Origin of the sequence: Aeromicrobium sp. 636 (genome assembly GCF_024433585.1) — a bacterium.
Lineage (GTDB): Bacteria > Actinomycetota > Actinomycetes > Propionibacteriales > Nocardioidaceae > Aeromicrobium > Aeromicrobium senzhongii.
Genome location: NZ_WNJU01000004.1, coordinates 1 through 226,774 on the forward strand (window position 1 = coordinate 1; position 226,774 = coordinate 226,774).

The 226,774-nt window shown below is 70.4% G+C and carries 217 protein-coding genes and 8 tRNA genes (1 of these 225 cut by a window edge); 142 read left to right on the forward strand and 83 right to left on the reverse strand.

Translation table 11 applies throughout. The features are described 5' to 3' along the window. Positions 1-112: 112 nt before the first annotated feature. From GL325_RS12795 to GL325_RS12810, 4 genes are all read right to left on the reverse strand, one after another. Positions 113-2,674: a CDP-glycerol glycerophosphotransferase family protein gene (locus tag GL325_RS12795; protein WP_187769810.1), complete on the reverse strand. Its 2,562-nt coding sequence runs from the start codon at positions 2,672-2,674 to the stop codon at positions 113-115. Further along, a complete protein-coding gene (locus GL325_RS12800; protein ID WP_187769811.1) occupies positions 2,671-3,870 on the reverse strand; it encodes a CDP-glycerol glycerophosphotransferase family protein in 1,200 nt (399 codons plus the stop codon). The genes GL325_RS12795 and GL325_RS12800 overlap by 4 nt, the downstream gene beginning before the upstream one ends. A gap of 69 nt (positions 3,871-3,939) precedes the next feature. Then, complete coding sequence (locus tag GL325_RS12805; protein ID WP_187769812.1) at positions 3,940-5,145, reverse strand: rhamnan synthesis F family protein; 1,206 nt, start codon at positions 5,143-5,145, stop codon at positions 3,940-3,942. Next, positions 5,142-5,624 carry a hypothetical protein gene (locus GL325_RS12810; RefSeq protein ID WP_255499578.1) on the reverse strand — a complete coding sequence of 161 codons (483 nt, stop codon included), beginning with the start codon at positions 5,622-5,624 and terminating at the stop codon, positions 5,142-5,144. The genes GL325_RS12805 and GL325_RS12810 overlap by 4 nt, the downstream gene beginning before the upstream one ends. Positions 5,625-5,775: 151 nt before the next feature. On the opposite strand from GL325_RS12810, the gene GL325_RS12815 reads away from it, so the two are divergent. From GL325_RS12815 to GL325_RS12825, 3 genes are read left to right on the forward strand one after another with little or no spacing between them, the layout of a single operon-like run. Beyond that, positions 5,776-6,057 carry a GNAT family N-acetyltransferase gene (locus GL325_RS12815; RefSeq protein ID WP_154596014.1) on the forward strand — a complete coding sequence of 94 codons (282 nt, stop codon included), beginning with the start codon at positions 5,776-5,778 and terminating at the stop codon, positions 6,055-6,057. Between the two features lie 5 nt (positions 6,058-6,062). Continuing rightward, positions 6,063-7,268, forward strand: a complete 1,206-nt coding sequence (locus GL325_RS12820) for an Nramp family divalent metal transporter (RefSeq protein ID WP_223111316.1) — start codon at positions 6,063-6,065, stop codon at positions 7,266-7,268. 18 nt (positions 7,269-7,286) lie between these two features. Beyond that, a complete protein-coding gene (locus GL325_RS12825) occupies positions 7,287-8,144 on the forward strand; it encodes an Fpg/Nei family DNA glycosylase (RefSeq protein WP_187769814.1) in 858 nt (285 codons plus the stop codon). Positions 8,145-8,200: 56 nt separating this feature from the next. On the opposite strand, the gene GL325_RS16030 is transcribed toward GL325_RS12825, so the two are convergent. After that, positions 8,201-9,145 (reverse strand): DUF6801 domain-containing protein, encoded by a 945-nt coding sequence (locus GL325_RS16030; protein WP_187769815.1) that lies wholly within the window; start codon positions 9,143-9,145, stop codon positions 8,201-8,203. Between the two features lie 185 nt (positions 9,146-9,330). Between GL325_RS16030 and GL325_RS12835 the strand changes: the two genes are divergently transcribed. Further along, on the forward strand, positions 9,331-9,954 hold the full coding sequence (locus GL325_RS12835) for a hypothetical protein (RefSeq protein WP_187769816.1): 624 nt from the start codon (positions 9,331-9,333) through the stop codon (positions 9,952-9,954). On the opposite strand, the gene GL325_RS12840 is transcribed toward GL325_RS12835, so the two are convergent. Together GL325_RS12840 and GL325_RS12845 are read right to left on the reverse strand one after the other, a co-directional pair. Next, positions 9,955-10,680, reverse strand: a complete 726-nt coding sequence (locus GL325_RS12840; protein WP_187411683.1) for an ABC transporter permease — start codon at positions 10,678-10,680, stop codon at positions 9,955-9,957. Continuing rightward, positions 10,677-11,393, reverse strand: a complete 717-nt coding sequence (locus GL325_RS12845) for an ABC transporter ATP-binding protein (protein ID WP_187769817.1) — start codon at positions 11,391-11,393, stop codon at positions 10,677-10,679. Before GL325_RS12845 ends, GL325_RS12840 begins: the two co-directional genes overlap by 4 nt. Positions 11,394-11,502: 109 nt before the next feature. On the opposite strand from GL325_RS12845, the gene purL reads away from it, so the two are divergent. From purL to GL325_RS12865, 4 genes are all read left to right on the forward strand, one after another. Further along, on the forward strand, positions 11,503-15,357 hold the full coding sequence (purL, locus tag GL325_RS12850; protein ID WP_187769818.1) for a phosphoribosylformylglycinamidine synthase: 3,855 nt from the start codon (positions 11,503-11,505) through the stop codon (positions 15,355-15,357). An 88-nt stretch (positions 15,358-15,445) separates the two neighbouring features. After that, on the forward strand, positions 15,446-15,625 hold the full coding sequence (locus GL325_RS12855) for a hypothetical protein (RefSeq protein ID WP_154596009.1): 180 nt from the start codon (positions 15,446-15,448) through the stop codon (positions 15,623-15,625). A 77-nt stretch (positions 15,626-15,702) separates the two neighbouring features. Continuing rightward, positions 15,703-16,320 carry a DUF47 domain-containing protein gene (locus GL325_RS12860; protein ID WP_187411685.1) on the forward strand — a complete coding sequence of 206 codons (618 nt, stop codon included), beginning with the start codon at positions 15,703-15,705 and terminating at the stop codon, positions 16,318-16,320. Then, positions 16,321-17,343, forward strand: a complete 1,023-nt coding sequence (locus tag GL325_RS12865; protein WP_304518640.1) for an inorganic phosphate transporter — start codon at positions 16,321-16,323, stop codon at positions 17,341-17,343. Positions 17,344-17,457: 114 nt separating this feature from the next. On the opposite strand, the gene pstB is transcribed toward GL325_RS12865, so the two are convergent. From pstB to GL325_RS12900, 7 genes are all read right to left on the reverse strand, one after another. Beyond that, positions 17,458-18,237: a phosphate ABC transporter ATP-binding protein PstB gene (pstB, locus tag GL325_RS12870; RefSeq protein WP_187769819.1), complete on the reverse strand. Its 780-nt coding sequence runs from the start codon at positions 18,235-18,237 to the stop codon at positions 17,458-17,460. 20 nt (positions 18,238-18,257) lie between these two features. Continuing rightward, positions 18,258-19,325: a phosphate ABC transporter permease PstA gene (pstA, locus tag GL325_RS12875; RefSeq protein ID WP_154596006.1), complete on the reverse strand. Its 1,068-nt coding sequence runs from the start codon at positions 19,323-19,325 to the stop codon at positions 18,258-18,260. Further along, positions 19,325-20,269 carry a phosphate ABC transporter permease subunit PstC gene (pstC, locus tag GL325_RS12880; protein WP_187411686.1) on the reverse strand — a complete coding sequence of 315 codons (945 nt, stop codon included), beginning with the start codon at positions 20,267-20,269 and terminating at the stop codon, positions 19,325-19,327. The genes pstA and pstC overlap by 1 nt, the downstream gene beginning before the upstream one ends. 81 nt (positions 20,270-20,350) lie before the next feature. Next, a complete protein-coding gene (gene pstS / locus GL325_RS12885; RefSeq protein WP_255467126.1) occupies positions 20,351-21,442 on the reverse strand; it encodes a phosphate ABC transporter substrate-binding protein PstS in 1,092 nt (363 codons plus the stop codon). A gap of 142 nt (positions 21,443-21,584) precedes the next feature. Then, the gene (locus GL325_RS12890) at positions 21,585-22,448 is read right to left on the reverse strand and encodes a bifunctional NUDIX hydrolase/histidine phosphatase family protein (protein ID WP_187769820.1); all 864 of its coding nucleotides are present in this window, start codon (positions 22,446-22,448) and stop codon (positions 21,585-21,587) included. A 10-nt stretch (positions 22,449-22,458) separates the two neighbouring features. Beyond that, positions 22,459-24,591, reverse strand: coding sequence for an RNA degradosome polyphosphate kinase (locus GL325_RS12895; protein WP_187769821.1), 2,133 nt, complete (start codon positions 24,589-24,591; stop codon positions 22,459-22,461). Between the two features lie 39 nt (positions 24,592-24,630). After that, positions 24,631-24,819: a hypothetical protein gene (locus tag GL325_RS12900; RefSeq protein ID WP_154596003.1), complete on the reverse strand. Its 189-nt coding sequence runs from the start codon at positions 24,817-24,819 to the stop codon at positions 24,631-24,633. 131 nt (positions 24,820-24,950) lie between these two features. Between GL325_RS12900 and GL325_RS12905 the strand changes: the two genes are divergently transcribed. Further along, on the forward strand, positions 24,951-25,982 hold the full coding sequence (locus GL325_RS12905; protein WP_187769822.1) for an alpha/beta hydrolase: 1,032 nt from the start codon (positions 24,951-24,953) through the stop codon (positions 25,980-25,982). 1 nt (position 25,983) lies between these two features. On the opposite strand, the gene mshD is transcribed toward GL325_RS12905, so the two are convergent. After that, positions 25,984-26,775, reverse strand: a complete 792-nt coding sequence (gene mshD, locus GL325_RS12910; protein ID WP_187769823.1) for a mycothiol synthase — start codon at positions 26,773-26,775, stop codon at positions 25,984-25,986. Then, entirely contained in the window at positions 26,772-28,199 is a 1,428-nt protein-coding gene (locus GL325_RS12915) for a carboxyl transferase domain-containing protein (RefSeq protein ID WP_222865815.1), read from the reverse strand. Before GL325_RS12915 ends, mshD begins: the two co-directional genes overlap by 4 nt. 73 nt (positions 28,200-28,272) lie before the next feature. Here GL325_RS12915 and GL325_RS12920 point away from each other — a divergent pair, with 73 nt between their 5' ends. Continuing rightward, complete coding sequence (locus tag GL325_RS12920; protein WP_255956219.1) at positions 28,273-29,325, forward strand: mannose-1-phosphate guanylyltransferase; 1,053 nt, start codon at positions 28,273-28,275, stop codon at positions 29,323-29,325. Positions 29,326-29,328: 3 nt separating this feature from the next. Here GL325_RS12920 and GL325_RS12925 read toward each other — a convergent pair whose 3' ends face one another. Continuing rightward, positions 29,329-29,745 carry a VOC family protein gene (locus tag GL325_RS12925; protein WP_223111299.1) on the reverse strand — a complete coding sequence of 139 codons (417 nt, stop codon included), beginning with the start codon at positions 29,743-29,745 and terminating at the stop codon, positions 29,329-29,331. Positions 29,746-29,774: 29 nt separating this feature from the next. Next, positions 29,775-30,986 carry a mannose-6-phosphate isomerase, class I gene (gene manA / locus GL325_RS12930; RefSeq protein ID WP_187769826.1) on the reverse strand — a complete coding sequence of 404 codons (1,212 nt, stop codon included), beginning with the start codon at positions 30,984-30,986 and terminating at the stop codon, positions 29,775-29,777. A gap of 24 nt (positions 30,987-31,010) precedes the next feature. Here manA and GL325_RS12935 point away from each other — a divergent pair, with 24 nt between their 5' ends. Beyond that, positions 31,011-31,769 (forward strand): HAD-IIB family hydrolase, encoded by a 759-nt coding sequence (locus tag GL325_RS12935; RefSeq protein ID WP_187411687.1) that lies wholly within the window; start codon positions 31,011-31,013, stop codon positions 31,767-31,769. A 23-nt stretch (positions 31,770-31,792) separates the two neighbouring features. Here the strand turns inward: GL325_RS12935 and GL325_RS12940 are convergent, their stop codons facing one another. Then, the gene (locus GL325_RS12940; protein ID WP_187411688.1) at positions 31,793-32,548 is read right to left on the reverse strand and encodes a response regulator transcription factor; all 756 of its coding nucleotides are present in this window, start codon (positions 32,546-32,548) and stop codon (positions 31,793-31,795) included. Between the two features lie 169 nt (positions 32,549-32,717). Here GL325_RS12940 and GL325_RS12945 point away from each other — a divergent pair, with 169 nt between their 5' ends. The 5 genes from GL325_RS12945 (at position 32,718) to GL325_RS12965 (ending at position 36,501) form a co-directional block, all read left to right on the forward strand. Continuing rightward, entirely contained in the window at positions 32,718-33,146 is a 429-nt protein-coding gene (locus GL325_RS12945) for a thioredoxin family protein (RefSeq protein ID WP_154595995.1), read from the forward strand. Between the two features lie 229 nt (positions 33,147-33,375). Beyond that, positions 33,376-33,813: a DUF4395 domain-containing protein gene (locus GL325_RS12950; protein WP_187769827.1), complete on the forward strand. Its 438-nt coding sequence runs from the start codon at positions 33,376-33,378 to the stop codon at positions 33,811-33,813. A gap of 51 nt (positions 33,814-33,864) precedes the next feature. After that, positions 33,865-34,713 (forward strand): sulfurtransferase, encoded by an 849-nt coding sequence (locus tag GL325_RS12955; protein ID WP_187769828.1) that lies wholly within the window; start codon positions 33,865-33,867, stop codon positions 34,711-34,713. Between the two features lies 1 nt (position 34,714). Further along, on the forward strand, positions 34,715-35,011 hold the full coding sequence (locus GL325_RS12960; RefSeq protein WP_154595992.1) for a DUF1416 domain-containing protein: 297 nt from the start codon (positions 34,715-34,717) through the stop codon (positions 35,009-35,011). A 170-nt stretch (positions 35,012-35,181) separates the two neighbouring features. Beyond that, positions 35,182-36,501 carry a hypothetical protein gene (locus GL325_RS12965; RefSeq protein WP_223111300.1) on the forward strand — a complete coding sequence of 440 codons (1,320 nt, stop codon included), beginning with the start codon at positions 35,182-35,184 and terminating at the stop codon, positions 36,499-36,501. Between the two features lie 170 nt (positions 36,502-36,671). Here the strand turns inward: GL325_RS12965 and GL325_RS12970 are convergent, their stop codons facing one another. Next, complete coding sequence (locus tag GL325_RS12970) at positions 36,672-37,139, reverse strand: adenylyltransferase/cytidyltransferase family protein (protein ID WP_369412432.1); 468 nt, start codon at positions 37,137-37,139, stop codon at positions 36,672-36,674. Between the two features lie 73 nt (positions 37,140-37,212). Here GL325_RS12970 and GL325_RS12975 point away from each other — a divergent pair, with 73 nt between their 5' ends. Next, positions 37,213-37,626: a CoA-binding protein gene (locus GL325_RS12975; protein ID WP_187769829.1), complete on the forward strand. Its 414-nt coding sequence runs from the start codon at positions 37,213-37,215 to the stop codon at positions 37,624-37,626. A 3-nt stretch (positions 37,627-37,629) separates the two neighbouring features. Here GL325_RS12975 and GL325_RS12980 read toward each other — a convergent pair whose 3' ends face one another. Further along, on the reverse strand, positions 37,630-38,736 hold the full coding sequence (locus GL325_RS12980) for an LCP family protein (protein ID WP_187769830.1): 1,107 nt from the start codon (positions 38,734-38,736) through the stop codon (positions 37,630-37,632). A 60-nt stretch (positions 38,737-38,796) separates the two neighbouring features. After that, complete coding sequence (dtd, locus tag GL325_RS12985; protein WP_187769831.1) at positions 38,797-39,222, reverse strand: D-aminoacyl-tRNA deacylase; 426 nt, start codon at positions 39,220-39,222, stop codon at positions 38,797-38,799. Positions 39,223-39,270: 48 nt separating this feature from the next. Here dtd and GL325_RS12990 point away from each other — a divergent pair, with 48 nt between their 5' ends. The 3 genes from GL325_RS12990 to GL325_RS13000 are packed head-to-tail and all read left to right on the forward strand — an operon-like array spanning position 39,271 to position 42,468. After that, positions 39,271-39,765 (forward strand): FABP family protein, encoded by a 495-nt coding sequence (locus GL325_RS12990; RefSeq protein ID WP_154595986.1) that lies wholly within the window; start codon positions 39,271-39,273, stop codon positions 39,763-39,765. Next, positions 39,758-40,684 (forward strand): folate-binding protein YgfZ, encoded by a 927-nt coding sequence (locus GL325_RS12995; protein WP_187769832.1) that lies wholly within the window; start codon positions 39,758-39,760, stop codon positions 40,682-40,684. The genes GL325_RS12990 and GL325_RS12995 overlap by 8 nt, the downstream gene beginning before the upstream one ends. Further along, a complete protein-coding gene (locus GL325_RS13000) occupies positions 40,684-42,468 on the forward strand; it encodes a DEAD/DEAH box helicase (RefSeq protein ID WP_187769833.1) in 1,785 nt (594 codons plus the stop codon). The genes GL325_RS12995 and GL325_RS13000 overlap by 1 nt, the downstream gene beginning before the upstream one ends. Positions 42,469-42,564: 96 nt before the next feature. Here GL325_RS13000 and GL325_RS13005 read toward each other — a convergent pair whose 3' ends face one another. Genes GL325_RS13005 through GL325_RS13015 form a run of 3 tightly spaced genes read right to left on the reverse strand, consistent with a single transcriptional unit; the run spans position 42,565 to position 46,922 of the window. Next, positions 42,565-43,863 (reverse strand): endonuclease/exonuclease/phosphatase family protein, encoded by a 1,299-nt coding sequence (locus tag GL325_RS13005; protein WP_187769834.1) that lies wholly within the window; start codon positions 43,861-43,863, stop codon positions 42,565-42,567. A 38-nt stretch (positions 43,864-43,901) separates the two neighbouring features. Beyond that, the gene (locus GL325_RS13010) at positions 43,902-45,440 is read right to left on the reverse strand and encodes an endonuclease/exonuclease/phosphatase family protein (RefSeq protein ID WP_187769835.1); all 1,539 of its coding nucleotides are present in this window, start codon (positions 45,438-45,440) and stop codon (positions 43,902-43,904) included. A 9-nt stretch (positions 45,441-45,449) separates the two neighbouring features. After that, complete coding sequence (locus GL325_RS13015) at positions 45,450-46,922, reverse strand: endonuclease/exonuclease/phosphatase family protein (RefSeq protein ID WP_187769836.1); 1,473 nt, start codon at positions 46,920-46,922, stop codon at positions 45,450-45,452. Positions 46,923-47,066: 144 nt separating this feature from the next. Between GL325_RS13015 and GL325_RS13020 the strand changes: the two genes are divergently transcribed. The 3 genes from GL325_RS13020 to GL325_RS13030 all read left to right on the forward strand — a co-directional run bounded on the left by GL325_RS13020 (position 47,067) and on the right by GL325_RS13030 (position 48,584). Then, on the forward strand, positions 47,067-47,450 hold the full coding sequence (locus GL325_RS13020; RefSeq protein ID WP_222865818.1) for a helix-turn-helix domain-containing protein: 384 nt from the start codon (positions 47,067-47,069) through the stop codon (positions 47,448-47,450). Then, a complete protein-coding gene (locus GL325_RS13025; protein ID WP_223111301.1) occupies positions 47,447-48,265 on the forward strand; it encodes a hypothetical protein in 819 nt (272 codons plus the stop codon). The genes GL325_RS13020 and GL325_RS13025 overlap by 4 nt, the downstream gene beginning before the upstream one ends. A 67-nt stretch (positions 48,266-48,332) precedes the next feature. After that, positions 48,333-48,584, forward strand: coding sequence for a DUF2516 family protein (locus GL325_RS13030; RefSeq protein WP_154595977.1), 252 nt, complete (start codon positions 48,333-48,335; stop codon positions 48,582-48,584). Here the strand turns inward: GL325_RS13030 and GL325_RS13035 are convergent. From GL325_RS13035 to typA, 3 genes are all read right to left on the reverse strand, one after another. Then, positions 48,578-49,522 (reverse strand): hypothetical protein, encoded by a 945-nt coding sequence (locus GL325_RS13035; protein WP_187769837.1) that lies wholly within the window; start codon positions 49,520-49,522, stop codon positions 48,578-48,580. The genes GL325_RS13030 and GL325_RS13035 overlap by 7 nt on opposite strands. Next, positions 49,519-49,854, reverse strand: a complete 336-nt coding sequence (locus GL325_RS13040) for a PadR family transcriptional regulator (RefSeq protein WP_187769838.1) — start codon at positions 49,852-49,854, stop codon at positions 49,519-49,521. Before GL325_RS13040 ends, GL325_RS13035 begins: the two co-directional genes overlap by 4 nt. 121 nt (positions 49,855-49,975) lie before the next feature. Beyond that, entirely contained in the window at positions 49,976-51,853 is a 1,878-nt protein-coding gene (typA, locus tag GL325_RS13045; protein WP_187411690.1) for a translational GTPase TypA, read from the reverse strand. Between the two features lie 111 nt (positions 51,854-51,964). Here typA and GL325_RS13050 point away from each other — a divergent pair, with 111 nt between their 5' ends. The 3 genes from GL325_RS13050 to GL325_RS13060 all read left to right on the forward strand — a co-directional run bounded on the left by GL325_RS13050 (position 51,965) and on the right by GL325_RS13060 (position 54,704). After that, positions 51,965-52,411: a MarR family winged helix-turn-helix transcriptional regulator gene (locus GL325_RS13050; protein ID WP_154595972.1), complete on the forward strand. Its 447-nt coding sequence runs from the start codon at positions 51,965-51,967 to the stop codon at positions 52,409-52,411. Then, positions 52,401-53,972 carry a DHA2 family efflux MFS transporter permease subunit gene (locus tag GL325_RS13055; protein ID WP_187769839.1) on the forward strand — a complete coding sequence of 524 codons (1,572 nt, stop codon included), beginning with the start codon at positions 52,401-52,403 and terminating at the stop codon, positions 53,970-53,972. The genes GL325_RS13050 and GL325_RS13055 overlap by 11 nt, the downstream gene beginning before the upstream one ends. A 93-nt stretch (positions 53,973-54,065) precedes the next feature. Next, a complete protein-coding gene (locus tag GL325_RS13060) occupies positions 54,066-54,704 on the forward strand; it encodes a LysE family translocator (RefSeq protein WP_154595969.1) in 639 nt (212 codons plus the stop codon). Positions 54,705-54,708: 4 nt separating this feature from the next. Here the strand turns inward: GL325_RS13060 and GL325_RS13065 are convergent, their stop codons facing one another. Beyond that, positions 54,709-56,010, reverse strand: coding sequence for a glycoside hydrolase domain-containing protein (locus GL325_RS13065; protein ID WP_187769840.1), 1,302 nt, complete (start codon positions 56,008-56,010; stop codon positions 54,709-54,711). Between the two features lie 98 nt (positions 56,011-56,108). Next, positions 56,109-56,185: transfer RNA gene (locus GL325_RS13070), tRNA-Phe, on the reverse strand. Positions 56,186-56,346: 161 nt separating this feature from the next. Between GL325_RS13070 and GL325_RS13075 the strand changes: the two genes are divergently transcribed. Beyond that, positions 56,347-57,060, forward strand: coding sequence for a hemerythrin domain-containing protein (locus GL325_RS13075; protein ID WP_187769841.1), 714 nt, complete (start codon positions 56,347-56,349; stop codon positions 57,058-57,060). A 55-nt stretch (positions 57,061-57,115) separates the two neighbouring features. Here the strand turns inward: GL325_RS13075 and GL325_RS13080 are convergent. The 6 genes from GL325_RS13080 to GL325_RS13105 all read right to left on the reverse strand — a co-directional run bounded on the left by GL325_RS13080 (position 57,116) and on the right by GL325_RS13105 (position 60,204). Next, positions 57,116-57,192: transfer RNA gene (locus tag GL325_RS13080), tRNA-Asp, on the reverse strand. A gap of 71 nt (positions 57,193-57,263) precedes the next feature. Then, positions 57,264-58,130, reverse strand: a complete 867-nt coding sequence (gluQRS, locus tag GL325_RS13085) for a tRNA glutamyl-Q(34) synthetase GluQRS (protein WP_187769842.1) — start codon at positions 58,128-58,130, stop codon at positions 57,264-57,266. A gap of 30 nt (positions 58,131-58,160) precedes the next feature. Beyond that, a complete protein-coding gene (locus GL325_RS13090; RefSeq protein WP_187769843.1) occupies positions 58,161-58,895 on the reverse strand; it encodes an MBL fold metallo-hydrolase in 735 nt (244 codons plus the stop codon). 65 nt (positions 58,896-58,960) lie between these two features. Continuing rightward, positions 58,961-59,434, reverse strand: a complete 474-nt coding sequence (locus GL325_RS13095; protein ID WP_187769844.1) for a nitroreductase/quinone reductase family protein — start codon at positions 59,432-59,434, stop codon at positions 58,961-58,963. A gap of 61 nt (positions 59,435-59,495) precedes the next feature. After that, a complete protein-coding gene (locus GL325_RS13100) occupies positions 59,496-60,086 on the reverse strand; it encodes a hypothetical protein (protein WP_187769845.1) in 591 nt (196 codons plus the stop codon). A gap of 42 nt (positions 60,087-60,128) precedes the next feature. Further along, positions 60,129-60,204 (reverse strand) — tRNA-Glu (locus GL325_RS13105). An 81-nt stretch (positions 60,205-60,285) separates the two neighbouring features. Between GL325_RS13105 and GL325_RS13110 the strand changes: the two genes are divergently transcribed. From GL325_RS13110 to GL325_RS13130, 5 genes are read left to right on the forward strand one after another with little or no spacing between them, the layout of a single operon-like run. Next, entirely contained in the window at positions 60,286-60,636 is a 351-nt protein-coding gene (locus GL325_RS13110) for a metallopeptidase family protein (protein WP_187411692.1), read from the forward strand. Next, the gene (locus tag GL325_RS13115) at positions 60,629-61,300 is read left to right on the forward strand and encodes a pirin family protein (protein WP_187411693.1); all 672 of its coding nucleotides are present in this window, start codon (positions 60,629-60,631) and stop codon (positions 61,298-61,300) included. Before GL325_RS13110 ends, GL325_RS13115 begins: the two co-directional genes overlap by 8 nt. A 40-nt stretch (positions 61,301-61,340) precedes the next feature. Beyond that, positions 61,341-62,669: an FAD-binding oxidoreductase gene (locus GL325_RS13120; RefSeq protein WP_255956220.1), complete on the forward strand. Its 1,329-nt coding sequence runs from the start codon at positions 61,341-61,343 to the stop codon at positions 62,667-62,669. Next, positions 62,666-63,952: a class I SAM-dependent methyltransferase gene (locus tag GL325_RS13125; RefSeq protein ID WP_187769847.1), complete on the forward strand. Its 1,287-nt coding sequence runs from the start codon at positions 62,666-62,668 to the stop codon at positions 63,950-63,952. The genes GL325_RS13120 and GL325_RS13125 overlap by 4 nt, the downstream gene beginning before the upstream one ends. Beyond that, on the forward strand, positions 63,952-64,740 hold the full coding sequence (locus GL325_RS13130; protein ID WP_154595960.1) for an exodeoxyribonuclease III: 789 nt from the start codon (positions 63,952-63,954) through the stop codon (positions 64,738-64,740). The genes GL325_RS13125 and GL325_RS13130 overlap by 1 nt, the downstream gene beginning before the upstream one ends. Before the next feature lie 9 nt (positions 64,741-64,749). On the opposite strand, the gene mnhG is transcribed toward GL325_RS13130, so the two are convergent. From mnhG to GL325_RS13160, 6 genes are read right to left on the reverse strand one after another with little or no spacing between them, the layout of a single operon-like run. After that, positions 64,750-65,079, reverse strand: coding sequence for a monovalent cation/H(+) antiporter subunit G (gene mnhG, locus GL325_RS13135; protein ID WP_187769848.1), 330 nt, complete (start codon positions 65,077-65,079; stop codon positions 64,750-64,752). Next, complete coding sequence (locus GL325_RS13140; protein ID WP_154595958.1) at positions 65,076-65,348, reverse strand: monovalent cation/H+ antiporter complex subunit F; 273 nt, start codon at positions 65,346-65,348, stop codon at positions 65,076-65,078. Before GL325_RS13140 ends, mnhG begins: the two co-directional genes overlap by 4 nt. Continuing rightward, a complete protein-coding gene (locus GL325_RS13145; RefSeq protein ID WP_154595957.1) occupies positions 65,345-65,902 on the reverse strand; it encodes a Na+/H+ antiporter subunit E in 558 nt (185 codons plus the stop codon). Before GL325_RS13145 ends, GL325_RS13140 begins: the two co-directional genes overlap by 4 nt. Next, entirely contained in the window at positions 65,895-67,508 is a 1,614-nt protein-coding gene (locus tag GL325_RS13150; protein WP_230081298.1) for a Na+/H+ antiporter subunit D, read from the reverse strand. Before GL325_RS13150 ends, GL325_RS13145 begins: the two co-directional genes overlap by 8 nt. Then, positions 67,505-67,966 (reverse strand): Na(+)/H(+) antiporter subunit C, encoded by a 462-nt coding sequence (locus GL325_RS13155; protein WP_223111302.1) that lies wholly within the window; start codon positions 67,964-67,966, stop codon positions 67,505-67,507. Before GL325_RS13155 ends, GL325_RS13150 begins: the two co-directional genes overlap by 4 nt. Next, a complete protein-coding gene (locus tag GL325_RS13160; RefSeq protein WP_187769849.1) occupies positions 67,963-70,821 on the reverse strand; it encodes a Na+/H+ antiporter subunit A in 2,859 nt (952 codons plus the stop codon). The genes GL325_RS13155 and GL325_RS13160 overlap by 4 nt, the downstream gene beginning before the upstream one ends. Positions 70,822-70,965: 144 nt before the next feature. Between GL325_RS13160 and GL325_RS13165 the strand changes: the two genes are divergently transcribed. Then, entirely contained in the window at positions 70,966-71,511 is a 546-nt protein-coding gene (locus tag GL325_RS13165; protein WP_187411694.1) for a hypothetical protein, read from the forward strand. Further along, positions 71,504-72,268, forward strand: a complete 765-nt coding sequence (locus tag GL325_RS13170) for an exonuclease domain-containing protein (protein WP_187411695.1) — start codon at positions 71,504-71,506, stop codon at positions 72,266-72,268. The genes GL325_RS13165 and GL325_RS13170 overlap by 8 nt, the downstream gene beginning before the upstream one ends. A gap of 1 nt (position 72,269) precedes the next feature. Here the strand turns inward: GL325_RS13170 and pgm are convergent, their stop codons facing one another. Genes pgm through GL325_RS13185 form a run of 3 tightly spaced genes read right to left on the reverse strand, consistent with a single transcriptional unit; the run spans position 72,270 to position 75,455 of the window. Continuing rightward, positions 72,270-73,907: a phosphoglucomutase (alpha-D-glucose-1,6-bisphosphate-dependent) gene (gene pgm / locus GL325_RS13175; RefSeq protein WP_187769850.1), complete on the reverse strand. Its 1,638-nt coding sequence runs from the start codon at positions 73,905-73,907 to the stop codon at positions 72,270-72,272. 40 nt (positions 73,908-73,947) lie between these two features. Further along, positions 73,948-74,772 (reverse strand): alpha/beta fold hydrolase, encoded by an 825-nt coding sequence (locus GL325_RS13180; RefSeq protein WP_187769851.1) that lies wholly within the window; start codon positions 74,770-74,772, stop codon positions 73,948-73,950. Further along, positions 74,769-75,455 (reverse strand): lysoplasmalogenase, encoded by a 687-nt coding sequence (locus GL325_RS13185; protein ID WP_187769852.1) that lies wholly within the window; start codon positions 75,453-75,455, stop codon positions 74,769-74,771. Before GL325_RS13185 ends, GL325_RS13180 begins: the two co-directional genes overlap by 4 nt. A gap of 40 nt (positions 75,456-75,495) precedes the next feature. Between GL325_RS13185 and GL325_RS13190 the strand changes: the two genes are divergently transcribed. Beyond that, a complete protein-coding gene (locus tag GL325_RS13190) occupies positions 75,496-75,903 on the forward strand; it encodes a pyridoxamine 5'-phosphate oxidase family protein (RefSeq protein WP_154595950.1) in 408 nt (135 codons plus the stop codon). Positions 75,904-75,906: 3 nt separating this feature from the next. Here GL325_RS13190 and GL325_RS13195 read toward each other — a convergent pair whose 3' ends face one another. From GL325_RS13195 to GL325_RS13220, 6 genes are all read right to left on the reverse strand, one after another. Next, a complete protein-coding gene (locus GL325_RS13195) occupies positions 75,907-77,163 on the reverse strand; it encodes a DUF1501 domain-containing protein (protein ID WP_187769853.1) in 1,257 nt (418 codons plus the stop codon). Further along, positions 77,160-78,620 (reverse strand): DUF1800 domain-containing protein, encoded by a 1,461-nt coding sequence (locus GL325_RS13200; protein WP_187769854.1) that lies wholly within the window; start codon positions 78,618-78,620, stop codon positions 77,160-77,162. The genes GL325_RS13195 and GL325_RS13200 overlap by 4 nt, the downstream gene beginning before the upstream one ends. Continuing rightward, entirely contained in the window at positions 78,620-79,576 is a 957-nt protein-coding gene (locus GL325_RS13205; protein ID WP_187769855.1) for a hypothetical protein, read from the reverse strand. Before GL325_RS13205 ends, GL325_RS13200 begins: the two co-directional genes overlap by 1 nt. 99 nt (positions 79,577-79,675) lie before the next feature. After that, a complete protein-coding gene (locus tag GL325_RS13210) occupies positions 79,676-80,527 on the reverse strand; it encodes a DivIVA domain-containing protein (protein ID WP_154595946.1) in 852 nt (283 codons plus the stop codon). A 64-nt stretch (positions 80,528-80,591) separates the two neighbouring features. Continuing rightward, a complete protein-coding gene (locus GL325_RS13215; protein ID WP_154595945.1) occupies positions 80,592-81,452 on the reverse strand; it encodes a DivIVA domain-containing protein in 861 nt (286 codons plus the stop codon). Further along, positions 81,449-82,870 carry a hypothetical protein gene (locus tag GL325_RS13220; protein WP_154595944.1) on the reverse strand — a complete coding sequence of 474 codons (1,422 nt, stop codon included), beginning with the start codon at positions 82,868-82,870 and terminating at the stop codon, positions 81,449-81,451. The genes GL325_RS13215 and GL325_RS13220 overlap by 4 nt, the downstream gene beginning before the upstream one ends. A 171-nt stretch (positions 82,871-83,041) precedes the next feature. On the opposite strand from GL325_RS13220, the gene GL325_RS13225 reads away from it, so the two are divergent. The 3 genes from GL325_RS13225 to GL325_RS13235 all read left to right on the forward strand — a co-directional run bounded on the left by GL325_RS13225 (position 83,042) and on the right by GL325_RS13235 (position 85,320). Further along, the gene (locus GL325_RS13225) at positions 83,042-83,596 is read left to right on the forward strand and encodes a hypothetical protein (protein ID WP_187769856.1); all 555 of its coding nucleotides are present in this window, start codon (positions 83,042-83,044) and stop codon (positions 83,594-83,596) included. Between the two features lie 128 nt (positions 83,597-83,724). Then, positions 83,725-84,756 carry an NADP-dependent oxidoreductase gene (locus GL325_RS13230; RefSeq protein WP_187411697.1) on the forward strand — a complete coding sequence of 344 codons (1,032 nt, stop codon included), beginning with the start codon at positions 83,725-83,727 and terminating at the stop codon, positions 84,754-84,756. A 75-nt stretch (positions 84,757-84,831) separates the two neighbouring features. Continuing rightward, a complete protein-coding gene (locus GL325_RS13235; RefSeq protein WP_154595941.1) occupies positions 84,832-85,320 on the forward strand; it encodes an N-acetyltransferase in 489 nt (162 codons plus the stop codon). 110 nt (positions 85,321-85,430) lie between these two features. Here the strand turns inward: GL325_RS13235 and GL325_RS13240 are convergent. The 3 genes from GL325_RS13240 to glnT all read right to left on the reverse strand — a co-directional run bounded on the left by GL325_RS13240 (position 85,431) and on the right by glnT (position 87,939). Further along, positions 85,431-85,503 (reverse strand) — tRNA-Lys (locus GL325_RS13240). A gap of 49 nt (positions 85,504-85,552) precedes the next feature. After that, positions 85,553-86,557, reverse strand: a complete 1,005-nt coding sequence (locus tag GL325_RS13245; protein WP_187769857.1) for an alpha/beta fold hydrolase — start codon at positions 86,555-86,557, stop codon at positions 85,553-85,555. A 2-nt stretch (positions 86,558-86,559) separates the two neighbouring features. Then, the gene (glnT, locus tag GL325_RS13250; RefSeq protein ID WP_187769858.1) at positions 86,560-87,939 is read right to left on the reverse strand and encodes a type III glutamate--ammonia ligase; all 1,380 of its coding nucleotides are present in this window, start codon (positions 87,937-87,939) and stop codon (positions 86,560-86,562) included. A gap of 121 nt (positions 87,940-88,060) precedes the next feature. On the opposite strand from glnT, the gene GL325_RS13255 reads away from it, so the two are divergent. Together GL325_RS13255 and GL325_RS13260 are read left to right on the forward strand one after the other, a co-directional pair. After that, positions 88,061-88,768: a TetR/AcrR family transcriptional regulator gene (locus GL325_RS13255; RefSeq protein ID WP_187769859.1), complete on the forward strand. Its 708-nt coding sequence runs from the start codon at positions 88,061-88,063 to the stop codon at positions 88,766-88,768. A 119-nt stretch (positions 88,769-88,887) separates the two neighbouring features. Next, positions 88,888-90,195 (forward strand): ammonium transporter, encoded by a 1,308-nt coding sequence (locus tag GL325_RS13260; RefSeq protein WP_187769860.1) that lies wholly within the window; start codon positions 88,888-88,890, stop codon positions 90,193-90,195. Positions 90,196-90,255: 60 nt separating this feature from the next. Here the strand turns inward: GL325_RS13260 and GL325_RS13265 are convergent, their stop codons facing one another. Next, on the reverse strand, positions 90,256-91,728 hold the full coding sequence (locus GL325_RS13265) for a polysaccharide pyruvyl transferase family protein (protein ID WP_187769861.1): 1,473 nt from the start codon (positions 91,726-91,728) through the stop codon (positions 90,256-90,258). Positions 91,729-91,736: 8 nt separating this feature from the next. Here GL325_RS13265 and GL325_RS13270 point away from each other — a divergent pair, with 8 nt between their 5' ends. Genes GL325_RS13270 through GL325_RS13285 form a run of 4 tightly spaced genes read left to right on the forward strand, consistent with a single transcriptional unit; the run spans position 91,737 to position 94,772 of the window. After that, entirely contained in the window at positions 91,737-92,729 is a 993-nt protein-coding gene (locus GL325_RS13270) for a Rossmann-like and DUF2520 domain-containing protein (RefSeq protein WP_374209356.1), read from the forward strand. Then, complete coding sequence (gene panC, locus GL325_RS13275) at positions 92,729-93,577, forward strand: pantoate--beta-alanine ligase (protein ID WP_154595934.1); 849 nt, start codon at positions 92,729-92,731, stop codon at positions 93,575-93,577. The genes GL325_RS13270 and panC overlap by 1 nt, the downstream gene beginning before the upstream one ends. Before the next feature lie 5 nt (positions 93,578-93,582). After that, positions 93,583-93,999, forward strand: coding sequence for an aspartate 1-decarboxylase (panD, locus tag GL325_RS13280; protein WP_154595933.1), 417 nt, complete (start codon positions 93,583-93,585; stop codon positions 93,997-93,999). Further along, positions 93,996-94,772: a type III pantothenate kinase gene (locus tag GL325_RS13285; protein ID WP_187411698.1), complete on the forward strand. Its 777-nt coding sequence runs from the start codon at positions 93,996-93,998 to the stop codon at positions 94,770-94,772. Before panD ends, GL325_RS13285 begins: the two co-directional genes overlap by 4 nt. Before the next feature lie 35 nt (positions 94,773-94,807). On the opposite strand, the gene GL325_RS13290 is transcribed toward GL325_RS13285, so the two are convergent. Next, positions 94,808-95,569: a glycerophosphodiester phosphodiesterase family protein gene (locus GL325_RS13290; protein WP_187769863.1), complete on the reverse strand. Its 762-nt coding sequence runs from the start codon at positions 95,567-95,569 to the stop codon at positions 94,808-94,810. A gap of 74 nt (positions 95,570-95,643) precedes the next feature. After that, entirely contained in the window at positions 95,644-97,206 is a 1,563-nt protein-coding gene (locus GL325_RS13295; RefSeq protein ID WP_187769864.1) for an MFS transporter, read from the reverse strand. A 65-nt stretch (positions 97,207-97,271) separates the two neighbouring features. Between GL325_RS13295 and GL325_RS13300 the strand changes: the two genes are divergently transcribed. The 4 genes from GL325_RS13300 to GL325_RS13315 all read left to right on the forward strand — a co-directional run bounded on the left by GL325_RS13300 (position 97,272) and on the right by GL325_RS13315 (position 101,004). Next, positions 97,272-97,730, forward strand: a complete 459-nt coding sequence (locus GL325_RS13300; RefSeq protein ID WP_187769865.1) for a MarR family winged helix-turn-helix transcriptional regulator — start codon at positions 97,272-97,274, stop codon at positions 97,728-97,730. 28 nt (positions 97,731-97,758) lie between these two features. Further along, a complete protein-coding gene (locus GL325_RS13305) occupies positions 97,759-98,328 on the forward strand; it encodes a 1-acyl-sn-glycerol-3-phosphate acyltransferase (RefSeq protein WP_154595929.1) in 570 nt (189 codons plus the stop codon). 93 nt (positions 98,329-98,421) lie between these two features. Next, positions 98,422-99,879, forward strand: a complete 1,458-nt coding sequence (gene lysS, locus GL325_RS13310; RefSeq protein WP_187770016.1) for a lysine--tRNA ligase — start codon at positions 98,422-98,424, stop codon at positions 99,877-99,879. 108 nt (positions 99,880-99,987) lie between these two features. Further along, the gene (locus GL325_RS13315) at positions 99,988-101,004 is read left to right on the forward strand and encodes a heme-binding protein (RefSeq protein ID WP_187769866.1); all 1,017 of its coding nucleotides are present in this window, start codon (positions 99,988-99,990) and stop codon (positions 101,002-101,004) included. Here GL325_RS13315 and GL325_RS13320 read toward each other — a convergent pair. Continuing rightward, entirely contained in the window at positions 100,983-102,344 is a 1,362-nt protein-coding gene (locus GL325_RS13320; protein WP_187769867.1) for a dipeptidase, read from the reverse strand. The genes GL325_RS13315 and GL325_RS13320 overlap by 22 nt on opposite strands. 49 nt (positions 102,345-102,393) lie before the next feature. On the opposite strand from GL325_RS13320, the gene GL325_RS13325 reads away from it, so the two are divergent. The 6 genes from GL325_RS13325 to GL325_RS13350 all read left to right on the forward strand — a co-directional run bounded on the left by GL325_RS13325 (position 102,394) and on the right by GL325_RS13350 (position 109,297). After that, the gene (locus GL325_RS13325; RefSeq protein WP_223111304.1) at positions 102,394-103,557 is read left to right on the forward strand and encodes a DUF2776 family protein; all 1,164 of its coding nucleotides are present in this window, start codon (positions 102,394-102,396) and stop codon (positions 103,555-103,557) included. 73 nt (positions 103,558-103,630) lie between these two features. Beyond that, on the forward strand, positions 103,631-104,230 hold the full coding sequence (locus tag GL325_RS13330; protein ID WP_187769868.1) for a hypothetical protein: 600 nt from the start codon (positions 103,631-103,633) through the stop codon (positions 104,228-104,230). Then, positions 104,227-104,979, forward strand: a complete 753-nt coding sequence (locus tag GL325_RS13335; RefSeq protein ID WP_187769869.1) for a hypothetical protein — start codon at positions 104,227-104,229, stop codon at positions 104,977-104,979. The genes GL325_RS13330 and GL325_RS13335 overlap by 4 nt, the downstream gene beginning before the upstream one ends. Positions 104,980-105,003: 24 nt before the next feature. Then, positions 105,004-105,993: a HEAT repeat domain-containing protein gene (locus GL325_RS13340; protein ID WP_187769870.1), complete on the forward strand. Its 990-nt coding sequence runs from the start codon at positions 105,004-105,006 to the stop codon at positions 105,991-105,993. Between the two features lie 138 nt (positions 105,994-106,131). Next, positions 106,132-108,639: an ATP-dependent Clp protease ATP-binding subunit gene (locus GL325_RS13345; protein ID WP_154595922.1), complete on the forward strand. Its 2,508-nt coding sequence runs from the start codon at positions 106,132-106,134 to the stop codon at positions 108,637-108,639. A 73-nt stretch (positions 108,640-108,712) separates the two neighbouring features. Beyond that, positions 108,713-109,297, forward strand: a complete 585-nt coding sequence (locus GL325_RS13350) for a GrpB family protein (RefSeq protein ID WP_223111305.1) — start codon at positions 108,713-108,715, stop codon at positions 109,295-109,297. Here GL325_RS13350 and GL325_RS13355 read toward each other — a convergent pair. Continuing rightward, a complete protein-coding gene (locus GL325_RS13355; RefSeq protein ID WP_187769871.1) occupies positions 109,281-110,168 on the reverse strand; it encodes an A/G-specific adenine glycosylase in 888 nt (295 codons plus the stop codon). The two genes, GL325_RS13350 and GL325_RS13355, sit on opposite strands and share 17 nt — an antisense overlap. Before the next feature lie 46 nt (positions 110,169-110,214). On the opposite strand from GL325_RS13355, the gene GL325_RS13360 reads away from it, so the two are divergent. Then, on the forward strand, positions 110,215-110,976 hold the full coding sequence (locus GL325_RS13360) for a hypothetical protein (RefSeq protein WP_187769872.1): 762 nt from the start codon (positions 110,215-110,217) through the stop codon (positions 110,974-110,976). Positions 110,977-111,134: 158 nt separating this feature from the next. On the opposite strand, the gene disA is transcribed toward GL325_RS13360, so the two are convergent. The 4 genes from disA to GL325_RS13380 are packed head-to-tail and all read right to left on the reverse strand — an operon-like array spanning position 111,135 to position 115,065. Then, positions 111,135-112,196 carry a DNA integrity scanning diadenylate cyclase DisA gene (gene disA / locus GL325_RS13365; RefSeq protein ID WP_255467130.1) on the reverse strand — a complete coding sequence of 354 codons (1,062 nt, stop codon included), beginning with the start codon at positions 112,194-112,196 and terminating at the stop codon, positions 111,135-111,137. A 41-nt stretch (positions 112,197-112,237) separates the two neighbouring features. Continuing rightward, entirely contained in the window at positions 112,238-113,587 is a 1,350-nt protein-coding gene (gene radA, locus GL325_RS13370; RefSeq protein ID WP_154595919.1) for a DNA repair protein RadA, read from the reverse strand. Between the two features lie 56 nt (positions 113,588-113,643). Then, positions 113,644-114,282, reverse strand: a complete 639-nt coding sequence (locus tag GL325_RS13375) for a VOC family protein (protein WP_154595918.1) — start codon at positions 114,280-114,282, stop codon at positions 113,644-113,646. 42 nt (positions 114,283-114,324) lie between these two features. Further along, on the reverse strand, positions 114,325-115,065 hold the full coding sequence (locus GL325_RS13380) for a hypothetical protein (protein ID WP_187411701.1): 741 nt from the start codon (positions 115,063-115,065) through the stop codon (positions 114,325-114,327). A 48-nt stretch (positions 115,066-115,113) separates the two neighbouring features. Here GL325_RS13380 and GL325_RS13385 point away from each other — a divergent pair, with 48 nt between their 5' ends. The 3 genes from GL325_RS13385 to GL325_RS13395 are packed head-to-tail and all read left to right on the forward strand — an operon-like array spanning position 115,114 to position 118,830. Continuing rightward, positions 115,114-117,072 carry an SGNH hydrolase domain-containing protein gene (locus GL325_RS13385; RefSeq protein ID WP_255956233.1) on the forward strand — a complete coding sequence of 653 codons (1,959 nt, stop codon included), beginning with the start codon at positions 115,114-115,116 and terminating at the stop codon, positions 117,070-117,072. A gap of 26 nt (positions 117,073-117,098) precedes the next feature. Beyond that, positions 117,099-118,010, forward strand: coding sequence for a Ppx/GppA phosphatase family protein (locus GL325_RS13390; protein ID WP_154595916.1), 912 nt, complete (start codon positions 117,099-117,101; stop codon positions 118,008-118,010). A gap of 25 nt (positions 118,011-118,035) precedes the next feature. Beyond that, positions 118,036-118,830: a sugar phosphate isomerase/epimerase gene (locus GL325_RS13395; RefSeq protein WP_308209243.1), complete on the forward strand. Its 795-nt coding sequence runs from the start codon at positions 118,036-118,038 to the stop codon at positions 118,828-118,830. Positions 118,831-118,851: 21 nt separating this feature from the next. Here GL325_RS13395 and GL325_RS13400 read toward each other — a convergent pair whose 3' ends face one another. Both GL325_RS13400 and GL325_RS13405 read right to left on the reverse strand, forming a co-directional pair. Next, on the reverse strand, positions 118,852-119,199 hold the full coding sequence (locus tag GL325_RS13400) for a VOC family protein (RefSeq protein WP_187769874.1): 348 nt from the start codon (positions 119,197-119,199) through the stop codon (positions 118,852-118,854). After that, entirely contained in the window at positions 119,196-120,146 is a 951-nt protein-coding gene (locus tag GL325_RS13405) for a bile acid:sodium symporter family protein (RefSeq protein WP_222865823.1), read from the reverse strand. Before GL325_RS13405 ends, GL325_RS13400 begins: the two co-directional genes overlap by 4 nt. Positions 120,147-120,236: 90 nt before the next feature. On the opposite strand from GL325_RS13405, the gene GL325_RS13410 reads away from it, so the two are divergent. From GL325_RS13410 to GL325_RS13440, 7 genes are all read left to right on the forward strand, one after another. Further along, complete coding sequence (locus GL325_RS13410; RefSeq protein ID WP_187769875.1) at positions 120,237-120,794, forward strand: TIGR00730 family Rossman fold protein; 558 nt, start codon at positions 120,237-120,239, stop codon at positions 120,792-120,794. A gap of 66 nt (positions 120,795-120,860) precedes the next feature. After that, positions 120,861-121,643, forward strand: a complete 783-nt coding sequence (proC, locus tag GL325_RS13415) for a pyrroline-5-carboxylate reductase (RefSeq protein WP_223111306.1) — start codon at positions 120,861-120,863, stop codon at positions 121,641-121,643. A 4-nt stretch (positions 121,644-121,647) separates the two neighbouring features. Next, the gene (locus tag GL325_RS13420; protein WP_187769876.1) at positions 121,648-122,823 is read left to right on the forward strand and encodes an acetoin utilization protein AcuC; all 1,176 of its coding nucleotides are present in this window, start codon (positions 121,648-121,650) and stop codon (positions 122,821-122,823) included. 211 nt (positions 122,824-123,034) lie between these two features. Next, a complete protein-coding gene (locus GL325_RS13425; RefSeq protein ID WP_154595912.1) occupies positions 123,035-123,220 on the forward strand; it encodes a helix-turn-helix domain-containing protein in 186 nt (61 codons plus the stop codon). A gap of 134 nt (positions 123,221-123,354) precedes the next feature. Beyond that, the gene (locus tag GL325_RS13430; protein ID WP_019143756.1) at positions 123,355-123,456 is read left to right on the forward strand and encodes a 30S ribosomal protein bS22; all 102 of its coding nucleotides are present in this window, start codon (positions 123,355-123,357) and stop codon (positions 123,454-123,456) included. Positions 123,457-123,459: 3 nt separating this feature from the next. After that, positions 123,460-124,434: an NAD-dependent epimerase/dehydratase family protein gene (locus GL325_RS13435; protein WP_154595911.1), complete on the forward strand. Its 975-nt coding sequence runs from the start codon at positions 123,460-123,462 to the stop codon at positions 124,432-124,434. Continuing rightward, complete coding sequence (locus GL325_RS13440) at positions 124,431-125,774, forward strand: lysophospholipid acyltransferase family protein (protein ID WP_187769877.1); 1,344 nt, start codon at positions 124,431-124,433, stop codon at positions 125,772-125,774. The genes GL325_RS13435 and GL325_RS13440 overlap by 4 nt, the downstream gene beginning before the upstream one ends. Positions 125,775-125,825: 51 nt before the next feature. On the opposite strand, the gene GL325_RS13445 is transcribed toward GL325_RS13440, so the two are convergent. From GL325_RS13445 to GL325_RS13460, 4 genes are all read right to left on the reverse strand, one after another. Beyond that, positions 125,826-127,658 carry a class I SAM-dependent methyltransferase gene (locus GL325_RS13445; RefSeq protein WP_187769878.1) on the reverse strand — a complete coding sequence of 611 codons (1,833 nt, stop codon included), beginning with the start codon at positions 127,656-127,658 and terminating at the stop codon, positions 125,826-125,828. A gap of 108 nt (positions 127,659-127,766) precedes the next feature. Then, on the reverse strand, positions 127,767-131,639 hold the full coding sequence (locus tag GL325_RS13450) for a glycoside hydrolase family 99-like domain-containing protein (RefSeq protein WP_187769879.1): 3,873 nt from the start codon (positions 131,637-131,639) through the stop codon (positions 127,767-127,769). After that, the gene (locus tag GL325_RS13455) at positions 131,636-131,923 is read right to left on the reverse strand and encodes a hypothetical protein (protein WP_154595907.1); all 288 of its coding nucleotides are present in this window, start codon (positions 131,921-131,923) and stop codon (positions 131,636-131,638) included. Before GL325_RS13455 ends, GL325_RS13450 begins: the two co-directional genes overlap by 4 nt. A gap of 74 nt (positions 131,924-131,997) precedes the next feature. Further along, positions 131,998-134,313 carry an MMPL family transporter gene (locus GL325_RS13460; RefSeq protein ID WP_187769880.1) on the reverse strand — a complete coding sequence of 772 codons (2,316 nt, stop codon included), beginning with the start codon at positions 134,311-134,313 and terminating at the stop codon, positions 131,998-132,000. 81 nt (positions 134,314-134,394) lie between these two features. Here GL325_RS13460 and GL325_RS13465 point away from each other — a divergent pair, with 81 nt between their 5' ends. Continuing rightward, complete coding sequence (locus GL325_RS13465) at positions 134,395-135,021, forward strand: TetR/AcrR family transcriptional regulator (protein ID WP_187411703.1); 627 nt, start codon at positions 134,395-134,397, stop codon at positions 135,019-135,021. On the opposite strand, the gene GL325_RS13470 is transcribed toward GL325_RS13465, so the two are convergent. Beyond that, a complete protein-coding gene (locus GL325_RS13470) occupies positions 135,014-135,895 on the reverse strand; it encodes an HAD family phosphatase (RefSeq protein WP_187769881.1) in 882 nt (293 codons plus the stop codon). The two genes, GL325_RS13465 and GL325_RS13470, sit on opposite strands and share 8 nt — an antisense overlap. A gap of 52 nt (positions 135,896-135,947) precedes the next feature. Between GL325_RS13470 and GL325_RS13475 the strand changes: the two genes are divergently transcribed. The 15 genes from GL325_RS13475 (at position 135,948) to ccsB (ending at position 152,845) form a co-directional block, all read left to right on the forward strand. Next, positions 135,948-137,498: a class I adenylate-forming enzyme family protein gene (locus GL325_RS13475; protein ID WP_187769882.1), complete on the forward strand. Its 1,551-nt coding sequence runs from the start codon at positions 135,948-135,950 to the stop codon at positions 137,496-137,498. Then, positions 137,495-137,749: a glutaredoxin family protein gene (locus GL325_RS13480; protein WP_187411704.1), complete on the forward strand. Its 255-nt coding sequence runs from the start codon at positions 137,495-137,497 to the stop codon at positions 137,747-137,749. The genes GL325_RS13475 and GL325_RS13480 overlap by 4 nt, the downstream gene beginning before the upstream one ends. A gap of 61 nt (positions 137,750-137,810) precedes the next feature. Continuing rightward, positions 137,811-139,136, forward strand: coding sequence for a polysaccharide pyruvyl transferase family protein (locus GL325_RS13485; protein ID WP_187769883.1), 1,326 nt, complete (start codon positions 137,811-137,813; stop codon positions 139,134-139,136). Between the two features lie 2 nt (positions 139,137-139,138). Continuing rightward, complete coding sequence (locus GL325_RS13490; protein WP_154595902.1) at positions 139,139-141,184, forward strand: acyltransferase family protein; 2,046 nt, start codon at positions 139,139-139,141, stop codon at positions 141,182-141,184. Between the two features lie 105 nt (positions 141,185-141,289). Then, a complete protein-coding gene (locus GL325_RS13495) occupies positions 141,290-141,964 on the forward strand; it encodes a redox-sensing transcriptional repressor Rex (protein WP_187411705.1) in 675 nt (224 codons plus the stop codon). A 76-nt stretch (positions 141,965-142,040) separates the two neighbouring features. After that, positions 142,041-143,339, forward strand: a complete 1,299-nt coding sequence (locus GL325_RS13500) for a glutamyl-tRNA reductase (protein ID WP_187769884.1) — start codon at positions 142,041-142,043, stop codon at positions 143,337-143,339. Beyond that, the gene (hemC, locus tag GL325_RS13505; protein ID WP_154595900.1) at positions 143,336-144,259 is read left to right on the forward strand and encodes a hydroxymethylbilane synthase; all 924 of its coding nucleotides are present in this window, start codon (positions 143,336-143,338) and stop codon (positions 144,257-144,259) included. The genes GL325_RS13500 and hemC overlap by 4 nt, the downstream gene beginning before the upstream one ends. Positions 144,260-144,324: 65 nt before the next feature. Further along, positions 144,325-145,932 carry a uroporphyrinogen-III synthase gene (locus GL325_RS13510; RefSeq protein ID WP_154596357.1) on the forward strand — a complete coding sequence of 536 codons (1,608 nt, stop codon included), beginning with the start codon at positions 144,325-144,327 and terminating at the stop codon, positions 145,930-145,932. 80 nt (positions 145,933-146,012) lie between these two features. Beyond that, positions 146,013-146,981, forward strand: coding sequence for a porphobilinogen synthase (hemB, locus tag GL325_RS13515; protein ID WP_154595899.1), 969 nt, complete (start codon positions 146,013-146,015; stop codon positions 146,979-146,981). Between the two features lie 23 nt (positions 146,982-147,004). Continuing rightward, complete coding sequence (gene hemL / locus GL325_RS13520; RefSeq protein WP_187769885.1) at positions 147,005-148,324, forward strand: glutamate-1-semialdehyde 2,1-aminomutase; 1,320 nt, start codon at positions 147,005-147,007, stop codon at positions 148,322-148,324. A gap of 16 nt (positions 148,325-148,340) precedes the next feature. Continuing rightward, positions 148,341-148,991, forward strand: a complete 651-nt coding sequence (locus GL325_RS13525) for a histidine phosphatase family protein (RefSeq protein WP_187769886.1) — start codon at positions 148,341-148,343, stop codon at positions 148,989-148,991. Next, the gene (locus GL325_RS13530) at positions 148,988-149,563 is read left to right on the forward strand and encodes a TlpA disulfide reductase family protein (RefSeq protein ID WP_154595896.1); all 576 of its coding nucleotides are present in this window, start codon (positions 148,988-148,990) and stop codon (positions 149,561-149,563) included. Before GL325_RS13525 ends, GL325_RS13530 begins: the two co-directional genes overlap by 4 nt. Continuing rightward, complete coding sequence (locus GL325_RS13535; RefSeq protein ID WP_187411706.1) at positions 149,560-150,321, forward strand: cytochrome c biogenesis CcdA family protein; 762 nt, start codon at positions 149,560-149,562, stop codon at positions 150,319-150,321. The genes GL325_RS13530 and GL325_RS13535 overlap by 4 nt, the downstream gene beginning before the upstream one ends. Further along, on the forward strand, positions 150,318-151,892 hold the full coding sequence (locus GL325_RS13540) for a cytochrome c biogenesis protein ResB (RefSeq protein WP_187769887.1): 1,575 nt from the start codon (positions 150,318-150,320) through the stop codon (positions 151,890-151,892). The genes GL325_RS13535 and GL325_RS13540 overlap by 4 nt, the downstream gene beginning before the upstream one ends. Then, a complete protein-coding gene (ccsB, locus tag GL325_RS13545) occupies positions 151,889-152,845 on the forward strand; it encodes a c-type cytochrome biogenesis protein CcsB (RefSeq protein ID WP_255499583.1) in 957 nt (318 codons plus the stop codon). Before GL325_RS13540 ends, ccsB begins: the two co-directional genes overlap by 4 nt. 49 nt (positions 152,846-152,894) lie before the next feature. Here ccsB and GL325_RS13550 read toward each other — a convergent pair whose 3' ends face one another. Continuing rightward, positions 152,895-153,584, reverse strand: a complete 690-nt coding sequence (locus GL325_RS13550) for a hypothetical protein (RefSeq protein WP_187769888.1) — start codon at positions 153,582-153,584, stop codon at positions 152,895-152,897. 95 nt (positions 153,585-153,679) lie between these two features. Between GL325_RS13550 and GL325_RS13555 the strand changes: the two genes are divergently transcribed. Next, positions 153,680-154,582: an ABC transporter ATP-binding protein gene (locus GL325_RS13555; protein ID WP_154595893.1), complete on the forward strand. Its 903-nt coding sequence runs from the start codon at positions 153,680-153,682 to the stop codon at positions 154,580-154,582. Next, positions 154,579-155,637, forward strand: coding sequence for an ABC transporter permease (locus tag GL325_RS13560; RefSeq protein ID WP_223111307.1), 1,059 nt, complete (start codon positions 154,579-154,581; stop codon positions 155,635-155,637). The genes GL325_RS13555 and GL325_RS13560 overlap by 4 nt, the downstream gene beginning before the upstream one ends. A gap of 5 nt (positions 155,638-155,642) precedes the next feature. Here GL325_RS13560 and GL325_RS13565 read toward each other — a convergent pair whose 3' ends face one another. Beyond that, a complete protein-coding gene (locus GL325_RS13565) occupies positions 155,643-155,906 on the reverse strand; it encodes a PLD nuclease N-terminal domain-containing protein (RefSeq protein WP_154595892.1) in 264 nt (87 codons plus the stop codon). 97 nt (positions 155,907-156,003) lie between these two features. Between GL325_RS13565 and GL325_RS13570 the strand changes: the two genes are divergently transcribed. Next, on the forward strand, positions 156,004-156,270 hold the full coding sequence (locus GL325_RS13570; RefSeq protein ID WP_187769889.1) for a DUF4229 domain-containing protein: 267 nt from the start codon (positions 156,004-156,006) through the stop codon (positions 156,268-156,270). Further along, positions 156,251-157,336 (forward strand): PLP-dependent cysteine synthase family protein, encoded by a 1,086-nt coding sequence (locus GL325_RS13575; RefSeq protein ID WP_187411707.1) that lies wholly within the window; start codon positions 156,251-156,253, stop codon positions 157,334-157,336. Before GL325_RS13570 ends, GL325_RS13575 begins: the two co-directional genes overlap by 20 nt. On the opposite strand, the gene GL325_RS13580 is transcribed toward GL325_RS13575, so the two are convergent. Beyond that, positions 157,320-158,207, reverse strand: coding sequence for a 1,4-dihydroxy-2-naphthoate polyprenyltransferase (locus GL325_RS13580; protein WP_187411708.1), 888 nt, complete (start codon positions 158,205-158,207; stop codon positions 157,320-157,322). The two genes, GL325_RS13575 and GL325_RS13580, sit on opposite strands and share 17 nt — an antisense overlap. 47 nt (positions 158,208-158,254) lie before the next feature. Between GL325_RS13580 and GL325_RS13585 the strand changes: the two genes are divergently transcribed. Then, on the forward strand, positions 158,255-159,250 hold the full coding sequence (locus tag GL325_RS13585; RefSeq protein ID WP_255956221.1) for an AMP-binding protein: 996 nt from the start codon (positions 158,255-158,257) through the stop codon (positions 159,248-159,250). Between the two features lie 20 nt (positions 159,251-159,270). Here GL325_RS13585 and GL325_RS13590 read toward each other — a convergent pair whose 3' ends face one another. Then, positions 159,271-159,918, reverse strand: a complete 648-nt coding sequence (locus tag GL325_RS13590) for an SDR family oxidoreductase (protein ID WP_187769890.1) — start codon at positions 159,916-159,918, stop codon at positions 159,271-159,273. Positions 159,919-160,011: 93 nt separating this feature from the next. On the opposite strand from GL325_RS13590, the gene GL325_RS13595 reads away from it, so the two are divergent. From GL325_RS13595 to GL325_RS13610, 4 genes are read left to right on the forward strand one after another with little or no spacing between them, the layout of a single operon-like run. Continuing rightward, positions 160,012-160,953: an o-succinylbenzoate synthase gene (locus GL325_RS13595; protein WP_255467132.1), complete on the forward strand. Its 942-nt coding sequence runs from the start codon at positions 160,012-160,014 to the stop codon at positions 160,951-160,953. 12 nt (positions 160,954-160,965) lie between these two features. Beyond that, on the forward strand, positions 160,966-162,504 hold the full coding sequence (menD, locus tag GL325_RS13600) for a 2-succinyl-5-enolpyruvyl-6-hydroxy-3-cyclohexene-1-carboxylic-acid synthase (protein ID WP_187411709.1): 1,539 nt from the start codon (positions 160,966-160,968) through the stop codon (positions 162,502-162,504). A gap of 46 nt (positions 162,505-162,550) precedes the next feature. Further along, positions 162,551-164,137, forward strand: a complete 1,587-nt coding sequence (locus GL325_RS13605; protein ID WP_154595888.1) for a GMC family oxidoreductase — start codon at positions 162,551-162,553, stop codon at positions 164,135-164,137. A gap of 1 nt (position 164,138) precedes the next feature. After that, a complete protein-coding gene (locus GL325_RS13610) occupies positions 164,139-165,668 on the forward strand; it encodes an aldehyde dehydrogenase family protein (protein WP_154595887.1) in 1,530 nt (509 codons plus the stop codon). Between the two features lie 55 nt (positions 165,669-165,723). On the opposite strand, the gene GL325_RS13615 is transcribed toward GL325_RS13610, so the two are convergent. After that, entirely contained in the window at positions 165,724-166,950 is a 1,227-nt protein-coding gene (locus GL325_RS13615; RefSeq protein WP_187769891.1) for a hypothetical protein, read from the reverse strand. A gap of 91 nt (positions 166,951-167,041) precedes the next feature. On the opposite strand from GL325_RS13615, the gene GL325_RS13620 reads away from it, so the two are divergent. Continuing rightward, positions 167,042-167,827, forward strand: coding sequence for an SGNH/GDSL hydrolase family protein (locus tag GL325_RS13620; RefSeq protein ID WP_187769892.1), 786 nt, complete (start codon positions 167,042-167,044; stop codon positions 167,825-167,827). On the opposite strand, the gene GL325_RS13625 is transcribed toward GL325_RS13620, so the two are convergent. Both GL325_RS13625 and GL325_RS13630 read right to left on the reverse strand, forming a co-directional pair. Beyond that, the gene (locus GL325_RS13625) at positions 167,816-168,988 is read right to left on the reverse strand and encodes a winged helix DNA-binding domain-containing protein (RefSeq protein ID WP_187769893.1); all 1,173 of its coding nucleotides are present in this window, start codon (positions 168,986-168,988) and stop codon (positions 167,816-167,818) included. The two genes, GL325_RS13620 and GL325_RS13625, sit on opposite strands and share 12 nt — an antisense overlap. A gap of 139 nt (positions 168,989-169,127) precedes the next feature. Further along, entirely contained in the window at positions 169,128-170,375 is a 1,248-nt protein-coding gene (locus tag GL325_RS13630) for an isochorismate synthase (protein ID WP_308209244.1), read from the reverse strand. A 93-nt stretch (positions 170,376-170,468) separates the two neighbouring features. On the opposite strand from GL325_RS13630, the gene GL325_RS13635 reads away from it, so the two are divergent. From GL325_RS13635 to GL325_RS13715, 17 genes are all read left to right on the forward strand, one after another. Beyond that, entirely contained in the window at positions 170,469-171,161 is a 693-nt protein-coding gene (locus GL325_RS13635) for a demethylmenaquinone methyltransferase (RefSeq protein WP_154595884.1), read from the forward strand. 119 nt (positions 171,162-171,280) lie between these two features. Next, positions 171,281-171,640 (forward strand): NADH-quinone oxidoreductase subunit A, encoded by a 360-nt coding sequence (locus GL325_RS13640; protein ID WP_187411711.1) that lies wholly within the window; start codon positions 171,281-171,283, stop codon positions 171,638-171,640. After that, positions 171,640-172,194: an NADH-quinone oxidoreductase subunit B family protein gene (locus GL325_RS13645; protein ID WP_154595883.1), complete on the forward strand. Its 555-nt coding sequence runs from the start codon at positions 171,640-171,642 to the stop codon at positions 172,192-172,194. The genes GL325_RS13640 and GL325_RS13645 overlap by 1 nt, the downstream gene beginning before the upstream one ends. After that, positions 172,191-172,937 carry an NADH-quinone oxidoreductase subunit C gene (locus GL325_RS13650; protein WP_154595882.1) on the forward strand — a complete coding sequence of 249 codons (747 nt, stop codon included), beginning with the start codon at positions 172,191-172,193 and terminating at the stop codon, positions 172,935-172,937. The genes GL325_RS13645 and GL325_RS13650 overlap by 4 nt, the downstream gene beginning before the upstream one ends. Continuing rightward, complete coding sequence (locus GL325_RS13655) at positions 172,937-174,268, forward strand: NADH-quinone oxidoreductase subunit D (protein ID WP_187769894.1); 1,332 nt, start codon at positions 172,937-172,939, stop codon at positions 174,266-174,268. Before GL325_RS13650 ends, GL325_RS13655 begins: the two co-directional genes overlap by 1 nt. 82 nt (positions 174,269-174,350) lie before the next feature. Then, positions 174,351-175,163, forward strand: coding sequence for an NADH-quinone oxidoreductase subunit NuoE (gene nuoE, locus GL325_RS13660; protein WP_187411712.1), 813 nt, complete (start codon positions 174,351-174,353; stop codon positions 175,161-175,163). Next, a complete protein-coding gene (nuoF, locus tag GL325_RS13665) occupies positions 175,156-176,466 on the forward strand; it encodes an NADH-quinone oxidoreductase subunit NuoF (RefSeq protein ID WP_154595880.1) in 1,311 nt (436 codons plus the stop codon). Before nuoE ends, nuoF begins: the two co-directional genes overlap by 8 nt. Continuing rightward, on the forward strand, positions 176,463-178,853 hold the full coding sequence (locus GL325_RS13670) for an NADH-quinone oxidoreductase subunit G (protein ID WP_187769895.1): 2,391 nt from the start codon (positions 176,463-176,465) through the stop codon (positions 178,851-178,853). Before nuoF ends, GL325_RS13670 begins: the two co-directional genes overlap by 4 nt. Beyond that, complete coding sequence (gene nuoH / locus GL325_RS13675; protein WP_187769896.1) at positions 178,850-180,118, forward strand: NADH-quinone oxidoreductase subunit NuoH; 1,269 nt, start codon at positions 178,850-178,852, stop codon at positions 180,116-180,118. Before GL325_RS13670 ends, nuoH begins: the two co-directional genes overlap by 4 nt. Position 180,119: 1 nt before the next feature. Next, complete coding sequence (nuoI, locus tag GL325_RS13680) at positions 180,120-180,674, forward strand: NADH-quinone oxidoreductase subunit NuoI (RefSeq protein ID WP_187769897.1); 555 nt, start codon at positions 180,120-180,122, stop codon at positions 180,672-180,674. Further along, on the forward strand, positions 180,671-181,504 hold the full coding sequence (locus GL325_RS13685) for an NADH-quinone oxidoreductase subunit J (RefSeq protein ID WP_187769898.1): 834 nt from the start codon (positions 180,671-180,673) through the stop codon (positions 181,502-181,504). Before nuoI ends, GL325_RS13685 begins: the two co-directional genes overlap by 4 nt. Beyond that, positions 181,501-181,794: an NADH-quinone oxidoreductase subunit NuoK gene (gene nuoK, locus GL325_RS13690; protein WP_187769899.1), complete on the forward strand. Its 294-nt coding sequence runs from the start codon at positions 181,501-181,503 to the stop codon at positions 181,792-181,794. Before GL325_RS13685 ends, nuoK begins: the two co-directional genes overlap by 4 nt. A 10-nt stretch (positions 181,795-181,804) precedes the next feature. After that, a complete protein-coding gene (gene nuoL, locus GL325_RS13695; protein ID WP_154595876.1) occupies positions 181,805-183,685 on the forward strand; it encodes an NADH-quinone oxidoreductase subunit L in 1,881 nt (626 codons plus the stop codon). Then, the gene (locus GL325_RS13700) at positions 183,682-185,220 is read left to right on the forward strand and encodes an NADH-quinone oxidoreductase subunit M (RefSeq protein ID WP_154595875.1); all 1,539 of its coding nucleotides are present in this window, start codon (positions 183,682-183,684) and stop codon (positions 185,218-185,220) included. The genes nuoL and GL325_RS13700 overlap by 4 nt, the downstream gene beginning before the upstream one ends. Next, positions 185,217-186,860, forward strand: coding sequence for an NADH-quinone oxidoreductase subunit NuoN (gene nuoN / locus GL325_RS13705; protein ID WP_154595874.1), 1,644 nt, complete (start codon positions 185,217-185,219; stop codon positions 186,858-186,860). Before GL325_RS13700 ends, nuoN begins: the two co-directional genes overlap by 4 nt. A 39-nt stretch (positions 186,861-186,899) precedes the next feature. Further along, entirely contained in the window at positions 186,900-187,886 is a 987-nt protein-coding gene (locus GL325_RS13710; RefSeq protein ID WP_255467133.1) for a polyprenyl synthetase family protein, read from the forward strand. A gap of 170 nt (positions 187,887-188,056) precedes the next feature. Continuing rightward, positions 188,057-188,182, forward strand: coding sequence for a hypothetical protein (locus GL325_RS13715; protein ID WP_255499585.1), 126 nt, complete (start codon positions 188,057-188,059; stop codon positions 188,180-188,182). 4 nt (positions 188,183-188,186) lie between these two features. Here the strand turns inward: GL325_RS13715 and rarD are convergent, their stop codons facing one another. Beyond that, entirely contained in the window at positions 188,187-189,119 is a 933-nt protein-coding gene (rarD, locus tag GL325_RS13720) for an EamA family transporter RarD (protein WP_187769900.1), read from the reverse strand. Positions 189,120-189,301: 182 nt separating this feature from the next. Between rarD and GL325_RS13725 the strand changes: the two genes are divergently transcribed. Together GL325_RS13725 and GL325_RS13730 are read left to right on the forward strand one after the other, a co-directional pair. Then, a complete protein-coding gene (locus GL325_RS13725) occupies positions 189,302-190,033 on the forward strand; it encodes a hypothetical protein (RefSeq protein WP_187769901.1) in 732 nt (243 codons plus the stop codon). Between the two features lie 122 nt (positions 190,034-190,155). After that, positions 190,156-191,355: an MFS transporter gene (locus GL325_RS13730; RefSeq protein ID WP_154595872.1), complete on the forward strand. Its 1,200-nt coding sequence runs from the start codon at positions 190,156-190,158 to the stop codon at positions 191,353-191,355. On the opposite strand, the gene GL325_RS13735 is transcribed toward GL325_RS13730, so the two are convergent. Continuing rightward, positions 191,346-191,837 (reverse strand): YajQ family cyclic di-GMP-binding protein, encoded by a 492-nt coding sequence (locus tag GL325_RS13735; RefSeq protein WP_187411716.1) that lies wholly within the window; start codon positions 191,835-191,837, stop codon positions 191,346-191,348. The genes GL325_RS13730 and GL325_RS13735 overlap by 10 nt on opposite strands. Before the next feature lie 67 nt (positions 191,838-191,904). Here GL325_RS13735 and GL325_RS13740 point away from each other — a divergent pair. The 10 genes from GL325_RS13740 to GL325_RS13785 all read left to right on the forward strand — a co-directional run bounded on the left by GL325_RS13740 (position 191,905) and on the right by GL325_RS13785 (position 197,389). Next, a tRNA-Tyr gene (locus tag GL325_RS13740) sits at positions 191,905-191,986 on the forward strand. A gap of 103 nt (positions 191,987-192,089) precedes the next feature. Beyond that, positions 192,090-192,392, forward strand: a complete 303-nt coding sequence (locus GL325_RS13745) for a hypothetical protein (RefSeq protein ID WP_187769902.1) — start codon at positions 192,090-192,092, stop codon at positions 192,390-192,392. 20 nt (positions 192,393-192,412) lie between these two features. Continuing rightward, positions 192,413-193,339: a glucosyl-3-phosphoglycerate synthase gene (locus GL325_RS13750; protein WP_187769903.1), complete on the forward strand. Its 927-nt coding sequence runs from the start codon at positions 192,413-192,415 to the stop codon at positions 193,337-193,339. After that, positions 193,336-194,199, forward strand: a complete 864-nt coding sequence (gene folP / locus GL325_RS13755; RefSeq protein ID WP_154595868.1) for a dihydropteroate synthase — start codon at positions 193,336-193,338, stop codon at positions 194,197-194,199. The genes GL325_RS13750 and folP overlap by 4 nt, the downstream gene beginning before the upstream one ends. Then, positions 194,196-194,717 carry a hypothetical protein gene (locus GL325_RS13760; protein ID WP_255956222.1) on the forward strand — a complete coding sequence of 174 codons (522 nt, stop codon included), beginning with the start codon at positions 194,196-194,198 and terminating at the stop codon, positions 194,715-194,717. The genes folP and GL325_RS13760 overlap by 4 nt, the downstream gene beginning before the upstream one ends. A gap of 39 nt (positions 194,718-194,756) precedes the next feature. After that, complete coding sequence (locus GL325_RS13765) at positions 194,757-195,782, forward strand: quinone-dependent dihydroorotate dehydrogenase (protein ID WP_187769904.1); 1,026 nt, start codon at positions 194,757-194,759, stop codon at positions 195,780-195,782. 86 nt (positions 195,783-195,868) lie between these two features. After that, positions 195,869-195,941: transfer RNA gene (locus GL325_RS13770), tRNA-Thr, on the forward strand. A 30-nt stretch (positions 195,942-195,971) separates the two neighbouring features. Then, positions 195,972-196,045 (forward strand) — tRNA-Met (locus GL325_RS13775). Positions 196,046-196,102: 57 nt separating this feature from the next. Then, complete coding sequence (gene rpmG, locus GL325_RS13780) at positions 196,103-196,273, forward strand: 50S ribosomal protein L33 (protein ID WP_078699153.1); 171 nt, start codon at positions 196,103-196,105, stop codon at positions 196,271-196,273. Positions 196,274-196,363: 90 nt separating this feature from the next. Continuing rightward, a complete protein-coding gene (locus tag GL325_RS13785) occupies positions 196,364-197,389 on the forward strand; it encodes a UDP-N-acetylmuramate dehydrogenase (protein WP_187769905.1) in 1,026 nt (341 codons plus the stop codon). Between the two features lie 18 nt (positions 197,390-197,407). On the opposite strand, the gene GL325_RS13790 is transcribed toward GL325_RS13785, so the two are convergent. After that, positions 197,408-197,914, reverse strand: a complete 507-nt coding sequence (locus tag GL325_RS13790; protein WP_187769906.1) for a DUF4190 domain-containing protein — start codon at positions 197,912-197,914, stop codon at positions 197,408-197,410. After that, positions 197,911-198,942 (reverse strand): adenosine deaminase, encoded by a 1,032-nt coding sequence (locus GL325_RS13795; protein WP_187769907.1) that lies wholly within the window; start codon positions 198,940-198,942, stop codon positions 197,911-197,913. Before GL325_RS13795 ends, GL325_RS13790 begins: the two co-directional genes overlap by 4 nt. Before the next feature lie 137 nt (positions 198,943-199,079). Between GL325_RS13795 and GL325_RS13800 the strand changes: the two genes are divergently transcribed. The 11 genes from GL325_RS13800 to GL325_RS13850 all read left to right on the forward strand — a co-directional run bounded on the left by GL325_RS13800 (position 199,080) and on the right by GL325_RS13850 (position 212,351). Continuing rightward, positions 199,080-199,152 (forward strand) — tRNA-Trp (locus tag GL325_RS13800). 43 nt (positions 199,153-199,195) lie between these two features. Beyond that, the gene (gene secE, locus GL325_RS13805) at positions 199,196-199,417 is read left to right on the forward strand and encodes a preprotein translocase subunit SecE (RefSeq protein ID WP_187411931.1); all 222 of its coding nucleotides are present in this window, start codon (positions 199,196-199,198) and stop codon (positions 199,415-199,417) included. A gap of 17 nt (positions 199,418-199,434) precedes the next feature. Beyond that, positions 199,435-200,262 carry a transcription termination/antitermination protein NusG gene (gene nusG, locus GL325_RS13810; protein WP_255956223.1) on the forward strand — a complete coding sequence of 276 codons (828 nt, stop codon included), beginning with the start codon at positions 199,435-199,437 and terminating at the stop codon, positions 200,260-200,262. 83 nt (positions 200,263-200,345) lie between these two features. After that, positions 200,346-200,777 (forward strand): 50S ribosomal protein L11, encoded by a 432-nt coding sequence (rplK, locus tag GL325_RS13815; RefSeq protein ID WP_154595866.1) that lies wholly within the window; start codon positions 200,346-200,348, stop codon positions 200,775-200,777. 109 nt (positions 200,778-200,886) lie between these two features. Then, positions 200,887-201,603 (forward strand): 50S ribosomal protein L1, encoded by a 717-nt coding sequence (gene rplA / locus GL325_RS13820; protein ID WP_154595865.1) that lies wholly within the window; start codon positions 200,887-200,889, stop codon positions 201,601-201,603. A 113-nt stretch (positions 201,604-201,716) separates the two neighbouring features. Further along, complete coding sequence (locus GL325_RS13825; protein WP_187769908.1) at positions 201,717-202,559, forward strand: hypothetical protein; 843 nt, start codon at positions 201,717-201,719, stop codon at positions 202,557-202,559. Between the two features lie 216 nt (positions 202,560-202,775). Further along, a complete protein-coding gene (rplJ, locus tag GL325_RS13830; protein ID WP_154595863.1) occupies positions 202,776-203,411 on the forward strand; it encodes a 50S ribosomal protein L10 in 636 nt (211 codons plus the stop codon). A gap of 57 nt (positions 203,412-203,468) precedes the next feature. Then, a complete protein-coding gene (rplL, locus tag GL325_RS13835; protein WP_154595862.1) occupies positions 203,469-203,858 on the forward strand; it encodes a 50S ribosomal protein L7/L12 in 390 nt (129 codons plus the stop codon). Positions 203,859-204,218: 360 nt separating this feature from the next. Continuing rightward, the gene (locus GL325_RS13840; protein ID WP_154595861.1) at positions 204,219-204,488 is read left to right on the forward strand and encodes a hypothetical protein; all 270 of its coding nucleotides are present in this window, start codon (positions 204,219-204,221) and stop codon (positions 204,486-204,488) included. A gap of 445 nt (positions 204,489-204,933) precedes the next feature. Next, positions 204,934-208,482, forward strand: a complete 3,549-nt coding sequence (locus tag GL325_RS13845; protein ID WP_154595860.1) for a DNA-directed RNA polymerase subunit beta — start codon at positions 204,934-204,936, stop codon at positions 208,480-208,482. Positions 208,483-208,526: 44 nt separating this feature from the next. Beyond that, the gene (locus GL325_RS13850) at positions 208,527-212,351 is read left to right on the forward strand and encodes a DNA-directed RNA polymerase subunit beta' (RefSeq protein WP_187411721.1); all 3,825 of its coding nucleotides are present in this window, start codon (positions 208,527-208,529) and stop codon (positions 212,349-212,351) included. Positions 212,352-212,439: 88 nt separating this feature from the next. On the opposite strand, the gene GL325_RS13855 is transcribed toward GL325_RS13850, so the two are convergent. Both GL325_RS13855 and GL325_RS13860 read right to left on the reverse strand, forming a co-directional pair. After that, on the reverse strand, positions 212,440-213,588 hold the full coding sequence (locus GL325_RS13855) for an acyltransferase family protein (RefSeq protein ID WP_187769909.1): 1,149 nt from the start codon (positions 213,586-213,588) through the stop codon (positions 212,440-212,442). A 64-nt stretch (positions 213,589-213,652) separates the two neighbouring features. Further along, positions 213,653-214,759 carry a hypothetical protein gene (locus GL325_RS13860; RefSeq protein ID WP_187769910.1) on the reverse strand — a complete coding sequence of 369 codons (1,107 nt, stop codon included), beginning with the start codon at positions 214,757-214,759 and terminating at the stop codon, positions 213,653-213,655. A 61-nt stretch (positions 214,760-214,820) separates the two neighbouring features. On the opposite strand from GL325_RS13860, the gene GL325_RS13865 reads away from it, so the two are divergent. The 11 genes from GL325_RS13865 to rplC all read left to right on the forward strand — a co-directional run. After that, entirely contained in the window at positions 214,821-216,119 is a 1,299-nt protein-coding gene (locus GL325_RS13865; RefSeq protein ID WP_187769911.1) for a hydroxyacid-oxoacid transhydrogenase, read from the forward strand. A 10-nt stretch (positions 216,120-216,129) separates the two neighbouring features. Next, the gene (locus tag GL325_RS13870) at positions 216,130-216,879 is read left to right on the forward strand and encodes a GntR family transcriptional regulator (protein WP_187769912.1); all 750 of its coding nucleotides are present in this window, start codon (positions 216,130-216,132) and stop codon (positions 216,877-216,879) included. Further along, positions 216,876-219,713 carry an FAD-binding and (Fe-S)-binding domain-containing protein gene (locus GL325_RS13875; RefSeq protein WP_187769913.1) on the forward strand — a complete coding sequence of 946 codons (2,838 nt, stop codon included), beginning with the start codon at positions 216,876-216,878 and terminating at the stop codon, positions 219,711-219,713. Before GL325_RS13870 ends, GL325_RS13875 begins: the two co-directional genes overlap by 4 nt. 43 nt (positions 219,714-219,756) lie before the next feature. Continuing rightward, complete coding sequence (locus GL325_RS13880) at positions 219,757-220,488, forward strand: maleylpyruvate isomerase family mycothiol-dependent enzyme (protein ID WP_187769914.1); 732 nt, start codon at positions 219,757-219,759, stop codon at positions 220,486-220,488. Positions 220,489-220,725: 237 nt separating this feature from the next. Beyond that, a complete protein-coding gene (rpsL, locus tag GL325_RS13885; protein ID WP_019143662.1) occupies positions 220,726-221,100 on the forward strand; it encodes a 30S ribosomal protein S12 in 375 nt (124 codons plus the stop codon). Further along, entirely contained in the window at positions 221,100-221,570 is a 471-nt protein-coding gene (gene rpsG, locus GL325_RS13890; protein ID WP_146825783.1) for a 30S ribosomal protein S7, read from the forward strand. The genes rpsL and rpsG overlap by 1 nt, the downstream gene beginning before the upstream one ends. A gap of 61 nt (positions 221,571-221,631) precedes the next feature. Then, the gene (gene fusA, locus GL325_RS13895; RefSeq protein ID WP_187411722.1) at positions 221,632-223,743 is read left to right on the forward strand and encodes an elongation factor G; all 2,112 of its coding nucleotides are present in this window, start codon (positions 221,632-221,634) and stop codon (positions 223,741-223,743) included. A gap of 103 nt (positions 223,744-223,846) precedes the next feature. Further along, on the forward strand, positions 223,847-225,040 hold the full coding sequence (gene tuf / locus GL325_RS13900) for an elongation factor Tu (protein WP_187411723.1): 1,194 nt from the start codon (positions 223,847-223,849) through the stop codon (positions 225,038-225,040). Between the two features lie 98 nt (positions 225,041-225,138). Next, the gene (locus GL325_RS13905; RefSeq protein WP_187769915.1) at positions 225,139-226,047 is read left to right on the forward strand and encodes a cation diffusion facilitator family transporter; all 909 of its coding nucleotides are present in this window, start codon (positions 225,139-225,141) and stop codon (positions 226,045-226,047) included. Between the two features lie 353 nt (positions 226,048-226,400). Then, positions 226,401-226,709 (forward strand): 30S ribosomal protein S10, encoded by a 309-nt coding sequence (gene rpsJ, locus GL325_RS13910; protein ID WP_078699131.1) that lies wholly within the window; start codon positions 226,401-226,403, stop codon positions 226,707-226,709. A gap of 16 nt (positions 226,710-226,725) precedes the next feature. After that, positions 226,726-226,774 carry the beginning of a 50S ribosomal protein L3 gene (gene rplC, locus GL325_RS13915; RefSeq protein ID WP_154595852.1) on the forward strand. The gene runs 605 nt beyond the window's last position, so only the first 49 of its 654 coding nucleotides appear in the window; the start codon lies at positions 226,726-226,728; its stop codon lies beyond the right edge, outside the window.

Sequence of the window (226,774 nt, forward strand, 5' to 3'; positions counted from 1 at the left end):
AGCGGGGGGGGCGGCGGGGGGCCCCCCCCCCCCCCCCCCCCCCCCCCCCCGCCCCCCCGCCCCCCCCCCCCCCCCCCCCCCCCCCCCCCCCCCCCCCCCCCGCCGGTCACGACTACGCGTCGTCCGGCAGGTACAGGGACCGGACCTTCTCGACCACCCGCGCGGCCGACCCCGCATCGAGGTGGTCGTGGAAGATCCGACGGCGCCAGGCGTACTCGTCGGCCGTGGCGGGGTCGGGCTCCTCGAAGAACCCGTCGAGAGCCGTGGCCAGTTCGTCGAAGGTGCGGCACACGGCGCCGGGCAGCACGCGGTCGAGGTCGTAGAACAGTCCACGCTCCTCGTTCGCGTAGTGCTCGAGGTCGTAGGCGAAACTCGCCATCGGCCGGCCCGTCAGCATGAAGTCGACCAGGCAGCTGGAGTAGTCGCTGACCAGGCCGGAGGCCACCCGGTAGAGCACCTCGAGGTCGGGATAGCGCCGACTCGACAGGTCGATCGCGCCCAAGGCTGCGAGTTGGTGCCAGTACGTGCGCGCCGTGTCGGCCATGTGCTCGCGCACGCCCAGGACGGCGTGATGACGCTCCAGCCAGGCTCCGAGCGTCTCGAGGTCCTCGGGGGTGAACCGGTAGTAGGCGTCGGCCTGCCCGTCCTTGAACGTCGGCAGGAACATGACCAAGCGACGATCGCCCACCTCGGCACGCAGCCGCTGCTCCGTCTCGAGGAGGTCCGCGGGCAGCCGCGACTCGTCACAGGTGATGTAGTCGTTCCGCGGCAGTCCGGTGTTCCAGACCTCGGTGTAGGACAGCGGCCAGAACGCCGTCGTCATCGCCAGCATGTCCATGCGGCTGGAGGCGATCACGGCCCGCGAGCCGCCGTTGTTGCGCAGCAGCGCCCGCTCCAACTCGGGCGAGATCGTGGCCGTCGCCGAGCCGAATCGCTTGAGCGGAATCCCGTGCCACAGGTTGACGAAGTTGTGCCTGAGCGGTGACAACGGCCAGTGCGCGTTGACCCTGGGCCCGTGCTTGACGAAGATCTGGCCGGCCCGCAGCAGGTACTCCTGGCCGGCGCGGCTCATCAGCGGGACGGTCACGACGTTCTCGCCGGACAGCTCGACCCGCCGCGAGCGGGTCAGGATGATCTTCTTGATCGACGGGTCGTCGCGGACCTCCTCGAACACCGCACGCTCGTTGCCGGCCAACGTGTGGTCGTAGGCGCACACCGGGAACGCCCACCAGTGGTCGAACTTCGGGGTCCACTCGTCCTCACGGCGGAAGCGCGGCCACGACAGTGGGTCGTCGTAGTCCACGGTGCCGTCAGGGCGTGACTTCACAGCGAGGCTGCGGGCGAGCCGGTCGTCGGCGCTCACGCGCAGCAGGTTGCGCTCGAACGTGTCGGTCCGGGCGTTCGGCACCCGCTGGGCGACCTGTTCCTTCCACGCCGCCAGGTCGGGCATGCGACGGGGGTTCTCGGAGATCAGGTTGCGCTTGAGCAGGGGGAAGCCGTGGTCGAGCAGAGTCCAGTAGTCGGTCGTGTAGACGGGCAGGTACGGGTAGAGCCCGTCGACGAACGTCTCGAAGTCGAACCCCTGTGCCATCAGGTACCGGCTGAGCCCCACCTCGTACTTGACGATGACGACCGACTTCACCGTCTCACGCGCGACGGAGTCGAGGCGTCGCCGGAATCCGGCGTCCCTGATCACCGGCTGCCGGAAGGCCAGGAAGTAGGAGCTCAGGTGGAGGTGGTCGATGGGGTCGATCTCATTGACGGTGCGCCACCGTTGCTTGGCCTCGGCGAGCGGGAGCGGCCGGTCGTCGCCGAGGTCGCGCGCGTAGGCGCGCCGGGTGGCGTGCAGGCCCCACCAGTCGGCGCGGGCGGCGGACATGGTGGCGAAGACCTCGTCGAGGGGCCGCAGGAGGTACGCACTGTCATTCGCCAACAGCAACTCGTCGTACGTCTCGAGCGTGTCCCACCCGACGAGGTCGCGCGCGAGGATCGACCACGAGCCGAAGTCGTAGGCGCCGTGCCTGATCGCCCACGCCCCGAGCGTCACCTCCGAGAGCTTGGCCAGCTCGGTCGCCGCCATCGTGGAATCGGCCAGGTAGTAGACGTCGGCATGGCGCGACAGCTCGGTGAGGTAGTCGACCACATAGTCGTCGACGATGCCGTCGGCGTCGTACGCGGCGAAGAGGCAGACCCTGCGCACGGGCGTGCCGGCGGCGAAGGTCGTCGCCGGACGCGGCTGCACCTCGGGAGGCAGCGTGGGCAGGCCGTCGTGACGGCCCCGTACCAGGTGGTGGACGAGGGGGTTGATGTCGTCGCGGCGGGGATCGAGGTGCTCGTTCCAGTACCACCACAGGTCGAAGTCGGACCGCGGATTGACCAGCCGTCTCCATCCGGTGGTGCAGAAGTGCTTGTAGGGCGAACGGTCGACGCCCTTCTGCCCGGCGAGGACGCGGCGGTAGGAGTCGACGTCGAGGGCGTCGGCGCGCTTGATGACGGCGATCTCGCACGCGGTGGCGACGTCGGGAGACACCGGCGTGGCGGGGTCCTGGTCGGTCAGGCCCTCCTCGAGCACGCGATCCACCAGGGTGCGGGCCCCGGCGGGGTCGGTGGCCCGGGTCGCGTCCCACTGCGCGACGAAGCTCGACCACGCCGCCCGGAACTGCTCAGGACTCATGCGAGCACCTCCTTCGGCGTCAGGGCCAGCAGGCGCTCCACGACGCGGCGCGTGTTGTGGCCGTCGCGGTGGTCGACCAGCAGGTCGCGCACCCGGGAGTATTGCCGCGTGGTGGTCGGGTCGTCCAACGCCTGCTCGAGAGCCTCGACGAGGGACGACGTGTCCCGGCACACCGGCCCGGGGAACATGTGGTCGAGGTCGTACAGCAAACGGTCGGAGAGCTCGTCGGCGTCGTGAGCGAAGCTGATGACGGGGCGGCCCGTCACCGTGAAGTCGAGGGCGGCACCGTCGACGTCGGTCAGCAGCACGTCGGTGGCCCGTAGCACGGCGTGCACGCTCGGCCATCGCAGTTCTGAGAGGTCGAGGGCGTGCTCGCCGAACGCTTGGGTGTAGGCGCGCTCCAGATCGGTGATGGGCTCGCGGATGGCCAGAACCGCCCCGGCTGATGCGACGGCGGACGCGATGCGGTCGACCTCCGCCGGGCTGAAGCGGTACGGCTCGGCCTTCGAGCCCGTGCCACGCAGGGTCGTCGAGAACAGGACGAGCCGCCGTCCGGCCAGTTCCTCGCGCAGCCGGTCCTCCTGCTCGCGCAGGTCGGCCGGGAGGTCGTCACCGATCAGGAAGTCGTGCGCGGGGATCCCGGTCCGCCAGGCGTCGGCGTAACGGGTGGTCCAGTTCGACGCCACGGCCGCAAGCTGGTCGGCGTCGGAGGAGGCCAGGACGGCGTCGAAGATCCGCGTGGGAGCCTCGTGCAGCATCTGCAGCGGGCCCTCCGGGCTGAGCTGCAGGTCAGGGGGTGTCCGGGGCGAGGCCGCGGTCCGGCTGTACTTCAGCAGGGTCAGCCCACGGCGGACGGCGATCACGTGGTGGCGCTCGGTGCTGACCCGGACCTGGGCGGCCCGGATCGGGCGCTCGACCAGCAGGACGATGCCCGAGCGCATGAGCGCGTGTCGGCCCTCGGGGCTCAGGACCGGGTGGACCTCGACGTTCTCGCCGGCGAGCCTCACGTGCCGCGACCGGGTCAGAATGACCTTCTTGATGGAGGGGTCGTGGGCGACGTGCTCGAAGATCGCCCGGCTGTTGTCCGGCAGCAGGTGGGTCGCCCGGTCGACGACGAACGCCCACTGGCGCATGTCGCGCGACGCGGCGGCGTCGAGCTTGGCGAATCGGCGCGGCGTCATGTCCCAGTCGGGCACGTGCACCTCGCCGTCGGCACCGCGCTCGACCGCGAAGCTCCGCGCCAGCCGGTCGGCGGCACCGGTGCGTCACAGGTTCGCCTCGAGAGCCTCCACGGGCGCGTCCGGGGTCAGGCGGAGCACGATGTCCTTCCAGTGCGCGAGGCCGGGGACGTCGTAGTGGTTCTGGTAGAGCAGGAACCGCTTCAGGAAGGGGAAGCCGCGTTCGATCAGCTCGAAGGCCCACGAGCTGTAAACCGGATGGAACGGGTACAGGGCGGGGACGAACGTCGAGAACCGGTGGCCGCGCCCGATCAACAACCGGGTCAGCCCGATCTCGTACTTCTGGATGATCAGTCGCTTGCGCTGCTGGGGGACGACACCGTCGACGAGCCGGCGGAAGACCGGGTCGTCCAGGACGGGCCGGCGGAAGACCAAGAAGTACGACGCCAGGTGGAAGTCGTAGATGGGGTCGTCCTCGTACCGGGCCAGCATCTCGTCGCGGACGACGTCGAGGGGGATCGGCTCGGTGAACTGGTTCGACGGCAGGTGCTTGGTGGCGGCCAGGCCTTTCGTGGCCTGCAGGCCCCACCAGTCGCACCGCTCCGCGTCCATCTGCCGGAACACTTCGTCGAGCGGCCGCAGCAGGTACGAGGAGTCGTTGACGAACAGCACCTCGTCGTAGTCCTGCAGGCGGTCCCAGCCGACGAGGTCGCGCGCGAGCATCGAGTACGACCCGAAGTCGTAGGCGCCGTGGCGGACCGACCAGGCCTCGGTGGCGACCTCGCGCAGCTTGGCCAGCTCGCTGTCGGGCAGGTAGCTGTCGAACAGGCAGTACACGTCGCTGAAGCGCGCCAGCTCACGCACGAGGATCAGCGTGGCCTCGTCGACGACGCCCTCGGCGTCGAAGCCGGCGAACAGGGTGGCACGGCGCACGGGACGGTCGTGGGGCAGCTCCGCCCCGGGGCCGGACGGGGCCGTCGTCGGCGGCTTGGTCGCCAGGCCCAGATCGCGGCCGACGAGTGCGTAGTGGACCAGCGGGTTGACGGACTCGTCCGCCGGATCGAGGTGGGACGCCCAGTACCACCAGATGTCGAAGTCGCGGTTCGGCGCGAACAGCAACCGCCAGCCCGTCTCGCAGAAGTGCTCGAGCGGATCGGTCACGGGCTCACGCAGCTCGGGCAGCGAGGCCACGTAGTAGTCGGCGTCGAAGTAGGGCTCGACCAACGCCATCTCCGCCGCGAGACGCTCGCGCTCGCCCATCGCGTCGAGCGCGGCCAGGTCCTCGGCGCTCACTGGTGCGTGCGGAGGTGGTTGAGGAGCGGGTTCGTCCTGCTGCGCACCACGAAGGGGTGACGGGCGAGGTAGTTCTTGGTGCTGAACTCCGGGCCCGGATCGCGGCCCTCGGCGACACCGAAGCGAAGGTAGTGCAGTGCAGGGCTCAGGCCGGTCGAGATGATCTCGGGATACGTGCGCAGGTACCACGGGCCGTCGAAGAGGGACGAGGCGCGCAGCTCGCGGGCGTCGGCCAGCTCCTGTGGGGTGGCGGCGTTCGGCAGGACGCGTCGCTTGAGCCAGCCCTTGGGGCCGGTGGCGACGGACTCGGTGCGGGTGAGGTGCTTGTCGAGGGCGCGCGAGATCGCCACGGCCTGATTCTCGGCGTGCTCCGTGGCGGCGATCTTCTCGGCCTGCGCCTCGTACTGCTCCCGGACCGTCGCGAGCTCGCGACGGCACTGCCGCAGGCTCTCGTCGAGCCCGACGTCCTCGGTGTTCACCTGCGCGTCCCCCTCCCGCTTGACAACCCGCCCAGCATAACGACGACAGGAAGCCGGGGCGCGGGAGCGCGCTGTCCCCCGGGTGGTCGGCGCGATCGGCGCGGTCCTGACGCGGGATGAGGCGTGCCACCTGGTGTGGCAAGGTCGACCCATGACGGTCGACATCACGTACAACACGTCCGAGCAGCAGTACGAGATCACGGTCGACGGCGCGGTGGCCGGCCACACCGTGGCACGGGACGAGGGCGACGTCGTCGTCTTCCCTCACACGGAGATCGACGAGCGCTTCGAGGGCCGGGGACTGGGCGGCAAGCTCGTCGGACACGCCCTCGACGACGTCCGGTCGCGGGGCAAGAAGGTCCGGGCCCACTGCACCTACGTCAAGCACTTCATCGAGAAGCACCCCGAGTACCAGGACCTCCGGGCCGAGTGACCGTCCTGCTCCGTCGTCGGCTCACGTTGCTGGGGCCGGCGTTCATCGCCGCCGTCGCGTACGTCGATCCGGGCAACGTCGCGACGAACCTGACCGCCGGGGCGCAGTTCGGGTACACGCTCGTCTGGGTCATCGTTCTCGCCAATCTCATGGCGGTCCTGCTGCAGTACCTCTCGGCGAAGCTGGGCCTGGTGACCAGGCGTTCGCTGGCGGCCCAGGTGGGCGGCCGTGTCTCGGCCCGCACGCGGTTCCTGTACTGGCTGCAGGCCGAGGGGATCGCGATCGCGACCGACCTGGCCGAGGTCATCGGCGGTGCGATCGCCTTCCAACTGCTGTTCGGCGTGCCGTTGCCGATCGGCGCGGTACTGACGGCCCTGGTCGCGATGCTCGTCCTGACCATCGGTGACCGGCGCGGTCAGGGCGCCCTCGAGCGACTGATCATCGGGTTCCTGCTGCTGATCGCGGTCGGCTTCCTCGCCGGGCTGGTCGTGGGTCCTCCGTCCGCCGCAGGCGTGGCCGGAGGCCTGGTGCCCCGGTTCGACGGCGCCGAGAGCGTGTTGCTGGCGTCGGGCATCGTCGGCGCCACGGTGATGCCGCACGCGGTGTACCTGCACTCCAGTCTCACGGCGGACCGGCTGGGACGCCGCGGCGAGGACTCGTCCGTCCGCGAGTTGCTGGCCGCGACCCGGGCCGACGTGGTCCTGGCGCTGATCCTGGCGGGCGTCCTGAACCTCGGTCTGCTGCTCATGGCGGCGGCGAACCTGCAGGGCATGCCCGGCACGGACACGATCGCCGGCGCGCACGAGCTGATCGGCAGCGAGATCGGCGCCGGCGTCGCGCTGCTGTTCGCGGTGGCCCTGTTGGGCTCGGGCATCTCGTCCACGTCCGTCGGCAGCGCGGCCGGCGCCGAGGTGATGCGCAGCCTCACTCCGTGGGCGCTGTCGCCGCTGACGCGTCGCCTGATCACGCTCGTCCCGGCGTTGGTGATCCTGATGCTGGGGATCGATCCGACCCGGGCCCTCGTGGTCTCGCAGGTCGTCCTGTCGATGGGCATCCCGTTCGCCGTCGTCCCGCTGGTCTGGCTGACGTCGTCACGCGGCGTCATGGGCGAGTACGTCAACCACCGGGCGACGACGGCACTGGCCGTCCTGGCCGCCGGCGCGATCGTGGTGCTGAATCTGGTTCTGCTGTGGCTGACGTTCGGGGGTTGAGACTCCTAGGCTGGCGCCATGCCTGAGATGCCTGAGGTCGAGGCGCTGGTGCGCTGGCTGGGCGAGAAGCTCGACGGTGCCGTCGTCGCCGAGATCGAGCCCGCGTCCTTCGCGGTGCTCAAGACCTACGATCCGCCCGTCTCGGCGTTCGCGGGCCTGACCGTCTCGGCCGTGCGCCGGCACGGGAAGTTCATCGACATCGACGTCGACGGCCTGCACCTGGTGATCCACCTGGCCAAGGCCGGCTGGTTGCGCTGGAGCGACCACTTCGGCGACGCCCGGGTGAAGATGGGTGGTCCCATCGCGCTGCGGCTGCGCGTCGATCGCGGCGACGGCCCGCACGAGGGGTTCGACCTGACCGAGGCGGGCACCCGCAAGGGCCTGGCCGTGTACGCCGTGCGCGACCCGCAGGAGGTCCCCGGTGTCGCGCGGCTCGGACCCGACCCGCTGGGGCCGGGATTCGACCTGCGCCCGCTGCTGCAACGCCGGATGCAGGTCAAGCGGCTGCTGCGCGACCAGACCGTGATCGCGGGCATCGGCAACGCCTACAGCGACGAGATCCTGCACGCCGCGCGGCTGTCGCCGTTCGCGATCGCCGAGAAGCTCGACGAGGACGAGATCGGACGGCTCGAGTCGGCGGTCACCTCCGTGCTGACCGACGCCGTCGCGGCGGCCGACGGCAAGCCGGCGTCGGACCTCAAGGACGCCAAGCGCGAGCGGATGCGCGTGCACGGCCGGGCCGGCGAGACGTGCGACGTGTGTGGCGGCACCATCGCCGAGGTCGTCTTCGCGGACTCGTCGCTGCAGTACTGCCCGACCTGCCAGACCGGCGGCGCACTGCTGAAGGACCGCAGCACCTCGAAGTTCCTGAAATAGACGAAGGGGGCGAGCGCCTCGCGGCGCCCGCCCCCTCCTTCAGTGGTGTGACCGGGTCACTTCTTCTTGACGGTGACGATGACCTTCACGCGCGCGCTTCCGCCCTTGCCGTCGCGGACGGACACGTAGAACGCGGTCTTGCCCTTGAAGTTCTTCTTGGGCTTGAACTTGAACTTCGGGCCCTTGCCGCTGACCTTGCCGGCCTTCTTCTTGACCTTGCCCACCTTGTAGGTCAAGCGATCGCCGTTGGCATCCTTCGCGCGGATGACGAAGTTCTTGGCCTTGTTCTTCTTGGTCACGACCTTGACGGTCCTGGGGGCCCTCGGCGCGACGTTCGGCGCCTTGACCGCGCGGATCGAGCCCAGGGCACGATCGGCAGGGCCGACACAGGTCAACCTCGACGGCACCGTCTCGACGGGCATCTCCTCGGGCTCGGTGTAGATCGAGGCCGCGATGCTGAAGCTCGCCGGCACACCGAGCGCGACGCTGCCAGTGGTGTACGCCGGAGCCTTGATGGCCGGGACGGTGCCCGCGGCCGGGATCTTCCACGGCTGGCCGGCAGCCTGCGGGATCGGTGTCCTGGGCGCGGAGAGGCTCGGGATCCGGACCGAGGACGTCTTGCCGGCGGTAGTGAGGGTCAGGGCAGCGTCGGTCGAGCCGCCCCAGGCGGCTGTGCCACTGAGCAGGCCGACCGTGGAGCTGCGGAGCAACTCCGGCATCGTCAGCGTGATCTTGACGGCACGCTGGGGAATCGTCTGGCCCGGGTACACGGTGGTGGGGACGGTGGTCGAGATGGCCACGTCGATCTCGTGGGTGCCGAGGTTGAGCGGCGGGGTGTCGCTGCCGGCCGTCACCTTGCAGGTGTACTTGAAGTTCTTGGAGAGCGCGACGTCGGCGGCGTGGGCGGGACTCGCGAGGCCCACGGTGGCGAAGGTGCCGCCGACGAGCGCGGCGGTGATGGGTAGCGCGACACGGCGCGCCACGAGGGAAGAACGGGTCACGAGGGACACCTTTCGGATGGCGGCCGCCGGGGTGGGACACCGGCGGACGGGAACTGGCTGCGCGGTAACCTAACACAGCGAACTGTGAGTTACCACACACCATACTCCTCTGAAGTAACTCCGAGGTACATCTGCCGGATCCGCGATTCAGCCGGGTCCATCGACCGTCCTCCTAGGCTGGGGTCATGGGCATCGGAAACACGGGACGTCGGGTCAATGCGGCGGTCGGCTCGATGGCCGGGCGCGTGGACGGCCACACGCTCGAGGTCGCGAACCACGCCGCCGCGGTGCTGACGCTTGCGGTCCGTGTGCTGCGCTGGCCGACCCTGGTCGTCCTCGTGCTGGCCTGGCCGTTCATCGCCGGGCTGGCCGTCATCGCCCTGGCCGCCGATGACACCTGGCTGAAGGTGACCGCCGGGGTGCTGGCCCTCGTGGGCGCGGCGATCTCCGCGGCCTTCGGCTTCCGGCGGAACCGCATCCTGACCGCCGTACAGGACGAGCAGGAGTTCGCAACCGAGTTGGGCGTCGCGGTGGCCCTGAGCGACGACGTCGGAGAGGCGCGGCTGGCCCTGGGCCAGTTGGCCGGCACCGGGGGAGGGGCCCGGGTGTTCTCGCGGCTCAAGGGGCTCTGGCGCGGGCTGGGCGTCGGTCCGGGCGTCCTGCAGGGAGCGAACGACCTGCCCCGCGCACGCTGGTTCTTCCCGCCCAAGATCGGCACCACGATCACGCTGTTCTTCCTGGCGCTGTGGGTCGTCCCCGTCTCGTTCGTGAGCTGCCTGCTGCTGGCGATCGCCCTCGCCGCCCGCTAGTCAGGGCGTGCGGCGACGCAGCGTCAGTGACGCGAGCGCCACGGACCCGATCGCGAAGGCGATGAGGACCAGCAGGTCCGTGACGCGCTCGCCGGAGGTCTCGCCGGCGGCCAGCGAGGTGAAGGCGTCGGTCGCGTAGGTCAGCGGCATGACGACCGAGAGCCACCGCAGCACGTCGGGCATCTGGTCGACCGGCACGAGCAGCCCGCACACGAGGATCTGCGGGATGATCGCCAGCGGCATGAACTGGACCGCCTGGAACTCCGTGCGGGCGAATGCCGACGCGAGCAGGCCGAGCGCGGTGCCGACCACCGATCCGAGGATCGCGAAGACCAGGCCCTCCCAGGGCCGATCGAGCCCCAGGTCCAGCGCCCACTGCCCGACGGCGAGGCTGATCGCCGACTGCACCAGGGCGACCAGGCTGAACGCCAGCGCGTAGCCGCCGATCAGCCCACCGCGAGGCAGCGGCGTCGTCAGCAACCGCTCGAGCGTGCCGGACGTGCGCTCGCGCACCATCGTGACGCTCGTGATGAGGAACATCAGGATGAACGGGAAGAGTGCCAGCATCTGGGGACCGACCCGCGCGAACACCTCCGGCTGGTGGTCGAAGACGTACCGGAACAACAGCAGCAGGATCGTGGGCAGGAGCAGCAGCATCACGACGCTGCGGGGGTCGTGGCGCAGCTGCCACACCACGCGGAGAGCCGTGGCGAGGGCGCCGCTCACGGCTCGTCCGACGTCGCCAGGGCCAGGAAGGCCGACTCGATGTCCGTCGTCCCGGTCGCCGCTCGCAGGCCGTCGGGAGTGTCGTGGGCGATGATCCGGCCCTCCCGCATCAGCAGGACCTCGTCGCAGCGATCGGCCTCGTCCATCACGTGGCTGGAGACCAGAAGCGTGGCCCCGGCCTGCGCGAGCTCGGCGAACATCCGCCACAGGTCGCGGCGCAGCACGGGGTCGAGCCCGACCGTCGGCTCGTCGAGCAGGTACACGTCCGGCGACGGCAGCAGTGCCGCCGCCAGCGACACCCGGGCCCGCTGGCCGCCCGAGAGGTCGCGGGTCAGCTGGTGGCGGCGGTCGGCCAGGTCGACCGACTCGAGGACCTCATCGATGCGATCGGCTCCCACGGCGTGGATCGCGGCGAAGTAGGCCAGGTTCTGGGTCACGGTGAGGTCGTCGTACACCGAGCTGGCCTGGGTCACGTAGCCCACGCGACGCCGGTTGAGCGGCGATCCGCCGGGCTCGCCCAGCACGTCCACGGTGCCCGACCGCACGACCTGGACGCCCGCCAGTGAGCGGATGAGCGTGGACTTGCCGCAGCCGCTCGGCCCGAGCAGTCCGGTGATCCGACCGGCGGGAATCGTCAGATCCAAGCCGTCGAGCACCGTCCGGCCGCCACGCTGGACGACGAGTTCCCGGACCTCGACGGCGGCGTCGGTCATGGGTCGACCATCGCACCCCGGTCGCGGACCCGCAAGAGCCGGACGACGCCCCTCGGGACCGGTTCGGACGCCCCTCGGGACCGGTTCGGCGGGCCACTAGGCTGGGCGCGTGTCGCGCGACGTCGAACTCACCGTGGTCGAGGGCGGCAATGCTCTCTCGCCCTTCCGAGCCCGTGCCCTGCTGTCCCGTCTGCAGGAGGTGGCCCCCGGGCTGACCGGCGTCCGCGCCCGTCACGTCCACTGGATCGCCAGTGAGAGGCCGTTGGACGCGGCCGTCGTCGAGACCCTCTCGCGGCTGCTCGACTACGGCGACCCGGCCGAGGGCGGACCCGACGGCACCCTCGTCGTCGTGGGACCGCGCCTGGGCACGATCTCGCCGTGGTCCAGCAAGGCCACCGACATCGTGCACAACTGCGGCATCGACGTGCGCCGCGTCGAGCGGGTCACCGAGTACACCCTGACCGGCGCCGAGCCGACCGCCGAGCAGCTGCGCGCCTGCGCGGACGTGCTGCACGACCGGATGACCGAGACCGCGCTGACCTCCCGCGAGGCGGCGGCTGATCTCTTCGACGAGCGCGAGGCCGAGCCGATGCAGCGCATCGACGTGCTCGGCGGCGGCCGCGCGGCGCTCGAGCAGGCGAACACCGAGTTCGGTCTGGCCCTGTCCGACGACGAGATCGACTACCTCGTCGAGTCCTTCGGCGACCTGCGCCGCAACCCCACCGACGTCGAGCTGATGATGTTCGCCCAGGCGAACTCCGAGCACTGCCGCCACAAGATCTTCAACGCGGACTTCGTCGTCGACGGCGAGCCCCAGGACCGCTCGCTGTTCGCGATGATCCGGCACACCGAGCAGGTGGCGGGCCACGGCACCGTCGTCGCCTACAAGGACAACGCCTCGATCATGCAGGGCGGCCCGGCCACGCGTTGGCTGCCCGAGTCCGCCGACCGGCCCAGCCGCTACACCGCGCGCGAGGACGAGGTCCACGTCCTGATGAAGGTCGAGACCCACAACCACCCGACCGCCATCTCGCCGTACCCCGGTGCCGCGACGGGCGCCGGCGGCGAGATCCGCGACGAGGGGGCGACGGGCCGCGGGTCGCAGCCCAAGGCGGGACTGACCGGCTTCGTCGTCTCCAACCTGCACCTGCCCGGCACGGACGAGCCGTGGGAGACCGAGCAGTACGGCCGGCCCGAGCACATCGCCAGCCCGCTCGACATCATGACCGAGGGCCCGATCGGCGCCGCCGCGTTCAACAACGAGTTCGGCCGGCCCGGACTGGGCGGCTTCTTCCGGGTCTACGAGCAGACCGTCGACGGTGTCCGCCGCGGCTATCACAAGCCGATCATGAGCGCGGGCGGTCTCGGGTCGATCAGCGCCGAGATGACCGAGAAGATCGCGTTCCCCGGCGGCACGCTGCTCGTGCAGCTGGGCGGTCCGGGCATGCGCATCGGCATGGGCGGCAGCGCGGCCTCGTCGAAGGCCGCCGGCGCCAATGCCGCCGAGCTGGACTTCGACTCGGTCCAGCGCGGCAACCCCGAGATCGAGCGCCGGGCGCAGGAGGTCATCAACCACTGCTGGTCCCTGGGTGAGGACAACCCCATCCTGTCGATCCACGACGTGGGCGCCGGTGGACTCTCGAACGCGTTCCCCGAGCTGGTCGACGACGCGGGTGTCGGCGCGACCTTCGACCTGGCGTCGGTGCCCGTCCTCGAGACCGGTCTGGCCCCGAAGGAGATCTGGTGCAACGAGAGCCAGGAGCGTTACGTCCTGGCGATCGCGCCCGAGTCCCTCGAGCGGTTCGCGGCCCTGGCCGAGCGTGAGCGCTGTCCCTTCGCGGTGGTCGGTGTGGCCCGCGACGACGCCCAGCTCGTGGTGACCGCCGCCGATCCGGCCGACGAGTCGCCCGTCGACATGCCGCTGGAGGTGCTCCTGGGCAAGCCGCCGAAGATGACGCGCGACGCCGCCCGCGTCGAGCGCTCCACGGCGGAGCTCGATCTCGCGGGCATCGACGTGCGCGAGGCCGCCCACGCGGTCCTGCGGCACCCGTCGGTCGCCTCCAAGCGCTTCCTGGTCACGATTGCCGACCGCACGGTCGGCGGGTTGACCCACCGTGACCAGATGGTCGGTCCGTGGCAGGTGCCGGTCGCGGACGTGGCCGTGACGCTCGCCGACCACGTGGGCTTCAGCGGCGAGGCCATGGCCAGCGGCGAGCGCACCCCGCTGGCCGCGGTCGACGCGCCCGCCTCGGGCCGGATGGCCGTGGGCGAGGCGATCACGAACCTGCTCGCCGCCCCCATCGACCTGCCGGGCGTCAAGCTGTCGTGCAACTGGATGGCCGCCTGCGGCGAGGACGGCGAGGACGCCGCCCTCTACGACACGGTCCACGCCGTCGCGATGGAGCTGTGCCCCGCACTGGGCATCTCCGTGCCGGTCGGCAAGGACTCCCTGTCGATGCGGACCCGCTGGACCGACGAGTCCGGCGAGGACAAGCAGGTCACGGCGCCCGTCTCGCTCGTCGTCACCGCGTTCGCCGCGCTGCCCGACGTACGTGGCACGGCCACACCCGAGCTGCCCGCCGACGCGGCGCTGCTGCTGGTCGACCTGGGCGCCGGCCGCAACCGGTTGGGCGGGTCGATGCTGGCGCAGGTGCGTGGCGAGTTCGGAGGCCGGGTGCCCGACCTGGACGATCCCGCCCGCCTCGTGTCCCTCGTCGACGGCGTCAACGCGCTGCGGAGGGCCGGCCTGCTGCAGGCGTACCACGACCGCTCCGACGGAGGCCTGTGGGCAGCCGTGTGCGAGATGGCGTTCGCCGGCGGCGTGGGTGTCGACCTCGACGTCGACGACCTGGCCGCACTGTTCAGCGAGGAACTCGGCGCGGTCCTGGCCGTTCCGGCGGCCCGTGTGGACGAGGCGACGGAACTGCTCGCCCGGCACGGCCTCGGTGAGCTGACGCGGCGCGTCGGCACGTCGACGACCGACCGGCTCGTCCGCGTCCCGGGCCTGGGGCTCGAGGAGTCGCTGACCGAGCTGGCGCAGACGTGGGACGAGGTCTCGTGGCGCATCTCCCGGCTGCGCGACAACCCCGAGTGCGCCGACGCCGAGCACGCCTCGATCGGCGCGCCCGAGCCGCTGCTGACCCTCGAGACGACCTTCGACCCGACGGACGACGTGTCGGCCCCGTACCTCGTGGGCCGCGCGCGCCCCCGGGTGGCGATCCTGCGTGAGCAGGGCGTCAACTCCCACGTCGAGACGGCGTACGGCTTCGACCGCGCCGGCTTCGACACGTACGACGTGCACATGACCGACCTGCAGTCCGGCCGGTTCGACCTGTCCGACGTGGTCGGCCTGGCCGCCTGCGGCGGGTTCTCCTACGGCGACACCCTGGGCGCCGGTGAGGGCTGGGCCCGGTCCGTGTTGTTCAACCCGGCCCTGACCGAGGCGTTCGCCGGCTTCTTCTCCCGGCCCGACACCTTCGGCATCGGCATCTGCAACGGGTGCCAGATGTTCGCGGCGCTCGCCGACCTGATCCCCGGCGCCGAGGCGTGGCCGCGGTTCACGCGCAACGTCTCGGAGCAGTACGAGGCGCGGCTCGCGCTGGTCGAGGTCCTGGACTCGCCGTCGATCTTCTTCTCCGGCATGGCCGGGTCGAAGGTGCCGATCGCGGTCGCGCACGGCGAGGGGTTCGCGAACTTCTCGGTGCGCGGCGACGCCGAGACGGTGCACCGCGCGGCGCGGTTCGTCGACGTGCAGGGGCAGGTCGCCACCGAGTACCCCGCCAACCCGAACGGGTCGCCCGACGGACTCACCGCCGTGACGACCCCCGACGGTCGGTTCACGGCGATCATGCCGCACGCCGAGCGGGTGCAGCGCAACGTGCAGATGTCCTGGACGGCCGGGGACCTCTCCGCGGAGAGTCCGTGGCTGCGGATGTTCCGCAACGCCCGGGTGTGGGTCGACTGAGGTCCGCAGCGGCCAGCGCGCATAGTTCCATCGGGCGGTTTTGCTCGCGCGGCTTCGGCTCCCCTTCACATCCGCGTACTCTCGGAATGTGGCCCTGTACCCCCCCGGCGAACGCATGAGCGAGCCGCTCGACGACCGGCTGCGCGATGATGCTGCGCTGGCCGAGATCGAGTTGACCTCTCGTCTCATGATCGCCGCGTCGGGTGCCGCGGCCCCGCTCAGCCAAGCGGAGATCGACGTCCTCCTGGGCGTCGATCCGCGCCCCTGACCGCCTCGGTTGACGGCGTGTTCTGCTGAGCGCCTACGATGAGAGAGTCTGCCCGCCCCCTTCCGAGGAGCCCACGCGTGCGTTTTCGCATTCGACCGGTCGAGTCCACGTTCTACGACCTGTTCACCGAGTCGGCCAACCATCTGGTGGCGGGTGCCGCCATCGTTGCGCGGATCCTCGACCCCGAGACCGACAAGACCGCCCTCGCCGCTCAGATGAACGACGCCGAGCACGCGGCCGACGACACCACCCACGCGATCATCAAGCTGGTGAACAGCACGTTCATCACCCCGTTCGACCGTGAGGACATCTACGCCCTGGCCAGTGGTCTCGACGACGTCATGGACTACATGGAGGAGGTCGTCGACAGCACGGCCCTCTATGGCGTGACCGAGTTCCCCGAGGCCATGGCTGCCCAGATCCAGGTGCTCCAGACCGCCGCCAACGTCACCGCCGAGGCCATGCCCCGACTGCGGACGATGAAGGATCTCGAGGAGTTCTGGATCGAGATCAACCGCCTCGAGAACGAGGGCGACCGCAACCACCGCCGCATGCTCGCCGACCTGTTCGACGGCAACTACAAGGCGATGCAGGTGCTCAAGCTCAAGGACATCGTGGAAGCGGTCGAGCACGCGATCGACGCGCTCGAATCTGTGGCCAACACGGTGGAGCAGATCGCGGTCAAGGAGTCCTGAGTGGACCTCGTCACCGTCATGGTGATCACGGTCGTCGTGATCGCCCTCGTGTTCGACTACACGAACGGTTTCCACGACGCCGCCAACGCGATCGCCACCTCGGTGTCGACGCGCGCCCTCACGCCCCGCGTGGCACTGGCGATGGCGGCCGTCCTGAACTTCGTCGGTGCCTGGCTGGGTGTCGAGGTCGCCAAGACGATCCAAGGCATCATCGACATCGATGGGCTCAACAGCGTCACCGATGCCGACCGGGCCCATGCGCTGACGATCGTCCTGGCGGCACTCGTCGGCGCGATCACCTGGAACCTCATCACGTGGTACTTCGGCATCCCCTCGTCGTCCTCGCACGCCCTGATCGGCGGCATCGTCGGTGCCGGTCTGGCGTCCTCGACCGTCGTGCACTGGGACACGATCATCGACAAGGTCGCGATCCCGATGGTGCTGAGTCCGGCGTTGGGCTTCATGCTGGCCTTCGGCCTGATGACCGCCCTCATGTGGATCTTCCGCCGTGCCATGCCGTCACGCATCAACCGCGGATTCCGGCATGCGCAGACGGTCTCGGCCGCGGGCATGGCGCTGGGCCACGGCCTGCAGGACGCCCAGAAGACGATGGGCATCATCGTGCTCGCTCTCGTGGCCGGTGGCTTCCACACCGGGGACGACGTGCCCCTGTGGGTCATCGTCGCCGCGGCCAGCGCGATCGCCGCGGGCACGTACTCCGGTGGTTGGCGCATCATGCGCACGCTCGGCCGGCGCATCATCGAGCTCGATCCGCCGAAGGGCTTCGCTGCCGAGGCCACGGCCGCCAGCGTCCTCTACGTCATGGCGATCGGCCTGCACGCTCCGGTCTCGACGACGCACACGATCACCTCGGCGATCATGGGTGCGGGCGCCACCAAGCGCTTCAGCGCCGTCCGGTGGGGCGTGGCCAAGGGCATCGTCGTCGCCTGGGTGGTCACCATGCCCGCCGCCGCCCTGGTCGCTGCCGTGTTCTACTTCGTCGCCCGTCCGTTCCTGCCTTGACGGGCCGAGCGCGCTCGCTTCGCTTCGCGCTCACTCCCGGCTCCGCAGAGCTCGGCCGGCCCGGCCCCTCGTCGCTGCGCTCCTCGCCATGGCGAGGAGCGCACGGCTGACGGATCAGCCGAAGCGGCCCTGGATGTAGGCCTCGGTCGCGGGGTCGTCGGGGTTGGCGAACATCTTCTCCGTCGGCCCCAGCTCGACCAGCCGGCCCGGCTGGCCCACGCCGGCCAGGTTGAAGAACGCCGTCTGGTCCGAGACCCGCGCCGCCTGCTGCATGTTGTGGGTGACGATCACGATCGTGTAGTCGGTCTTGAGTTCGTGGATCAGGTCCTCGATCACGCTGGTCGAGATCGGGTCCAGCGCCGAGCAGGGCTCGTCCATCAGCAGGACCTCGGGCTCGACCGCGATGGCGCGCGCGATGCACAGCCGCTGCTGCTGTCCGCCCGAGAGCCCCGAGCCGGGGCGGTCCAGCCGGTCCTTCACCTCGGCCCACAGGCCCGCGCTGCGCAGCGACTGCTCGACGATGTCGTCGGCCTCGGACTTCTTCATCCGCTTGCTGTTCAGTCGCTGGCCCGCCAGCACGTTCTCCGAGATCGACATTGTGGGGAACGGGTTGGGCCGCTGGAACACCATGCCGATCTTGCGGCGGACGTTCACCGGGTCCATCTCGGGCGCGTAGAGGTCCTCGCCGTCGACCAGGACCTTGCCCTCGACGTGGGCGCCCCGGATGACCTCGTGCATGCGGTTGAGCGAGCGCAGGAAGGTCGACTTGCCGCAACCGGACGGGCCGATGAACGCCGTGACGGCGCGGGCGGGGATGGTGATGTTGACGTCCTGCACGGCGAGGAAGTCCGAGTAGTAGATGCTCAGGTCGGTGACGTCGATGCTCTTGGCCATGGTGGGGTCCTTCCGGGAGGTCAGCGCTCGCCCTGCGGCGAGAAGAAGTGGGAGACGAGGCGCGCGACGAGGTTGAGCGCCATGACGATCAGCAGCAGCACGAGCGCCGCGCCCCAGGCGCGTTCGATGCTCGGCTCGGCCGGGACGCCGGGGTTCATCAGCGCCGAGTAGGTGAAGACCGGCAGTGTCTGCATGCGGCCGTCGAAGAGGTTGAAGTTCACCGAGTCGGTCATGCCGGCGATGATCAGCAGCGGCGCGGTCTCGCCGATGACCCGGGCGATCGCCAGCGTGATGCCGGTGACGATGCCGGCCAGAGCGGTCGGCAGGACCACCTTCACGACGGTGCGCCACTTGGGCACGCCGAGCGCGTAGGAGGCCTCGCGCAGCTCGTTCGGGACCAGCTTGAGCATCTCCTCGCACGAGCGGACGACCACGGGGATCATCAGCACGGACAGCGCCACCGAGCCGCCGATGCCCAGCCGCACGCCCTCGCCGAAGAAGAGCACGAACAGCGAGTAGGCGAACAGGCCCGCGACGATCGACGGGATGCCCGTCATGACGTCGACCAGGAACCGGATCGCCGACGCGAGCCGGCTGTCGTTGCCGTACTCGATCAGGTAGATCGCGGTGAAGAGCCCGATCGGCACCGAGATCACGGCGGCAGCGCCGGTGATCAGCAGCGTGCCGATGATCCCGTGGTAGATCCCGCCGCCCTCGCCGACGACATTGCGCATCGAGTAGCTGAAGAACTCCGCCGAGAGCGCGCTGGTGCCCTTGCCGACCACCGTGATCAGGATGCTCACCAGCGGGATGAGGGCCAGCACGAAGGCGCTCGCGACCAGGTGCGTGACCAGGCGGTCGGTGGCCTTGCGGCGTCCCTCCACGACCGTCGACCACACGGGCACGATCGCGGCGACGCACCAGGCCAGCAGGATGCCGCGGACGGCCCCCAGCGGGGTGAGGAAGCCCGCCAGTGCCGTGACGGCGGCGAGGGTCCACAGGACGGGCGGTCCCCACGTGGGCAGGCGGCGGCCGCGCAGGTCGGCACCGAGGCCGGTGGTGGCGGGGCGGGTCAGGGTCGTCGTCATCAGTTGGCTCCGGAGAAGTCCTTGCGGCGGTTCACGATGGCCCGCGCCGCGAAGTTGACGGCGAACGTGATCACGAACAGCACCAGGCCGGTCGCGATCAGGCCGTTGACGGTGAGGCCGCTGGCCTCCTTGAAGCTGTGCGCGATGTTGGCCGCGATCGTGGACGGGTTCGTCGAGCTGATCAGGTTGAGGGTGACGACGCCCGAGGCCGACAGGACCATGGCGACCGCCATCGTCTCGCCGAGGGCGCGGCCCAGGGCCAGCATGGCGGCCGAGACGATGCCGGACCGGGCGTACGGCAGGACCGCCATCGTGGTCATCTCCCAGCGCGTGGCGCCCAGGGCGAGCGCCGCCTCCTCGTGCAGACGGGGCGTCTGCAGGAAGATCTCGCGGCAGATCGCGGTCATGATCGGCAGCACCATGATCGCCAGCACGAGCGCGGCCGTCAGGATCGTGCGGCCCGTGGCGGACGCCGGGCCGGCGAACAGCGGGATGAACCCGAGGTGCTCCTCCAGCCACGCGTAGACCGGCTGCATCGCCCCGGCCAGCGTCACCATGCCCCAGGCGCCGTAGACGACGCTGGGCACAGCCGCGAGCAGGTCGATCACGTAGCCGATCGGTGCGGCGAGGCGGCGCGGTGCGTAGTGGCTGATGAACAGCGCGACGCCGATGGCGACGGGCGTCGCCATCAGCAGTGCCAGCGCGGCGGCCCAGAGCGTGCCGAAGACCAGGGGACCGACGTAGGGCAGGAACGATGTGCCGTACTTGACCTCGTCCGGCGACGCCGTGATGCCCGGCAGGCCACGGATGGCCAAGAAGATCGCGACCCCGGCCAGGGTGGCCAGGATCAGCAGGGCGGCGCCGCGGGACAGGCCGGCGAAGACCCGGTCGCCCGGACGCTGCGGCGGCGTGGTGCGCGGTCGTGGTTCGGTCGTGCTGCTCACGTGGAGCCCTTCCTTGCTCGGATGGTGGGCTGGAGCCCATGACCCGGCCGAGAGCGTGCGCCCTCGGCCGGATCGAAGGCGTCAGCCGATCGTGTCGACGGCGGTCTTGACCTTGGCGGCGAAGCTCTCCGACAGGGGAGCCGAGCCGGCGGCCTTCTCGCTGGCCTGCTGGCCCTCGGGCGACGCGACGTAGGTCAGCCAGGACTTCACCAGCTCGGCCTCCTTCGCGTCCTCGTACGTCTGGCAGGCGATCTGGTACGAGACCAGGACGACGGGGTAGACCCCGGCGGCATCGGTCGTACGGTCGATCTTCAGCGCGATGTCGGTCTCGGCGCGGCCCGGCTCGGCCTCCGCCGTGTCGAGCACCTTGGCGGCCGCCTCCTCGGTGGGACCGACGTACTCATCGCCGACCTTCACCTGCGCCGTGCCGAGGTCGCCGGCCTGGCTGGCGTCCGCGTAGCCGATGGTTCCCTGGCCGGCCTTGACCGCCGAGACCACGCCCGACGTGCCGTCGGCGGCCTCGCCGCCCTTGAGCGGCCAGGTCTCGACGACGCCGCCGCTCCAGGAGCCACCCGACGCCTCGGTCAGGTAGTCGGTGAAGTTCTTGGTGGTGCCCGAGTCGTCCGCGCGGTGCACCGTGGTGATCTTGGTGTCGGGCAGGTCGGCGTCCGGGTTCAGCTCGGCGATCGCCGGGTCGTCCCACTGCTTGATCTTGCCCTCGAAGATCGCGCCGAGCGTCGCCGCGTCGAGCCGCAGGTCCTTGACGCCGTCGAGGTTGTAGATGACGGCGATGGGGCTGACGTAGACCGGGACGGACACGACGTCGGAGCCGCAGCGCTCCTTCGCGGCCGCGAGCTCCTCGCCCTCCAGGTAGGCGTCGGAGCCCGCGAAGGACAGGCCGCCGGCGATGAACTGCTCACGGCCGCCGCCGGAGCCGACCGGGTCGTAGTTGACGGTGACGTCCGGGTTCGCGGTCTGGAAGCCCTGCCTCCACGCGCCGACCGCGGACTCCTGCGAGCTGGCGCCCCCGCCGTTGAGCGTTCCGCTGAGCGAGCTGGCGGACGCGCCGTCCGCCGAGGCGGACTCGTTGCCGGCCCCACAGGCGGCCAGGCCGAACAACAACGTGGAGCTGGCTGCCGTGGCGGCCAGGGTGCGCATGGACTTGCGGTTCACGGGTGTTCCCTCTCTGCGAACAAGTGACACGGGGCGGAATGCCTCGGTCACCGTCACCGTAGGAATCGCAGGTGTATCGGTGCTGCGACGAGAGTGAACGGAAGGTGAACCGTCGGGGAATCTCCGGCGGCGGTGTCGGCGGTCAGATCAGCTCGGAGGCCAGGACCTTGCCCTTGCGGTGGTGGACGACCAGTCCACGCCCGGCCGGCAGCACCGGTCCGCTGATGTCGAGCGAGGCGTAGATCGCCGGCAGGGTCGGGCGGTGCGTGCAGGCGACCGTGGGTCGCTTGGTGCCCAGAAGGGCCTCGACGGCCCGGTCGACCTTCCCTGCGGACGCGCCTTCGACCAGCCGGTCGTCGATCTCGAGCAGCTCGTCCGTGGCTGCCACGTACGGATCCACGGTCTGGACCGTGCGGGTGGCAGGTGAGCTGACGATGCGTCGCACGCCGAAGGCGGTCAGGAGGGGGACGAGCTCCTTCGCGCGGTCGTGGCCGGCCGCGGCCAGCGGACGGTCGAGGTCCCCACCGCCGAACTCGGCGCGGGGGACCGACTTCGCGTGCCGCAGCACGATCAGGGTGCGGGCCTTGTGCGCCTTCTGCGCCACGAGGTCCTCGAAGGACTCGAGCAGCCGTCGGTCGTGGGAGTACGTCAGCCGCTTGCGCGCCTCTCGCGGCGCGAACCAGCAGACCTCGTCGACCTCCTGGTTGGGCCGGAAGTCGCTGCGGTCGTCGAGCGGCCGGGCGACCCACCACGAGACCTGCTTGATGCCGCCGCGGACGCGGTAGGCGACCTCGGGCAGCGGGTGGACCAGGCGCACCCGGTACCCGGTCTCCTCGGCGATCTCGCGGACGGCCGTGACGGGCAGCGGCTCGTCCGGGTCCGCCTTGCCCTTCGGGAAGGTCCAGTCGTCGTAGTCGGGCCGGTGCACGACCAGGACCTCGATCCCGCCAGCGCCGGTCTTGCGCCACACGATGCCGCCGGCGGCCGGGATGATCTTGCTCGCCATGGGTTCGCTCTCAGGCCCGCGCGCGCCGCGCGCGCGCCCGCTCGATGAGGACCTCCTGGACGTCGGTCCCGTCGACGCGGGTCCAGGCACCGTCCGGGCCCAGGTGCCACGACAGCGTCGCGTCGGACGCCATCAGCGCCAGCAGGTCGAAGAGCTGCTGGACGTGCTCGGGCGACGGGACCTTCACGAGCACCTCGATGCGCCGGTCGAGGTTGCGGTGCATCAGGTCCGAGGAGCCGATCCAGACCTCGCGCTCGTCGTCGGCGCCGAACGCGAAGACCCGGCTGTGCTCGAGGAAGCGGCCCAGGACGCTGCGCACGCGGATCCGCTCGGACAGCCCGGGCACCCCGGGTCGCAGCGCGCAGATGCCGCGGATGATCAGGTCGACCTCGACGCCGGCGCGTGACGCCTCGTAGAGCTTGTCGATGATCGCCTCGTCGACCAGGGAGTTGAGCTTGAAGGCGATGCGGGCGGGCCGGCCCTCGCGGTGTCGTGCGATCTCGCGGTCGATTCGGTCGAGCAGCCCCGATCGCAGCAGTCGCGGAGCCACGAGCAGCGAGTCGTAGTCACTGGTCAGCGCGAAGCCCGAGAGGCTGTTGAACAGCTCGGTCAGGTCGTGGGTGATCTCGGGGTTCGACGTCAGCAGGCCGAGGTCCTCGTAGAGGCGCGCGGTCTTGGGGTTGTAGTTGCCGGTGCCGATGTGGGCGTAGCGGCGCAGGCCGTCGGGCTCGTCGCGGATCACCAGGGCCAGCTTGCAGTGCGTCTTGAGCCCGACCAGTCCGTAGACGACGTGGCAGCCCGCACGCTCGAGCTTGCGGGCCCAGCGGATGTTGGCCTGCTCGTCGAAGCGCGCCTTGATCTCGACGAGCACCAGGACCTGCTTGCCGGCGCGGGCCGCGTCGATGAGCGAGTCGATGATCGGCGAGTCGCCCGAGGTGCGATAGAGCGTCTGCTTGATCGCCAGGACGTGCGGATCGGCGGCCGCCTGCTCGACGAACCGCTGCACGCTCGTGGCGAACGAGTCGTACGGATGGTGCACGAGGACGTCGCGCTTGCGCAGGGCGCTGAACATGTCGGCCGGGCTGGCCGTCTCGACCTCGGCGAGGTGCTCGTGCGTGCCGGGGACGAACGGCGGGAACTTCAGGGCGGGCCGATCGAGGTCGGCGATCTCGTTGAGGCTGGTCAGGTCCAGGGGCCCGCGCAGGCGGAACACCTCGTCGTCGGACACGCCCAGCTCGCCGACCAGCAGCTCCAGCACGGAGTCGGACATCTCCTCGTCGACCTCGAGGCGCACCGGCGGGCCGAACCGGCGCCGCAGCAGTTCCTTCTCCAGTGCCTTGAGGAGGTTCTCGGCGTCATCCTCCTCGACCTCCAGGTCCTCGTTGCGGGTCACCCGGAACGTGTGGTGGTCGATGATCTCCATGCCGGGGAAGAGGCTGTCGAGGTTGGCCGCGATGACGTCCTCCAGGGCGACGAACCGGCCGTCCGAGGCCTCGACCCACCGTTGGATGACGGGCGGCACCTTGACCCGCGCGAAGTGCTGCTTGCCCGTGCGGGGGTTGCGCATCACCAGGGCGATGTTGAGCGACAGCCCCGAGATGTAGGGGAACGGGTGGGCCGGGTCGACGGCCAGCGGGGTCAGGACGGGGAAGACGCGCTGGTGGTAGAAGGCCGTGACCCGGTCCTTCTCCTCGTCGGTGAGCCCTGACCAGCGCAACAGGTGGATGCCCTCGTCGGCCAGCGCCGGCAGGAACACCTCGTGCAGCAGGTTCGACTGCCGTTCGGTCAGGACCCGGCTGGCCTGCAGGCTGGAGGCCAGGACGTCGCGCGGATTCAGCCCGCTGGCCGACGGCACGGCGACCCCGGCCGCGATGCGTCGCTTGAGGCCGGCGATCCGGACCATGAAGAACTCGTCGAGGTTGCTGCCGAAGATCGCCAGGAACCGGGTGCGCTCCAACAGCGGCAGCGACTCGATCTCGGCGAGCTCCAGGACGCGGGCGTTGAACGCGATCCACGAGAGCTCGCGGTCGAGGAAGCGGTCGTCGGGCAAGGCCCCGTCCGTCGCGTCGTAAGGCGGGTCGACGTCGAATTCGTCGGGCGATGCGGCGAGCGGTTCGGGGACCGTCAGGTCCGTGGACTCCATGAACTCACGATGCCACGGTCTGGTGAATAACGCGTGAACTCAGCCGAGCGCTCGGACCGCCAGATAGCCACCGCCGATGATCACGGCCCACAGGGGCACCGAGAGCAGCACCAGCAGGACCATCGAGCGGCGGAAGCCCGGTCGGGCCACGGGCGTCTCGCCGAGGGGCGCGGCCAGATCGGGCTCTGGCTCGCGCGGGTCGACCTTGATGGCTTTTGCGTGGCTCATCGGCGTTCCTCTCGTTCGCCTGCATGACGGGGCGAACTGGCTTTCATGATGCGCCATCACGGGCCGGGCCGCCCGGTGAACACGCCGATTGCGTTGCGGGTGCGTCACACGGGGCTGCTACCTTCGCCCCCATGAGCGTCTCCAGGCGGGTCCGACGTGCTGCTGTGGCCGCGGTGGGAGCCGCTCCGCTCCCCCTCAAGAGGATCGTCTTCGGCGCCCCGATCCGCCGCCAGGACCTGACCCTGCATCCGGACATGCAGGCCATGCTGACGCTGATGCGGTTCGAGAACCCCGACCCGGCGGCGACTCCGATCAGTCGCCAGCGTCGCGACCTCGCGCGGGCCGATCGGCTCGTCGGCGGCGACCAGCCGATCGGGGCCGTCACCGAGCGGCAGATCGCCGGCGCGGGCGGCCCGATTCGGATGCGCTTCTACACGCCGCGCGACCTGCGTGGACCGTCGCCGGCCCTGGTCTGGTTCCACGGCGGCGGCTTCACCCTGGGCGATCTCGAGAGCCACGACTCGCTGTGCCGGTTCCTGGCAGAGCAGGCGATGGTGCGCGTCGTCGCGGTGGACTACCGGCTCGCGCCCGAGCACCCGTTCCCGGCCGCCGTCGACGACTGCGTGGAGGCGTGGACGTGGATCGCGCGCAACGCCTCCGGACTGGCGATCGACCCCGACCGGATCGCGGTCGGCGGCGACAGCGCCGGCGGCAACCTCGCCACCGTCGTCGCCCAGGAGATGGTGCGCACGGGCGGCCCGTCCCCGCGGTTCCAGTTGCTGGTCTACCCGGTCACCGACTTCACGAGCGTCACGCAGAGCCGCCGCGAGTTCGCCGAGGGGTTCTTCCTCACCGACGCCCTGATGGACGAGTTCGACAACGCCTATCTCGTGCGTGGGGAGGATCGCTCGGATCCCCGGATCTCGCCGATCAAGGGCAGCCTCGAGGACCTCCCGCCGGCCCACGTGGTCACGGCCGGCTTCGACCCCCTGCGCGACGAGGGCGAGGCGTACGCCGAAGCGCTCCGTGCGGCCGGGGTGCCCGTGACGTCGGTCCGAGAGGAGCGACTGATCCACGGGTTCGCCACCATGGTCGGCTACGGCACCGCGGCGCCCGCCGCCGTCCGGCGGTTCGCGGCCGAGTTGCAGCGCGGACTCGTCTGACTCAGTCGGCCGCGTAGAGGACGTCGCGGGCCTTCTCGGTGAACCCGAGTCGGCGGTAGACCGCCAGGGCCGGGTCGTTGTCGCCCTCGACGTAGAGGTCGATCTCGCCGACGCCGCTGTCCCACAGGTGCCGCAGCCCGATGGCGGTCAGGGCCTTGCCGAGTCCGCCGCCGTGCGCCGAGGGGTCGACCCCGACGACGTAGACCTCCCCGACACCGTCCTCGGCCTTCGTCCAGTGGAAGCCGACGACCTGCCCGTCGCGCTCGGCGACGAAGAGCCCCGCAGGGTCGAACCAGGACTCGGACCGACGCCGGTCGAAGTCGGCCCGGTCCATGGCGCCCTGCTCGGGGTGGTGGGCGAAGGCACGTCCGTTCACCGCCACGACCGCGTCGGCGTCGGCCTCGGTGAAGGAGCGCAGCGTGACGCCGGCCGGGACCGGCACCTCGGGCACGCCGCGGTCCGTCGTGGAGAGGACCAGCAGCGTTCGCACCGCGCGCAGTCCGGCGGCGGCTGCCAAGGCCTGCGCGCCCGGCAGGTCGCCGTGGGCCCAGAAGCGCGTCTCGCCGCGCTCGACGAGATCGTCCACGAGGGCACGGCCGCGGCCCTGGCGCCGGTACCGCGGGTGGACCACGAACTCGACGGGGGCGTCACCGACGGCGACCGCGCCCACGACCTCGTCATAGCGCTCGAGCCGCAGCGGGGCGCCGTCGCGCAGGGCGATCGTCGTCGCCTCGTTGAACGGCGCCACACCGTCGGCGGCGCGGGCCAGGCCGGCCAGGTCGATCAGACTCATGGGTGCTCCCGCAGGACTCGTAGCTGATGGGCGACCTCGGCTGCCATGGCCCGGGCGAACGACTCCGGATCGTCGTCGTCGGGCTCGGGAACGAGGTGGTGGACGGCCCCCGACTCGTGCAGGTCGAAGGCACTGATGCGTTGCTCGATGGCCAGCTGCGCCGCATGGTCGACGTCTCCGAAGACGATCGCGCTGGCGCCCTCGGGCGGCAGGGGGGACAGCCAGGAGTTCTCGGCGGCGATCGTGCGGGTCGCCGGCAGCAGCGCCAGCGCGCCCCCGCCGCACCCCTGTCCCAGCAGGACCGAGACCGACGGGACCCGCATCGTCGACATCGAGCTGATGCACCGGGCGATCTCGCCGGCGATCGCGCCCTGCTCGGCCTCGGGCGACAGCTCGGCGCCGGGGGTGTCGATGAACGAGACCAGCGGCAACCCCAGCTCGTTCGCCAGCCGCATCCCGCGCCGCGCCTCGCGCAGGGCGGCGGGGCCCATCGGCTTGATCCGGCTCTGGGTGGTGCGGTCCTGACCGATGACGACGCAGGGCTCGCCGTCGATCCGCGCCAGGGCGACGATCATCGCCGCGTCGCGCTCACCCCGCTCGGTGCCCTGCAGGCGGATGATCACGTCCGAGCCCCAGCGCAGGACCTCGCGGACACCGGGCCGGTCCGGGGTGCGGGTCAGCAGGACCGAGTCCCAGGTGTCGTGTCGGCGCGCGGTGGCCGCGGGCCGCCGCGACCGGCTGGACTCCGTGGGCGGGTCGATGAGGATCGACAGGGCGGTGTCGACCATCGAGGGCAGCTCCTCGGGCATCACGACGGCGTCGATGATCCCGCGGTTGGCGAGGTTGTCGGAGGTCTGGATCCCGGGTGGGAACGGTGTGCCGTTGAGCAGCTCGTAGACCTTCGGGCCGAGGAACCCGACGAGCGCTCCCGGCTCGGCGATCGTGATGTGACCCAGCGAGCCCCAGGAGGCGAAGACGCCACCGGTCGTGGGGTGGCGCAGGTAGACCAGGTACGGCAGTCCGGCGGCCTTGTGGTCCATCAGCGCGCGGGAGATGTCGACCATGCGGACGAACGCGGGCGTGCCCTCCTGCATGCGCGTGCCGCCCGAGGCGGTGGTGGCCAGCACGGGGATGCCCTCGGCGGTCGCGCGGCGCACCGCGCGGACGATCCGGTCGGCGGCGACCTGCCCGATCGATCCGGCCAGGAACCGGAACTCGTTGACCAGCACGGCGACCGGGCGGCCGCGCATGAGCGCCCGGCCGGTGATGACCGACTCGTCGGTGCCGGCACGCTCGGCGGCAGCCAGCAGGTCGGTGCGGTAGGGCTCGGGGTGGACGTCGTGGTCGACCGGCTCGTCCCACGACTCCCACGATCCGGGGTCGAGGACGAGGTCGATCAGCTCACGTGCGGTCAGGCGGGACACGGCACCCAGTATGGCGGTGACGGGGTCGCGGCATCGATTCCGTGGCGCACGGCGGACCACTACAGTGACCGCCGTGTCCTCCTTCCACGCCATCATCCCCGCCGGCGGGGCGGGAACGCGCCTGTGGCCGCTGTCGCGCCGCGCCCGGCCGAAGTTCCTGCTCGACCTCGAGGGGACCGGCCGGACGCTGATCCAGCAGACCTGGGACCGGATGCTGCCGCTCACGGGCACCGAGCGCATCCACGTCGTTTCGGGTGCCGACCACGGCAGCGCCATCGCCGCGCAGCTCCCCGAGCTGGTCAACCTGCTGCTCGAGCCGTCCCCCCGCGACTCGATGCCTGCCATCGGCCTGGCCGCCGCGATCATCGAGCGGGCCGATCCCGACGCGATCGTGGGCTCGTTCGCGGCCGACCACCGCATCCCCGACCCCGACCGCTTCGTCGAGGCCGTCCGCGAGGCGATCGCCGTGGCCGAGGAGGGCTACATCGTCACGATCGGGATCGAGCCGACCGAGCCCTCCACCGCATTCGGCTACATCGCCGCGGGCGATGCGCTTGACGGGTTCGCGTCGGCGCGCGCGGTGCGCAGCTTCGTCGAGAAGCCCGCCGAGGACACCGCCCGCGGCTACCTGGCCTCGGGCGACCACGTCTGGAACGCCGGCATGTTCGTCGCCCGCGCCTCGGTCCTGCTGGACTCGCTGGCCCGGTTCCAGCCCGAGCTGGCGGCCGGACTGCGGGCGATCGCGGCGACCTGGGGCACGCCGGCGTTCGTGGCCGAGCTGGGCCGCACCTGGCCCACGCTGACGAAGATCGCGATCGACCACGCCGTCGCCGAGCCGGTCGCGGCCGAGGGCGGCATGGCGGTCGTGCCCGCGCCCTTCGGCTGGGACGACCTGGGCGACTTCGCCTCGATCGCTCCGTTGGGCTCGTCGCCCGACGTGCTGTGGGTCGACGCCGACGGCGTGGCTCGCGGTCGCGAGGGCGTGCAGATCGCCGTCCTGGGCCTGCGCAACGTCGCGGTCGTGCAGACCGACGACGCGGTCCTGGTGCTCGACCTGGCGCAGTCGCAGCGGGTCAAGGACGTGGTCGCTCTGCTCAAGGACGCCGGGCGCGACGACCTGCTCTGACGGTCAGGGCGCCGCTGGGTCGTCGTGCATCCACGGCGTGAAGCAGACACCGATCAGGAGGCCGTCGGCCGACTGGAAGCGGGCCACGACCTGCTGCCAGGGCTCGGTGCGCGCCTCGTGCACGAGCCGGTAGCCGCGATCGGTCAGCTCGCGGGCCGCGCTCTCGACGTCGTCGACCTCGAACTCGATGGTGGCCTGCGGAACCGGGTGCGTGTCGGGCCAGGTGTCCTGGCCGAAGCAGGCCTGGGCGGCCTCGCGCAGGGGCCAGACGCCGAAGTGCTTGGTGCCCGCCACCTCCTCGGAGTAGACGTACTCGGAGTCCGGGTCGGTGACGGGAGGCCGCAACGGCAGCCCGAGGGTCTCGGCGAAGAGCCGCTGGTCCTGTGCCGGGTCGCTCGTGATGACGGTGACACCTGCCACGAATCGAACATCCATCGCCCGCGGTCCGATCAGGGGATGGCGCGGACCGGTCGGTGGCCGACGAGGTCCTTGAGCTCGGAGTCCGGCGTGTTCGGTCCGGGCAGGTAGATCTGGGCGACCTCGCCCGTCCCCACCGCCGTGAGCTCGCCGTCCTGGGCGTCCGTGTAGATGGTCTCGCCACGACTGAGCGAGATCTTCTCGCCCTGCTCGTTGAGCACCTGGACGCCGCCACCGATGCACATGATGATCGAGTGGGTGGCCGAGATCAGGGAGACACCGTCGGGATCGGCGGGCGAGACCTGGGTGACCGCGAGCGCGAACTCCTCGACCGCCGGGTGGTAGACCTCGGTCGAGAAGGACGGATAACCCGGCTCGACGCGCGCGACGCGCGACATGCCGGCCTCGAGGCAGCGGATCAGCCCGTCGGGGTCGAGCGCCTTGCGGGTCAGGCCCGCGCGCAGCACGTTGTCGGAGTTGGCCATGGCCTCCAGGCACAGGCCGGACAGATGGGCGTGGATGACGCCCGTGCCCAGGAACACCGCCTCGCCGGGCTGCAGCGTGAACCGGTTGAGCAGCAGGGACACCACGATGCCGACGTCGTCGGGGTGGTGGCGGGCGATCATCGCGGCGGTGCTGTAGGCGCGCTTGATGTCGACGCCGTCGTGGACCAGGGCCTTGCACTGGATCACCAGTTGGGCGATCTCGGCGGCCGGCGGCGGCGCGATCAGCAGGTTCTCGAGCACGCGGACGATGCCCTTGAAGCCGGTCTTGGCGCGCAGGGTCGCCGACGCGGCGTTGATCGTGGGCGAGTCCAGCTGCGAGAAGACGCGCAGGATCTCGGCCGTCGGCCGGAAGCCCACGAGCGTGTCGAAGGTGCTCAGCGCGTAGACCATCTCGGGCTTGTGGTTGCGGTCCTTGAAGACCCGCTGCGGCGAGTCGAGCGGGATGCCGGCGGCCTCCTCGCGCTCGAATCCCTCATGCGCCTCGGCGGCACCCGGATGCACCTGGATCGACAGCGGCTGCTCGGCCGCGAGGATCTTGAGCATGAACGGCACCTCGCCGGCGACGTCGGAGAGCGGCCTCAGCCCCGCGGGCGTCTCGATCTGTGACGGTGCCAGGGGATGGGTGCCGAGCCACATCTCGGCGACGGGCTCACCTGATCCTGTGCGCCCCAGAAAACGCGGAATGTCGCTGGTCGAGCCCCAGTCGTACGCCTGGGTCATGTTGTGCAGACGGCGCATGGCCCCAACAGTAGACTCCCTCGCGTGCCCGGACCCCAACTCGTCGCCTTCGATCTCGATGACACGCTCGCGCCGTCCAAGTGCCCCATCCCCGAGCCGATCGGCGAACTGTTGGTGCAGTTGGCCGAACGCGTCCAGGTCGCGGTCATCTCGGGCGGTCAGCTGACGCAGTTCCGCACCCAGATCGTCGAGCGCCTGCCGCAGGCCTCCGACGAGGTGAAGGAGCGGATCCACCTGCTGCCGACGTGCGGGACGCAGTACTACCGGCTCCGCGGCGACGAGATCGTCACGGTCTACGCGCACGCCCTGACGCAGGACGAGCGCGACCGCGCCCTGGCGGCCGTCGAGGCCGAGGCCAAGCGGCTCGGGCTCTGGGAGTCGCAGACGTGGGGCGACATCCTCGAGGACCGTGGCTCGCAGATCACCTTCTCGGCCCTGGGCCAGCAGGCGCCGATCGAGGCGAAGACCGCATGGGATCCCGACGGTACGAAGAAGAGCGCCCTGCGTGACGCCGTCGCCGCGCAGCTGCCCGACCTCGAGGTGCGATCGGGCGGGTCGACGTCCGTCGACATCACCCATCGCGGGATCGACAAGGCCTACGGGATGAAGCAGTTGGCGGACGCCACGGGGATCAGCCTCGACGACATGCTGTTCGTCGGCGATCGGCTGGATCCGGACGGCAACGACTACCCGGTGCTGGCACTGGGGGTGCCCTGCCACGCGGTGGAGGGCTGGGAGGACACCGTGGCCTACCTCGAGGAGCTCATCCCCACGTTGGGCTGACCGGCGGCGCGGTCAGCCGGCGATCAGGCTCGGCCGCTGACCTGCTGGCGGGCGTCGCTCTGACGCTCTGCGGAGCGCTCGGCCGCGCGGTCACCGGGCTCGCGACGCGAGACGAAGCGGTAGCCGACGTTGCGGACCGTGCCGATCAGCGTCTCGTTCTCGGGGCCGAGCTTGGCGCGCAGGCGACGCACGTGCACGTCCACCGTGCGGGTGCCGCCGAAGTAGTCGTAGCCCCACACCTCCTGCAGCAGCTGCTGGCGGGTGAAGACGCGGCCCGGGTGCTGGGCCAGGAACTTCAGCAGCTCGAACTCCTTGAACGTCAGGTCCAGGACGCGGCCGTCGAGCTTGGCGGTGTAGGTGACGTCGTCGACCACGAGGCCGCTGGCGCTGATGATGTGGGTGTCGTCGTCGGACTTGTCGCCCTCGGCGGCGACGCGGCCCATGCCCAGGCGCAGGCGGGCCTCGAGCTCGGCAGGGCCGGCCGTGGTGAGGATGACGTCGTCCATGCCCCAGTCGGCGGCGGCGACGGTCAGGCCGCCCTCGGTGAGGATGAGGATGAGGGGGCACTCGATGCCGGTCGTGCGGATCACGCGCGTCAGGCTGCGCACCTGCGCCAGGTCGTGGCGCCCGTCCACCAGGACGGCGTCGCACGTCGGTGCGTCGATGAGCGCGCTGGCTTCCGCGGGGAGGATCTTGACGTGATGGGGGAGCAGGGCGAGTGACGGCAGCACCTCGACCGAGGACTGGGTGCTCTTCGTCAGCAGCAGCAGGTGGGACACGTGACTGGCCTCCTATACACGTCGAGGCCCCGATGAACGCATGGTGTTCATCGAAGCCTCATTGCTGCGTCGACCATACTTCATGTGACGTGGCTGTGACGACGGTGGCGCAGAATGCGAACGACGTCACATCGGTGTGACACGGCCGGGACGGCCGGGAGGAGACGAGATGACCGGGGTCCAGGTGCTGATCGGCGCGGTGGTGGTCGCCGGGGCGGCGGCGCTGCTCATGCGCTGGAAGAACGGGCGATTCTCGGTGGCTGCCGCCGACCCGCAGGACGACGGTGAGCGACTCGATCCCGACGACCTCGGCGTGCCGCTGGGGGAGCGGGCCACGCTCGTCCAGTTCTCGAGTGCGTTCTGCGCGCCGTGCCGCGCGACGCGGCAGGTGCTGTCCCAGGTGACGTCCCTGGTCCCCGGCGTGGCCGCGGTCGAGATCGACGCCGAGGCGCAGCTGGATCTCGTGCGACGGATGAACGTGCTGCGCACGCCGACCGTCCTGGTGCTCGATGCGCAGGGCCGGGTCGTGGAGCGGGCCTCCGGTGCTCCCACCCGCGATCAGGTGCTGGTCGCGCTCGATCGCGCGTTCTCGCGCTGACGTCCCTCCCGCGTGGCCATCTCGTCATGCGGACGCCTGTCTTGCAGAGTGAGATTCAGGCGGGGTCGGGTCCGGCGAGGGCCCTAGTCTGACGGCATGTTCACGACACACCTGACCCGACGACGCGCGGTGGACAACTGCCGCACGCGTTCGGCGCTGTGTCGTATGCGCTGACCGTCTCGCCCTCGTTCGCCTTCGTCAGCCCCTCACTCCTGTTCGGAGAACCTCCATGTCCCACGACACCGTGGTCGACCCGCGTGCGCTCCGCTTCGGCGCGGCACTGACCTCTGCCGTCTTGGCTCTGGTCCTCGTCACGCCGTCGCCGGCCCGCGAGATCGTGCTGGGCGCGCAGACCGTCGTCTTCGCGCTGGGTGTGTTCGTCTCGCTGGCGGCCTCGCCGTGGTCCTGGCTGTTCCGCGCAGTCGTCCGGCCGCGGATCGGCGCACCGGACCGGACCGAGGACGCGCGGCCCCCGCGCTTCGCCCAGGCCATTGGACTGACCTTCGCGCTGGTCGGACTGGTCGCCCTGCTGACCGGTGCCACCACCGTCGGACTCGTCGCCGTGGGCTTCGCGTTCGTCGCCGCCCTGCTCAACGCCACCACGGGCTTCTGCCTGGGCTGCGAGCTCTACCTGACCACCCGCCGCCTCGCCAGAACCCTGGCCTGAGCGCCTGAGCCAACCGTCGCCACCATCACTTCGCAGAGGAAAAGGAACACCATGAGCCGCGAGACCGCACTCGTCACCGCCGACTGGGTCGAGGACCACCTGAACGATCCGAGCGTCGTCCTCATCGAGGTCGACGAGGACGCCGAGGCCTACGACAAGGGCCACATCCCCGGCGCGATCAAGCTGGACTGGAAGAAGGACCTGCAGGACGGCGTCCGGCACGACTTCATCAGCAAGGACCGCCTCGAGCAGCTGCTGAGCGAGAAGGGCGTGTCGACCGACGACACCGTCGTCTTCTACGGCGGCAACAACAACTGGTTCGCCGCGTACGCCTACTGGTACCTGAAGTACTACGGTCACCAGAACCTGCGCCTGCTCGACGGCGGCCGCAAGAAGTGGGAGCTCGACAGCCGCGAGCTCACGGCCGACACCGTCACCCGCGAGGCCACGACGTACACGGCGCAGGAGCCGAACGAGGACATCCGCGCCTACCGCGACGAGGTCGTGGCGGCGATCGGCACGCAGAATCTCATCGACGTGCGCAGCCCTGACGAGTTCGCCGGACGCCTGCTGGCGCCCGCGCACCTGCCGCAGGAGGCCGCGCAGATCGGTGGCCACATCCCCACCGCCGGCAACGTGCCGTGGAGCAAGGCCGCGAACGACGACGGCACCTTCAAGAAGGACGAGGACCTCAAGGCCCTCTACTCCGACGCCGGACTCGACGAGGGCAAGGACACGATCGCCTACTGCCGCATCGGCGAGCGCAGCTCGCACACGTGGTTCGTCCTGAGCGAGATCCTGGGCTACCCGAACGTCAAGAACTACGACGGCTCGTGGAGCGAGTACGGCTCGCTGCGCGGCGTGCCGGTCGCGGTCGGCGATGAGCCGGGGGAGGCCTGACATGTGCGGAGCGATCAAGGGAGGACCGAGCCTGGAGGGCGTCGACGTGACGAACCAGGCCGTCATCCAGGGCGTCGTCCTGCGCGATGAGCAGCCGGTCGGCAACGCCTACGTGCGCCTGCTGGACCGCAACGGCGAGTTCACCGCCGAGGTCCCCACGTCGGCCACCGGTCAGTTCCGGTTCTTCGCCGCCCCGGGCACCTGGACGCTGCGCACGCTCGCGCCGCGTGCCGAGGTCGTCGACTCGCAGGTCGTCGCCGCCAAGGGTTCGGTCGCGGACGTCGCGGTCGCCATCTGAGCTGACGACACGAGAGGCCGGGACCCACTGGGGTCCCGGCCTCTCGTCGTCCCGCGAGCGTCTCGCGGCGCCTTCCGCACGCGCCGTCGCGCCCGTATCCTCGGCGTCGGCACGTGTCGCCCGGCCTTGCGAGCACGGACCGCACGCTCTGGGACGAGCAAGGGAGAACCATGGCGCTGACGTTCGCGGACGAGTCGCCGGACACCGAACCCTCGCGCGAGGCATTGCGGGTCTCCCCGGTCGAGCGGGCCGCCGTCCCGGGCGCGGCGATCATGACGGCCGCGACCCTGGGTCTGATCCAGGTGTGGGCACTGGCCGGCTGGGCCGGTCAGAACGACAAGAGCCTCCACGACGTCATGATCAAGTGGGACGCGGGCTGGATGACCAAGATCGCCGAGTTCGGCTACTTCGGGTTCTCGGTGTCGCCGGATCCGCGGGAGCTGGTGCAGTGGCAGTCCGTCGCCTTCTTCCCGGGGTACCCGGTGCTGGTCAGGATCGTCTCGGCGCCGTTCGCCGTCTTCGGTGGTGAGAACGCGGCCTTCGCCGGGGCCCTGGTGGTGTCCGCGGCGGCATCGCTGGTGTTCGCCTGGGGCCTGGCCCGGCTGGCCGTGGAGGTCTGGCAGCGCTCCGGCCCGGGGCCGACCCGAGTCGTGTCGGTCAGGGCGCAGGCGGCCATGGCGGTCGCGGTCTGCGTCCTGGCCTTCGGCGCGCCGATGGCCTTCATCTACTGGATGCCCTACTCCGAGGCGCTGTTCAGCGCCTGCGTGGTGTGGACCCTGGTGATGGTGCTGCGGCGGCGCTTCCTCGCCGCCGGGATGCTGACCCTGTGTGCCGGCCTGACCCGGCTCACCGTGGTCGCCGTGCTCCTGATGCTGTGCGCCGTGGCCGCCGTCGAGCTGTGGACGTGGGCCAGGAAGCGCGCCCCCTTCCCGGCGGCCGCGGTGTCAGCCCTGGTCGTCGGGAGCCTGGGCATCGCGGCCTACGTGGCCTGGGCCGACCGGCAGGTCGCCGACATCGGCGGGTACTTCGCCGCTCAGGAACGGGGGTGGAACTCCCAGTTCGACTTCGGCGCGGGGAGCTGGACCTGGGTCCGTGAGCACCCCGTCGTCCGCGACCTGGGTGACCACAACGCCGTCGCCTACGTCCTGTCGAGCTGGATGATCGTGTTCGTGTTCGCCCTGTGCGTGGCCTCGCTGTGGCCGCTGCTGCGGGGATGGCTGCCGTGGCAGGTCTGGTTGACGGCCGTGCTCGTCGCCGGCAGCGTGCTGGGCTCGAACGGCATCATGCACGCGCGTCCGCGGTTGCTGCTGATGCCCGTCCTGTTCCTGTTACTGCCGTTCGTCATGCGCGCGGTGCAGTGGGCGGCGACGCCCGACCGCCCGGCGCGTGGGCGCCGCGGAGCTCTGCTGGCGGTCGCGGGGGTCCTGTGGTGCGCGTTGGGGTTCTGGGTCTTCGGCTGGATGACCGTCGAGTTCCAGTACGGGATCTGACCCCGCCCTCCCGAGATTTGCTCCCATTTCCACCTTTCAACCGCGGTGAGAGGTGGAAATGAGAGCAAATCTCGGCGGCTACCTCGTGCTCGTCGACGCCGAGCGGACGACGTTCGAGCTGCTGGTGCCCGGGGCCGGCGACGCCCCCGGCCACCCCGCGGGAGGCGCGGTCAGCTGAGGTCGCGGTAGTGGTCGAGCAGCCGCGAGAGGACGCCGAGCGCCTCCTGCATCTCCTCGATGTGACTCGGGTCCAGGACCCGCAGCATCTCCTTGAGGCCGGTGGTCGAGATGCCCTTGGTGCGCGGCAGGTACTCGACCCGGCACAGGTCGGACAGGTCGTCGAACTTGCCGGTCCAGTCGTCGCCCATCACGAACAGGTCGACCTGGTGCTCGACGATGTCGCGACGCTTCTGCTCCCACGACTCCTCGGGCAGGACGAGATCGACGCCCTTGATCGCGCCGACGATCTCGGCACGGTCGGCGTAGGGCACCACGGTGCTCTTGCCCTTGCCGGAGTTGAACTCGTCGGTGGAGACGCCGACGATCAGCCGGTCCCCCATGGAGGACAGACGCTCCAGCAGGCGCAGGTGGCCGATGTGGAACAGGTCGAAGGTGCCGTAGGTCAGGACGGTCGTCACGGACTCAGGATACGGACGTCCGGTGCGAGGGCGTCCGGCGGCGAATCCGGGCGCGTCGGGATACGTTCGGGCCATGACCGACTGGCAGGACCCTGAGGCCGTGTCCCTGATGTTGGACGAGCTCGAGACCTGGGCCGTGGTGGGGCTGTCGCCCAACCTGTCGCGCACCGCGTACTCGATCGCCCAGCTGTTGCAGCGCCGCGGCAAGCGCATCGTCCCCATCCATCCCGACGCTCCGACCGTGCTGGGGGAGCAGGGCTATGCCACGCTCGCCGAGGTGCCCTTCCCGGTCGACGTCGTGAACGTCTTCCGTCGCTCGGACCAGGCCGGTCCCTTCGCGGACCAGGCGGTCGAGATCGGGGCGAAGGCCGTGTGGTTCCAGCTCGGAGTCATCGACGAGGCCGCGTTCGACCGGACGATCGCCGCCGGCGTGCCGATGGTCATGGACACCTGCCCGGCGATCGAGTGGAACCGCCGCGCACGCTGAGGATCAGGAGACCTCTTCGGCGTCCGGCAGGACGTCGTCGGGGTACTTCTTGAGGTACTTGCCCATCTTGTCCTTGCCCAGGGCCGTGAACAGCTCGGCGAGCTTGTCCTGCTGCAGGACCACGACGCTGCCGTAGACCGGGATGGTCTCGGTGCCCTGGACCGGTGCGGTCATGAACGTGACGTCGTCGGTGGTGATGCCGCGCAACGACAGGGCCAGCTTCGCCATCGCCGTGCCGGACCAGCCCTCGTCGACCGTGAGGTTGTCGGTCAGCGCCGACACCGTCTTGGTCAGCTTGTTCGGGTTGGTCGTCACTCCCGAGCTGAGCATCTTGCCCATGAGCGCGCGCATGAAGTTCTGCTGGCGCTTGATGCGGTCGAAGTCGCCACCGGCCAGTCCGTAGCGCGTGCGGACGTAGTCGAGCGCCTTCTTGCCCTCGAGCGTCTGCTTGCCCGCGTTCCACTGGATCTTCTGCTGCGGGTCGTAGAAGGAGCGCGGGATCGTGACCTCGACACCGCCGACGGCGGACGACAGGTCCTTGAAGCCCGCCCAGTCGATGATCGCGAGGTGGTCCATCTTCAGGCCCGTGAGCTTCTCGACGGTGTTGATGGTGGCGACGGGGCCGCCCATGGCGAAGGCCGCGTTCAGCTTCTCCGAATGGGTCGTCTTGCCCTCGGCGTCGTAGATCGGGACGAGCGAGTCGCGCGGCAGCGAGACGAGGTAGACCTTCTTCCGATCGGCCGGGATGTGGACGATCATCAAGGTGTCGCTGCGGTACTTGCCGACGGGCCAGTCGCCGGAGGCGGCGTCCTCGGCGATCGTCGTGTTCTTGGGCTGACCCTTCTTGGGCTCGCCCTTGTCCGAGCCGAGCAACAGGACGTTGAGAGCCCGGCCCTCGTCGGGATCGGGGGCTTCCTTCGGGTTCAGCTTCACCGTCTCGACGTCGTCGAGCTTGCGCTTGAGATTCCAGGCGTAGGCGGCGCCGCCGACCAGCGGCAGCAGGACGATCAGCACGACCGCCCACACGACGGCGGGATGGCGCTGGCGGAAGGAACGACGGTTCGACGCACGGGATCCGGGTTTCCGGACCGCCTCGGGTGCGTCACTCACCAGTGTTCTCCTCGTCGTCGACAACCTCCCCAGTATGACGGCCCATACTGAGAGAATCCCTCAGGAATCCAGCACCATCGTGACGGGTCCGTCGTTCACGAGGTCGACGGCCATGTCGGCGCCGAACACGCCGCGCTCCACCGGCACTCCGGCGGCCCCGACGGCGGCGCAGAACCGCTCGTAGAGCGGCTCGGCGACCGGACCCGGGGCGGCTGCTCCCCACGAGGGCCGGCGGCCCTTGCGGGTGTCGGCGTAGAGCGTGAACTGGCTGATCGCCAGGACACCGCCACCGGTCTCGTCGACCGACCGCTCGCCCGCCATGATCCGCATCCGCACGATCTTGGCCGCCAGTCGGTCGGCATCGTCCGTCGTGTCCTCATGGGTCACCCCGAGCAGGACGACCAGGCCGGGGCCGTCCAATCGGCCCACGACCTCGTCCTCGACCCGTACCTCGGCCCGGCTGACCCGCTGCACCACCGCACGCATGGCAGGAGCGTATCGGCGCCTTGGAGACCGGCCGATAGCATGGAACCCATGGCCTTCCAGATCCCCAGCGACCTCCACCCCGATCTGATGCCGGTGGCGTGGCTCCTCGGGACGTGGCACGGCAACGGCCGGGGCGACTACCCGACGATCGAGGCCTTCAGCTACGAGCAGGACGTGGTCTTCGCGCACGACGGACGGCCCTTCCTGCACTACTTCAGCCGCGCCTGGATCACCGACGACGAGGGCGAGCGGGTGCGCCCCGGTGCTCTCGAGACCGGCTTCCTGCGTCCGTCCGGCGAGGGCAAGGTCGAGCTCGTGCTCGCGCACCCCACCGGCTACGCCGAGATCTGGTACGGCGAGACCGACGGAGCCCGCATCACGCTGGCCACCGACGTCGTCGCCCGCACCGTCAGCGCGAAGGAGTACACCGCCGGCCAGCGGATGTACGGGCTGGTCGAGGGCGCGCTGATGTACGCCTACGACATGGCCGCCGAGGGCCAGCCGATGCAGTCGCACCTGTGGGGAAAGCTCGAGCGTGTCTAGCCCGCTGCTGAGCCGACCCGGCGCCGTCGAGGCCGAGGGACCCGATGCCGGCGTCGCCGCGCACTACGGATCGTCCTTCGCCGCCGAGCAGCGCACGCTGCTGTCCGGCGACGGCTTCGTCGACCTCTCGCACCGTGACGTCCTGCGCATCACGGGCCCGGACCGCCTCACCTGGCTGCACTCGCTGACGACGCAGTACCTCGAGGGCCTGGCCGTGGGGCGGTGGACGGACGTCCTGCTGCTCTCGCCGCAGGGCCGCATCGAGCACGACTTCAGCGGCCTGGACGACGGCGAGACCTTCTGGGCGCACACCGAGCCCGGCGCCGGCGCCGCCCTGATCGAGTTCCTCGACCGGATGCGCTTCATGTCGCGCGTCGAGGTCGCCGCCGTCGACGACCGGTTCGTCGTCGGCCGTTACGCCGGAGGTCTGGCCACCGAGTTCGTCCAGGACCTCGATGCCGTCCCGGGCACCCCGGTCGGCGTCTACGCGTGGGAGGCGCTGCGCATCGCCGCGGGCCGCCCCCGGTTCGGTCTCGACACCGACGAGCGCACCATCCCCAACGAGGTCGGCCTGCTGGGATCGGCCGTCCACCTCGACAAGGGCTGCTACCGCGGACAGGAGACGGTCGCCCGGGTCCACAACCTCGGCCGTCCGCCGCGCCGGCTGACCCTGCTGCACCTCGACGGCTCCGTCGACCACCTGCCCCCGCACGGCGCGGACGTCCTGCTCGGCGACAAGGTCGTCGGACAGGTCGGCAGCGCCGCCCGGCACCACGAGCTCGGGCCGATCGGCCTGGCTCTTCTCAAGCGCAACACCCCGGTGGATGCAACGCTCCTGGCCGACGGCGTCGCCGCCGCACAGGAGCCGATCGTCGACCCTGACGCAGGCCTGCACGTGCGGGCCGGATTGAACATGTGATGACCGAAGCCCCCTCCGAAACCCTCTCGTTCGACGACCTCGGCCTGGACGACTCGCTCGTCAAGGTCGTGCGCGCCCTCGGCTACGAGACGCCGAGCCCCATCCAGGCCCAGGCGATCCCGGCCCTGCTCCAGGGCGGTGACGTGGTCGGGCTGGCCCAGACCGGCACCGGCAAGACCGCCGCGTTCGCGCTGCCGATGGTGCAGCGCCTGGACCCGGGCTCCTCGCACACCCAGGCCCTCGTGCTGGCGCCCACCCGCGAGTTGGCCCTGCAGGTCAGCGAGGCCATCCAGAGCTACTCCTCCGGCACCGGACTGAAGGTCCTGCCGGTCTACGGCGGCCAGAGCTACGGCGCCCAGCTGTCCGGGCTCAAGCGCGGCGCCCAGGTCGTCGTCGGCACCCCCGGTCGCGTGATCGACCACCTCGAGCGCGGCTCGCTCGACCTCTCGGCCCTCGAGATGCTCGTCCTGGACGAGGCCGACGAGATGCTCAACATGGGCTTCGCCGAGGACGTCGAGCGGATCTTGGCCGACACCCCGGAGTACAAGCAGGTCGCGCTGTTCTCGGCCACGATGCCCCCAGGCATCCGCCGACTCGCGAAGAAGTACTTGCACGACCCGCAGGACATCTCGACCCCGCAGGCCACGCGCAGCACGACGAACGTGCGCCAGCGCTGGATGCCGGTCTCGCACCACAACAAGCTCGACGCCCTGACGCGCGTGCTCGAGGTCGAGCAGGGCGACGCCATGCTGATCTTCGTCCGCACGAAGTCGGCCACCGAGGAGCTCGCCGAGAAGTTGCGCAGCCGCGGCTACACCGTGGCGGCACTCAACGGCGACCTTGCCCAGGCCCAGCGTGAGCGCACCGTCGGCCAGCTCAAGAGCGGTGTCGTCGACATCGTCGTCGCCACCGACGTGGCAGCCCGCGGACTCGACGTCGACCGGATCACCCACGTGGTCAACTACGACATCCCGCACGACCCCGAGGCGTACGTGCACCGCATCGGCCGGACCGGCCGCGCCGGTCGTTCGGGCGATGCGATCGTGTTCGTCACCCCGCGCGAGCGCGGCATGCTCAAGTCCCTCGAGCGGGTCTCGGGCCGGCCGGTCGAGCAGATGGCCGTGCCGACCCCCGACGAGGTCAACGCCAAGCGCGCCGACCGGTTCGCCGCCTCGATCACCACGGCGATGGGCGACCCGGAGTTCGAGGTCTACAAGGGCCTCGTCGAGCAGTACGCGCAGCAGCATGACGTCGACATGACCGACATCGCCGCCGCGCTGGCCGTCATGAGCCAGGACGACAAGGCGTTCTTCCTGCGCCCCGACCCGCCGCAGGAGAAGCGCGAGCCGCGGGAGCCGCGCGAGAAGCGTGAGCGCACCGAGCGCCCGTCTTCCGACGGCATGGCGACGTACCGGCTGGCCGTGGGCAAGCGCCACAAGATCCGGCCGTCGATGGTCGTCGGCGCGCTCGCGAACGAGGGCGGACTGAAGCGCTCGGACTTCGGCAAGATCACCATCGGTGTCGAACACACGCTCGTCGAGCTCCCGGCCGACCTGCCGGACGAGGTGTTCGACCTGCTGGCCAACACGCGGATCTCGGGCAAGAAGATCGACATCGCGCCCGATTCGGGCCGTCCCGGCGGCGAGCGGAAGAAGCCGTACTCCAAGCCGGCCGGCAAGACCTACTCCAAGGGCTCCGGGTCCTCCGGGTCGTACTCCAAGCCCGCCGGGAAGGGCAAGCCCGAGTCGGCCGGCACCAAGAAGCCGCGGCACAAGAAGGACTGACCGTTCACCGCCGTCCCACGGGACGTCGTCGCCTCCCCGGGGAAACTTCCCTGGGGAGGCGCTGGTTTACCACGGGACCGTGGTAAACCGCGGGCCTCAGGACACCTGCGCGCGCACCAGCAACGGGTGGTGGTCCGACGGCAGCGGGGCGACGAAGCGGCCGCCGGACATCCGTCCGGCGTTGGCCCAGGAGACGACGCGGCTCCGCCCGGGGCGGACCCAGACCTTGTCGACGTGGTCGCCCCACGTCACGCCCACGACGGGCTTGGTCAGCCACCGCGGGTTGGCCGTGTTGAAGTGCTGGCGGCTCAGCGAACGGGCCTGTTCGTACGCGTCGTAGAACCCGTTGGCGTGCATGACGCTCTCGAGGCGGTTGTTGCCCGCGCGGCTGCGGTTGGTGTTGAAGTCGCCGAGGACGACGACCGGCATGCTGCGCACGTTCCGGCCCCACCAGGCGAGCTGGGCGCCGAGCGCCGAGAAGATGTCGGTCGCCTGGGTGGCGCGGCGGGTGGCCATCGAGCGCTTGTCGTCGACCTGCAGATGGACGGCCACGAACACGACCGTCTGGCCGCTGGCCCGGTGACGCAGCACGGCCCACGGGGCCTGCTTGCCGGGCGGATCCGCGATGCCGTCCACCGGCAGGATGCACGGCTCGGCGCGCACGGGCTTGCCGTCGTCGCCGAGGACGAGGTTGTTCTCGGGGTCGACCGCCAGGGGGCACTCGGCCGACTGCTGCTCGGGACTCAGTGTCTGCTCGACCTGCTCGAAGGCGGCGGTGCGGTAGAGGATCCGGTTGTCCTTGCCGCCGAGCGTCTCGGTGTACCCGGGGATGACCGTCGTCCCCCAACGGCTGGCCTCCTGGAGCGCCAATACGTCGGGCTTGAGGCGCTGCACCTCGCGCACGACGAGCGGGGCCCGGGTGCTCCACCGGCTGCAGGCGTTCGAGCAGACGTTGTAGCTCATCAGGCTGTAGACCGGGTGGCGTGCGGTGCTGAGCGTGGCCGAGGCGGCAGGCGTCACGCGGGCGATCCGGGCGGAGCGGCTGCCGGCGCGCTTGCCGTTGAGTGCCCTGACCTGGACCCAGTAGACCTTGTTGCGCTTCAGCTTCTTGATCGTCGCCTTCGGCGAGCGGACCGTGGTGCGGGGCTTCTTCTGCTTCGCGACCTGGGCCTTCGAGTTGCCCACGAACACCTGGTAGCGGGTGGCCCGCGAGGCTCGGGGCCACGACACCGAGACCCGGGCGTACTTCTTGCCGGCGGACGTGTAGGTCGCGGTGCCGGTGACCGACACCAGACCGACCTTGCCGGGCTTCTTCGGCGCCGCGACCGAAGGGGTGCCCAGCGTCGCCGCGGCGAGCACGGCGGTCAGGGCACAGGCCAGCAGACGAAGACGCATGGGCTCGAGCCTAATGCGCGAATGTCACTTCCGTCACATCATTCCCGGAGGGGGAGAGTGGCGGAGGGCGAGGAGGTGGTGGTCGGGGCGACCTCTTCACGGAGTTTCGCCGGCACCTTGACGACCTCGCTGGGATCCTTGACGGCGTCCTTCTCGGCGCGTTCGAGGGTGACCGTCGCCGCGATCATGTTGTGGTCCGAGAGCCACCTGCCGACGTACGTGGTGCCCGACAGGTTGGCCCACTGACGCCAGGCGGGGACCTCCCAGTCGCTCGACACGTAGATGTGGTCGACGTGGTCGTGGGACATGATCGCCTTGTCGCCGCGTCGACTGCCGGTGTTGACCTGGGCGTTCTGCGTCTCGTCGGCGACCTCGACGGTGTCCTTGTACCCCGACGACCGGACGATCGGCCCGACGGTGTCCCCGCTGCGGTGCGTGCCGGAGTTGAAGTCACCGGCCAGGACGACGGGGTCGTCCTGGGTGTTGATCCCCGCGAGGCCACCCATCAGGCTCCGCATCTCGGCAGCCCGCTCGCCGTTCTTCTTGTGCCCGCTCAGCAGGTGCACGCTGACCACGATGAACGGACGCTCGGTCAGCTTGTCCTCGAGTCGGGCCCACGTCGCCCATCGGCCGTGCCCCAGGGACCAGCGGCCGCCGCCGAGCTGGGTGAACTTCTCCGGCGAGTAGAACAGGTAGCGCGAGTTGCCGCCGCCCTCGGCGGCGACGAGGTTCTTCGGGCCGCCGCTGAACGCCGCGCGGGTGGTCGGGCCGACGCGCTGGCCGCCGGCCTCCTGCAGGGCCAGGATGTCGACGCCGGAGGCATGGACCTGGGCGGCCTGGCCGCCGACGCGGCCACCGAACCCGGAACAGGCCTCGGAGCAGATGTTCCACGACCCGATCGAGAACTCGGAGTCCGCCGGGGGAGTGGTGACCTTCGTCGGCGGGCCGAACCGGCTGACACCGGCCTCGCCCACCGCACGCACGCGGACCCAGTAGGTGCGCTCGGGCTTCAAGGAGTCGGTGGCGAACGCCGTGCCGCCCCGGGTCAGCCGCTCGACCTTCTTCGGCAGCTTCTTCCTGGACGTCGAGACGGCGACGTCGTACGTGGTGGCGTAGTCGGCCGGCTTCCACTTCACGACGGCGCCCTCGGGCGCGGTGCGCTTGACCTTGGGCCGTGGCGGCACGCCGGGCAGCAGGGTCACGGTGCCCTCGACGGCGACCTCGGTGGTGCCCGCCTCGACCGACTCGACCCGGTAGCTGACCCGGCCCTTGGGGTCGGCCGCCTCCGGAGCGGGGAGCTTGGCCATCGGCTCGGTGGTGACGATCGTGCGAGCGGGCCTCGTGAGGTCGTCGCCCAGGGAGACGCGGTACTGACTGCCGTTGCCCGACCAGGCGAGGGACACCTCCCTCGGGGCGACCTCCACCGACAGCACCTTGAGGTAGGGCCGCTCGATCCCGGCGAGACGGGTGACCGGTCCGTTCCCCTCGGCGTCGGTGGTGGTGGCCATCAGGGCGGCCCCGCCGATCAGTGCACCCCCCGTGCCGAGCAGGCACAAGGAGCGGAAAAGACCGGGCATGCCCGCATCCTACGGGGTCGCGAGCACCAGTTTCGCGACGACGGGATTGTGGTCGGACGGGAACGGCGTGGCGTACTGACGACCGGTCGGAGTGTCGGTGAAGTTCGCCGGCATCAGCCAGGACTCGACGGTGACTCCGGACCGGGGCACGTAGATCCCGTCGACGTGGTGACCGTTGGCCTTCGGCGTCGGGACACCGGCATTGGCGCTGTTGAGCTCGGCGTTGATCCGGTCGGTCGTCCGGGTCAGCGCGTCGACCACACCGTGGCGCTCGAACTCGCGGCGGGGCGCGTCGTAGCCGCCGGGGTAGTTGGACTGATTGGCGTTCGACGCGTTCGAGTTCCAGTCGCCGCCCCACACCACCGGCAGGCCGTGCGGGTTCACCGCCGAGATCCGCGAGATGAGTCGCTGGGTCTGCTTCCGGCGACGGTCGTCCTTGGCGACACCCTTCAGCGGCTCGAGGTGGGCATCGACGACGATGAAGGCCGTGCCCGCCTGGCGGTCACGCAACAGGTTCCACGTCGCGTACCGCTTGGTCTCGGAGTCCAAGGTGATCCATCCGCCGTCGAGGGCGGTGAACCGCGACGATCGGAAGTAGATGGTCTTGGCGCTCTTGTAGGCCCCGCGGGTGAACCCGGGCAGCGCGGTGTGGAACGCCGTCTTCGTCGCCGACTCCTGGGTGACGATGACGTCCGGATCGGCCGACCGCACGACCGCGGCGGCGAGCGGCTTGCGCACGGTCCACTTCGGCACGTACCGCAGGAACCAGGCCGGGCTGTCGGCGGAGCGGCACCTGTCCTCGCCGCACAGGTTGTAGGTGGCCACGGTCGCCCGCACGGGCGTCGGTGCCAGCTTGGCCGTCGAGACGGGGCCCCAGGCGCCCTTGACCGAGCCGTTCACGCCGCGCACCCGGGCGAAGTAGGTCATGCCGCCGTTGAGGCCGGTCACCGTGCCGGCCGTCTTCGTGCGGCCGACCGTGTGGACGCCGGTGGTGAAGCCCCGATCGGTGGCCACCTGGAGCTGGTAACTCGTCGCGCTGGTGGTGGGCGACCACTGGTAGCCCAGCCGGTCGCCGCGGCCGCCGACGACGCGGTTGGCCGTTCCCTTCGCGACGCGCAGGTTCGCGCGCTTCCACTTGGTCGCGGCGGAGTACTTCTTGCCGCGGTACGAGCGCACCCGGTAGTAGAAGTCGTGACCCGAGTTGGGCTTGAGTTTCTTGAAGGTCACGGAGGTCTTGCGGGTGCGGACGTTGCGGACGCACCGCTTCACCCCGGGATCGGTCTTGACGCACACCGCGAACGAGGTCGCGCGCTTCGGCCGCTTCCAGCGGATCGTCAGGGTCGTCGTCGTGGTCTTGGCGGTGATCTTCGAGACCTTCGCGGGCTTCGCGGGGGCGGCCTGGGCGGAGGTGGCAGGGGCGACCAGGAGGGTGCTGGTCAGGGCGAGCGCCACGAGAACGCGGCGGAGCAACGAGGTAGGCATGGGGGTCGGGCTGGGGAAAGAGGGCACCGCCCGAGGGCACCTTCGGCGCCCACAGGGTAACCCGGCGAGGCCGCGAAGCGGAGCAACGTGTCCGGTGCATCACAGTTGCTTGCACTTGCTAACTTTTGCAAGCACGCTGGGGCCATGGGGAAGCTGAACATGCCAGATGCAGTCGGATCGGCCATGGGGTCGCTCGGCGAGTACCTGCGTGACCAGCGGACCCAGGCGCAGATGTCACTGCGACAGCTGGCCGAGCTCGCGGACGTGTCGAATCCGTACCTCAGCCAGATCGAGCGTGGCCTGCGCAAACCGTCCGCCGAGGTGCTGCAGCAGATCGCGAAGGCACTGAGGATCTCGGCCGAGTCGCTCTACGTCCGCGCCGGCATCCTCGATGCCGAGCAGTCGGGGGCCTACTTGGTGGAGGACGCCATCGACCGCGATCCGCGGTTGACCACGCGCCAGAAGACGGCTTTGCGGGACATCTACCGCTCATTCGTCGGAACCGCAGACCTCGAGGAGAGACCATGAGCATCACCGACACCATCAACGCCCAGATCAAGTCGATGCTGGACGACATCCGCGCCCTGCCCGCCTCCGTCAAGGGATTCGACGTGAGCGGCCTGCAGAAGAAGGCCGAGACCCTGGCGCAGACCGCGCTCGGATCGGTCACCGCCACGTACTCGGACCTGGTGAAGAAGGCCGACGACCTCGTCGACCTGGCCAAGGGCCTGAGCGTCGACGACGTCCGCACCGCCGCTGAGGACCTCGCCGCCCGGGCGGAGGCCGTCGTCAGTGAGCTGCGCGGCAAGGTCGACGACGTCACCCTCGACGACCTGAAGAACACGGTCGACGACTTCCGGGAGAAGGCCGACGACCTGGTCGGCGACCTCAAGGACAAGGCCGAGGAGATCATCGACGAGCTGACCGCCAAGGCCGAGGAGCTCACGGGCAAGGCCGCCGAGGCCGTCGAGGACGCCACCGGCACCGCCGGTGCCGCTGCGTCGTCGTTCGCCAACTCGGCCCGGACCCGCTCCGCGACCGCGCCGACGGCGAAGAAGCCCGGCACGGCGAAGACGTCCGACACGGCCACGAAGAGCACCACGACCGCCAAGAAGGCGGCCGCGAAGTCCAGCACGAACGGCGCGAAGGCCCCGGCCAAGAAGGCGTCCACGGCGAAGAAGGCGACGGCCAAGAAGGCGCCCGCGAAGAAGGCCTCCACGACGGCCAAGAAGACCTCGACGTCGGCCAAGAAGGCGCCGTCGCAGGCCAGTGGCACCACCTCGTCGGCCGCCAAGAAGACCACGACCGCCAAGAAGGCGCCGGCGAAGAAGGCTTCGTCCTGACCCACGCGGAACGCAGAATCAACGGTGGGCACCACTCTCGAGTGGTGCCCACCGTATTCTTCCCCCCATGGCTCTCGTGACCCCGTTGATCTGGTGGCTGCTGTTGGCGACCAAGGTCTTCGCCCTGGTCGACTGCGTGCGGCGCAAGCCCTATGACTTCGAGATGGCCGGCACCTTGCCCAAGAACATCTGGTTGGTGATCCTGCCGGTCTCGATCCTGGTCGACATCGTCTTCCAGAACCCGCTGGGGATCCTGCCCCTGCTGGGCACCGTGGCGGCGCTCGTCTACCTGGCGCAGACCCGCGGCTCGGGTTACTGAGCGCGAGCCCGTCCTCGCGCGGTGACGTACGCCTTGCGGAATCCGTCGACGATCTCCCACAGGCTCGCCAGGGCGACGATGGCCGCGGACCACTTCATGGAGGTCGCGATGTACTCGGGGTCCCATGACGACAGGTGCGCCACCAGTTCGGGATTGATCAGCGCGTTGTCGAGCAACAGGGCGATGGTCGGGATCGCGAAGAGCAGGCTCAGGACGACGTTCGCCCACGCCGTCGTCCAGGTCCACCCGCTGCGGTACACCCAGAGCAGGTGCAGCAGCTCCAGCGCGAGCACCCCGAGAACCCACGGCAGGTACCAGGACCAGAGGTCGGGGTCGATCATCGCGATGCGGTCCCCGTCCTCGAAGAACGGCGAGCCGACGTGCTGCCACAGGATCGCGGCGGCGAAGAGCGGAAGGAAGACCAGGCCCGCGACGAGGTCCGAGACGCTGGTACCGGGCTTCGGTTCGGACAGTTGGTCGATCGACCAGGTCTGCGCCCCGGCCGACGTGTTCGTCCAGTCCAACACCGCGAACACGAGGGTGGTCCAGAAGATGACGTGGACGGTCACGTCGAACAAGGTCCCCACGCCATCCCCGACGATCGTTCCGATCGAGTCACCGTCGAAGGCGGCGACGATCACCACGATCGCCGCGACGATCGGGCCCACGATCGCGACCAGCAGCATCGTGAGCCGCAACCACGGGAAGAACAGGCGCGGCCCGATCAGCACGGGCGCGCGTCCGGTGTAGTCCACCGCGACCCGCAACGGGTCGCCCAGCTCCTCGAGCGTCTCCCTCTCGGCAGCCGGGGAGCCGCCCCGGGCGGCGACGGTGTCGCCGATGCGCTCACGGAGCTCTTCCGCGACCTCGGTGCGCGTCTTGCCGGGCAGCCACCGCGTGGCGGCATACACGTAGCGGTCGGTCAGGGTCGTGGTCATCGTGTTCCTCCGTCGGTCAGTCGCCCCAGGGCGGTGTCGAGCTCGTGCCAGTCGGCGAGCAGCGTCTCGATGAGGCGCTCGCCCGCGGCGCTGGTGCGGTAGAACTTCCGAGGCCGGGCCTCGTCGGTGTTCCACTCGCTGGTGAGCAGGCCCTGCTTCTCGAGCCGGCGCAGCAGGGGATAGAGCGTGTTGCCGTCGACGGTGATCCCCGCCTCGGCCAGTGACTCGAGCAGGCCGTAGCCGTATCCGGGCTCGCGCAGGCTCAGCAGCGACGCGAGCACCACCGTGCCGCGGCGCAACTCCTGCACGTGCTGCTGGGTCAGGTCGTCCATGTGTCACACCATAGTGTGCGACACACACTATAAGCAAGACGCACAGGTCAACAACCTCCGACGACGACGAACCCCTCCCCGGCCGGAGCCGGAGAGGGGTTCGGGTGGAGCGGGGGTCAGATCACTTGCGCTTGCGGGCCGTGCGGCTGCGCTCGCCGGCGTCGAGGACGACCTTGCGGATGCGCACGTTGGTCGGGGTGACCTCGACGCACTCGTCCTCGCGGCAGAACTCCAGGCACTGCTCGAGCGACAGCTTCTTCGGCGGGATGACCTTCTCGAAGTTGTCGGCGGTCGAGGAGCGCACGTTCGACTGCTTCTTCTCCTTGGTGATGTTGACGTCCATGTCGTCATCACGGGAGTTCTCGCCGACGATCATGCCCTCGTAGACCTCGGTGCCGGGCTCGACGAACAGCGTGCCGCGCTCCTGCAGGTTGGTCATGGCGAACGACGTGACGGCGCCGGCGCGGTCGGCCACGAGCGAGCCCGACGGACGCGTCGAGATCTCGCCGAACCAGGGCTCGTAGCCCTCGGAGATGTGGTGCGCGATGCCGGTGCCGCGGGTGTCGGTGAGGAACTCGGTGCGGAAGCCGATCAGGCCGCGGGCCGGGACCAGGAACTCCATGCGGACCCAGCCGGTGCCGTGGTTGACCATCTGCTCCATGCGGCCCTTGCGGACGGCCAGCAGCTGGGTGATCCCGCCGAGGTACTCCTCCGGGGCGTCGATCGTCAGGCGCTCGACGGGCTCGTGGATCTTGCCGTCGATCTCGCGCGTGACGACCTGCGGCTTGCCGACGGTGAGCTCGTAGCCCTCGCGACGCATCTGCTCGACGAGGATCGCCAGCGCCAGCTCGCCGCGGCCCTGGACCTCCCAGGCGTCGGGACGCTCGGTGGGCAGGACCTTGATCGAGACGTTGCCGATCAGCTCGGACTCGAGCCGGTCCTTGACCAGGCGGGCGGTGACCTTCGTGCCCTTCTCGCGACCGGCCAGCGGCGACGTGTTGGTGCCGATGGTCATCGAGATCGCGGGCTCGTCGACGTGGATGAGCGGCAGCGCGACCGGGTTCTCGGGGTCGGCCAGCGTCTCGCCGATGTTGATGTCGCTGATGCCCGCGATGGCGACGATGTCGCCGGGGCCGGCGGACTCGCCCGGCTTGCGGTCGAGGGCCTCGGTGATCAGCAGCTCGGTGATCTTGACGCGCTCGACCGAGCCGTCACGCTTCATCCACGCGACCTGCTGGCCCTTCTTGAGCTCGCCCTCCTCGACGCGCACGAGGGCCAGGCGGCCCAGGAACGGGGAGGAGTCGAGGTTCGTGACGTGCGCCTGCAGGGGCGCGCCCTCGGTGTACTCGGGGGCCGGGACGTGCTCCATGATCGTCTGGAACAGGGGGATCAGGTTGTCGCCGTTGGGCAGCGTGCCGTCCTCGGGGCGCTCCAGCGAGGCGACGCCGGCCTTGCCGGAGGCGTAGACGACGGGGAAGTCCAGCGCGTCGCCGGCGGCATCCTCGGGCAGCAGGTCCATGAACAGGTCGTACGTCTCGTCGACGACCTCGGCGATGCGGGCGTCGGGACGATCGACCTTGTTGACCACGAGGATGACGGGCATCTTGGCGGAAAGCGCCTTGCGCAGCACGAAGCGCGTCTGCGGCAGCGGGCCCTCGGAGGCGTCGACCAGCAGGACGACCGCGTCGACCATCGACAGGCCTCGCTCGACCTCGCCACCGAAGTCGGCGTGGCCGGGGGTGTCGATGATGTTGATCGTGACGACCTTGCCGGGGACTTCCTCGGAGCCGGGGCCGGAGTACTTGACCGCCGTGTTCTTCGCGAGGATCGTGATGCCCTTCTCGCGCTCCAGATCACCCGAGTCCATGACCCGGTCGGTGACTTCCTGGTGGTCGGAGTAGGCGCCCTGCTGTTGAAGCATCGCGTCGACGAGAGTGGTTTTGCCGTGGTCGACGTGGGCGACGATGGCTACATTGCGCAGATCAGAGCGTGTGGGCACTCCAACGATTCTACTGCAGGGCCATGAGGTGCTTTCCCCTCCGGGGCGTGAAGAGCGTCACGAAGGTCACACCTTCCGATTACTTGCATCTGGGTTAGTGTTTTGCGGGTCATGACCGCCTCCCCCCACGCCTGCGCATTCGATGCCGTCCGAGAGTTCCTCGGACGGGTCTTCACCACGGCCGAGGGCGAGTCCCTCGAGGCCGTCGCGAAGCTGAAACTGTCCTTCACGCAGGCCAGAGTGGTCTTCACGCTCGCTCACCACGACGGTCCCGTCGCCATCGGCGACCTGGCCGGGGCGGTGGGACTGTCGGCGGCAGCCGTCGGACGCAACATCGAGCAGCTGGTGCGCAAGAAGCTCGTCGTGCGCACCGAGAACCCCGAGGACCGCCGGGTCAAGCTCGTCGCCGTCTCCGCACTCGGACGGAGTCTGGCCCAGAGCCACCTCAAGTCCAAGGAGGACGCCGTGCGCACGCTGCTCGACGCCCTCGAGCCCGAACAATGCCTCGCGCTCGTCGAGGCCCTCAAGCCACTGAAGGAAGAAGACCATGGCAACTAGCACCCCGGCCGCGCCGCCGGAGTACCCCGACAAGATCGATGCGGCGGTCCTCAAGATCGCCGGCGTCGTCGTGCTGGGATCGATCATGTCCATCCTGGACATCACGGTGGTGAACGTGGCTCTGCCCACGTTCCAGGAGGAGCTGGGCGTCGAGAACTACTCGACCGTCGCCTGGACCGTCACCGCCTACACCCTCGCGCTCGCCGCCGTGATCCCGCTGACGGGGTGGGCGGCGGACCGCTTCGGCACCAAGCGCCTCTACATGCTGGCGCTGGGCCTGTTCACCGCCGGCTCGGTGCTGTGTGCCGCCGCGTGGAACATCGAGACGCTGATCGGCTTCCGGGTGCTCCAGGGCCTCGGCGGCGGCATGCTCATGCCCCTGGGCATGACGATCCTGACCAAGGCCGCCGGACCGGAGCGGATGGGCCGGCTCATGGCCATCTTGGGCATCCCGATGCTGCTCGGCCCGATCCTCGGTCCGATCATCGGCGGCTTCCTCATCGACAACGCCTCCTGGCACTGGATCTTCCTGATCAACCTGCCCCTCGGCCTCGGCGCGCTGATCTACGCCTGGCGGGTCCTGGACCAGGACGCCCCGCACCCGAGCGAGTCGTTCGACTTCATCGGCATGGCGCTCATGAGCCCCGGCCTGGCGCTGTTCCTCTACGGCGTCTCGTCGATCCCCGACGCCGGTGGCATGGGCGAGCCCAAGGTCTGGGCGACGATGCTGGTGGGCGGACTGCTGGTTGCCGCGTTCATCGTCTACTCGTTCAGGCCGAAGCACCCGTTGCTGGACTTCCGGCTGTTCAGGAACTACAACCTGTCCATCTCGACGCTGACGATGTTCATCTTCGCCGGCGCCTTCTTCGGCGGCCTGCTGCTGGTGCCGACCTACTTCCAGCAGGTGGGCGGCGAGACGCCGTTGAAGGCCGGTCTGCTCGTGGCCCCGCAGGGCCTCGGCGCGATGCTGACGATGCCGCTCGCGGGTGTCCTGGCCGACCGGTTCCCCGTCGGCCGGGTCGTGCCGTTCGGTCTGGCCCTGATCTGCGGTGGCATGTTCGCCCTGACCTCGCTCGAGGCCGACACCGGCTACGGCTACATCATCGCGGCGCTGTTCGTGATGGGCCTGGGCATGGGCCTGACGATGATGCCGCTCATGACGTCCGCGCTGCGGACCCTGCAGTCGCACGAGGTGGCTCGCGGCTCGACGCTGCTCAACATCAGCCAGCAGATCGCCAGCTCGGTGGGCGTCGCGATCATCTCGGTCGTCCTCACCAACCAGATGAAGGACAGCCGGGCGGTCCAGGCGGCCCAGGCCCTGTCGAAGGCGGAGGCCGACCAGGTCCCCGCCGACCCGTCGCTGCTGGACTACGTGCAGTCCCTCGGCGCGAGGTTCGAGTCGCTCGTGCTGTCGGACATGGCGCACGCGTTCGCGGCCAGCTTCGTCGTCGCCTTCTGGCTGTGCGTCGTGGCCCTCGTGGTCAGCCTCTTCCTGCCGAAGCGGCGTGAGGCGGCGCGCCTGCTGGACGACCAGGGCCAGCCCCCGGTGATGATGCACTGATCCACGGATCGCCCGAACGGCCCACCCGGACTCCGGGTGGGCCGTTCGTCGTCCGGATCCTCTCGCCGCGAAAGCGCGGTCTACGCTCCGGACATGCCCACCCTCGAGACGCTCGCGACGTTCTGTCTGGCGGCCTTGGCCCTGATCCTGCTCCCCGGGCCCAGCGTCCTGTTCGTCATCGGCAGATCGCTGGCCCACGGGCGGCGCACCGGGATCCTGAGCGTCCTGGGCAACGGCCTGGGCGGTCTGCCGGTCGTCGTCGCCGTCGCCCTCGGACTGGGGGTGATCGTGGCGGAGTCGGCGGTCGTGTTCAACGTCGTCAAGGTGGTCGGTGCCGTCTATCTCATCCACCTCGGCATCCGGGCCTGGCGCAGCGGGCCCGCAGAGTCGGCGCTCACCGAGGGTGCGCAAGGACCGGTCGCCTCACCCGGACGGGCGCTCCTCGAGGGCTTCTGGGTGGGCGTCTCCAACCCGAAGACGATCGTCTTCTTCGCCGCGGTGCTGCCGCAGTTCGTCGACCGGGACTCCGGAGCGGTCAGCACCCAGATGCTCGTGCTGGGCGTCGTCTTCTTGCTGATCGCCCTGGTGTGCGACTCCGGCTGGGCGCTGTTGGCCGGGACGGCCCGCGCCTGGTTCGCCGGCTCACCGAGCCGGCTGGCGACGGTCCGGCGCGCCGGCGGCGCCATGATGATCGGGCTCGGCGGCCTGCTGCTGACGAGTCAGCGGCACTGAGGGATCAGCGCCGCCCGCGCTGCAGCGCCGCCCACACCGTGGCATCGGCGACCTGGTAGCCGGGCAGGCCGATCCTCGTGCGGTAGGAGCGGACCGCCGCGGCGGTGCGTGCGTCGTAGATGCCCGTGACCTTCACCTTCTGGCCCGCGGCGCGCAGGGAGCGCTGCAGCCGGTGGACGGGCTCGCCGACCTTGCCGCGCTTGAGGGCGATGGGGGTCTTGCCGCGCGACAGCAGGGCGGTCCACAGCGGTCGTGTCGCCGCGCCGTTGCGCGCCCACCCGAGATCGGCGCGGTAGGAGTTGACGGCCTTGGTCGTGCGGGCGTTCCAGCGGCCGGTGATGGTCGCCTTGTGGCCGCCGCGGCGCAGCAGGCACTGCAGGAGCCTGACGTCCTTGCCGCGCGAACCGGCCTTGAGCGACCGGTAGCGCGTCAGGGTCGGCGACATCTTGCAGACCTTCTGCTCCTTCTTGGCGCGCGATCCGCCCCCCACAGCCAGGACGTTCTTGTCGATCGTGACCCGGTGTCCGCCGTAGGAGACCGCCACGTTGTTGTGGTACTGGTGCACGCGGTCGCGCTTCCAGAACGTGTTCGACAGGTAGGGACCGCCGTTGGTGTTCGCCCGCTTGTTGGTCCAAGCGAACCACATCTGGTCGGGGAAGTCGAAGCCCTTGCGCTGGGCGTGACGCGCCTCGTCGACGGCCGCGATCGCGGCCGAGCCGCTGGAGTACAGGCCGACCTTGTAGCCGCGCTTGTGGGCCCGCTGGACGAACGCGTCGATGAAGGTCAGGACGGCGGCGTCGCAGGGGCGGTTGGCGCGGTCGTACCACTCGATGTCGAGGTAGACGGCGTTCTTCTTCGCGAACCCGAAGTACGCGGCACGGCGCGTGGCCTCGTCCGCGTCGGCCCGGGCCTGCCGGCGGGCGATCGTGCCGTTGTACGACATGTGCCGCTTCGTCGACTTCGAGTCGAAGCACGGCGCCTGGTAGCCGACGTGGATCGGCAGGAACAGCCAGCCGCGGTTCGCCTGGCGCTTGACCCACGCCGGGCTGAGGTGAGGCTGCTTCGAGTCGTCGCAGTAGCGCGAGTTGCCCGAGGTGTAGATGCCCACGACCGTGTACGGCGACGTGACGTTCCACGCGTCCATCACCTGGTTGGACGGCGAGACGCACGTGTCGAAGGCGTAGCCGGTGAACCGGGCGGGCGACCGGGGATCCGCCGCGTGAGCGGGCGACGCCATCAGCGAGGCGACGAGCAGGAGGCCGAGCACCAGGGCCAGACGGCGGGCGATCGGAGCGACGGCGGACATCACACCAGCGTAGGTCCGGGCCGCCGGGGTGCCAACCGTTCGGCGGAAACCCTCGCGGGAAAAGGAGAATCCCCGGCGTGGAGCCGGGGATCTCGAGGTGGTGGCCAGGGCCGGGGTCGAACCGGCGACCTTCCGCTTTTCAGGCGGACGCTCGTACCAACTGAGCTACCTGGCCGTGCTCTGACGAGCGACGTTCACCCTACCTCACCCACCGACGCGGATCGCAATCGGTCGGTATCAGGGCCGTCCTGCGACGCCTCTCCCGCTGGTGAGCCCCCGAGGTGCGCCGAGGTGCGCGTCGGGCCGGCCGAGAACACACGATCGAGAGAAGGAACGATGTCCCCCACGCCTCTGCTGCTGCCCGGTCAGGCCGCCTCGCCGCCCGGGCCCGCCGACATGACCATGATGTACGTCCTGCACCACGCGTTCCGCCGCGACGTGCAGGACTTCGCCCACGCTGCGGAACAGATGCCGACGGGCGAGCGCGATCGGTGGGTCCTGCTGGCGGACCGGTGGCAGCTCTTCACGCACGAGCTGCACCAGCACCACACCAAGGAGGACGAGATCCTCTGGCCGCTGCTGCTCGACCGGGTGCGCGCGGCCGGTGACGCCGAGGCCGAGCGGGTGCTGCACGAGATGGAGGCCGAGCACGCCGTCCTCGACCCGCTGCTGGCGGCGGCCACCGCCGCGTTCGAGCGGCTGTCGGCCGGAGGCGACGACCGCGCCCACGATCTGCTGCGCGACACCCTCGGCGAGCTCGGGGCAGTCCTGGGCCATCACCTCGGTCATGAGGAGAGCGCGGCCATCGAGATCCTGCAGCGGTACGTGGGCGGGAACGAGTGGCACGAGCTGGAGCGGACGCGTTTTCGGACGAAGCAGACCCTGGCCGAGGCGCGCTGGTTCGTGCCGTGGGCACTCAAGGGCCTGCCGGCCGAGGCTGAGCACCGGGTCCTGACGCTGGCCGGTCCGCCGCTGCGGATCATCCATGCCGTGTCGAAGCGCCGTTTCCGGTCCCAGGAGCAGGAGGCGTTCGGCGTCCTCGACGCGTGACGACGGCCCCGTGAGACGACGAAACCCCGCCCCCTGAGGGGCGGGGTTTCAGCACTGGCGACCCCGACGGGACTCGAACCCGCGACCTCCGCCGTGACAGGGCGGCGCGCTAACCAACTGCGCCACGGGGCCTCATGCTGTGCGGCTTAACCGCGACCGCAAGACTACCTGACGCCCTCCGGAGACACCAAAACGGGGGTCGGTCAACGCGTGACGATCCACGGATCCAGGCTGATCTTCCAGGGGTCGAGCTCGGCCAGGAGTGCCTCGGGGGAGCGCGCGCGGACGCCGAGCGACGCACCGATGAGCGACCACGCCTCGTCGGGGGTCAGGTCGCGCAGGGTGACCGCCCCGTCGCGCTTGGCCAGCCGGCGGCCCTCGGCGTTGAGGGCGAGCGGGACGTGCGCGTAGGTCGAGGCGGGCAGCCCCAAGGTGTGGGCCAGGTAGGCCTGGGCGGGAGCCGCGTCCAGCAGGTCCGCGCCTCGCACGACCTGGTCGACTCCCTGCTCGCCGTCGTCCACGACGACCGCCAGGTTGTAGGCGTGGGCGCCGTCGCCGCGGCGCAGCACGAGGTCGTCGACGTGGCCCGTGATCTCGCCGCGCAACTCGTCGCGGACCGTCCACTCGTCGGCCTCGGCGCGCAGCCGGATGGCCGGTGGGCGCTCGGTGCGCTTCGCAGCGCGCTGGGTCTCCGTCAGGTCCCGGCAGGTGCCCGGGTAGGAGCCGGGCGGAGCGTGCGGGGCGCGCACCGCGTCGGCGATCTCGCGACGCGTGCAGAAGCACTCGAAGGTCAACCCGGCTGCGGTGAGGCGCGCCAGCGCGGCGGCGTAGAGGTCGTCACGCTCGGACTGGCGGACGACGGGCGGGTCCCACGTCAGCCCGAGGGCGGCGAGGTCGTCCAACTGGCTGCGCTCGAACTCGGGTCGTGAGCGCTGGCGGTCGAGATCCTCGACCCGGACCAGGAAACGGCGGCCGCTCGCTCGCGCGAACAGCCACGCGAGGATCGCGGTGCGCAGGTTGCCCAGGTGCAGGTCGCCCGACGGAGACGGAGCGAAGCGGCCGGCGGACACGTCACCGAGCCTAGTGTGACCGCGGTGGGCTCAGGCGACCTCGCTGCTCCGGGCCGATGCGACGGCCGCCTCGGCGCCCTGGGTCCACGGCTCGCCGTGCCCCGGCAGCACGAGGCGGGCGCCGGTGGTGGCGATCCGCTCCAGCGAGCGACGGGCCTGCACCGCGTCCTTCGTGCCGGCACGAGCGACGATCCGTGGGCCACGGCGGCCCGTGTACGGGTCGAGCGTCACGAGCGCGTCACCGGTCAGGACCGCGTCCAGGGCGGGGATGTGCAGGGCGCAGTGCCCGTCGGTGTGGCCGGCGGTGGGGATGACGGTGATCCCGTCGGGTGCAGCGTTGACCCCGAGGGACGCCACCTGCTCGACCCCCTCGACTCGCAGCGCACCGGCTTTGACCATCCGGGCCAGGATCGGCGCCGCCTTCGGGTGCCGGAGCGGGTAGAGCAGTCGGGGGCGGCCGGGGCGGTAGCGGTACGGATGGGCCGCGATCCGGTGGTCGCCCGGGTGCACCCAGACCCGGGCGCCGGACGCGCGCCGGGCCTGCGCCGTGAAGCCGAGATGGTCGAAGTGGGCGTGGGTCAGGACGATGTCGGTCACGTCGTCCCACCCGCGGCCGAGGGAGTCGAGCGCCTCCTGGGCGTAGCGCCAGGTCCGGGGCAGTCCGGTGTCGACGAACACGAGCCGGTCGCCCAGCGCGATCAGGTAGCAGTTCGTGCCGGCGTCCTCGATCAGGACGATGCCGGGCTCCAGGCGCGAGATTCCCATGTCGATCCTCCGGTGGCGGCTTTCGGAGTGCGTACCCACCCGAGCCGTCAGCAATCCCGGCCGCGTCAGGACGGGGGAGCGGGGCGCTCCGTCAGGCGGACGACGGGGATCACGCGGTCGGTCTTGTCGTTGTAGCCAGCGAACTGCGGGGCGGCCTCGATGATCGAGCGCAGCGCGGCCTCACGCTCGGCGCCGTGCAGCTGCTCGGCGCTGACCGCGATCTTGCGCGGCCCGATCTCGAGGGTGACGTCGTCGGGGTGTGCGGCGATGTTGTGGAACCACGCGGGATTGTTCCTGGCCCCGTTCGCCGAGGCGACGACCAGGTAGGACCCGTCCCCGCCGGGGAACCAGCCCACGGGGTTCTCGCGGGGGAGTCCGCTCCTGGCGCCGATCGTGGTGAGGACCGCCAGCTTCATCGGTCCCATGGACGCCGTCGCCGACCGCCGTGCGCGGCGCGCGACGAAGCGGTTCACCAGACGCGTGAGGGGACCGCCGTGGGTCTTGCCGCCGCGGGTTCCGCCGTGGGCCTCGAAACTCATGTCGTCCTCCGTCGGTCGGCCTCATCGCCAACCTACTGACGCCCGGGCCCGAGGGCGAGGGCTAGGACTGGCGCTGCAGGTCGGCGGGGGTGCGCAGCCAGCGCCAGTAGACCCACGCCGCGATGCCCGAGCCGGAAGAGTTGAGGATCATGTCGGCCATCGTGTCGGCATAGCCGCGGGAGTGGTGCGTGGACTGCAGTTGGTCCGAGGTCCACTCGCCGATCTCCCACAGGGAGCCGATGCCCAGCCAGGTCAACCACAGGACGATCGGCAGCAGCACCGCGGGCTCGGCGCGGAACCGGTGCAGCATCAGCCGGGCGATCGCCAGGGTGCTGACCAGTGAGAAGGTGAAGTGCGCGAAGTCGTCGTACCACCAGATGCGGTCGTAGAAGTTCAGGCCCCAGCCGGCGACGGCCCCGAGGATCACGGTTGTCATGCCGGTCATCACCAACGGGTCCCGCAGCGCCTGCCACAGCGCGACGCAGCCCATCACCGCGGCCGCCATCGTGAAGCGGGTGAAGTGGTCCGACGCCGTCAGTCCGACGAGCATGGCACTGAGCATCGTCACGACGGTGAAGAGCAGGGCGGCCCAGTGCAGACGAGGCTGCTGCTCCTCCAGGTCGGCGGCGGACGGGACGATCGGCTGAGACATGGGTACCGAGACAGGTTCTGGTCGGGGACGGGGCGGTGCCGGTGGTACCCCCTACGGGATTCGAACCCGCGCTACCGCCTTGAAAGGGCGGCGTCCTAGGCCGCTAGACGAAGGGGGCCGGACAACCCGTCCAGCATAGGGCACGGTGCACCGGCGCTCGCCACACGCTCGCGCCGGGCCCCGCCTCTAGACTCGGCACGTGATCGACGTCGACCCGGACCGGTTCGAGGAGCTGGTGACCGCCGCGCTCGCCGACGTCCCCGCGGAGCTGGCCGATCGGCTCGACAACGTGGTGCTGTTCATCGAGGACGACGCGCCGCCGGAGGACCCGCACCTGCTGGGGCTCTACGACGGGATCCCGCTGACCGAGCGCGACTCCACGTACGCCGGCGTCGTGCCCGACCGCATCTTCGTCTACCGCAATCCGACCCTCGCGATCTGCGAGACCGAGGAGGACGTCGTCGAGGAGGTCCGGATCACGGTCGTGCACGAGATCGCCCACTTCTTCGGGATCGACGACGCCCGCCTGCACGAGTTGGGCTATGCCTGAGTCCCGTGTCCTGCGCCGTGCGGCCGACCGGTTCCACACCGTCGCCGACGGCACCGAGACGTTCCACTCGTTCTCCTACGGGCGCCACTACGACCCCGACAACATCGGCTTCGGTCCGGTGATCGCGATCAACGAGGAGCGCATCGCAGCGGGAGCCGGGTACGACGAGCACCACCACGCCGACGCCGAGATCGTCACGTGGGTGCTCGACGGCGTCCTGGACCACGAGGACTCCACCGGCCACGGGGGGCAGGTCCGACCCGGCGTCGCGCAGCGCCTCAGCGCCGGCGCGGGTGTCACGCACGCCGAGCGCAACGCCAGCGACGTCGCCGCGCTGCGGTTCGTGCAGATGATGGTCCGCAGCACGAACGAGGACGAGCCCGAGTACGCCCAGGCGACCGTCCCCGCCGGGCCGGGCGTGCACGAGACCGTGCCGGTCCATGCCGACGCCCGGCTGGTGGTGGCGCGCCCCGGTCCCGATGCTCCCGTCGAGCTCGAGGTGGAGCACGCAGCGCTCCTGCACGTGACCCGTGGACCGCTCTCGGTCGACGGCACGGTGCTCGACCCGGGCGACGCGTTGCACGTCGCGGGGCCCACCCGGCTCGGGCTCACGGGCCGGAACGGCGAAGCGCTGGTCTGGCTGATACCGCATTCTCGGGGATAGCCTGCGAAGTATGCAGGGGTGGACGCAGCATCAGGACGCCGTGGCCGCCCTTCGTGCGTCGTGGGACGCCATCGGTCCGGGCCAGCCCGTCCGGCTGGCCAAGAAGACCTCCAACCTGTTCCGTCCCCGCAGGCGGTCGGCGGGTCCGGGCCTCGACGTCTCGGGCCTGGACGGAGTCATCGCGATCGACCCGGACGCCCGCACCGCCGACGTCCAGGGCATGTGCACCTACGAGCGCCTCGTCGACGAGACCCTGGCGCACGGCCTGATGCCCAGCGTCGTGCCGCAGCTGCGCACCATCACGTTGGGCGGCGCCGTCACCGGCCTGGGCATCGAGTCCACGTCCCTGCGACTGGGGCTGCCGCACGAGGCGGTGCTCGAGATGGACGTGCTGACGGGCTCGGGCGAGATCGTCACCGCCACACCCGACAACGAGCACGCCGACCTGTTCGCGGCGTTCCCCAACTCCTACGGCAGCCTCGGGTACGCCGTCCGGCTCAGGATCGAGCTGCAGCCGGCGCCGCGTCAGGTCCGGCTGCGGCACGTGCCGTTCGCTGGAGCCGCCGACGTCGTCAAGGCGCTGGCCGAGATCGCCGACGCCGGCCGGTGGGACGGCATTCCCGTCGACGCCGTGGACGGCACCGCATTCAGCCCCGACGAGATCTACCTGACCCTGGCGCAGTTCACCGATACCGATCTGCCGACCAGCGACTACACGGGCCAGGACGTCTACTACCGCTCGATCCGGCAGCGTCACGAGGACGTGCTGACGATCCACGACTACCTCTGGCGCTGGGACACCGACTGGTTCTGGTGCTCGGGCGCGTTCGGCGCCCAGAACCCGTCGGTGCGTCGCCTGTGGCCGCGGCGGTGGCGCCGCAGCGACGTGTATCACCGGCTCGTCGCTCTCGACGGCACGGTGGGCGTCAGTCGCGTCCTGGACCGAATCAAGCACGTGCCGGCGCGCGAGCGGGTCATCCAGGACATCGAGGTGCCGCTGGACCGGCTGGAGGACTTCCTCACCTGGTTCGACCGGGAGGTGGGGATGCGTCCGGTCTGGCTGTGTCCCTTGCGGACCCGGCGCGCCTGGCCGACGTACCCCCTGACGCCCGGCGACGTCTACGTCAACGTGGGCTTCTGGGGCACCGTCGTGGTCCCGGCCGGGTCCGAGCCCGGCGCGGTCAACCGCAAGGTCGAGGGCGAGGTCCACCGGCTGGGCGGGCACAAGTCGCTCTACTCCGAGGCGTTCTACGACCGCGAGACGTTCGGCGCTCTCTACGACACGGCGGGGTTGGACCGGGTCCGGTCCACGTACGACCCCGACTCGCGGCTGAACACCCTCTACGACAAGGCGGTGAGGAACTCATGAGCATCGTTCCCGAGACTCGTTTGACGATCGGCGAGGCGCTGTTCCGCCTCCTGCGCGATGACGTGCCCGTCCGCTTCGAGGCCTTCGACGGCAGCGTGGTGGGCCCCGAGGACTCGCCCATCCGCCTGCGCCTGCTCAACGAGCGGGGCCTGTCGTACCTCATGACCGCTCCGGGGGACCTCGGGTTCGCCCGCGCCTACGTGTCCGGCGACCTGCAGATCGAGGGCGTCCACCCCGGCGACCCCTACGAGTTGCTGAAGGCCGTCATGAGCCGACTGCGGTTCCGGGTGCCCCCGGCCACCGAGATGGTCCAGATCGCCCGCAGTCTGGGGTTCGGCAACCTCAAGCCGCCGCCGCCCCCGGCCGAGGAGCACGTGCCCCGGTGGCGACGGGCGCTCGAAGGACTGCGGCACACCAAGGTCCGCGACGCCGAGGCGATCCAGCACCACTACGACGTGTCGAACCGCTTCTACGAGCTGGTGCTGGGCCCGTCGATGACCTACACGTGCGCCGTCTTTCCCAAGGCCGATGCCACGCTCGAGGAGGCGCAGGCCGAGAAGTACGACCTCGTGTGTCGCAAGCTCGACCTCAAGGCCGGCGACCGCCTGCTCGACATCGGCTGCGGCTGGGGCGGCATGGTCCGGCACGCGGCACAGCACTACGGGGTGCGAGGCATCGGCGTGACGCTCTCGCAGCAGCAGGCGCAGTGGGCCCAGGCCGAGAACGAGCGCCAGGGTCTGTCCGGCCTGGCCGAGGTCCGGCACAGCGACTACCGCGACGTGACCGAGACCGGCTTCGACGCGCTCAGCTCGATCGGGTTGACCGAGCACATCGGGGTCCGCAACTACGGCGACTACTTCGCCTTCGCCCGCAGCAAGGTCAAGGTCGGCGGACGGATGCTCAACCACTGCATCACGCGGCCCGACAACAAGGGCCGTGCCTCGGCCGGTCAGTTCATCGACCGGTACGTCTTCCCCGACGGCGAGCTCACCGGCGTGGGCACGATCGTCGTCGCGATGCAGGACGCCGGCTTCGAGGTGCGTCACCTCGAGGACCTGCGGGAGCACTATGGGCTGACCCTGGCAGGCTGGTGTCAGAATCTGGTGGACCACTGGGACGAGGCGCTGGACGAGGTCACCCTCGGCCGTGCCAAGGTCTGGGGCCTGTACATGGCCGGGTCCCGCCTGGCCTTCGAGCGAAATGAGATCCAGTTGCACCACGTCCTGGGCGTGAACACCTCTGCCGACGGCGACGCCGCGTACCCGCTGCGAGTCGACTTCTGATGCGCATCGCGACATGGAACGTCAACTCGATCCGCAGCCGGATCGACCGGGTGGCGTCCTGGCTCGAGCGCCATGACGTCGACGTCCTGGCGATCCAGGAGACCAAGTGCCGTGAGGACCAGTTCCCGGCGATGCAGCTGGCGGCGCTGGGCTATGAGTACGTGCACGCCGGGATCAACCAGTGGAACGGCGTGGCCATCGTGTCGCGCGTCGGCCTGGAGGACGTCGAGCGCTCGTTCGGCGTCGACCAGCCGATGTTCGAGGACGTGCTCGAGCCGCGCGCGATCGGGGCGACCTGCGGCGGGGTGCGGATGTGGAGCCTCTACGTGCCCAACGGGCGCGATCTCGAGCACGGTCACTACCAGTACAAGCTCGAGTGGCTGGCCCGGTTGCGCGACTCCGCCGAGCAGTGGCTCGCGAAGGAGCCGGAGCTGCCCATCGCGCTGACGGGCGACTGGAACATCGCGCCGCAGGACGACGACGTCTGGGACATGGCCGTCTTCGAGGGGAAGACCCACGTCTCGGCCCCGGAGCGCGCCGCCTTCCAGGCCATGGTCGATGCCGGTTTCGCCGACGTCGTCCGGCCGCACACGCCCGGGCCCGGCGTCTACACGTACTGGGACTACACGCAGCTGAGCTTCCCGAAGAAGAAGGGCATGCGGATCGACTTCGTGCTCGGCTCGCCGGCGCTCGCCGAGCGCGTCACCGGGGCGTGGATCGATCGCGAGGAGCGCAAGGGCAAGGGCGCCAGCGATCACGCGCCCGTCGTCGTCGACCTGGCCGACTGAGGGCGTCGCTCAGTCGCCCTCGTCGACGACGAGCTTCTTGCGGTCGACCTTGCCGGTGCGGAAGGTGGCGCGGGCGACCATGTGCGCCGAGACCGGCGCCGTCAGCAACTGGAACAGCGCGACGACGGCGACCAGGGTCAGGTCGCTCATGCTGTCGATGCGCAGGGCGAGTCCGGCCAGGATCAGCAGGAGGCCGAACGTCTGCGGCTTGGTGGCCGCGTGCATACGGGTGAGCACGTCCGGGAACCGGACGACGCCCACGGCGGCGACCAACGCGAACGCGGCGCCGAGGACCAGCAGGATCCCGGCCACGACGTCGATCACGTCGCCCCAGCTCATGTCGGACCTCCGGCGGCCTGCGAGGCGGCGTAGCGGGCGATGCTGACCGATCCGAGGAAGGCGACCAGGGCCAGCGCGACCAGGATCGGCAGCGTGGTGCTGTGGCGCCCCACCGCGGCCTCGACGCCGATCGCGCCGACGCAGGCGGCCGTGAAGACGTCGGCCGCGACGGTGCGGTCGAGCATGGTGGGACCGCGCACGATGCGGACCAGGCACAGCAGCCCGGTGAGCCCGAGCAGGATCGCGCAGATGATGGCCACGACGGTCATGAGGCATCCTCCCGGAGTCGTCGTTCGCTCTCGCGGACCTCGGCGTCGGTGCCGATGGCCCTGAGCAGCCGGTGTTCCTGCATCCGCGCCTTCTTCCGCGCGGCACGGACGCGCTCGGGGGTGGCGGCGTCCAGGACGTGCAGCCACATGCGCCGGCCCTCGGAGTCGAGCTCGATCAGCAGCGAGCCGGGAACCAGCGAGATGAGCTCACCGGTCAGGGTCTGGCGCAGCTCGGAGTGGCTGACCAGGTCGATCTGCAGCACCGCGCTGGGCGGTGGCGTCGCCGGCCGGATCGCGAGCCACGCGACGTTGAAGCTCGCCAGGGCGAGGTCGGCCAGGAAACGGCTCAGCAGGACGACGGTGGGCCACGGGCGGAGCGCGCCGTCGACCGACACGCGCGGGAACGGGAAGACCATCACGATGACCGCGCTGACGATCAGTCCGCCGACGAGGTTGATGGGGGTCACCGCGCCCCACAGCAGCAGCCAGACGATCGTGAGCCAGATGATCACCGGGAGGTGCCACAGGCGCAGTCCGCGCACCCGATCAGCCATCGCCGAGCACCGCCTCGATGTACGGGGTGCGCTCGTGCAGCTCGGCGGCGGCACGCTCGGCCACCGAGAACATGGGCGCGGCGAAGACGGTGAGCGCCACGGTCACGAGGCCCAGCGCGATCGTGGGCATGGCCATCCGGGCGGGGAGCCGCATGCCCTCGGTGTCGTTCTTCCACGTGGTCTCGCGCTGCGTGGCCGTCGAGATGCTGCTGCGACCGTGGAGCGATCCACCCAGGACGAGCGGGTCGAAGGGAACGGGGGTGTCGTCCTCGGGATCCTCGAGCGGCTGCCAGAAGGCGCGGTTCCAGATCTTGGCCACGGCGTAGAGCGTCAGCAGGCTCGTCGCGACGGCGGCGCCGACGCCGACCAGGACCAGCCAGTCGCCGGCGTCGACACCGGCCTCGATCAGGGCGAGCTTGCCCAGGAAGCCCGAGAACGGCGGAATGCCGGCGAGGTTCATGGCCGGGACGAAGAACATGATGGCGAGCACCGGGGCCATGCGCGCGAGGCCACCGAGCCGGTCCAGGTTGGTCGTCCCGGCGCGATACTCGACCAGTCCCGCCACCAGGAACAAGGTGGTCTGGACCGTGATGTGGTGCACGATGTAGAAGATCGAGCCGGCGATGCCCAGCTCGCTGGCGATCGCGATGCCGAACAGCATGTAGCCGATGTGGCTCACCAGCGTGAAGGACAGCACACGCTTGATGTCGGACTGCGCGACGGCGCCCATGATCCCGACCACCATCGTCAGGATCGCCGCCCACATCAGCAGGGTGCGCAGCTCGTGGGTGGGGAAGAGCAGCGTCTGGGTGCGCAGCATCGCGTAGATGCCGACCTTGGTCAGCAGGCCCGCGAACACGGCCGTGACGGGCGCCGGTGCGGTGGGGTAGGAGTCGGGGAGCCAGGCCGAGAGCGGGAACACGGCGGCCTTGACCGCGAACGTCAGCAACAGCAACAGCTGCAGCATCGTGGCGACGGGGTCGGACAGCTCGGGCAGACGCAGGGCCAGCTGGGCGAAGTTGACGGTGCCCGTCGCGGCGTAGACCGAGGCGACCGCGATGAGGAACAGCGCCGACGACGCCAGGCTGACGATGATGTAGATCGTTCCCGAGCGGACACGCGCCTCGGTGCCACCGAGGGTGATGAGCACGTACGAGGACGCGAGCAGGATCTCGAAGCCGACGAACAGGTTGAACAGGTCGGCCGAGAGGAAGGCGTTGGAGACGCCGGCGCTCAGGACCAGGAACGTGGGGTAGAACACCGACAGCGGAGCGTCGCGACCGAACTCGACGATGCCCTGGCCGATCGAGTAGAGCAGCACGCACAGCGTGACGATCGTCGAGATCAGCAACAGCAGGGAGCTCAGCCGGTCGGCGACCAGGCTGATGCCGATCTCGGCGGGCCACCCGCCGACGTTGAACGCCTGCGGGCCGTGCTGGTCGGCACGGAACAGCAGCACGCTGGCCGACGCCACGACCGCGATGAGCGTGATGATGCTGATCAGGCGCTGCGCCGCGGCCGAGCGACCGAACGCCAGACACAGCCCGGCGCCCAGGAGCGGCAGGATCACGGGGGCGAGGACCAGCTGGTTCAGCAGGCTCGTCATGCGGGCACCTCGTCATCGGGCGCCAGCGACGCGTCGCCGGCGTAGCCCTCGTCGGGAAGTTCGGTGTCGTCGACGTCGTCGAACGTGGTCGAGACCTCGTCGCGCTCGGCGCGGCGACGGATGAGGTCGTCCTCGAGGTCGTCCTGGACGTCGTCGGTGCCGGTCAGCTGCCAGGCGCGGTAGGCCAGCGCCAGGCCGAAGCCGGTCGTGCCCAGCGTGATGACGATCGCCGTCAGCGCCATGGCCTGGGGCAGTGGGTCGGCCATCGGGTCGCCCGACAGGCCCAGGATCGGCGCCGCGCCGGCCGGGCCGGAGACGACGAGGAACAGCACGTTCAGGCCGTTGCCGATGAGCACGAAGCCCACGAGGATGCGGGTCAGGCTCCGCTCGAGCACGAGGGTCACGCCGGAGCCGACCATGACCCCGACCACGGCGATCAGCATCAGGTTCGCGGTCACGCGGTCACCTCGCTCGTGTTCTGGTCGGCCGCGGCGTCGTCCTCGTCCTCGATCTGGGCGTCGATGCCGCTGCCGAGGCTGCGCAGCACGTCGAGCGCGAGGCCGACCACCACGAGATAGACGCCGATGTCGAAGAAGACCGAGGTCACGAGGTGCAGTTCGCCCAGGAGGGGGATCTGCACGTCGACGATCGCGCTCTGCAGGACGCCGCCGCCCAGCAGGGTCGGCAGCAGGCCCGAGAGGGCCGCGACCGCCAGGCCGAGGCCGAGCACGAAGCCCGCATCGACGGGAGCGGCGTTGTCGAGCTCCTCACGTCCACCGGCGAGGTAGCGCACCATCAGCGCCAGTCCGGCGATCAGTCCACCGGCGAAGCCGCCGCCGGGGGAGTTGTGGCCCGAGATCATCAGGTAGATCGAGAAGACGATGACGGTGTGGAAGATCAGCCGGGTCACGATCTCGAAGACGATCGAGCGCCGCTGGTCGTGCAGGTTCGCCGCGAGCCAGGCGTTGGAGTCGGGCGTGACGAGTCGGCGCGGGCGAACCTGGCGCATCGACCGGTCGGTCAACAGGAAGATCAGGCTGGCGATGCCGGTGGCGGCGACGACCAGGACGCTCAGCTCGCCGATCGTGTCCCAGGCGCGGATGTCGACCAGGGCCACGTTGACGATGTTCTTGCCGCCGCCGTACTCGTAGGCGGGCTCCGCCCAGCCGGCCGAGATCGGCGTCGCGGTGCGGGCGTTGGTGGCCACGAAGGCGAAGCCCGACACGGTCAGGCCGACCGCCGTGCCGAGGCCGACCCGCCACCAGCGGGCGATGTTGAACGGGCGGTCGCTGAAGAACGGGGGGAGGCGGCGCAGCACCAGCACGAACGTGACCAGCAGGAAGGTCTCGACCAGGACCTGCGTCAGCGCCAGGTCGGGTGCGCCGTGGGCGACGAAGAGGATCGCGGTGCCGTACCCGGTGACGCCCAGCAGCAGCACCGCGCGCAGGCGGCGGCGCGAGCGCACGGTCAAGATGGCGGCCGCGGCCATGATCAGGCCCGTGACGATCTGCAGGGGGTTGTCGGCGAGGCGCACGTCGGGCGTCTCCCACGCGCGGATGAGCGCGGTGCCGGGAACGACGACCAGGGTGACCAGGATGATGCCCAGGTACACCGGCAGCGAGCCGCGCTGGGTGCGACCGGTGACCTCGACGGCGAGACGGTCCACCCCGCGCATGAGGGCCTGGTAGGAGCGCTCGGCGTCCGGCATCGGCAGTCGGTCGACGATCGCGTGCTGGGCCGCTGCGACGGGTCGGCGCCACATGAACAGGGCCAGGCCGGCGATGACGGCGATCACCGAGAGGCCCAGGGCCGGGGTGAGGCCGTGCCACAGCGTCAGGACCGCGTGGTGGGTGCCCTCGGGGAACTGGTCGGCATAGGTGGCGATCCGCGGCGTCAGGGCCGGACCGGCGAAGCCGGCGACCAGGCTCGCTGCGGCCAGGATCCCGGGCACGATGGTGAACCCGGCGGAGAAGGCGCGGGGGTGGCACGGCTCGACGCCCGCCTTGTCGGCGAAGGCGCCCCAGACGAAGCGCGCGGAGTAGGCGACCGTCAGGATCGATCCGACGACGATGCCGACGAGCGCAGCCACGCCCCAGCCGCGATGGCCGAGGTCCGTGCCGAGATCGACGAAGGCGGCCAGCGCGGCCTCCTTGGCCGTGAAGCCGAACATGACCGGCAGGCCGGCCATCGACGCGGCCGCGAGGGCCGTGATGACGAACAGCGCCGGTCGCGCGCTGCGCAGACCGGAGAGCTCACGCAGGTCGCGGGTGCCCACCGAGCGGTCGATGATGCCGACGACCAGGAACAGGGCCGACTTGAACAGGCCGTGGGCACACAGCAGCGCCAGCGCGGCGAAGGCGGCCGAGCGGGTACCGGCGCCGGCGACGGCGACGAGGAAGCCGAGCTGGCTGACCGTGCCGTAGGCCAGCAGCAGCTTGATGTCGTACTGGCGCAGGGCACGCAGTCCGCCCAGGATCATCGTGGCGATGCCCAGGGACACGAGCACGGGGCGCCACCCGGGGGTGTCGGCGAACACGGGCGCCAGCAGGGCCACGAGGTAGACGCCGGCCTTCACCATGGCGGCGGCGTGCAGGTAGGCGCTGACGGGGGTGGGCGCCGCCATCGCGCCGGGCAGCCAGAAGTGGAACGGCACGAGGGCCGACTTCGAGAGGGCGCCCACGAGGATCAGTGCGACGAACGTGGTGACGGCCGGTCCGGCGGCGGGCGGGTCGGCCAGCAGCTCGCTGAGTCGCGGCGTCCCGCTCAGCAGGTGCAGGCCGACGAGCCCGACGAGCATGGCCAGACCGCCGAAGGTCGTGACGATGAGGGCGTTCAGCGCCGCTCGGCGGTTGGCGCGCCGCTCCGGGTTGTGGCCGATCAGCAGGAACGACAGGACGGTCGTGAGCTCCCAGAAGATGTAGAGCACGTAGACGTTGTCGGCCAGGACCAGGCCGAGCATCGCACCGGCGAACGCCGTGAGGACGCCGGAGAAGCGCCAGATCTCACCGTCGTGGGGGCGGAAGTACCAGGCGCAGTACACGAGCACGAGGGCGCCGACGCCGGTGACGAGCAGGGCGATGATGCCGCTGAGCGCGGTCACCGCGAGATCGAGGTTGAGGCCGATCTGCGGGATCCAGGTCAGGTGCTCGTAGGTCGGATCGCCGTCGGTCGCCCGGGCGACGGGTCCGAGGAGCCATACGAATGAGGCTGCTGGGACCAGTGCGAGAACGAGGAAGGCCCGCCGATCCAGCATGCGGACGAGGGCAGGGGCCGCCGCTGCGACGAGAAAGTGCAGGGCGACGAGGAGGACCATGGGTTCGGCCCAACCCTACCCGGTGGCCCCCTGTGAAGTGTCCGGCAGGAGTGCCAGAATGGGCGCATGGCCGACCCCGCGAAGTCTCAGGATGTCGGCCAGCCTTCGCAGGGCCCCGGGACTCGGACCGGAGCCGAAATCTGGGTGCGGCGCATCGTCGTCGTGCTCGCGCTCGTCGTGATCGCCCTGGTGATCTACGGGGTGCTCGCCGCGGCACTGCCTCGGTGGTGGTCGCGGCGGGTGGCCGATCAGGTCGACGGTCGGATGACCGTCGGCGTGTTCTGGGGCCTGTTCTACGGATTCGTCTTCAGCTTCCTCCCGGTGCTCGTCGCGTGGCAGGCGCGGCGACCGTTCCTGAAGTGGCCGTGGAAGATCGCCGTCGTCGTGCTGGGGGTGGCGCTGGCCGCCCCGAACTGGTTGACGCTGTCGATCAGTCTGGGTCAGAACAGCGCCTCGGACGCCGGCTGGATCAAGTTGGTCAACGATGCTCCCGGATTCCAGTGGGCGACACTGTTCGGCGCCGTGGCCGGTGTGCTCGCCGCGCTGGCGCTGATCGTCCTGATGTTCGAGTCGGGACGGCGCAAGCGCCAGGTGTCGAAACTGCGAAATGAGCTGGCCGAGAGGGACGCCCCGCCTGCGGGGACGGCCGAGTCGAACGATTTGCACCGAGAGGATCCACCCCATGCCTGACGCGTCCGCCCGCCCCACGTCTGAACCGGCACGCTCCGGTTCGGGACGGCGCGCCAAGAACGTTCTTCCGCCGCGAGAGGACCCGAACGTCTGGTACCGCCAGCCGTTGGCCTCGCTCGACTTCGAGACCACCGGGGTCGACCCGCACCGCGACCGGATCCTGAGCTTCGCGGCGCTGTCGGACGTGGGCGGCGACCTGATGGGCATGGTCAACCCGGGTGTGCCGATCCCCGAGTCCTCCGCCGACATCCACGGCATCACCGAGAAGGACCTCGCCTCGTCGCCCATGTCGGCCCAGGCGCTGCGCCCGGTGCTGGCATGGCTGCACGACCTCGTGCAACGGCGGATCGGCCTGGTCGTCTACAACGCCTCGTTCGACCTGACGCTGCTGCGCGCCGAGGCCGTGCGTCACGATCTGGGCGAGCCCGACTGGGACCGTCTGCTGGTCGTCGATCCGTTCGTCATCGACTGGGGTGTCGACCGTGAGCGCACCGGTCAGCGCCGCCTGGGCGACGTCGCCGCGCACTACGGCGTCCGGCTGGACAAGGCCCACGACGCGGCCCAGGACGCCCGGGCCGCCCGCGAGCTGGCGATCGCGATGGGCCAGACGTACCCGAAGGTCGTCGCCTCCAGCCTGACGATGCTGATGGCGCAGCAGCGCTACTGGATCGCGGCACGCACGATGGAGTGGAACCGGCGGGCGCACGAACTCGGCCGGGGTCTGACGATCCCCGACCAGAACTGGCCGTTCGCCTGACTCAGGCGCCGGCCAGCGCGGTGTCCACGACCGCCTTGGCCGCGGCCTGCACCTCGGCGAGGTGCTCGGGGCCGCGGAACGACTCGGCGTAGATCTTGTAGACGTCCTCGGTCCCCGACGGCCGCGCGGCGAACCACGCCGAGTCCGTCGTGACCTTCACGCCACCGATCGCGGCGCCGTTGCCGGGCGCCTCGGTCAGCACCGCGGTGATCGGCTCGCCGGCCAGCTCGGTGGCCTCGACGTCGTCGCTGCTGAGGCTCGCCAGCCGTGCCTTCTGGGCGCGGTCGGCCGGGGCGTCGATCCGGGCGTAGGCGGGATCGCCGTGACGCTCGACCAGGCGGCGGTACAGCACGCTGGGGGAGCTGCCGGTCGTCGCGATGATCTCCGCGGCGAGCAGGGCAAGGATGATCCCGTCCTTGTCCGTGGTCCACACGCCGCCGTCGCGCCGCAGGAACGAGGCTCCGGCCGACTCCTCGCCACCGAAGCCGAGCGAGCCGTCGACCAGGCCCGGCACGAACCACTTGAAGCCGACGGGCACCTCGACCAGCGGGCGGCCCAGGTCGGCGGCGACCCGGTCGATCATCGACGAGGACACGAGCGTCTTGCCGATCTTCGCGGAGTCGGGCCAGCCCGGTCGCGCACCGCCGAACAGGTGCTCGATCGCGACGGCCAGGTAGTGGTTGGGGTTCATCAGCCCGGCGTCGGGCGTGACGATGCCGTGGCGGTCGGAGTCGGCGTCGTTGCCGGTGGCGACGTCGAAGCGCTCACGCTGGGCGATCAGCGAGGCCATCGCGTCGGGTGACGAGCAGTCCATGCGGATCTTGCCGTCCCAGTCCAGCGTCATGAACCGGAAGGTCCCGTCGACGACGGGGTTCACGACGGTCAGGTCCAGGCCGTGGCGCTCGCCGATGGCCTCCCAGTAGGCGACGCTGGCGCCGCCGAGCGGGTCGGCGCCGATCCGTACGCCGTGGGCCGCGATCGCCTCGAGATCGATCACGTGTGGCAGGTCGTCGACGTAGGTGCCCAGGAAGTCGTAGGGCCGGCAGGCGGCGCGCGCCCGCGAGAACGGGACGCGCCTCACCCCGGCCAGACCGGCGGCGATCAGCTCGTTCGCGCGCGCGGCGATGGCCGAGGTGGCGTCGCTGTCGGCGGGGCCGCCGTGGGGCGGGTTGTACTTGAAGCCGCCGTCGGCCGGCGGGTTGTGCGAGGGGGTGACGACGATCCCGTCGGCCAGCCCGGTGCGCTTGCCCCGGTTGGCGCGGATGATCGCGTGCGACACGGCGGGGGTGGGGGTGAACCCGTCGCGGTCGTCCACCAGCACGTCGACGTCGTTGGCGACCAGCACCTCCAACGCGGTCGACCAGGCCGGCTCGGACAGCGCGTGGGTGTCGCGCCCGATGAACAGCGGCCCGTCGAAGCCCTGCTGGGCGCGGTACTCGCAGATCGCCTGCGTGGTCGCGGCGATGTGGTCCTCGTTGAACGCCGTGGCGAGGCTGGACCCGCGGTGTCCGCTCGTGCCGAAGGCCACGCGCTGGTCGACGACCTCCGGATCGGGCTTCAGCGTGTAGTACGCCGTGACGAGGTGGGCCAGATCGACGAGATCACCGGCGTCGGCCGGCTGTCCTGCGCGCTCGGTCATGGGATCCATCATGCCCGCTGCGGCGCCCGGGCGACGTCGGCTACCGGCCGAGCACCCGTGCGAGCACCTCCGTGGCGACCAGGTCGGGGTGGGTGTCGGGCAGCCAGTGGCCCCCGTCGACCTCGACGAAGCGGTAGTCCGCCGTGACGTGGTCGCCGCAGCGTTCGGCGCCGTAGCGACCGAGCGCCTGGTCGGACGCGCCCCAGACGAACGTCGTCGGGACCGTGACGGCGGGCGTAGCGGACAGCTCGGGGCCCATCGCGCGGTACCAGTTCAGGGTCGCCGTCAGCGCGCCCGGCTGGGAGAACCGGTCGGCGTAGGCCGCCTCGTCGTCGGGCGCCACGGCGCCGCCGTACATCGCGCGCAGTCGGGCCCCGTCGTCCTCCAGCAGGATCTGCTCGGCCTTGCCCGGCCGGCGCAGCAGGCCGATGTAGGCGGCGCGCTGCTGCTGGTCCGGATCCGTGGAGAGCGCCTCGTTGTAGGCGGCCAGATGAGGGACGGACACGGCCGTCAGGCTCAGCACGCGGTCGGCGTGCCCGGTGGCGACGACCCACGAGACGGCGGCGCCCCAGTCGTGGCCCACCAGGTGGAAGCGGTCGTGGCCGAGCGCCGCGGCGATGTCCACGACGTCCTGCGCGAGCAGGTCGGAGCCGTAGCTCTCGACTCCCTCCGGACGGGCGCCGGGGCTGTACCCGCGCTGGTCGGGCACGATGACGCGCAGGCCCTGCGCCGCGAGGCGATCGGCGACCTCCCGCCAGGAGCGACGGTCCTGCGGCCAGCCGTGCAGGAGCACCACGGGCGTCCCGTCCTGCGGTCCCAGGACGTCGACGTCGAACGTGAGGTCGCCGACCTCGACGACGCTCATCGGACCGGCTCCTGCAGGAACGTGCCGGTGTCCGCGGGTGGGGTCCGGTCGGGCCGGGCGGGCAGCCGCACCGCTGCGGTCGCGAGCAGGAACAGCGCCGCGGAGTAGGTGAGCATCACGACGAACCCGCCGGCGACCGCGTCCTCGGGGACTCGCTCGGCGATGCGGGCGGCGATCAGTCCGTCACTGAACAGGAACAGCAGCGCACCGAGACCGGCCCGGAGATCGACCGAGAGCGCGGTCGCGGCGGTGGTCGACAGCAGCAGCGCGTACACGAGCACCGGGACCCGCAGGCCGGACTCCAGGCCCGTCCAGACCCACGCCAGCAGCAGGACGGCGCCCACCACCAGCGCCGCCGGGATCCACAGCCGGCGGCGCAGCGAGGCCAGCGCGCCGTGGCGCACGAAGAACGTCACGAAGCACCCGTGGGCGATCGCGAACGCCGCCATGCCGGCGATGAAGAATCCGTCGATCTCGAGGAAGAGGTCGCCCAGCAGGCAGAAGAACAGCGCTGCCGCGATGATCCTGGGGCCGCCCTGGTCGATCACCCACGCGATCAGCAGCGGCGCGATCAGGCACTTGGAGATGCTCTCCCACGGTTGCGCCTGGGCGAGGACCAACGCCAGATGGACCACGACGGCCACGCCGAAGGCGGCGAGCCAGGGGCTACGAAGCGGATTCATGGCCACACGGTAACGCGGACCGGGCGTGCACAATGGAAGCATGAGCACCGGGACGATCCAGGATTTGGAACATGAGGAGTGCCGCGAGCTGCTGCAGGTCGGCCGTTTCGCGCGGATCGCCTTCGAGGGCAGCGACCAGTTGGAGCTGTTGCCGGTCAACTATGCGTACGCCGACGGGATCATCCTCATCCGTACGAGCGAGAACGCGGGCCTGGCCAGCATCGTCGAGCGTCGCTTCGTCCTCGAGGCCGACCACCACGACGACACCTTCCAGACGGGGTGGAGCGTGGTCGTGCGCGGGACCGCGGCCATCGCCAGCCGGGAGCAGATCGAGACCTTCGGCGGTCGCCTGCCGAACTCGTGGGCCGGCAGCGAGGGCACGGCGGTGCACATCGCGATCACCCCGACCGAGCTGCGCGGCCGTCGCGTGCGCTCGTACCCGCGCTGACGATCAGTAGGGCGACATGAAGCCCAGCGACGTGTGCGTCAGGCCCGGGAACACGGTGCCGACACCCACCTCGGGGAAGCGCGTCCGCAGGATCTCGGCCAACACGCTGCGGTAGTCGGTGGTCACCGCCAGGTCTCCGTCGACCTGCTTGCCGGTCGAGAGCGTCGGCCAGTTCGCGTAGTACCCGCCCTTGACGCCCGCGCCGAAGGCGAAGACGGCGTTGCCGTAGCCGTGGTCGAGTCCGGCGGCGCCGTTCTGGCCCAGCCGGCGGCCGAACTCGCTGAGCGTCACGATCGTCACCCGCGACGCATGGGTGCCCAGATCGGTCAGGAACGCCGCGATGCACTTCGACATCTGCTCGATCTGGTTGCTGATCCGCCACGTGATGTCGACGTGGTGGTCCCAGCCGCCGAAGTCGACCGCGATGGCACGCACGCCGACCCCGGCCCTGATCAGGGCCGCCGAGCTGGCCAGGGCCTTGCCGAGCTCGTTGTGCTGCGGATAGACGGCCCCGTGCTGCGGACCCTTCTTCTCCTCGGCCGCGATCATGCCGGCGCGCTTGTCGAGGGCCAGCGCCTCCTGGCCCGCGCGGCCGATCACGGTGCCGGCGTCGCGGTACATCGTCGAGAGCATCGACCGCAGCCGAGGGCCGAGATCCTGGTGGTCGGCCCACGGAGCCGACAGCGAGGTGAAGTCCGACGTCGCGAAGGATGGCTCGGGTCCGATCAGCGACGTGGGCATGACGGTCGACCCGACCTGGATGCCGTCGAACACGTCGTTGGAGGTGAAGCAGCCGATGACGCGGTTGAGCCAGCCGATGCGCTCGGACGATCCGGGATCGGCGTCCTCGACCAGCTCCATCGCCTCGAAGTGCGAGCGGTTCGGCGTGGGCAGCCCGACGGCGTGGATGGCCGCCATCTTCCCGCTGTTCCACAGTCCCTCGAGGGGCTTGAACGACGGGTGCAGCCCGAAGGTGGCGTCGGCGCCCATCAGCTGGGCCTTCTTCACGGCGATGTTCGGTCGGGCCGCGTAGTAGGCCGGCTCGGCGTGGGGGACCATCATCGACATGCCGTCCGCGCCGCCGCGCAGCGACAGCACGATGAGGATGTTGCCGTTCGTGGCGCCGTACGCGGTCGAGGCCAGCACGTCGCCGAACATCGAGGTCGTGACCCCCGCCATGGCGAGCAGGCCGGCCGACTTCAGCAGATTGCGCCGGCTCACCCCGTAGTCGGCACAGGACGCGTCGTGTCCGTCGTTCATCGCAGCATCGCCTCCGGGGCGCTCAGGATCGCGGTGCGGACGAGGGTCAGCATCCAGGTCATGTGACCCTCGTTCCGCTCCCACTCGGCCTTGAAGACGTGCGACGGGGCCTTGCCCATCAGCGTCGCGACCCCGTCGACCGTCTCGGCGGTGGCTCGGCGGCCGGTCATCATGACCGCCTGGTGGTGCACGAGATCCTTCAGCGCGATCGGCCACACGGGCGGGACGAGATCGCGTGGCAGGGGGCGGGTCCCCTTCTTCACGGCGCCGTTGGTGTTCGCCATCCAGGAGCGCGCCGTCCATGCGCGCAGCAGCCGCGCGGGGGACAGGTACGTGTCGGACTGCTCGGGGGAGCCGTCGGGTCGCGGCCACTGGAACGGCGCCTGGCCGATCCAGCTGCACAGCCAGCTGAACGAATCCACATGGCTGTCGGGGCCTGCGCCCGTCGGCACGATGTCACAGGCGCGCTGGGTGGCCAGCACGTCCTCGGCGGGGGTGCGCGCCTTCTGGAACTTCGAGGCCAGGAATCCCGGGTCCCGCACGAGGGTGCGCAGGCACGCCGCGATGTCGCTGCCCGAGGACAGATACGTGGCGGCCACCGCGTCGACCGAGCTCTGCGGCGGCTCGTCGCGGATGAACCGCACGCACAGGCGCCGAGCGATCCGCGCCGCCGTCGCGGGCCGCATCGCGAGCCAGTCGAGGTAGGCGTTCAGTTCGGCACGGCCGTCGGCGGAGCCGTTCGTGAACGTCCTGCCCATCACGGTCACCGGGCCGACGTGGTGCCTGGCCGGGTCGTACCCGGCGGCGAAGTCCTGGTTCACGCCGACGGTGAACCCGGTCAACAACCGGGCCGAGCTCTTGACGTCGTCCTCGGTGTACCCCGCCGTCCGTCCGACGGTGTAGAGCTCGAGCAGCTCACGACCGAGGTTCTCGTTGATCTGTGTCCTGGTGTTGCGGTGGTTCGACAGGTAACCCGACATCGCCGGATGGGTCACCGCGGCACGCAGCAGTTCGCGGTAGGTCCCGAGGGCGTGCGGCCGGATGGCGTGGCTGTCGTAGTGCAGCCGCCACGGGAAGCTCGATCCCTCGCCGACCGGGATGTGCAGCAGGTTCGACCAGAAGTCGACCATCATCTCGTGCACCTGGTTCGTGGCGACCACACGCCGGGCCAGGGAGTACTTCACCAGGTCGTCGCCGTACTGCCACCCGCCGTACCGTTCGGCCTTGTTGTTCTCCCAGGCCGTGGCGGGGGAGTCCTTGAGCCGGGGGAACCAGTCCAGGACCGCGGCGGCCGCGGGGTCGGGGCCCGGCTTCACCTGGGCCGCGAACCAGGCGTCGACGCTGGTGTACCGCAGGACGTCGGCCTCGAGGCGCAGGTTGTACCCGTAGGTGAAGCGCCGGACGAGGTGTTGCGCCGCCTCGGACAGACGCGGCTGCGTCCCGGGCAGGGCGGGCATCAGCAGGCCCCCGACTTCGTCGTGGCGGAGGCGTCCGAGGAGACGAGCACCGTCAGGTACCGCGTGCCGCCTGCTGCGAACACCGCGACGCCGTACTCGAAGCCGGGCGCCCGGTGGCACGCGGACAGCAGGCGGCCGGTCTCGCCGTAGGGCGAGGCGAGCCACGTGTCGACGGCGAGGTCGACGGCCGCCGCCGTGGTGCCGGCGACGCCGATCGCGTGCGTGACGGCCTGGACGGTCCGGCCGGGGCAGGAGGCGGCGGGCAGGGGGCGTCCGGCCGCGCGGTGCGCCGCGGCGCCGGGGTCGACGGCGCGTTTCGTCGTGGCCATCCACCGCGCGTGGTCGCGGGCATACGTCGTCAGGCACGCTTCGGCGCCGAGATCACGGGCGCCCTGCACGTCGGCACGGGCGTACGTCGCGCGGGCCGCGCGGACGTCCCCGAGCAGGGCCTTCTCGTCCGCCGTGAGCACCGCCGGCCGCGAGGGCACGGTGCGCGGAACCTCGCGGACGGTCACCTTGACGGTCGTCGACTTCGCGGCGGCGTGGGTGTGCTTCCTGCCACCGGTCTTGTGCCGGATCCGGGGCGCCTGGGCCCGGTACGAGAACGTGCCGACGGTCGGCTTGAGCCGGATCGTCGTGGTGGCCCGGACGGTGCGCTTGGTGACGGTGCGCCACGCCTTGCGGGCGGGGTCCCACCGCTGCAGGCGCACCGCTCGGGGGTGCTTCGTGGAGGTGCGGAGCCGGAAGGACACGGTGGCACCGCGGGTGATCGTCTTCGGGGTGGCCGCCAGCCGCAGGGCGGGCTTCTTCGCCGCCGCGGGTCGCGCCAGCGAGGTGCGCTCGGCAGGTGCGGGGGAGTCGGAGCGCTCCTGCGCCACGACGACGGTCCCGCCGATCAGCACGGTCACGACGAGTCCCACCGCCAGGGTGGGGCCGATGTGACGAATGTGACCCATGGTCGAAATGATGACTCAGAGAGTGCCGAAAGGACAGCACAATCCGCAGATGCGAACGGCCCGCCCCCGAAGGGTGCGGGCCGCCGGATGTCGCGGGGGTCAGGACTGGTCGTTCGTGACCTCGAACAGCGAGCCCTGGGGCTCCTGCACGTCGTCGCCGGTGAGGTGCGCCAGAGCGCGGCGGACGTTGGCGAGCTGGGCGTTGATGCTCTCGCTGCGTCGCTCGATCTCGGCGACCTCCCGCTCGGCCTCCAGTCGGATCCGCTCGGCCTCCTGCTGTGCCTCGGCGACGATCGCGGTGGCCTGACGGTGCGCCTCGTCGGCCCGCTCGCGATCGAGGCGCTCGGCCTCGGTGCGCTCGGCCTCGGCCTTCGCCCGCCAGCCGGCCATCTCCTGCTCGTGCTCGGCCAGGACGCGCTGCTGCTCGGCGGTGATCCGGTCGAGCTCGGTCTGGGCGGCGCCCGTCACGGCGGCGGCCTTCTCGGCGGCCTCGCTCACGATGCGGGCGGCCTCCTGGTCGGCGGCGTCGCGCGTGGTCCGGGCGTACTCGTCGGCCTCGGTGCGGGTCGTGAGTGCATACGCGTCGGCCTCGTCGCGGGTCGCCTGGGCGTAGTCGTCGGCCTCGGTGCGCGTCGCGACGGCGTAGGCGTCGGCCTCCTTGCGGAGCTTGCGGACCGCGTCGGCGGCGTCGGTGCGCTGGCGCTCGATCTCCTTGGCCGTCCTCTTGCGCAGCTCCGCCGACTCCTCCTCGGCGAGCGTGAGGATCTGGCCGACCCGATCCCCGAGGTGGGCGAAGTTCGGCTCGGTGACGGCGGCGAGCTTGTTCTCGACCTCGGTGATCTGGTTGCGCAGACCCTTCGCGTGCTCCTTCAAGGTGGCGATGTGGGCGTCGACCTCGGCGGGGTCGTAGCCACGGAGAACGGTCTTGAAGGAGGAAGTCGAGGAGCTCATGGTGTGACCATTGTTTCAGAGTGGACAAGGCCCGTGCACGGTGCGCCAGCCTCGCTCCAGCGTGTCACGAAGAGCGGGGTGATGTCTCCTCCGAGCGTGCCGGCGAGCCCGTCAGACTGCTCAACATCTGGCGCAGATTGGCCAGCTGGTCGTTGATGCTGTCGCGGCGCTGCATGGCGGCCGCCACCTCGCGCTCGGACTCGGCGCGGATGCGGTCGGCCGTCGACTTCGCGTCGTTGACCATCGTGGTGGCGCGGGCCTGGGCGTCCTCCAGGACCCGACGAGCCTCGCGTTCGGCGTCCGCCCGCTCGGCCACGGCCGCGGACTGCTGCTCGGTGACGCGGCGCTCGAGCTCCTCGAGCTTGGCCCGGTGCTCGATCTCGGCCTCCTGGAAGGAGTGCTCGGCGGCCTCGCGGCGCTGTGCCATCGCGATCTCGAAGTCGGCGTTGGCGGCGGCCGCCTTGGCGCGCTGCTGCTCGACCAGGACCTCGGCCTCCTGGCGCATGGTGGCGACCTCGCGCTCGGTCGCGTCGATCAGGTCGGCCGCGGTGGCACGGGCCTCCTGCAGCGCTCGTGCCGCATCAGCCTCGGCGTCGGACCGGGTGGCCTCGGCGTGCACCTCGGCCTCCTCGCGCAGGCGTCGGAGCTCGTGCTGGGTCGACGTGCGGGCGGCCTCGAGCTCGGCCTCGGCCGACGCGCGCAGCTCGGCGGCCTCGTCGCGTGCCAGGGAGAGGATCTGGATCATGCGCTCGCCCAGGTGCTCGAAGGAGGCGGGCTGGTCCGCGATCTCGGCGGCGGCCGGCGCGCTGTCGTTCTCGCGGCGCAACTGCTCGATCTGGTCCTCCAACTCGCTCAGGCGGCTCTGGACCTGGGCGGGATCGAAGCCCCGCAGGACGATGCGGAAGTCGGCGTGGGTCTCGGTCATGTGAAGGGGTTCTCCTCGTTGCGGTGGCGGTCGATGTCGCCGGCCGAGAGCACGGTGATCACGTCGGAAAGTCGGTTCAGCTCGTCGGCGGCCCGGTCGCGGGCGACCAGGACGTCGTCGGCCTCGGCGCGCGCCCGCTCGAGCACGTCGCGGGCCTCCTGCTTCAGCTGGGCCGCGCGCTCGCGCGCCTCGTCGAGCAGTCGCGTGGCCTCGTCACGGCGCTCCTTGCTCTCGCGGAGGGCGTGACGCTGGGCGGAGAGGACCTCGTCGCTGACCCGCTCGCGCAGCAGGCGGGCGCCCGACTCGGCCTCGGCGAGCCGCCGGGTGGCCCGCTCGTGGGTGGCGTCGGCCATCGCCTGCGCCTGGGCGCGGACCCGGGTGGCGTCCTGACCGGCCTCGACCAGGATGCGCTCGGCACGCTCCTGGGCGTCGGACAGCACGTCGTCGGCCGCGCCGGCCAGGTCGGCGGCGGCCGCCTCGGCCGCCGCGAGCTGGGCGGACAGCCGGGTGCGGGCCCGCCCGATGATCTCGACGACCGAGACCCGCGTGCGGTGCAGCAGGGCGGCGGCCTCGCGATGGCCCTGCTGGCGCATCCGCTCGGTCTCGAGCTGTCCGTTGCTCAACAGCAGGTCGATCGTGGCGCGGGTCTCGTCGAGCTCGCCCCGTGCGGCCGCGATCGTCCGTTCGGACTCGGCCTTGGCGTCGGCCACCCGTGAGGCGGCCTCCTCGCGGGCACGCGCGAGCAGTTGCTCGGACTCGGCGCGCGCTCGGTCGGCCTCGTCGATCGCGGACTCCACGACCATCTCGGCATTGCGCTCGGCGGCCCGGGTGATCTCGAGGGTGTGCTGCTCGGCCTCGAGCACGATCCGCTCGACGTACTCCTCGGATTCCGCGGTCCGTCGCTCGGCGTCGCCCTCGGCCGTCGCGACGAGCTCGACGGCGCGTCGCTCGGCCCGATGGGTGACCTCGTCGGCCTTCTCGCGGGCCTCGGCCAACAGCCGGCCGGCCTCGACGGCGGACTCGGTGAGGATGGCGTCGGCGCGCTCGCGAGCGTCCGTCAGCAGAGCGAGTGCCTCCTGCTCGGAGGTCTCGCGCCGCTGCTCGGCGTCGCGGACCAGGATCGTGGCCTGCTCGCTGGCATCGGCGACGATCGTGGCGGCGTCCTCGGACGCGCGATCGAGCTGCTCGGTGACCGTGGAGAGCTGGGCCGAGGCGGTGTCGCGCACGTGGCGGGCGTCGTCGTACAGCAGTCGCGCCTCGGCCTGCAGTCGGCGCGCCTCGGTGGTCATCCGCTCGGCCTCGGCGGCGGCCGCGGCCTCCAGTTCGGCCGCCACCTGCTGGGCGTGCCGCAACAGGCCGGCGACACCGCGGGCCTGCTCGGTGGCGGGACCGGTCCCGGTGGTGTGCTCTGCCGACATGATGCGTCAGTCTCGCACGCGCCGGGGCCACTGATCGAGGGCTGAGACGGCCTTTTTCGCCCGGTGAGACAGGGTCTTCGTCACAGCCGGCGTCAGGACCCCGCTCCGCTCGACGGGCGAGGGCGTCCGCGCCGTTCTACGGTGGGGCCCGTGATGCGCAAAGTGGTTCCTGTGATTCTGATGGCAGCTCTCGCGGCGGGATGTGGCGGCGGTGACGGTGACGATTCGTCCTCGTCCAAGCCCGACTCGAGCTCCAGTGAGTCGCCCGCGATCACGACGGGCCAGGAGGTCAGCGGCACCGGGTACACCTTCCGCGCACCCGAGGGTTGGGGCGACCCGCCCCAGGAGGTGCCGGGCATGCAGCTCGACAGTCTCGTGGTGGACCTCGGGGACGACGACGGGTTCAACGACAACCTCAACGTCCTGCTCTCGCCGGCAGGGCCCATGAAGGCGTCGCAGGCCGAGACCGCCGGCAAGAACGAGCTGACCGGCATCGGGGCGTCGGACGTGAAGGTGCACGACCGGACGGAGGTCGCGGGTCGCGAGACCGCCCACCTCTCGGCGGGCATGTCGTTGAACGACGCCGTCTACGAGATCGACCAGTACTACATCGCCGGCGAGGACCAGACGTACGTGGCGACCTTCTCGTTCAGCAAGACCGCCAGCGCCGACCAGCGACAGGCCGCCATCGACCACGTGCTGAACAGCTGGTCCTGGGCCGACTGAGGCCTGGGCCAGGGTGGGTCCCCGCCCGGCCGAGCGGACCGGCCGGGACGGGTCCCTACGATGGCTGGAGCCGGGCCGGCCGAGACGACGCAGGCCCGGACCACCGCCGCGAAGCGGCCACCCCGACCGTGAGGACGAGCATGACCACCACGACCCGCGAGATCCATCTGGCCCAGCGTCCCTCCGGCCTGCCGGGACCGGAGACCTACCGGTTCGTCGAGCGCGAGCTGCGTGAGCTGCGCGAGGGCGACGTGCTGGTCGAGAACATCGTCCTCACGGTCGACCCGTACATGCGGCCGCGGATGAACGACGTGAAGTCGTACGTCCCGCCGTTCAAGCTCGACCACGCGCTCGACGGCGGCGCCGTGGGCGTGGTCGTCGAGTCGCGGTCGGAGGCGCTGCCCGTGGGCACCGTCGTGAGCCACGGCCTGGGTTGGCGCGAGCACGCCGTCCTCGCGGACAAGTACGCCAAGAGGATCGAGTTGAACGGCCTGCCGTCCTCGTACTTCCTGGGCGTGCTCGGCATGCCGGGCATGACCGCCTACGCGGGCCTGTTCGACGTCGCGGCCTTCCAGCCCGGCGACTCCGTCTTCGTGTCGGCCGCAGCCGGCGCCGTGGGCAGCCTCGTGGGCCAGTTCGCCCGCCTCGGCGGCGCCGACCGCGTGGTCGGCAGCGCCGGCTCGGCCGAGAAGGTCGCCCTGCTGGTGGACGAGCTGAAGTTCGACGCCGCGATCAACTACCGCGACGGTGACGTGATGGGCCAGGTCGGTGCCGCGTTCCCCGACGGCTTCGACGTGTACTTCGACAACGTGGGCGGCGACCACCTGGAGGCGGCGCTGGAGCACATCAACGAGCGCGGCCGGATGGCGCTGTGCGGCTCGATCTCGGGATACAACGACCCGAACGCCAGCGGCCCGCGCAACATGTTCAAGGCCGTCGGCAAGCGCCTGACCATGCGCGGCTTCATCGTCAGCGACCACGAGCACCTGCGCCCCGAGTTCGAGCAGAAGGTGGGCCAGTGGCTCCGCGACGGCGACCTCGCCTACCGCGAGACCACGTGGAACGGCTTGGACGCCATGCCCGAGGCCTTCGCCGGCCTGCTCACCGGCGCCAACACCGGCAAGGCGATCGTGCGCCTGCGCGAGGATCCGGCGTCCTGACCTGCGCCAAGGACAGGCTCAGCGCATTCGCCGGTACCGGGAAATCGTCGCGAACCTCGAAGGAAACCCCAGCCCATGATTCAGATCGTTGCCTACGACCCGAAATATCGGGATGCGCTTTTGGAACTGTCGATCCGGGCATGGGAGCCCGTGTTCCCCATGCTCAAGAACGAAGTGTCGCCGTTCGTCTACCGGGCGTTCTACGTGAACGGGTGGCGCGAGCGGCAACGCACGGACCTCGCCGAGGTTTTGGACAATGAACCGGAGGGCATCGATGTGGCACTGGACGGCGACCGACCCGTGGGGTGGGTCAGCACACGCCTGCACCCGGAGGACAGCATGGGTGAGGTCTATGTCATCGTCGTCGATCCCGACTCCCAACGCCAGGGAGTCGCCCGCACGCTCATGGAGTGTTCTTTCGCTCGAGCACAGCAGGCCGGAATGACCATGGTGATGGTCGAAACCGGCGGCGACAGCGGCCACGCCCCGGCCCGCGCCGCATACGAGTCCATCGGCTTCGAGCGGTGGCCGGTCGCACGGTACTTCAAAGACCTCAGCGACTGAGCTCCAACCCAGACTCGACACCACCGACGACCCAGCGCAGACGGCGACGGACGCGAGGACCCTCGTGCAGGGCGACTCTTCGCATGCCTGTTTCCGTGAGACTGCTTGGGTGGGCCCCGTGGGACTCGAACCCACAACCCGCGGATTAAAAGTCCGCTGCTCTGCCAATTGAGCTAGAGGCCCCGCGCCGAGGCGCAGGGACCAGTCTGCCAGTCGCGACGGCGGTGCGGACTCACCCGTCGCCGAGCAGGTCCCGGACGGCCCGGGCGATGAACGCGGTCTCGGCCGCGCGCACGCCCGGACGTCCGGCGACGTGACCGAGGTCGGACGCCAGCGGCCGCAACTCGGCCCCCGGGACGAGGCTCGCCTCGACGGCGGAGTCCGCGACCGTGAAGTACAGGTCCGTCGTGGAGGGCATGACGATCGTGCGCGCCGACACCGCCGCCAGGGCGCTCTCGTATCCGCCTCGGTCTCGGCCGACGTCCCCGGACTGCCAGGTGTCCATCATGGCCAGCAGGTCGTTCGCGTCGCGGGCCGCGTGGTCCTGCGCCCAGTCCTCCAGCACGTGCTCGACGTCGGCGTAGCCCAGGTCGCGGAACGCGCCGTCGTGGAAGAAGTCGCGCGAGTACGCCCAGCCGGCGTAGCCGCGGCCGAACGCGCGCAGTCCCGCCACCGGCGGCTCGGCGTATTGACCGTCCGCGAAGGCCGGGTCCGCCCGCAGGGCCGCGCGGACGCCCTCGAGGAAGACGTGGTTGTGCGGAGAGCACCGCGCCGCGCCGCAGATCGGCAGCAGTGCGTCGACCCGGTCGGGCCGGCTCGCCGCCCACTCGTACGCCTGCATCGCGCCCATCGACCAGCCCATGACGAGGCGCAGGCGGTCGATGCCGAGATGCTCCAGCAGCAGCGCCTGGGCGTCGACCTGGTCGGCGACCGTGACGGTGGGGAAGCGCGGACCCGCCCAGGGCTCCGGCGCGTTCGACGGCGAGGTCGAGACGCCGTTGCCGAGCATGTTCACGACCACGACGAACCAGCGGTCGGTGTCGAGGAACCCGCCCGGGCCGATCCACGGCAGATAGCTGTCGTGGGTGCCCGTGTAATAGCTCGGCACGAGCACGACGTTGTCCCGGTCGGGCGCGAGCGTCCCGTGCGTGACGTACGCGAGCTCGGCCCGCAGGCTCGCGCCGGACTCCAGGGGAAGGGAGTCCAGCGCGAGCCGCTGCAGTGCGGAGACGGTCATCCTCAGAAGAACCGCAGGTAGCGGTCGGTCTCCCAGGAGGAGACGTGCGACTGGTAGGACTCCCACTCGGCACGCTTGAGGTCGATGAAGGAGTTGTAGAGCGCCTCGCCGAAGACCTCGCGCGACAGCGAGTCGGCCTGGAACTCGTCGATCGCCTCCGAGAGGTTGCGCGGCAGCATGTCGATGCCCAGCTCGGCGATCTGCGCGTCCGAGTACTCGTACATGTTCTCGCGGTGCGGTGCGCCCGGGTCGATCTGCTCGCGCACGCCCTCGAGGCCGGCGGCCAGGATCATCGCCGCACCGAGGTACGGGTTGCAGCTGATGTCCGCGGCCCGGCACTCGACGCGTCCGCCGGCGAGCGGGACGCGCAGCATGTTGGTGCGGTTGTTGTCGCCGTAGCTGACGAAGACCGGTGCCCAGGTCGAGCCGGACGTCGAGCCCTTGCGGACCAGCCGCTTGTAGCTGTTGACCGTCGGTGCGATGACCGCGCTGATCGCCTTCGCGTGGCGCAGGATGCCGCCGATGAAGTGATAGGCGATCTCCGAGACGCCGACCCCCTTGGTGTCGTCGCCCTGCTCGAAGAGGTTCGCGCCGGTGGCGAGGTCGGCGAGCGACATGTTGAAGTGCGCACCCGAGCCCGTGCGGTCGGCGAACGGCTTGGCCATGAAGGAGGCGAAGTGGCCGTGCTTGCGGGCGATCTCGCCGGCCATCAGGCGGAAGAACGTCACGCGGTCGGCCATGGTGAGGGCATCGGAGTACGTGAAGTCGATCTCGAACTGGCCGCGCGCGTCCTCGTGGTCGAACGAGTAGACGTCCCACCCCAGCTCGTCCATCGCCTCGACCAGCTCGGTCAGCCACGCGAAGTTGTCCAGTGTCGTGCTCAGGTCGTAACAGGGCTTCTCGGCGGTGTCGCGGTCCGAGACCTCCTCGATGCCGTCGGGACCGTCCTTGAGGATGAAGAACTCGGTCTCGATGCCGAGGTTGAAGCCCAGGCCCAGCTCGGCGGCCGCGTCGAGCTGGCGCTGCAGGATGTGGCGGGCGCCGGCCTCGTACGGCTGGCCCTCGGTGAAGAGGGTGGAGGGGTAGTAGACGACCTCGGGCTTCCACGGCAGGCGGAAGCCGCGGGCGAGGTCGGGGTGGGCCGAGACCTCCTCGTCGCTGATCTCCTGGGGGACGCCGTCGAGCGCCGCGCCGGTGAAGAGCTCGGAGCCGCCGGCCATCTGCGGCAGGTGCCCGATCGGGACGACCTTGCCCTTGAGGCGGCCGTGGACGTCGGTGAAGCCGGCCATCGCGTACCGGACGCCGGAGGCGGCGAGCTCGGCCTGGAGTGCGGTGACGTCGACGACCGGGGTGGTCGAGGGAGTCGTGTCGGTGGCGCTCATGGGGTGTCCTCCTGCGATATGGTTTCAATGACTTATCGAAAGAGTGCCGACCGGATATTTCGATAGGGCATTGAAACTGTTGCCGGGAGGTTAACTTCGCCGGCCTGAGCCGGGAGGCGACATGACCGAGAGCTCCGGAGCAGCGACGCGATCGGTCGGGCGTCCCCGCCGCACGGGCACGGCGGGCCAGGATCCGCGCCAGGAGATCCTCGATGCGGCGTCGCGGTTGTTCGTCGAGCGCGGCTACGCCGCCACCACGATGACCGAGGTCGCGCGCGCGGTCGGCCTGGGCCAGTCGTCGATGTACTACTGGTTCCGCTCCAAGGAGGACCTGCTCAAGGCGCTGGCCAGCGCCAACCGCGAGTCGCTCGAGGTGGCCGAGCGGCTGGCCGACAGTGAGGTGCCGGCCGCCGTGCACCTCTATGCCGTGCTGCATGCCGACGTCCGCCAGATGTGCGGCGGCACGCTCGACTTCTACGACCTCGAGCGCGTCGCCCGGGCCCAGCCCGAGACGTTCGCCGAGATCCTCGACGACTACGGCCGGCTGCGTGCCGCGATCGAGCAGATCATCGGGGCCGGCATCGCGTCGGGCGAGTTCGCGCCGATGGACCCGCGGCTCGCGACGGTGGCCTGCCTCGCCCAGACCGAGGGTGTCCAGCACCGCTTCCGCACGCCCACGCCCGACACGGCCGACCGGCCCTCCGCGCTGGGGGATCCGTCGGCCGCCGCGCGGCTCGCCGCGAGGACCGCGGTACGAGCCCTGCTGGCCGACCCGGCACAGCTGGCCGACGTGGAGCGCCGAGGGCTGGCGGAGCTCGTGGAGGATTAACGGGACGGAAACAGATTCGATGCGTCATTGAAAAGTGCGGCTCGCACTCTTTCAATGGCGCATCGAATTTCGTGTCGGTGCGTCAGCCCATCGCTCTGACCCACCGGAGGCGCACGCCCATGGACCCGACCAACGCCGCCAACACCGCTTGGCTCCTCACCGCGATCATCGCGGTGATCCTCATGCTGCCCGGACTCGTCCTCTTCTACGGCGGCATGGTCTCGCGCCGCACCACGACCAACATGATGATGATGGTCTTCGGGGCGTTCGCCCTGACCGCGTTCATCTGGGTGGCCTTCGGCTACTCCGCCGTCTTCGGGGACTCGGTGGGCGGCCTGGGTGTCATCGGCAACCCGTTCGAGCACGCCGGGCTCGGCTCGCTGCTGGTCGCGGAGGACGGACAGGCGCTCCCGCCGCTGGCACTGGCCACGATCCACCTGGGCTTCGCCGGCCTGACGATCGGCATCGTCGCCGGCGCCGCGGCCGACCGCATGAAGTTCGGCGCGTGGATGATCTTCGCCGCGATCTGGGTCGTGCTCTGCTACCTGCCGGTCGCGCACTGGACGTTCGCGTTCGACGGTGACGGGACGACCGGTGGCTGGCTGGCCAACGTGCTGGGCGCGGTCGACTACGCCGGCTCGACGCCGATCCACGTCAACTCCGGCATCGCCGCCCTGGCGCTGGCGATCGTGCTGGGGCGTCGTCGCACCTGGCCGGTCCAGCCCAAGGCGCACAACCTGCCGCTCGTGCTGGCCGGCGTCGGCCTGCTGCTGACCGGGTGGCTGGGCTTCGACGGCTCGGCGCTGGGCGCGGCCGACAACGACGCCGCTGTCGCGATCTTCAACACGCTCGCCGCCGCCTGCGCCGGAACGTGCGCCTGGCTCGTCGTCGAGAAGCTGCGTGACGGGCACGCCACGACGCTCGGGGCGTGCTCGGGCGCGATCGCGGCCCTGGTGGCCATCACTCCCTCGTGCGGCACGGTGTCGCCGGTCGGCGCGCTCGGCGTCGGCTGCGTGGCGGGCGTCGTCTGCTACTTCGCGGTCAGCCTCAAGCAGCGGTTCGGGTACGACGACGCACTGGACGTCGTCGCTCTCCACCTCGTGGGCGGCATCGTCGGGGCGCTGCTGATCGGCCTCATCGGGCACCCCGACTCGCCGATCGGCGAGGCCGGCCTGCTCTACGGCGGCAGCATCGACCTGCTGGGCAAGCAGGCCGTCGCCCTGCTGGCGACGTGCGCCTGGACGTTCGTCCTGACGCTCGCGATCGCCACAGCCCTGCAGCGCACGATCGGCATCCGGGTCACCGAGGAGGAGGAGCGCGAGGGCCTCGACCGGTCCCTGCACGCCGAGAACGCGTACGAGGACTTCGGCGAGATGGCGCACCAGCCGCGCGGCCACGCCGAGCAGCAGCACTACCTCGAGGTCTGATCCCCGAGCAGCACCCACGAGCGCCCCGGACGTCGGCCGTCCGGGGCGCTCGTGCGCGGGTCAGCGGCTGAGCCGCCGGCGCAGTCTGCGGAAGACCCGCAGCGCGAAGCCGCGCAGGGTCGTCTGCTCCATGCGGTTGAGCCGCGCGCTGAGATCGTCGATCCGCTCCTGCTGTCGCTTCAGCTTCGCGTCACGCTGCTCACTCAACCGCGCGTGCCGCGTGCCGGCGCCCTGGTAGGTCGGGGTGTTGAACGGGTACTCGTACCGCTTCGGATGCCGGGTGAGGTCGATCACCGAGGCATGGCGCATCCACTCCAGGCGGGACGCGATCTCGGACAGGTCGGGTGCCGCCAGCGTGTGCACGGCGGGCGGGAACGACGCCTCGGCCAGGCGCGTGTCGAATTGCGTCGCGTCGCGGCCGGGCTGCCAGCGGTGCTCGAGGCCGTTGCGCTCCAGGAAGGCCGCGTAGCGGGAGAAGCGCTCGGGCATCGCCTCGTTGAAGGGGGTGAGGTCGGCGGCCTCGTACAGCTCCTCGACGCTGATCGGCGCGTCGAAGTGGGGCTGGAGCCGGTGCGGCATCCGGTGGTACTCGGCCAGCTCGAGGGTGCGCGAGTCGTGGGCCAGCATCAGAGCGGGCGTGCCGGCCAGCAGGGCGGCGACGTTGCCGTGGAAGCGTGTGCCGTACACGAAGTCCTGCTCGGCGAGGAAGTCGTACCAGGACCAGGTGTCGACGAAGAGCCGCATCCGATCCTGTTGGTAGAGCGGGTGCCGCAGGTGCGTGGGCACGAGCGGGTCGGTCACGTGCGGGTGCGGGACGCCCCACAGCAGCAGCCGCAGGTCGTGCTGGTCCTGCCCGACGTAGGTCAGGTTGGGGTGGTGCGCGGCCTGCTCGGTGGCGAACGCGCCGATCCCGGCCACCTCTGGGGTCAGGTTGAGGCCCAGCGGAGAGTCCGCTCCGAGCGATTCGACCTTCCGGTGCACCTGGTGGTCGGGGCCGTGCAGGAACAGCGACGGGCAGCCGATCACGTCGACCGCGTCGGCCGGGAAGCCCAGGTGGACGAGGAAGTCGCGGGTGAACTCGCCGCGGACGCCGATCGAGGGCGAACGCTCGAGGACGGCCGCGACGAACCGCTGCGTCACGTCCCGCACGTCGGCGAGGGCGTCGAAGGACCGGTCGGCCGGGGCCTGGGCGCCGATGCCGATCACGGTGGTGGGGATCGTCAGCTGCTCGATCAACCGGGTCAGGTTCTCGAGCTTGTCGGCGAAGTCGGCCCGGAACGAGTTCGCCATCGGGATGACGAAGTGGTCGAACTCCTCGTTGATGCGGGCCGCGTCGTCGGACGAGGCCGCGCGACGCTCGCTGAGGGTGGAGTTCGCGACCAGCTCGTGGGGCGCGACGTCGAGCGCCTTCCACACCGAGTGCTGGAAGAGGAAGTTGCCGCTGTTGGAGTTGAAGACGTCCTGCGTCAGCGTCGTCTCGGGTACGACTGCCGTGAACGGGTCCTTGCCCGCGCGGATCAGGATCCGAGCCATGTCGATCAGTGTGGCAGAGCCGCGGGTACCCGGATAGGCGTGTCGGTGGTCACACCCGATGGTGGCGGCGAGGATCGCGGGGGTACAGTGACGGCGTCACTTTGTCTGGTACCCGCTCGGGACTGGAACGAAAGGCAACACACATGTCGCACCCCAGCGTGGGTGTGGTCGGCGCCGGCCGTGTCGGTGCTGTCCTCGCCGCCCGACTCCAGCGAGCCGGACACCACCTCGTCGGCGTCAGCGGACGCTCGGCTGCCTCGCAGCTGCGCGTGCAGACGCTGCTGACCGACGTTCCCGTGCTCGAGCCCGCCGAGGTCGCGGCCCGCGCCGAGATCGTGATCCTGGCCGTCCCCGACGACCTGCTGGCGGCCGTCGCCGCCGACCTGGCCGCCCACGTGGGCCCCGGTCAGCTCGTCGCGCACACCAGCGGTCGTCACGGCCTGGCCGTCCTGGAGCCCTTCACCCGGGTCGGCGCGCGAACCATGGCCCTGCACCCGGCGATGACGTTCACCGGCACGGAGGTCGACCTCGAGCGCGCCTGCGTCTTCGGCGTCACCGCCGAGCCGGGGGTCCGCGACGTCGCGGAGACCCTCGTGGCGGCCCTCGACGGCTCGGTCATGTGGATCGACGAGGCCGACCGGGCGACCTACCACGCCTCGCTCGCGCACGGTGCCAACCACCTGACCACGATCGTGACCCAGGCGATGGACCTGCTGCGCCAGATCGGTGCCGAGGACCCGGCCGCCGTGCTGCGCCCGCTGCTGACGGCCGCGCTCGACAACACGCTGGCCTACGGCGACGCGGCGCTGACCGGGCCGGTGGCCCGCGGCGACGTCGACACCGTCCGCGCTCACGTCGCGCAGCTGGCCGACCCGTCCGTGCGGCGCACGTACGCGGCGCTGGCCACCGCCACCGCCGACCGGGCCGAGTCCACCGGCCGGATCGACACCGACACGGCCGACGCCGTCCGCACGGCCGTCATCCGCGAGAAGGTCCGCTGATGCCCACCGTCGTCCGCACCGCGGCCGAGCTCCGCGCCGCCACGGCCGGCGCCGGCACCGTGGCGCTCGTTCCCACGATGGGCGCCCTGCACGACGGCCACGCCAGCCTGATGCGCCACGCGCGCCCGCTGGCCGACACCCTCGTCGTCTCGATCTTCGTCAACCCCACGCAGTTCGCCCCGGGTGAGGACCTCGACGCCTACCCGCGCACCTTCGACGCCGATCTCGAGCGTTGCGAGGCCGAAGGGGTCGACGTCGTCTTCGCCCCGACCGTCGAGCAGATGTACCCGCACGGGCTCGACGAGATCATCACGGTCGATCCCGGCCCGCGCGCGACCATTCTCGAGGGTGCCCAGCGGCCCACCCACTTCCGCGGGGTCCTCACCGTCGTCGCCAAGCTGTTCGGCCTCGTGCGTCCGGACGTCGCGGTCTTCGGCGAGAAGGACTACCAGCAGCTGAGCCTGATCCGGCTGATGGCGCGCGAGCTGTGCCTCGGCGTCGAGGTCGTCGGCTGCCCCACCGTCCGCGAGGACGACGGACTGGCCATGAGCTCGCGCAACCGCTACCTGGGCGCGTCCGACCGCGAGCGGGCCGCCGCGATCTCGTCCGCCCTGCGCGCCGGCGTCGACGCCGCCCCCGACGGCCCCGAGGCCGTCCTCCATGCCGCCGAGAAGGTGCTGGCCGACGCCGGCATCGACCCGGACTACCTCGTGCTCACCAGCCCCGACCTCGGACCGGCGGAGCCCGGCCGGGAGGCGCGGTTGCTGGTGGCCGCTCGAGTGGGCCAGCCGCGCCTGCTCGACAACTGCGCGATCCCGCTCGGGACCGCGAAGAACCAAGGGAAGTGACCCCGATGCTGCGCACCATGATGAAGTCCAAGATCCACCGCGCCACGGTGACCCAGGCCGACCTGCACTACGTCGGATCGGTGACCGTCGACGAGGACCTGCTCGACGCGTCCGACATCCTGCCCGGCGAGCTCGTGCACATCGTCGACGTCACGAACGGCGCCCGCCTCGAGACCTACACGATCGCCGGCCCGCGGGGCTCGGGCATCATCGGCATCAACGGCGCCGCGGCCCACCTCGTGCACCCCGACGACATCGTCATCCTCATCGCCTACGCGCAGGTCGACGACGCCGAGGCCCGCGAGCTGCAGCCCAGCGTCGTGTTCGTCGACGCCGACAACCGCATCGTCACCCTGGGTCACGACGCCGCCGAGGTCCCGGCGGACTCGGGTCTCAAGCGAGGCGACCTGGTGACCGTGTGACGCTCCTGGCGATCGACGCGGGGAACGCCGAGACCAGCATCGGGCTGTTCGACGGCGACGAGCTGGCCGCGGACTTCGTGGTGGCCTCCGACGAGCGCCGCACGTCCGACGAGTGGTTCCTGGTCGTCGACGGCTTCGTCCGTCGCGCCGGTCTGCCCGAGGTCGACGAGATCGCCATGTGCTGCACCGTGCCCGCGCTGCTCGTGGCGCTGCGCAAGGCCTACCGCCGGTACTACGCCGACGTGCCCGCGTGGGTCGTCGGCCCGGGGGTCAAGACCGGGGTGCCGATCCACACCGACAACCCGCGGGAGGTCGGCACCGACCGGGTCGTCAACGCGCTGGCCGCCAAGGAGCTCTACGGCGGTCCGGCGATCGTCGTCGACCTGACCGGCACGGCCACGGTCGTGGACGCGATCGACGCCGAGGGCCGGTACCTCGGCGGGGCGATCGCCCCGGGTGTCGAGGTCTCGCTGGAGGCCCTCGCGCGCCGCAGCGCCCAGCTGCGCAGCGTCGAGATCAGCACGCCGCGCGACGTGATCGGCAAGAACACCGTCGAGGCGCTGCAGTCGGGCACGGTGTTCGGTTTCGCCGGCCTCATCGACGCCATCGTCGAGCGGATGATCGACTCGCTGGGCGAGGATCCCGAGCACGTCTCGGTCATCGCGACCGGCAGTCACGCCGCCGTCGTCCTGAGCGAGTGCGAGACCATCACGGCCCGCAACCCCAAGCTCACCCTCGAGGGCCTGCGGCTCGTCGCCGCCCGCAACCGCTGAGCGGCCGTCCCCAGTCCCGAGATTTGCTCTGACTTCTACCTTTCAATCGGGTTGGAAGGTCGAATTGGGAGCAAATCTCGGGAGGGCAGGGCGGCTGCGACGTCGTTGGTCGTGACGGCGTCCACGCCCATGGCGCGCAGGCGCTCGATCTGACGCAGGTCGTCCACCGTCCAGGCGGTGACGGTCCCGCCGGCGCGGTGGACGCGCTCGACGAGGCGCTCGTCGACGCGGCGGGCGTTCACGTGGAACTCGTCGAACCGGCCCACGTCCTCGGCCGAGGGCTGACGCCGCGAGACCAGGCCGACCAGCGGGTGCACGGGCAGCGCCGCCTCGGCGAGGGAGCGGTCGAAGCTCATCAACGTCACGTCGGCGCGGCCGCCGAGCTCGTCGAGCACCGCGCGCACGTAGGCGCGCGGGTCGACCGGGGCCGGCTTGAGCTCGACGGCGAACCGCACGTCGGTGTCCCGGAACGCCTTCACCACGTCGCGCAGGGTCGGCACGGGGGTCCCGGCGAAAGTCGGCGACTTCCAGCTGCCGGCGTCCAGCCGGGCCAGCTCGGCCAGCGTGAACCGCTGGACCGAGACCCCCACCTTCGAGCGCTGCACGTCACGCAGGTTCGTCGTGCGCATCGGGGACCGGTCGTGCATCAGGACGATCGAGCCGTCCGCCGTCGGCTGGACGTCGAACTCGACCCCGTGGGCGCCCAGCCGCGCGGCCTCGCGCAGCGCCGGCACGGTGTTCTCCGGGTGCGTGGCGCTCTGGCCGCGGTGGCCGTAGATCCGCAGGTCTTCACTCATGTCTCCACGGTGACTCGCGAACCTGACCATCAGGTAAACGCCACCTGTGTGTCTGCCCAATTCCACCCGACGGCTCAGGGGTGGCCGGCGCCGGTCTCGGCGGTCTCGACCAGGATCTCCTCGACCGTGTGGTGCCGGGGCTCACGCACCGCGACGACCACGAGGGCGGCGATCACGGCGCAGAACGCGGCGGCCACCCACAGGCCCAGGTGCATGCCGCCGACGAACGCACCGTTGATCGACGGCACGCCCTCGAACAGGACGCCCGCGGCTCCCGCCTCCGCGGCCTCGTCCGGCAGCCGCGCGGCGCCGACGGCGGGCGCGACCCGTCCCGCGACGATCGCCGAGAGCACGGCGGTGCCGATCGCGCCGCCGATCTGGATGCACGTGGTCTGGAAGCCGCTGGCCACACCGGCCAGGTGCACCGGCGCGCCGCCGACGATCAGGTCCGCGCCCGAGGGGATCGCGAAGCCGGAGCCGAAGGCGATGACGACGAACGGCAGGGCCATCAACAGGTAGGACGAGTCGAGGTCGACCAGGGTCAGCGCGGCCAGGCCGACCGCCATCAGGGCCAGGCCCAGGGCGGCGACGCGGCGCGGGCCGATCCGCGAGGTCAGCACGGCGCCCAGGGGAGCGGCCGGGATCGAGAAGGCGCTCATCGGCAGCATCATCAGGCCGGCCTTCGTGGTGCTGTTGCCCAGCGAGTTCATCAGGAACAGCGTGATGAGGAAGGTGACGCCCAAGATGGCGAAGAAGTTCGCCACGAAGACCAGGCCGCCCACGCTGACGCCGGAGGAGCGGAACAGGTCCAGCGGCAGCAGCGGCTCGGCCACGCGGCTCTCGACGATCACGAAGAGGGCCAGCAGAACGACCGAGGCGACCAGGACGCCGAGGGTGGTGGCGCTGCCCCAGCCCCACGCCTGCGCCTGCACGACCGCGAACACGATCCCGAAGAGGGCCAAGGCCAGCAGCACGATGCCCGGGTAGTCCAGCCGCCCGGACTTCTCGGTGGCCGTCTCGCGGATGAAGACCCCGGCGAAGACGATGCCGATGAGGGCGATCGGGGCGTTGATGTGGAAGACCCATTCCCAGCCGAGCTGCTCGACCAGGATGCCGCTGACCAGCGGACCGCCGGCGATCGCGACGGACGAGACGCCGCCCCAGATGCCGACGGCCATGCCGAACTGCTCACGCGGGAACGTGGCGCGCAGCAGGGCGATCGTCTGCGGCATGAGCATCGCGGCGCTCAGGCCCTGCAGGGCACGGAAGACCAGGACGCCCTCGACGCTGCCGGACCGGCCGATCGCGACGCTGGCGATGCCGAACAGCAGGACCCCGATGAGGTACATGCGCTTGCGGCCGAACCGGTCGCCGAGCTTGCCGCAGGGGATGAGGAAGACGGCCAGGGCCAGCAGGTAGGAGTTGATGATCCACTGCAGCTGGCCGAAGGTGGCGCCCAGATCGGCCTGGATCGCGGGGTTGGCGATGTGGACGACGGTGGAGTCCAACCCGACCATGAACAGGCCGAAGCACACGGCGACGAGGGTCAGGCCGGGCCGGCCCTGGCGGGACCTGCGGCGGGTTCTGGTGGGGGTCTTGTCCGGATCGGCGGACGAGTGGGGTGCAACTGGGTTCACGTGCGGGACTTCCTCGGACTATTGATTATGATTCGATAATCATAACTCGCCGGTAGGATGGCGGCATGTCCGGATCGAGTGGGCCCGATCACGCCCGGCTGGCTGCTCTGGCCGACGTGATCCATGACCTCGCGCACCAGCTCGACATCCGCAACCCGCAGTTGCGCGACGTGGTGCCCCTGACGGGAACCGAGATCGCGGTCATGCGCGAGATCCACCGTCAGCCGGGCTCGACGCCGAGCCAGATCGCCGCCGCGGCCGGCCTGCAGCGCAGCAACGTCAGCACCGCGGTGCGCATCCTGGAGGCGGGCGGACTCGTGGTGCGCGAGCAGGCCGAGGGCAATGCCCGGTCGGTTCGCCTGGTCCCCACCGAGAAGGCCGCCGAGAGCGTGGGCCGGATCCACGACTTCTGGGCGGCCCGGCTCGAGGTGGCGCCGGCTGAGGCGCTCGAGATCGCCGACTCCGCACTGGACGCCCTCGCCCGCATCGCCGACGCGCTGGGCCGGGCGGACCGCGCCGACTGATCTGCGGCCGGCGCGCTAGCCTCCCGGCATGAGGATCTTGCGCCTGATCGCCGACGTGTTCTGGTCCGTCAGCCGGTGGAACTTCCGTTCCGAGCCCGCACCGAAGGGCTCGGGCATCCTGCTCGCGGGGCCGCACACCTCCAACTGGGACTTCGTGCTGATGCTGGCCATCGCCTGGAAGTGCGGCTTCCGTCCGTACTTCCTGGGCAAGAAGGAGCTCTTCCGCGGTCCGGCCGGCCCGATCATGCGCGCCCTGGGCGGCATCGCGGTCGACCGCAAGAACCCCGTCGGCGTGGTCGACGACCTCATCGCGCGGGCCAAGGCCGGTGACGACTTCCAGGTCGTCATCACGCCCGAGGGCACGCGCGGCGGCGTCGAGCGCTGGAAGTCGGGCTTCTACCGCATCGCGATGGAGGGCGATCTGCCCGTGACGCTGGGGTACTGCGACAGCAAGACCATGACCGCCGGCCTCGGTCCCACGATCACGCTGACCGGCGACGTCAAGGCCGACATGGACGTCATGCGCGCCTTCTACGCGGACAAGTGGGGCGTCCGCCCCGAGCGCCGCGTCCTGCCGCGCCTGGCCGAGGAGGGCTGAGCACGGTCCCGGCCGGGCCTCGGTGGGGTGCAACTAGACTCGGGCCTCGTGACCCAGACGCCTGAACTTCCCGAGGACGACCTGCCCGAGCAGATGCGGGTGCGCCGGGAGAAGCGCCAGCGGATGCTGGACGCCGGCGTCGATCCGTACCCGCTGCTGGTCGAGCGCACGCACACGATCCGCGAGATCGTCGAGGCCAACGATCCCGAGCAGCTGGGCCCCGACGCCCACACCGGCCAGGTCGTCTCGATCGCCGGCCGCGTCATCTTCCTGCGCAACACCGGCAAGCTGTGCTTCGTCCGGCTGCGCGAGGGCGACGGCTCCGAGATCCAGGCCATGCTCTCGCTGGCCGAGGTCGGCGAGGAGTCGCTGGCGCAGTTCAAGTCGCTCGTCGACCTGGGCGACCACCTGGCCGTCACCGGCGAGGTCATCACCAGCCGCCGCGGCGAGCTGTCGGTCATGGCCACGCGGTGGCAGGTCGCGGCCAAGACGCTGCGTCCGATGCCGGTCGAGCACAAGCCGCTGTCCGACGAGGCCCGCACCCGGATGCGCTACCTCGACCTCATCGTCCGCGAGGACGCCCGCCAGAACGTGCGCGTCAAGGCCGCCGTGCTCAAGTCGCTGCGCGCCACGCTCGACCGCCACGGGTTCATCGAGGTCGAGACGCCGGTCCTGCAGCACACCAACGGCGGCGCCGCGGCGCGTCCGTTCCACACGCACCTCAACGCCTTCGACGAGCCGCAGCTGCTGCGCATCGCGCTCGAGCTGCACCTCAAGCGCGCGCTCGTGGGCGGCATCGACAAGGTCTACGAGATCGGCAAGACCTTCCGCAACGAGGGTGTCGACAACACCCACAACCCCGAGTTCATGATGCTCGAGGCGTACGAGGCGTACGGCTCCTACGACACGATGGCGTCCCTGGTTCGCGACCTGGTCGTCGACGCCGCGCGCGCCGTCGGCAAGACCGTGGTGACCGGCCGCGACGGCTCGTCGATCGACCTCGAGGCGCCGTGGCGCCGCGCCACGATCCACGAGCTGGTCGGCGAGGCTGTCGGCGAGACCGTCGATGTCGAGACGTCCGAGGAGCACCTGCGCGAGCTGGCCGACCGCCATGACGTGTCCCTCCAGGACGGCTGGGGCGCGGGAGAGATCGTGCTCGAGCTGTTCGAGAAGCTCGTCGAGCACACCCTGATCCAGCCCACGTTCGTGTGCGACTACCCCGAGGCCGTGCGGCCCCTGGCCAAGAAGCACCGCAGCACGCCGGGTCTGGTCGAGGCGTGGGACCTCATCATCAACGGCGTCGAGCTGGCACCGGCGTACTCCGAGCTCAACGACCCCGTGATCCAGCGCGAGCGGCTCGAGGAGCAGGCGCGCCTGGCGGCCGCCGGCGATCCCGAGGCGATGGACGTCGACGAGGACTTCCTGCGGGCCCTGGAGTTCGGCATGCCCCCGGCCGGCGGCATCGGCCTGGGCGTCGACCGTCTGGTGATGCTGCTGCAGAGCATCGGCATCCGCGAGGCCATCCTCTTCCCGGTGCAGCGCCGCGAGTAGGTATCACCGGTTCTGCGGCTGATCTCGTCATCGACGACAGTCCGCAGGGGCGTCCTCGGGGCGTCGGAGGCGGAGTCCTTCGACACCTCGAGGTGCCTCATGAGAACCATGTCCGAACAACTCCGCTCGCTGCAGTCGCAGGAGCGCAGCGTCACCGCGGCCGTCACCGGCGACGAGGATCTCGGCCCCTTCGCGCTGCTGCCCGGCGTGTGGGCCAACGAGCCCGATCTGCCCGGCCGCGGCTGGAACATGATCGCCCTGCCGTTCGGGCCGCCCGAGGGGGCGACGTTCCGGCCGGCGTACCGGCTGCTGCTGCACCAGTACAACGAGCGGCTGATCTTCAGCCTCGTCGACAAGGCGGTGCCGAACCGCGGCATCGGGCCGGTCGCGGACGGCGTGACGCCGAACGCGGACCAGTTGCTGGTCGCGTTGGACTACGAGCAGGGCATCAACCAGCTGGTCGGCGAGGACTTCCCGTCGTCTGGCCTGGCGGGGCAGCCCGGCGGCGCGATCCATCACGAGCCGGGTCTGTTCCTGAACATGTCCGACCCGCTGAACGAGGACAGTGTCGACATGGCCCGGCTCGCCACGATCCCGCACGGTGACTCGGTGCTGGGGCTGGGGACCGCCGTGGTCGAGGACGGACCCGCGACCGTCCCGCCGGTCAACGCCCTACCGCTCGGCGTCGACCAGGACATCGAGGCCAACCCCTACCTGGCTCCCTACAAGCACTTCCACGACAACCCGTTCCGGAGCCTGTTCGACCCGACGGACCCGACCGCCCTGCTGGAGGTCGCGAACGAGGGCGTCGACATCATCCGGACGACGAAGCTCGAGTTCGACAGCACCGTGTCCACCGGAGGAATCTCGAACATCCCCTTCATCGTCCGTCAGGCGAACGCCTCGGAGATGAAGTCGACCTTCTGGATCCAGGAGGTCCGGCGCGAGGACGGCGGCACCGACTTGCGGCTGCAGTACGTGCAGGTCGTCCAGCTGGACTTCTTCCCCCGGTTCGACGGCGGCCCCGGCCGGATCAAGTGGCCCCACGTCAGCATCAACACGATGACGAAGGTCGACGAGACGCCGGTTCCGGGTCCCGGTGGCTACCCCGTGATGGCGGCCTGATCGGCGAGGTTGCGCAGCAGCAGCGCCTCGGCCAGCACGACCCGCTCGAACTCGGCCAGGTGCAGGCCCTCGTTGGCGCCATGGGCACGGGTGTCGGGATCCTCGACACCCGTGACCAGCACGCTCGCCTCGGGGAAGGTCTCGAGGAACTCCGCGATGAACGGGATCGAGCCGCCGACACCCATGTCGACCGGGGCGGTGCCGTCCCAGGCCTCGGTGAACGCCGAGCGTGCCGCCTCGTACGCGGGGCCGGTCGCGTCGATCGCCGTCGCCTCGCCGGTGTCGACGACCGTGAAGGTCAGCTCGGCGCCCCACGGGACGTGCTGCTCGCAGTGGCGACGCAGGCACTCCACCGCGTTGGCGGCGGTGTCGCCGGGGGCGATCCGCAGCGAGACCTTGGCGCGGGCCGCGGGCACCAGCGTGTTGCTGGCGCCGTCGACCTTCGGGGCGTCCAGGCCGGTGATGGCCAGCGCCGGCTTCGTCCAGAGCCGCTCGACGGCCGAGCCCGACCCCATCCACTCCACGCCCGGGTTGGCGCCGGACTCGGCGCGCAGCCGCTCCTCGGGGTAGTCGACGTCCGCGGCCGGTGCGCTGTGCAGCCCTTCGATCAGCAGGTTGCCCTCGTCGTCGTGGAACGAGGCGATCAGCCGGCTCAGGGTGATGAGCGCGTCGGGCACGAGGCCGCCCCACATGCCCGAGTGGACGGCGTGGGTCAGGGTGCGGACCTCGACGTCGGCGCGCACCAGACCGCGCAGGCTCGTGGTCAGGGCGGGGACGCCGATGTCCCAGTTGCCGGAGTCCGCGATCACGATGACGTCGGCCGCGAGCCGGTCGCGGTGGCGGCGCAAGAGCTCGGGCAGGGTGTCGGAGCCGACCTCCTCCTCGCCCTCGATGAACATCGTCACGCTGACCGGCAGCTGGTCGCCGAAGACCCGCAGGGCGCCCAGGTGGGCGGCGATGCCAGCCTTGTCGTCGGCGGCGCCGCGTGCGTAGAGCCGGTCGCCGCGCTCGGTCGGCTCGAACGGCGGCGAGTCCCACTCGGCGTGGTCGTTCTCGGGCTGGACGTCGTGGTGGGCGTAGAGCAGCACGGTCGGCGCGCCGGCCGGTCCTGCCTTGTGGCCGATCACGGCGGGAGCGCCGCCGTCCTCGCGGGCGCTGACGATCTCGACGTCGCCGAATCTCTCGGCCCGCAGCAGCGCGGCGACCGCCTCGGCGCTGCGCTGGACCTCCGCGGCGCGGGCGGGATCGGCGCTGACCGACTCGATGCGGACGAGGTCCTCGAGATCGCGACGGATCCCGGGAAGCAACTGCTGGACCGTGGCGCGGATGTCGAGAGTCATGACATCCAACTTAGGTCGGGGGGAACGACGTGCTCCGCGAGGGCTCGCGTTGACGGCAGCACGGGAGCCCCACATCCTGAAAGGGCAGCACCGCGCCCGGGGCTTCCCCGAGCGCCCTTCCGACCGTGAGGTGGTGGGCGTCGTGAACTACTGGATCAGCGTCTTGTTCCGGGCGATCCCGATGGCGATGGCGGCGGTGTGCGTCGGCCTGGGCACGTACGTGTGGAACGCGGGCGACCAGCCGGGCAATCTCGTCGCCGGCCGCGTCGTCACCTTCCTCGCGGCGATCTGCGTCTGCCTGTTCTGCACGGCGGCCACGATCATCCGCCAGCTGATCGGCCGATTCAACGCGGTCGACCGCGTGCTCTACCCCGTGCTCGGCTACGCCAGTGCCGCCGTGGCGGCCGGCTATGGCATCTCGGTGTTCTCCGGCGCCAGCTCCCAGGGCGCCGACCCGGACTACGTCTCGGGCCACGTCGTGCTCGGTCTGGGCCTGATCAGCGCCTGCGTCGCCACGGTCGCCACCGCCTCCACGAAGTTCTCGCTGATCCCGGCCAACTCCGCCCGGGCCGCCGGCGGCGCTCCGCCGGACGGGGCCTTCCCGAGCGCGGCGGCCGCGGTGCTGTGCGCCGTCCCGGTCGTCCTGGCCCTGATCGCCTGGGGCCTCTCGATCGTGAACCTCACCCAGACGGTCACCCCGTCACGGTTCACGGTCGGCCACGTCCTGGCGGGCATCGCGATGGTGTGCACCAGCCTGATCGGTCTGGTCGTGAGCATCGTGCGCCAGATCCAGGACACCTATGGCGCGCGCGACCGGACGGGGTGGCCGTGGCTCGTGATCGCGATGGGCTCGCTCAGCTCGGTGTGGGGGATCGTGCTGCTCGTCCTGGACCGGGAGCCCTACTACCGGACACCCGGCTTCGTGATGATCGGTCTGGGCCTGGTGTGCTTCAGCATCCTGAGCAAGGTGGGACTGCTGGCCCTGGTGTGGCGGCGCACGTTCGCGCTGGCCAACCGGGTGCCCCTGATCCCGGTCGTGACCGCCCTGTCGTGCCTGTTCCTGGCGGCGTTCGTCTTCCAGGCGGCGGTGACGGACTCGAACGTGTTCGTCGCGGCGCGCGTCCTCACCGGGCTCGGCGCGATCTGCTTCACGCTCTACTCGATCGTCTCGATCCTCGAGAGCGGTACGTCGGGCTCCTCGTCCAGCGACTGAGGCGCACCGGTATCAGCCGGCGCAGGGTGGCTCTCCCCGAAGACGACCCACCCTTCCCGATTGGACCACCGACATGACCGACATCCGCTTCGAGGGCGACTTCATCCACCTGGAGGGCCTGGTCGTCCGCGCGACCGCCAATGACCTGATGCTCGACGCCTCCGCCCGACGCACGACCGGGACGCCCTTCCGGCGGGCCCTGGTCCACGACTTCGACGACGGCCTGACCCTCAACTGGGACCACGACTACCCGGGAGGCGTCAGCATCAACGGGTGCAAGCAGATCCTCGGGTTCAACAACCGTGACTGGCTGATCGTCCGCAGCCGCATCCACCAACAGTTCGGCACCGACTTCATGCTCGACGGCGGCGCAGAGCGGCGTGGACGCGTGATCAGCCGGCTGCGGCGCAACCCGTTCCGCCGGGCGCTCGTGCACGGCTTCGGCGATCAACTGGTCGTGAACTGGGACCACGACTACACCGGCGGGGTGGTCGTCAACGGCCGGGTCACGATGCCCGACGGTGTCGTCGTCGCCGGCCAGGACGTCGCCGCGACGCTGACGTCGCTGACGAGCCGCGTCACGGAGCTGTCGACCGAGCTCACTGCCGCCACGGCGGCGATCGCCGACCTCACCACGCGGCTCGCCGCGCTCGAGACGGAGCCCACGCCATGAGCGTCCGGTCCGTCCGCGAGGCGATGGACGCCATGGGCCTGGGCGGTGTCGGCAACCTCTCGGTGATGCGCGACGTCCTGGGATTCTGGCGCGGGACGCCCCCGCCCGACCCCGCCACGGGGACCCCCGTCGAGGTCCGTCTGGGCGAGGCCTTCACCGCGCTGGAGCGCAAGCACGTCCACCTCAACCTCATCGAGGTCGGCTTCGACGCCGCATCCGTGGGCCTGGCCGTCGCCGACGAGCGCGTCGACTACGCCGTGCACCGGATCCGTCGGATCTACGCCGACGCGTCGATGGGCCTGGGCCGGGTCCAGTACTTCTGGCTCGGCCTGCCGGAGGCCGACGGGTACGAGGACCTCGGCAGCGAGTCCGAGGCCGACGACCTCAGCGACGACTGGAGCGTCGGCAACGACGGCATCGACATGTTCCTCGTCGCCAACATCAGCGACGACTTCGTGGGCATCTCGCCCGTGCCCGGCGACTGCGGCAAGGGCGGCAAGTCGGACGGGCTGGTCGGTGGCGAGGTCGGCCGGGAGCCCGAGGGCTTCTCCCGGACGGCGGCCCACGAGCTCGGGCACTTCCTCGACCTTTCGCACAACCACGGCGACTCCTGCCCGACCGCCACCTCGGCCCGCGAGAACCTCATGGCCCAGACGCGGTGCGTGATCAGCGTCCGCAGTTCGGTGCTGCTGACCTCCGGCCAGGGCAGCACCGTCCGCGGCCGCTGCCAGACCCACGCGGGCCACTGAGCCCGCCCTCGGAAGGACACACCCATGCCTGACATCACCCCTCTGGACCAGCGGGACGACGCCGACCTCGTCGACCTCGCCCACCATTCACGCGGGGACATCGCCCGCGAGTCACTGTCGGCCCTCGCGCGCCGGTCGTCCGACCGGGTCATGCCCGTCGCGGTCGACCTGCTCACCGCGCACGCCGAGCCGCGCGTGCGGGCCCTGGCGGCCGTGACGCTGGGCCGACTCGGCGACCCCGACGTCCCCGTGGCCCTCGCACGGTCGCTCGGCGACGCCGATCCCACCGTCGTGCGGCGCGCCGCCCAGTCCCTGGCCCGGGTCGGCGACGCCTCGGCCCTGCCCGAGTTGGCGCGCGTGCAGCTGCCCGCGGCCACCCCCGCCGGGCGCGCCGTGCTGACCGCGCGGATGCTCATCGGCTACCGCGTCGGACGGACCGAGGTGCTGGCCCGTCCCGCCGAGGTGACCTCGTTCGGGCGCCGGCGCGGCGAGGAGATCGCGTTCGGCGGTCGGGCGAAGACGGCCAGGGCCACGATCCTGGTCGCCGTCCGGGCGGAGGTGCCCGCGCTGCCCTTCGCCGCGAAGGACGTGCGTCCGTTCACGTGCTCCGGTGCCGCGGGAGCGCTCGCGCTGGCCGAGGACGTCGACCGGCTCGACCTCGCCGGACCCCGGATGCTCGGCGTGCTGGTGCGCGAGCGCGTGTGCTCGGAGCGCTACTCGCTGGACTGCTACCTGCTCAGCGACGACCGGGACGGCACGGGCGGGACCCGCCCGTGGCTGTGGCTGGTCCGGCCCAGTGGCCGGGTCGTGCACGTCGGCCGTGCGGAGATCGCAGCCGACGGGGCACGGTTCGAGGTGACCGGATCCGTGGCGCCCTACGCCAACCCCGTGAAGGTGGTGGGGGAGCGCGCCGGCAACGGCGAGCTGACCATCGAGACCGCACTCGTGGGCAAGCCCGCGGCGGACGCGGCGAAGGCCGCAGTCCCTGCGAGTCGGGAGGCGGTGATGCGGTGACGGGCCCCGTCATTCCGCCCACAGCGAACAATGGAAGCCCCGCGACGCTGTGACGGTTGAGTTAAGCATCTGGACATGGCGAGGCGGGTCACGTGGAGCCGTCTATGCTGAAAAGACCAGTCCAGCAGAGGGGACGACATGTTCGAGAGATTCACTGACCGGGCCCGACGGGTCGTGGTGCTTGCGCAGGAGGAAGCGCGCATGCTCAGCCACAACTACATCGGCACCGAGCACATCCTGCTGGGCCTCATCCACGAGGGTGAGGGCGTTGCCGCCAAGGCTCTGGAGAGCCTCGACATCTCGCTCGAGGCCGTCCGTGGCCAGGTCGAGGACATCATCGGCCAAGGCCAGCAGGCACCCAGTGGCCACATTCCATTCACCCCGCGTGCCAAGAAGGTGCTCGAGCTCAGCCTGCGCGAGGCGCTGCAGCTGGGCCACACCTACATCGGTACCGAGCACATCCTGCTCGGCCTGATCCGCGAGGGCGAGGGCGTCGCCGCCCAGGTCCTCGTGAAGTTGGGCGCCGACCTCAACCGCGTCCGCCAGCAGGTCATCCAGCTGGTCAGCGGGTTCCAGGGCAAGGAGGCCGAGACCTCCGGCGCCGCGTCCGAGGCGCCCGCCGCGGCGTCCAGCGCTGTGCTGGACCAGTTCGGTCGCAACCTGACCCAGGCGGCCCGCGAGGGCAAGCTCGACCCGGTCATCGGCCGGGACGACGAGGCCGAGCGCGTCATGCAGACGCTCAGCCGCCGTACCAAGAACAACCCGGTCCTCGTGGGCGAGCCCGGCGTCGGCAAGACCGCCGTCGTCGAGTCGCTGGCGCAGGACATCGTCCGTGGCGACGTGCCCGAGACGCTCAAGGACAAGCAGATCTACACGCTTGACCTCGGTGCCCTCGTGGCCGGCTCGCGCTACCGCGGCGACTTCGAGGAGCGCCTCAAGAAGGTGCTCAAGGAGATCCGCACGCGCGGCGACATCATCTTGTTCATCGACGAGATCCACACCCTCGTGGGTGCGGGTGCCGCCGAGGGCGCGATCGATGCCGCCAGCATCCTCAAGCCGATGCTGGCGCGTGGCGAGCTGCAGACGATCGGTGCGACGACGCTCGACGAGTACCGCAAGCACTTCGAGAAGGACGCGGCGCTCAACCGCCGCTTCCAGCCGGTGCTGGTCAACGAGCCGTCGGTGGCCGACTCGGTCGAGATCCTCAAGGGTCTGCGCGACCGGTACGAGGCGCACCACCGCGTCTCGATCACCGACGACGCCCTGGTCGCCGCGGCGACCATGGCCGACCGTTACGTCAGCGACCGGTTCCTGCCGGACAAGGCGATCGACCTGATCGACGAGGCGGGCGCGCGACTGCGCATCCGTCGCGCCGCGACGCCGCCGGAGTTCAAGGAGTTCGACGAGCAGATCGCCGACGTCCGCCGCCGCAAGGAGGGCGCGATCGACGCCCAGGACTTCGAGCTCGCCGCCAGCCTGCGCGACGAGGAGAAGAAGCTCATCGCCGCCAAGCACGAGCGTGAGCGCGCCTGGAAGTCCGGCGACCTCGACCAGGTCGCGGTCGTCGACGAGCACCTCATCGCCGAGGTCCTGGCCAAGGCGACCGGCATCCCGGTCGGCCAGCTCAGCGAGGAGGAGTCCAGCCGCCTGCTGCACATGGAGGACGAGCTGCACAAGCGCGTCATCGGTCAGGACGAGGCCATCAAGGCCCTGTCCCGGGCGATCCGCCGCGGCCGTGCCGGCCTGAAGGACCCCCGCCGTCCCGGTGGGTCGTTCATCTTCGCCGGACCCTCGGGCGTCGGCAAGACGTGGCTGTCCAAGGCGCTGGCGAACTTCCTGTTCGGCGACGACGAGGCGCTCATCCAGCTCGACATGAGCGAGTACAGCGAGAAGCACACCGTCTCGCGGCTGTTCGGTTCGCCTCCGGGCTACGTCGGCTACGAAGAGGGTGGCCAGCTCACCGAGAAGGTGCGGCGGAAGCCCTTCAGCGTGGTCCTGTTCGACGAGATCGAGAAGGCCCACCCGGACATCTTCAACTCGCTCCTGCAGATCCTCGAGGAGGGTCACCTCACCGACGGTCAGGGTCGCGTCGTCAACTTCAAGAACGCCGTGATCATCATGACCACCAACCTCGGTGCGCGTGAGATCTCCAAGGGCGTCAACCTGGGCTTCTCCCAGGCCGGCGACGTCGCGGGGACCTACGAGAAGATGAAGGAGCGCGTCGCGACGGAGCTCAAGCAGCACTTCCGTCCGGAGTTCCTGAACCGTGTCGACGAGGTCATCGTGTTCCCGCCGCTGACGCAGGAGGAGATCCTGCAGATGGTCGACATGATGGTCGGTTCCCTCGAGGCCCGTCTGGGCGAGAAGGACATCGACATCGAGCTGACCACGGCGGCGAAGATCAAGCTGTCCGCGGACGGTTTCGATCCGGTGCTCGGCGCGCGTCCCCTGCGGCGCACGGTGCAGCGTGAGGTCGAGGACGTCCTGGCCGAGAAGCTCCTCTACGGAGAGGTGCGTCCGGGCCAGATCATCCTGGTCGACGTCGTCGACGGTGAGTTCACCTTCACCGGCACGTCGAAGGCCGATCTCGAGCTGCCCGAGGTGCCGCCGGCCGTCGAGGCCGGAGCCGGCTCCGAGGACAACTGACGCATCACCCACGCAAGGCCCGGGTCGTCCGACCCGGGCCTTCGTGCGTCCGGCGGCGGGTAGCGTCGAAGCGGTGGACCGCGACCGACTCCTGGAGTTCGACGACGATGCGCCCCCGCCGGGTGCGAGCCCGTGGGTGCCCGGCTTCGGGCCGGGCCGCGACCTGACGATCGTCGAGCACGACCCCCGCTGGGTTGCGCAGTACGTGGCTCTCGAGCAGCGGATCCGCCGGGCCCTCGGCGCGGTGGCGTTGCGGGTCGAGCACGTCGGCTCGACCTCCGTGCCCGACCTGCCGGCCAAGCCGATCGTCGACGTCGACGTCACGGTGCCGGACCCCGAGGACGAGTCCACGTACGCCCCGGCGCTCGAAGCGGCCGGCTTCGTGCTCGCGGTGCGCGAGCCGTGGTGGCAGGGTCACCGGTTGTTCCGCCACGCGGACCCGCGCGCGAACGTGCACGTCTTCGGCCCGGACGCGGCCGAGCCGTACCGTCATCGGATCTTCCGGGACTGGCTGCGCACGCACCCGCAGGACCGCGAGCGGTACGCGGCCGTCAAGCGCGCCGCAGCGGCCGCTGGAGGGCACGTGATGGAGTACAACGCCCGGAAGCAGGAGGTCCTGCGCGAGATCCTCGTGCGGGCGATCAACCGGGCAGGATGAAACGCCCCTCGGCGTCGAGGTCCAGCAGCCCGTCGTCGAGCAGCGAGTCCAGGCACCGCTCCCGCTGGGCCGCGTCGGACCAGGCGGCGACCATGAGCTCGGGAGCGACCGGGCCGGGGGCGTCGCGGACGATCGCCATCAGCCGGCCGCGGCACTGGCGGTCGGTGCCGTGCCACGCCTGGCTGCGGCGCGGCGGCCCGTCGTGCTCGGGATGTCCCTCGGCGCGCCACCGGCACAGGTCCGAGACCGGGCACGCCTCGCAGCGGGGCGCCCGTGCGGTGCAGACGACCGCTCCGAGCTCCATCGTCGCGGCGGCCCACCGGGCCGCCGTCGCCTCGTCGTCGGGCAGCAGGGACGCCGCCACGTCGCGCTCAGCCCGGGTGACGCCGGCGGCCGGGTACTGCACGCCCTCGACGACGCGCGCGAACACGCGGCGCACGTTGGTGTCCAGCACGACGGCGCGACGGCCGTGGGCGAACGAGGCGATGGCGGCCGCCGTGTAGTCGCCGACGCCCGGCAGCAGGAGCAGCTCGTCGTAGGAGTCGGGCACCCGGCCGTCGTGGCGCTCGACGATGGCGACGGCGGCGGCGTGGAGGCGCAGCGCCCGGCGGGGGTAGCCCAGTCGGCCCCAGGCGCGGACGGCATCGCCGGACGACGCGGCGGCCAGGGCGGCCGGGGTGGGCCAGCGCTCGAGCCAGGCCTCGAAGACCGGCAGCACGCGGACGACGGGGGTCTGCTGCAGCATGAACTCCGAGACCATGACGCGCCACGGCTCGGGGTCGTCGCGCCACGGCAGCGCCCGGCGGTGCTCGTCGAACCAGTCGAGGACGCGTCGGTGCAGCTCGTCGACCGGGGGAGTGGGGGCAGGCATGGCGCGTCGATCCTTTCACGCCGTGACGGCCAGATAACGTGGACCGGTGAGCAACCCACGGGTCGGACGGGACGTGTACTGGCGTCGACGCCTGCTCGTGCTGGCGATCCTCATCGCGATCGTGTGGGGTGTCCTGCAGCTGATCGGTCTGGTGCGTGGCGACGACGCCGGCAAGGTCGAGGCGACCCGCGCCACCCCCACTCCGACGACCGCCCCCACGGCGCCGCCGACCACGCCTCCCGCGGACCAGGTCGCGGTGGCGATCGAGACCGACGAAGCCGTCTGCGAGCCCGAGAACGTGCGCATCGTGCCGTCGGTGCCCGGCGGGCAGTTCGCCGGCGGCCCGGTGGCGATCGACCTGATGCTGACGTCCCTCGACGGCACGGCGTGCACCTTCCGTCCCAGCACCCGCGAGCTCCTGGTCGTCGTCGACACCGAGCGGGCCCCGATCTACGACTCGTCGGTGTGCCGGGCCGCCTTCTTCGACCAGTCGGTGTCGATCCCTGCGGGTTGGAGCACCGTCGCGCCGGTCGAATGGACGGGCCGCGGCTCGGGTGCCGGTTGCGGGTCGAGTGAGGGCTTCGCGCCGCCGGGCACCTACACGCTCAAGATCGGCACGTACGGCGGTGAGCCGGGCGAGGTCACGTTCAAGCTCGCGCGCCGAGCTCCGGAGACCCCCGCGACCAAGCCGACGCCGGCCCCGGCGAAGAAGCCCGGGTCGGAACCCACCCAGAAGGCCACCTCCGAGCCGACGAAGAAGCCGGCTCCGAGGCCCAAGCCGAGCTCGACGGCCCCGGTCCCGCGCTGAGGCTCGTGGGTCAGACGTAACGCTCGAGGCAAGCCTCGAGCGACGTCCGGTGCAGTCCGCACCCGTCGGGCACCGGCGAGTGGGTCAGACGTAACGCTCGAGGCAAGCCTCGAGCGACGTCCGGTGCAGTCCGCACCCGTCAGGCGCGGGCGCGTCGGTCAGACGTAGCGCTCGAGGATGCTGGACTCGGCGAGTCGCGACAGGCCGTCGCGGACGCCGCGGGCGCGCAGCTCGCCGACACCCTCGACCGTCTGGAGGTCGTCGAGGCTGGCGCCCAGCAGGCGCTGCAGGGTGCCGAAGTGCATGATCAGCCGCTCGACGACCGTCGGGGGGAGGCGGGGGATCCTGGCCAGCAGCCGGTAGCCGTGCGGCGAGACCGACGCATCGAGCGAGTTGCCGTCGCCGATCTGCAACGCGGCGGCGACGATGCCCAGGTCGAGGACCTCCTGGGACTCCAGCTCGGCCAGGGCGTCGAGCACCTTCTCGGCCTGGGCGTCCGACCCCGCCGGCAGGTAGTCACGCACGACGAGCGTGCGCTCGGCGTCGACCCCGCCCACGAGCTCGTTGAGCTGCAGGGACAGCAGGCGTCCGTCCGAGCCGAGCTCGAGCACGTAGGTCTCGATCTCGTCGGAGATCCGTCGCACCATCTCGAGACGCTGGGCGACGGCGGTGACGTCACGGACGGTGACGAGGTCCTCGACCTCGAGGGCGGACAGCGCGTCGGAGACCTCGTCGAGGCGCGTGCGGTACCGCTCCAGCGTCTGCAGGGCCTGGTTGGCGCGGCTGACGACCGTGGTCGGCTCCTCCAGCACGTAGCGCTGGTCGCCCAGGTACAGCGCGATCATCGTCATCGAGGCGGACACCGAGATCACGGGGATGCCCGACTGCCGGGCCACGCGCTCGGCGGTGCGGTGACGGGTGCCGGACTCGGTCGTGGGGATCGACGGATCGGGCATCAGGTGGACGGCTGCGCGCATGATCCGCGAGGCCGACGAGTCCAGGATGATCGCGCCGTCCATCTTGGCCAGCTCGCGCAGACCCGTGGCCGTGAACGGCACGTCCAGGGCGAAGCCGCCGGTCGAGATCGACTCGATGACCCGGTCGTGGCCGATGACGATCAGGGCGCCGGTGCGCCCGCGCATGATCCGCTCGAGGCCCTCACGCAGCGCTGTTCCGGGCGCGACGGAGGTCAGCGTCGCCCGCAGGTCCGGAACCGCCACGACAATCCCCACTTTCGGCCATGCACGTGATCGGCATCATCCTAGGGCAGTGCCCGCAGCGCAGCCGCCAGATCTCCCGTGCGGAGCACGTTCAGGCCGACGCGCTGCAGGTCCTCGGTGCCCCGCGGGACGATCGCGTGGGTGAAGCCGATCCGGGCCGCCTCGCGCAGGCGGGCCTCCAGGCCGCGCACCGGCCGCACCTCGCCGGCCAGCCCGACCTCGCCGAGCGCGACCAGGCCGCCGGGCAGGGGCGAGCCGCCGGCCGCCGAGATGACCGCGAGCGCGACGGCCAGATCCACCGCGGGCTCGTGCAGGCGGGCACCGCCGACGGACGCGGTGTAGACGTCCTGGTTGCCCAGGGCGACGCCCGTCTTGGACAGCACCGCCAGCAGCATGGCGACGCGTGAGGAGTCCAGGCCGCTGGAGGAGCGTCGCGGGGACGGGGTGGTGGCGGCGACGGTGAGCGCCTGGACCTCGGCCAACAGCGGCCGGCGGCCCTCCATCGTGACGGTGACGCACGTCCCCGGCACGGGCGACTCGTGACGCGAGACGAACAGGCCGGTCGGGTCGGGGACCTCGACGATGCCCGCGTCGACCAGGTCGAAGCAGCCGATCTCGTCGACGGGGCCGAACCGGTTCTTGGTGGCGCGCAGCAGGCGCAGCCGGCTGGTGCGGTCGCCCTCGAACTGCAGGACGACGTCGACCAGGTGCTCCAGCACGCGGGGACCCGCGACCGAGCCGTCCTTGGTGACGTGGCCGACCAGCAGGGTGGCGATGCCCTCGGCCTTGGCGCGGCCGATCACGGTCGCCGCGACCTCGCGGACCTGCGTGACCCCACCGGGCACGCCGTCGATCGCGGACGAGCCGATCGTCTGGACCGAGTCGACGATGAGCAGGCTGGGCTTGACCGCGTCGATGTGGGTGAGCAGGCCGCCGAGGTCGGTCTCGGCGGCGAGGAACAGCTCGTCGGCCAGGGCGCCCGTGCGCTCGGCGCGCAACCGCACCTGGGCGGCCGACTCCTCGCCCGAGACGTAGAGGGTGCGGCGGCCGGCCCGCGCCCAGCGTGCCGCGACCTCGAGCAGCAGGGTGGACTTGCCGACTCCCGGCTCGCCGGCCATCAGCATCACGGCACCGGCCACGACACCGCCGCCGAGCACGCGGTCGAGCTCGGGGATGCCCGAGCCGACGGCGGCCGCCTCGGTGGCCGCGACCTGCGCGATGGGGACGGCAGGGCTGGAGACCGGCGCGGCGGATGTGCGGCCGGAGCGGGAGCTGCCGCCGACGGCGTCGACCGTGCCCCAGGCCTGGCACTCGCCACAACGCCCGACCCACTTGCCGGTGGTCCAGCCGCACTCGGTGCAGGCGAAGGCTGAGGGGGTCTTGGGAGGCATGGGATCAGCCTAGGTGCGGGGACCGACAGACCGGCGCGTCGTGCACCGGCCGGAACTCAGATGCGGACCGGGCCGTTCGGGGTGTCGAACTCGGCCGCCAGGATCCCCGGGGCGCCGTTCGGGGCGACCCAGCGGACCTCGATGTCCTCCAGTGCGCCGACGGCGGGCTCACCCATCCAGTCGGACAGGCGCTCGGGGCTGCCGGCGATCTCCAGCCCGGTCAGGGCGATCCCGGTGTCGGCCATCTGCGAGGGGTGCTCCTCCGGCGGCACGTCCCAGCACATGACGAAGGGCAGCTGCGGATCCGCACGCATGCCGTGGATGCCGATCTGCTGCCACGTCAGGTTGTAGCCGTCGGGCCGGTGCCGGTTGCCGGGCACGGCGTGCCGACCGAGCCGGTGCTCGACGGGCTCGATGTCGTCGACCGAGACACACCAGCCCAGCCACCCGCCACCGAGCTCGGAGCGTGCCTTGACGGCCTGCCCGAACGCGGCCTTGTCCGACGCGGGGTGCTCGAGTGCCTCGACGACCTCGAGGTACTGGCGGTTCTTCAACGGCAGGATCATGTTGTTCGTGCCGAAGCGCGGGTGGATGCCACCGGCCAGGAACACGGCGCCGAACTTCTCGCTCAACTCACTCGTGGTCGCCATGAGACCGGCAGGACCGACGGCGAACGACAGATGATCGAGGTGCATAGGGCATTGTTGCCCGTCACCGGTTCGGCCGGAACCTCAGGGTCACCTTCGGTCTGCCGGGTGGGGCACGGGCCGCCCGGCGGCGACGAACCGATCGCAGTGCCGGACCAGCTCGAGATAGCCGGCCTCGCCCATGAGCGCCGTCAGCTCGGCGCGGTTGCCGACGTAGACCGGGTCGGCGGCGACGTGGGCGTCGGTGTTCGATGAGCAGTACCAGTCCAGATCGGCTCCGCCGGGCCCCCAGCCGGCGCGCGTGTACTCGCCGATGCTGACCTCGGTGTAGGTCGATCCGTCGCCGGGATCGACCTCGCGGAACTCACGTCGCAGCGGTAGCTGCCAGCACACGTCGGGCTTCGTCGTGTGGGGTTCGAGACCGGTCGCCAACGCGTGGGCGTGCAAGGCGCAGCCGTAGCCGCCGGGGAAGTCGCGCGAGTTGTGGAAGATGCAGGCGCCGTCGGCGACGCGGGTCTTCAGCTCGCCGTCGGCGTCGCGCTCGGTCCAGCCGTCGCGGCGGCCGACGTCGTGCAGCTCCCACTCGGTGGGATCGAGCTCCTCGACGAACGCCGCGACCCGGTCGTGGTCCTCCGCGTCGCTGAAGTGGGCGCCCAGGGTGCAGCATCCCGAGTCGGGGGCCGAGGCGTAGATGCCCGGGCAGCCGGCGCCGAAGATGCAGGTCCAGCGCGAGGTCAGCCAGGTCAGGTCGCACCGGAAGACCTCGGTGGGGTCGTCGGGGTTCGCGAACTCCACGAAGGAGCGCGGGAATCCCAGGTCGACCTCGGCCACGGGACACAGGTTAGGACACCGCCCCCGAGGCACCTAGGGTTGACGACCGTGACGGGGTGGGGACGGATCACGACGAGCTGGTGCACCATCGCAGGCGCTGCGATGGTGCTGCTGGTCCTGGGCGCGTACTGGCCCGGCCGGCTGCCCGGTGCCTCGGCCGGCGCCGAGGTCCTGCTGGTCGCGGCCGGTGCGCTGATGGCGCAACTGCTGTTGGTGGAGCGCGACCGCCCCCTCGGTGCCGTCGTCGCGACCGGCGCGCGGCTCGCGGTGCCGCCCCTGCTCGTCCTCGTGGCCACCGGGATCGCCGTCCAGCGCCTCGTCGACCTGCGCGAGTGGGCCGGACCCCTGCGCGACGTGCGCGATGCCGCGATCGGGATCGTCAACCTCGGACCGATCGACGAGGCGTCGCCCGTCGCCGGATTCTGGATCATCGCGCTGCTGGCGCAGTCCGCCGTGCTCCTGCTGCTCCTGCGTCCCCTCGTGAGCCGCTGGAGGACCCGGGCGGGCCTGGCCCTCGTGGCGGTCCTGACGGCGGCGTCGTTCGGCTGGTGGGTCGTCGGTGGCGACGACCTCGCCGCCGCGAGGTTCTGGCCGGTCGGCTGTGGCGTCCTCGTCGCCCTGCTCGCGGGAAGGTGGCCGCTCCCGAGCGGACCGGTCGCCGCTGCGGCGGGTTGGCTCGGCGCGCTGGGACTGGGCGCGGTCGCCCTGGTGGGACCCGTGCCGAGGCTCGAGGTGCTCGCCGGAGTGGCGGCAGGCGTCGTCCTCGTGGCGACCGCCCGATCCTCCACGTCACCGGGTGGGCTCCTGCGCGGACGCACGGCCACGTGGTTCGCCTGGCTCGCCTGGGCCGGGTTCTGCTGGGCGTGGCCGGCCCTGAGCCTGGCGCCCGAGGCTGCGGACCGCGACCTCGGTCTGCGCGACCGGGCCGGCCTGCTCGTGGTGGTGGGGGTGGTGGCGCTGCTGACGTGGGCGCTCGTCGCGGGCGTGAGGTCGGTCGTCCGGCACGGCGTCGCGTGGGCGGCCCTGGCGGCTGCCTGCCTCCTGGCGGCGGTCCTGGTGACGGTGCCCGGATCCGAGCGGCTCGACGCCATCGAGACGGACGCCGCCCGGACCGAGGCGCTGCTGACGGCCGACCTGCCCGAGTGCTTCGGCGCCCTGACCATGGCGGCCCGGGCCGAGGGCCGCGACTGCCGCAACGGCGAGCTCGAGGGCGTCCTGCACCCGCCGTTGGACCGCGCCGGGGCCGACTTCGAGGCGTACCTCGACTGCTGGTCGCGGCCCGACGACGCGAACCTCAACCTGTGTGACCTCGGCGGACCTGCGCAGGGGCCGCGGGTCCTGGTCCTGGGCGACTCGCACGCGCGCGTCCTGCTGGGGGCGTTCCGCCGCCTGGCCGAGCACGGCGTCATGGAGGTCACCGCCGCGGCCAAGGCCAGTTGCGCGTGGTCCACGCTGCCGGTGCGCGACAGCAAGGACCCCCTCCGGGGCCCGCTGTGCGACCAGTGGCGGGTCAAGCTGACGACCTGGCTGGAACAGCATGTCGACGAGTACGACGTCATCGTCACCACGGCGTACGCCGGCCGGATGAAGGGGTCGGAGTCCGCCCAGGTCCGCGGGCTCGTCGAGGCCTGGGAGCCGGCCGCGCGGGCCGGGGTGCCGATCGTGGCGCTGCGCGACAACCCGCGGCTGCCCGGTGACACCCTGGAGTGCCTGAGCGGCACCGAACCCGACGACTGGGCACGGTGCGACGTCGCGCGGGACGACATCGTGCCCGACTTCGATCCGTTCGAGCCTGCGGCGGCCCGCGTCGACGGGGCGCACTTCGTGGACACCTGGCCCTTCTTCTGTCGCGAGGACGTCTGCCCGGCGGTCATCGGCGGCGTGAACGTCTTCCGTGACTACAACCACGTCTCGGCGACGTACGCCGGGACGCTGGCGGCACCGCTCCACCGCGAGATCGCCCGCACCGGGGTGCTGGACGCCGTGCACCGCTCCGCTGCGGGGTGAGGGCTCCCGGTGTCAGACTGTCGCCCATGCGCATCGGCGTCCTCGACATCGGCTCCAACACCGGCCATCTGCTCATCGTCGACGCCTTCCGCGGCGGCCCGCCCCTGCCGGCTCACTCCTTCAGTGAGCCGCTGCGCCTGGCCGAGAACCTCGACGGCGACGGCCACCTGACCGACGCGGGCATCGACCGGCTGGTCAAGTACGTGGTCGAGGCCGGCTCCCAGGCGGAGGACAAGGGCGCCGAGCGGGTGCTGGCCTTCGCCACCTCCGCCGTGCGCGACGCGGGCAACGCCGAGGAGATCATCGAGCGGGTGGCCCGGACGAGCGGCATCCGGTTGCAGATCCTGCCCGGCGAGGACGAGGCCCGGTTGACGTTCCTGGCGGTGCGCCGCTGGTTCGGCTGGTCGTCCGGCCGGCTCGGGGTCTTCGACATCGGCGGTGGCTCGCTCGAGCTGGCCGTCGGCTCGGACGAGACGCCCGACACCGCGGTGTCGCTGCCGTTGGGCGCCGGCCGGCTCACCCGTGAGTGGCTCGACCGCGGCCTGGAGTACGACGACCTGCGCCGTGAGGTGCGCCGCGAGATCGGGGCGGTCGCCGGGGGCCTGCTGCGCGGGGGTGGCTTCGACCATGCCGTGGCGACGAGCAAGACGTTCCGCTCGCTGGCGCGCATGTGCGGCGCGGCGCCCTACAGCGGGGGCCCGTACGTCCGTCGCCGGCTCGCGCACCGCGACCTCGTGACGCTGTGCCGCCAGCTGCGCGGAGCCTCGGACGAGGAGGTCGCGGCCATGCCCGGCGTCTCGGCGACGCGCGCGCACCAGATGCGCGCCGGGGCGATGGTGGCCGAGGCGACGATGGAGCTGTTCGGCATCGAGGAGCTCGAGATCTGCCCCTGGGCGCTGCGTGAGGGCGTGCTGATCGAGTACCTGGACCACCTGTGACCGGCATCGTTCTAGGCTGGGTGTCGTGAGCCAACGCTCGAGTCATCCGATGGTCTCGCTGTCGACGTCGTCGGTCTATCCCGATGGCACGGCGGCGGGCTTCGAGGCGGCCGCCCGCCTGGGCTACGACGGGGTCGAGGTGATGGTCGGCCTCGACGAGGTCAGCGCCGACACCACCGCGGTCAAGGCGTTGGCCCAGGCCCACGACATCCCGATCGTCTCGATCCACGCCCCCTGCCTGCTCGTGACGCAGCGCGTGTGGGGCACCGATCCGTGGGGCAAGCTGCACCGCAGCGCCGAGATGGCACTGGACGTCGGTGCGGACACCGTGGTCGTGCACCCGCCGTTCCGGTGGCAGCGCGAGTACGCCCGCGGGTTCGTCGAGGGCATCGCCCGGCTCGAGGACGAGTACGACGTCGCCTTCGCCGTCGAGAACATGTACCCGTGGCGGTCGGGCAAGCGTGAGTTCCAGGCCTACGCGCCGGGTTGGGACCCGGTGCCCTTCGACTACGAGAACGTGACCGTCGACTTCTCCCACAGCGCCACGGCCCGGATCGACTCGCTGCAGCTCATCGAGGACCTGGGCGATCGGCTGGCCCACATCCACCTGACCGACGGGTCGGGGTCGATGAAGGACGAGCACCTCATTCCCGGTCGCGGCGCGCAGGGGTGCGACCGGATCCTGGGTCGGCTGGCCGACCAGGGCTTCACCGGCCACGTCGTGGTCGAGGTCAACACCCGCAAGGCCGAGGACCGCGACGCCGACCTGCTGGAGGCGTTGGCCTTCGCCCGGCTGCACCTCGCGCCGACACCCGTCTGAGCGGACTGCGGCCGGGCCGGCTCAGTGGCGCGGCGCGACGCAGAACTCGTTGCCCGCGGGATCGGTCATCGTGACCCAGCGGAAGCTGTCGTCGCCACGCTCGGCCACGAGCCCCGCGCCGGCGGCCCGCAGCCGCTCGACCTCGGCCGCGAGGTCGTCGGTGACGACGTCCAGGTGCAGCCGGTTCTTGCCCGGTGTCGGCTCCTCGACCTTCTGGAAGGCCAGGGTGGGTCCGCCGGGGACCGCCACGATGACGAACCAGCCGTCGTTCTCCTCGGTGACGGTGCCGCCGGTCTGCTCGGCCCACCAGGTGGCCAACGCCGTGGCGTCGGTCGTGTCGCACGTGATCATCGCCGGAGTGATTGTCATGCCTGCACGCTACGGCCGTGCCCGGACAGTCTGGTGGCGATGACGGACCCGACGATCAGCTGCAGTTGGTGGTAGACCATCAGCGGCAGGATCATCAGCGGGAACGTGGTCGCGGAGAACAGCACGCTCGCCATCGGCAGACCGGCGGCCAGTGACTTGTTGGTGCCGCAGAAGTAGACGGCCACCTGCGCCCCGCGCCCGAAGCGCCGGCCGGCGAGCCAGCACACCGCCGAGGAGACCGCGAGCAGTCCGACGCAGACGGCCGCCACGACGACGCCGTCACCCCAGTCCAGCACCTGCCACACGTCCGCGTTCGTGCCGCGGCTGAAGCCGGCGTAGACCACGAGCAGGACGGTCGACCGGTCGAAGCGACGCAGGCCCACGTCGTGTCGCAGGAGCCACGGGCGCAGCCATCGCCGGGCCACCTGTCCGGCCAGGAACGGCAGCAGCAACAGGCCGATGATCCGCAGGACGGCCTGGGCGTCGACGCGAACGTCACCGCCCAGCATGAGCGCCACCAGCAGGGGAGTCAGGAACACGCCCAGCAGGCTCGACACCGAGGCCGCGACGACGGCGATCGCCCGGTCCCCGCCGGCGATGGACGTGAACGCCACCGAGGACTGCACCGTGGACGGGACCAGGCACACGAACACCAGTGCCGCCAGCAGTTGCTGCGAGATCAGCGCCGGCGCCAGGGGGGACAGGGCCAGGCCCAGCAGCGGGAACATGACGAACGTCGAGACGACGATGACCCCGTGGACACGCCATGCCTTGACCCCGTGCAGGACCTCGCCGGTCGACAGGCGGGCGCCGTAGAGGAAGAACAGCGCGACGATCCCGACCTGGACCAGGACCGAGACGACCTCGAGTGCGGTGCCCTGGGCGGGGAGCACGATCCCGAGCCCTGCGAGGCCGAGGATCATCACGACGAAGGGGTCGATGCGCACGCGGCCACGATAGGCCCGCCGTGCCGGGCATCACGCGCCGGTTCCGGCGCACCGGCGGGTCCTTCCCGGCAGACTGACACCGTGAGCCCCATGAGCGAGAGAGCAGTCCGCGCGGTGTGCCTCTTCTGCGGCGCGCGCGACGGAGCCAGGCCCGAGTACGTCCGGGCGGCGCAGGAGTTCGGCGCCGGCCTGGCCGAGGCCGGGGTGAACCTCGTGTTCGGCGGCGGCAGCATCGGCATCATGGGCGCCGCCTCGCGGGCGGCGAAGGCCGCGAACGGCCGCGCCATCGGCGTGATCCCGAAGTCGCTGCTGGAGCGCGAGGGAGGTCGCCCCGGCGAGCCCGACCTGCACGTCGTCGACACCATGCACGAGCGCAAGGCCTTGATGCACGAGCTGTCGGACGCGTTCGTCGTCCTGCCCGGCGGACTCGGCACCTACGAGGAGTTCTTCGAGATCTTGACGTGGCGCCAGTTGGGCATCCACGACAAGCCGATCGTCGTGGTCGACGTCGACGGGTACTTCGGGCCGCTGCGCGACCTCGTCGCCCACGGCGTGACCGAGGGGTTCATCAGCGACGAGGACCACGAGCTGTGCCGCATCGTCGACTCGGTCGACGAGGCGCTGGCCGTGCTCGGCATCGCCCGGTGAGTGCCTGACGGCACGCAATCTCGGGTCGCGGCCACGATGACGCCGTCGGGAACTAGGCTCAGCCCCATGAGGATCGCGGTCGTCGGTGGCGGCGTCATGGGTGGCACGTTGGTCGAGGCGATGGCGCGTGCCGGTCACGACGACATCGTGGTGATCGAGCGCACCCCGGAACGCCGCGCCGAGCTCGAGGCGCAGGGCCGCTCCACGGCCGCCGACATCGAGGCCGTGGCGGGCGCCCAGGTGGTCCTGCTGGTGGTCAAGCCCCAGGACGTCGCAGCGGTGCTCCCGGCACTCGCGAGCGACCTCGATCCGGACGCGACCGTGGTCTCGCTGGCCGCCGGCGTGCGGACGGCCACCATCGAGGACGTCCTGCCGGACACGGTGGCGGTCGTGCGCGCCATGCCGAACACGCCCGCCGTCATCGGCCGCGGGATGTTCGGGGTCTCGCCGGGGAACCGGGTCTCGAGCGAACGCCTCGACACCGTCGTCGACCTGCTCGGCGCGGGTGGCGAGGTCGTCGTCGTCGACGAGTCGCGCCAGGACGCCGTGACGGCCGTGTCGGGCTCGGGGCCCGCCTACGTCTTCTACCTGGCCGAGCAGATGATCGCCGCCGGGATCGACGCCGGCCTGGATCCGGAGGCGGCCCGCACCCTGACCGTCCAGACCCTCCTGGGCTCGGCCGAGCTCCTCGCGGGATCCGACGACCAGCCGGCCGAACTGCGGCGCCGGGTGACCTCGCCGAACGGCACGACGCACGCCGCGATCACCACCTTCGACGACCAAGGCGTGGGCGAGGGGATCCGTGCCGGCGTTCGCGCCGCCGCCGCCCGCTCCGCGGAACTAGGCTGACGCCATGGAAGATCGCGCCGTCGTGGTGTTCGACGAACGCCTGACCGAGTACGACTTCGGGCCCTCGCACCCGATGGCGCCGGTGCGGGTCAAGCTGACGATGGCTCTGGCCGACGAGTTGGGCGTCCTCGAGGGCCTCGACGTGGTGGGCGCCCGCCAGGCCACCGAGCAGGAGCTGCTGAGCGTCCACACGCACGACTACGTCGAGCGGGTCGTGAACCTGAGCAAGCACCCGACGCACACCGACTCCGCGCATGGCCTGGGCACCGAGGACAACCCGGTCTTCCGCGGCATGCACGACGCCAGTGCGCTGATCGCCGGCGCCAGCCTCGAGGCGGCCCGCCTGGTCTGGACCGGCGAGCGCAAGCGGGCGATCAACGTCAGCGGCGGCCTGCACCACGCCATGCCCGGGCGGGCCAGCGGCTTCTGCGTCTACAACGACGTCGCGATGGGCATCAAGTGGATGCTCGACCACGGCGCCCAGAAGATCGTCTACATCGACGTCGACGCCCATCACGGCGACGGCGTGCAGGCGATCTTCTACCACGACCCCCGGGTGCTGACGATCTCCTTGCACGAGTCGCCGAAGACGCTCTTCCCGGGCACCGGCTACTCGACCGAGATCGGTGCCGAGGGAGCCGAGGGATCGGCCGTCAACGTGCCGCTGCCGCCGGGCACCTCGGATGCGGGCTGGCTGCGCGCGTTCCACGCGGTCGTGCCGGCGATCGTGCGCGAGTTCGGCCCCGAGGTCATCGTCAGCCAGCACGGCTGCGATTCGCACATGGACGATCCGCTGACGAACCTGATGCTCAGCGTCGACGGGCAGCGGGCCTCCTACCTCGCGGTGCGCGACCTGGCCGAGGAGGTCACCGAGGGAAAGTGGCTGGCCACCGGTGGTGGCGGCTACGCGGTCGTGGACGTGGTGCCGCGCGCCTGGGGCCACCTGCTGGCGATCGTCAGCGGGAATCCCCTCCCGCCCGAGACCGAGACCCCGGAGCGCTGGCGCCGGGCCGTCGAGGAGCTGCGCGGTCAGCCTGCGCCGACCCGGATGACTGACGGTCGCCGGGCGCTCTACCGCCCCTGGGAGGAGGGCTACGACCCCGCGTCGTGGCTCGATCGCTCGATCCAGGCGTCCCGGACGGAAACTTTTCCTCTGAATGGCCTTGATCCCTCGTATTGAGGTAATTTCCCGGTGTAACTGGGTGTTTCAGTGTACGCAGGCGGTACAAAAGGCGGCCGGGATTGGCGTAAGGTACGCCGGGCATCGACGAGTTTCAAATAATGTGTTCCCACCGGACTCATCTGCCACTAGTCTTCACAACAAGCACGCGCGCTCACTCTCCGGTGGGGAAGCCGGAGAGCGCGCGTGCCCCTGGGAGGATGGTGTGGAGATGTCTGAGGGAACCCGTTTCATGACCGTTGCCGAGGTCGCGGACCAGATCCGTGTCTCGAAGATGACGGTGTACCGACTCGTGCATTCCGGCGAACTCGAAGCCGTGCGTGTGGGCCGTTCCTTCCGTGTGCCCGAGCACGCGGTCGAGGAACTGCTGAGCAAGTCGTTCTACCAAGCCGGCTGACGCGTCCGGCGGTTCGCAGGGGGGCGGACCGCCGGGGCGACAGTCGTGCCTACGCCACCGCGTGTGCGCCAGGTGGATGCGATCGCCTAGTGTTTGGTCTGTCCTGTGTGTGAAAGATCAGATTGAGGTGAGTCGTGGGTTCTGTCATCAAGAAGCGCCGTAAGCGGATGTCGAAGAAGAAGCACCGCAAGATGCTGAAGCGCACTCGCGTCCAGCGTCGCCGTCTGGGCAAGTGACCGATGTCCGGGGTCGTCCTCGTCACGGGCGCGGCCACGCCCGGCGTGGCTCGCGCCGCGCGGCGCATCGCTGAAGCGGGTGACGTCAGGGTCGTAGCAGTCGACACGACCTTGCCCACCGACGATCTCGGGTCAGTCAAATTCGTGCGTGCGGACATCCGCACGCCGGTCATCTCCAAGGTTCTCGCCGTCGAGGACATCGACACCGTGGTCCACATGGACCTGGCGCCGATGCGCTCGCGCGGTGGCGGAAGCGCCACCAAGGAGATCAATGTCATCGGCACGATGCAGGTGCTGGCGGCGTGCCAGCGGGCCGACACGGTCCGCCGCGTCGTTCTGGCCAGCAGCGCCGCCGTCTATGGCGCGTCGCCGCGCGACCCGGCGGTGTTCACCGAGTCCGCGACGGCCCGCGGCGGCACGAAGTCGGGCTTCGCCAAGGACATCGTCGAGGTCGAGGGGTACACCCGCGGCTTCGCTCGGCGGCGTCCCGACGTGTGTGTGACGACCCTGCGCATGGCGCAGTGGCTCTCTCCGCACTTCCCGACGGTCCTGGGCACCTACTTCTCGAACCCGGTCCTGCCGGTGCCGATGGGCTTCGACGCCCGTCTGCAGCTGTTGCATCCCGATGACGCGTTCGAGGTGATCTCCCGCGCCGCGCTCGAGGACCACCCCGGCACGTTCAACGTCGCGGGCGACGGCGTGCTGATGCTGACGCAGGCGGCTCGCCTCCTGGGCAAGCCGACGCTGCCGATCCCGCCGGTGGGCTTCGGCTCGGTCCTGCGCCGCATGGTGCACTTCATGGGCTCTGACGTGTCCCCGGGCGTCCACCGCCTGCTGACCTACGGCCGCGTGCTGGACACCACCGCGTTGCGGGAGATCTTCGGCTACAGTCCCCGGCACACGACGCGCGAGACCTTCGAGTGGTACGCCGAGACGGCGCGCCCGGGTCTGTTGCACGCATGGGGGATCACGCGATGAACGACAACCTGAAGGGGATCGGCACGTCCGGTCCGGCCGGTCGAGGCAACGGCTCGACGTCGCCGTCGCGCGCCGCCCGGTCGTTGGCCGGACCCGCCGCAGGCAAGTCGGCAGCGCGCAAGCCCTCGGCGAAGAAGGCTGCTGCGGCGGCGGACGACGGGAAGCCTGCCGCGAAGAAGGCGGCCCCGAAGAAGCCTGCCGCGAAGAAGACCGCGGCGGCCAAGAAGACCACGGCCGCGAAGAAGACCACCGCGACCCGGAAGACGGCCGCGAAGAAGGCGACGAAGCAGACGGCGGCGGCCCAGCCGACCGAGCCGTCCGGCGTACGCGAGTCCGTGGCGCCGGAGCCCGCCGAGGAGCCGACGACCTCGACGCGCGAGCGCCATCTGCACGCCGTGCCCGAGGACGACGGACCCGGCCAGCAGGAGCCTCCGCGCGAGGCGACCGCCGATCTGGATCCCGAGGACGTCGCCGCCGCCTTCGCCGAGGGAGCGCGCCGACTCCTCGGAACCGACTGGCAGGCGACGATGACCGACATCGCCGTCAGCCTGCGTCGCCGGCTCTCGGGTGACTACTCGGTCGATGAGTTCGGCATGGATCCGGAGGTCGTCGACCTGCTGTCGCACCTGGTCGAGCCGCTGGCCGAGAGCTGGTTCCGTCTCCAGGTCCGCGGGATCGAGAACATCCCCGCCGACGGTGGGGCGCTGCTCGTGGCCAACCACTCCGGCACCGTGCCCGTCGACGGCCTCATCACCGGCTACGCGGTGCGCAAGTACGCCGGCCGGCCGATTCGGCCCCTGGGCGCCGACCTGGTCTTCCGGCTGCCGTACGTCGGTCAGATCGCGCGCAAGATGGGTGCCACCCTCGCGTGCGCCGAGGACGCCGAGCGACTGCTCACCTCTGGCGAGCTCGCCGCGGTGTGGCCCGAGGGCTTCAAGGGCGTCGGCAAGCCGTTCAGCGAGCGCTACAAGCTACAGCGGTTCGGCCGCGGCGGCTTCGTCTCGTCGGCCATGCGGGCCCAGGTGCCGATCATCCCCGTCTCGATCGTCGGTGCCGAGGAGATCTACCCGCTGATCGGCAACATCCCCTCGCTCGCGCGACTGCTGGGCGTGCCGTACATCCCGATCACGCCGTTCTTCCCGTTGCTCGGCCCGCTGGGACTCGTCCCGCTGCCGAGCAAGTGGATCATCGAGTTCGGTGAGCCGATCCGGACCGACGCGTACCCGCCCGAGTCCGCCGACGACCCGATGCTGCTGTTCAACGTCACCGACCAGGTGCGCGAGACGATCCAGCAGACGCTCTACAACCTGCTCGTCGAGCGCGGCAACCCCTTCGTCTGACGCCCGAGCCGGGCGGCGCGGCGTGTCCCGCGCCGGCACCTCTGCTCCGGCTCAGCCGATCCGCCGACGCAGCGCCCGGCGCGCCCGCTGTGCGATCCCCGCGCCGCCGGACGGCGGGTCCGCCGGCGTGGCCGGGCGGGACTCCTGGGGCTGCGCCTGCAGGACGAGGATCATCTGGTGGGGGTCCACCGCGTTCCAGTCGCGACCCACGACCTTCCAGCCGTGGCGCTTGAAGAACAACGGCGACACCGTGGCGTCGCCGGACCACGGGGCGGGGTCTCCGTCCTCGGAGAGGTGGGCGATGCCGTGCTCGCGGTGCTCAGCACGCAGCGCGGCCGGGTCGGCGCCCCGCTGCGGCGCCCGCAGGGCCCAGAAGTCGGTCGGACGCACCGTGATGACGAAGATGCCACCGGGCTTCAGCACCTGGCGGGTGGCCTCCAGCACGGCGAGCGCACTCGGTGCGGGCAGGTGGGTGAAGAGGGAGAACGAATAGGCCAGGTCGAACATCGTGCCGTCGACCGGCATCACGTCCGGTGCCTCGTCGCACTGGCGCAGCTGTGCCGCCACGCCGCTCTCCCGGCATGCCTCCAGCGCCGCGGGGCGGGCGTCGACTCCCCACAGCGCGGACGGATCCGTGTAGCGGTACATCAGCCGCAGGTCTCGGCCGTAGCCGACGCCGACGTCGAGGATCGTCCTGCCCTCGAGACGTCCGCCGGTGTGTCGCAGGTAGGCCGTCTCGACCGAGCGGACGAAGGCGGTCGCCTGGGGGAGGAGGTCCTGACCGGACGCACCGGTCCACCCCTGCTGCACCGCCGGGGAGGCCATCGCCGGGAGGAGTCGGCTCAGTCCCGGGCGCGCCGGGTCGGGCAGGCTCCACATGAACTCCGCGAACTCGTCGACGGACAGTCGGCGCAGCTGCTTCACGGCGCGTCCGAAGTCCTGCGGCTCGGCGAGGGACAGCTCCTCGGCGCGCTTGACGATCCGCTGGGCCGGGTGGGTCAACCGGGGTCGGTGCGACAGCGTCGCGGCGGCGGCGACCGATGGCGGCGGCGGCCCCTCACCGAGCAGATCGGCGTACTCGGCCCGGTTCCACGGGTGATTCCAGTTGCTGATCGGTGTGGCCCAGTCCGGCCCGTACGTGATCTGCAGGTACTCCTCGAGCTGGGCGGGCATCTTCACCTTGACGCCGAGGAAGTCGACCTCCTGGGCAGGCAGGACCTGATCGACCGCCAGACCGCGGCGCGCGCTGGGGAACCACGAGACCCGATCGCCCTCGATGAGCCCGACGAACACGTCGACGTGGTGGTCGTCGCCCCACCTGGCCTTGCGATGCGTCGGCAGGTCGCCGGAGACCTCACACCCGGCGTCGAGCAGGACGGCCGAGGTCAGCTCGAGTGCCTCGGTCAGCGACGGCACCTCGGCGGAGTCGAACGCCACGATGAGATCGAGATCGTCGTCGTGCGGGATGAAGTCGCCGTCGCGCACGTGCGCGAGCACCGAGCCGAACCCCAGCATCACCCCCGCGCCGACTCCCTCGAGCATCTCGATGATCCGGTTCGCCCCCTGCAGGTACCGGACCTTCTCGTCGTGCGACCAGAAGCGGAAGCTGCGCAGGACGCCGTGGTTGGTCCACTCCCGGCCCTGCCCGAACAGGTAGTTCACGTTCAGCGACTCGATGAACTCCCGCTTCTGCAGGTCGTCGAGCGCGGCCGTGCCCCGCAGGCCGTGGTAGGCGTCGGTGCGGTCACCGGCCAGGACCTGACGGGTCAGCAGCTGCACGATCTCCTGCCACGGCACCCCGGGCTCCGCGACCGGTGACTCCGGGTCGGTGACCAGTTGCCGGATCGCCGTGTCGACCCACGTCCGACTCCACGTGCTGGACATCAACGCTCCCCAGGCGAAGCCGCGGCGGCCAGGACGCACGGGGGAAGGACCGTCATGCGACGACCCTAGGGGATCGCCGAACCGGAGCCTCGTGGGCCGGCAGCGGGGTCACAGGTCGCACAGATCGGGATGCGTCTGCACCGTGGGGTGTTCCTCGGTCGCGAGCCCGAACTGCAGGTAGAGGGACTGTGCGTACGTCGCGGCCATGGCCTGTTCCTGCTCGCCCAGTCCGTACCGCCGGATCGTGTCGCGCTGCACCGAGACGATCTGACGGAGATGGTCGAGGTTGAAGCTGCTCATCGTCACGCCCTGGTCGTGCCGCCGGTGGAGGTTGAGGGACTCGGGGACGAACGCGATCCGCCCGCGCTCCAGGAGCCGCAGATAGGCGACCCAGTCGCCCGCGTTCCGGTGACCGACGATCTCGTCCCCGTGCTTGCACAGCGTCTCGAGCCACGCCTCGCGCCGGAAGACCGCGGTGCTGACGTTCGGCACGGTGTTCTTGAGGTACAGCGCCGACCGGATCTCGTCCGTTCCGTCGTGGCAGTACGGCTCGGACCAGCGTGCGGCGCCGAGGTCGGCGACGTAGTCGAGGTAGTCCGACGCGACCACGTTGCCGTGCACGTCGAGGATCTTCGACTGGCAGTAGCTCATGACGACGTCCGGATCGGCGAAGGCCTCCGTGACGCGTTGGAGGAAGTCCGGGTGGGACAGGTCGTCGGCCTCCGCCACCCAGACGAAGTCACCGGCGGCGAGCTCGACGCCGGCTCGCCACTGCCGGAAGACCGATCCGGAATTGGTCTCGTTCACGACCAGGCGCACCGGCATCGACGAGGTCCGGGCGAACTCCTCGAGGACGGCGAGGCTGTCGTCGGTGGAGGCGTCGTCGAGGACGATCACCTCGTAGACCGGCAGCGTCTGCGCCGCGATGCTCTCGAGGCGGGCGTAGAGCAGGTGCCCGTAGTTGTAGTTCGGGACCACGACCGAGACCCGGGGCAGGTCCATCCCCGCGAGGGTGGTGAGGTCGAAGAGGTAGTCCGAGAACCGGAACTCGTCCTGCACGATCTGCCGGCCGAGGGCGCCCATGGCGGCGGCCGCCGCGGTGTCGGTCGTCAGGTCGAGCACCGCACGGGCCATGGCGGCGGCGTCGAACTGGTCCACGAGCACGCCCACGCCGCGTTCGACCAGCTCCTGCGCGCCGGTGGCGTCGCGGAAGGCGATCACCGGCAGCTGCGCGTCCATCGCCTCGAGGACGACGGAGGGGAAGGGGTCCTCGCGCGACGTCAGCAAGAAGACGTCGGCAGCGGCGTAGTAGAGCTCGGGGTCCTCCACCAGTCCGGTGAAGACGAACCGGTCCTGCAGGTCGTCGGCGGCGATCCGCGCGTGCACCTGGCCCACCAGGTCGTCGTGGGCCAGGTGGCCGACCCAGACCGCCGCGGCGCGCGGATCGGCCCGGAGGATCTCGGCACAGGCCTCGGCGAAGAGGTCGAACCCCTTGCGCTCGTCGCCGTAGCCCACTCCGAGCACGATGCGGGCATCGACGGGCAAACCGTGGCGACGGTGCACCGTGTCGAGGGGCCCCGCGTTCGCCGGGTCGCCGGGTGAACGCGTCAGGTAGAGGCCCTGCGGACGGGTCACCGCCGTGGGCACGGGCCGGCCGGTGAAGTCCTCGAAGTGGCGCTGCACGACGGCCGAGGGGAAGACGACGACGTCGGAGTTGTCCGTCAGGTCGCCGGCCGCCTGGTCGAGCCCCATCTGCTGCAGGACGCCCGACATCTCGTGCACGAGGGACACGACCGTGAAGCCGGCCCCGCGCAACCAGGGCGCGAGCGCGCCCGAGACCGTGGTGTTCGCCAGAGCGACGGATGCGCCGCGTTCGCGCAGCGTCCGCAGCAGCCCGACGATCCGCTCGGGCGCGTCCTGCTGGAGGTCGATCCGGTGCACGGCGCCCGTCTCGGCGAAGCGCTCCGTCAGCACGCCCGGTCCGAGGAGGATGACCTCGATCGCGAACCCCAGCGATCGGTACCCGCGCGCCAGGTTCAGCGCGAGACGCTGAGCGCCGTGCGGGTGGGCGTCGTGCGAGACGATCACGATCGACGGCCGCCCGTCGGCCTCGGCGTCGACGAGGCCCGAGACGCGGCAACCCGTCGCGATGGCGCTCAGGGGCACGGCGGCCTCGAGCACGTCGTCGAGGGCGGGGATGAACTGCGCCGAGCCGGGGTCGGTGTGGGTCTCGTCGAACGCGAGCGATGCCAGCGGGCGCAGGGCGCTGAGGCGGGCCGCGAACGACCGCGGCGCCCGCGACCCGAAGGTCGCCGCTTCGGAGGCGTCGAGGCCCAGCCGCGCCGCGACCCCGCGGACGTGGGACTCCAGGTGGTCGTGGGTGGCGATGTCGTCACCGATGAGAGCGATGCCCAGGTCCCGATCGGCCAGGAATCGCAGGCGGACGGCGCCGGGGTCGAATTCCTCCGGCTCGTCGGCGTCCAGGCGAACGACGACGTCGACACCGCGCGCCTCCCACTCGGGGACCCGCGCCAGCAGCTGCGTCACGGTGAGGTCACGCACCACCTCGACGACGCTGTCCTCCGTGACCTGCGTGGGGGCGGCGCCGCAGTCCAGCCCGACCCTGAGCGCCTCGAGCCAGGCGTACCCGTAGCGTTCGTCCGGCTCGAGATGGGCGCCCTCGGCCCATTCGTTCCACGCGTTGACGAACACGAACCGGTCCTGGTCCGATGCGCTCCTGCGCCGGGTGTCGCGCACCGCATGGGTCACCCAGCGGGCGAACCTCTCCGGCGAGCTGCCGGCGATGACGGTGGCCGTCTTGCCCCGGCGGGCGGTGTTGTCCCACGAGGGGCAGACGCCACGGAAGCGCCGGTACGGCGTGCCGGAGTAGGCGAAGCTCCGGTCGACGAGGTCGTCCCATCGGAAGACGTGCCCCTCGAACGAGGGGAAGTGCGGCGTGGAGTGGGTCGTCTCGCGGATGCCGCTGTTGTTCGGCGGGAACTCGATGGCGGCGTCGAACCCGTACTCGCCCGGATCCGTGGACTCGAAGGACTGGGTGTAGGCCAGGTAGATCTCGCCGATGCCGTTCTCGCGGCACCAGGTGCGCCACCGCTGCGACGTGGCCTTCGGGTCGGGGAGCAGGTTCGGCCGGTAGACCAGCAGCACCGGTCGCCCGTCGATGCGCTCGTACCGAGGGTCGCGCAGGTAGTCGGCCACGTGTTCGATGAAGGCCAGGTCGTCCTCGGGCGAGTGCTCCTGGGCGATGAGGATGTCGTGGTCGCGACCGTCCCAGCGACGCGACCAGTTCTCGTTCGCCCAACACACCATGAAGGGCAGGTCCAGGGTGGGGTCGTCGAGATAGTTGCGCAGCGGGGTCTCGAGGAGGCGGTGGCCGGCGAACCAGTAGAAGTAGAAGCAGAAGGCCTCGACGCCGTAGAGCTTCGCGAGCTCCACCTGGCGTCGCTGGACCTCGGGATCACGCAGGTCGTAGTAGCCCAGCTCGCCGGGCACGTGGGGCTGGTGCTGCCCCGGCAGGTACGGCCTGGCCGGGCGGACGTTCGTCCACTCGGTGAAGCCCTCGCCCCACCACCGGTCGTTCTCGGCGATCGGGTGGAACTGGGGGAGGTAGAAGGAGACGACGCGCGCGGGTCGATGCGTCGGAGCGTCCCCGCCGTACAGCGGAACCGCGGGCGTCGTGTCCCGGATGTCCTGGACGCCCTGCGGCGGCGCGAGGTGCCGTCCGCCGGACCTGCCGTACAGCTCGTAGTGCACCAGGGCGTTCATCCGGGCCTTGGCGACGTCCCGGTTGAGTGCCAGGTACGCGCTCGTGCTGAACTCCGGGCCCGGGTCGCGCAGCATCCGCCCGCCGACCCGGAGGTAGTGCTCCGCCGGGTCCATCTCCAGGTCGGCGACATCGGGGTAGGTCGCCAGGTACCACTCGGCGTCGAAGTACTGCGAGCGGCGGATGGCCTCCAACCTCATCGAGCCGATCCCGTGCCTCGGTTCAGGCGTCGTCGCAACCGAGCCGTGAGGTTCGACTGCGCCTCGTGCTCCGCGAGGCGGGCCTTCAGGGTCGCGATGCGCTTCTTCGCGACCGCCTCGCGCCGCTTCGACGCGACCAGCAGCCGCGAGAGCTCCGCCGTCTCGGCGTACCGCTGGTCGAGCGCCGCCTGGAGTTCCTGTTCACGGGTCCGAGATGCCGCCACGAAGGCTGCGAACTCGGCCGACAGCCGCGCAACTTCCGGAGACAGAGTTGGTTCAGGCATGGGACAACCCTAAGCGGAGAACCGCCCCCTCGGCGAGAAGAGTGAGACGTTTGTCGCAATCGGCGCCCGCGGGATCACTCCTTCGCGCCGAGGCGCTTGAGCAGCTGGTCGCCCTCGATGTCGAGGTCGGGCAGCGCCCGGTCGAGCCACGCCGGCAGGCGCCAGGCGCGGTCACCGAACATGGCCATCAGTGCCGGCACGAGCGTCATGCGCACGAGGAACGCATCGATCGCGATCGCGATCGCCAGGGCGAATCCGATCTGCTTGATCATCGGGTCGCCGTTGAAGATGAAGCCGGCGAACACGGCGGTCATGATGACCGCCGCCGCGACGACGACGCGGCTCGAGTGCGTGAAACCGTCGATCACCGACTCGCGGCCGCTGTGCCCGTGCACCCACGACTCACGCATCGACGACACCAGGAACACCTGGTAGTCCATCGCGAGGCCGTACGCGATGCCGGTCACGAGGATCGGCAGCAACGCCATGACGGGGCCCGTCGAGTCCAGCCCGAAGAGGCTGTTGAACCAACCCCACTGGAACACGGCGGTGGTGGCGCCCAGCGTGGCGAGGATCGTCAGCAGGAAGCCGGCGGTCGCCTTGAGCGGCACGATGATCGAGCGGAAGACGATCGTCAGCACGATGAGGGAGAGCACCACGACGATGGCCAGGTAGATCGGCATGACGTCGCTCATCTTCTGGGCGATGTCGATGCCCATCGCGGTCTGGCCGGTGATGCCCAGGTCCACGTCGTACTTCGAGGCGATGCCGTCCTCGAGGTCGCGCAGCTCGTGCACGAGGGTCTCGGTCGACGGGTCCGTCGGGCCGTTCTCGGGGATCAGCGAGACCAGGGCGGTGCGGCCGTCCTCGCTCATGCCGGACGGGGTCGCGGAGGCGACGCCCTCGGTCTCGCCCAGCTCGCCCACGATCGCGCCGGCGGCACGCTGGTCGACCGGCTCGTCGGAGCGGGACGACAGCACGACCAGCAGCGGGCCGTTGAGGCCCTCGCCGAACGACTCCTCGACGGCGGCGTAGCTCTCGCGCTGGTCCGTGCCGGAGTTGTAGTTGTCGCCCGCCGGCAGGCCCAGGCGCATGTCCAGAGCGGGGATCGCCATGGCGAGCGTGACCGCCACGACGGCCCCGGCCGCGAGGAAGCGGTGCTTCGACAGGAAGGTGACCCAGCGACGGGCGGTGGCGTGGTCGACGCCGGCCGTCTCGCGCTTGGTGAACTTCGACCGTGCCTTGTCCGAGACGATGCGCTCGCCCACGAGGCCGAGCAGCGCCGGCAGGGCGGTGAGGGCGACGGCCACGGAGACGGCCACGGTGGCGGCGGCGATGATCGCCATGATCGTCAGCAGGCTGATGCCGATGACGGTGAGGGCGGCCAGCGCGATGACGACGGTCGTGCCCGCGAAGAACACGGCGCTGCCCGCCGTGCCCACGGCACGGCCGGTGGCCTCGTGGGCGCTGAGGCGCTCGCGCATGATCAGGCGGCGCTGGCGGTTGACGATGAACAGGGCGTAGTCGATGCCCACGGCCAGGCCCAGCATCAGGCCCAGCACGACGCTCATGGAGCCGAGCTCGTAGAAGTGGCCCAGCGCGTACGCGCCACCCACGCCCACGCCGACGCCCAGCAGGGCGGTCACCAGCGGCAGGCCCGCGGCCACGACGGAGCCGAGCACGAGGAACAGCACGATGGCCGCGACGACGATGCCGACGACCTCACCCAGGCCGACGACCTCGGGGATCTCCTGCAACGAGGCGCCCGGAAGCACCTCGATGTCGGTGCCCTCCAGCGGTGCCTTCGCGGCGTCGAGGGTCTCCTCGATGGCGCCGGTGGGCAGGTCCATCGTCTGCTTCGTGAACTGGAACTGCGCCATCGCGACGTCGCCCTTCGGCGAGATCGTCACGCCGGGGACCAGCTGGTCCTGCACCACGAGGGGCACGGGCTGGTCCAGTGTGCGGCCGGCGCGGACCGCGGCCAGCGCCTGCTCGGCGGCCTTCACCTGCGCGCCCATCTGCTCCTGCGCCGCAGCCTGGTCCTGCGCGGACCCCGCGAGATCGGCGGGGTTCACGACGTACTCGTCGTCGTAGATCCCGTCCATGGACTGCGCCAGGGCGCCGGCCAGCTGCGGGTCGAAGAAGGAGGCTCCGTCAGGGGCGCGGTAGACGATCTGTCCGGCGCCACCGGCGGCGGCCGGCATCTCGTCCTCGAGCTGCTCGAGCACGTTCTGGGCCGGGACGCCGTTGATCGTCACCTCGGTGCTGAGCTTCGGCGCGTTCAGCGCGATCGAGCCGATGATGACGGCGAGCAGGACGAGCCAGGCGCCCAGGAAGCGGAACGGGTGCGCGAAGGCGGTCTTGCCCCAGCGGTACAGAAGAGTGGACACAGGTCTTCCTCACGAAGTGATAGGTGACTCTCACATCGTAGAATGGGCCATGAAACCGGACCAGTCAGGGTGAGGAGACGTATGTCACGGCGCGACTCGCGGGCCAACGCCGAGCGGATCCTCGATGCGGTCCAGCGCTTGTGGGCCGAGGACGCCACCCCGTCGATGGACCAGATCGCCGCCGAGGCAGGCGTGGGGGTCGCCACCGTCTATCGTCACTTCCCGAATCGGGCGGCGCTCGAGAGCGCGGCCTTCGGCCGCATCTTCGCCGAGGAGCTGCTGCCGCTGGTCGAGGACACCGAGAACGAGGACGCCGACCTGCTGGACGTCGTCGCACGGTTCGTCGACGTGATCAGTCGCTACACCCCGGTGCTGGGGGAGGTGGGCGTCAGCCAGGTCACCGACGAGGCCCTGACCGACCTCGCTGAGCCGTTCGTCGAGCTGCTGCGGCGAGGCCAGACGAAGGGAGTCCTGCGCCGTGACCTCGAGCCGCTCGACATCTACTGGCTGCTGCGGATGGTCGTGCTGGGGCTGAACTCGCCGGTGTCGAGCCCCTCGGTGCGCCGTCGCTACCTCGCGATGCTGCTGCAGGCCCTGTCCCCGGACGTCGAGCAGCCGCTGCCGCCCCTGACCGAGCAGGACTACGACCGGCTGAACACGCCCGCGAGCCGCAGGCGCCCGCCGGTCGCGGGGGATCGAGCTACCTGAGGCGTCGCACCTGTCGGCCGAGGAACCAGGCGGCCGAGCCCACGGCGCCCGCCGCCGCGGCCTTCGCGCCGGCCGAGGCGACCTTGCGACCCGTGCGGTAGTCACGGATCAGCCAGCCGTTCTCCTTCGCGTGCGCCCGCAGGGTGCCATCGGGGTTGACCGCGCAGGGGTGCCCGACCAGGGAGAGCATCGGGATGTCGTTGGCGGAGTCCGAGTAGGCGTGGCACCGCGAGAGGTCGAGGCCCTCGGACTCGGCCAGCGCGCGCACGGCGATGGCCTTGCTCTCGCCGTGCAGCATCTCGCCCACGAGGCGTCCGGTGTAGACGCCGTCGACGTGCTCGGCGACGGTGCCGAGCCCGCCGGTCAGACCCAGCCGTCGGGCGATCACCTGGGCGATCTCGACGGGGGCGGCGGTCATGAGCCACACCCGCTCGCCGCGGTCGAGGTGCCACTGCGTCATGGCGCGGGTGCCCGGCCAGATCTTCTGCGCCATGTACCGGTCGAAGACCTCCTCGCCGATCTCCTCGAGCTCGCGGACCTCGTGACCGGCGATGAACTGCAGCGCCGCGTTGCGCGCCTGGTCGATGTGCTCGGGATCCTCGACGCCGACGTACTTGAAGTAGGCCTGCTTCCAGGCCGCCGAGGCGATGTCGCGGGTCGAGAAGAACTTCCGCTCGTGCAGGCCGCGGGCCAGCAGGAAGATCGACGCGCCCTGCATGATCGTGTTGTCGACGTCGAAGAACGCCGCTGCGGTCGGGTCGGCCGGCTGCGCCAGCGCCTGCTCGACCTCGGCGGCGGCCGCCGCGGCCTGCCCTGCCAGGATCGAGCGCGCCTGCAGATTCCGGGGCGGATCTGCTCCATGGCGCGGGGACATGGCGTCACTGTATCCACGAACGCGAGCCGCACGATGTGGTTGACTCGGCGCCATGGCCGTCAACCTCAGTGACGATCTGCGCGAGACCGCGCGTCGTGACCCCGGGGGCATCGCCCTGATCGAACCGCGCTCCGGCCGCCGCGTCACGTGGGCCGAGTTCGACCAGTGGGCCGATCGGGTCGCCCAGACCCTGCTCAGCCGCGGCGTTCTCGCCGGCCAGCGCGTCGCGTTGGTGATGGCGAACGGCATCGACTTCGCCGTCGCCTACTACGGAGTCCTGCGCGGGGGCATGGTCGCCGTGCCGATCAATCCGCGGGCCACCCCGCGCGAGATCTCGCGCATGGTCGAGGCCTGCGCGCCCAAGATCGTCGTGGGTGACGCGCAGTCGATCACCCAGGTCCGCCAGGCGGACACGGGCGAGTCGCTCATCGTCGTGCACCGTGCCGCGCCCGAGGGCGGCGAGCTGCGCTTCGGCGCCCTGCTCGAGCACGCCGTCGACAGCACCCCGGTGGCGCCGGCGGACCCCGAGTCGCTGGCCGTCGTGCTGTTCACCTCCGGCGCGACCGGCCTGCCCCGCGGCGTGATGTTGACGCACCGCGCGCTCACCGCCGACATCGACCAGCTGCTGCGGATCGACTCGCCGCCGGTCATCACGCCCGACGACGTCGTCCTGGGCCTGCTGCCGATGTTCCACGTCTACGGGCTGAACTGCGTCCTGTCGCTGTCGGTGCGCGTGGGCGCCACGGTCGTGCTGGTCGAGGAGTTCGACCCGTCCGGCCTCCTCTCCGAGATCGCCGAGCACGGCATGACGAACCTGCCGGTCGCCCCCCCGGTCATCTCGGCCTGGGTCGGTCTGGAGGGCCTGCGCGAGGCACTCGCCGGAGTCCGCCTGATCGTGTCGGGCGCCTCGGCCCTGGACCCCGACCTCGCCGAGGCGTTCCACGCCCTGTCCGGCCGGCCCGTCGAGCAGGGCTACGGCCTCACCGAGACGGCGCCCGTCGTGACGACCACCATCGGCGACGGTCGCGAGCCCGGCGTCGTGCCGCCGGCGGGCTCCGTCGGCCGGCCGCTGCCGGGGATCGAGATCGCGCTGCGCGACTTCCTCGGCCAGCCCGCGGCCCCGGGCGACCCCGCCCAGGTCTTCGTCCGCGGCGACAACCTGTTCTCGGGCTACTGGCCCGACGGCGAGGACGGCCCGGACGCCGACGGCTGGTGGGGGACCGGCGACATCGGCCTGCTCGACGACGCGGGCAACCTCGTCCTGGTCGACCGCCTGCGCGAGACGATCGTCGTCTCGGGCTTCAACGTCTACCCCTCCGAGATCGAGGAGGCCGTCGCCGAGGCGCCGGGCGTCGCATCCGTCGCGGTGATCGGCGTGCCCGACGACCGCACCGGTGAGGCCGTCGTCGCCTTCGTCGTTCCGGAGGACCCCGAGAGCGACGCCGTGCCGGTCGAGACCGCCGTGCGTGAGCTGGCCGCGCAGCGACTCGCGCGGTTCAAGGTCCCGACGCGGATCCTGGTCGTGGCGGCGCTGCCGCACTCGCCGACCGGCAAGGTGGCCAAGGGCCGCCTCCGCGCCCTGGCGCGCAAGGAGCTGACGTGACCGTCCCGCACGCCGACGACGCACGGGTCGTCGTCTACTCCCGCGAGGGCTGTCACCTGTGCGAGGCAGCCGAGCAGGTCGTGGCCCAGCTCGTCGCCGAGACGGGGGACACCTGGGCCCGCGTCGACATCGACACCGACCCCGACTTGCAGCAGCGGTTCACCGACCAGGTGCCCGTCACCTTCGTCGACGGCCGTCAGCACGACTTCTGGCGCGTCGACCCGCGCCGGTTGCGGGCGGCTCTGGCCTGAAGTGTCGGGCTGATTCGAGGCTGCCGCTGCGGCCGTTGACCGCGTCCGCGAAACTTGCTCCGTGTCTGATCGCATCTACGTCCGCCGTTACGTCGACCCGCTGAACCCGCCGTCGATGGACGATTTCCGTCCGGGATTCGGCCGGAACTCCGGCAATCTGATCTTCGCGGCGTCGGCGCAGCGGACGCTGACCGTCGACGGGGTCGACGTCGAGACGAACAACCTGAACACCCTGAGGCGCAGCGTCGACCGCTTCAACGACGAGGGCCGCCACGTCGTCATCCCGCTGGCGAACGCGTTCCGGCCGGACTACCTGCCCCAGCTGACCGCCCTGACCGAGGCCATCGAGCGACTCACCGTCCCGGTGACGATCCTGGGCGTCGGGGGCCAGTTCCACCTCGACGGGACGGTCGAGACGACGGACGAGGTCGACGACGCGGCACGGCGCTTCATGCGGGCGATCCTGGCCCGCGGCCCGGCCCTCGGCGTCCGCGGCGAGCGCACCGCGGGCTACCTGAACTCGCTCGGCTTCTCGGAGGTCGACGTGATCGGCTGCCCGTCGATGTTCCTGCGCGGGTCGGACCTGAGCATCCGCGAGGCCGCCCCGGTGTTCGACAAGCGGACGAAGGTCAGCCTGAACCTCACGCCGCACGTCCCGATCCCCGACGGCTGGGTCGACGCCGTCTTCCGCCGCCACCCCCGGGCGGAGTACGTCGCCCAGGACCGCAGGGACCTCGACGCGATGCTCGGCGGGCCCGCGGTGAAGGGGGGCTCGCCGGAGTACCCCTCGTCGGTGCGGCACCGCGCGATCCGGGACAACCGGGCGGTCTTCCACTGCCACGCCCCCACCTGGATCGACTCGATGGCGGACCGCGACTTCACCGTCGGCCACCGGATCCACGGCAACATCGCGTCGCTGCTGGCTGGGACCCCCGCCCACGTGATCGTGCACGACAGCCGCACGCGCGAGTTGTGCGAGTACTTCGAGATCCCGCACACGCACGTGTCGCGCCAGACGCTCGAGGACACCCCGGAGCGACTCTTCGAGGCCTCCGACTACAAGCCGTTGATCGCGAACCACCCCGAGCGGGTGGCGCGCTTCGCCGGCTTCCTGCAACGTCACGGGCTGCGCCACGTGCTGGACCTGCCGGCCGGCGAGGCCCCGTTCGACCGCGCCGTGGCCCAGGTCGAGGTCCGCCCCGGCCTGGTGATCCGACCGCGCTCGAGCGAGCCCGAGATCCTCGACCTGCGGGCCTGGAACACGGCGCGCGCCGCCCACCAGGGCCTTGCTCGGGCCGAGGCCAGGATCCAGGCGCTCGAGGAGCAGTTGAAGGCCGCGCAGTCCTCGCGCTCCGGCCTGCGCGGCCTGCTGCGCCGCGACCGCTGACGATGCGCCCCGAGATCCAGGCCCTGCGGGCGATCGCCGTCCTGGCGGTCGTCGGCTTCCACCTGTGGCCGGGCCGCCTCAGCGGCGGCTACATCGGCGTCGACGTCTTCTTCGTCATCTCGGGGTTCCTCATCACCGGCCACCTCCTGCGCGAGGTGGACCGCGAGGACCGCGTCGACCTGGCGCGCTTCTGGGCCCGTCGGGCCCGCCGCCTGCTTCCCGCGGCGTACCTGGTCCTGCTGGTCTCGGCGATCGGCGTGCTGCTGTGGCTGCCGGCGGCGCAGTGGACGCAGAACTTCCGCGAGATCATCGGCTCGGCGCTCTACGTCCAGAACTGGGTCCTGGCCGCCGACTCCGTCGACTACCTGGCGGCGGACGGGATCCCCTCGACCGTCCAGCACTACTGGACGCTCTCGGTCGAGGAGCAGTTCTACCTCGTCTGGCCCCTGCTCGTCGTGGCGGCGCTCGTCGTCGCGCGCCGCACGGGCCGCGCCCGGCGTCCCGTCCTGCTGGCCGTGCTCGCGACGGTGACGCTGGCCAGCTTCGTGTACTCGCTGTGGCTGACGTCCCAGCACCCGCAGCTGGCGTACTTCGCCACGCCCGCCCGGGCCTGGCAGTTCGGGGCGGGCGCCGTGCTGGCGCTGCTCGTGGCCGCCGACCGGATCCGGTTGCCGCGCCGCGCCGCGATCGGGGCCTCGTGGCTCGGATTCGGCGTCATCGCGGTGTGCGCCCTGGCGTACGACGAGTCGACGCCGTTCCCCGGGACCGCGGCCATCGCGCCGGTGCTGGCGACGCTCCTGGTCATCGCGGCGGGCGCCCCGAGCGGCCGGCTCTCGCCGACTCCGCTGATGGCCTGGCGCCCGGTGCAGGCCACCGGCGACCTGTCGTACTCGATGTACCTGTGGCACTGGCCGCCGCTGATCCTGCTGCCCGAGATCCTCGACCGCGAGCTGGGGTTCGGTCCCCGGGTCGGCATCCTCGTCGGCACCTTCGTCCTCGCCTGGCTGACGGTCCGGTTCGTCGAGAACCCCATCCGCTTCGGCACCCGCTGGGGACTGCGCCGCCCGGCCGTGACGGGCCTGGCGTCCCTCGCGGCGGCCGCCGTGGTGGTCGCGGTGGCGACGTACGGCTGGCAGGCCGGGGACGCCGAGGAGCAGCGCGCCCAGGAGCTGACCCGGCGGGTCAACGCCGACATGCCCGACTGCTTCGGCGCGGCGTCCATGCCGGCGGCGGGGGAGTGCGACAACCCCGAGCTGGCCACCCTGCGGGTCCCGGCCGGTCCCGACGTCGGTCGCGACTTCGGCGGGCACCGCGAGTGCTGGGTCGTGAACGACGAGACCGAGCTCAAGTCGTGTGAGTTCGGTGACGCCACGGGCGTCCCGCACGTCGTCCTGCTCGGGGACTCCCACGCCCGCGCCCTGCTGCCGGCGTTCCTGCGCCTGGCGGAGATCGGCGAGCTCACCCTCACGACGCAGCTCAAGGGCGGCTGCGCCTGGTCGACCGACCTGCCCGGCCGCACCGCCGTGCCGGAGGTCCTGCAGACCTGCCCCGCCTGGCGCGAGAACGTCGCGGACTGGATCCGCGAGCACCGCGACGACATCGACCTCATCGTCACGACCGGCTACTCCCGCAACCTCGCCGGCTCGCCGCAGCAGCGCGCCCGCGGCCTCTCGAAGGCGTGGAAAGAGGCGACATCGCTGGGGATCCCGGTCGCCGCCGTGGTCGACAACCCGGACCACGAGTCCCCTCCGGCGAAGTGCCTGGACCGCGTCGACGCGTGGGACGAGACCACCTGTGCGGTCCGCCGCGAGGACGCGTTCCCCTACGGGGACGCCTTCGGCGACGCGGCCCGGATGACCCCGGGGGCCGAGCGGATCGACATGACGGACTTCTACTGCCTGCGCGACGTCTGCCCCTCGATGATCGGCGGCGTGAACGTCTATCGCGACGGTCATCATTTCACTGCGACGTTCACCCGATCGCTCGCTCCGTTCCTGTGGAACCGCATCACGGAGCGGGTCGGACCGCTCGTCAGTGGCGACGCGTGAACGAGGGCTGCCGCTGCTCTCGATTTTGTGAAAGGGTTCCCAAACTCCTAGACTGACGGCGCGTCACGGCCCAAAATTCCCGTCATTCCGCGGCGCAGGAGCACCGTGACCATTCTTCGCAGCCCCGCTGGGATCCCCGACGCCACCGTCGCCCGGCTCCCGCTGTACCTGCGTGCCCTCGACGAGCTCGCCGCCTCCGGAACGGACGTGTGCTCGTCCGAGCACCTCGCCACCGCAGCCGGCGTCAACTCCGCGATCGTCCGCAAGGATCTGTCGCACCTGGGCTCCTACGGCACCCGCGGCGTCGGCTACGACGTCCGCTTCCTGGCCGGTCACATCGCCACCGTCGTCGGGCAGACCCAGCCCTGGCCCGTCGTCATCGTCGGCGCCGGTCACCTCGGCTCGGCCCTGGCCGCCTATCAGGGCTTCGGGGCCCGTGGCGTCAAGGTCGCCGCGGTCGTCGACGCCGACCCGGCCCTCGTCGGCACGGTCGTCGGTGGCCACGAGGTCCGCTCGATCGACGCGCTGACCGACGTCATCGAGTACGGCGAGGTCTCGCTGGCGATCATCTCCACGCCGCCGGCCGCCGCCCAGAGCGTGGCCGATGCGCTCGTCGCCGCCGGCATCACGAGCATCCTGAACTTCGCGCCCACCGCCCTGCAGGTGCCGCCCCACGTCGACCTGCGCCAGGTCGACGTCGCGGCCGAGCTGCAGATCCTGGGCTACCACGCACACCACCGTCGTCAGGCGGACCCGGCCGAGGAGGCGGTTCTCTCATGAGCGAGCGTCAACGAGTGAACCGACGGCACCTCATGCCGTCGCCCTCGTACCGTTCCTTCCCCACGGGGGTGGCGGCATGAGCGTTCTCGTCGTCGGGCTGTCCCACAAGTCGGCGCCGGTCGACCTGCTCGAGCAGGTCTCCCTCGACACCGATGCGACGGTCAAGCTGTCGCACCAGGCCCTCGAGATCCCGGCCATCACCGAGGCCGCCGTCATCTCCACCTGCAACCGGGTCGAGGTCTACGTCGAGGCCGAGCGCTTCCACGGCTCGGTCGAGGACGTCGCGCAGCTGCTGGCCGACCAGTCCGGCCTGCACCGCGACGCGCTGCTGCCGCACATCTACGTCCACTACGACCAGGCCGCCGTCGCGCACCTGTTCCGCGTGGCTGCCGGCCTGGACTCGATGATCCTGGGCGAGACCCAGATCCTCGGCCAGGTCCGTGAGGCGCTGCACCGTGCCCAGGCCGAGTCCACGATGGGCGCCGGCCTCAACGCGCTGTTCCAGCAGGCCCTGCGCATCGGCAAGCGCGGCCACGCCGAGACCGGCATCGACCGGCTCGCGCCGTCGATCGTCACCGCCGCCCTGGCCGCGGCCTCCGACGCGGTCTCGGCCCCGCAGGCACGGTTCCTCGTCGCCGGCGCGGGCACCATGAGCCGCCTGGCGGTCCGCACCCTGATCGAGAAGGGTGTCGAGCCGTCCCGGATCTGGGTCGCGAACCGCACCTTCCAGCGCGCCGTCGAGCTCGTCGCCAGCCACGGCGTCAGCGCCGTGCGCTGGGAGTCGCTCGACGTCGAGCTGTCCGGTGCCGACGTGCTCCTCACGTGCACGGGCGCCACCGGATTCGTCTTCGACCGTGAGCGGATCGCCCGGGCCACCCCGGACGGCCGCGACATCGCCGTCATCGACCTGGCCCTGCCGCGCGACGTCGCTCCTAACGTGCGGGACCTCCCGAACGTCTCGGTCGTCGACATCGAGGTGCTGGCCGAGCGCGCCGCCGCCGACTCGGTCGCCGAGGACGTCGAGCAGGTCCGCCGCATCGTCCAGTCCGAGGTCGACGCCTTCCTCGCCGGTCGCCAGCAGGCCAAGGTCACCCCGACCGTGGTCGCGCTGCGCACGATGGCCACCGAGGTCGTCAGCGCCGAGACCGCCCGCCTGCAGTCGCGGCTCGGCGGTCTCGACGAGGCCCAGTTCGACGAGGTCCGCCGTGCCATGCGCCGGGTCGCCGAGAAGCTCATCCACCAGCCCACCGTGCGCGTCAAGGAACTCGTCGAAGGCCCCGAGAACCTCACCTACGCCGACGCCCTGGCGCACCTGTTCCGGCTGGACCCGGCCGCGGTCAACGCGGTCACCGATCCAGGAGGTGACGCCACATGATCCGTCTGGGAACCCGTGGCAGCCTGCTGGCCACCACGCAGTCGGGCTGGATCGCCGACCGTTTGCGCGAGGCGCACGGCGTCGAGGTCGAGCTCGTCGAGATCTCGACCCTCGGCGACCGCTCGAGCGCTCCGCTGGAGCAGATCGGCGGCACCGGCGTCTTCGTCGCGGCCGTCCGGGAGGCGCTGCTCGAGGGTCGCGTCGACCTGGCCGTGCACTCGCTCAAGGACCTGCCCACCGCGCCGGCCGACGGCCTCACGCTGGCGGCGGTGCCGCAGCGCGAGGACCCGCGCGACGTGCTGATCGCGCGCGACGGGCTCACGCTCGGCGAGCTGCCTCGCGGTGCCCGCGTGGGCACCGGCAGCCCGCGCCGGATCAGCCAGCTCAACGCTCTGGGACTCGGGATCGAGACCGCTCCGCTGCGCGGCAACGTCGACACCCGGATCGGCAAGGTCACCAGCGGCGACCTCGACGCGATCGTGCTGGCTCGCGCCGGTCTGCTGCGGCTGGGCCGCGCCGACGAGGCGACCGAGATCCTCGACCCGATCCAGATGCTGCCCGCTCCCGGCCAGGGAGCCCTCGCTTGTGAGTGCCGTGTCGATGATGACGCGACCACTGCACTGCTCGCCGTGCTCGACGACCCGGACACCCGGGCCGCCGTCACGGCTGAGCGCACCCTCCTCGCCACCCTCGAGGCTGGGTGCACCGCGCCGGTCGGAGCCCTCGCCGACGTCGTCTGGGGGGACGACGGAGACGAACTCTGGCTACGCGCCGTCGTCGGAGATCCCTCCGGCGCACCTGTCATCCGACGATCCGCCGTCGGTTCTCCTGCAGAGGCGGCCGCCCTCGGGCGTCGCCTGGCCCAGGAGATGTTGGCCGACGGCGCCGATCAACTCATGGGATCAGCGACCACCGCATGACCTCCCACTCGCACGAGACTCCGCCACTGATGAAAGCAAGGAAGAGCGTGTCAACCACCTCCGCGATGCCCACGTCCCCCTCGACCCCCGCGACGACCACCCGACCCTCGGTCGGTCGAGTCAGCTTCGTCGGGGCCGGTCCCGGCGACGCCAGCCTCTTGACCGTCCGAGCCGCCGAGCTGCTGGCCGAAGCCGATGTCGTGATCATCGAAGCCCCTGAACAGCAGGCGCTCGTCACGAACGACGCCGAGATCGTCGACGGCGGCACCAACGCCGCCGGCGAGCTCCTCAACCACACCGCCCGAGGCAAGCTCGTCGTCAAGCACGCCAAGACCGGTGCGCACGTCGTGCGCCTCATGGTCGGCGACCCGTTCACCTACGCGACCGGACCCGAGGAGGCGATGGCCTGCGCCAAGGCGGGCATCTCCTTCGAGGTCGTCCCGGGCGTCTCCTCGGTCTCGGCGGTCCCCGCCTACGCCGGGGTGCCGCTGACCGACAAGCAGCACCGCGAGTTCAAGGTCGTCAGCGTCGGCGACGCGAACGTCGACTGGAGCGAGGCCGCGCGTCACGAGACGCTCGTCCTGCTCTCGGCCGTGAACCGCATCGGCGAGGTCGCCACCGGCCTGGTCGCGGCCGGCCGCTCGGCCGAGACGCCCGTCGCGATGACCCGCATGGGCACGACGACGCGTCAGGAGACGGTCGTCTCCACGCTGGCGAACATCGCCGCCGACGCCGCTGCCTCGCAGATGGCGCCGCCCGCGATCATCGTCGTCGGCGAGATCGTCGCGCAGCGCGAGGCGCTGTCGTGGTTCGAGACCAAGCCGCTCTACGGCTGGCGCGTGCTGGTGCCCCGCACCAAGGAGCAGTCGCAGGGTCTGGCGGCGCGGCTGCGCATGTACGGCGCCGTGTCCGAGGAGGTCCCGACCATCTCGGTCGAGCCGCCGCGCAACCCCCAGCAGATGGACAAGGCCGTCCGCGGCCTCGTCGAGGGTCGCTACGAGTGGGTCGCCTTCACCAGCGTCAACGCCGTCAAGGCCGTCCGCGAGAAGTTCGAGGAGTACGGCCTCGACGCCCGTGCCTTCAGCGGCCTGAAGATCGCCGCCGTCGGTGAGAAGACCGCCCAGGCCATCGAGACCTGGGGCATCCGCCCCGACCTCGTGCCGTCGGGCGAGCAGTCCGGTCGCGGACTGCTCGAGGACTGGCCGCCGTTCGACGAGCTGCTCGACCCGATCAACCGGGTCTTCCTGCCGCGCGCCGACATCGCCACCGAGACCCTCGCCGCCGGTCTGGTCGAGCTGGGCTGGGAGGTCGACGACGTCACCGCCTACCGCACCGTCCGGGCCTCGCCGCCGCCGGCGCCGACCCGTGAGGCGATCAAGTCGGGCAAGTTCGACGCCGTGCTCTTCACGTCGAGCTCGACCGTGCGCAACCTCGTCGGCATCGCCGGCAAGCCGCACGCGACGACGATCATCGCCTGCATCGGCCCGGCCACGGCCAAGACGGCCGAGGAGCACGGCCTGCGGGTCGACGTCCTGGCCGAGCACCCGTCCGCCGAGGAGCTGGCCGACGCCCTCGCCCAGTTCGGCGAGCAGCGTCGCGTGCAGTTCCTCGAGGCCGGCGAAGCCGTCCTGCGCCCGTCGCAGAAGAAGCCGTCCTCGCGCCGCAAGGCCTGAGGCCCGTCTGTCGGGTCGGTCTGCCCGGTCACGTGGATTCCCCGCGTGACCGGGCAGACCCCGGCCCCGAAGGAGGCAGCATGATCGAACGTCCTCGCCGGCTGCGGTCGTCCGCGGCCATGCGCCGGCTCGTCCGCGAGACGCGTCTGGCGCCTGCGCAGCTGATCCTGCCGATGTTCGTGGCCGAGGGCGCGTCCGAGCCCCGGCCGATCACGAGCATGCCGGGCGTCGTCCAGCACTCGCGCGAATCCGCGCGGAAGGCCTACGCCGAGGCCGTCGAGCTCGGTCTCGGCGGCGTCATGCTGTTCGGTGTCCCCGAGCGCAAGGACGCGCAGGGCTCCGGCGCCTGCGACCCGGCAGGCATCCTCAACGTCGCGATCGCCGACGCCCGGGCCGAGGTCGGCGACGACCTGCTCGTGATGAGCGACCTGTGCCTCGACGAGTTCACCGACCACGGCCACTGCGGCGTGCTGGACGACCAGGGCCGCGTCGACAACGACGCGACGCTCGAGATCTACGGTCAGATGGCGGTCGCGCAGGCCCAGGCCGGTGCGCACGTCGTCGCGCCCAGCGGGATGATGGACGGCCAGGTCGCGGTGATCCGCGCCGCCCTGGACGAGGTCGGTCACCTCGACACCGTCGTGCTGGCCTACGCCGCCAAGTACGCCTCGGCCTTCTACGGGCCCTTCCGCGAGGCCGTCGACTCGTCGCTGCAGGGCGACCGGCGGACCTACCAGCAGGATCCCGCCAACCGCCGCGAGGCGCTGCGCGAGACGCTGCTCGACGTCGAGCAGGGCGCCGACATCGTCATGGTCAAGCCGGCGATGTCGTACCTCGACGTGCTCGCCGACGTGCGCGCCGCCGTGGACCTGCCCGTCGCCGCCTACCAGGTGTCCGGCGAGTACGCGATGATCGAGGCCGCCGCGGCCCAGGGCTGGATCGACCGCGATCGCGCCATCGACGAGTCGCTGCTGTCCATCCGCCGGGCGGGCGCCGACATCGTCTTGACCTACTGGGCGGCCGAGGTCGCCCGCCGCCTGACCCGCTGAGCGCATCCACGCAAGGAGCACACATGAGCACCACGGCATCCGAGGCACTGTTCGCCCGGGCGAAGCAGGTCTCGCCCGGTGGGGTGAACTCCCCGGTCCGCGCGTTCCGCGCCGTCGGCGGCACCCCGCGCTTCATGGCCTCCGGGTCGGGCGCCTGGCTGACGGACGCCGACGGCAACCGGTTCGTCGACCTCGTCGGCTCGTGGGGCCCGATGCTGCTCGGGCACGCCCACCCCGAGGTCGTCGAGGCCGTCACGGCCGCCGTCGCGCGCGGCACCAGCTTCGGCACCCCTGCGGAGCCCGAGGTCCTGCTGGCCGAGGAGATCGTCGGCCGCACGCCGGTCGAGCGCGTCCGCATGGTCTCGTCGGGTACCGAGGCCACGATGTCGGCCATCCGGTTGGCCCGCGGGTTCACCGGCCGTGACCGGGTCGTGAAGTTCAGCGGTTGCTACCACGGTCACGTCGACGCCCTGTTGGCCGAGGCCGGCTCGGGCGTCGTCACCCTCGGCATCCCGGGCACGCCCGGTGTCCCGGCCCACGTCACCGCCGACACGATCGTGCTGCCGTACAACGACCCGGCCGCCGTCGACGCGGCGTTCGAGCAGTACGGCGACCAGATCGCCTGCGTCATCACCGAGGCCGCTGCGGGCAACATGGGCGTCGTCCCGCCCCAGCCCGGCTTCAACGCCCACCTCTCGCGCGTCTGCGCCGAGCACGGCGCCCTGTTCATCACCGACGAGGTCATGACCGGCTTCCGCGCGGCGCGCAGCGGGTTCTGGGAGATCGACGGCGCGACCGAGGGCTGGCAGCCCGACCTGATGACCTTCGGCAAGGTCATGGGCGGCGGCTTCCCGGCGGCCGCGTTCGGCGGTCGCGCCGAGATCATGGACCTGCTCGCCCCCGTGGGCCCGGTCTACCAGGCCGGAACGCTCTCGGGGAACCCCGTCGCGACCACCGCCGGCCTCACGACCCTGCGGCTGGCCACCCCGGAGGTGTACGAGCGCCTCGCCGCGACGTCGGCGCAGGTCCAGAAGCTCGTGACCGACGCGCTGGCCGAGGCCGGCGTGCCGCACGTCGTGCAGAGCGCGGGCACCATGTTCAGCGTCTTCTGGGGCGTCTCGACGCCCGTGATCGACTTCGCCGGCGCGCAGGCGCAGGACACGGCGGCGTACACCGCGTTCTTCCACGCCATGCTCGACGCGGGGGTCTACCTGCCGCCGAGCGCCTACGAGGCGTGGTTCCTGTCCGCCGCACACGACCCCGAGGTCGACTCCGAACCCCTGTCTAGACTGGCTGAGGCGTTGCCCGCCGCCGCGCGCGCGGCCGCAGCAGCGGTCCGCTGACACGAAGGAACACCAGATGAGCACCCGCACGATCGTCCACCTGATGCGCCACGGCGAGGTCCACAACCCCTCGGGGGTCCTGTACGGACGGCTGACGGGCTACAACCTCTCCGACCTCGGCAACGAGATGGCCGCCACGGTCGCGGAGTCGTTGAAGTTGAACGACATCACGCACCTGGTCGCCTCCCCGCTCGAGCGGGCCCAGCAGACCGCCCGCCCCGTCGCCGACATCCTCAAGCTGCCGATCCACACCGACGAGCGGGTGATCGAGGCCGGCAACAAGTTCGAGGGCCGCACGGTCGGCGTGGGTCCGAAGGCCTTCCTGAACCCGCGCTTCTGGCCGTGGCTGTGGAACCCGTTCCGTCCGTCCTGGGGTGAGGCGTACGCGCACATCGCGGCCCGCATGCTGCTGGCGATCGACGACGCCCGGGAGGCCGCGCGCGGCCACGAGGCGCTCATCGTCTCGCACCAGCTGCCGGTGTGGATCGCCCGCAAGTCCTACGAGAAGGGCCGCTTCGCGCACGACCCGCGCAACCGTCAGTGCTCGCTGGCCAGCCTCACGACCCTGACCTTCGAGGACGACACGTTCACGGGCCTGGTCTACAGCGAGCCCGCCGGCCACCTCATCCCCGACGCCCTGCGCGGGAAGTTCGTCGGAGGAGCATGAGTCTCGTGCGATCCTCGCGACTCGTCGCGGTCGCGTTGCTCCTGCTCGTCCTCTCGGCCTGCGTCGGCGGTGTCGAGGACACCGGTGACGACGGCTTCATCAGCGGCAGCGGCGAGATCACCTTCATCGACCCGGGCAAGCGCAAGCCGGCGCCCGTGCTGAGCGGCACGGACCTCGAGGGGCAGCCGCTCAGCACCGAGGACTTCGCGGGCAAGGTGCTCGTCGTGAACCTGTGGGGTTCGTGGTGCGCACCGTGCCGCAAGGAGGCCCCGGCCCTGCAGAAGGCCTCCGCTGAGCTGGCCGACCAGAACGTCCAGTTCGTCGGGCTGCTGACGAAGGACGACCCGGCCTCGGCCAAGGCGTTCAACGCCAAGTTCGACATCACGTACCCGAGCATCGACGACTCCGCCGGCCGCAACCAGGCGGCCTTCGCCGACACCCTGCCCTCGATGGCGATCCCCACGACGTGGGTCATCGACTCCAACGGCAAGGTCGCCGCCCGCGTGATGGGCGAGCTCACCGACGCGACGCTGCGGGGACTGGTCGAGCAGACCAAGAAGAGCACGCAGTGATCGGAACCGACGTCGGCGACTGGTTCCTGGACACGGCGGTCTCGGGCAACCTCGTCCTCACGGTGCCGGTCGCGCTGCTGGCCGGTTTGGTCTCGTTCTTCAGCCCGTGCGTCGTGCCACTGCTGCCGGGTTACCTGTCCTACGTCTCGGGCGTCGCGGTCACCGAGCTGGAGTCCGTGCGCCGCCGCCGCATCGTCCTGGGCGCCGTGCTGTTCGTGCTGGGCTTCAGTGCCGTGTTCGTCGCCGGAGGGGCCCTGTTCGGCGCCGTCGGCCAGGAGCTGCTGCCGTACCAGCGCGAGATCTCGATCGCCGCGGGCGTGCTGCTCGTGGTGATGGGCATCGCCTTCCTCGGGTTCGTGCCGCTGCTGCAGCGTGACGTGCGGGCGCACGGCGTCCGCCGGGTCGGTCTGCTCGCGGCGCCCGTGCTGGGCGTCGTCTTCGGGGTCGGCTGGACCCCGTGCATCGGCCCCACGCTGACCGCCGTGCTGGCCCTGTCCGCCAACGAGGCCACCGCCGGGCGGGGAGCGTTCCTGACGCTCGTCTACTGCCTGGGCCTCGGCGTGCCCTTCGTGCTCGCGGCCCTGTTCCTGAGTCGCTTCCTGCGCGTCACCGGCTGGGTCCGCCGCCACCAGCGCGCGGTCTCCGTCGCCGGCGGCGTGCTCCTGATCGTCACCGGCCTCCTGCTCGCCACCGGGTGGTGGCAGGACCTGGTCATCTCCCTGCAGCATTGGATCGGTGGATTCGAGGTCCCCCTGTGAGCCCTCGCGAACGGCGTGCCGAGAGCGCCTCCGAACTGCGTCCCCTGGAGTTCCTGCGCTGGGCGTGGCGCCAGCTGACGTCGATGCGCACGGCGCTGCTGCTCCTCCTGCTGCTGGCCGTGGCGGCCGTCCCGGGATCGTTCATCCCGCAGCGCGGCGTCGACGCCTCGGCGGTGCAGCGGTACTACATCGACCACCCGAAGCTGTCCCCGATCCTGGAGAAGCTGGGTGCCTTCAGCGTCTTCTCGTCGGTGTGGTTCAGCGCGATCTACCTGTTGCTGATGATCTCGCTGATCGGCTGCATCCTGCCGCGCACGAAGGTCTACGCGAAGGCGTTGCGGGCGCGGCCGCCCCGGGCGCCGCGGAACTTCTCCCGGCTCCCGGCCTCGGCGCAGTTCGAGACCACCGCCGCGACGTCCGACGTGTTCGCCGCCGGCCGCCGTGTGCTCGGCCGGGCCCGGATCGACGTGGTCGAGGACGGCGACGCCGGCGAGCTGCGGGCCGAGAAGGGCTATCTGCGCGAGCTCGGCAACCTGGTCTTCCACATCTGCATCGTCGTCGCGCTCGTCGGCGTGGCCATCGGCTCGCTGTGGGGCTACCGCGGCAACGTCGTGGTCGTCGAGGGCGAGGGCTTCAGCAACACGCTCTCGCAGTACGACGAGTTCTCCTCCGGCTCGCTCTTCGACGCCGACACGGACCTCGAGCCGTGGTCGCTCGAGCTCGACGACGTGCTGACGCGCTTCTACGTCGAGGGCAACAACCGCGGCGCCCCGAAGCTCTTCCGGGCCACCGGCACGTACTCCGAGGGCGGCGAGGATCGTGGCGACTTCGAGATCGAGGTCAACCACCCGCTGTCGATCGGAGGCGAGGACGTCTTCCTCGTCGGGCAGGGCTATGCGCCCGTCCTGCGCATCACCGACGCCTCGGGGAAGGTGGCCTTCGACGGTCCCGTGCCGTTCCTGCCCTCCGACGCGACGTACACCTCCACGGGTGTCGTGAAGGTGCCGGACGCCGACGGCGACCAGCTCGGGTTCCAGGGCTTCTTCCTGCCGACGGCGTTCTCCACCGATCCCGCGAAGCCGTCCGTCTCGGTGTTCCCCGGTGCCCTCAACCCGCGCATCGGCATGAACCTGTGGACGGGCGATCTCGGCCTGGACGACGGCACGTCGCAGTCGGTCTACTCGCTCGACACGTCCAAGATGACGCAGGTCAAGGACGGCGACGGCAACTTCCGCGTCGACCTGGGCCCCGGCGAGAGCCAGAAGCTCCCCGGCGGCGGCTCGATCGAGTTCGTCGAGCTGCGCCAGTTCGCCCGGTTCCAGATCGGCCACACGCCCGTCGTGTGGCTGCCGCTGTTCGGCGTGGGCGTGGGCATCCTGGGCCTGAGCGCCTCGCTGCTCGTCCGACCGCGGCGGACCTGGATCCGCGCCCGGCGGGACGGATCACGTACCGTGGTGGAGGTTGCTGTGCTGGACCGCGTCCCGCGTGACGACCTGCCCGCCGACATCGACGACCTGGTGTCCCGGCTCCGTGCCGAACTGGGTGACACACCCGAGAAGGAACTGTCATGACGACCGACCAGATGGCCCAGCTGTCGAACTACCTCACCGGTTCGGGCTTCGTGGTGCTGTGGATCGCGTTCTTCTGCCACGTGGCCGAGTGGATCGCCGCCCACCGCATCGCCGCTCCCGCCGCCGTCGCGGCCGGATCGGCCGGTGCCGAGTCCGCCGGTGCCGTCACGACCGACGACGGCGAGCAGGCTCCGCCGGCGCCCGACCGGTTCGTGGGCGTCGCGGTCTCGCTCACCGGCCTGGCCGCGCTGCTGCTGATCGGCAGCTCGGTCACCCGTGGCCTGGCCACGCAGCGTGCTCCCTTCGGCAACATGTACGAGTTCGGCGTCACCGGCACCGCGATCGCGCTGAGCGTCTACATGATCCTGGTGTGGCGCGCGAAGATCCAGTGGCTCGGCGGTGTCGTGCTGGCGGTGTGCCTGTTCATCCTGGCGATGTCGATCTCGACCTACACGCCCGCCGGCCCGCTGGTGCCCGCGCTGAACACGTTCTGGAAGTACATCCACGTCGGCTCGATCATGGTCGCCGCGGCGATGTTCATGGTCGGCGGCGCGGCCAGCGTCCTCTACCTGATCAAGCAGCGCGCGGAGGATCGCGGAAGCGTGGGCCCCGTGCTCAGCCGGTTCCCGGCCGCGGCCCGCATCGACCAGTTCGCCTTCCGCTTCAACGCCGTCGGCTTCCCGCTGTGGACGTTCGGTGCCCTCATCACCGGTCCGATCTGGGCCCACCTGGCCTGGGGACGCTACTGGGGCTGGGACCCCAAGGAGGTCTGGGCGCTCATCACCTGGATCGTCTATGCGGGCTACCTGCACGCGCGGGTCACTGCCGGATGGAAGGGCAAGCGCGCGGCGTACCTGGCGCTCGTCGGCTTCGCCACGTTCATCTTCAGCTACTACGTGGTGAACCTCATGGCGTCGGAGTTCGGCGTCTTCAGCCAGCACACGTACGCGTAGGAGAGATGCGGGCGGCGTCGCTGGTGCGAGCCGCCCGCGTCCTGAGGTCTCAGTACGAGACCCACTGCGTGGTCAAGGGTGCTGTGGTGCAATGGGCCACCGTGAACAAGCACGAGAACGATTTGGACTGCACCCGCTTGAGTGTCTTGTAGTTCTTGCCTTGCCGCTTGACGTAGATCTCGTGGCTCGGCACCGCACGGACGCTCCCCGCATAGATCGACACACGCTTCTTCTCGACGCGGAGGACGAACTTCGACGCGATCGGCTTGATGGTGGAGTTGCAGAACGGGTTCTTCGCCTTGAGCGCGATCTCGACGAGCGCGCCCTTCGAGTCCTTGCGGACGGTCTTGGCGGAGAACGTTCCCGTCGCCTGACGCTGCGACTCGAACTTCCACTTCCCCTTGACCTTCTTGTATCGGTTGGTCTTCCCCACGAACCTGTAGGTGACCTTCGCCGTCTTCTTCGACCAGTCGAACAGGACGACCATGTCGAGTCGGGCGCCCGGGTTGGTGGCCGACCACGACCGGTTGTCGCCGGAGAAGCGGTAGGGCGTCTTGCCCTTCGGGGTACATGGTCCGTTCTGGGCGAGGTTGGTGGCCGGCGTGTACTTCGGGCTGATGAAGGCTCGGTAGCGCAGGAACAGGTCATTCTTGTCAACTGCGTGGCTGGGCGCCTGGCAGGACAGGGCGACGATGATGGTGGTCAGGACGACCGCGATGGCGCGAGTCTGGAATTTCAAGGGATCCCCCGATCGACTGTGTGGAGTCGGATCATTGCATGCGGAGGTTCGGCCCGGGAGGACCTGAGGCCGCTCTGGTCATCTAGGGTCGCCCCATGGGTGCACGCATCGAGGTCGCCGGCCTCACCAAGACGTACGGCGATCTCGTCGCGGTCGACGACCTGACCTTCACGGTCGAGACCGGTGAGTTCTTCGGGCTGCTGGGCCCGAACGGCGCGGGGAAGACCACGGCCCTGGAGATGATCGAAGGGCTGCGCAAGCCTGACGCCGGCACCGTGTCCATCGACGGCCACGACCCGTGGAAGCGCGACCCGGCCCTGCAGCGCCGCCTCGGGGTGCAGCTGCAGTCGTCGGCCTTCTTCGAGCGACTCTCGGCGCGTGAGCAACTGTCCACGTTCGCCGCGCTGTACGAGGCTCCGGCGGAGCGGGTCGACGAGCTTCTGGTCGAGGTCGGGCTGGAGGACAAGGCCGACGCGCGGGTCGAGAAGCTCTCCGGTGGGCAGGCGCAGCGGCTGTCGATTGCGTGCGCGCTGGTGCACGATCCCGAGATCGTCTTCCTCGACGAGCCGACCGCCGCCCTGGATCCGCAGGCCCGCCGCAACCTGTGGGACTTCCTGGAGGGCCTCAACGAGTCGGGACGCACCGTCATCTTGACGACGCACTACATGGAGGAGGCCGAGTTCCTCTGCGACCGGGTCGCGATCATCGACCGCGGTCGTCTGCTCAAGCTCGACTCGCCCGCCGCGCTGGTGCGCGATCTCGACGCCCCGACCCGGATCAGTCTGGCTCCCGGCGCGATCGCGGAGAGCGAGGCTGCGGCCATCGCCGGTGTCGAGCAGGTCACGGTCCACCCCGATCGCACGGAGATCTCCACCCGCCGACCCGCCGAGGTGCTGGCCGAGCTGGCGCGGCGCGATGCGCTGAACGGACTCACCGCCTCGGGGGCGACCCTCGAGGACGTCTTCTTGGACCTGACCGGACGGGAGTACCGCTCGTGAGGTCCTTCCTGTCGCTGACCCGGGCGATGTTCCTCGGGTTCGTCCGCGACCGCATGACGCTGTTCTGGGCCGTCCTGTTCCCGCTGATGTTCCTGGTCGTCTTCGGCGGCCTGCTCGACGACCAGGGCGCCAGCAAGCTGCCGGTCGGGCAGGTCGGCGCAGTCGCGGCGTTGGACCGGATGCCGCCCGAGGCGCGTGCGGCGCTCGAGCAGAGCGTGGACATCGAGAAGGTCACCAACGAGGACGAGGCGTTGCGCGAGGTGCGCGACGGCGACCTCGCGGCCGTCGTCAGCGAGGACGGCGACCGGTTGGTCGTCCACTACTCCCAGGCCGACCAGGTGGCCGCGGCCCGCGTGCGCGCCACGTTCCAGGGCATCGTCGACGCGGCGAACCTGGCCCAGGCCGGAGTCTCGCCCACGTACTCGCTCGACACGCGTCAGGTCGAGGACGAGTCACTCGAGGCGATCCAGTACGTCACGCCGGGGCTGCTCGGCTGGGCCATCGCCATGAGCGCGACGTTCGGCGCCGCCACGAACCTCGTGAACTGGCGCCGCAGCGGACTGCTGCGCCGGCTGCGGCTCGCGCCGGTCCGGACGTCGTCGGTCGTCCTCGCCCGGGTGGGAGTCAGTCTCGTGGTGGCGCTGGGCCAGACGGCCATCTTCATCTCGCTGGCGGTCTTCGGGTTCGGCCTGCAGCTGACCGGCTCGTGGCCCCTCGTGATCCCGCTGGTCCTGGCCGGGACCCTCGCGTTCCTCGCCGTCGGCCTGCTCGCCGGATCGGTCAGCCGGACCGAGGAGGGCGCCGTCGGCCTGGCCAACTTCATCGTCCTGCCGATGGCGTTCCTGTCCGGGTCGTTCTTCTCCCTCGAGGGGGCGCCGGACTGGCTGCAGGCGGTCAGCCGGCTGCTGCCGCTGCGGCACCTGAACGACGGGATGCTCGACGTGATGGTGCGCGGCCACGGCCTCGAGGCCGTGTGGCAGCCGATGGGCATCCTGCTGGCCTTCGCCGCCGTCTGCACGCTGGTGTCGGCGCGGCTCTTCCGCTGGGACACCTGAGTCGGTCAGAGGCCGCGCAGGTAGTCCGGGTCGTCGTCGGGCCCGAGCGGGCGCGGGGGGCCGGGACGCCGCGGCCCACCGGTGGAGCGACCCTTGGCCACGCCGAAGATGATCCACAGCAGAGCACCCGCATAGGGCGCCAGCGCAATGAGCAGCGCCCAGCCCCACTTCGGCAGGTGCTGGACGCGATCGCGGGGCGTGGCCACCAGGTCGTAGAGGCAGTAGACCGCAAGGACCACGGCTGCGAGTACCAGGAAGACCTTGCCCATGGGGCGAGCGTACCGACCCCGATCCAGCCGCGCGGCGTGACGCCGGAGGCCGTCACCGCCCCCGGGCCACTCGGGGCCAGCCACTAGAATTCGGGTCATGAAGGCCTTCTGGACGTACACGCTGGCTCGACTCGGGGTCTTCCTCGCCACCTGGGCGGTCCTGTGGGGGCTGTCGCGACTGGTGTTCGAGGGTGGCGCGGTGCTGGACCTGTGGGTCCTGCTGCTCGCGCTGATCGTGTCGTCGATCATCTCGATCATCGCGCTGCGCTCGATGCGCGACCGTGTCGCACTCAAGTTGCAGGAGCGGGCTCGGTCCCTGAACGACCGGATCGAGGAGTCCCGTCGTGCCGAAGACGTCGACTGACGAACGCGCCTGGCTCGACGAGGCGGTGCGCCGTGTCGAGGCCGATGCGAACCGCAGTGCCGACACCCACCTGCACGCGCTGGACCTGCCGTTCCCCGGCGTGCAGATCTACCTCAAGGACGAGTCCGTCCACCCGACGGGCAGCCTGAAGCACCGGCTCGCGCGGTCGCTGTTCCTCTACGCGCTGTGCAACGGCTGGATCCACCGGGGGTCCACCATCGTCGAGGCCTCCAGCGGCTCGACCGCGGTCTCCGAGGCCTACTTCGCACGGTTGCTGGGCCTGCCGTTCGTGGCGGTCATGCCGCGGGGGACCAGCGCCGAGAAGATCGCGCTGATCGAGTGGTACGGCGGTCGCTGTCACTTCGTCGACGGCCCGCGTGAGATGTACGCCGAGGCGCAGCGGCTGGCCGACGAGTGCGATGGGCACTACATGGATCAGTTCACGTACGCCGAGCGCGCCACCGACTGGCGCGGCAACAACAACATCGCGGAGTCGATCTTCGCGCAGATGGCCGCGGAGCCGCACCCGATCCCGTCGTGGATCGTCGTCAGCGCGGGCACCGGAGGCACGTCCGCCACGATCGGCCGGTTCGTGCGGTACCGGCGCTTCGCCACCCGGCTGCTCGTCGCCGATCCCGAGAACTCGGCGTTCTTCGACGGCTGGGACCAGGACCGCTCGGACGTCACGACCGACGTGGGCCCGCGCATCGAGGGCATCGGCCGGCCCCGCGTCGAGCCGTCGTTCGTCGGCGGCGTGGTCGACGACATGGTCCGGGTGCCCGATGCGGCATCGATCGCCGCGATGCGCTGGACCTCCGACCTGATCGGACGGCCCGTCGGCGGGTCAACCGGCACCAACATGTGGGCGGCGCTGGGCCTGGCCGCCCAGATGGTCGAGGAGGGTCGCGAGGGATCGATCGTCACGCTGCTGTGTGACGGCGGCGATCGCTACACCCACACCTACTTCGACGACCGCTGGGTGGCCGAGCACGGGCTCGACCCGACGCCGCACCTGCGGCAGCTGGCCGAGCTGACCCGGACGGGGACGTTCACACCGGGCCGATGAACAGCCCGACCGTCAGGCCGACGGCGTAGAGCAGCTCGCCCATCCCGGTGTCCTTCAGGACGGGGATGAGCGCCGGTCCCGCAGCGCCCGTGCGAACCATCGCGGCCGCGCGCCCGGCGGCCGGCATGCCGATCCACGCCAGCAGCGCCCACGGGGTCACGGTCGCGCACCAGGCCACGACGATGACGAACGCCACCATGACCAGCGCGATGTAGAACCAGCGGGTGCGCTGGTCACCGAGCAGCACCGCGAGCGTGCGCTTGCCCGTCTCGGTGTCGGTCGGGATGTCCCGCAGGTTGTTGGCCACGAGGATCGCGCACGCGAGGGCGCCGACGCCGATCGCGCCGGCCACACTGACCGCGTTGACGTGACCGAGCTGGACGTACGTCGTGCCCAGCACGGCGACCAGGCCGAAGAACACGAAGACGCTGACCTCGCCGAGGGCGCGGTAGCCGTAGGGGTTCTTGCCCCCGGTGTAGCCCCAGGCGGCCAGGATCGCGAGGACGCCGACCGCGATGAGCCACCACCCGGAGGTCGCGGCCAGCACGAGGCCGAGCAGTCCACCCAGACCCAGGAAGCCGAAGGCGGCCGCCTTGACCTTCTCGGGGGCCACGAGTCCCGAGCCGACGAGGCGCAGCGGGCCGACCCGGTTCTCGTCGGTGCCCTTGATGCCGTCGGAGTAGTCGTTGGCGTAGTTCACGCCGATCTGCAGGGCCAGGGAGACGCCCAGCGCGAGCAGGGCCTTCCACCAGACCGCACCGTCGTCGAAGGCCGCGGCGCCCGTGCCGACGGCGACGGGGGCGATGGCGGCGGGCAGGGTGCGCAACCGGGCACCCTCGATCCACAGGTTCAGTCCGGTCGGCGTGCTCACCCCGTGAGTCTAGGAGGGCCCGGCGGGCACGGATCTACAGTGGTCGGGTGGCCGCCTCCCTCGCTCCCGTCACCGGCTCGGCGCGCGAGGTCGCGCGCCTGCTCCACCCGTGGGTCGAGCACGGGGGCGATCCGCTGGTCGTGCTCACCTCCGGCAGCACGGGCGAGCCCAAGCCGATCCGGCTGTCGCGCGACGCCGTCCTGGCCTCGGCGCACGCCGCACTGGAGCGCCTCGGCGGACCCGGCCAGTGGCTCTCGGCACTGCCGCCGACCGGCGTCGGCGGGCTCCAGGTGCTGGTGCGCTCGATCCTCGCGGGCACGGAGCCCGTGTACCTGGACGACCACCTGGACATGGAGGCGGCCGTGGCCGCCCTGACCGGTGAGCGTCGCTACGCCTCCCTCGTGCCGACGCAGCTGTTCCGGCTGGTCGAGTCCGGCCGTGCCGAGGCGCTGGCGTCGCTGGACGCGGTCCTGCTCGGCGGTGCGGCCGCCCCGCGGGCCGTGCTGGAACTCGCCGCCGAGGCTGGCGTGCGCATCGTGCGCACGTACGGGATGACCGAGACCTGCGGCGGCTGCGTCTACGACGGGGTGCCGCTGGACGGGGTGCGCCTGCGGATCGAGGACGACGGCCGGATCGCGATCGCCGGACCGGTCCTGGCCGAGGGCGTGGGGGAGTGGCTCGTGACCAACGACCTGGGCCGGATCGACGAGCACGGGCGCCTGAGCGTCCTCGGCCGAGCCGACCAGGTGGCCGTCAGCGGCGGGGTCAACGTGCCGCTCGCCGCGGTCGAGTCCGCGCTGCGTGACGAACCCGACGTGCTGGACGTCGTCGTGGTGGCCCAGGCCGATCCCGAGTGGGGCCAGCGCGTCGTGGCTTACGTGGTGGGCGATCTCGACCGCGAGCGCGCCGGCGCAGCGCTCCAGCGCCTCGGGTACCCGCGGACGTGGACCCCGCGGGCCGTCCACCGACTCGACGCCCTGCCGCTGCTGCCGAACGGCAAGCCCGACCGGCGGACGCTGGCGGGGGGCAGCCTCCCCGGCTGACCGGAGAGACTGCCGCGTGCTCAGAGGCTCGCGAGGGCCTCGGCGATCGGGGTGTCGCCGCCGATGGCCTCGAACTGCTTGCCGATCGTGTGGTCGTCGACCAGGGCGGCCGCGACCAGGGCGGCGACGTCGGCGCGGGGGATCTCGCCTCGATCGGTCGTCTCGGCCACGGTGACCCGGCCGGTGCCGTCGTCGTCGGTCAGGGCGCCGGGCCGGATGATCGTCCAGTCCAACGAGCTCGCGCGCAGGGCCTCGTCGGCACCGCGCTTGGCCTCGACGTAGGCCTGCCACACCTCGCCGGCGTCCTCACCGGGATCGGTGTCCACGCCCATGGCCGAGATCTGGACGAACCGCTTGATCCCCAGCCGCTCGGCGGCCTCGATGGACTTCAACGAGCCCTCCAGGTCGACCGACTTCTTGCGCTCGATCTTGCCGTCCGGACCGCCGCCCGCGGCGAAGACCACGGCGTCGCAGTCGGTGAACGCCGTCGCGAAGTCGTCGACCGTCGCCGCCTCGATGTCGAGCAGCCGGATGGCCGCTCCCGGCAGGTCGGCCTCGTGGTCGGGGTTGCGGACCAGGGCGACCGGCAGGTCGCCCCGTTCGGTGAGCAGGGGGATGAGCAGGCGGGCGACGTGGCCGTGCCCGCCGACGATGGCGATGTCAGACATGCGTCCACCGTAGGCACGGCGGCACCGCTTCGCAGGGTGGCGAATATGTGGGTGCGCTGGAACGAGGAGCCCGCACCGTGGATACTCTCGTGGGTGGAGTTCCGCACCTACTCGATCCGGATGCGTACGCGTTTCCGTGGTCTCGAGAACCGTCAGGGGATGCTGGCCGAGGGCCCGGCCGGCTGGGCCGAGTTCAGCCCCTTCCCCGAATACGACCATGTCGCGTCGCTGCCGTGGCTGCAGGCCGCCATGGAGGCGGCCACCAAGCCGTGGCCCGAGCCGGTGCGCGAATGTGTGCCCATCAACGGCATCGTCCCGGCGGTCGGCGACGGTGCCAATGCCGCCCGGATCGCGGTCGAGAGCGGCTGCGGCACGATCAAACTCAAGGTCGCCGAGGCCGGCGAGACCCTGGAGCACGACGTCGAGCGGGTCGCGGCGATCCGTGACGCGCTGCCCGGCGGACTGATCCGCATCGACGCCAACGGCGGCTGGAGTGTCAAGGACGCCGTCAAGGCGATCAAGAAGCTCGACTACGTCGCCGGCGGGCTCGAGTACGTCGAGCAGCCGTGCGCCACGGTCGAGGAGCTCGCGCAGGTGCGACGCAAGGTCAACGTCCCGATCGCGGCCGACGAGTCGATCCGTCGGGCCGCCGATCCCTTCCGGGTGCGCGACCTCGACGCTGCCGACGTCGCCGTGCTGAAGGTGCAGCCGCTGGGCGGGGTGCGGGCGTGCCTGCGCATCGCCGAGCAGATCGGCATGCCCGTCAGCGTCTCCAGTGCGGTCGAGACCTCGATCGGCCTGGCCGCCAGCGTCGCGCTGGCCGCGGCGTTGCCCGAGTTGCCGTACGCGTGCGGGATCGGCACCGCCCACCTGCTCACCGGCGACGTCGTCACCCACCCGCTCAAGCCGGTGGACGGCCACCTCTACCCGACGCGCCCGGTCCTCGACGAGGAGGCGTTCGCGCTGGTCGCGGCCCCGCCCGAGACCGACGAGCGCTGGCAAGCCCGTCTGGCCCACGTCCGGGAGATGTTGTGAGGGAGAGATTTTGTGAGTGATGACAGAGCGGTCGAAGTCGCCCGGCGCCTCGTCGCCGCCCTGCTCGCGCAGGAGGTCACCGAGGCCGTGCTGTCCCCGGGGTCGCGGTCAGGCCCTCTCGCACTCGCGCTGTACGCGGCCGACGAGCAGGGCCTCATCCGCCTGCACGTGCGCGTCGACGAGCGCGAGGCCGGCTACCTCGCACTCGGCCTGGCCAAGGCCTCGGGCCGACTGACGCCCGTCATCACCACCTCCGGCACCGCAGTGGCCAACCTGCATCCCGCGCTGCTCGAGGCACTGCACGCGGGCGTCCCGCTGCTGGCGGTCACCGCCGACCGGCCCGCGCGGCTGCGGGGGACCGGCGCCAACCAGACGACGATCCAGCCCGGCATGTTCCCCGGGATCACCTTCACCGACCGCATCACGGGTCTGGCCGGGGCCGTGCGCGAGGGTGGGCCGGTCCACCTGAACGTCGAGCTCGACGAGCCGCTGGTCGAGTCGGTGTCGTGGCAGTTCCCGCAGAACTCGTGGTCGATGAGCGCGCCCGTGTCGGGCCGCACTCAGGTGCTCGAGTCCGGTCCTCGCACCGTCCTGGTCGCGGGTGACGGCGCCGATCCGGCTCTCGCCGCCGTGGCCCAGCAGGCCGGGTGGCCGATCCTGGCCGAGCCGTCGTCGGGCCTGCGCAGCGCGCCCACGTCCATCGCCTGCGGCCGGATCGTGCTGGGCGGCCGCCTGATCGAGCGGATCGAGCGGATCGTCAGCGCCGGGCACCCCACGCTCTCGAGGCCGGTCACCAACCTGCTCACCCGGACGAACCTGCCCACCGTGCACGTCGGCGACGCCTCGACCTTCCCGGGCGTGCCCGGTGCCAACGTCACGTTCGCCGACCGGATCTCGGTGCGCGGCTCGGGCGACGAGTCCTGGGTGCGCAGCTGGATCCAGGCCGGCGACCGCATCGAGAACGCGCTGCTCCACGCCGAGCAGTTCGTCGTCGCGAAGGCCGTCTGGGAGGCGGCCACGCCAGGGCTGCTCGTGCTCGGCTCCTCCAACCCCATCCGCGACGTCGACCTCGTGGCGCCGGTGCGCGTCCCGGGGCCGCGCGTCCTGGCGAACCGGGGCCTCGCGGGCATCGACGGCACCGTCTCCACGGCCATCGGCGCGGCGCTGACCAGCTACGGACGGGCCATCGCGCTGATGGGCGACCTCACCTTCCTGCACGGCGCCAACGGGCTGCTGATGGGTCCGATCGAGCCTCGTCCCGACCTGACGATCGTCGTGCTCAACGACGACGGTGGCGGCATCTTCCACACCCTCGAGCAGGGATCGCCCGAGTACTCCTCGGCCTTCGAGCGGGTCTTCGGCACGCCGACCCGGACCAAGATCGACGCCTTGTGCGCCGCACACGGGATCAAGCACCGGCTCGTCCAGGCCAGTCAGCTCGAGGGATACCTGAGCCGGACCCCCGTCGGCATCGAGGTGCTCGAGGTCCAGGTCACCCGCGCCGGGAGGCGTGCGCTGCAGTCGGTTGTCTCGGGTCTCGCCGCCGTCTAGGTTTGTGGCCAGCGTCACACCGAGTTGCGCTGGAGCAGGAGTGGGCATGGCCGACGAGGCGTTCGACTACATCATCATCGGCTCGGGCAGCGCCGGCGGCGTCCTCGCCGCGCGACTGACCGAGGACCGCGACCGCCGCGTCCTGTTGTTGGAGGCCGGTCCCGCCGACGACGACGAGATGATCAAGGTCCCGGCCGGTTTCAGCACGCTGTTCAAGACGCGCTGGGACTGGAACTACGAGACCAGCCCGCAGAAACACCTCGCCGGCCGGCGGGCCCACTGGCCCCGTATGAAGGGCCTCGGCGGATGCTCGTCGATGAACGCGATGATCTACATCCGGGGCAACGCCGCCGACTACGACGAGTGGCGCGACTCCTACGGTGCGACGGGGTGGGGCCATGACGACGTCCTGCCGTACTTCATCAAGTCCGAGGCGAACCAGCGGCTCGCGGGCCCTCTCCACGGCACGCAAGGCCCCGTCGTCGTCGAGGACCGCCGGTTCACCCACGAGCTGACCGAGGCGTTCGTCGAGTCCGCCGTCGCCGGCGGCCTCAAGCGCAACGACGACTTCAACGGCGCCGAGCAGGAGGGCGCCGGCATCTACCAGGTGACCAACCGCCGTGGCGCGCGCTGGTCGGTGGCCGACGCCTACATCCGCCCCGCGATGACCCGGCCCAACCTGACCGTCCGCACGGGCGCGCTCGTGTCGCGCATCCTGCTCGAGGGGAACCGGGCCACCGGCGTCGCGTACCGCAGCACCGCCGACGGGCTCGAGCACGTCGTGCGGGCCGAGGCCGAGGTCATCGTGTCGGCCGGCGCGATCAACAGCCCCCAGCTGCTCATGCTCTCGGGCATCGGGCCGGGAGCGCACCTGCGCGAGCACGGCATCGACGTCGTGGTGGACTCGCCCGGCGTGGGGCAGAACCTGCAGGACCACCCCGTGGCCGGCACGCTGATCCACACCCGCAACACCACGGACCTCGCCGAGGCGATCTCGGTCAAGAACCTGTTGCGCTGGAAGGCCACCCGCTCCGGTCCGCTCGTCTCGAACGTCGGCGAGGGCGGCGCGTTCTACACCTCGCGCGACGACCTGGCGCTGCCCGACATCCAGATCCACGTCGCACCGACCGCGTTCTACGACAACGGCATCCACGAGCCCGTCCGGCGCACCGTCACGATCGCGCCCACCCTGGTGAACGTCCAGAGCCGTGGCAGCATCCGGCTGCGCTCGGCCGACCCGACGTGGCACCCGGCGATCGATCCGGCCTACTTCGACGACCCGGCCGACCTGGACGCGATGCTCGGCGGCTACCGCCGGATGCTCGACCTGGTCTGGCAGGGCCCGCTGACCCGTCTGCTCGACGAGCCGTGGGAGCCGGCGATGCGTCAGCCGACCGACGACCAGATCATCGACGTCGTCTCGCGCCTGGGTCAGACGCTCTATCACCCGACCTCCACGTGTGCCATGGGTACCGTCGAGGGCAGTGTCGTGGATCCGCAGCTGCGGGTCCACGGTGTCGAAGGCCTTCGGGTCGCCGACGCGTCGGTGATGCCGCGGGTCACGCGTGGCAACACCAACGCGCCCACCATCATGATCGGCGAGAAGGCCGCCGATCTCATCCGAGGAGCCTGACATGACCGCCACCATCGAGCCCGACGTCGCATCGTCCGACGAACCCCAGCCCACCTTCGACTCGTTCAACCCCGCGACCGGCGACGTCGTGGGCACCCATCCGATCGACGGCCGCGAGCAGGTCGAGGCCGCGGTCGCCGCCGCGCGCGAGGCGACGGGCTGGTGGCAGGGCCTGGGCTTCGAGGGCCGCAAGGAGTACCTGTTGCAGTGGCGCAGCGTCCTGACGCGGCGCCTGCACCAGGTCGCCGACCAGGTCCACCGCGAGGGTGGCAAGCCGCACGGCGACGCGCTGTTGGAGGCCGGGCTGGCGATCGACCACATCGCCTGGGCCGCGAAGCACGCGCCCAAGGTGCTCGGCCGCAAGAAGGTCGCGTCCGGCCTGCTGATGACCAACCAGGCCGCGTCCGTCGAGTACCAGCCGCTCGGCGTCGTCGGCGTCATCGGGCCGTGGAACTACCCGGTCTTCACGCCGATCGGCTCGATCGCCTACGCCCTCGCGGCCGGGAACACGGTCGTGTTCAAGCCCAGCGAGTACACCCCGGGCGTCGGACGCCTGCTGGTCGACACGTTCACCGAGGTCGTCCACGGTCGTCCCGTCCTGAACCTCGTGACGGGCCTGGGCGAGACCGGCAGCGCGCTGTGCACCGCGGACGTCGACAAGATCGCCTTCACCGGATCGTCGGCGACGGGCAAGAAGGTCATGGCCGCGTGCGCCGAGAACCTGACCCCGGTCGTCATCGAGGCCGGCGGCAAGGACTCGATGATCATCGACGAGGACGCCGATCTGGCGTCCGCCGCCGAGGCCGCGCTGTGGGGTGGCCTGTCCAACGCGGGCCAGACCTGCATCGGCACCGAGCGCGTCTACGTCCACGAGCGCGTCTTCGACCCGTTCATGGCCGAGCTGCTGCGCCAGGCCGAGGGACTGCGCCCCGGGTACGACGACGGCGGCGTCTACGGCCCCTCGACGATGCCCAAGCAGCTGGACGTGATCCGCAGCCACATCGAGGACGCGATCGCCCGCGGCGGCCGGCCCGTGCTGGGCGGTGCCGACGCGGTCGGCGAGCGCTTCGTGCAGCCGACCATCCTCACCCACGTCCCCGAGGACTCCCTCGCGGTGACCGAGGAGACCTTCGGTCCGACGCTGGTCGTCAACCCGGTCAAGGACATGGACGAGGCCGTCGAGCTGACGAACGCCACGAAGTACGGCCTGGCCGGCGCGGTGTTCGGCAAGAAGCACGCGATGGACATCGCGTCGCGGATCCGCTCAGGGATGACCTCGGTGAACTCCGTCATCGCGTTCGCCGCCGTGCCCGGGCTGCCGTTCGGCGGGGTCGGCGACTCGGGCTTCGGCCGGATCCACGGACCCGACGGCCTGCGTGAGTTCACGTACCCGAAGGCGATCACGCGCCAGCGGATGAAGCCGGTCATCATGTTGCAGTCGATGGCCCGCGACGAGAAGACCGAGAGCCGGTTCGCGCAGCTGCTCACGGTCCTGCACGGCGGCACCGGCACCCTGCCGAAGCGCCGCTGAGCGTGGTCGAACGCCCCGAGTCCGCGAGGGCCCGGGGCGTTCGGTCCGTCGGGTGCTACTTGCGGACGCGGAAGTTCTTCTTCACCACCGGTCCGTAGCCCTGGGCGTTGCGTGCCTGGACGTAGACGGCGTCCACGCCTCGGCGCAGCTTGGCCCGCTTCACGACGAGCGACCTCCGCGAGCCGCTGACGGTGCGCTTGACCAGGACCTTGCCGCCCTTGCGGACGATGACCCGGTAGGCCGTGATCCGGGCGCCGCCGTTCGAGGCGGGAGCGCGCCAGGTGATCTTGCGGTTCTTCGAGACGGCCTTGCCGCGGACCTTCAGGGCGCGCACCTTGCCCGGCCTCGTGACCGGCTTGCGGAACAGGTCGGGGAAGACCGAGTACTTCGCCTGGAAGAAGTGAGCGACGGCGAACGACCCGTTGCCCAGCACCGTGAGCCCGGTCGCGAGGCTCAGCCCGGAAGCCGGACCGCCGAGCACCTTCAGCGGCGCCTGCGCGCCGTCGGCGTTCGGAGCGAACACCCGGACCGTGGCAGGGTTGAACGTGGCGACGTGGACGCGCCCGGCCGCATCGGTGTCGAGACCGTTGATCTCGGTGTTCGGCAGGGCGTTGGTGACGGACTGGATCGGCGTCGCGCCCGCACCGTCTGCCGAGCGCGAGTAGGCCCTCAGTTGCGTGCCGTTGGGCACCCACACCTTCGAGCCCGACACGGCCAGTGACTGGCCGGTTCCGAGACCTGTGACGGAGCGCTCGGTCGGCGCGGTCGCGCCCGTCGCCGAGGGAGCGTAGACGTTGTAACGGTCGGACTTGCGCACGTAGATCTCGCCGCCGGCCACGTCGACTCCCCATGCCGGTCCGGCTCCGGTGCCGAAGGTCTTGACCGGTGCCACGTTCCCGTCCGCGTTCGGCGCGAAGACGCTGACCGTGCCGTCGATCTGCGAGACGTAGAGGAAGCCGTTCGCGTCCAGCGCCACGTCTCGCGGCCCGTTCAGGTCCGTTGCCGCACCGCTGATCCGCCGGAGCGGAGCAGAGGGTCCCGACGCGTTCTTGCGGTGCACGACGACGGAGTCGTTGTTCTGCGAGGCGACGTAGACGTTCCCGGCCGCGTCGTCCTCCATGCCGATCGGACCGGCCAGCTCGCCGCTGACGGTCTTGGCCGGAGGTACGTCCACGGGCGCCGCGCCGGCAGGCGTCGCGGTCGTCGCGATCAGGCCGGCGACGAGTGCACCGGTCGTGCCGAGGGTCAGCCCTCGGACCGAGGTCTTCTTCAGCGGGGTCATGTCGGTCTCCAATCAGGACGGGAGCGTTCCTCCCATGACGCTGGTGAGCCCGCGACATCGATCGTGAGACGGCCCCCCGTAATCTCAGGTGGTGACTTTCTCGCGTTACGTGGCCCTGGGCGACTCGTTCACCGAGGGCGTCGGCGATCCCGATCCGGCCCTGCCGAACGGCGTCCGTGGCTGGGCCGACCGCTTCGCGGCGGCGCTCGATCGCGCCCAGGGCGGGGGCCTGCTGTACGCCAACCTGGCCATCCGCGGCCGCAAGCTCGTGCCGATCGTGGCCGAGCAGATCGAGCCCGCGATCGCGCTGGCGCCGGACCTGGTGACGATCTACGCCGGCGCCAACGACATCATGCGGCCGAAGGTCGATCTCGAGGCGATCCTGGCCGAGTACGACCGCGCCGTGGAGCGGCTCGTGGCCTCGGGCGCCCATGTCGTCATGTTCACCGCGGCCGACCCGGGGGACACCCGCACCTACGCGATGGTGCGGCACCGGTTCAAGCGCTACTGCGAGGCGGTGCGCCAGATCGCCGCTCGCCACGGAGCCACGCTGGTCGACTACTGGCACCTGACCGACTACCGCGACGCCCGCCTGTGGGACACCGACCGGATGCACATGTCGGCGGCGGGCCACCAGCGCATGGCCATCGCCGTGCTCGACGCCCTGGGCGTGCAGCACGACCTGGTGCCGCTGGTGCTGGCCGATCCTGCGCCGCTGACGTGGCCCGAGCGGCTCAAGGCCAACGTGCAGTGGGCGATCGAGTACCTCGGCCCGTGGATCAAGCGGCGGGTGACGGGTCGGTCCAGCGGTGACGGGCTCTCGCCGCGCTACGCGCAGCTGACGCCGATGGCCCAGGTGCGCGGCTCAGTCGCGTAGGTCACGCTCGACCGGGCTCCAGCCCCGGGCCCGGGCCTTGATGACGGTACCCGCCAGCTGCGTCTCGAGGTCGTGGGCGCGCGCCTCGATCGCGGCGGCCGCCTCGGCCCCGACGTCGGTCAGCAGCCGGACCGCGACCGTGCCGTCGTCGCGGATCGCCCACCCGCCCACGATCTGGCCGTCCTTCCAGACGGTGGGGCCGGCGTTGCCGTTCGTGTCGAAGACCTGGTCGGCGTGCGGGCCCAGGTACCAGTCGCGGTGCTTCCAACCCATCGTCGTGGGGTCGAGCGCCGGCAGCAGGGCGACCCACGGCTCCGGCTCGGGGGTGGGGTCGAGGTCGTCGGCCAGCACGAGCCCGGTGCCGTCGTCCAGCTCGACCTCGGCGGTCTCGAGCCTCGCCAGCGCCGCGATGGTGTGACCCTTGGTCCAGCCCGTCCACCACTTCAGGTCCTCGGGCCGGGCCGGGCCGAAGCGCGCCAGCCACCGCCGGGCCACCAGGGCGCGCGCCTCTTCCGCATCGGGCACGTCGGTCAACTGCGGCAGCCAGTGCCGCATCGAGGACCAGCGGAACTGCGTCGACGCCCACGTCCCGGCGGGCCGTGCGCGCACCACGTGGCCCTGGGCCGACATCACGGTCAGCAGCCGGCTGGCGATCGACTGCCGTGTCGCGTACCTGGTCCCCGCGGAGATCTCGATCCGGGTGGCCAGCAGAGGATCGCTCGCGGCCAGGTCGGCGCTGCTGAAGACGCCGAGCCGGTCGACGGCGGCCAGGGCGGACGCGTGCGCCCGCTCGAGCCACTGCTCCGGCGCGGCCAGCGCCGAGCCGGCCACCAGGGCGACGAGCTTGCGGTACTCGGACTCGGCGACGGACTGGCGCGTGGCGCCGAGGTAGGCCCCGGCATCGGCCACGGGCACGGCGAACACGGTGCGCCGCATGACCAGCAGGCGAACCAGGGTGCGGTCGTCGTACAGGGCCCGTTCCACCTCGGACACCGACGGCTCGGCCATGCGGGCCAGGACCGAGAGCATCATCGAGGCCGGATCGGTGCTGTGCAGGGCCGTGACCGCCGCGGTCACCTCCTCGGGGGTGCCCACGGGCGCGGCGAGTGCATGGCGCACGCCCAGCCGTCGCCGCCGTTCGGCCGTGTCGAATCGCCGCATGCCGCGACCGTACCGGCTCTCTCGGACGGCTCGGTGTCGGTTTACCACGGTCACATGGGAATCCAGCGCTTCCCCAGGGAAACTTCCCTGGGGGCGTGCGGGTTTACCACGGTCCCGTGGTAAACCGACGAGCCCGCGGTCAGGTCAGGGCGTCGCGGACGGGGATCAGCTTGGCGTCGGCCTCGGCGAGCTCGTCGGCAGGCGCCGAGTCGGCGACGATGCCGCACCCGGCGAACAACCGGGCGCTGCGACCGTCGGGCGCCACCTGCGCCGAGCGCAGGCCGATGCCCCACTCGCCGTCCCCGGAGGCGCCGATCCAGCCGACCGGGCCGGCGTACCGGCCCCGGTCCAGGCCCTCGATCTCGGCGATGACCCGCACGGCGTCGGCCGTCGGCGTGCCGCCCACGGCGGCGGAGGGGTGCAGCGACGCCACGAGCGCCAGGACACCTGCGTCGTCGCGCAGCACGCCGGTGACGTCGGTGGCCAGGTGCATGACGTTCGGCAGGTGCAGGACGAACGGCGCCTCGGGGACGTTCATGCCCGTGCAGTGCGGTGCGAGCGCGTCGGCGACCGAGCGCACGGCGTACTCGTGCTCCTCGAGGTCCTTGCTCGACCGTGCGAGCGAGGCGGCGAGCCCCAGGTCGCGAGCGTCGTCGCCGGTCCGCCGGATCGTGCCCGCGAGGACGCGCGAGGTGACCAGGCCACCTTGCAGACGGACGAGCATCTCGGGCGTCGAGCCGAAGAACCCGTCGACGTGGAAGGTCCAGCAGCTGGGGTAGGTCCGGGCCAGACGGGCCAGCGGCGAGCGCACGTCCAGCGGCTCGTCGAAGGTCGCCTCGACCGATCGGGCCAGCACGACCTTGTCGAGGCCGCCGGCCTGGATGCGCTGGACGGCCTTCTGGACCGTCGCCGTCCAGGCCGCGCGGCGCCGGGGGTCGTCGGCGAAGCTCGTGCCGACGGGGGAGGAGGGCGTGGTCGCGGTCAGGTCGGGGACCGGGCCGAGGGAACGACCGATCGTGGTGACCCAGCACCGTCCGTCGCGGCGCCCCACGACGATCTCGGGGACGGTCAGGCTCGAGCCGGGCCGGTCGGCGAAGGTGAAGCTGCCGAAGGCGACCAGGCCGCTGCCGGGCAGCTCGACCTCGTCGCGGACCACGGAGGACTCGACGACGTCGGCCCACCAGTCGTCGGCGGCATCGAAGCGACCCCGCCCGTCGGGGCTGAAGCTCGCGGCGCGACCCCAGCCGACGACGCCGTCGCCGCCGTGCACCCAGGCCAAGGCGTCGGGGGAAGGCGGCAACAGGCCGAGCAGGTCGCCCGGGTCGGCGATCTCGCGGGACCTGGCGACGAGCGGCTCAGGCCGTCCATCGGTCGCCAGCGTGCTCACTCGCGCCAGCCTACTCGCGGCCCGGTGAGGCCGGTGCGGGACCGGGGAACGGCCCGGGCGACCGCTGTCCGCCCGACGTGAGAAGGTGGCCAGATGAGAGCCGGGCTGGACAAGGATCCCCGTGACGTCGCGCGCATGTTCGACACCGTCGCGGCACGCTACGACCTGACGAACGACGTCCTCTCCCTGGGGCAGGACCGCCGCTGGCGCACGAAGGTCGTCGAGACCGTCGCTCCGCGCCGTGGCGAGCGGATCCTCGATCTGGCGGCCGGCACCGGCACGTCGAGCGCGCCCTTCGCCGAGGCGGGCGCCCACGTGGTGCCGTGCGACTTCTCCATCGGGATGCTCGAGGTCGGCAAGCAGCAGTACCCCGGCCTGAACTTCACGGCCGGCGACGGCATGGCGCTGCCCTTCGCCGACGGCGTGTTCGACGCCGTCACGATCTCCTTCGGCCTGCGCAACATCCACGACCCCCTGCAGGGTCTGCGCGAGCTGCTCCGCGTGACGCGCCCCGGCGGCCGGATCGTGGTGTGCGAGTTCTCCACCCCCACGTGGAAGCCGTTCGAGACGGTCTACTCCAACTACCTGATGCGGGCCCTGCCGGCGATCGCGCGCACGGTCTCGTCCAATCCCGAGTCCTACGTGTACCTCGCCGAGTCGATCCGCTCCTGGCCCGACCAGCGCGGCCTGGCGATCCGGATGACCGAGGCCGGGTGGGGGCCCGTCACGTGGCAGAACCTCACCGGCGGAATCGTCGCGGTGCATCGCGCCGAGCGCCCGATGTGAGGCCGTTTCCCAGTTAGTGTTGCCTAACTCACACGTCCGTGGGACGCGGTTACTAGAGTGGTGAACCCAGAGCCTGTGAAGATCTTCACAAGGTTCGTCGGCGGGTGACTGGAGGTGCCGTGAACGCATACATCCCGATCTTGGTGCTGGGCGGTCTCGCCCTGGCGTTCGCGCTGTTCAGCGTCGGTGTCGCACCGTTCACCGGGCCGTCCCGGTACAACCGCGCCAAGCTCGACCGTTACGAGTCGGGCATCGAGCCCAGCCCCCTGCCCGAGGGCGGCGGCAAGGTCTCGATCAAGTACTTCTTCACGGCGATGATGTTCATCGTCTTCGACATCGAGGTCGTGTTCCTGCTGCCGTTCGCCGTCGCGTTCGACGAGCTCAGCTGGTTCGCGTTCTTCGCCGTCATGCTCTTCCTGCTCAACATCACGATCGCGTACGTCTATGAGTGGCGTCGCGGCGGAATGGACTGGACCTGATGGGCCTCGAGGAAAAACTCCCCAGTGGCGTCCTGCTCTCCACCGTCGAGGGTTTGGCCGGCTACTTTCGCAAGGCGTCCTTCTGGCCGGCCACCTTCGGCCTGGCCTGCTGTGCCATCGAGATGATGACGTTCGGCGCCCCCCGCTACGACTCCGGTCGGTTCGGCATGGAGGTCTTCCGGCCCTCCCCGCGCCAGGCCGACCTGATGATCGTCGCCGGCCGGGTGAGCCAGAAGATGGCCCCCGTCCTGCGCCAGATCTACGACCAGATGCCCGGCCCGAAGTGGGTCCTGGCGATGGGTGTGTGCGCCAGCTCCGGCGGCATGTTCAACAACTACGCGATCGTCCAGGGTGTCGATCACGTCGTCCCGGTCGACATGTACCTGCCCGGCTGCCCGCCCCGCCCCGAGATGCTGATCGACGCGATCTTCAAGCTGCGCGACTCGATCCAGCACACCCAGCTGGGCGCCGACCGCAACGCCGAGATCCGTGAGCAGGAGGCTGCCGCCCTGGCGGCGCTGCCCACCTCCTCGCAGATGGGACTCATGCGATGAGCGACGAGAAGCAGAAGAACCAGGCGCCGAAGCGTGACGAGACCCAGGACGCCTCGTTCGAGACGCGGGCGGAGCTGAAGAAGTCCGACGCCGTCGAGCTCGAGGTCGTCGAGGTCCGCCAGGGTGCCTTCGGTGTCCACGGCACCGGCGACACCACCGGCTTCGGCGGACTGCAGCGCCCGGTGGTCATGCCCGGCGCGTCGATCCCGCCGTACGGCGGCTGGTTCGACGAGGTCGCCGAGCGGCTCGCCGGTGGCGAGGGCCTGGCCGACGCGATCGAGAAGGTCGTCGTCCACCGGGGCGAGATCACGTTCTTCATCCGTCGCGAGCTGCTGGCGCAGGCCGCGCGGCACCTGCGCGACGACGCGGCACTGCGCTTCGAGCTGCTCAGCGGCGTCAGCGGCGTGCACTTCCCCGGCGACACGGGCCGCGAGCTGCACGCCGTCTACCACCTGCTCTCGATGACCCACAACCGCCGCATCCGCCTCGAGGTCACGTGCCCCGAGGGCGATGCCCGCATCCCCAGCATCGTGGGGACCTACCCGACCGCCGACTGGCACGAGCGCGAGACGTGGGACATGTTCGGGATCGTCTTCGACGACCACCCGCACCTGACCCGGATCCTCATGCCCGACGACTGGCCGGGCCACCCGCAGCGGAAGGACTACCCGCTCGGCGGCATCGACGTCGAGTTCAAGGGTGGCTTCATCCCCGCGCCCGACAGCCGAAGGAGTTACTCCTGATGGTGACCACCGACCCGTACGCCGACACCTCCGAGTCCTCCTCCGGCCAGGTCTTCAACGTCACCGGCGGCGACTGGGACACGATCAACGCCGACAGCCTCGAGGGTGACCGGCTCGTCATCAACATGGGCCCGCAGCACCCTTCGACCCACGGCGTGCTGCGCCTGATCCTCGAGATCGACGGCGAGCAGGTCCACGACGCCCGCGCCGGCATCGGCTACCTGCACACCGGCATCGAGAAGAACATGGAGTTCCGCACCTGGACCCAGGGCGTGACCTTCTGCACCCGCATGGACTACGTCGCCCCGTTCTCGAACGAGGCGGTCTGGGTCGGTGCGGTCGAGCGCCTGCTGGACATCGAGGACCAGATCCCCGAGCGCGCCCAGATCATCCGCGTGCTGATGCTCGAGCTGAACCGCATCTCCAGTCACCTCATCGCGATCGCGACCGGCGGCATGGAGATCGGCGCGCTGACCGTCATGACCTGCGGGTTCCGCGACCGTGAGGAGATCCTCAAGTCGTTCGAGCTCATCACGGGCCTGCGCATGAACCACGCCTACTTCCGTCCCGGCGGCGTCGCCCAGGACCTGCCCGACGGTGCGGTCACCCAGCTGCGCGACCTGGTCGCGCTGCTGAAGAAGCGCCTGCCCGAGTACGCGGCGCTGTGCAACGCCAACCCGATCTTCAAGGGCCGCCTGAAGAACGTCGGCCACCTCGACCTCGCCGGAGTGCTGGCGCTGGGCATCACCGGCCCGATCCTGCGCTCGACCGGCCTGGACTGGGACCTGCGCGTCAAGCAGCCCTACTGGGGCTACGAGACGTACGACTTCGACGTCATCACCCGCGACGAGCCCGACGCCTACGGCCGCTTCATGATCCGCCAGCTGGAGATGTGGGAGTCGCTCAAGATCGTCGAGCAGTGCATCGACCGGCTCGAGTCCACCCAGGGCCAGCCCGTCATGGTCGCCGATCGCAAGATCGCGTGGCCTGCGCAGCTCTCGGTGGGCGCGGACGGCCAGGGCAACTCGCCCGAGCACATCGCGCACATCATGGGCGAGTCCATGGAGGCGCTGATCCACCACTTCAAGCTGGTCACCGAGGGCTTCCGGGTCCCGGCCGGCCAGGCCTACTTCGCGGTGGAGTCGCCCAAGGGCGAGATCGCGTGTCACGCGGTGTCCGACGGCGGCACCCGCCCGTTCCGGGCGCACTTCCGCGACCCCTCGTTCGTGAACCTGCAGGGCGTCTCGGCGATGAGCGAGGGCGGCATGCTCTCGGACGTCATCGTCGCGGTGGCGTCCATCGACCCCGTGATGGGAGGGGTGGATCGCTGATGTCGTTGATCAACGTGACCGCCCTTCGTGGTCGGGGCTCAAGAACACTGGTCGAGGCCAGTGGTGACGGGAGTGGTTGTTCGTGACGGACCAGATTTCCGAGGGGCTGTCGGACCAGACGATCGCCGATCTGCACGAGCTGGCCGGGCGATACCCGCAGGCCCGCAGTGCGCTGCTGCCGATGCTGCACCTGGTGCAGGCCGATCAGGGCCGCGTCACGTCCGAGGGGATCGCCGTCTGCGGCGAGATCCTGGGCCTGACCGAGGCCGAGGTCAGCGCCGTGGCGACCTTCTACACGATGTACAAGCGCCGCCCGATGGGCAAGCACCACGTCGGCGTCTGCACCAACACGCTGTGTGCCGTCATGGGCGGCGACGAGATCTTCGAGCGGCTCTGCGGCCACCTGGACGTCGGCAACGACGAGACCAGCGAGGACGGCCAGATCACGCTCGAGAAGGTCGAGTGCAACGCGGCCTGCGACTTCGCGCCGGTGATGATGGTCAACTGGGAGTTCTTCGACAACCAGACCCCCGAGTCGGCCGTCGAGGTCGTCGACCGGCTCCGTGCCGGTGAGACGGTCCAGTCCACCCGCGGCGCCACGATCACCTCGTGGCGCGAGGCCGAGCGCGTCATCGGCGGCTTCGAGGACGGCCTGGTCGACGAGGGACCGGCCGCCGGTCCGGCCTCGCTGGCCGGACTCGAGATCGCCGCCGAGCGTGGCTGGTCGGCTCCGCCGCTGGACGCCTCGGGCGCCGAGGCGACGCGCGAGTCCACGGCCCAGGCCGTGGACGAGGCCGACACCCGGCGTGCCGAGAGCGAGAACGTGGTCGAGCAGTCCGCGGCCGACGTCCGTGGCGGCGAGGACCCGGACGAGAGCGAGGCGACCCATGACTGACGTACTGACTCCGGTCCTGACCGCGAACTGGGCGGACGACCGCGCCTGGACGCTCGACGCCTACACGGCTCGCGGCGGCTACCGCGGCCTGGAGAAGGCGCTGACGATGGAGCCGGACGCCATCATCGAGCAGGTCAAGGACGCCGGCCTGCGCGGCCGTGGCGGCGCCGGCTTCCCCACGGGCATGAAGTGGGGCTTCATCCCGCAGGACAACCCGAACCCCAAGTACCTCGTGGTCAACGCCGACGAGTCCGAGCCGGGCACCTGCAAGGACATCCCGCTCATGATGGCCAACCCGCACGTGCTGGTCGAGGGCGTCATCATCGCCTCGCGCGCCATCCGGGCTCACACCGCGTTCATCTACGTGCGCGGCGAGGTCCTGCACGTCATCCGCCGCCTGCGCGCCGCCGTGCGCGAGGCCTACGCCGCCGGCCACCTGGGCCGCGACATCCACGGCACGGGCTACGACCTGGACCTGATCGTCCACGCCGGTGCCGGCGCGTACATCTGCGGCGAGGAGACGGCGCTGCTCGACTCGCTCGAGGGCCGTCGCGGCCAGCCGCGTCTGCGCCCGCCGTTCCCCGCGGTCGCGGGTCTGTACGCCTCCCCGACGGTCGTCAACAACGTCGAGTCGGTCGCCTCGGTGCCGGGCATCATCGCCGGCGGTGCCGACTGGTTCGCGTCGATGGGCACCGAGAAGTCCAAGGGCCACGGCATCTTCAGCCTCTCGGGACACGTCGCCCGTCCGGGCCAGTACGAGGCTCCGCTCGGCATCACGCTGCGCGAGCTGCTCGAGCTCGGCGGCGGCATGCGTCCCGGCTCGGAGCTGAAGTTCTGGACCCCCGGTGGCTCGTCCACCCCGATCCTCACCGCCGAGCACCTCGACGTGCCCCTGGACTTCGAGGGAGTCGGCGCCGCCGGCTCGATGCTGGGCACCCGCGCCCTGCAGATCTTCGACCAGACCACGTCGGTCGTGCGGTGCGTCCTGCGCTGGACCGAGTTCTACAAGCACGAGTCCTGCGGCAAGTGCACGCCGTGCCGCGAGGGCACGTGGTGGCTCGTCCAGACGCTGCGTCGCATCGACGACGGCCAGGGCCAGCCCGGCGACATCGAACTACTGCTGGATCTGTGCGACAACATCCTGGGCCGCGCCTTCTGCGCCCTCGGCGACGGCGCCACCAGCCCCATCACGTCGGCCATCGAGTACTTCCGCGAGGAGTTCGAGGCCGGCATGACCACGCCCAGCCGCGACCTGTTCCCGCCCGCGGCCTCCACCCTGTTCGCGAAGGAGGGCGTCCGATGACGCTCACCGAGTCCAACGGCGCCGACACGACGCCGGTCGAGCTCATCACGCTGACGATCGACGACGTCGAGGTCAGTGTCCCCAAGGGCACCCTCGTCATCCGCGCCGCCGAGCTGATCGGCACCGAGATCCCGCGCTTCTGCGACCATCCCCTGCTCGCGCCCGTCGGCGCCTGCCGCCAGTGCCTGGTCGAGATCCCCGACGCCGGCAACGGCCGGGGCATGCCCAAGCCGCAGGCCTCGTGCACGATCGAGGCCGCGCCCGGCATGGTCGTGCGCACCCAGGTCACCTCGCCGGTCGCCGAGAAGGCGCAGGAGGGGATCTTGGAGTTCCTGCTGGCCAACCACCCGCTCGACTGCCCGGTGTGCGACAAGGGCGGCGAGTGCCCCCTGCAGAACCAGGCGCTGTCGCACGGTGCGGCCGAGTCCCGCTTCATCGAGACGAAGCGGCTGTTCCCCAAGCCCCTCGCGCTGTCCAGCCAGGTCCTGCTCGACCGCGAGCGTTGCGTCCTGTGCCAGCGCTGCACGCGCTTCCAGTCCGAGATCGCCGGCGACCCGTTCATCGCCCTGCTCGAGCGCGGTGCGCAGCAGCAGATCGGCATCGCGCCGGACGTGCCGTTCGGCTCCTACTTCAGCGGCAACACGATCCAGATCTGCCCGGTCGGTGCGCTGACCAGCGCCGACTACCGGTTCCGCTCGCGCCCGTTCGACCTGATCAGCGTCCCCTCGGTCTCCGAGCACGACGCCTGCGGCTCGGCGATCCGCGTCGACCACCGCCGGGGCAAGGTCATGCGCCGTCTCGCCGGTGACGACCCCGAGGTCAACGAGGAGTGGATCACCGACAAGGACCGCTTCGCGTTCACCTGGTCGCGCCAGGCCGACCGGCTCACCACGCCGCTCGTGCGCAACCCGCAGACCGGCGAGCTCGAGCCCACCTCGTGGCCCGGTGCCCTCGCCGTCGCCGCCCGCGGTCTCGCGGCGGCGGCCGGCAAGGCCGTCCTGACCGGTGGCCGGCTCACGGTCGAGGACGCCTACGCGTACGCCAAGTTCGCGCGCGTCTCCCTCGGCACGAACAACATCGACTTCCGGGCCCGCGCCACCTCCAAGGAGGAGGCCGAGTTCCTCGCGGCCAAGGTCGCCGGCACGCCCGTCGGCGTCAGCTTCGCCGACCTCGAGCGCGCCGACACGGTGGTTCTCGTGGGCCTCGAGCCCGAGGACGAGGCCGGCACCCTGTTCCTGCGCCTGCGCAAGGCCAGTCGCAAGGGCGTCAAGGTCATCGCGATCGCCAGCCACACGACCCGGGGCCTGACCAAGATGAACGGCACCCTCGTGCCGGCCGTCCCCGGCGGCGAGGCGGCGGCCCTGGCGGCCCTCGACCTCCCGGCGGGCAGCGTGATCCTCGCCGGCGAGCGACTGGCCACCGTGCCCGGCGCCCTCTCGGCCGTCGCGGCCCGCGCCACCGAGACCGGTGCCCGCTGGGCCTGGGTCCCGCGTCGTGCCGGCGACCGCAGCGCGCTCGACGCGGGCTGCCTGCCGAACCTGCTGCCCGGCGGCCGCCCCGTGGCCTCGGCCGAGGCACGCGCCGACGTCGCGGCCGACTGGGGCGTCCCCAGCCTGCCCACCGAGCCCGGCCTGGACACCGAGGCGATCATCGCCGCGGCCGCCAGTGGCGAGCTCGGCGCCCTCGTGGTGGCCGGCGTCGACGTCGACGACCTGCCCGACCCGGCCCTGGCCCGCGACGCGCTGCGCTCGGTGGACTTCCTGGTCAGCCTCGAGGTTCGCGAGTCCGCGGTCACCGCGCTGGCCGACGTGGTCCTGCCGGTCGCGCCCCCGGTCGAGAAGGCCGGCACCTTCATCAACTGGGAGGGGCGCCTGCGGCACTTCGACCAGGTTCTCTTCGAGTCGCGCGCCCTGCCCGACGTGCGGGTCCTCGCCGGCATCGCCGAGGAGCTCGGCCGGCCCATCGGCCTGCGCACCCCGCAGGACGCCGCCGCCGAATGGCACGAGCTCGGCCCCTGGGACGGCAAGCGGGCGCCGTTCCGCGGCCGCAAGCCGGGTGCCCCCAAGCTGGTCTCCAAGACGCTCGTCCTCGACACCTGGAAGCTGATGATCGACGACGGTCGCCTGCAGGACGGGGCCGAGACCTACCGGCTCACCGCCCGCGTCCCGGTGCTGCGCGCCAACGCGGCGACCCTCGCGGTCCACGGAGTCGAGCCGGGCACGACGGCCACCCTGACCGGCCCGTCCGGATCGGCGCACCTCATCGCCGAGGTCGCGGACCTGCCCGACGGCGTCGTCTGGGCACCCACGAACTCCGGCGTCCACCTGGGCGCCGCCCTCGGCGTCGGACACGGCGGCCGGGTCAGCCTGGCGGGAGGCGCGGCATGACTCTGGACCAGCTCTTCGGCAACGACCCCGGGTGGGTCGTCGCCCTCAAGGCACTGTTGATCTTCGTCTTCCTGGTGCTCTACACGCTGTTCAACATCTGGTTCGAGCGACGCGTCGTCGCCCGGATGCAGCACCGCATCGGCCCGAACGTCAACGGCCCCTTCGGCCTGTTGCAGAGCCTCGCCGACGGCGTGAAGCTCGGCCTCAAGGAGGAGATCTTCCCCAAGGCCGCGGACAAGGTCGTCTACTACGTCGCGCCGATCATCGCGGTCGTGCCGTCGTTCCTGGCCTGGGCGGTCATCCCGTTCGGCCCGGTCGTGAACTTCTTCGGTCACGAGACCCCGCTGCAGCTGACCGACCTGCCCGTCGCCGTCCTGTACGTCCTGGCCGTCACCTCGATCGGCGTGTACGGCATCGTGCTGGCCGGCTGGTCCTCCGGCTCGATCTACGCCCTGCTCGGTGGCCTGCGCTCCAGTGCCCAGGTGATCAGCTACGAGGTCGCGATGGGCCTGTCCCTGGTCGCGGTCTTCATCTACGCCGGGTCGATGTCGACCTCCGAGATCGTCGCGGCGCAGGAGGACATCTGGTTCTTCATCCCGCTGCTGCCGTCGTTCATCATCTACGTCATCGCGATGGTCGGCGAGACCAACCGCGCCCCCTTCGACCTCCCCGAGGCCGAGGGCGAGCTGGTCGGTGGCTTCCACACCGAGTACTCGTCGTTCAAGTTCGCGATGTTCTTCCTGGCCGAGTACATCAACATGGTCACCGTCTCGGCGCTGGCCACGACGATGTTCCTCGGCGGCTGGCGCGCCCCGTTCGGCATCGCCCAGATCTGGGAGGGCGCGAACGAGGGCTACTGGCCCGTCCTGTGGTTCTTCGGCAAGACACTCGCGTTCATCTTCTTCTTCGTCTGGCTGCGCGGCACGCTGCCTCGCATGCGCTACGACCAGTTCATGCACTTCGGCTGGAAGTGGCTCATTCCGATCGCGCTCGGCTGGATCGTCGCCCTGGCGTTCATCCGCAAGCTGCAGGTCGAGGACATGCTCGACCAGAACGCGATGCTCATCGCCGCGGGTGTGGCGGGGCTCTTGCTGGTCGTCACGTTCTTCCTGCCGACCCGCGACGAGGACGACGAGTCCGAGGTGGTCGAGCCACAGGAGTTCGACGCCTTCGCCGGAGGCTTCCCGGTCCCGCCGCTGCCGCACCAGCGCGAGGCCATGGCCACCGCACCGACCACCTCGCAACCCACGGATGGGGGAGAGTGACATGAGTACGCTCAAGGAGACCCTCTGGGACCCGATCGCCGGCTTCGGCGTCACGTTCCGGACGATGTTCAAGAAGCCCGTGACGGAGAAGTATCCGTTCGAGAAGCTGCCCACGGCACCGCGCTTCCACGGTCGCCACCAGCTCAACCGCTGGCCCGACGGCCTCGAGAAGTGCGTCGGCTGCGAGCTGTGCGCCTGGGCCTGCCCGGCCGACGCGATCTACGTCGAGGGCGCCAGCAACACCGAGGACGAGCGGTTCAGCCCCGGTGAGCGCTACGGCCGCGTCTACCAGATCAACTACCTGCGCTGCATCCTGTGCGGGCTGTGCATCGAGGCCTGCCCGACGCGCGCGCTGACGATGACCAACGAGTACGAGCTGGCCGACGACAACCGCGCCGCGCTCATCTACGAGAAGAACGACCTGCTCGCGCCGCTGCTGCCCGGCATGGTCGAGCCGCCGCACGAGATGATGATCAGCGACGACCACCACGACTACTACCGGGGCAAGTCGCTGCCGATCGTCGAGACCACCAGCGGACCGGAGGAGTCCCGGTGACCGCGTTCTGGATCCTCGCCCCGGTCATGGTGCTGGCGGCGATGGGACTCATCCTCTCCCGCAAGGCCGTGCACGCGGCTCTGTGCCTGGCGATCGTCATGATCTGCCTGGCGATGCTCTACGCGGCGCAGGGCGCCCCGTTCCTGTTCGCGGTGCAGATCATCGTCTACACCGGCGCGATCATGATGCTGTTCCTGTTCGTGCTCATGCTGGTCGGCGTCGAGACCGCCGACTCCATCGTCGAGACGATCAAGGGACAGCGCGTCATGGCCGCCGTCGTGGGCATCGGCTTCGCGCTGCTGCTGTCGCTGGGCATCGCGCAGACGGTGTCCTCCGCGGTCGTCGGCCTGGGCGAGGCGAATGCGAACGGCAACCTGCACGGGTTGGCCTCGCTGCTGTTCACCGACTACGTGCTGGCCTTCGAGTTCACGGCCGCGCTGATGATCGTGGCGGTCCTCGGCGCGATGGTGCTGGCCCACCGCGAGCGCCTCGTCGCACCGCCGACGCAGGCCGACCTGCAGGCCCGCCGCATGCGCGACTACGCCGAGTCCGGCAAGCACCCCGGCAACGCGCCGACCCCCGGTGTCTTCGCTCGCCACAACGCGGTCGACACCCCGGCCCTGCTGCCCGACGGCACCCCGTTGCCCGAGTCGATCCCCGGCACGCTCGTCTCGCGTCACCAGTTCGAGCTGCACGACGCCGAGGACGTCAACCGGGTCGTCGGCGAGATCGCCGCGGTCGACGTCGACCCCGACGAGCGACCGGTCACCACCGAGAAGCCGGACGTCCCGAAATCGGCCGACACCGATGACGAGGGGGAGTCGAAGTGAACGAGTACCTGACCCTCTCGATGCTGCTGTTCTCGATCGGCGCGGCGGGCGTCCTGGTGCGCCGTAACGCGATCATCGTGTTCATGTGCATCGAGCTCATGCTGAACGCCACGAACCTCGCGTTCGTCACGTTCGCGCGCCAGCACGGCAACCTCGACGGGCAGGTGGCGGCGTTCTTCGTCATGGTCGTCGCCGCCGCCGAGGTCACCATCGGCCTGGCCATCATCGTGTCCATCTACCGCACGCGACGGACGACCTCGGTCGACGACGCGAACCTGCTCAAGGCCTAAGGAGCTCGCGTTGCTGGACCTTTCCTGGCTGCTCATCGCCATCCCACTGGCGGGAGCCGCGCTCCTGCTGACCTGGGGCAAGGAGTCCGACCGTTTCGGACACCTCATCGCGACGGCGTGCTCTGCCGCGTCGTTCGTGCTGGGCGTCGTGCTCTTCGCCCAGCTGGCCGCTCGCGACGAGGGTGACCGCTCGGTCACCACGACGCTCGGCACCTGGATCGACGCCGGCGCGTTCCACGTCGACTTCTCCTTCACGTTCGACACGCTCTCGAGCCTGTTCGTCCTGCTCATCACGGGCGTCGGCACGCTCATCCACGTGTACTCGATCGGGTACATGGAGCACGACGAGCGCCGTCGCCGCTTCTTCGCCTACCTGAACCTGTTCATCGCGGCGATGCTCACGCTCGTGCTCGCGGCGGACTACCTCGTGCTCTTCCTGGGTTGGGAGGGCGTCGGCCTGGCGTCCTACCTGCTGATCGGGTTCTGGCAGCACAAGCCCTCGGCCGCCGCCGCCGCCAAGAAGGCCTTCGTGATGAACCGCGTGGGCGACCTGGGCCTGGCGCTGGCGATCATGACGATGTTCGCCTGGTTCGGCACCACCTCGATCGCCGCGGTCAACGAGCAGGTCGGCTCGGTCTCGGGCAACGTCGCCACGGCACTCGGCCTGCTGTTGCTGCTGGGCGCGTGCGGCAAGTCCGCGCAGTTCCCGCTGCAGGCCTGGCTGCTCGACGCCATGGAGGGCCCCACGCCCGTCTCGGCACTGATCCACGCGGCCACGATGGTCACGGCCGGCGTCTACCTGGTCGTGCGGTCGCACGACATCTTCGACGCCTCGTCCACGGCCCGCAACGTCGTCATCGCCGTCGGCGTCATCACGCTGCTGATGGGCGCCTGGATCGGTTGCACGAAGGACGACATCAAGAAGGCCCTGGCCGGCTCGACGATGAGCCAGATCGGCTACATGATGCTGGCCGCGGGCCTCGGCCCGGCCGGCTACGCCTTCGCGATCTTCCACCTGCTGACGCACGGCTTCTTCAAGGCCAACATGTTCCTCGGCGCCGGCTCGGTCATGCACGGCATGAACGACGACGTGAACATGCGCCACTACGGCGGCCTGCGCAAGGTCATGCCGGTCACGTTCTACACGTTCGGCATCGGCTACCTCGCCATCCTGGGCTTCCCGGGCACCTCGGGCTTCTTCTCCAAGGACAAGATCATCGAGGCCGCGCTGGGCCACAACATCTGGGTCGGCCTGGCCGCGCTGCTGGGTGCCGGCGTCACGGCGTTCTACATGACGCGCCTCATGCTGATGACGTTCTTCGGCCAGCGCCGCTGGCGCGAGGAGGTGCACCCGCACGAGTCGCCCTCGGTCATGACCGTCCCGCTGATGGTGCTGGCGGCGCTCTCGCTGCTGGCCGGCATCATGGCGCTGGGTGGTTGGATCGAGGACTGGCTCGAGCCGGCCACCGGCCACACCGAGCACCACGACCTGCCGCTCCCGGTCATCGCGATCACGCTGATCGTGCTGCTGGTGGTCGCCGCCGGCGTCGCGCTGGCCTGGCTCACCTACGGCCGCGATCGCGAGATCGCCGGCGAGACCCCGGCGGACTCCGAGGTCTCGGTGTTCACCCGCGCGGGCCGCGCCGAGCTGTACGGCAACGCCGTCAACGACACCCTCGTCGTGCGGCCTGTCACCCACTTGACCCGCGCGCTGGTGTGGGTCGACGCCAAGGTGCTCGACGGAGTCGTGACCGGCTCCGCCGACGGCATCGGCGGTATGTCCCGTGAGCTGCGCAAGCCGCAGACCGGCTTTGTCCGTTCCTATGCACTGATGGTGCTCGGAGGTGCTCTCGTGGTCCTGCTGGGCCTGCTGGCGGTGACGCTCGCATGATGCTGTCCCTGCTCATCGCCGTTCCCTTGTTGGGCGCCCTCGTGGTCGCCCTGCTCCCGCGGACGTCCGACGGAGCCACCGCGCGCTACGTCGCCTTCGGTGTCTCGATCCTCACCCTGGTGATGTCGCTGACCCTGTTGTTCCGATTCGACATCGACAGCGGTGGCTACCAGCTGACCGAGGACCTCGAGTGGATCGGGGCGCTCGGCGTCCACTGGGCCCTCGGCGTCAACGGCATCGGCCTGACGATGATCTTCCTGACGACGGTGCTCACGCCGATCGTGCTGGTCGCGTCCTGGCGCGACAAGGAAGCCGACCCGGCGCGCACCAACACGTACTTCGCGTGGATGCTCGTCCTCGAGGCGCTGGCGATCGGCGTCTTCGCGGCCACCGACGTCTTCGTCTTCTACGTCCTGTTCGAGGCGACGCTCATCCCGCTGTACTTCCTCATCGGCGCGCACGGCTCGGGCCACCGCAGCTACGCCGCGGTGAAGTTCCTCATCTACAACCTCGCGGGCGGCCTCATCATGCTCGCCTCGGTCGTGGGCCTGTACGTCCTCTCGACGCAGCAGGGCGGCCCCAGCTTCCTGCACGCCGACCTGATGAACCTCGAGATGTCCCAGACCACCGAGCGGTTGCTCTTCCTGGGCTTCTTCATCGCCTTCGCGATCAAGGCTCCGCTGTGGCCGCTGCACACGTGGCTGCCCGACGCCGCCGCCTCGGCGACGCCCGGCACCTCGGTGCTGATGGTCAGCATCGTCGACAAGATCGGCACGTTCGGCATGATCCGCTGGTGCCTCGAGCTGTTCCCCGGCGCCTCGGAGTGGGCCAGCCCGGTCGTGCTCGTCCTCGCGGTCATCAGCATCCTCTACGGTGCGCTGCTGGCCGTCGGCCAGGACGACCTGCGCCGCCTCATCGCGCTGACCTCGGTCTCGCACTTCGGCTTCATCATCCTGGGCATCTTCGCCTTCACCTCGGTGTCGATGACCGGCTCGGTGCTCTACATGTTCAACCACGGGCTCTCGACCGCGGTGCTGTTCCTCGTGGCGGGCATGCTCATCGCCCGCCGCGGGTCGGCCCGGATCAGCGACTTCGGTGGCGTCCAGAAGGTCGCCCCGGTGCTGTCGGGCGTCCTGCTCATCGGCGGTCTGTCGAGTCTCTCGCTGCCGGGTCTGGCGCCGTTCGTGTCCGAGTTCCTCGTGCTCGCGGGCACCTTCACCCGGTCGATACCGCTCGCTGCCGTGGCCACGCTGGGCATGGTGCTGGCCGCCGTCTACATCCTGGTGATGTACCAGCGCACGATGACCGGTCCGCTGAACGAGGCCACGGCCGGATTCCACGATCTCTCACGGCGCGAGGTCGGGGCCATGGCGCCGGCGATCGTGCTCATCATCGGCCTGGGCTTCGTCCCGCAGCCCTTGCTGCAGGTCATCGATCCCGCGGTCGAGCCGGTGGTCACCACCGTTGGGGTCGGTGACCCGCCGCAGCGCGCGCCCATCGACCTCACCCAGCAGACGGAAGGAGCCCACGAATGATCGGCGCACTTTCGTCCGCCCTGCCCGGCGCCCTCGCGGCGGCCGGCCCCGACATCGCCGCGGCCGAGTTGGACTACCGCCAGCTCTCGCCGCTGATCGCGGTCTTCGCGGTCGCGATGATCGGCCTGATCGTCGAGATCACGGTCCCGCGCCGTGCCCGCTTCGTCACCCAGGCGGTCGTCGCCGTCGCCGGCACGCTCGTCGCGCTCGGCCTCAGCGTGTGGGTCTACCTGGGCCTCGACGAGGTCCCCGAGGCCCGCTGGCCGGCCCTGGGCGGCACCGGCGCCGAGGGTGCCGTGTCCGTCGACGGTCCCGGTGTCCTGACCTGGGCGATGCTCCTGGTCTTCGCCGCGCTGTCGTTCCTGCTCTTCTCCGAGCGCAGCCACGAGCGCGGTCTGAGTGACTTCGTCGGCCGCGCGGCCGACGCTCCCGGTTCGCCGGGCGAGGCGGAGGCCACGCAGGCCCGACTCGAGCACACCGAGGTCTTCCCGCTCGCGGTCTTCTCGCTCTCGGGCATGATGCTGTTCGCCGTCTCGAACGACCTCATCACGATGTTCGTGGCCCTCGAGGTGCTCTCGCTGCCGCTGTACGTGCTGTGTGGGGTGGCGCGCCGTCGTCGCCTGCTCAGCCAGGAGGCCGCGATGAAGTACTTCCTGCTGGGGTCCTTCGCGTCGGCGTTCTTCCTCTACGGCGCCGCGCTGGCGTACGGCTACGCCGGCAGCCTCAACCTCACCGAGATCGACACCGCCGTGTCGGCCCGGGGCGACGAGACGCCGATCCTGCTGGGCGCCATCGGCCTGCTGCTGGTGGGCCTGCTGTTCAAGGTCGGCGCGGTCCCGTTCCACAGCTGGACCCCCGACGTCTACCAGGGCGCGCCGACGCCGGTCACCGCCTTCATGGCCGCGGCCACGAAGGCCGCCGCGTTCATCGCGATGATGCGCGTGCTGTTCGTCGCGTTCGGCGGGGCCTCGTGGGACTGGCGTCCCGTGCTGTGGGTCATCGCCGTCATCACGATGCTGATCGGCTCGATCGTCGCGATCAGCCAGACCGACGTGAAGCGCATGCTGGCCTACTCCTCGATCGCGCACGCCGGTTTCATCACGGTCGGCCTGTCGGGTGCCTACCTGGGCGACCAGGAGGGGCTGGCGATCACCTCGATCTCGTCGGTGCTGTTCTACCTGCTGGTCTACGGCATCAGCACGATCGGCGCGTTCGCGATCGTCACGGTCATCCGTGACTCCGCGGGCGAGACGACGCACCTGTCCAAGTGGGCCGGACTGGGCAAGGAGTCGCCGTTCCTGGCCGGCTCGTTCGCCCTGTTCATGCTCTCGTTCGCGGGCATCCCGCTGACCGCCGGATTCATCGGCAAGTGGGCGGTCTTCAGCGCCGCCTGGGGCGGCGGAGCGTGGCTGCTGGTCGTGTTCGGCGTGCTGTGCAGCGCGATCGCCGCCTACTTCTACGTGCGGTTCATCGTCCTGATGTTCTTCACCGAGCCGGTCGGCGACGGCCCGACCGTGGCCGTCGCGGGTGTGCCGACTACCGTGGTCATTGCCTTGGCCGTGATCGCAACGGTCGTGCTGGGCGTGGTTCCGGGTCCCGTCCTGGACCTGGTCCAGAACGCCGGCGCCTTCGTGCGCTAGCAGGGCATGTCGTCGGCGGTCATCGGAAGGAAGTGGCACGTGGCCAGCGTGGGGTCGTTCGCGGATGGCGCGTTGGAACAGCGGGTGTCGGACGGGGTGACCCGGGTCGAGGACCTGCTGGCGCGCTCGGTCCACAGTCCTGAGCCGTTGGTCGCCGAGGCCTCCTCGCACCTGCTCCAGGCCGGTGGCAAGCGGTTCCGGCCGCTGCTGACGCTGCTGTGCGCCGAGTTCGGCGACCCGGCCGCGCCGCAGATCGTGCCGGCCGCGGTCGTCGTCGAGCTGACCCACCTCGCGACGCTCTACCACGACGACGTCATGGACGAGGCGTCCATGCGCCGCGGTGCGCCCAGTGCGAACGCGCGCTGGGACAACTCCGTCGCGATCCTCGTCGGCGACTTCCTGTTCGCCCGGGCGTCCTCGCTCGTGGCCGACCTCGGTCCCGAGGCCGTGCGGATCCAGGCCGAGACCTTCGCGCGGCTGGTGCACGGACAGCTCCGCGAGACGCTGGGCCCCGGCCCGGACGAGGATCGCCTCCAGCACTACCTGTCGGTCGTGGCCGACAAGACCGGCTCCCTGATCGCCACGGCGGCCCGGTTCGGCGCGATGATGTCCGGCGCCGGTCCCGACGTCGAGCAGACGCTGCTCGAGTTCGGTGAGCGCATCGGCATCGCCTTCCAGTTGGCCGACGACATCATCGACGTCGCCAGCGACGCCGGCGACTCGGGCAAGGTGCCCGGCACGGACTTGCGTGAGGGCGTGCCGACGCTGCCGACCCTGCTGGTCCAGGCCTCGCCCGTGAACGGCGACGAGCGGCTCCGCGAGCTGCTGGCCGGCCCGATCGCCGACGAGGACGACGTGCAGTGGGTCATCCGAGCCCTGCGTGAGCACCCGGCGATGGACGAGGCGCGTGCCTACGTCCGGGCCGAGGCCGACGCCGCTCGCACCCTGCTCGCCAAGCTGCCCGAGGGCGCAGCCCGCGACGCGCTCGACGAGATCTGCACCCGCGCCACCGACCGCCTCGGCTGACGCTCGGGAGGGGGGTGGCGCTGGTCCTGGCGCCCTGCCGCTGGTGATGGACTGAACGAGGAATCCCTCCTTGACCATTCCTGGTCATCGACCTGGAGGCAGCCGAGAAGATCACCAACACCACCGCGAACAACACCCTGCGCGGCATCGGGCGCCTGGTCGAGGCCGGCGTGCTCCGCGAGATCACCGGTGCTGAGCGCTACCGGGTCTGGGTGTGTGGAGACGTCGTCGACGAGGTGGCCGAACTGGAGCAGCGGATCGGGTTGCGGTCGCGTCCGTCGTCGCGCTGGCGCTGAGGGCTCAGATCGCCGTGGAGTCCGCGGCGCACTCGTCGGCCAGCCGGCGGTTGCGCCGATGCGTGTGCAGGGCGTCGTAGGTGAAGATCACCAGGGCCGACCACACGATCACGAACCCGACCCAGCGCGCGGTGCCCATGTGCTCGCCGAAGATCGTCAGGCCGAAGATGAACTGCAGGATCGGTCCGAGGTACTGCAGGATGCCGATCGTGGTCAGGGACAGCCGGGTCGCGGCCGTGCCGAACATCAGCAGCGGGATCGCGGTGACGATGCCCGTGCCGATCAGCAGGACGGTGTTCAGCGTGCCCTCGTGGCCGAACGCCAGCGTGCCCCGCACCTGCAGGAAGATCAGGAACGCTACCGCGAACGGCGTCAGGATCATGGTCTCGACCGACAGCGCCTCGATCGTGCCGAGGTTGGCCCGCTTCTTGAGGAACCCGTAGGTCGCGAAGCTCGTCGACACCAGCAGCGCGACCCACGGCGGCCGGCCGTAGTCGACGGTCAGGACGACGACCGCGACGATGCCCAGGCCGACGGCGACCCACTGCAGCCGGCGCAGGCGCTCGCCGAGCACGAACACGCCCAGCAGCACGGTCATGAGCGGGTTGATGAAGTAGCCCAGACTCGTCTCGATCACGTGGCCGTTCGTGACGCCCCAGATGAAGCCGCCCCAGTTCAGCGTGATGACGACCGAGGCGAGCGCCAGCGGCACCATGAGACGACGCTGGACGATGATCGAACGGAACACGACCCACTTGTGTGTGATCGTCAGCAGGCCGAGGCAGAACACGAAGGTCCACACGATGCGGTGGGCCAGGACCTCGTAGGCCGAGGCGGGCTCGAGCAGGGGCCAGTACAGCGGGAAGAAACCCCAGCACAGATAGGCCGCGACGCCGTAGAGAAGTCCTGCCCGGGAATCGGTGTTCGTGCTGCTCACAGTCACACCCAACACTGTGGCATCGACGGGGACTCTTGCGGGTCCCTCTCGTCACTCGTATGGCGCATTTGGCCCGGCAAACTTCAAGAAACGACGACGCGGGCCGTTGCGGATCGGTAGCGTGTCGGGCGTTTATGACCTGCGGCCCGGGAGGGCTGCGACCTTATCCCGGGAGTTGTTCCATGCGTCGTCTTTTCCATGCCTTGACCATCGTGCTCGTCACGATCGGTCTGGTGGGGGTGGCCGCCCCTGCCCAAGCCGCCTCCAAGCCCGGTGTCAAGATCTCGAAGTTCACCGTCACCAAGCCGGCCTACGGCGCGTCGACGGTCATCAAGCCCAAGTACCGCAAGGGCCCGCGGACCAAGATCGTCTCCGCGAAGGTGACCGTCCGGGGAACGGCGCAGGCGGGGCGCAACGTGAACGCGTCCGGCACGTCGGTGCGGGTCACCGCCGGCACCTACAAGGTCACGACGAAGGTCGTCTTCAAGGTCAAGAAGACCAAGAAAACCAAGAAGTGGTCCGGCAAGAAGACGAAGACCGCCAGCTACACGCACATCATCGGTCAGGGTGCCAAGAACTGCGCCACGATGAGTGACTACAACGCCATCCGCGTCGGCGACGACGACACGTTCGGATCGTTCAAGCCGGAGGTCGAGAGGCTCATGGCGCACGTCGGCAAGGGCGACGGGTCCGTGCTCCTGGAGGACATGTACTGGTACTTCTACGACAGGGGCGACTACGAGACGGCCGCGTTCGTGGCGAACATGCAGGAGGTCTACGGCGACGACGCCTCGACCGAGATCGTGACTTACAAGATGTGCGCCTCGACCCGGAGCATCGAGGTCTTCTACGTGAACTACACGCGGCATGACAACGTCCGCGTCGACGAGGTCATCGACAAGGAGATCGTCTGACCGCATCGGTCGGAACGCCCCTTCGACGAGGCACTCGGGACTGCTCCCGGGTGCCTCGCCTCCGTTCCGGGCGTGTGTCCCGAACGCTGTGTCCGGACCGGCGGTTGACCTAGAGTCTCGCCATGACGCTGCGGACTCGCTTCCTGCTGCTTCTCGCGCTGCGTTGGCTGGCCACCGGTCTCCTGCTGCCGGTCTCGCTGCTGCTCCCCCTCGAGCGCGGACTGACGGTTGCCGAGGTGGGTCTGGCGATGGCGGCCCAAGGCGTGGTGGTGCTGCTGTGCGAGGTCCCCAGTGGTGCGCTCACGGACGCGTGGGGACGCCGTCCGGTCTTCGTGGCCTCGGGGGTCGTGGCGATCGCGGGGTACTGCGTGGCGTTCACGGCGCAGTCGGTCCTGGCGTTCGCGCTGGCGTGGGCTGTCCTCGGCTTGTTCCGCGCGCTGGACAGTGGCCCGCTGGAGGCCTGGTTCGTCGACGCCGAGCACGCCCGGGGCGCTGCGGACGAGGTGCCTCGCGGCCTCGCCGCGGCCGGGGGAGTGATCAGCGCCTCGCTGGCCGCCGGCGCCCTCATCTGTGCCGGGCTGCTGCGGGTCTCGCCGTGGTCCGCCGAGGCCACGCTCGCGATGCCCTACCTCGTCGCGATGGGGATCGTCGTCGTCCAGATCGTCTGCGCCTGGCGCCTCATGGACTCGGTCGCGCGCAGCGCACGGCCGTCCGGAGCGGCCTGGCGCGCGTCCCTGGTCTCCGGCGTGCGGGTGGCCTTCGGGCGGCATCTGCGGCTGCTGTCCGCCTCGATGGTGCTCGTGGGCCTCGGCGTCGCCGCCCTCGAGCTGTTCATGCCCGTACGGCTCACGGAGTTCTCAGCCGGTGCGTCGTCGGCGGCGTCCCGGCTCGGCGTCGTCTCGTCCGCCGCGTGGGGGCTGGCGGCCCTGGGAGCGGCGATCACGACGCGGCTGCTGAACTCGGTCGGACCCGCCGTCCTGACGCCGACCCTGTTCGTAGTGGAGGGCTTGGGGCTGGTCGCCATGGCGGCGGCCACGGGAGTCGGGATCCTCGTCGCGGGCTACTGGCTCTGCTACCTCGTGCACACGTCGTCGGGCGCGATGTACAACTCGCTCGTCCACCGCCGGGTCGACGACGCCCAGCGTGGCACCGCGCTGTCAGTGGCGTCGATGGCGTTCCTGGGCGCGGGCGCCGCCGGGGGAGTGGGGCTGGGCGCGCTGGGAGAGGCGACGAGCGCGTCGTGGGCCCTCGCGACCGGCGCGTGCTTCATGATCGCGGCGGCAGTGCTGGTCGTCGCCGCCGTGCGCCGTCCTCAGCGGTAGTTGGTGAACTGCACCGCGAAGTCGAGGTCGGCGCCCTTCACCAGCGAGATGACCTCCTGCAGGTCGTCACGGGACTTGCTCGTGACGCGCAGCTCGTCGCCCTGGATCTGCACCTTGACGCCCTTGGGCCCCTCGTCGCGGATCAGCTTGCTGACCTTCTTGGCCTGCTCGGTGCTGATGCCCTCGCCGAAGGTGCCGTTGATCTTGACGTCCTTGCCCGACTGGCGCGGATCGTCGGCCTCGAAGGCCTTGAGGCTGATGCCGCGCTTGATGAGCTTGGTCTGGAAGACGTCGAGGATGGCCAGCGCGCGCTCCTCGGCGTTGGCGGTGATCTCGATGCCCCACTCGCCCTTCCACTCGATGGACGCGCCGGTGTTCTTGAAGTCGTAGCGCGTCGCGATCTCCTTGGCCGCCTGGTTGAGGGCGTTGTCGGCCTCTTGGCGGTCGATCTTACTGACGATGTCGAAGGAGGAATCGGCCATGACCCCCACCCTAGCCGCCCTGATTTCTGGGTTCGCCGAGCGCTGGGGTAATCTTGCCGACTGTTGCGGCAGGTTGCCCGAGCGGCCAAAGGGAGCTGACTGTAAATCAGCCGGCATTGCCTACAGAGGTTCGAATCCTCTACCTGCCACGTGACCCGAGCCCCCGACCGAACCGGTCGGGGGCTCGTTCGTTCCTCGGGACGTCCGGTTCTGCCGATGGTCTCGGTCGGCCGGAGCCCCTATCGTCGGGGCATGGATTCAGCGGACGCCGATCGCCGACCCGGCGCGGACCGGTCGTTGCACTCCCTCTACGAGCTCGTCCCCGACGCGTACGAGCTCGACCTGCTGGAGGAGGCGCGCCGCCCGCCGGCCGCGCTCCTCCACGACTGGGCCGCGGCGTTCGCGCGCGTCCACCGCGAGACGATCGCCGCGATGGGTTACGACGCGGTCGAGGCTCCGGCCGGGCCCGACGGTCCCGCTCCGTCGCCCACGCAGGCGTGCTTCCTCGTCGAGCGGCTGCTCGGCGGAGAGGTCGTCGACGACGAGACCTGTTGACCCGCGGGTACGGTGATCAGGTGGCACAGACCTGGTTCGACCGCAGGACCCACGCGGGCCGGCGGTGGACCGTCGAGGAGCTGCTCGAGGCCAAGCGGGCCTCCGGCCAACGCCTCAGCGTCGTGATCCCGGCCCGCAACGAGGCCGCCACGGTCGGCGACGTGGTGGGGCGCATCCACGAGGACTTCGTCCGGCGCTGCGACCTCGTCGACGAGCTGGTGGTGATCGACGGCGAGTCCACGGACGACACCGCGCGGATCGCGGCCGAGGCCGGCGCGACGGTCCACTCCCTGGCCGCCGTCCGTCCCGAGCTGGGCACGCGCGTCGGCAAGGGCGAGGCGATGTGGAAGGCGCAGTTCGTCACCACCGGCGACCTGATCGGCTTCGTCGACGCCGACCTGACGGAGTGGGACACGCACTTCGTCCCGTCGCTGTTCGGGCCGCTGCTCACCGACGCCTCGGTGGCGCTCGTCAAGGGCTTCTACGAGCGACCCTTCCGCTCCGGCTCGACGGACGACCCGAACGGCGGCGGACGCGCCACCGAGCTCGTCGCGCGCCCGCTGCTGGCGCTGGCGCGACCCGAACTCACGGCGGTCGTCCAGCCGCTCGCGGGGGAGTGGGCGGTACGCCGCTCGGTGTACGAGACGCTGTACGTGCCGATCGGCTACGGCGTCGAGCTGGCGGCGTTGATCGACGTCGCCGACAGTCTCGGCCTGGACGCCATCGCGCAGGTCGACCTCGGTCGCCGGGCGCACTCGCACCAGTCCCTGCACGACCTGGGGCCCATGTCGGTCCAGCTCATGGCCGCGGTGTTCAAGCGCATCCGTCAGGCCGTCCCCGCGGACGTCACCCTGCGTCAGTTCCGCGCCGTCGCGGAGGGGTACGCGCCGGTCGCCCACGACATCGACGTCACCGAGCGCCCGCCGGCCGTGCAGGTGGCGCGATGACCCTGCGCCTGGGACGGCACTCCTTCGACGACGACCGCACGCTGATGATGGCGATCGTCAACCGCACGCCCGACTCGTTCTTCGACCGCGGTGCCACGTGGGCCGAGGACTCCGCGTTCGACCGCGTGCGCCAGGTCGTCGACGAGGGCGCCGAGATCGTCGACATCGGTGGCATCAAGGCCGCTCCCGGCGAGGAGATCGACGCGCAGGAGGAGAAGCGGCGGGTCGTCGGCTTCGTCGAGCGGGTCCGCGAGGCCTTCCCCGACGTCGTCATCAGCGTCGACACGTGGCGGTCCGAGGTCGCGCGGGCGGTGTGCGAGGCGGGTGCCGACCTGCTCAACGACGCCTGGGGCGGCGCCGACCCGTTGCTCGCCGAGGTCGCGGCCGAGTTCGACGTCGCGATGGTCTGCACGCACACCGGTGGCGTGACGCCGCGGACGCGGCCGCACCGGATCGAGTACGAGGACGTCGTCGCCGACGCGATCGCCTCCACGGTGGCCCAGGCCGAACGTGCCGTGTCGCTGGGAGTGTCGCCCGAGAGCCTGCTGATCGACCCGGCCCACGACTTCGGCAAGAACACGTTCCACTCCCTGGAGGTCACCCGCCGCCTCGACGAGATGGTCGCGACCGGCTGGCCGGTGCTCGTGTCCCTGTCGAACAAGGACTTCGTCGGCGAGACGTTGGACCTCCCCGTGGGCGAGCGGCTGCTGGGCACGCTCGCCGCCACCGCCGTCGCCGCGACGGCCGGCGCGCGGGTCTACCGCGTGCACCAGGTGCCCGAGACGCGTCAGGTCGTCGACATGGCCTGGACGATCGCCGGCCGCCGGCCGCCGGCACGTGCGATCCGAGGGCTCGCGTGATCCGCCGGCTCGTCATCGTGCCGCCGGTCCCGGCTCTCCTGCCGCGGTACGCGAGCCTGCACGACCCCGTGGCCGAGTTGCGCGCGTCCGCGACGGGCGTCGTCCGCGCGATGACCGCCGACGCCGACGCGGTGGCGATCGTCGGCCAGGACCCCTTCGCCGAGCCCGTGGCGCGGGCCCTGCTGGACGCCGCCGGCTTCTCCGGGCGGATCGGGCCGGAGGCCGACGTCGTCCTCGTCATGGCCAACGGCAGCGCCAAGCGCAGCGAGAAGGCCCCGGGGCACCTCGACGAGCGGGCCTTCGACTTCGACGACGTGGTCGACCTGGCGATCCGGTCCGGCGACGGGCGGCGCCTCGCGGCGCTGGACGCCGATCTGGGGGCCGAGCTGTGGGCCAGCGGCATCGGAGTGCTCGCCGACCTCGGCGACACGCTGGGCGGCCCGTGGCGGGTCTCGGTGCCCTATGCCGACGCCCCCTACGGCGTCCTGTGGTGGGTCGCCGCCTGGGTCCGCGACTGACCGGAGGCGTGACGGAGGCCGTGTCCTACGCTGAGGGCCGTGGCCTACGACGCACTGTTCGACTCCGTCTTCGCCCGCATGGATCCCGAGCGGATCCACGAACGGGCCTTCGCCGCGATCCGCGCCGGACGGCCCGTGACGCGGCTGGCCTACCGCGTCGAGCCCAGCCCGGTCACCGTCATGGGGATCGAGTTCCCGCACCGCTTCGGCCTGGCGGCCGGCTTCGACAAGAACGCTCGCGGTGTCCTCGGCCTGCTGGCCCTGGGGTTCGGGCACGTCGAGATCGGCACCGTCACGGCCAAGGCGCAACCGGGCAACGAGCGGCCTCGGCTGTTCCGCCTCGTCGACGACCACGCCATCGTCAACCGGATGGGCTTCAACAACGACGGCGCGGCGGTGGTCGCGTCGCGACTGCACCGGCTGCGCGGCACGGCCGCGGGCCGGCGTGCGGTGATCGGCGTCAACATCGGCAAGACCAAGGTCGTGCCGGCCGAGCACGCCGCCCAGGACTACGTCGAGAGCGCCCGGCTGCTCGCGCCCTACGCGGACTACCTCGTCGTCAACGTGTCCAGCCCCAACACGCCCGGCCTGCGGGACCTGCAGGCCGTCGAGTCCCTCGAGCCGATCCTCGCCGCCGTCAAGGCCGTCGCCGACGGGAACCACGCCGGCCGGGTGCCGCTCGTGGTCAAGATCGCGCCGGACCTGGCCGACGAGGACGTCGACCGGGTGACCGACCTGGTGCTGGCGTTGGGCCTGGACGGCATCAGCGCCACGAACACCACGATCGCGCGCCCCGACGACCTGCGGACGCCGCGGTCGATCGTGGAGGCCGCGGGTGCGGGCGGACTGTCCGGCCCGGTGCTGGCCGACCGTGCGCTCGAGGTGCTGCGCGCGATCCGCTCGCGCGCGGGTGACGGGCTGACCCTGATCGGCGTCGGGGGAGTGACCGACGAGGCCGATGTCAGGGCCCGCATCGAGGCGGGCGCGGACCTCGTTCAGGGGTACACCGGGTTCATCTACGGCGGTCCCTCGTGGCCGTCGAGGCTCGCCCGGGCCGCACGATAATGCCTGCGATTGCAGGGGGCGCCGAACAAGTGCCCACCCCGATTTGGGAACCCGGCACCTGACCCGGTATCTTTACTTGTCGGCTTGCCCCTTTAGCTCAGTCGGCAGAGCGTTTCCATGGTAAGGAAAAGGTCTACGGTTCGATTCCGTAAAGGGGCTCTGAGGAGCGGGGCGACTCGCAACTTACGTGGCTGGGTAGCTCAGGTGGTTAGAGCACACGACTCATAATCGTGGTGTCGCGGGTTCGAGTCCCGCCCCAGCTACCGACAAAGGCAAGAAACGAAGCCCGTTCGCAAGGGCACGACCAGAAGAGGCACACCGTGGCCAGCAAGAGCTCCGACGTTCGTCCCAAGATCACCTTGGCTTGCACCGAGTGCAAGGAACGCAACTACATCACGAAGAAGAACCGTCGCAACGACCCCGATCGCCTCGAGGTCAAGAAGTACTGCGCGCGCTGCAACGCCCACCAGGCGCACCGCGAGACGCGCTGACGTTTCTCCTGCGACGACCCCCGTGCCTGCCGGCGCGGGGGTCTTCGGCGTTCAGAAAGGGGTCCGCCCGTGACTGCTAGCGTCACCCGTATGGACTTGTCCGAGGTCACCACGCTGCGCCTGGGCGGCCCCGCACGGACCGTGGTCGAGGCGACCTCGGAGGCCGAGTTGATCGACGCGGTCCGCGCCGCCGACGAGGCCGGCGAGCCGGTCCTGCTGGTCGGCGGTGGCAGCAATCTGGTCGTCTCCGACGCCGGCTTCGACGGCACCGTCGTGCTGGTCCGCACCCGCGGCATCGACGTCTCGGCCGATGCGTGCAGTGGCGCGATGGTCACCGTCGCCGCCGGCGAGGACTGGGACGCGTTCGTCGCCCACGTCGTCGAGCACGACTGGGAGGGCGTCGAGGCGCTCTCGGGCATCCCCGGGTCGGTCGGTGCCACGCCGATCCAGAACGTCGGCGCCTACGGCCAGGAGGTGGCCGACACGATCGTCAGCGTCCGCACGTGGGACCGCCACGAGAAGCGGGTGCGCACGATCCCGTTCACGGACCTGGGGTTCGCGTACCGCCACAGCCGCTTCAAGGGCGAGCCCGACCGGTTCGTGGTCCTGACGGTCGCGTTCCAGTTCCGCTTCGCCGGAGGGCTGAGCGCGCCCGTGCGCTACGGCGAGCTGGCCCGGCGTCTCGGTGTCGACACCGGTGAGCGGGCCCCGCTGCAGCAGGTGCGGGAGACGGTGCTGGAACTGCGTCGTGGCAAGGGCATGGTGCTCGACGCCGACGATCACGACACGTGGAGTGCGGGATCGTTCTTCACCAATCCGATCCTGTCCGCGGACGCCGCGGCGGCCCTGCCCGACGAGGCGCCGCGCTTCGAGCAGCCGGACGGCACCGTCAAGACCAGCGCGGCGTGGCTGATCGACCATGCCGGCTTCGCCAAGGGGTTCACCCGCGGTGCGGTGGGCCTGTCCGGCAAGCACGTGCTGGCGCTGACGAACCGCGGCGGCGGCACGACCGCCGAGCTGCTCGACCTGGCGCGAGAGGTGCGCGACGGCGTCGAGCGCACGTTCGGGATCCGGCTCGTCAACGAGCCGGTGCTCGTCGGCGACGCCCTGGTGTAGGACGCCGCCGACGGCGACTCAGAACAGCGAGACGAGCGACACGCCGGAGTAGTCCGTGCCCGACGAGGTCGACGAGCTGGCGATGCCGATGATGGCGATCGTGATGATGAAGGCGAACGCGAGGACGGCCAGGATCAGCATCACGGAGCCGATGATGCCCAGGATGCGGCCCGCCTGCGCCTCGCCGCGGCCCTCGTAGACGCCGGGGTTGGCGTCGATCTCGGCGACGACGCGGTTGCCCATGACCCACGCGAACGGGGCGAGCGCCCCGCACACGATCAGGCCGAGGATGCCCAGGATCAGGATCAGGGTGGCCTTGGGGTGCTTCGGCGGGGGAGTGCCCCACTGCTGTCCCGCGACCGGGTACTGGCCGGGCTGGGGCTGCTGGGCACCGTAGGGCTGCTGCTGGCCGGGGTAGGGCTGCTGCTGGCCGGGGTACGTGGGCTGCTCGGAGCTCGGCTGGGGATCGTGCGGCTGCTCGCCGGACGGCTCGCCGGGATACGACGGCGGCTGGTTCTCGCTCATGGCGTCATCGTTCCATGTTCGTCGGCCAGCCAGGCCTCGACACCCTGCAGCGCGCGGGTACGCAGGTCCTCGGGCGCCATGGAGGCCCGCAGCGACCGTTGTGCGAGGTCGGCCAGCTCCTGGTCACTGAAGTTCTGCGCGGCTCGCAGGAGGGCGTACTGGCCCGCCAGGCGGGTGCCGAACAGCAACGGGTCGTCGGCCCCCAGGGCGATCTGCACGCCCGACGCCATGAGGTCACGCACCGGCACCTCGTCGATCGTCCCGTAGACGCCCAGGGCGACGTTCGAGGCGGGACACACCTCCAGGGCGATCCCGGATGCCGCGAGCGACTCGAGCAGGCGCGGGTCCTCCACGGCGCGGACGCCGTGGCCGAGCCGGTTCGGCTCCAGGTGGGTCAGGCACTGACGGACGTGGTCGGGGCCGCGCAGCTCGCCCGCGTGGGGCGCCAGCACGAGGCCGGCGCGCCGGGCGATCGCGAACGCCGGCGCGAAGGAGGCGGTGTCGCCGCGGCGCTCGTCGTTGGAGAGCCCGAACCCGTGCACCCCGCGACCGGCGTACTGGGCGGCCAGGCGCGCCAGCGTGCGCGCGTCGAGCGGATGGCGGGTGCGGTTGGCCGCGACGATCACGCTCATGCCCAGCCCGGTGCGCGCCGACGCGTCGCGGACGGCGTCGATGACCAGGTCGGTGAACGCCGTGATGCCGCCGAACCGGGCCGCGTAGCCGGAGGGGTCGACCTGGATCTCGGTCCAGACGGAGCCGTCGGCGGCGTCGTCCTCGGCGGCCTCGCGCACGAGCCGGCGCACGTCGTCCTCCGTGCGCAGGACCGAGCGCGCGACGTCGTAGAGTCGCTGGAAGCGGAACCAACCCTTCTCGTCGGCCCCGGACAGTCGCGGGGGCCACTCCTCCACGAGGGCGGCGGGCAGGTGCACGCCGTCGCGCTCGGCCAGCTCGATGAGCGTTCCGTGGCGCATCGAGCCCGTGAAGTGCAGGTGCAGATGAGCCTTGGGCAACGTCGTCAATGGCCGCACACCGCCATGCTGTCACGGCCTCGGCGGCGCGGCCGACGAGCGTCCCGCGGGGCCGAGTTTCGCTTTCTCGGCCCGGCCGCGTACACTTGAGGAAACCGGCGAAACTACCCTGTTTCGTCATGCCCGGAATCGGGCGAAGGGCACTGGCGCAACTGGTAGCGCATCGGTCTCCAAAACCGAAGGTTGGGGGTTCAAGTCCCTCGTGCCCTGCAAGGTCGGCCCCCGGGCCGACGACGTTCGACGAAGGAGCACCGTGAGCGAGAATCACGAACTGGCCGGGACGCGCACCAAGCGCACGTCCCCGCTCACGTTCTACCGCCAGGTGGTCGCCGAGCTGCGCAAGGTGGTCTGGCCGACCCGCCCGCAGGTCGTCAATTACTTCTTCGTCGTGCTCGTCTTCGTGTTGATCATGATGGCGTTCGTCGCCGCGCTGGACTTCGGGTTCGGCAAGGCCATGTTCCAGATCTTCGCCTAACCCAAGGACTGAACTTCGTGACCTCCGCATTCGACGAGACCGACGCCACCGTGGACGAGACGTCCACCGACGAGGTGTCGGCCGACGAGACCGCTGCCGACACCGACAGCGTGGACGAGGCTGCCGTCGAGGCGGACGCCTCCGACTCCGACTCCGACTCCGACCAGGCCGAGACCGACCAGGCCGAGGCTGACGAGACCCCCGCCGAGGACGAGGCGGAGAAGGCCTCCGACCCGCTGCAGGAGTTCCGCGACCGGCTCTGGAGCCAGCCCGGCGACTGGTACGTCATCCACACGTACGCCGGCATGGAGAAGCGCGTCCAGCAGAACCTCGAGAACCGCAAGGTCGCGCTCAACGCCGAGGACTACATCCACGAGATCGTCGTGCCGACCGAAGAGGTCGCCGAGATCAAGAACGGTCAGCGCAAGCTGGTCCGTCGCACCGTGCTTCCGGGCTACGTGCTCGTGCGCATGGACCTGACCGACGACTCGTGGGGCGTCGTGCGCCACACCCCGTCGGTCACCGGCTTCGTCGGCAACACGCACCAGCCGGTGCCGCTGAGCCTGTCCGAGGTCGAGAAGATGCTCGCCCCGGCCGTCGAGGCCGAGGCCGCTGCCGAGGCGGCCACCGCCGCGGCCGAGCCGCAGCAGCCCGCCCAGGCCCGTGTCGAGTTCAGCGATTTCGCCCCCGGCGACTCGGTGCTCGTCATCGACGGCCCCTTCGCGACGCTGCACGCGACCGTGACCGAGATCAACATCGACGGCCAGAAGGTCAAGGGCCTCGTCGAGATCTTCGGCCGCGAGACCTCGGTCGAGCTGCCGTTCGACTACATCCAGAAGGTTTGATCGCCCCGCGATCGAAGGTCCCGGCGTCGCATGAACGAGCGGCGTCGGACACAGAACGAACAACACAGTAAGAAGGACCCGAAATGCCTCCCAAGAAGAAGGTCGCGGCTGTCGTCAAGGTGCAGCTGCAGGCCGGCAAGGCCAACCCGGCACCGCCCGTCGGTACCGCGCTCGGCCCGCACGGCGTCAACATCATGGACTTCTGCAAGGCGTACAACGCCCAGACCGAGTCCATGGCCGGCAACGTCATCCCCGTCGAGATCACGATCTACGAAGATCGCTCGTTCACGTTCGTCACCAAGACGCCGCCGGCCGCTGAGCTGATCAAGAAGGCCGCCGGTCTGGCCAAGGGCTCGTCCACCCCGAACTCCGACAAGGTCGGCAAGCTGACCCGGGACCAGGTGCGCGAGATCGCCCAGACCAAGATGCCCGACATCAACGCCAACGACATCGATGGCGCGATGAAGATCGTCGAGGGAACCGCCCGCTCCATGGGCGTCACCGTCGACAACTGATCACCCCGGTGGTCTCCCGACCGCCGATCCCCCGTGGGAGGGCCAGCTGGGCCCGCACCACACCTGGTAGCAACAGACAGCAATGTCTTGAAGAAGTAAGGAACCAGTCATGACACAGCACAGCAAGGCGTACCGCGCCGTCGCCGAGAAGATCGATCGCGACGCGCTCTACACGCCCCTGCAGGCCACGACTCTGGCCAAGGAGTCCGGCTCCAAGAAGTACGACTCGACCGTCGACGCCGTCGTGCGTCTCGGCGTCGATCCCCGTAAGGCCGACCAGATGGTGCGCGGCACCGTCAACCTGCCGCACGGGACCGGCAAGACCGCCCGGGTCCTGGTCTTCGCCACCGGCGCCAACGCCGATGCCGCTCGTGAGGCCGGCGCCGACTTCGTCGGCTCCGACGAGCTCGTCGACAAGATCAACGAGGGCTGGCTCGACTTCGACGCCGTCGTCGCCACGCCGGACATGATGGGCAAGGTCGGTCGCCTCGGCCGCGTCCTCGGTCCGCGCAACCTGATGCCGAACCCCAAGACCGGCACCGTCACGACGGACGTCGCGAAGGCCGTCGGCGACATCAAGGGCGGCAAGATCGAGTTCCGCGTCGATCGTCACGCCAACGTGCACTTCGTGGTGGGCAAGGCGTCGTTCAGCGCCGAGCAGCTCGCCGAGAACTACGGCACGGCGATCGAGGAGATCCTGCGTCTGAAGCCGGCCAGCTCGAAGGGCCGCTACATCAAGAAGGCCACGATCTCCACGACGAACGGCCCCGGCATCCCGGTCGATCCGTCGCGCACGCGCAACTTCGCGTCCGACGACGAGGCCTGAGCCACCAGCTCCACGAACGACGCCGTCTCCCTTCGGGGAGGCGGCGTCGTCGTCGTGTGGGGCAGTCGTCGTGAACCGGCCGAAGTTGGGGCACGCGCGGGTAGTCTCGGCCCATGAGGAAGTCGCTCGCGATCCTGCCCGCCGCCACGCTGCTGGTCCTGTCCGCCGCCTGCGGGGGATCCGGTGGTGATGACGCCACGCCTGCTGCTGCCACCGCGTCCGCGTCACCGTCCGCCGCGGTGGAGCCCGCCGCCGACAGCCCTGCCGAGCTGACCCGCGACAACTTCGTCGAGCGGATCGGCGCCGCCCAGGCGAAGGCCGGCAGCACGCACCTGCAGATGTCGACGGACGCGAACGGTCGCAGCCTGTCGCTCGACGGGGACGTGCAGCTCGGCGAGGACGTCCAGGACGCGCGCACCCGCCTGACGATGGACGTCGGCCAGATGGCGATGGAGCTGCGGATGGTCGACGGCGTCGCCTACCTCAATCTCGGCGCCATGAGCCAGGGCAAGTTCGTCAAGGTCGACCTCACCGACCCGAAGAACCCGCTGGCCCGTCAGTACGGCTCCCTGACCGGCCAGATCGACCCGACGGAACAGTTGAAGACCTTCCGCTCAGCCCTGGTGGAGTTCGAGAACCAGGGTGACGGCGGCACCGTCGACGGCGTCGAGACCACGAAGCTGCGGCTCGTGCTCGACACGACCAAGGTGATGAAGAAGCAGCCCGCGGGGTCGGCGGGGTCGAAGGCCTCCGTCCCGGAGCAGATCGAGTACACGCTCCTGGTCGGCTCCGACGACCTCATGCGTCAGATGACGATGGACTTCGGCGTCGACCCCGTGACGATCGACTGGTCGAAGTGGGGCGAGCCCGTCGAGGTCGAGGCCCCGCCGAAGTCGGAGATCACCGACAGCAGTGCCCTCACGCCCCTTGCCGGCCTCGGTGCCGCGCGCAGCTGAGCGCACCGATTTGGAGTTGCGGCACCGGTCCGCCTAGACTGGTCGAGCCGAAGACCGCCGGTGGTGTCTCCCACGAGTCACCCGAAGCGCCCGAGAGGGTGGCCTGCGTAGGTTCAGATCAGGGTTCGTCCCTGCGTTCACACCGAGCGTCCTGTGCCTGCGCACAGGACGCTTTTCTCGTGCCAGGTGGTCTTCGCATGACAGTGAAGGAGACCCATGGCACGCCCGGACAAGGCAGCAGCCGTCGCCGAGCTCGCGGACAACTTCCGCGAGTCCAACGGCGCGGTGCTCACCGAGTACCGCGGCCTCAACGTCAAGCAGCTGCATGAATTGCGGCGCGCGCTTGGCGATGCCGCGAGCTATGCCGTCGCCAAGAACACGCTGACCAAGATCGCCGCGCGGGATGCCGGAATCGAGCTCGACGAGTCGTTGCTCACCGGTCCCACCGCGATCGCCTTCATCACGGGCGATCCGGTCGACGCTGCGAAGGGTCTGCGTGACTTCGCGAAGGCTAACCCCGCTCTCGTCCTGAAGGGTGGCTTCCTCGATGGGAAGACGCTCTCCGCGGACGAGGTCAACAAGCTGGCCGACCTCGAGTCGCGTGAGGTTCTCCTCGCGATGCTCGCTGGCGGCCTGAAGGCCAACCTGGCCAAGGCCGCGGGGCTGTTCAACGCCCCGCTCTCGCAGGCGGTCCGCACCATGGCGGCGCTGCAGGCGAAGGCCGAAGCCGATCCGTCGGTCCTGGCTGCGGGAGCTCCCGCCGCCGAGTCCGCCGAGCAGGCACCTGCCGACGAGGCCCCCGCGGCCGAGTCGGACACCGAGAACGTCGAGACCGACGTCACCGAGGGCTGAACCGCCCCGATCACCATCGGGACCCCCTCGGGGTCTCATTGTCGAAAGGACGCCACTATGGCGAAGCTGAGCACCGATGAACTGCTGGATGCCTTCAAGGAAATGACGCTGATCGAGCTCTCCGAGTTCGTGAAGCAGTTCGAGGAGACCTTCGAGGTCACCGCCGCCGCTCCGGTGGCCGTGGCCGCCGCGGGCGCCCCCGCGGGTGGCGGCGACGCCGCTGCCGCCGAGGAGAAGGACGAGTTCGACGTCGTCCTCGAGGCTGCCGGCGACAAGAAGATCCAGGTCATCAAGGAGGTCCGCGGCCTCACGAGCCTGGGCCTGAAGGAGGCCAAGGACCTCGTCGAGAGCGCCCCCAAGGCCATCCTCGAGGGCGTCAACAAGGACGCCGCCGAGAAGGCGAAGGAGGCCCTCGAGGCCGCCGGCGCCACGATCACCCTCAAGTGATCTTCGGCTGACTGCTTGAACGAAGCGCCCATCCCGGGAGGGGTGGGCGCTTCGTCGTTCTCCTTACCCTTTGACGCATCAGCACCATGACGCATGAGAGCCCTTGACGCATCTGCGCAAGACCGACAGAGTCCGGCGTGGACGCGGGCAGCAGGCGTTGCTCAACGGGAGCGTCGCGGGAATCGTCGGGACCATCTGTGTCGCGGGCACACCGGTTGCATGCGCGGTCGCCGGAGCGATTGCCGCAGTTGCCTTGGTCTACTTGAACAAGTGCGGGACGTGCCCGTCGTCGAGGAAGAACCTTCGCGTGTACGTCTACAGCCGCACGGCGAAGTGCGTTAAGTGACAGAGGTGAGTCCCATGGTCTGGCCTTCGGTGGTCGTGCTCGGATTCCTGGCGATTCTGCTGGTCCGGCTCAAGGTTCTCGAAGCAGAGCGGCGCAGCGCGAGGGTGAGTTGGGTGCGGATGATCCTGACCGTCCTCGCGGGTGTCGCGGTGTGGATGCTCGCGGGTGGGCTCGGATCGCTGCCCGACTCGTCAGGTAGTTATCTTGGCGTGTTGTTGGTGGGCATCGCCGCCATACCTTCGATGCTCGCTCGCCGCTCCAGGACATCGGCCCCAGCGAGTTAGCAGGGGCTCACCAGTGCGAAGCGCCTACCCCGTCCGGGGTGGGCGCTTCGTCGTGTCCGCGTTGGCAGCGGTCGCGGGTCTCAACCAGAAGACCGCCGAGAATGCGCTCGTCCCCCCGGGGGCGGGCGCATTCGGCGTACCTGATATGGGCTGAATTCGCCGCAATGGCAGGGGGGAAACGAATGATCGTCCCCGATCCTGTCGGCCTTGTCAAGGCCCGGGGTTGATATCGGTGTGTCGTCGGGTTAGTCTTAAGGTTCGCACCCACTTTGCCATGCCCTGAAACTGTGCTGTCCGTGGTGGACAGGCCTTGACAGGGCTCCTGAAGCGTGCGCGCTCGCGGCACCAGCCGCGTGACTTCGTGCGGCGAGAGCCGCGCGTCGACAACTGAAGAGTACAGAACCGCCACGTTCATCGCATGCGAGTTCCTTCGGAAGGACTTCTCTTGGCCGCCTCGCGTACCGCCGCACACCCGAACCACAGCAGCAACCCGCGTATCTCTTTCGCGAAAATCGCCGAACCGCTCGAGGTTCCCGAGCTCCTCTCCCTGCAGACCGACAGCTTCGACTGGCTGATCGGTAGCGACGCCTGGCGCGAGCGCGTCGAAGCCGATCTGGCTGCGGGCCGCAACGATGTCTCGGCCAAGTCCGGCCTGGAGGAGATCTTCGAGGAGATCAGTCCCATCGAGGACTTCTCCGAGACGATGAGCCTGTCGTTCCGCGACCACCGGTTCGAGCCGGCCAAGTACTCCGTCGAGGACTGCAAGGACCGCGACGTCACGTACGCCGCCCCCCTGTTCGTCACCGCCGAGTTCATGAACAACGAGACCGGCGAGATCAAGAGCCAGACCGTCTTCATGGGCGAGTTCCCGCTCATGACCGACAAGGGCACCTTCATCATCAACGGCACCGAGCGTGTCGTCGTCTCCCAGCTGGTCCGCTCGCCGGGTGTCTACTTCGAGCGCACCGCCGACAAGACGTCCGACAAGGACATCTTCACGGCGCGCGTCATCCCCTCGCGCGGTGCCTGGCTCGAGTTCGAGATCGACAAGCGCGACATCGTCGGCGTCCGTCTCGACCGCAAGCGCAAGCAGTCCGTCACGATGCTGCTCAAGGCGCTCGGCTTCACCGAGGAGCGCATCCTCGAGGAGTTCGGCCAGTACGAGTCCGTCCGTCTGACGATGGAGAAGGACTCCGTCCGCAGTGACGTCGTCCGCGAGGAGCTCGAGAAGAAGGCCCGCGACGCCGCCGTCACCAACGAGATGGTCGACGCCGAGGTCACGCGTCGCTCGCTCATCGACATCTACCGCAAGCTGCGTCCGGGCGAGCCGCCGTCGGTCGAGGCCGCGCAGACCCTGTTGGAGAACTACTACTTCAACCCGAAGCGCTACGACACGGCCAAGGTCGGTCGCCACAAGATCAACAAGAAGCTCGGCACGGACGCCGCCTTCGACCAGCAGACCCTGACGCTCGACGACGTCGTCGCCACGATCCGCTACGTCGTCGCGCTGCACGACGGTGCCACCGAGCTCGAGACCCCGGCCGGCACCATCCCGGTCGAGGCCGACGACATCGACCACTTCGGCAACCGCCGCATGCGCACCGTGGGCGAGCTCATCCAGAACCAGCTGCGTACGGGCCTGGCCCGCATGGAGCGCGTCGTGCGCGAGCGGATGACGACCCAGGACGTCGAGGCCATCACGCCGCAGACCCTGATCAACATCCGCCCGATCACCGCGGCGCTGAAGGAGTTCTTCGGCACCAGCCAGCTCTCGCAGTTCATGGACCAGAACAACCCGCTCGCGGGCCTGACGCACAAGCGTCGTCTGTCGGCCCTCGGCCCGGGTGGTCTGTCGCGTGAGCGCGCCGGCTACGAGGTCCGCGACGTCCACCCGTCGCACTACGGCCGCATGTGCCCCATCGAGACGCCTGAAGGCCCGAACATCGGTCTGATCGGCTCGCTGGCGTCCTTCGGTCGGATCAACCCGTTCGGCTTCGTCGAGACGCCGTATCGCCGCGTCATCGACGGCAAGGTCAGCGACCAGATCGACTACCTGACCGCCACCGACGAGGACCGCTACATCGTCGCGCAGGCCAACTCGCTGCTCAACGACGACGGCTCGTTCGCCGAGGACGCCGTGCTGGTGCGCCAGCGTGGCGGCGAGGCCGAGCTCCGCCCGGCCGCCGAGGTCGACTACATGGACGTGTCGCCGCGCCAGATGGTGTCGGTGGCCACGGCCCTGATCCCGTTCCTCGAGCACGACGACGCGAACCGCGCGCTCATGGGCGCCAACATGCAGCGTCAGGCCGTCCCGCTGATCCGCAACGACGCCCCGCTCGTCGGCACCGGCATGGAGTACCGTGCCGCCGTCGACGCCGGTGACGTCACCGTCGCCAAGAAGCCCGGCGTCGTCAAGGAGGTCTCGGCGGACTCCGTCGAGATCATGGAGGACGAGGGCACGTACACCACGTACCGCCTGGCGAAGTTCCGTCGCTCGAACCAGGGCACCTGCACGAACCAGCGCCCGCTGGTCCGCGAGGGGCAGCGCGTCGAGGCCGGCACGCCGCTGGCCGACGGTCCCTGCACCGATCACGGCGAGATGGCGCTGGGCACCAACCTGCTCGTCGCCTTCATGCCGTGGCAGGGTCACAACTACGAGGACGCGATCATCCTGTCCCAGCGCGTCGTCCAGGACGACCTGCTGACCTCGATCCACATCGAGGAGCACGAGGTCGACGCCCGCGACACCAAGCTGGGCCCGGAGGAGATCACGCGCGACGTCCCGAACGTCAGCGAGGAGACCCTCGCCAACCTCGACGAGCGCGGCATCATCCGCATCGGCGCCGAGGTCGGCAACGGCGACATCCTCGTCGGCAAGGTCACGCCCAAGGGCGAGACCGAGCTGACCCCCGAGGAGCGCCTGCTGCGCGCGATCTTCGGCGAGAAGGCGCGCGAGGTGCGCGACACCTCGCTCAAGGTCCCGCACGGCGAGTCCGGCACCGTCATCGGCGTGCGCGTCTTCGACGCGTCCGAGGGTGACGAGCTCAGCCCCGGCGTGAACCAGCTGGTCCGCGTCTACGTGGCGCAGAAGCGCAAGATCAGCCACGGCGACAAGCTCGCCGGCCGTCACGGCAACAAGGGCGTCATCGCCAAGATCCTGCCCATCGAGGACATGCCGTTCCTCGAGGACGGCACGGCGGTCGACATCGTCCTGAACCCGCTCGGTGTGCCCGGTCGTATGAACGTCGGCCAGGTCCTGGAGAACCACCTGGGCTGGATCGCCAAGTCGGGCTGGGAAGTCCCGGCCGATGTCAAGGACGAGTGGGCCGAGCGCCTGCGCAAGATCGGTGCCGACTCGGCTCCGCCGAACACGAACATCGCCACCCCGGTGTTCGACGGTGCGCGCGAGGACGAGATCTCCGGTCTGCTGTCCAACACGCGTCCCAACCGTGACGGCAACCGCATGGTCCAGCCCGATGGCAAGGCGGTGCTCTTCGACGGTCGTACCGGCGAGAAGTTCCCCGGCCCGATCAGCGTCGGCTACATGTACATGCTGAAGCTGCACCACCTGGTCGACGACAAGATCCACGCGCGCTCGACCGGCCCGTACTCGATGATCACCCAGCAGCCGCTCGGCGGTAAGGCCCAGTTCGGTGGCCAGCGCTTCGGTGAGATGGAGGTCTGGGCCCTCGAGGCCTACGGCGCCGCCTACGCGCTGCAGGAGCTGCTGACGATCAAGTCCGACGACATCGTCGGCCGCGTCAAGGTGTACGAAGCCATCGTGAAGGGCGAGAACGTCCCCGAGCCGGGAATCCCCGAGTCGTTCAAGGTTCTCGTCAAGGAGATGCAGTCGCTGTGTCTCAACGTCGAAGTGCTCTCGGCCGACGGCAGCGCCGTCGAGATGAAGGACTCCGAGGAGGAGTTCTTCCGCGCCGCTGAAGAGCTCGGTATCGACCTGTCCCGCCGCGAGCCGTCGTCCGTCGACGAGCTCTGAGCACCGGACACCCACTCAGAACTTCGAAAGGGAAAGAAGACACCGTGCTCGACGTGAACTTCTTCGATCAGATCAAGATCGGTCTCGCGACCGCCGACGACATTCGCAATTGGTCGTTCGGTGAGGTCAAGAAGCCGGAGACGATCAACTACCGCACGCTCAAGCCCGAGCGTGACGGACTCTTCTGCGAGAAGATCTTCGGTCCCACCCGGGACTGGGAGTGCTACTGCGGCAAGTACAAGCGCGTGCGCTTCAAGGGCATCATCTGTGAGCGCTGCGGCGTCGAGGTGACGCGCTCGAAGGTCCGCCGTGAGCGGATGGGCCACATCGAGCTCGCCGCCCCGGTCACGCACATCTGGTACTTCAAGGGTGTGCCCAGCCGTCTGGGCTACCTGCTGGATCTGGCTCCGAAGGACCTCGAGAAGGTCATCTACTTCGCGGCCTACATGATCACCTCGGTCGACGAGGACGCGCGTCATCGTGACCTCGACAGCCTCGAGGCCAAGATCCGCCAGGAGATCGACCAGATCGAGAACCGCAAGAACGACGCGATCAACTCCCGAGCCCTCAAGCTCGAGGAGGACACCGCGGCGCTCGAGGCCGAGGACGCCAAGGCGGCCGAGCTGCGCAAGGTCCGCGATGCGGCCGAGCGTGAGATGGGCCAGCTGCGCGATCGTCACGACCGTGAGATCGCGCGCATCCAGGAGGTCTGGGACCGCTTCAAGAACCTCAAGGTCCAGGACCTCGAGGGTGACGAGATGCTGTTCCGCGAGATGCAGTACCGCTTCGGCAAGTACTTCGACGGCTACATGGGCGCTGCGGCGATCCAGAAGCGCCTGCAGGACTTCGACCTCGAGGCCGAGGCCGAGTCGCTGCGCGAGATCATCGCGACCGGCAAGGGCCAGCGCAAGACGCGTGCCCTGAAGCGGCTCAAGGTCGTCTCGGCGTTCATGGGCAGCGAGAACAACCCCGCGGGCATGGTCCTGGACGCCGTCCCGGTCATCCCGCCGGAGCTGCGCCCGATGGTCCAGCTCGACGGTGGCCGTTTCGCCACCAGCGACCTGAACGACCTGTACCGCCGCGTCATCAACCGCAACAACCGCCTCAAGCGACTGCTCGACCTCGGCGCGCCCGAGATCATCGTCAACAACGAGAAGCGGATGCTGCAGGAGGCCGTCGACTCGCTGTTCGACAACGGCCGTCGTGGCCGTCCCGTCACGGGTCCGGGCAACCGTCCCCTGAAGTCGATCTCGGACATGCTGAAGGGCAAGCAGGGCCGGTTCCGTCAGAACCTGCTCGGCAAGCGCGTCGACTACTCGGGCCGTTCGGTCATCGTCGTCGGCCCGCAGCTCAAGCTGCACCAGTGCGGTCTGCCCAAGCAGATGGCGCTCGAGCTGTTCAAGCCGTTCGTGATGAAGCGCCTGGTCGACCTGAACCACGCGCAGAACATCAAGAGCGCCAAGCGCATGGTCGAGCGTGCTCGGCCGGTCGTGTGGGACGTCCTCGAAGAGGTCATCACCGAGCACCCCGTGCTGCTCAACCGCGCGCCCACGCTGCACCGTCTGGGCATCCAGGCGTTCGAGCCCCAGCTGATCGAGGGCAAGGCCATCCAGATCCACCCGCTCGTGTGCTCGGCGTTCAACGCCGACTTCGACGGTGACCAGATGGCCGTGCACCTGCCGCTGTCGGCCGAGGCTCAGGCCGAGGCCCGCATCCTGATGCTCTCGACGAACAACATCTTGAAGCCGTCGGACGGCCGACCGGTCACCATGCCCACCCAGGACATGATCATCGGTCTGTACTTCCTCACGCTCGACCGTGAGGGTCACGTGGGCGAGGGTCGTGCCTTCAGCTCGACCTCCGAGGCGACGATGGCGTTCGAGCGTGGCGAGATCACGCTGCAGAGCAAGGTCAAGATCCGCATCGACGGCGAGATCCGCGAGACCACGCTCGGCCGGGCGATCTTCAACGAGACGCTGCCCGCGGACTACCCGTTCGTGAACTTCCAGGTCGGCAAGAAGGAGCTCGGTGTCATCGTCAACGACCTCGCCGAGCGCTACAGCAAGGTCGACGTGGCGGTGGCGCTGGACAACCTGAAGGACGCCGGCTTCCACTGGGCGACCCGCTCGGGTGTCACCATCTCGATGGACGACGTCGTCAGCCCGCAGGACAAGGTCGAGATCCTCGAGAAGTACGAGGGTCAGGCGGCCAAGGTCCAGCAGCAGTTCGACCGCGGTCTGATCACCGAGGACGAGCGTCGCCAGGAGCTCATCGAGATCTGGACCCAGGCCACGGCCGAGGTCGCCTCGACGATGGAGGAGCTGTTCAAGGCCAGCGGGGACAACCCGATCTGGATGATGGTCAACTCCGGTGCTCGCGGCAACATGATGCAGCTGCGTCAGATCGCCGCCATGCGAGGCCTGGTGGCGAACCCGAAGGGCGAGATCATCCCGCGCCCGATCAAGGCGAACTACCGCGAGGGCCTGTCGGTCGTCGAGTACTTCATCGCGACCCACGGTGCTCGTAAGGGCCTGGCCGACACCGCGCTGCGTACGGCCGACTCGGGTTACCTGACCCGTCGTCTGGTCGACGTCAGCCAGGACGTCATCATCCGCGAGGAGGACTGCGGCACCGAGCGCGGTCTGCCCAAGACGATCGCGACGCGACTCGACGACGGCACGCTCGTCGCCGCCGAGAACGTCGAGACGTCGGCCTACGCCCGCAACGCGGCGGTCGACATCGTCCACCCGGAGACCGGTGAGGTGCTGGTCGGTGCAGGTGAGGACCTCGGCGACGTCGAGATCCACCACCTCATCGCCTCGGGCGTCGAGACGATCAAGGTGCGCACGGTCCTGACCTGCGACGCCAAGACCGGCACGTGCGCCAAGTGCTACGGCCGTTCGCTGGCCACCGGCAAGCTCGTCGACATCGGCGAGGCCGTCGGTACCATCGCGGCCCAGTCGATCGGTGAGCCCGGCACCCAGCTGACGATGCGTACCTTCCACACCGGTGGTGTGGCCGGTGACGACATCACCCACGGTCTGCCGCGCGTCGTCGAGCTCTTCGAGGCCCGCCAGCCCAAGGGCAAGGCGCCGATCACCGAGGCTGCCGGTCGTGTCACGATCGACGACTCGGACAAGGGCCGCAAGCTGGTCGTCACGCCGGACAACGGTGGCGAGCCGATCGAGTACCCGGTCACCAAGCGCGCGCGCCTGCTGATCCAGGACAACGACTCGGTCGAGGTCGGTCAGCAGCTGACGCACGGTACTCCGGATCCGCAGGAGGTTCTGCGCATCCTGGGTGTCCGCAAGGCTCAGGAGCACCTGGTCGACGAGGTCCAGGAGGTCTACCGCAGCCAGGGCGTGGCGATCCACGACAAGCACATCGAGATCATCGTCCGCCAGATGCTCCGTCGCGTGACGGTCATCGAGCAGGGCGACGCGCGACTCATCCCCGGCGACCTCGCGGACCGCGCGGTCTTCGAGGAGGAGAACCGTCGCGTGGTGGCCGAGGGCGGCACCCCCGCCTCCGGTCGTCCGGTCCTGATGGGCATCACGAAGGCCTCGCTGGCCGTCGAGTCCTGGCTGTCGGCCGCCTCCTTCCAGGAGACGACCCGCGTCCTCACCGAGGCCGCGATCCAGGGCAAGTCGGACTCGCTGCGCGGTCTGAAGGAGAACATCATCATCGGCAAGCTGATCCCGGCAGGCACCGGCCTGGATCGGTACCGCAACATCCGGGTCGAGCCGACCGAAGAGGCGCGTCAGAACGCCTACGCGGTCACCGGCTACGACAGCTTCGACTACCAGTTCGGAGCATCGGACGCGGCGCCGGTGGCGTTGGACGACTACGACTTCAGCTTCGACAGCTGAGTCACTGAGTCACCGCGAAGGGGCCCTGCCGATCCGGCAGGGCCCCTTCGTCATGCCCGGCTCCGTCATGCCGGTCAGCCGCAGGCGGTCAGCGCAGCCGCGGGCTGAGCGGGACGTCGAGGTGCGGCGGCAGCGCCTCGTCGACGCCTCGGTCCCACACGTCGGGGTGGGCGCCGCGGTGGTAGGTGTCCTCCTGCGGGTCGCGGAACATCCACGTGAGGCGCGGCTCGAAGACGGGCCGGAACACCGTGGCCACGGGCTTGGTCATCAAGATGTTGGCGACGATGATCGCGACGACGATGCAGCCCAGGACGGCGGTGGCGCCGTACGGTTCGATCCGCTCCCAGAGCCGGAAGTGCCGGTCGAGCCACACGATGATGAACCCGTGCAGCAGGTAGCAGTAGAACGTGCGACCGCCCAGCGTCGTGGTCCAGGAACGGGCACGAGGCACCAGTGAGAGTGCCGCCAGGGTGAGCACGAACGCGATCACCAGCAGGGCGGCCCGCGTGGCGATGCCCTCGACCGGGCCGGCGTCGAGCTCGTCGTAGCGGGCCTTCCACAGCAGCCACGTGGTGGGCCAGCGGTCGGCCCACGACTGCGCGTACAGCTGGCACAGCACGAACGTGGCGACCAGCAGCACGACGGCGGCCGCCCGGATCCGGGCGCGGCCCAGGCGCAGGAACAGGTCGCGATCGAAGTGGAGCCCGATGACGTAGAACGGCAGCAGGCCCAGGACCTTGGGCAGGGCCAGCACGTTCGGGATCTCGATGAGGCCCGACAACAGCGAGATCAGCACGGCCGTCGTGATCGGGTACTTCAGCGCCCGCCAGATCGGGGTGGTCAGCCGCCAGATGAACAGGGCGGCCAGGAACCAGCCGAGCCACTGCGGCGACAGGATCATCCAGTGCTCGGGCTCGCCGTCGTAGTGACGGGTGATCAGCTGCAGGCCGGTCTCGACGATCAGGTACGGCACGATCAGGGTCGACACGATGCGCCTGATCTGGCGGAAGTCGCCGACGTAGTGGCGGGCCGTGTAACCCGAGATCAGCACGAAGAACGGCATGTGGAAGGCGTAGATCCACGTGTAGACGCCGCGGGCCGAGTCCATCACGACCAGCTCGGTCAGTGAGTGGCCGACCACCACCAGGAGCATCACCCAGTACCGGGCGTTGTCGAGGTAGGCGACGCGTTCCTTGGGCGTGGTCGTGCTGATCGGCAGGGGGTCGAGTCGGCTCATCGCCCTCGACTCTAGTTGCTCGGCCGCCCGAGGACAGCCCGGTGAACCTGCCGCGAGAGGAGGCTCAGACCGTCGGGTCGACGAACAGCGCGAGGTAGTTGCCGCGCGCCGAGAGCGTGTGCACCGTGCGGATCCGGCGGCCGTCGGCCCCGGTGCCCCACGTCGTGATGATGACCTCGTTGAGGTCGGCGACGACGTCGCGCTTCAGCGCCGCCTCCGGGACCCGTCCCTGGGTGAACGCCGTCGCGATCTCGGTCGCGATGGACGCCCGCGGGGTGGTCATCGTGGCGAACGCCGGGCGCTCCCCGGACAGCAGGACCGTCGCGCTCGTGGGCGGGGTGTAGCCGTCGAGCACCAGCTCGGGCGCGTCCTCGTCCATCTTGGGCCAGATCCAGCCCGTCTTCTCGTCGGTGTCCTCGACCTTCGGCGGGTCGGCCAGGTCCTCGGGAGAGCGCTCCTCCTGGCCCGTGCGCGGGTCGCCGACGTAGGCCAGCGACAGCGTCATGACCGGACGTTCGAGGGAGGCGTAGTTGCCCGTGCGGGTGGGGACTCGGCCCGGGTCGACCGTCAGGACCACGTGCAGGTCGCGGCCACCGGGGCTCACCCCGGTGACGTCGAGCTTGCAGCCGGTGATCCGCCGATCGGTGGCCTTGCAGTACGCGGCCAGGTCGTCGGTGACGATCTGGGCCTCGGGCAGCAGCACGGAGAGGTCGGCCAGCATCCGGCGCAGGACGAGCGTCGGGTTGCCGTCGACGCGCATGAGCGAGACGAAGGTGTCCGGACGCGGCGGATCGTCGAGGTCCTCGAAGAGGTCACCCTCGGGCCGGGTGTCGAGCGTGGGCGTCGGTGTCGGCGTGGGCTCGGTGGCCTCGCCGTCCTCCTCCGCCTCCGCGGCCTCCTCGAGCGCCTGCTCGGCACGCACGGCGTCGAGTTCGGGCTTGTACGCGTCGATGAGGCGCTCGCTGCGGTAGCGCACCAACGGGCCGAGCTGGGTCGCCCCGTCCGGCACGCTGATGCCGTATCCGATCGGGCTGGCCGGACCGGACTCGTGGGAGTCGATTCCCGGGGGAGTGGTCGTGCGATCAGCGCTGGGGATCGCCCCAGTGGAGGTGCACCCGGTCACAATCAGCAGCGCCGCTGTCGCGGCGATGGCGGCAGTCAGACGACGCATCGAATCCCTCGGTAGATGTGGACCTCCCGAGGATACCGGGTGGCGTCGTATGGTTCTGTCCATGTTCGCGCCGAGCCAGCCCGAGTCCATCTTCACCTACGGTGCCCCCGCCTTGAAGTTCGGACCGGGCGCCCGTCACGAGATCGCGCACGACCTCGGTCGATTCGCCGCCAGCCGGGTCCTGGTGGTGACGGACCCGGGGGTCGCGGCCACGGGCGCGCCCCAGGAGCTCGCCGACCGCATCGAGGCGACAGGCGTCGAGGCCATCGTGTTCGACGGCACTCGCGTCGAGCCGACGGACGCCAGCCTCAACACGGCCATCGACTTCGCCCGCTCCCACGGCCCGTTCGACGTCGTGATCGCGTTCGGCGGAGGCAGCAGCATCGACACCGCCAAGGCGGTCAACCTGCTGCTGACCAACGAGGGCGAGCTGATGGACTACGTCAACGTCCCGGTCGGCCGTGGCCAGGCGCCGGCCAAGCCGTTGCTGCCGCTCATCGCCGTCCCCACCACGACGGGCACGGGCAGCGAGAGCACGACCATCTGCGTGCTGGACGTCGTGGCGCAGCACGTGAAGACCGGCATCTCGCACGCCGCGCTGCGTCCGACGTACGCGGTGGTCGACCCCGAGCTCACGATCACGCAGCCGGCGGGGGTCACGGCCGCATCGGGGCTGGACATCCTGTGCCACGCGCTCGAGAGCTACACGGCGCGTCCCTTCACCTCGTACGAGGCCAAGGCCCCGCAGGAGCGGGTGCCGTACTGCGGCTCCAACCCCATCGCCGACCTGTGGGCCGAGAAGGCGTTGACCCTCATGAGCACGGCGTTCCGCGAGGCGGTCCGTCACGGGGACGACGTGGCCGCGCGGGAGCAGATGGCGATGGCGGCGACCTTCGCCGGTCTGGGGTTCGGCAACGCCGGTGTGCACATCCCGCACGCCAACGCCTACCCGATCGCCGGCCAGGTGGGCGACTTCCACCCGGAGGACTACCCGAAGCCCGACGGCACCACGGGCCACGGCCTGGTGCCCCACGGCATGGCCGTCTCGATGACCGCGCCGGCGGCGTTCCGCTTCACGTTCGAGGCGGCGCCGGACCGGCACGTGCGTGCGGCCCGGCTGCTGGACCCGGACGCCGTCATGACCGACGATCCGGCCGAGCTGCTGCCGACGGTGCTCACGGCGGTGATGCGCGACGTGGGCGTCCCGTCCGGGCTCGCCGAGCTCGGGTTCGGCGAGTCCGACCTGCCGTCGCTGGCCGAGGGCACCCTGAAGCAGCAGCGCCTGCTGGCGACCGCTCCGCGCGAGGTGACGGAGGACGACGTCGTCACGATCCTGTCCGGCTCGGTCGAGCTGTGGTGACGGCGCGCGCGTGACGGCACGTCCCACCGCGGCCGACCGGGTGTTCGCGCTGCTGCGCGAGCGCATCGTCGGCGGCGACCTGGCCGCGGGCTCGCAGCACTCCATCTACCGGTTGTCCGAACAGCTGGACGTGTCGCGCACGCCGGTGCGTGAGGCGGTGCTGCGTCTGGCGGACCTGGGTCTGGTGGAGGTCGAGCGCAACCGAGGCATCCGCATCCGCGGCGTGACGGTCGCCGACGTCCGTGAGGTCTTCGAGCTGCGGCTCCTGCTGGAGGTGCCGGCTGCCGCGGCCGCCGCCCGTCGCGCGGACGCGATCCTGCGCTCCGCGCTGGCCACGAACATCGAGGTCACGCGCGAGCACGCGCAGGCCGGCCGCGAGGCCGACTTCACCCAGGTCGACCGGGACTTCCACGCCTTGATCGCCTCCGCGTCGCAGAACACCCGGCTCGAGGCCGAAGTGGCGCGGCTGCGCGACTCGATCCAGGCACGCGGGGTCTCGACGTTCGGTCGCTCGCGCCCCCTGGCCGAGGTCGTCGCCGAGCACGCGCCCGTGGCCGATGCCATCGGGCGGGGCGAGCCCGAGCAGGCCGCCGGTGCGATGGCCGATCACCTCGAGCACACCGGCACCCTGCTGATGGGACAGGTGGCGGCTCGCGACGAGGTCGTCGATCGCCGGTGGGCCGCGCCGGTGCGTGCGGCGGTCGCGGCAGCAGGCAGTAGCATGCTACTGACGGACGACTCTGACGAAGGACCGCGATGACCACGCCCGGCCTGGACGACCGCCTCGACACCACCGGTGACGTCGTGGCGGCACTCGAGCGAGCCGGCGTGCGCGACGTCGACTCCTCCTCGCTGGCGCGGGCGCTCTACAGCTCGGACGCCTCGCTCTACCGCGTCGAGCCGACCGTCGTGGTGCGACCGCACGACCTCGACGAGGTCCACGCCGTGGTCGAGGCGTGCCGGACGACGGGAACGCCGCTGACGTCGCGCGGCGCCGGGACCTCGATCGCCGGGAACGCGGTCGGTACAGGTGTCGTGCTGGACTTCTCGCGCCACATGAACCGGATCCTCGCGATCGATGAGGCGACCCGCACGGCCGAGGTGCAGCCCGGCGTCGTGCACGCCGCCCTGCAGCGCGTGGCCGCGCCGCTCGGGCTGCGTTACGGACCCGACCCCTCGACCCACACCCGATGCACCGTCGGCGGCATGATCGGCAACAACGCCTGCGGCAACCGGGCTCTCGGGTACGGCCGCAGCGCCGACAACGTGGCCGCGCTCGACCTGCTGACGATGGCGGGGGAGCGGTTCCAGGTCGGCCGGGACGTGGCGGTGACGTCCGACCGTCTCCAGGGACTGCGCTCGCTGGTCGGTGCCAACCTCTCGACCGTGCGCACCGAGTTCGGGCGGTTCGGCCGCCAGGTCTCGGGCTACAGCCTCGAGCACCTGCTGCCCGAGCGGGGCTTCGACGTCGCCTCGTTCATGGCCGGCACCGAGGGGACGCTCGCCGTCACCCTGGGAGCGACCGTCGACCTCGTGCAGGACGCGCCGGTGCGCCACCTCGTGGTGTTGTCCTTCGCGTCCATGGCCGAGGCCGCCGACCACGTCCCCGCGATCCTGCCCTTCGAGCCGATCGCCTGCGAGGGACTGGGCGGGCGCATCGTCGAGGTCTACCGAGCGGCTCACGGCGTCTCCTCGGTCCCCGACCTGCCGAACGGCGACGGGTTCCTCTACGTCGAGCTGGCCGGTGACGACGCCGCCGAGCTGCGCGCACGGGCCGACCGGGTCGTCCGTGCATCGGGCGCCCTGGGGCACCGGCACGTCACGTCGCCGATCGAGCAGTCGGTGCTGTGGCGGATCCGCGAGGAGGGTGCCGGACTCGCCTCGCGTGCGTGGGACCGTCCGGCGCTGGCCGGCTGGGAGGACGCCGCGGTCCCGCCCGAGCACCTCGGTGTCTACCTGCGCGAGTTCGAGGACCTGCTCGCCCAGCACGACCTGCACGGCACCCTCTTCGGTCACTTCGGTGACGGCTGTGTGCACGTGCGCATCGACTTCCCCCTGGACGCTCCGGACGGGCACCGGGGGTTCCGCTCCTTCCTCACCGACGCGGCGACGCTGGCGGCCTCGCACGGCGGATCGTTCTCGGGGGAGCACGGTGACGGTCGGGCCCGCTCCGAGCTGTTGCCTCTGATGTACTCGCCCGAGGCCATCGGCCTGTTCGAGCAGGTCAAGCACGTCTTCGATCCCGAGGACCTGCTGAACCCCGGCGTGCTGGTCCGTCCGCGTCCCCTCGACGCCGACCTGCGCACGCTGGGCGCGGGCTGGCCCGCAGGTCTGCCGGGAACTCGCAAGGGACTGAAGCTGCTGCACGACGACGGCGACTTCGGTGTCGCCGTGCACCGCTGCACGGGTGTCGGCAAGTGTCTGGCCGCGCCCGCCGCGGGGGTCATGTGCCCGTCGTTCCAGGCGACCCGCAACGAGAAGGACTCCACCCGGGGCCGCTCGCGGGTCCTGCAGGAGATGGTCGACGGCCGCCTCGTCGGTCAGGGCTGGTCGAGTCCCGAGGTGCACGAGGCGCTCGACCTCTGCCTGTCGTGCAAGGGCTGCCTGGGCGACTGCCCCACCGGCGTGGACATGGCCAGCTACAAGTCCGAGGTCCTGCACCAGACGTACCGGGGCCGACTGCGTCCGCGCAGCCACTACATCCTCGGTCGCCTGCCGATGTGGGCCCGCCTCGGTGCCCCGCTGGCGCGGCTGTCGAACATGGCCCTGCGCCTGCCCGGGATCGCTCACCTGGCGCGCTGGGTCGCGGGCATCGACCAGCGTCGCAACATCCCGGCGTTCGCGCCGCGGACGTTCTCGCGCGAGATGGCCGACCGCGAGCCGGCCGTCGGCGGTGATCCGGTGCTGGTCTGGGCCGACTCGTTCACCGAGTACTTCTCCACCGAAGCCGGTCGCGCCGCGGTGCGGCTGCTCGAGGCCGTCGGGTACGAGGTGCGATTCCTCGAGCGGCAGCAGTGCTGCGGCCTGACGTGGATCTCGACCGGTCAGCTCGATCACGCCGCGAAGCTGGCCGGTGCGGCGGTCGAGCAGCTGCACCCGTTCGTCGCGCAGGGCATCCCCGTCGTCGGTCTGGAGCCGTCGTGCCTGGCCGTCCTGCGCACCGACGCCGTCGAGCTGGTCGACGACCCCCGGGCCGCCGAGGTCGCCCGCGGGGTCTTCACGCTGGCCGAGCTGCTGCGTGACCGGGAGCAGCTCGAGCTGCCCGACCTCACGGGCCGCACCCTGGTCGTGCAGCCGCACTGCCACCAGTCGTCCGTGATGGGCTTCGACGCCGATCTCCAGCTGCTCGCGCGTACGGGCGCGACGGTCAAGCGGGTGGGCGGTTGCTGCGGACTGGCGGGCAACTTCGGGGTGGAGAAGGGGCACTACGAGGTGTCGGTGGCCGTCTCCGAGCTGCAGCTCATGCCCGCCGTGCGCGAGGCCGGGCCGGACGCGATCGTCGTGGCGGACGGCTTCAGCTGCCGCACGCAGCTCGAGGACCTCGCCGACGTCCGGGCCGTCCACCTGGCTCAGCTCCTGCTGGGGGAGCACTGACCAGAGGGTGACCGCCGCTCCGGGCTCCGGGCAGGATGTGCGCATGGAAGATCCGCTGATCCTGCTCGGCCGTGAGATGGCCGGGTTCGCCGCGCTGGTCGGTGACGTCGCCGGCGACGAGCCCGTGCCGTCCTGTCCGGGGTGGACGACCGCGGACCTGGTCACGCACCTGGGCGCCATCCACCGGTGGGCCGCCGCCATCGTGCTGTCGGGGCGGCGGATCGCCGATGAGCCGGCCGTGACGGCGACCGAGCCGCTCGACGAGTGGTACGCCGGGACGGCGACCGCCCTCATCGCCGCGCTCCAGGCCGTCGACCCCGATGAGCCGGTGCCCAACTTCGCGCGCATCGACGAGGTGGCGGCCTTCTGGCCCCGGCGACAGCTGCACGAGACCTGCATCCACCGCGTCGACCTGCTGCAGGCGTGCGGGCGACCCGAGCACACGTGGGCCGTCGACCCCGAGGTGGCCGCCGACGGCATCGCCGAGGCGATCCGGGTCTTCGGCCGGCGGATGACCGACCGCGGCCGGCGCCCCCACGTGCACGCGCCGATCCGCCTCGTCGCCACGGACCTGGACCGCACCTGGATCGTGGCCCCGGACGAGGACGACCCCCTCGCGGCGCCGCGCCTGGTGCAGCGCGAGGTCGACGTCGAGGGGGAGGCCGTGGGCACGGCCACCGACCTCTACCTCGCCGTGTGGGGGAGGGCGCCTGCGTCCACCGTCGCTCCGTCGGGCGCCGCCGTGGCGTGGTTCGCCGGCCCCCGCGTGTGCTGACCGCATCCTGGCGCTGGCCCGCGAGCCGAGGCGATTTGTCCCGACACGGCGGGCTCAGGTAAGATGGGGAGCCGTGCCCGACGTGAGTCGGCGCGACGTTCGAACGGACAAGGGCCCCTGGCCCGATGATCCGTGACCACGGCGGTCGGATACCGCCGCGGTGGAGATCGAGGAAGACCTGCGAGGCGGCATGCGCGCCCGCGATGTAACGGGAGAATTCTCCCAGGAAGAGGCATAGTGCCCACCATCAACCAGCTTGTCCGCAAGGGCCGCCAGAGCAAGGTCGTCAAGACCAACACGCCGGCCCTCAAGGGTTCGCCCCAGCGGCGCGGCGTGTGCACCCGCGTGTACACCACGACCCCGAAGAAGCCGAACTCCGCGCTGCGCAAGGTCGCCCGCGTCCGGCTCTCCAGTGGCACCGAGGTGACCGCCTACATCCCCGGCGAGGGCCACAACCTGCAGGAGCACTCGATCGTGCTCGTTCGCGGTGGTCGTGTGAAGGACCTCCCCGGTGTTCGCTACAAGATCATTCGCGGCTCGCTCGACACCCAGGGTGTCAAGGGCCGCAAGCAGGCTCGCAGCCGTTACGGCGCGAAGAAGGAGAAGAGCTGATGCCTCGTAAGGGTCCCGCTCCGAAGCGTCCGATCGAGACTGATCCGGTCTACGGCAGCCAGCTGGTCACCCAGCTGATCAACAAGGTTCTGTTCGACGGCAAGAAGCAGGTCGCGCAGCGCATCGTCTACACCGCCCTCGAGGGCACGCGTGAGAAGTCCGGCACCGATCCGGTCATCACGCTCAAGCGCGCGCTCGACAACGTCAAGCCCGCCCTGGAGGTCAAGAGCCGCCGTGTCGGTGGCGCCACCTACCAGGTGCCGGTCGACGTCCGTCCGAACCGTCAGACCACCCTCGCGCTGCGCTGGCTCGTCAAGTACAGCTCCGAGCGTCGCGAGAAGACCATGGCCGAGCGCCTCATGAACGAGCTGCTCGACGCCAGCAACGGTCTCGGTGCCAGCGTGAAGAAGCGCGAGGACACCCACAAGATGGCCGAAGCCAACAAGGCGTTCGCCCACTACCGCTGGTGATCCTGGGCGCAACGTCGTTGCGCTCTCCCACCGAACCACTTCTGTAAAGGCTGATCCACACGTGGCAACCGACATCACCACCGACCTGACCAAGGTCCGCAACATCGGCATCATGGCGCACATCGATGCCGGTAAGACCACCACCACCGAGCGCATCCTGTTCTACACCGGCATCACCTACAAGATCGGTGAGGTCCACGAGGGCGGCGCCACGATGGACTGGATGGAGCAGGAGCAGGAGCGCGGCATCACGATCACGTCGGCCGCGACGACCTGCTGGTGGAACAAGCACCAGATCAACATCATCGACACCCCCGGTCACGTCGACTTCACCGTCGAGGTCGAGCGCTCGCTGCGCGTCCTCGACGGCGCCGTCGCCGTGTTCGACGGTGTCGCCGGTGTCGAGCCGCAGTCCGAGACGGTCTGGCGTCAGGCCGACAAGTACGGCGTCCCGCGCATGTGCTTCGTCAACAAGCTCGACCGCACGGGCGCCTCGTTCGACTTCTGCGTCAAGACGATCCGTGAGCGCCTCGGCGCCACGGCCCTCGTCCTGCAGATGCCGATCGGCGCCGAGTCCGACTTCCTGGGTGTCGTCGACCTGATCGGCATGCGTGCCCTGACGTGGCGCGGCGAGACGACGATCGGCGAGGACTACGCCGTCGAGGAGATCCCGGCCGACATGGTCGCCGCCGCCGAGGAGGCCCGCGAGGCCATGCTCGAGACGCTGGCTGACGTCGACGACGATTTCGCCGAGCTGTTCCTCGAGGGTGCCGACATCTCCGTCGACGTGCTCAAGGCCGCCATTCGGCGCGCGACGCTGGCTGCCAAGCTCAACCCGGTGCTGTGCGGTACCGCGTTCAAGAACAAGGGCATCCAGCCCCTGCTCGACGCGGTCGTCGACTTCCTGCCCAGCCCGATCGACGTCGGCGACATCGTCGGCCTCGACCCGAAGGACGAGACGAAGACCGACACGCGTGCGCCGTCGGACGACGCTCCGTTCTCGGGCCTGGCGTTCAAGATCGCCACGGACCCGCACCTGGGCAAGCTGACCTTCGTGCGTGTCTACTCCGGTCGCCTCGAGGCGGGCACGCAGGTGCTCAACGTCACGAAGGGCCGCAAGGAGCGGGTCGGCAAGGTCTACCAGATGCACGCCAACAAGCGTGAGGAGATCGCGTCGGTCGGCGCCGGCCAGATCGTGGCCGTCATGGGCCTCAAGGACACCACCACCGGTGAGACGCTCGCTGACGCGGCCCACCCGATCGTGCTCGAGTCGATGACCTTCCCGGATCCGGTGATCCAGGTCGCGATCGAGCCGAAGACCAAGAGCGACCAGGAGAAGCTGGGCGTCGCCATCCAGAAGCTCGCCGAGGAGGACCCGACGTTCCAGGTCCACACGGACGAGGAGACGGGTCAGACGATCATCGCCGGCATGGGCGAGCTTCACCTCGACATCCTCGTCGACCGCATGAAGCGCGAGTTCAAGGTCGAGGCGAACGTCGGCAAGCCGCAGGTCGCCTACCGCGAGACCATCCGTGGCACGGTCACCGGTCACAGCTACACGCACAAGAAGCAGACCGGTGGTTCGGGTCAGTTCGCGAAGGTCGTCATCGGGCTCGCGCCCAATGGCCCCGACGCCGGTGGCGAGGGTGGCTACGAGTTCGTCAACGAGGTCACGGGTGGTCGCGTCCCGCGCGAGTACATCCCCTCGGTCGACGCCGGTGGCCAGGCCGCCATGGAGTTCGGCGTGCTCGCCGGATACCCGATGGTCGACGTCAAGTTCACCCTCGAGGACGGCGCCTACCACGACGTCGACTCCAGTGAGCTCGCGTTCAAGCTGGCCGGCAACCAGGCCTTCAAGGAGGCCGCTCGCAAGGCGAACCCGGTTCTCCTCGAGCCGATGTTCGCCGTCGAGGTCACGACGCCCGAGGACTACATGGGCGACGTGATCGGCGACCTCAACTCCCGACGTGGACAGGTTCAGTCCATGGAGGAGGGCTACGGCGGCGCCAAGATGATCAAGGCGCTCGTGCCGTTGTCCGAGATGTTCGGTTACGTGGGCGATCTGCGGTCGAAGACCTCAGGCCGCGCGTCGTACTCGATGCAGTTCGACTCCTACGCCGAGGTCCCCAAGGCCGTGGCCGAAGAGATCATCAAGAAGGCCCGCGGCGAATGAGCTTCGGACCCATCGCGTAGGGTTGCCAGAGGTTCGCTCCGACGCGTTCCACACGGCGTTTCAGTCAACAAGATCTAGATACACCAAAACCAGGAGGGCCCCAGTGGCTAAGGCGAAGTTCGAGCGGACCAAGCCGCACATGAACATCGGCACCATCGGTCACATCGACCATGGCAAGACGACGCTGACCGCGGCGATCACCAAGGTGCTGCACGACAAGTACCCCGATCTGAACGAGGCCTCGGCCTTCGATCAGATCGACAAGGCTCCGGAGGAGCGTCAGCGCGGCATCACGATCTCGATCTCGCACGTTGAGTACCAGACCGAGAACCGTCACTACGCGCACGTCGACTGCCCCGGCCACGCCGACTACGTCAAGAACATGATCACCGGCGCGGCTCAGATGGACGGCGCGATCCTCGTGGTCGCCGCCACCGACGGCCCGATGCCGCAGACGCGTGAGCACGTGCTGCTCGCCCGCCAGGTCGGCGTGCCGGCCATGGTCGTGGCGCTCAACAAGTGCGACATGGTCGACGACGAGGAGATCCTGGAGCTCGTCGAGCTCGAGGTTCGCGAGCTGCTCAACGAGCAGGACTTCGACGGTGACAACGTTCCCGTCGTCAAGGTTGCGGCCCACCCGGCCCTGACCGGCGACGAGAAGTGGGCCGAGTCGATCCTCGAGCTCATGAACGCGGTCGACGAGTACATCCCGCTGCCCCCGCGTGAGACGGACAAGCCGTTCCTCATGCCGGTCGAGGACGTCTTCACGATCACCGGTCGTGGCACCGTCATCACGGGTCGTATCGAGCGCGGCATCGTCAAGGTGAACGACACGGTCGACATCGTGGGCATCCGCGAGGACAAGCAGACGACGACCGTCACGGGCATCGAGATGTTCCGCAAGCTGCTCGACGAGGGCCAGGCCGGCGAGAACGTGGGCCTGCTGCTGCGTGGCACGAAGCGTGAGGACGTCGAGCGCGGCATGGTCGTGATCGCTCCCGGTTCGACCACCCCGCACACGGAGTTCGATGGTCAGGTCTACATCCTGTCCAAGGAGGAGGGTGGCCGTCACACGCCGTTCTTCAACAACTACCGTCCGCAGTTCTACTTCCGCACCACGGACGTCACCGGCGTCGTCACGCTGCCCGAGGGCACCGAGATGGTCATGCCCGGCGACAACACCGAGATGTCGGTCGTGCTGATCCAGCCGATCGCCATGGAGGAGGGCCTGCGCTTCGCCATCCGCGAGGGCGGCCGTACCGTCGGCGCCGGCCGTGTCACCAAGATCCACAAGTGATCTGATCTGACACGCACTGCGTGAGGAACCCCCGAGGCTTCGGCCTCGGGGGTTCTTTCTTTTTCCGGCGCCGCCGCGCCGGCCGGTAGCCTCGCGGTGTGGGCCATGATCACGCGCACGGCGCCGGGGTGAAGCACCGAGGACGCCTCGGACTCGTGCTGGCGCTCACTCTCTCGGTCCTCGTCCTGCAGGTGGTCGTGGGCCTCGTGACCGGCTCGCTGGCGTTGCTCGCCGACGCCGGCCACCTGCTCAGCGACTCGTTCGGCCTGGTCCTCGCGCTGGCGGCCATCGCGGTGGCCCAGCGACCCGCGGGGGCGCGCAGCACCTACGGCTTCCATCGCACGGAGGTGCTGGCCGCCGGACTCAACGCCCTGATCCTGATCGGTCTGTGCGTCGCCATCGTGATCGGCGCCGTGCGACGGCTCGAGGATCCGCCCGCGATCGAGGGCGGCTGGGTCCTCGCCGCCGGCCTCGTCGGCCTGGTCGTCAACGTGGTCGGGCTGCTCGTGCTGCGCTCCGGCGCCCAGGAGAGCCTGAACGTGCGGGGCGCCTACCTGGAGGTCATGGGCGACGCCCTGGGCTCCGTGGCGGTCATCGGGTCGGCCGTCGTCATCCTCGCGACGAGCTGGTACCCGGCGGACCCGCTCGCGTCCCTGCTGATCGCCGCGCTCATCGTGCCCCGTGCCGTCTCGCTGTTGCGTGACGTCGCCGAGGTCCTGCTCGAGGCCAGCCCGCGCGATGTCGACCTCGACGCCGTGCGGAACCACATCCTCGGCGTCCGCGGTGTCGTGGACGTCCACGACCTCCACGTCTGGACCATCACCAGCGGGATGCCGGTGATGAGCGCCCACGTCGTCGTCGACGAGAGCGTGGTCGACATGGGCGACGCCCACGCGGTGCTCGACCAGCTCGGCGAGTGCCTCAGCGGTCATTTCGACGTGGCCCACTCGACCTTCCAGCTGGAGCCGGCGGGACACCTCGAGAACGAGAGCCACCGCCACCGGTAGGTCGCCGTCCCGGGGCGGGTGTGACGAGGCCGACGACGTTCCACGAGCCCCGATTTGGAAACTCCGGGAGATGTCTGTCAGAATGGTCAGGTTGCCCCGGCATGTTCGCGGTGGCTCCTGCGGTTGGGAACTCACGCCCAGCTCAACGCACGAGCCGAACCCGAGTCCATGTTGTCCGGCCAGCCGCACCGCATCGCGGGGCGGAGCCGGTCCAACCACCTAACTCGAGAAGTGTGTGTTCCTCTGTGCCCCGCAGGCACCGCGACACGCCCGACCTCGGGGAACGGAGACGGGGGCATGCCTACCCCGAACCCGGGGGCTGGCGAAGACGAACGTAAAGGACGAGCGAGAGCATGGCGGGACAAAAGATCCGTATCCGGCTCAAGGCCTACGACCACGAGGTCATTGACTCCTCGGCGAAGAAGATCGTCGACACCGTGACCCGGACCGGCGCCAAGGTCGCCGGCCCCGTGCCGCTTCCGACGGAGAAGAACGTGTACTGCGTCATCCGTTCGCCGCACAAGTACAAGGACAGCCGCGAGCACTTCGAGATGCGCACCCACAAGCGGCTCATCGACATCATCGACCCGACGCCCAAGACCGTCGACTCGCTCATGCGACTCGACCTGCCGGCCGGCGTCGACATCGAGATCAAGCTCTGAGGGAGGGACGCACACCATGAGCAGCAGCACACTCACCGCGCGCGGCCTTCTCGGCCGCAAGCTCG

Coding starts and splice junctions, on each gene's coding strand:
- GL325_RS12795 (WP_187769810.1), bottom strand. CDS start 2,674: ATGAGTCCTGAGCAGTTCCGGGCGGCGTGGTCGAGCTTCGTCGCGCAG.
- GL325_RS12815 (WP_154596014.1), top strand. CDS start 5,776: ATGACGGTCGACATCACGTACAACACGTCCGAGCAGCAGTACGAGATC.
- GL325_RS12825 (WP_187769814.1), top strand. CDS start 7,287: ATGCCTGAGATGCCTGAGGTCGAGGCGCTGGTGCGCTGGCTGGGCGAG.
- GL325_RS12835 (WP_187769816.1), top strand. CDS start 9,331: ATGGGCATCGGAAACACGGGACGTCGGGTCAATGCGGCGGTCGGCTCG.
- GL325_RS12845 (WP_187769817.1), bottom strand. CDS start 11,393: ATGACCGACGCCGCCGTCGAGGTCCGGGAACTCGTCGTCCAGCGTGGC.
- pstB (WP_187769819.1), bottom strand. CDS start 18,237: ATGGCCAAGAGCATCGACGTCACCGACCTGAGCATCTACTACTCGGAC.
- pstA (WP_154596006.1), bottom strand. CDS start 19,325: ATGACGACGACCCTGACCCGCCCCGCCACCACCGGCCTCGGTGCCGAC.
- GL325_RS12890 (WP_187769820.1), bottom strand. CDS start 22,448: ATGGCGAGCAAGATCATCCCGGCCGCCGGCGGCATCGTGTGGCGCAAG.
- GL325_RS12895 (WP_187769821.1), bottom strand. CDS start 24,591: ATGGAGTCCACGGACCTGACGGTCCCCGAACCGCTCGCCGCATCGCCC.
- GL325_RS12900 (WP_154596003.1), bottom strand. CDS start 24,819: ATGAGCCACGCAAAAGCCATCAAGGTCGACCCGCGCGAGCCAGAGCCC.
- GL325_RS12905 (WP_187769822.1), top strand. CDS start 24,951: ATGAGCGTCTCCAGGCGGGTCCGACGTGCTGCTGTGGCCGCGGTGGGA.
- mshD (WP_187769823.1), bottom strand. CDS start 26,775: ATGAGTCTGATCGACCTGGCCGGCCTGGCCCGCGCCGCCGACGGTGTG.
- manA (WP_187769826.1), bottom strand. CDS start 30,986: ATGCGCCGTCTGCACAACATGACCCAGGCGTACGACTGGGGCTCGACC.
- GL325_RS12945 (WP_154595995.1), top strand. CDS start 32,718: ATGACCGGGGTCCAGGTGCTGATCGGCGCGGTGGTGGTCGCCGGGGCG.
- GL325_RS12950 (WP_187769827.1), top strand. CDS start 33,376: ATGTCCCACGACACCGTGGTCGACCCGCGTGCGCTCCGCTTCGGCGCG.
- GL325_RS12955 (WP_187769828.1), top strand. CDS start 33,865: ATGAGCCGCGAGACCGCACTCGTCACCGCCGACTGGGTCGAGGACCAC.
- GL325_RS12960 (WP_154595992.1), top strand. CDS start 34,715: ATGTGCGGAGCGATCAAGGGAGGACCGAGCCTGGAGGGCGTCGACGTG.
- GL325_RS12965 (WP_223111300.1), top strand. CDS start 35,182: ATGGCGCTGACGTTCGCGGACGAGTCGCCGGACACCGAACCCTCGCGC.
- GL325_RS12975 (WP_187769829.1), top strand. CDS start 37,213: ATGACCGACTGGCAGGACCCTGAGGCCGTGTCCCTGATGTTGGACGAG.
- dtd (WP_187769831.1), bottom strand. CDS start 39,222: ATGCGTGCGGTGGTGCAGCGGGTCAGCCGGGCCGAGGTACGGGTCGAG.
- GL325_RS12990 (WP_154595986.1), top strand. CDS start 39,271: ATGGCCTTCCAGATCCCCAGCGACCTCCACCCCGATCTGATGCCGGTG.
- GL325_RS13000 (WP_187769833.1), top strand. CDS start 40,684: ATGACCGAAGCCCCCTCCGAAACCCTCTCGTTCGACGACCTCGGCCTG.
- GL325_RS13005 (WP_187769834.1), bottom strand. CDS start 43,863: ATGCGTCTTCGTCTGCTGGCCTGTGCCCTGACCGCCGTGCTCGCCGCG.
- GL325_RS13010 (WP_187769835.1), bottom strand. CDS start 45,440: ATGCCCGGTCTTTTCCGCTCCTTGTGCCTGCTCGGCACGGGGGGTGCA.
- GL325_RS13015 (WP_187769836.1), bottom strand. CDS start 46,922: ATGCCTACCTCGTTGCTCCGCCGCGTTCTCGTGGCGCTCGCCCTGACC.
- GL325_RS13020 (WP_222865818.1), top strand. CDS start 47,067: ATGGGGAAGCTGAACATGCCAGATGCAGTCGGATCGGCCATGGGGTCG.
- GL325_RS13025 (WP_223111301.1), top strand. CDS start 47,447: ATGAGCATCACCGACACCATCAACGCCCAGATCAAGTCGATGCTGGAC.
- GL325_RS13030 (WP_154595977.1), top strand. CDS start 48,333: ATGGCTCTCGTGACCCCGTTGATCTGGTGGCTGCTGTTGGCGACCAAG.
- GL325_RS13035 (WP_187769837.1), bottom strand. CDS start 49,522: ATGACCACGACCCTGACCGACCGCTACGTGTATGCCGCCACGCGGTGG.
- GL325_RS13040 (WP_187769838.1), bottom strand. CDS start 49,854: ATGGACGACCTGACCCAGCAGCACGTGCAGGAGTTGCGCCGCGGCACG.
- GL325_RS13050 (WP_154595972.1), top strand. CDS start 51,965: ATGACCGCCTCCCCCCACGCCTGCGCATTCGATGCCGTCCGAGAGTTC.
- GL325_RS13055 (WP_187769839.1), top strand. CDS start 52,401: ATGGCAACTAGCACCCCGGCCGCGCCGCCGGAGTACCCCGACAAGATC.
- GL325_RS13060 (WP_154595969.1), top strand. CDS start 54,066: ATGCCCACCCTCGAGACGCTCGCGACGTTCTGTCTGGCGGCCTTGGCC.
- GL325_RS13065 (WP_187769840.1), bottom strand. CDS start 56,010: ATGTCCGCCGTCGCTCCGATCGCCCGCCGTCTGGCCCTGGTGCTCGGC.
- GL325_RS13075 (WP_187769841.1), top strand. CDS start 56,347: ATGTCCCCCACGCCTCTGCTGCTGCCCGGTCAGGCCGCCTCGCCGCCC.
- GL325_RS13090 (WP_187769843.1), bottom strand. CDS start 58,895: ATGGGAATCTCGCGCCTGGAGCCCGGCATCGTCCTGATCGAGGACGCC.
- GL325_RS13095 (WP_187769844.1), bottom strand. CDS start 59,434: ATGAGTTTCGAGGCCCACGGCGGAACCCGCGGCGGCAAGACCCACGGC.
- GL325_RS13100 (WP_187769845.1), bottom strand. CDS start 60,086: ATGTCTCAGCCGATCGTCCCGTCCGCCGCCGACCTGGAGGAGCAGCAG.
- GL325_RS13115 (WP_187411693.1), top strand. CDS start 60,629: ATGCCTGAGTCCCGTGTCCTGCGCCGTGCGGCCGACCGGTTCCACACC.
- GL325_RS13125 (WP_187769847.1), top strand. CDS start 62,666: ATGAGCATCGTTCCCGAGACTCGTTTGACGATCGGCGAGGCGCTGTTC.
- GL325_RS13130 (WP_154595960.1), top strand. CDS start 63,952: ATGCGCATCGCGACATGGAACGTCAACTCGATCCGCAGCCGGATCGAC.
- mnhG (WP_187769848.1), bottom strand. CDS start 65,079: ATGAGCTGGGGCGACGTGATCGACGTCGTGGCCGGGATCCTGCTGGTC.
- GL325_RS13140 (WP_154595958.1), bottom strand. CDS start 65,348: ATGACCGTCGTGGCCATCATCTGCGCGATCCTGCTCGGGCTCACCGGG.
- GL325_RS13145 (WP_154595957.1), bottom strand. CDS start 65,902: ATGGCTGATCGGGTGCGCGGACTGCGCCTGTGGCACCTCCCGGTGATC.
- GL325_RS13150 (WP_230081298.1), bottom strand. CDS start 67,508: ATGACGAGCCTGCTGAACCAGCTGGTCCTCGCCCCCGTGATCCTGCCG.
- GL325_RS13160 (WP_187769849.1), bottom strand. CDS start 70,821: ATGGTCCTCCTCGTCGCCCTGCACTTTCTCGTCGCAGCGGCGGCCCCT.
- GL325_RS13170 (WP_187411695.1), top strand. CDS start 71,504: ATGCCTGACGCGTCCGCCCGCCCCACGTCTGAACCGGCACGCTCCGGT.
- pgm (WP_187769850.1), bottom strand. CDS start 73,907: ATGACCGAGCGCGCAGGACAGCCGGCCGACGCCGGTGATCTCGTCGAT.
- GL325_RS13180 (WP_187769851.1), bottom strand. CDS start 74,772: ATGAGCGTCGTCGAGGTCGGCGACCTCACGTTCGACGTCGACGTCCTG.
- GL325_RS13185 (WP_187769852.1), bottom strand. CDS start 75,455: ATGAATCCGCTTCGTAGCCCCTGGCTCGCCGCCTTCGGCGTGGCCGTC.
- GL325_RS13190 (WP_154595950.1), top strand. CDS start 75,496: ATGAGCACCGGGACGATCCAGGATTTGGAACATGAGGAGTGCCGCGAG.
- GL325_RS13195 (WP_187769853.1), bottom strand. CDS start 77,163: ATGAACGACGGACACGACGCGTCCTGTGCCGACTACGGGGTGAGCCGG.
- GL325_RS13200 (WP_187769854.1), bottom strand. CDS start 78,620: ATGCCCGCCCTGCCCGGGACGCAGCCGCGTCTGTCCGAGGCGGCGCAA.
- GL325_RS13205 (WP_187769855.1), bottom strand. CDS start 79,576: ATGGGTCACATTCGTCACATCGGCCCCACCCTGGCGGTGGGACTCGTC.
- GL325_RS13210 (WP_154595946.1), bottom strand. CDS start 80,527: ATGAGCTCCTCGACTTCCTCCTTCAAGACCGTTCTCCGTGGCTACGAC.
- GL325_RS13215 (WP_154595945.1), bottom strand. CDS start 81,452: ATGACCGAGACCCACGCCGACTTCCGCATCGTCCTGCGGGGCTTCGAT.
- GL325_RS13220 (WP_154595944.1), bottom strand. CDS start 82,870: ATGTCGGCAGAGCACACCACCGGGACCGGTCCCGCCACCGAGCAGGCC.
- GL325_RS13235 (WP_154595941.1), top strand. CDS start 84,832: ATGATTCAGATCGTTGCCTACGACCCGAAATATCGGGATGCGCTTTTG.
- GL325_RS13245 (WP_187769857.1), bottom strand. CDS start 86,557: ATGACCGTCTCCGCACTGCAGCGGCTCGCGCTGGACTCCCTTCCCCTG.
- glnT (WP_187769858.1), bottom strand. CDS start 87,939: ATGAGCGCCACCGACACGACTCCCTCGACCACCCCGGTCGTCGACGTC.
- GL325_RS13255 (WP_187769859.1), top strand. CDS start 88,061: ATGACCGAGAGCTCCGGAGCAGCGACGCGATCGGTCGGGCGTCCCCGC.
- GL325_RS13260 (WP_187769860.1), top strand. CDS start 88,888: ATGGACCCGACCAACGCCGCCAACACCGCTTGGCTCCTCACCGCGATC.
- GL325_RS13265 (WP_187769861.1), bottom strand. CDS start 91,728: ATGGCTCGGATCCTGATCCGCGCGGGCAAGGACCCGTTCACGGCAGTC.
- panC (WP_154595934.1), top strand. CDS start 92,729: ATGCCCACCGTCGTCCGCACCGCGGCCGAGCTCCGCGCCGCCACGGCC.
- panD (WP_154595933.1), top strand. CDS start 93,583: ATGCTGCGCACCATGATGAAGTCCAAGATCCACCGCGCCACGGTGACC.
- GL325_RS13290 (WP_187769863.1), bottom strand. CDS start 95,569: ATGAGTGAAGACCTGCGGATCTACGGCCACCGCGGCCAGAGCGCCACG.
- GL325_RS13300 (WP_187769865.1), top strand. CDS start 97,272: ATGTCCGGATCGAGTGGGCCCGATCACGCCCGGCTGGCTGCTCTGGCC.
- GL325_RS13305 (WP_154595929.1), top strand. CDS start 97,759: ATGAGGATCTTGCGCCTGATCGCCGACGTGTTCTGGTCCGTCAGCCGG.
- lysS (WP_187770016.1), top strand. CDS start 98,422: ATGCGGGTGCGCCGGGAGAAGCGCCAGCGGATGCTGGACGCCGGCGTC.
- GL325_RS13315 (WP_187769866.1), top strand. CDS start 99,988: ATGTCCGAACAACTCCGCTCGCTGCAGTCGCAGGAGCGCAGCGTCACC.
- GL325_RS13320 (WP_187769867.1), bottom strand. CDS start 102,344: ATGACTCTCGACATCCGCGCCACGGTCCAGCAGTTGCTTCCCGGGATC.
- GL325_RS13330 (WP_187769868.1), top strand. CDS start 103,631: ATGACCGACATCCGCTTCGAGGGCGACTTCATCCACCTGGAGGGCCTG.
- GL325_RS13335 (WP_187769869.1), top strand. CDS start 104,227: ATGAGCGTCCGGTCCGTCCGCGAGGCGATGGACGCCATGGGCCTGGGC.
- GL325_RS13340 (WP_187769870.1), top strand. CDS start 105,004: ATGCCTGACATCACCCCTCTGGACCAGCGGGACGACGCCGACCTCGTC.
- GL325_RS13345 (WP_154595922.1), top strand. CDS start 106,132: ATGTTCGAGAGATTCACTGACCGGGCCCGACGGGTCGTGGTGCTTGCG.
- GL325_RS13355 (WP_187769871.1), bottom strand. CDS start 110,168: ATGCCTGCCCCCACTCCCCCGGTCGACGAGCTGCACCGACGCGTCCTC.
- radA (WP_154595919.1), bottom strand. CDS start 113,587: ATGCCTCCCAAGACCCCCTCAGCCTTCGCCTGCACCGAGTGCGGCTGG.
- GL325_RS13375 (WP_154595918.1), bottom strand. CDS start 114,282: ATGCACCTCGATCATCTGTCGTTCGCCGTCGGTCCTGCCGGTCTCATG.
- GL325_RS13390 (WP_154595916.1), top strand. CDS start 117,099: ATGCGCATCGGCGTCCTCGACATCGGCTCCAACACCGGCCATCTGCTC.
- GL325_RS13400 (WP_187769874.1), bottom strand. CDS start 119,199: ATGACAATCACTCCGGCGATGATCACGTGCGACACGACCGACGCCACG.
- GL325_RS13410 (WP_187769875.1), top strand. CDS start 120,237: ATGAGCGAGAGAGCAGTCCGCGCGGTGTGCCTCTTCTGCGGCGCGCGC.
- proC (WP_223111306.1), top strand. CDS start 120,861: ATGAGGATCGCGGTCGTCGGTGGCGGCGTCATGGGTGGCACGTTGGTC.
- GL325_RS13420 (WP_187769876.1), top strand. CDS start 121,648: ATGGAAGATCGCGCCGTCGTGGTGTTCGACGAACGCCTGACCGAGTAC.
- GL325_RS13425 (WP_154595912.1), top strand. CDS start 123,035: ATGTCTGAGGGAACCCGTTTCATGACCGTTGCCGAGGTCGCGGACCAG.
- GL325_RS13435 (WP_154595911.1), top strand. CDS start 123,460: ATGTCCGGGGTCGTCCTCGTCACGGGCGCGGCCACGCCCGGCGTGGCT.
- GL325_RS13440 (WP_187769877.1), top strand. CDS start 124,431: ATGAACGACAACCTGAAGGGGATCGGCACGTCCGGTCCGGCCGGTCGA.
- GL325_RS13445 (WP_187769878.1), bottom strand. CDS start 127,658: ATGTCCAGCACGTGGAGTCGGACGTGGGTCGACACGGCGATCCGGCAA.
- GL325_RS13450 (WP_187769879.1), bottom strand. CDS start 131,639: ATGAGGTTGGAGGCCATCCGCCGCTCGCAGTACTTCGACGCCGAGTGG.
- GL325_RS13455 (WP_154595907.1), bottom strand. CDS start 131,923: ATGCCTGAACCAACTCTGTCTCCGGAAGTTGCGCGGCTGTCGGCCGAG.
- GL325_RS13465 (WP_187411703.1), top strand. CDS start 134,395: ATGTCACGGCGCGACTCGCGGGCCAACGCCGAGCGGATCCTCGATGCG.
- GL325_RS13470 (WP_187769881.1), bottom strand. CDS start 135,895: ATGTCCCCGCGCCATGGAGCAGATCCGCCCCGGAATCTGCAGGCGCGC.
- GL325_RS13475 (WP_187769882.1), top strand. CDS start 135,948: ATGGCCGTCAACCTCAGTGACGATCTGCGCGAGACCGCGCGTCGTGAC.
- GL325_RS13490 (WP_154595902.1), top strand. CDS start 139,139: ATGCGCCCCGAGATCCAGGCCCTGCGGGCGATCGCCGTCCTGGCGGTC.
- GL325_RS13500 (WP_187769884.1), top strand. CDS start 142,041: ATGAGCGTTCTCGTCGTCGGGCTGTCCCACAAGTCGGCGCCGGTCGAC.
- hemC (WP_154595900.1), top strand. CDS start 143,336: ATGATCCGTCTGGGAACCCGTGGCAGCCTGCTGGCCACCACGCAGTCG.
- GL325_RS13510 (WP_154596357.1), top strand. CDS start 144,325: ATGCCCACGTCCCCCTCGACCCCCGCGACGACCACCCGACCCTCGGTC.
- hemB (WP_154595899.1), top strand. CDS start 146,013: ATGATCGAACGTCCTCGCCGGCTGCGGTCGTCCGCGGCCATGCGCCGG.
- hemL (WP_187769885.1), top strand. CDS start 147,005: ATGAGCACCACGGCATCCGAGGCACTGTTCGCCCGGGCGAAGCAGGTC.
- GL325_RS13525 (WP_187769886.1), top strand. CDS start 148,341: ATGAGCACCCGCACGATCGTCCACCTGATGCGCCACGGCGAGGTCCAC.
- GL325_RS13530 (WP_154595896.1), top strand. CDS start 148,988: ATGAGTCTCGTGCGATCCTCGCGACTCGTCGCGGTCGCGTTGCTCCTG.
- ccsB (WP_255499583.1), top strand. CDS start 151,889: ATGACGACCGACCAGATGGCCCAGCTGTCGAACTACCTCACCGGTTCG.
- GL325_RS13555 (WP_154595893.1), top strand. CDS start 153,680: ATGGGTGCACGCATCGAGGTCGCCGGCCTCACCAAGACGTACGGCGAT.
- GL325_RS13565 (WP_154595892.1), bottom strand. CDS start 155,906: ATGGGCAAGGTCTTCCTGGTACTCGCAGCCGTGGTCCTTGCGGTCTAC.
- GL325_RS13570 (WP_187769889.1), top strand. CDS start 156,004: ATGAAGGCCTTCTGGACGTACACGCTGGCTCGACTCGGGGTCTTCCTC.
- GL325_RS13590 (WP_187769890.1), bottom strand. CDS start 159,918: ATGTCTGACATCGCCATCGTCGGCGGGCACGGCCACGTCGCCCGCCTG.
- GL325_RS13605 (WP_154595888.1), top strand. CDS start 162,551: ATGGCCGACGAGGCGTTCGACTACATCATCATCGGCTCGGGCAGCGCC.
- GL325_RS13610 (WP_154595887.1), top strand. CDS start 164,139: ATGACCGCCACCATCGAGCCCGACGTCGCATCGTCCGACGAACCCCAG.
- GL325_RS13615 (WP_187769891.1), bottom strand. CDS start 166,950: ATGACCCCGCTGAAGAAGACCTCGGTCCGAGGGCTGACCCTCGGCACG.
- GL325_RS13625 (WP_187769893.1), bottom strand. CDS start 168,988: ATGCGGCGATTCGACACGGCCGAACGGCGGCGACGGCTGGGCGTGCGC.
- GL325_RS13635 (WP_154595884.1), top strand. CDS start 170,469: ATGAGAGCCGGGCTGGACAAGGATCCCCGTGACGTCGCGCGCATGTTC.
- GL325_RS13645 (WP_154595883.1), top strand. CDS start 171,640: ATGGGCCTCGAGGAAAAACTCCCCAGTGGCGTCCTGCTCTCCACCGTC.
- GL325_RS13650 (WP_154595882.1), top strand. CDS start 172,191: ATGAGCGACGAGAAGCAGAAGAACCAGGCGCCGAAGCGTGACGAGACC.
- GL325_RS13655 (WP_187769894.1), top strand. CDS start 172,937: ATGGTGACCACCGACCCGTACGCCGACACCTCCGAGTCCTCCTCCGGC.
- nuoF (WP_154595880.1), top strand. CDS start 175,156: ATGACTGACGTACTGACTCCGGTCCTGACCGCGAACTGGGCGGACGAC.
- GL325_RS13670 (WP_187769895.1), top strand. CDS start 176,463: ATGACGCTCACCGAGTCCAACGGCGCCGACACGACGCCGGTCGAGCTC.
- nuoH (WP_187769896.1), top strand. CDS start 178,850: ATGACTCTGGACCAGCTCTTCGGCAACGACCCCGGGTGGGTCGTCGCC.
- nuoI (WP_187769897.1), top strand. CDS start 180,120: ATGAGTACGCTCAAGGAGACCCTCTGGGACCCGATCGCCGGCTTCGGC.
- GL325_RS13700 (WP_154595875.1), top strand. CDS start 183,682: ATGATGCTGTCCCTGCTCATCGCCGTTCCCTTGTTGGGCGCCCTCGTG.
- nuoN (WP_154595874.1), top strand. CDS start 185,217: ATGATCGGCGCACTTTCGTCCGCCCTGCCCGGCGCCCTCGCGGCGGCC.
- GL325_RS13725 (WP_187769901.1), top strand. CDS start 189,302: ATGCGTCGTCTTTTCCATGCCTTGACCATCGTGCTCGTCACGATCGGT.
- GL325_RS13730 (WP_154595872.1), top strand. CDS start 190,156: ATGACGCTGCGGACTCGCTTCCTGCTGCTTCTCGCGCTGCGTTGGCTG.
- GL325_RS13735 (WP_187411716.1), bottom strand. CDS start 191,837: ATGGCCGATTCCTCCTTCGACATCGTCAGTAAGATCGACCGCCAAGAG.
- GL325_RS13745 (WP_187769902.1), top strand. CDS start 192,090: ATGGATTCAGCGGACGCCGATCGCCGACCCGGCGCGGACCGGTCGTTG.
- folP (WP_154595868.1), top strand. CDS start 193,336: ATGACCCTGCGCCTGGGACGGCACTCCTTCGACGACGACCGCACGCTG.
- GL325_RS13785 (WP_187769905.1), top strand. CDS start 196,364: ATGGACTTGTCCGAGGTCACCACGCTGCGCCTGGGCGGCCCCGCACGG.
- GL325_RS13790 (WP_187769906.1), bottom strand. CDS start 197,914: ATGAGCGAGAACCAGCCGCCGTCGTATCCCGGCGAGCCGTCCGGCGAG.
- rplK (WP_154595866.1), top strand. CDS start 200,346: ATGCCTCCCAAGAAGAAGGTCGCGGCTGTCGTCAAGGTGCAGCTGCAG.
- rplA (WP_154595865.1), top strand. CDS start 200,887: ATGACACAGCACAGCAAGGCGTACCGCGCCGTCGCCGAGAAGATCGAT.
- GL325_RS13825 (WP_187769908.1), top strand. CDS start 201,717: ATGAGGAAGTCGCTCGCGATCCTGCCCGCCGCCACGCTGCTGGTCCTG.
- rplJ (WP_154595863.1), top strand. CDS start 202,776: ATGGCACGCCCGGACAAGGCAGCAGCCGTCGCCGAGCTCGCGGACAAC.
- rplL (WP_154595862.1), top strand. CDS start 203,469: ATGGCGAAGCTGAGCACCGATGAACTGCTGGATGCCTTCAAGGAAATG.
- GL325_RS13840 (WP_154595861.1), top strand. CDS start 204,219: ATGGTCTGGCCTTCGGTGGTCGTGCTCGGATTCCTGGCGATTCTGCTG.
- GL325_RS13855 (WP_187769909.1), bottom strand. CDS start 213,588: ATGAGCCGACTCGACCCCCTGCCGATCAGCACGACCACGCCCAAGGAA.
- GL325_RS13860 (WP_187769910.1), bottom strand. CDS start 214,759: ATGCGTCGTCTGACTGCCGCCATCGCCGCGACAGCGGCGCTGCTGATT.
- GL325_RS13865 (WP_187769911.1), top strand. CDS start 214,821: ATGTTCGCGCCGAGCCAGCCCGAGTCCATCTTCACCTACGGTGCCCCC.
- GL325_RS13875 (WP_187769913.1), top strand. CDS start 216,876: ATGACCACGCCCGGCCTGGACGACCGCCTCGACACCACCGGTGACGTC.
- GL325_RS13880 (WP_187769914.1), top strand. CDS start 219,757: ATGGAAGATCCGCTGATCCTGCTCGGCCGTGAGATGGCCGGGTTCGCC.
- rpsG (WP_146825783.1), top strand. CDS start 221,100: ATGCCTCGTAAGGGTCCCGCTCCGAAGCGTCCGATCGAGACTGATCCG.
- rpsJ (WP_078699131.1), top strand. CDS start 226,401: ATGGCGGGACAAAAGATCCGTATCCGGCTCAAGGCCTACGACCACGAG.